Origin of the sequence: uncultured Aquimarina sp., assembly GCF_947496855.1 — a bacterium.
Lineage (GTDB): Bacteria > Bacteroidota > Bacteroidia > Flavobacteriales > Flavobacteriaceae > Aquimarina.
The window spans coordinates 1-230,686 of the sequence record NZ_CANMED010000007.1 but is presented as its reverse complement, the minus strand read 5'-3'; the positions used below and the strand labels follow the sequence as shown (position 1 = coordinate 230,686).

General features: G+C 32.8%; 196 protein-coding genes and 15 tRNA genes (1 of these 211 cut by a window edge). 99 read left to right on the top strand and 112 right to left on the bottom strand.

Annotation, left to right across the window (positions count from 1 at the left end; translation table 11 throughout):
- The 4 genes from Q0921_RS20575 to Q0921_RS20560 form a co-directional block, all read right to left on the bottom strand.
- On the bottom strand, positions 1-1,002 hold the 5' portion of the coding sequence (locus Q0921_RS20575) for an FIST N-terminal domain-containing protein (RefSeq protein WP_299260250.1). 132 nt of this gene lie to the left of the window's left edge; the window shows 1,002 of its 1,134 coding nt (coding positions 1-1,002); its start codon is at positions 1,000-1,002; its stop codon lies off the left edge, out of view.
- A gap of 30 nt (positions 1,003-1,032) precedes the next feature.
- Positions 1,033-2,631, bottom strand: a complete 1,599-nt coding sequence (locus Q0921_RS20570) for a PAS domain-containing sensor histidine kinase (protein WP_299260248.1) — start codon at positions 2,629-2,631, stop codon at positions 1,033-1,035.
- Positions 2,631-3,170, bottom strand: a complete 540-nt coding sequence (locus Q0921_RS20565; protein ID WP_299260245.1) for a heme NO-binding domain-containing protein — start codon at positions 3,168-3,170, stop codon at positions 2,631-2,633. The genes Q0921_RS20570 and Q0921_RS20565 overlap by 1 nt, the downstream gene beginning before the upstream one ends.
- A 119-nt stretch (positions 3,171-3,289) precedes the next feature.
- The gene (locus Q0921_RS20560) at positions 3,290-3,700 is read right to left on the bottom strand and encodes a response regulator (RefSeq protein WP_299260244.1); all 411 of its coding nucleotides are present in this window, start codon (positions 3,698-3,700) and stop codon (positions 3,290-3,292) included.
- 352 nt (positions 3,701-4,052) lie between these two features.
- Between Q0921_RS20560 and Q0921_RS20555 the strand changes: the two genes are divergently transcribed.
- The 9 genes from Q0921_RS20555 to Q0921_RS20515 all read left to right on the top strand — a co-directional run bounded on the left by Q0921_RS20555 (position 4,053) and on the right by Q0921_RS20515 (position 13,120).
- A complete protein-coding gene (locus Q0921_RS20555; RefSeq protein ID WP_299260242.1) occupies positions 4,053-4,988 on the top strand; it encodes a hypothetical protein in 936 nt (311 codons plus the stop codon).
- Positions 4,989-5,087: 99 nt separating this feature from the next.
- Positions 5,088-6,422 (top strand): hypothetical protein, encoded by a 1,335-nt coding sequence (locus tag Q0921_RS20550; protein ID WP_299260240.1) that lies wholly within the window; start codon positions 5,088-5,090, stop codon positions 6,420-6,422.
- Positions 6,419-6,784 (top strand): hypothetical protein, encoded by a 366-nt coding sequence (locus Q0921_RS20545; protein ID WP_299260238.1) that lies wholly within the window; start codon positions 6,419-6,421, stop codon positions 6,782-6,784. The genes Q0921_RS20550 and Q0921_RS20545 overlap by 4 nt, the downstream gene beginning before the upstream one ends.
- A gap of 370 nt (positions 6,785-7,154) precedes the next feature.
- Positions 7,155-7,562 carry a hypothetical protein gene (locus Q0921_RS20540; protein WP_299260236.1) on the top strand — a complete coding sequence of 136 codons (408 nt, stop codon included), beginning with the start codon at positions 7,155-7,157 and terminating at the stop codon, positions 7,560-7,562.
- Complete coding sequence (locus tag Q0921_RS20535) at positions 7,559-9,520, top strand: hypothetical protein (protein WP_299260234.1); 1,962 nt, start codon at positions 7,559-7,561, stop codon at positions 9,518-9,520. Before Q0921_RS20540 ends, Q0921_RS20535 begins: the two co-directional genes overlap by 4 nt.
- Entirely contained in the window at positions 9,513-10,247 is a 735-nt protein-coding gene (locus Q0921_RS20530; RefSeq protein ID WP_299260232.1) for a hypothetical protein, read from the top strand. Before Q0921_RS20535 ends, Q0921_RS20530 begins: the two co-directional genes overlap by 8 nt.
- A gap of 41 nt (positions 10,248-10,288) precedes the next feature.
- Complete coding sequence (locus tag Q0921_RS20525) at positions 10,289-10,849, top strand: hypothetical protein (protein ID WP_299260230.1); 561 nt, start codon at positions 10,289-10,291, stop codon at positions 10,847-10,849.
- A gap of 6 nt (positions 10,850-10,855) precedes the next feature.
- Positions 10,856-12,067 (top strand): DUF6304 family protein, encoded by a 1,212-nt coding sequence (locus Q0921_RS20520; RefSeq protein WP_299260228.1) that lies wholly within the window; start codon positions 10,856-10,858, stop codon positions 12,065-12,067.
- A 327-nt stretch (positions 12,068-12,394) separates the two neighbouring features.
- The gene (locus Q0921_RS20515) at positions 12,395-13,120 is read left to right on the top strand and encodes a hypothetical protein (protein ID WP_299260226.1); all 726 of its coding nucleotides are present in this window, start codon (positions 12,395-12,397) and stop codon (positions 13,118-13,120) included.
- A 306-nt stretch (positions 13,121-13,426) separates the two neighbouring features.
- Here the strand turns inward: Q0921_RS20515 and Q0921_RS20510 are convergent, their stop codons facing one another.
- The 7 genes from Q0921_RS20510 to Q0921_RS20480 form a co-directional block, all read right to left on the bottom strand.
- A complete protein-coding gene (locus Q0921_RS20510) occupies positions 13,427-14,296 on the bottom strand; it encodes a hypothetical protein (RefSeq protein WP_299260224.1) in 870 nt (289 codons plus the stop codon).
- Between the two features lie 155 nt (positions 14,297-14,451).
- Positions 14,452-15,255 (bottom strand): DUF4249 family protein, encoded by an 804-nt coding sequence (locus Q0921_RS20505; protein WP_299260222.1) that lies wholly within the window; start codon positions 15,253-15,255, stop codon positions 14,452-14,454.
- Positions 15,256-15,259: 4 nt separating this feature from the next.
- Positions 15,260-17,965, bottom strand: coding sequence for a TonB-dependent receptor (locus tag Q0921_RS20500; RefSeq protein ID WP_299260220.1), 2,706 nt, complete (start codon positions 17,963-17,965; stop codon positions 15,260-15,262).
- 87 nt (positions 17,966-18,052) lie between these two features.
- Complete coding sequence (locus Q0921_RS20495) at positions 18,053-19,009, bottom strand: FecR family protein (protein ID WP_299260218.1); 957 nt, start codon at positions 19,007-19,009, stop codon at positions 18,053-18,055.
- Positions 19,010-19,080: 71 nt separating this feature from the next.
- Positions 19,081-19,599 (bottom strand): sigma-70 family RNA polymerase sigma factor, encoded by a 519-nt coding sequence (locus Q0921_RS20490; RefSeq protein ID WP_299260216.1) that lies wholly within the window; start codon positions 19,597-19,599, stop codon positions 19,081-19,083.
- 388 nt (positions 19,600-19,987) lie between these two features.
- Positions 19,988-21,106, bottom strand: a complete 1,119-nt coding sequence (locus Q0921_RS20485) for a T9SS type A sorting domain-containing protein (RefSeq protein WP_299260214.1) — start codon at positions 21,104-21,106, stop codon at positions 19,988-19,990.
- A 371-nt stretch (positions 21,107-21,477) separates the two neighbouring features.
- Positions 21,478-23,088, bottom strand: coding sequence for an isocitrate lyase (locus Q0921_RS20480; protein WP_299260212.1), 1,611 nt, complete (start codon positions 23,086-23,088; stop codon positions 21,478-21,480).
- A 794-nt stretch (positions 23,089-23,882) separates the two neighbouring features.
- Between Q0921_RS20480 and Q0921_RS20475 the strand changes: the two genes are divergently transcribed.
- Positions 23,883-24,500, top strand: coding sequence for an RNA polymerase sigma factor (locus Q0921_RS20475; RefSeq protein ID WP_299260210.1), 618 nt, complete (start codon positions 23,883-23,885; stop codon positions 24,498-24,500).
- An 8-nt stretch (positions 24,501-24,508) separates the two neighbouring features.
- Here the strand turns inward: Q0921_RS20475 and Q0921_RS20470 are convergent, their stop codons facing one another.
- Together Q0921_RS20470 and Q0921_RS20465 are read right to left on the bottom strand one after the other, a co-directional pair.
- Positions 24,509-25,036, bottom strand: a complete 528-nt coding sequence (locus tag Q0921_RS20470; RefSeq protein WP_299260208.1) for a mechanosensitive ion channel domain-containing protein — start codon at positions 25,034-25,036, stop codon at positions 24,509-24,511.
- Positions 25,037-25,131: 95 nt separating this feature from the next.
- The gene (locus Q0921_RS20465) at positions 25,132-25,971 is read right to left on the bottom strand and encodes a universal stress protein (RefSeq protein WP_299260206.1); all 840 of its coding nucleotides are present in this window, start codon (positions 25,969-25,971) and stop codon (positions 25,132-25,134) included.
- Between the two features lie 126 nt (positions 25,972-26,097).
- On the opposite strand from Q0921_RS20465, the gene Q0921_RS20460 reads away from it, so the two are divergent.
- The 11 genes from Q0921_RS20460 (at position 26,098) to Q0921_RS20410 (ending at position 36,625) form a co-directional block, all read left to right on the top strand.
- Positions 26,098-27,276, top strand: a complete 1,179-nt coding sequence (locus Q0921_RS20460) for a cation:proton antiporter (protein ID WP_299260204.1) — start codon at positions 26,098-26,100, stop codon at positions 27,274-27,276.
- A 211-nt stretch (positions 27,277-27,487) separates the two neighbouring features.
- On the top strand, positions 27,488-28,363 hold the full coding sequence (gene rimK / locus Q0921_RS20455; RefSeq protein ID WP_299260202.1) for a 30S ribosomal protein S6--L-glutamate ligase: 876 nt from the start codon (positions 27,488-27,490) through the stop codon (positions 28,361-28,363).
- A complete protein-coding gene (locus tag Q0921_RS20450; protein ID WP_299260200.1) occupies positions 28,341-29,315 on the top strand; it encodes a succinylglutamate desuccinylase/aspartoacylase family protein in 975 nt (324 codons plus the stop codon). Before rimK ends, Q0921_RS20450 begins: the two co-directional genes overlap by 23 nt.
- 483 nt (positions 29,316-29,798) lie before the next feature.
- Positions 29,799-31,250 carry an arginine decarboxylase gene (locus tag Q0921_RS20445; RefSeq protein ID WP_299260198.1) on the top strand — a complete coding sequence of 484 codons (1,452 nt, stop codon included), beginning with the start codon at positions 29,799-29,801 and terminating at the stop codon, positions 31,248-31,250.
- A gap of 19 nt (positions 31,251-31,269) precedes the next feature.
- The gene (gene speB, locus Q0921_RS20440; RefSeq protein ID WP_299260196.1) at positions 31,270-32,211 is read left to right on the top strand and encodes an agmatinase; all 942 of its coding nucleotides are present in this window, start codon (positions 31,270-31,272) and stop codon (positions 32,209-32,211) included.
- Positions 32,201-33,175, top strand: a complete 975-nt coding sequence (locus tag Q0921_RS20435) for a deoxyhypusine synthase family protein (RefSeq protein WP_299260194.1) — start codon at positions 32,201-32,203, stop codon at positions 33,173-33,175. The genes speB and Q0921_RS20435 overlap by 11 nt, the downstream gene beginning before the upstream one ends.
- Before the next feature lie 28 nt (positions 33,176-33,203).
- Complete coding sequence (locus Q0921_RS20430) at positions 33,204-33,473, top strand: hypothetical protein (RefSeq protein ID WP_299260192.1); 270 nt, start codon at positions 33,204-33,206, stop codon at positions 33,471-33,473.
- Between the two features lie 296 nt (positions 33,474-33,769).
- A complete protein-coding gene (locus Q0921_RS20425) occupies positions 33,770-33,940 on the top strand; it encodes a hypothetical protein (RefSeq protein ID WP_299260190.1) in 171 nt (56 codons plus the stop codon).
- A gap of 33 nt (positions 33,941-33,973) precedes the next feature.
- Positions 33,974-35,500 carry a carbon-nitrogen hydrolase family protein gene (locus Q0921_RS20420; protein ID WP_299260188.1) on the top strand — a complete coding sequence of 509 codons (1,527 nt, stop codon included), beginning with the start codon at positions 33,974-33,976 and terminating at the stop codon, positions 35,498-35,500.
- Between the two features lie 69 nt (positions 35,501-35,569).
- Positions 35,570-35,824 carry a hypothetical protein gene (locus Q0921_RS20415; protein WP_299260186.1) on the top strand — a complete coding sequence of 85 codons (255 nt, stop codon included), beginning with the start codon at positions 35,570-35,572 and terminating at the stop codon, positions 35,822-35,824.
- A gap of 402 nt (positions 35,825-36,226) precedes the next feature.
- Complete coding sequence (locus tag Q0921_RS20410; protein WP_299260184.1) at positions 36,227-36,625, top strand: hypothetical protein; 399 nt, start codon at positions 36,227-36,229, stop codon at positions 36,623-36,625.
- 115 nt (positions 36,626-36,740) lie between these two features.
- Here the strand turns inward: Q0921_RS20410 and corA are convergent, their stop codons facing one another.
- The 4 genes from corA to Q0921_RS20390 all read right to left on the bottom strand — a co-directional run bounded on the left by corA (position 36,741) and on the right by Q0921_RS20390 (position 42,680).
- Positions 36,741-37,808 (bottom strand): magnesium/cobalt transporter CorA, encoded by a 1,068-nt coding sequence (corA, locus tag Q0921_RS20405; RefSeq protein ID WP_299260182.1) that lies wholly within the window; start codon positions 37,806-37,808, stop codon positions 36,741-36,743.
- A 224-nt stretch (positions 37,809-38,032) separates the two neighbouring features.
- Positions 38,033-38,782: a LytTR family DNA-binding domain-containing protein gene (locus Q0921_RS20400; RefSeq protein ID WP_299260180.1), complete on the bottom strand. Its 750-nt coding sequence runs from the start codon at positions 38,780-38,782 to the stop codon at positions 38,033-38,035.
- Positions 38,783-38,790: 8 nt separating this feature from the next.
- Positions 38,791-41,832, bottom strand: a complete 3,042-nt coding sequence (locus Q0921_RS20395) for a histidine kinase (RefSeq protein ID WP_299260178.1) — start codon at positions 41,830-41,832, stop codon at positions 38,791-38,793.
- A 281-nt stretch (positions 41,833-42,113) separates the two neighbouring features.
- Positions 42,114-42,680, bottom strand: a complete 567-nt coding sequence (locus Q0921_RS20390; RefSeq protein ID WP_299260176.1) for a hypothetical protein — start codon at positions 42,678-42,680, stop codon at positions 42,114-42,116.
- A gap of 236 nt (positions 42,681-42,916) precedes the next feature.
- Between Q0921_RS20390 and Q0921_RS20385 the strand changes: the two genes are divergently transcribed.
- The 3 genes from Q0921_RS20385 (at position 42,917) to Q0921_RS20375 (ending at position 45,539) form a co-directional block, all read left to right on the top strand.
- Complete coding sequence (locus Q0921_RS20385; protein WP_299260174.1) at positions 42,917-43,390, top strand: RNA methyltransferase; 474 nt, start codon at positions 42,917-42,919, stop codon at positions 43,388-43,390.
- Between the two features lie 147 nt (positions 43,391-43,537).
- The gene (locus Q0921_RS20380; RefSeq protein WP_299260172.1) at positions 43,538-44,890 is read left to right on the top strand and encodes a sodium:alanine symporter family protein; all 1,353 of its coding nucleotides are present in this window, start codon (positions 43,538-43,540) and stop codon (positions 44,888-44,890) included.
- 112 nt (positions 44,891-45,002) lie between these two features.
- Complete coding sequence (locus tag Q0921_RS20375; RefSeq protein ID WP_299260170.1) at positions 45,003-45,539, top strand: hypothetical protein; 537 nt, start codon at positions 45,003-45,005, stop codon at positions 45,537-45,539.
- A 64-nt stretch (positions 45,540-45,603) separates the two neighbouring features.
- Here Q0921_RS20375 and Q0921_RS20370 read toward each other — a convergent pair whose 3' ends face one another.
- Positions 45,604-47,616, bottom strand: a complete 2,013-nt coding sequence (locus tag Q0921_RS20370; protein ID WP_299260168.1) for an OmpA family protein — start codon at positions 47,614-47,616, stop codon at positions 45,604-45,606.
- Positions 47,617-47,855: 239 nt separating this feature from the next.
- Here Q0921_RS20370 and era point away from each other — a divergent pair, with 239 nt between their 5' ends.
- The 5 genes from era (at position 47,856) to Q0921_RS20345 (ending at position 57,597) form a co-directional block, all read left to right on the top strand.
- Positions 47,856-48,737, top strand: coding sequence for a GTPase Era (era, locus tag Q0921_RS20365; protein ID WP_299260166.1), 882 nt, complete (start codon positions 47,856-47,858; stop codon positions 48,735-48,737).
- Positions 48,738-49,133: 396 nt separating this feature from the next.
- Positions 49,134-53,735: a collagen-binding domain-containing protein gene (locus Q0921_RS20360; protein ID WP_299260164.1), complete on the top strand. Its 4,602-nt coding sequence runs from the start codon at positions 49,134-49,136 to the stop codon at positions 53,733-53,735.
- Between the two features lie 155 nt (positions 53,736-53,890).
- Positions 53,891-55,414: a choice-of-anchor I family protein gene (locus Q0921_RS20355; RefSeq protein ID WP_299260162.1), complete on the top strand. Its 1,524-nt coding sequence runs from the start codon at positions 53,891-53,893 to the stop codon at positions 55,412-55,414.
- A 249-nt stretch (positions 55,415-55,663) separates the two neighbouring features.
- Positions 55,664-56,971 (top strand): ribosome biogenesis GTPase Der, encoded by a 1,308-nt coding sequence (gene der, locus Q0921_RS20350; protein ID WP_299260160.1) that lies wholly within the window; start codon positions 55,664-55,666, stop codon positions 56,969-56,971.
- Positions 56,972-56,982: 11 nt separating this feature from the next.
- The gene (locus Q0921_RS20345; RefSeq protein ID WP_299260158.1) at positions 56,983-57,597 is read left to right on the top strand and encodes a hypothetical protein; all 615 of its coding nucleotides are present in this window, start codon (positions 56,983-56,985) and stop codon (positions 57,595-57,597) included.
- Positions 57,598-57,612: 15 nt separating this feature from the next.
- Here Q0921_RS20345 and Q0921_RS20340 read toward each other — a convergent pair whose 3' ends face one another.
- The 3 genes from Q0921_RS20340 to Q0921_RS20330 are packed head-to-tail and all read right to left on the bottom strand — an operon-like array spanning position 57,613 to position 60,046.
- On the bottom strand, positions 57,613-57,942 hold the full coding sequence (locus tag Q0921_RS20340; RefSeq protein ID WP_027395257.1) for a MerR family transcriptional regulator: 330 nt from the start codon (positions 57,940-57,942) through the stop codon (positions 57,613-57,615).
- A 2-nt stretch (positions 57,943-57,944) separates the two neighbouring features.
- Entirely contained in the window at positions 57,945-59,063 is a 1,119-nt protein-coding gene (locus tag Q0921_RS20335; RefSeq protein ID WP_299260156.1) for a CapA family protein, read from the bottom strand.
- A 5-nt stretch (positions 59,064-59,068) separates the two neighbouring features.
- On the bottom strand, positions 59,069-60,046 hold the full coding sequence (locus Q0921_RS20330) for a M23 family metallopeptidase (RefSeq protein WP_299260154.1): 978 nt from the start codon (positions 60,044-60,046) through the stop codon (positions 59,069-59,071).
- Positions 60,047-60,221: 175 nt separating this feature from the next.
- Between Q0921_RS20330 and alaS the strand changes: the two genes are divergently transcribed.
- Complete coding sequence (gene alaS / locus Q0921_RS20325; RefSeq protein WP_299260152.1) at positions 60,222-62,852, top strand: alanine--tRNA ligase; 2,631 nt, start codon at positions 60,222-60,224, stop codon at positions 62,850-62,852.
- 56 nt (positions 62,853-62,908) lie between these two features.
- On the top strand, positions 62,909-63,856 hold the full coding sequence (locus Q0921_RS20320) for a GSCFA domain-containing protein (protein ID WP_299260150.1): 948 nt from the start codon (positions 62,909-62,911) through the stop codon (positions 63,854-63,856).
- Positions 63,857-63,908: 52 nt separating this feature from the next.
- On the opposite strand, the gene Q0921_RS20315 is transcribed toward Q0921_RS20320, so the two are convergent.
- Positions 63,909-64,292, bottom strand: coding sequence for a hypothetical protein (locus tag Q0921_RS20315; RefSeq protein ID WP_299260148.1), 384 nt, complete (start codon positions 64,290-64,292; stop codon positions 63,909-63,911).
- Between the two features lie 472 nt (positions 64,293-64,764).
- Here Q0921_RS20315 and Q0921_RS20310 point away from each other — a divergent pair, with 472 nt between their 5' ends.
- Positions 64,765-67,998 carry a M14 family zinc carboxypeptidase gene (locus Q0921_RS20310; protein ID WP_299260147.1) on the top strand — a complete coding sequence of 1,078 codons (3,234 nt, stop codon included), beginning with the start codon at positions 64,765-64,767 and terminating at the stop codon, positions 67,996-67,998.
- 336 nt (positions 67,999-68,334) lie between these two features.
- On the opposite strand, the gene Q0921_RS20305 is transcribed toward Q0921_RS20310, so the two are convergent.
- Positions 68,335-70,095 (bottom strand): aromatic amino acid hydroxylase, encoded by a 1,761-nt coding sequence (locus Q0921_RS20305; protein WP_299260145.1) that lies wholly within the window; start codon positions 70,093-70,095, stop codon positions 68,335-68,337.
- Between the two features lie 211 nt (positions 70,096-70,306).
- Here Q0921_RS20305 and Q0921_RS20300 point away from each other — a divergent pair, with 211 nt between their 5' ends.
- The 4 genes from Q0921_RS20300 to Q0921_RS20285 all read left to right on the top strand — a co-directional run bounded on the left by Q0921_RS20300 (position 70,307) and on the right by Q0921_RS20285 (position 73,393).
- A complete protein-coding gene (locus Q0921_RS20300) occupies positions 70,307-71,983 on the top strand; it encodes a T9SS type A sorting domain-containing protein (RefSeq protein WP_299260143.1) in 1,677 nt (558 codons plus the stop codon).
- Between the two features lie 108 nt (positions 71,984-72,091).
- The gene (locus Q0921_RS20295; protein ID WP_299260141.1) at positions 72,092-72,526 is read left to right on the top strand and encodes a hypothetical protein; all 435 of its coding nucleotides are present in this window, start codon (positions 72,092-72,094) and stop codon (positions 72,524-72,526) included.
- A 122-nt stretch (positions 72,527-72,648) separates the two neighbouring features.
- Positions 72,649-72,960, top strand: coding sequence for a hypothetical protein (locus Q0921_RS20290; protein ID WP_299260139.1), 312 nt, complete (start codon positions 72,649-72,651; stop codon positions 72,958-72,960).
- Entirely contained in the window at positions 72,950-73,393 is a 444-nt protein-coding gene (locus Q0921_RS20285) for an integrase core domain-containing protein (RefSeq protein WP_299260137.1), read from the top strand. The genes Q0921_RS20290 and Q0921_RS20285 overlap by 11 nt, the downstream gene beginning before the upstream one ends.
- A 55-nt stretch (positions 73,394-73,448) precedes the next feature.
- Here the strand turns inward: Q0921_RS20285 and Q0921_RS20280 are convergent, their stop codons facing one another.
- Positions 73,449-73,877 carry an META domain-containing protein gene (locus Q0921_RS20280; RefSeq protein WP_299260135.1) on the bottom strand — a complete coding sequence of 143 codons (429 nt, stop codon included), beginning with the start codon at positions 73,875-73,877 and terminating at the stop codon, positions 73,449-73,451.
- Positions 73,878-74,018: 141 nt separating this feature from the next.
- Between Q0921_RS20280 and Q0921_RS20275 the strand changes: the two genes are divergently transcribed.
- The 19 genes from Q0921_RS20275 to Q0921_RS20185 all read left to right on the top strand — a co-directional run bounded on the left by Q0921_RS20275 (position 74,019) and on the right by Q0921_RS20185 (position 93,543).
- Positions 74,019-74,588: a TetR/AcrR family transcriptional regulator gene (locus tag Q0921_RS20275; RefSeq protein WP_299260133.1), complete on the top strand. Its 570-nt coding sequence runs from the start codon at positions 74,019-74,021 to the stop codon at positions 74,586-74,588.
- Positions 74,589-74,666: 78 nt separating this feature from the next.
- Positions 74,667-75,740: a 2Fe-2S iron-sulfur cluster-binding protein gene (locus Q0921_RS20270; protein WP_299260131.1), complete on the top strand. Its 1,074-nt coding sequence runs from the start codon at positions 74,667-74,669 to the stop codon at positions 75,738-75,740.
- 70 nt (positions 75,741-75,810) lie between these two features.
- Entirely contained in the window at positions 75,811-76,767 is a 957-nt protein-coding gene (gene paaA / locus Q0921_RS20265) for a 1,2-phenylacetyl-CoA epoxidase subunit PaaA (protein ID WP_299260129.1), read from the top strand.
- Between the two features lie 57 nt (positions 76,768-76,824).
- Positions 76,825-77,109: a 1,2-phenylacetyl-CoA epoxidase subunit PaaB gene (gene paaB / locus Q0921_RS20260; protein ID WP_118460450.1), complete on the top strand. Its 285-nt coding sequence runs from the start codon at positions 76,825-76,827 to the stop codon at positions 77,107-77,109.
- 70 nt (positions 77,110-77,179) lie between these two features.
- Complete coding sequence (paaC, locus tag Q0921_RS20255; protein WP_299260126.1) at positions 77,180-77,935, top strand: 1,2-phenylacetyl-CoA epoxidase subunit PaaC; 756 nt, start codon at positions 77,180-77,182, stop codon at positions 77,933-77,935.
- 68 nt (positions 77,936-78,003) lie between these two features.
- On the top strand, positions 78,004-78,507 hold the full coding sequence (paaD, locus tag Q0921_RS20250; RefSeq protein ID WP_299260124.1) for a 1,2-phenylacetyl-CoA epoxidase subunit PaaD: 504 nt from the start codon (positions 78,004-78,006) through the stop codon (positions 78,505-78,507).
- A 25-nt stretch (positions 78,508-78,532) separates the two neighbouring features.
- Positions 78,533-79,318, top strand: a complete 786-nt coding sequence (locus Q0921_RS20245; RefSeq protein WP_299260595.1) for an enoyl-CoA hydratase-related protein — start codon at positions 78,533-78,535, stop codon at positions 79,316-79,318.
- A gap of 205 nt (positions 79,319-79,523) precedes the next feature.
- Positions 79,524-80,741 (top strand): 3-hydroxyacyl-CoA dehydrogenase NAD-binding domain-containing protein, encoded by a 1,218-nt coding sequence (locus tag Q0921_RS20240; RefSeq protein WP_299260122.1) that lies wholly within the window; start codon positions 79,524-79,526, stop codon positions 80,739-80,741.
- Between the two features lie 9 nt (positions 80,742-80,750).
- On the top strand, positions 80,751-81,158 hold the full coding sequence (locus tag Q0921_RS20235; protein WP_299260120.1) for a hotdog fold thioesterase: 408 nt from the start codon (positions 80,751-80,753) through the stop codon (positions 81,156-81,158).
- A gap of 33 nt (positions 81,159-81,191) precedes the next feature.
- The gene (locus tag Q0921_RS20230; protein WP_299260118.1) at positions 81,192-81,752 is read left to right on the top strand and encodes a hypothetical protein; all 561 of its coding nucleotides are present in this window, start codon (positions 81,192-81,194) and stop codon (positions 81,750-81,752) included.
- A gap of 42 nt (positions 81,753-81,794) precedes the next feature.
- Positions 81,795-83,006: a 3-oxoadipyl-CoA thiolase gene (locus Q0921_RS20225; RefSeq protein ID WP_299260116.1), complete on the top strand. Its 1,212-nt coding sequence runs from the start codon at positions 81,795-81,797 to the stop codon at positions 83,004-83,006.
- A gap of 3 nt (positions 83,007-83,009) precedes the next feature.
- Positions 83,010-85,508, top strand: coding sequence for a phenylacetic acid degradation bifunctional protein PaaZ (paaZ, locus tag Q0921_RS20220; RefSeq protein ID WP_299260114.1), 2,499 nt, complete (start codon positions 83,010-83,012; stop codon positions 85,506-85,508).
- A gap of 22 nt (positions 85,509-85,530) precedes the next feature.
- A complete protein-coding gene (locus tag Q0921_RS20215) occupies positions 85,531-86,283 on the top strand; it encodes an enoyl-CoA hydratase/isomerase family protein (protein WP_299260112.1) in 753 nt (250 codons plus the stop codon).
- A 52-nt stretch (positions 86,284-86,335) separates the two neighbouring features.
- On the top strand, positions 86,336-86,932 hold the full coding sequence (locus tag Q0921_RS20210; protein ID WP_299260110.1) for a transferase hexapeptide repeat family protein: 597 nt from the start codon (positions 86,336-86,338) through the stop codon (positions 86,930-86,932).
- Positions 86,933-86,935: 3 nt separating this feature from the next.
- Entirely contained in the window at positions 86,936-87,727 is a 792-nt protein-coding gene (locus Q0921_RS20205) for a DUF3050 domain-containing protein (protein ID WP_299260108.1), read from the top strand.
- A gap of 103 nt (positions 87,728-87,830) precedes the next feature.
- The gene (locus Q0921_RS20200; RefSeq protein ID WP_299260106.1) at positions 87,831-89,147 is read left to right on the top strand and encodes a dihydrolipoamide acetyltransferase family protein; all 1,317 of its coding nucleotides are present in this window, start codon (positions 87,831-87,833) and stop codon (positions 89,145-89,147) included.
- Between the two features lie 147 nt (positions 89,148-89,294).
- A complete protein-coding gene (locus Q0921_RS20195; RefSeq protein WP_299260105.1) occupies positions 89,295-90,368 on the top strand; it encodes a branched-chain amino acid aminotransferase in 1,074 nt (357 codons plus the stop codon).
- 70 nt (positions 90,369-90,438) lie between these two features.
- Positions 90,439-92,499 (top strand): thiamine pyrophosphate-dependent enzyme, encoded by a 2,061-nt coding sequence (locus Q0921_RS20190; protein ID WP_299260104.1) that lies wholly within the window; start codon positions 90,439-90,441, stop codon positions 92,497-92,499.
- A gap of 615 nt (positions 92,500-93,114) precedes the next feature.
- The gene (locus Q0921_RS20185) at positions 93,115-93,543 is read left to right on the top strand and encodes a lipocalin family protein (RefSeq protein WP_299260103.1); all 429 of its coding nucleotides are present in this window, start codon (positions 93,115-93,117) and stop codon (positions 93,541-93,543) included.
- A 57-nt stretch (positions 93,544-93,600) separates the two neighbouring features.
- Here Q0921_RS20185 and Q0921_RS20180 read toward each other — a convergent pair whose 3' ends face one another.
- The 11 genes from Q0921_RS20180 to Q0921_RS20130 form a co-directional block, all read right to left on the bottom strand.
- Positions 93,601-96,255: a TonB-dependent receptor plug domain-containing protein gene (locus Q0921_RS20180; RefSeq protein ID WP_299260102.1), complete on the bottom strand. Its 2,655-nt coding sequence runs from the start codon at positions 96,253-96,255 to the stop codon at positions 93,601-93,603.
- Positions 96,252-97,163, bottom strand: a complete 912-nt coding sequence (locus Q0921_RS20175) for a FecR family protein (RefSeq protein ID WP_299260100.1) — start codon at positions 97,161-97,163, stop codon at positions 96,252-96,254. Before Q0921_RS20175 ends, Q0921_RS20180 begins: the two co-directional genes overlap by 4 nt.
- A 45-nt stretch (positions 97,164-97,208) precedes the next feature.
- On the bottom strand, positions 97,209-97,721 hold the full coding sequence (locus tag Q0921_RS20170) for a sigma-70 family RNA polymerase sigma factor (protein WP_299260099.1): 513 nt from the start codon (positions 97,719-97,721) through the stop codon (positions 97,209-97,211).
- A 67-nt stretch (positions 97,722-97,788) separates the two neighbouring features.
- A complete protein-coding gene (locus Q0921_RS20165; RefSeq protein WP_299260098.1) occupies positions 97,789-98,382 on the bottom strand; it encodes a DUF3575 domain-containing protein in 594 nt (197 codons plus the stop codon).
- 1,301 nt (positions 98,383-99,683) lie between these two features.
- The gene (locus tag Q0921_RS20160) at positions 99,684-100,784 is read right to left on the bottom strand and encodes a slipin family protein (protein WP_299260097.1); all 1,101 of its coding nucleotides are present in this window, start codon (positions 100,782-100,784) and stop codon (positions 99,684-99,686) included.
- A gap of 623 nt (positions 100,785-101,407) precedes the next feature.
- Positions 101,408-101,506: transfer RNA gene (locus Q0921_RS20155), tRNA-Arg, on the bottom strand.
- Between the two features lie 92 nt (positions 101,507-101,598).
- Positions 101,599-101,689: transfer RNA gene (locus Q0921_RS20150), tRNA-Asn, on the bottom strand.
- A 22-nt stretch (positions 101,690-101,711) separates the two neighbouring features.
- On the bottom strand, positions 101,712-102,050 hold the full coding sequence (locus Q0921_RS20145) for a DUF6331 family protein (RefSeq protein ID WP_299260096.1): 339 nt from the start codon (positions 102,048-102,050) through the stop codon (positions 101,712-101,714).
- A 157-nt stretch (positions 102,051-102,207) separates the two neighbouring features.
- Positions 102,208-102,372: a hypothetical protein gene (locus Q0921_RS20140; RefSeq protein ID WP_299260095.1), complete on the bottom strand. Its 165-nt coding sequence runs from the start codon at positions 102,370-102,372 to the stop codon at positions 102,208-102,210.
- A gap of 204 nt (positions 102,373-102,576) precedes the next feature.
- Positions 102,577-102,891, bottom strand: a complete 315-nt coding sequence (locus tag Q0921_RS20135; protein WP_299260093.1) for a hypothetical protein — start codon at positions 102,889-102,891, stop codon at positions 102,577-102,579.
- A gap of 22 nt (positions 102,892-102,913) precedes the next feature.
- Positions 102,914-102,986: transfer RNA gene (locus Q0921_RS20130), tRNA-Phe, on the bottom strand.
- Positions 102,987-103,202: 216 nt separating this feature from the next.
- Between Q0921_RS20130 and Q0921_RS20125 the strand changes: the two genes are divergently transcribed.
- A complete protein-coding gene (locus Q0921_RS20125; protein WP_299260091.1) occupies positions 103,203-104,066 on the top strand; it encodes a bile acid:sodium symporter family protein in 864 nt (287 codons plus the stop codon).
- 60 nt (positions 104,067-104,126) lie between these two features.
- On the opposite strand, the gene Q0921_RS20120 is transcribed toward Q0921_RS20125, so the two are convergent.
- The 12 genes from Q0921_RS20120 to Q0921_RS20065 all read right to left on the bottom strand — a co-directional run bounded on the left by Q0921_RS20120 (position 104,127) and on the right by Q0921_RS20065 (position 105,510).
- Positions 104,127-104,198 (bottom strand) — tRNA-Thr (locus tag Q0921_RS20120).
- A 5-nt stretch (positions 104,199-104,203) separates the two neighbouring features.
- Positions 104,204-104,274 (bottom strand) — tRNA-Gln (locus tag Q0921_RS20115).
- A gap of 5 nt (positions 104,275-104,279) precedes the next feature.
- Positions 104,280-104,351: transfer RNA gene (locus Q0921_RS20110), tRNA-Arg, on the bottom strand.
- Between the two features lie 120 nt (positions 104,352-104,471).
- A tRNA-Leu gene (locus Q0921_RS20105) sits at positions 104,472-104,544 on the bottom strand.
- Between the two features lie 10 nt (positions 104,545-104,554).
- Positions 104,555-104,626 (bottom strand) — tRNA-Glu (locus Q0921_RS20100).
- A 6-nt stretch (positions 104,627-104,632) separates the two neighbouring features.
- Positions 104,633-104,706: transfer RNA gene (locus tag Q0921_RS20095), tRNA-Pro, on the bottom strand.
- 8 nt (positions 104,707-104,714) lie between these two features.
- Positions 104,715-104,851 (bottom strand) — tRNA-OTHER (locus tag Q0921_RS20090).
- An 8-nt stretch (positions 104,852-104,859) separates the two neighbouring features.
- Positions 104,860-104,932: transfer RNA gene (locus Q0921_RS20085), tRNA-Asp, on the bottom strand.
- A gap of 41 nt (positions 104,933-104,973) precedes the next feature.
- Complete coding sequence (locus Q0921_RS20080; RefSeq protein WP_299260089.1) at positions 104,974-105,099, bottom strand: hypothetical protein; 126 nt, start codon at positions 105,097-105,099, stop codon at positions 104,974-104,976.
- 84 nt (positions 105,100-105,183) lie between these two features.
- A tRNA-Cys gene (locus tag Q0921_RS20075) sits at positions 105,184-105,256 on the bottom strand.
- A gap of 88 nt (positions 105,257-105,344) precedes the next feature.
- Positions 105,345-105,431: transfer RNA gene (locus Q0921_RS20070), tRNA-Ser, on the bottom strand.
- A gap of 6 nt (positions 105,432-105,437) precedes the next feature.
- Positions 105,438-105,510: transfer RNA gene (locus Q0921_RS20065), tRNA-Lys, on the bottom strand.
- Positions 105,511-106,337: 827 nt separating this feature from the next.
- Here Q0921_RS20065 and Q0921_RS20060 point away from each other — a divergent pair.
- The 9 genes from Q0921_RS20060 to Q0921_RS20020 all read left to right on the top strand — a co-directional run bounded on the left by Q0921_RS20060 (position 106,338) and on the right by Q0921_RS20020 (position 117,674).
- Positions 106,338-106,841 (top strand): hypothetical protein, encoded by a 504-nt coding sequence (locus tag Q0921_RS20060; RefSeq protein ID WP_299260088.1) that lies wholly within the window; start codon positions 106,338-106,340, stop codon positions 106,839-106,841.
- A gap of 128 nt (positions 106,842-106,969) precedes the next feature.
- Positions 106,970-107,650: a hypothetical protein gene (locus Q0921_RS20055; protein WP_299260086.1), complete on the top strand. Its 681-nt coding sequence runs from the start codon at positions 106,970-106,972 to the stop codon at positions 107,648-107,650.
- Complete coding sequence (locus Q0921_RS20050; protein WP_299260084.1) at positions 107,651-108,664, top strand: hypothetical protein; 1,014 nt, start codon at positions 107,651-107,653, stop codon at positions 108,662-108,664. It abuts the gene before it with no gap.
- A gap of 22 nt (positions 108,665-108,686) precedes the next feature.
- Positions 108,687-110,240 (top strand): phosphate ABC transporter substrate-binding/OmpA family protein, encoded by a 1,554-nt coding sequence (locus Q0921_RS20045; protein ID WP_299260082.1) that lies wholly within the window; start codon positions 108,687-108,689, stop codon positions 110,238-110,240.
- Positions 110,240-111,208 carry an ABC transporter permease gene (locus tag Q0921_RS20040; RefSeq protein WP_299260080.1) on the top strand — a complete coding sequence of 323 codons (969 nt, stop codon included), beginning with the start codon at positions 110,240-110,242 and terminating at the stop codon, positions 111,206-111,208. Before Q0921_RS20045 ends, Q0921_RS20040 begins: the two co-directional genes overlap by 1 nt.
- A gap of 1 nt (position 111,209) precedes the next feature.
- Complete coding sequence (locus Q0921_RS20035) at positions 111,210-112,019, top strand: ABC transporter ATP-binding protein (protein WP_299260078.1); 810 nt, start codon at positions 111,210-111,212, stop codon at positions 112,017-112,019.
- Positions 112,020-112,135: 116 nt separating this feature from the next.
- Positions 112,136-114,040, top strand: coding sequence for an AAA family ATPase (locus Q0921_RS20030; RefSeq protein WP_299260075.1), 1,905 nt, complete (start codon positions 112,136-112,138; stop codon positions 114,038-114,040).
- 11 nt (positions 114,041-114,051) lie between these two features.
- Positions 114,052-116,769 (top strand): AAA domain-containing protein, encoded by a 2,718-nt coding sequence (locus Q0921_RS20025; RefSeq protein ID WP_299260073.1) that lies wholly within the window; start codon positions 114,052-114,054, stop codon positions 116,767-116,769.
- On the top strand, positions 116,766-117,674 hold the full coding sequence (locus Q0921_RS20020; RefSeq protein ID WP_299260071.1) for a 2OG-Fe dioxygenase family protein: 909 nt from the start codon (positions 116,766-116,768) through the stop codon (positions 117,672-117,674). The genes Q0921_RS20025 and Q0921_RS20020 overlap by 4 nt, the downstream gene beginning before the upstream one ends.
- Here the strand turns inward: Q0921_RS20020 and Q0921_RS20015 are convergent.
- From Q0921_RS20015 to Q0921_RS19880, 28 genes are all read right to left on the bottom strand, one after another.
- Positions 117,666-118,961, bottom strand: a complete 1,296-nt coding sequence (locus tag Q0921_RS20015; RefSeq protein WP_299260069.1) for a hypothetical protein — start codon at positions 118,959-118,961, stop codon at positions 117,666-117,668. The two genes, Q0921_RS20020 and Q0921_RS20015, sit on opposite strands and share 9 nt — an antisense overlap.
- Before the next feature lie 33 nt (positions 118,962-118,994).
- Positions 118,995-119,879 carry an rRNA adenine N-6-methyltransferase family protein gene (locus Q0921_RS20010; protein WP_299260067.1) on the bottom strand — a complete coding sequence of 295 codons (885 nt, stop codon included), beginning with the start codon at positions 119,877-119,879 and terminating at the stop codon, positions 118,995-118,997.
- A 465-nt stretch (positions 119,880-120,344) separates the two neighbouring features.
- A complete protein-coding gene (locus Q0921_RS20005; protein ID WP_299260065.1) occupies positions 120,345-121,724 on the bottom strand; it encodes a cytochrome c peroxidase in 1,380 nt (459 codons plus the stop codon).
- Between the two features lie 52 nt (positions 121,725-121,776).
- Positions 121,777-122,682, bottom strand: a complete 906-nt coding sequence (locus Q0921_RS20000) for a hypothetical protein (protein WP_299260064.1) — start codon at positions 122,680-122,682, stop codon at positions 121,777-121,779.
- A gap of 186 nt (positions 122,683-122,868) precedes the next feature.
- A complete protein-coding gene (locus Q0921_RS19995; protein ID WP_299260063.1) occupies positions 122,869-123,615 on the bottom strand; it encodes a DUF547 domain-containing protein in 747 nt (248 codons plus the stop codon).
- Positions 123,616-123,786: 171 nt separating this feature from the next.
- The gene (locus tag Q0921_RS19990) at positions 123,787-124,380 is read right to left on the bottom strand and encodes a 3'-5' exonuclease (RefSeq protein WP_299260060.1); all 594 of its coding nucleotides are present in this window, start codon (positions 124,378-124,380) and stop codon (positions 123,787-123,789) included.
- A 58-nt stretch (positions 124,381-124,438) separates the two neighbouring features.
- Positions 124,439-124,987, bottom strand: coding sequence for a hypothetical protein (locus tag Q0921_RS19985; RefSeq protein WP_299260058.1), 549 nt, complete (start codon positions 124,985-124,987; stop codon positions 124,439-124,441).
- Between the two features lie 54 nt (positions 124,988-125,041).
- Entirely contained in the window at positions 125,042-125,596 is a 555-nt protein-coding gene (locus Q0921_RS19980; RefSeq protein ID WP_299260056.1) for a hypothetical protein, read from the bottom strand.
- 4 nt (positions 125,597-125,600) lie between these two features.
- Positions 125,601-126,296, bottom strand: coding sequence for a peptide chain release factor H (prfH, locus tag Q0921_RS19975; RefSeq protein WP_299260054.1), 696 nt, complete (start codon positions 126,294-126,296; stop codon positions 125,601-125,603).
- A gap of 238 nt (positions 126,297-126,534) precedes the next feature.
- Positions 126,535-127,926: an RtcB family protein gene (locus tag Q0921_RS19970; protein WP_299260052.1), complete on the bottom strand. Its 1,392-nt coding sequence runs from the start codon at positions 127,924-127,926 to the stop codon at positions 126,535-126,537.
- Positions 127,911-128,600, bottom strand: coding sequence for a hypothetical protein (locus Q0921_RS19965; RefSeq protein WP_299260050.1), 690 nt, complete (start codon positions 128,598-128,600; stop codon positions 127,911-127,913). The genes Q0921_RS19970 and Q0921_RS19965 overlap by 16 nt, the downstream gene beginning before the upstream one ends.
- Positions 128,601-129,515: 915 nt before the next feature.
- Positions 129,516-132,650, bottom strand: coding sequence for a TonB-dependent receptor (locus Q0921_RS19960; protein WP_299260048.1), 3,135 nt, complete (start codon positions 132,648-132,650; stop codon positions 129,516-129,518).
- 160 nt (positions 132,651-132,810) lie between these two features.
- Complete coding sequence (locus Q0921_RS19955) at positions 132,811-133,500, bottom strand: DUF2064 domain-containing protein (RefSeq protein WP_299260046.1); 690 nt, start codon at positions 133,498-133,500, stop codon at positions 132,811-132,813.
- A 93-nt stretch (positions 133,501-133,593) separates the two neighbouring features.
- Positions 133,594-134,466 (bottom strand): aldose 1-epimerase family protein, encoded by an 873-nt coding sequence (locus Q0921_RS19950; RefSeq protein ID WP_299260044.1) that lies wholly within the window; start codon positions 134,464-134,466, stop codon positions 133,594-133,596.
- A 62-nt stretch (positions 134,467-134,528) separates the two neighbouring features.
- Complete coding sequence (locus tag Q0921_RS19945) at positions 134,529-135,191, bottom strand: hypothetical protein (RefSeq protein WP_299260042.1); 663 nt, start codon at positions 135,189-135,191, stop codon at positions 134,529-134,531.
- A 211-nt stretch (positions 135,192-135,402) separates the two neighbouring features.
- Positions 135,403-135,633 carry a hypothetical protein gene (locus tag Q0921_RS19940; RefSeq protein WP_299260040.1) on the bottom strand — a complete coding sequence of 77 codons (231 nt, stop codon included), beginning with the start codon at positions 135,631-135,633 and terminating at the stop codon, positions 135,403-135,405.
- Between the two features lie 121 nt (positions 135,634-135,754).
- Entirely contained in the window at positions 135,755-137,149 is a 1,395-nt protein-coding gene (locus Q0921_RS19935) for an RtcB family protein (RefSeq protein WP_299260038.1), read from the bottom strand.
- 86 nt (positions 137,150-137,235) lie between these two features.
- Positions 137,236-137,652, bottom strand: a complete 417-nt coding sequence (locus tag Q0921_RS19930) for a hypothetical protein (RefSeq protein ID WP_299260036.1) — start codon at positions 137,650-137,652, stop codon at positions 137,236-137,238.
- Positions 137,649-138,713 carry a nucleotidyltransferase domain-containing protein gene (locus Q0921_RS19925; protein ID WP_299260034.1) on the bottom strand — a complete coding sequence of 355 codons (1,065 nt, stop codon included), beginning with the start codon at positions 138,711-138,713 and terminating at the stop codon, positions 137,649-137,651. Before Q0921_RS19925 ends, Q0921_RS19930 begins: the two co-directional genes overlap by 4 nt.
- 72 nt (positions 138,714-138,785) lie before the next feature.
- Positions 138,786-139,523, bottom strand: a complete 738-nt coding sequence (locus Q0921_RS19920; RefSeq protein WP_299260033.1) for a nucleotidyltransferase domain-containing protein — start codon at positions 139,521-139,523, stop codon at positions 138,786-138,788.
- A 128-nt stretch (positions 139,524-139,651) separates the two neighbouring features.
- A complete protein-coding gene (locus Q0921_RS19915; RefSeq protein ID WP_299260031.1) occupies positions 139,652-140,290 on the bottom strand; it encodes a hypothetical protein in 639 nt (212 codons plus the stop codon).
- Positions 140,291-140,554: 264 nt separating this feature from the next.
- Positions 140,555-142,798 (bottom strand): hypothetical protein, encoded by a 2,244-nt coding sequence (locus Q0921_RS19910; protein WP_299260029.1) that lies wholly within the window; start codon positions 142,796-142,798, stop codon positions 140,555-140,557.
- Between the two features lie 180 nt (positions 142,799-142,978).
- Positions 142,979-143,103: transfer RNA gene (locus Q0921_RS19905), tRNA-OTHER, on the bottom strand.
- A gap of 313 nt (positions 143,104-143,416) precedes the next feature.
- Positions 143,417-143,992, bottom strand: a complete 576-nt coding sequence (locus Q0921_RS19900; RefSeq protein WP_299260027.1) for an RNA polymerase sigma factor — start codon at positions 143,990-143,992, stop codon at positions 143,417-143,419.
- Between the two features lie 562 nt (positions 143,993-144,554).
- Positions 144,555-145,220: a response regulator gene (locus Q0921_RS19895; RefSeq protein WP_299260025.1), complete on the bottom strand. Its 666-nt coding sequence runs from the start codon at positions 145,218-145,220 to the stop codon at positions 144,555-144,557.
- 12 nt (positions 145,221-145,232) lie between these two features.
- Positions 145,233-147,212 (bottom strand): tetratricopeptide repeat-containing sensor histidine kinase, encoded by a 1,980-nt coding sequence (locus tag Q0921_RS19890; RefSeq protein ID WP_299260023.1) that lies wholly within the window; start codon positions 147,210-147,212, stop codon positions 145,233-145,235.
- A 113-nt stretch (positions 147,213-147,325) separates the two neighbouring features.
- Positions 147,326-147,478, bottom strand: a complete 153-nt coding sequence (locus Q0921_RS19885) for a hypothetical protein (protein WP_299260021.1) — start codon at positions 147,476-147,478, stop codon at positions 147,326-147,328.
- A 509-nt stretch (positions 147,479-147,987) separates the two neighbouring features.
- Positions 147,988-148,218 (bottom strand): hypothetical protein, encoded by a 231-nt coding sequence (locus Q0921_RS19880; protein ID WP_299260019.1) that lies wholly within the window; start codon positions 148,216-148,218, stop codon positions 147,988-147,990.
- A 164-nt stretch (positions 148,219-148,382) separates the two neighbouring features.
- Between Q0921_RS19880 and Q0921_RS19875 the strand changes: the two genes are divergently transcribed.
- Entirely contained in the window at positions 148,383-149,393 is a 1,011-nt protein-coding gene (locus Q0921_RS19875; RefSeq protein ID WP_299260017.1) for a WYL domain-containing protein, read from the top strand.
- Positions 149,394-149,397: 4 nt separating this feature from the next.
- Here the strand turns inward: Q0921_RS19875 and Q0921_RS19870 are convergent, their stop codons facing one another.
- The 18 genes from Q0921_RS19870 to Q0921_RS19785 all read right to left on the bottom strand — a co-directional run bounded on the left by Q0921_RS19870 (position 149,398) and on the right by Q0921_RS19785 (position 167,271).
- Entirely contained in the window at positions 149,398-150,060 is a 663-nt protein-coding gene (locus Q0921_RS19870; protein ID WP_299260015.1) for a Pycsar system effector family protein, read from the bottom strand.
- 13 nt (positions 150,061-150,073) lie between these two features.
- The gene (locus tag Q0921_RS19865) at positions 150,074-151,315 is read right to left on the bottom strand and encodes a sodium:proton antiporter (protein ID WP_299260013.1); all 1,242 of its coding nucleotides are present in this window, start codon (positions 151,313-151,315) and stop codon (positions 150,074-150,076) included.
- 2 nt (positions 151,316-151,317) lie between these two features.
- On the bottom strand, positions 151,318-151,971 hold the full coding sequence (locus tag Q0921_RS19860) for a potassium channel family protein (protein ID WP_299260011.1): 654 nt from the start codon (positions 151,969-151,971) through the stop codon (positions 151,318-151,320).
- A gap of 15 nt (positions 151,972-151,986) precedes the next feature.
- Positions 151,987-152,163 carry a hypothetical protein gene (locus Q0921_RS19855; protein ID WP_299260009.1) on the bottom strand — a complete coding sequence of 59 codons (177 nt, stop codon included), beginning with the start codon at positions 152,161-152,163 and terminating at the stop codon, positions 151,987-151,989.
- 39 nt (positions 152,164-152,202) lie between these two features.
- A complete protein-coding gene (locus tag Q0921_RS19850) occupies positions 152,203-152,370 on the bottom strand; it encodes a hypothetical protein (RefSeq protein ID WP_299260007.1) in 168 nt (55 codons plus the stop codon).
- Positions 152,371-152,384: 14 nt separating this feature from the next.
- Entirely contained in the window at positions 152,385-154,340 is a 1,956-nt protein-coding gene (locus Q0921_RS19845; protein WP_299260005.1) for a thiamine pyrophosphate-dependent enzyme, read from the bottom strand.
- Between the two features lie 18 nt (positions 154,341-154,358).
- Entirely contained in the window at positions 154,359-154,742 is a 384-nt protein-coding gene (locus tag Q0921_RS19840) for a DUF2721 domain-containing protein (RefSeq protein WP_299260003.1), read from the bottom strand.
- 5 nt (positions 154,743-154,747) lie between these two features.
- Complete coding sequence (locus Q0921_RS19835; RefSeq protein WP_299260001.1) at positions 154,748-155,494, bottom strand: hypothetical protein; 747 nt, start codon at positions 155,492-155,494, stop codon at positions 154,748-154,750.
- Positions 155,495-155,533: 39 nt separating this feature from the next.
- Positions 155,534-156,070, bottom strand: coding sequence for an outer membrane beta-barrel protein (locus tag Q0921_RS19830; RefSeq protein WP_299259999.1), 537 nt, complete (start codon positions 156,068-156,070; stop codon positions 155,534-155,536).
- Positions 156,054-157,664 carry a glutamate synthase-related protein gene (locus tag Q0921_RS19825; protein WP_299259996.1) on the bottom strand — a complete coding sequence of 537 codons (1,611 nt, stop codon included), beginning with the start codon at positions 157,662-157,664 and terminating at the stop codon, positions 156,054-156,056. Before Q0921_RS19825 ends, Q0921_RS19830 begins: the two co-directional genes overlap by 17 nt.
- A gap of 123 nt (positions 157,665-157,787) precedes the next feature.
- Entirely contained in the window at positions 157,788-161,315 is a 3,528-nt protein-coding gene (locus Q0921_RS19820; protein WP_299259994.1) for a metallophosphatase, read from the bottom strand.
- A gap of 19 nt (positions 161,316-161,334) precedes the next feature.
- The gene (locus Q0921_RS19815; protein ID WP_299259992.1) at positions 161,335-161,715 is read right to left on the bottom strand and encodes a hypothetical protein; all 381 of its coding nucleotides are present in this window, start codon (positions 161,713-161,715) and stop codon (positions 161,335-161,337) included.
- Positions 161,712-163,367 carry a CRTAC1 family protein gene (locus Q0921_RS19810; RefSeq protein WP_299259990.1) on the bottom strand — a complete coding sequence of 552 codons (1,656 nt, stop codon included), beginning with the start codon at positions 163,365-163,367 and terminating at the stop codon, positions 161,712-161,714. Before Q0921_RS19810 ends, Q0921_RS19815 begins: the two co-directional genes overlap by 4 nt.
- Positions 163,364-164,032, bottom strand: coding sequence for a DUF6796 family protein (locus tag Q0921_RS19805; RefSeq protein ID WP_299259988.1), 669 nt, complete (start codon positions 164,030-164,032; stop codon positions 163,364-163,366). Before Q0921_RS19805 ends, Q0921_RS19810 begins: the two co-directional genes overlap by 4 nt.
- A 163-nt stretch (positions 164,033-164,195) precedes the next feature.
- On the bottom strand, positions 164,196-164,798 hold the full coding sequence (locus Q0921_RS19800) for a Crp/Fnr family transcriptional regulator (protein ID WP_299259986.1): 603 nt from the start codon (positions 164,796-164,798) through the stop codon (positions 164,196-164,198).
- Between the two features lie 498 nt (positions 164,799-165,296).
- A complete protein-coding gene (locus tag Q0921_RS19795) occupies positions 165,297-165,980 on the bottom strand; it encodes a Crp/Fnr family transcriptional regulator (protein ID WP_299259984.1) in 684 nt (227 codons plus the stop codon).
- Between the two features lie 2 nt (positions 165,981-165,982).
- The gene (locus Q0921_RS19790) at positions 165,983-166,660 is read right to left on the bottom strand and encodes a Crp/Fnr family transcriptional regulator (protein ID WP_299259982.1); all 678 of its coding nucleotides are present in this window, start codon (positions 166,658-166,660) and stop codon (positions 165,983-165,985) included.
- Between the two features lie 278 nt (positions 166,661-166,938).
- Positions 166,939-167,271: a single-stranded DNA-binding protein gene (locus Q0921_RS19785; protein WP_299259980.1), complete on the bottom strand. Its 333-nt coding sequence runs from the start codon at positions 167,269-167,271 to the stop codon at positions 166,939-166,941.
- Positions 167,272-167,511: 240 nt separating this feature from the next.
- Here Q0921_RS19785 and Q0921_RS19780 point away from each other — a divergent pair, with 240 nt between their 5' ends.
- The 8 genes from Q0921_RS19780 (at position 167,512) to Q0921_RS19745 (ending at position 172,809) form a co-directional block, all read left to right on the top strand.
- Positions 167,512-167,967 (top strand): DUF1572 family protein, encoded by a 456-nt coding sequence (locus Q0921_RS19780; protein WP_299259978.1) that lies wholly within the window; start codon positions 167,512-167,514, stop codon positions 167,965-167,967.
- A gap of 54 nt (positions 167,968-168,021) precedes the next feature.
- Positions 168,022-168,627 carry a hypothetical protein gene (locus Q0921_RS19775; protein WP_299259976.1) on the top strand — a complete coding sequence of 202 codons (606 nt, stop codon included), beginning with the start codon at positions 168,022-168,024 and terminating at the stop codon, positions 168,625-168,627.
- 36 nt (positions 168,628-168,663) lie between these two features.
- The gene (locus Q0921_RS19770) at positions 168,664-169,509 is read left to right on the top strand and encodes a hypothetical protein (RefSeq protein WP_299259974.1); all 846 of its coding nucleotides are present in this window, start codon (positions 168,664-168,666) and stop codon (positions 169,507-169,509) included.
- Positions 169,510-169,595: 86 nt separating this feature from the next.
- Positions 169,596-170,336 (top strand): molybdate ABC transporter substrate-binding protein, encoded by a 741-nt coding sequence (modA, locus tag Q0921_RS19765; RefSeq protein ID WP_299259972.1) that lies wholly within the window; start codon positions 169,596-169,598, stop codon positions 170,334-170,336.
- A complete protein-coding gene (locus Q0921_RS19760; RefSeq protein WP_299259970.1) occupies positions 170,336-170,737 on the top strand; it encodes a TOBE domain-containing protein in 402 nt (133 codons plus the stop codon). Before modA ends, Q0921_RS19760 begins: the two co-directional genes overlap by 1 nt.
- On the top strand, positions 170,737-171,408 hold the full coding sequence (gene modB, locus Q0921_RS19755) for a molybdate ABC transporter permease subunit (RefSeq protein WP_299260593.1): 672 nt from the start codon (positions 170,737-170,739) through the stop codon (positions 171,406-171,408). Before Q0921_RS19760 ends, modB begins: the two co-directional genes overlap by 1 nt.
- Entirely contained in the window at positions 171,405-172,283 is an 879-nt protein-coding gene (locus tag Q0921_RS19750; protein WP_299259969.1) for a sulfate/molybdate ABC transporter ATP-binding protein, read from the top strand. Before modB ends, Q0921_RS19750 begins: the two co-directional genes overlap by 4 nt.
- A 1-nt stretch (position 172,284) precedes the next feature.
- A complete protein-coding gene (locus tag Q0921_RS19745) occupies positions 172,285-172,809 on the top strand; it encodes a DUF2867 domain-containing protein (RefSeq protein WP_299259967.1) in 525 nt (174 codons plus the stop codon).
- Here the strand turns inward: Q0921_RS19745 and Q0921_RS19740 are convergent.
- The 3 genes from Q0921_RS19740 to Q0921_RS19730 form a co-directional block, all read right to left on the bottom strand.
- Entirely contained in the window at positions 172,790-173,395 is a 606-nt protein-coding gene (locus Q0921_RS19740; RefSeq protein WP_299259965.1) for a DUF4230 domain-containing protein, read from the bottom strand. The two genes, Q0921_RS19745 and Q0921_RS19740, sit on opposite strands and share 20 nt — an antisense overlap.
- A gap of 91 nt (positions 173,396-173,486) precedes the next feature.
- Positions 173,487-174,017: a DUF4136 domain-containing protein gene (locus Q0921_RS19735; protein ID WP_299259963.1), complete on the bottom strand. Its 531-nt coding sequence runs from the start codon at positions 174,015-174,017 to the stop codon at positions 173,487-173,489.
- Positions 174,018-174,100: 83 nt separating this feature from the next.
- Positions 174,101-174,271, bottom strand: coding sequence for a DUF5522 domain-containing protein (locus Q0921_RS19730; protein WP_158597013.1), 171 nt, complete (start codon positions 174,269-174,271; stop codon positions 174,101-174,103).
- Between the two features lie 28 nt (positions 174,272-174,299).
- Here Q0921_RS19730 and Q0921_RS19725 point away from each other — a divergent pair, with 28 nt between their 5' ends.
- The 4 genes from Q0921_RS19725 to hemL are packed head-to-tail and all read left to right on the top strand — an operon-like array spanning position 174,300 to position 177,751.
- Entirely contained in the window at positions 174,300-174,626 is a 327-nt protein-coding gene (locus Q0921_RS19725; protein ID WP_299259961.1) for a hypothetical protein, read from the top strand.
- Between the two features lie 10 nt (positions 174,627-174,636).
- Positions 174,637-175,581 carry a 1-aminocyclopropane-1-carboxylate deaminase/D-cysteine desulfhydrase gene (locus Q0921_RS19720; RefSeq protein ID WP_299259959.1) on the top strand — a complete coding sequence of 315 codons (945 nt, stop codon included), beginning with the start codon at positions 174,637-174,639 and terminating at the stop codon, positions 175,579-175,581.
- A 1-nt stretch (position 175,582) separates the two neighbouring features.
- A complete protein-coding gene (locus Q0921_RS19715; protein ID WP_299259957.1) occupies positions 175,583-176,458 on the top strand; it encodes a glucosaminidase domain-containing protein in 876 nt (291 codons plus the stop codon).
- Positions 176,459-176,464: 6 nt separating this feature from the next.
- Positions 176,465-177,751: a glutamate-1-semialdehyde 2,1-aminomutase gene (gene hemL, locus Q0921_RS19710; protein ID WP_299259955.1), complete on the top strand. Its 1,287-nt coding sequence runs from the start codon at positions 176,465-176,467 to the stop codon at positions 177,749-177,751.
- A 95-nt stretch (positions 177,752-177,846) separates the two neighbouring features.
- Here the strand turns inward: hemL and Q0921_RS19705 are convergent, their stop codons facing one another.
- The 3 genes from Q0921_RS19705 to Q0921_RS19695 all read right to left on the bottom strand — a co-directional run bounded on the left by Q0921_RS19705 (position 177,847) and on the right by Q0921_RS19695 (position 183,222).
- Positions 177,847-179,823: a tetratricopeptide repeat-containing sensor histidine kinase gene (locus Q0921_RS19705; RefSeq protein ID WP_299259953.1), complete on the bottom strand. Its 1,977-nt coding sequence runs from the start codon at positions 179,821-179,823 to the stop codon at positions 177,847-177,849.
- Between the two features lie 252 nt (positions 179,824-180,075).
- Positions 180,076-180,603 carry a GrpB family protein gene (locus tag Q0921_RS19700; RefSeq protein WP_299259951.1) on the bottom strand — a complete coding sequence of 176 codons (528 nt, stop codon included), beginning with the start codon at positions 180,601-180,603 and terminating at the stop codon, positions 180,076-180,078.
- 123 nt (positions 180,604-180,726) lie between these two features.
- Positions 180,727-183,222, bottom strand: a complete 2,496-nt coding sequence (locus Q0921_RS19695; protein WP_299259949.1) for a zinc-dependent metalloprotease — start codon at positions 183,220-183,222, stop codon at positions 180,727-180,729.
- 166 nt (positions 183,223-183,388) lie between these two features.
- Between Q0921_RS19695 and Q0921_RS19690 the strand changes: the two genes are divergently transcribed.
- Positions 183,389-184,687, top strand: coding sequence for a hypothetical protein (locus tag Q0921_RS19690; protein ID WP_299259947.1), 1,299 nt, complete (start codon positions 183,389-183,391; stop codon positions 184,685-184,687).
- On the opposite strand, the gene Q0921_RS19685 is transcribed toward Q0921_RS19690, so the two are convergent.
- Positions 184,684-186,180, bottom strand: a complete 1,497-nt coding sequence (locus Q0921_RS19685) for a hypothetical protein (RefSeq protein ID WP_299259946.1) — start codon at positions 186,178-186,180, stop codon at positions 184,684-184,686. The two genes, Q0921_RS19690 and Q0921_RS19685, sit on opposite strands and share 4 nt — an antisense overlap.
- A 180-nt stretch (positions 186,181-186,360) precedes the next feature.
- Here Q0921_RS19685 and yiaA point away from each other — a divergent pair, with 180 nt between their 5' ends.
- The 5 genes from yiaA (at position 186,361) to Q0921_RS19660 (ending at position 189,505) form a co-directional block, all read left to right on the top strand.
- On the top strand, positions 186,361-186,837 hold the full coding sequence (yiaA, locus tag Q0921_RS19680) for an inner membrane protein YiaA (protein WP_299259945.1): 477 nt from the start codon (positions 186,361-186,363) through the stop codon (positions 186,835-186,837).
- Positions 186,838-186,943: 106 nt separating this feature from the next.
- On the top strand, positions 186,944-187,216 hold the full coding sequence (locus Q0921_RS19675) for a hypothetical protein (protein WP_299259944.1): 273 nt from the start codon (positions 186,944-186,946) through the stop codon (positions 187,214-187,216).
- Between the two features lie 28 nt (positions 187,217-187,244).
- The gene (locus Q0921_RS19670) at positions 187,245-188,540 is read left to right on the top strand and encodes a DUF2157 domain-containing protein (RefSeq protein WP_299259943.1); all 1,296 of its coding nucleotides are present in this window, start codon (positions 187,245-187,247) and stop codon (positions 188,538-188,540) included.
- Positions 188,537-189,088 (top strand): GDYXXLXY domain-containing protein, encoded by a 552-nt coding sequence (locus Q0921_RS19665; protein ID WP_299259942.1) that lies wholly within the window; start codon positions 188,537-188,539, stop codon positions 189,086-189,088. The genes Q0921_RS19670 and Q0921_RS19665 overlap by 4 nt, the downstream gene beginning before the upstream one ends.
- Positions 189,089-189,160: 72 nt before the next feature.
- Entirely contained in the window at positions 189,161-189,505 is a 345-nt protein-coding gene (locus tag Q0921_RS19660) for a DUF6515 family protein (protein ID WP_299259940.1), read from the top strand.
- 95 nt (positions 189,506-189,600) lie between these two features.
- On the opposite strand, the gene Q0921_RS19655 is transcribed toward Q0921_RS19660, so the two are convergent.
- Positions 189,601-190,218, bottom strand: a complete 618-nt coding sequence (locus Q0921_RS19655) for an SPOR domain-containing protein (protein ID WP_299259938.1) — start codon at positions 190,216-190,218, stop codon at positions 189,601-189,603.
- A 418-nt stretch (positions 190,219-190,636) separates the two neighbouring features.
- Here Q0921_RS19655 and Q0921_RS19650 point away from each other — a divergent pair, with 418 nt between their 5' ends.
- From Q0921_RS19650 to Q0921_RS19640, 3 genes are all read left to right on the top strand, one after another.
- Positions 190,637-195,013: a T9SS type B sorting domain-containing protein gene (locus tag Q0921_RS19650; RefSeq protein ID WP_299259936.1), complete on the top strand. Its 4,377-nt coding sequence runs from the start codon at positions 190,637-190,639 to the stop codon at positions 195,011-195,013.
- A gap of 35 nt (positions 195,014-195,048) precedes the next feature.
- A complete protein-coding gene (locus Q0921_RS19645; RefSeq protein WP_299259935.1) occupies positions 195,049-196,047 on the top strand; it encodes a type IX secretion system membrane protein PorP/SprF in 999 nt (332 codons plus the stop codon).
- A gap of 148 nt (positions 196,048-196,195) precedes the next feature.
- Positions 196,196-197,926 carry an alkaline phosphatase D family protein gene (locus Q0921_RS19640; RefSeq protein ID WP_299259934.1) on the top strand — a complete coding sequence of 577 codons (1,731 nt, stop codon included), beginning with the start codon at positions 196,196-196,198 and terminating at the stop codon, positions 197,924-197,926.
- An 83-nt stretch (positions 197,927-198,009) separates the two neighbouring features.
- Here Q0921_RS19640 and lysS read toward each other — a convergent pair whose 3' ends face one another.
- Positions 198,010-199,701: a lysine--tRNA ligase gene (lysS, locus tag Q0921_RS19635; RefSeq protein WP_299259933.1), complete on the bottom strand. Its 1,692-nt coding sequence runs from the start codon at positions 199,699-199,701 to the stop codon at positions 198,010-198,012.
- A gap of 720 nt (positions 199,702-200,421) precedes the next feature.
- Here lysS and Q0921_RS19630 point away from each other — a divergent pair.
- From Q0921_RS19630 to Q0921_RS19605, 6 genes are all read left to right on the top strand, one after another.
- Positions 200,422-201,447, top strand: a complete 1,026-nt coding sequence (locus Q0921_RS19630; protein ID WP_299259932.1) for a pyocin knob domain-containing protein — start codon at positions 200,422-200,424, stop codon at positions 201,445-201,447.
- Between the two features lie 2 nt (positions 201,448-201,449).
- On the top strand, positions 201,450-202,472 hold the full coding sequence (locus tag Q0921_RS19625; RefSeq protein ID WP_299259931.1) for a hypothetical protein: 1,023 nt from the start codon (positions 201,450-201,452) through the stop codon (positions 202,470-202,472).
- Positions 202,473-202,477: 5 nt separating this feature from the next.
- Positions 202,478-203,686 carry a hypothetical protein gene (locus Q0921_RS19620; RefSeq protein ID WP_299259929.1) on the top strand — a complete coding sequence of 403 codons (1,209 nt, stop codon included), beginning with the start codon at positions 202,478-202,480 and terminating at the stop codon, positions 203,684-203,686.
- 73 nt (positions 203,687-203,759) lie between these two features.
- Complete coding sequence (locus Q0921_RS19615) at positions 203,760-207,044, top strand: hypothetical protein (RefSeq protein ID WP_299259927.1); 3,285 nt, start codon at positions 203,760-203,762, stop codon at positions 207,042-207,044.
- A gap of 7 nt (positions 207,045-207,051) precedes the next feature.
- On the top strand, positions 207,052-210,918 hold the full coding sequence (locus tag Q0921_RS19610) for a DUF6443 domain-containing protein (RefSeq protein WP_299259925.1): 3,867 nt from the start codon (positions 207,052-207,054) through the stop codon (positions 210,916-210,918).
- A 3-nt stretch (positions 210,919-210,921) separates the two neighbouring features.
- Complete coding sequence (locus tag Q0921_RS19605) at positions 210,922-211,356, top strand: hypothetical protein (RefSeq protein ID WP_299259923.1); 435 nt, start codon at positions 210,922-210,924, stop codon at positions 211,354-211,356.
- 96 nt (positions 211,357-211,452) lie between these two features.
- On the opposite strand, the gene Q0921_RS19600 is transcribed toward Q0921_RS19605, so the two are convergent.
- A complete protein-coding gene (locus tag Q0921_RS19600) occupies positions 211,453-211,779 on the bottom strand; it encodes a helix-turn-helix transcriptional regulator (protein WP_299259921.1) in 327 nt (108 codons plus the stop codon).
- Between the two features lie 341 nt (positions 211,780-212,120).
- Between Q0921_RS19600 and Q0921_RS19595 the strand changes: the two genes are divergently transcribed.
- A complete protein-coding gene (locus Q0921_RS19595; protein WP_299259919.1) occupies positions 212,121-213,299 on the top strand; it encodes a hypothetical protein in 1,179 nt (392 codons plus the stop codon).
- Positions 213,300-213,700: 401 nt separating this feature from the next.
- Here the strand turns inward: Q0921_RS19595 and Q0921_RS19590 are convergent, their stop codons facing one another.
- From Q0921_RS19590 to Q0921_RS19580, 3 genes are all read right to left on the bottom strand, one after another.
- The gene (locus tag Q0921_RS19590) at positions 213,701-214,585 is read right to left on the bottom strand and encodes a thioredoxin family protein (RefSeq protein ID WP_299259917.1); all 885 of its coding nucleotides are present in this window, start codon (positions 214,583-214,585) and stop codon (positions 213,701-213,703) included.
- 129 nt (positions 214,586-214,714) lie between these two features.
- Positions 214,715-215,206, bottom strand: a complete 492-nt coding sequence (locus tag Q0921_RS19585) for a DUF1573 domain-containing protein (RefSeq protein WP_299259915.1) — start codon at positions 215,204-215,206, stop codon at positions 214,715-214,717.
- Positions 215,207-215,358: 152 nt separating this feature from the next.
- Complete coding sequence (locus tag Q0921_RS19580) at positions 215,359-216,423, bottom strand: response regulator transcription factor (protein ID WP_299259913.1); 1,065 nt, start codon at positions 216,421-216,423, stop codon at positions 215,359-215,361.
- Between the two features lie 119 nt (positions 216,424-216,542).
- Here Q0921_RS19580 and Q0921_RS19575 point away from each other — a divergent pair, with 119 nt between their 5' ends.
- Together Q0921_RS19575 and Q0921_RS19570 are read left to right on the top strand one after the other, a co-directional pair.
- Entirely contained in the window at positions 216,543-216,701 is a 159-nt protein-coding gene (locus Q0921_RS19575) for a YqaE/Pmp3 family membrane protein (RefSeq protein ID WP_081415682.1), read from the top strand.
- 40 nt (positions 216,702-216,741) lie between these two features.
- Positions 216,742-217,494, top strand: coding sequence for a hypothetical protein (locus tag Q0921_RS19570; RefSeq protein ID WP_299259911.1), 753 nt, complete (start codon positions 216,742-216,744; stop codon positions 217,492-217,494).
- A gap of 58 nt (positions 217,495-217,552) precedes the next feature.
- Here Q0921_RS19570 and Q0921_RS19565 read toward each other — a convergent pair whose 3' ends face one another.
- Complete coding sequence (locus Q0921_RS19565) at positions 217,553-218,395, bottom strand: hypothetical protein (protein ID WP_299259909.1); 843 nt, start codon at positions 218,393-218,395, stop codon at positions 217,553-217,555.
- Positions 218,396-218,726: 331 nt separating this feature from the next.
- Here Q0921_RS19565 and lipB point away from each other — a divergent pair, with 331 nt between their 5' ends.
- Positions 218,727-219,443 (top strand): lipoyl(octanoyl) transferase LipB, encoded by a 717-nt coding sequence (lipB, locus tag Q0921_RS19560; protein WP_299259907.1) that lies wholly within the window; start codon positions 218,727-218,729, stop codon positions 219,441-219,443.
- A gap of 50 nt (positions 219,444-219,493) precedes the next feature.
- Here the strand turns inward: lipB and Q0921_RS19555 are convergent, their stop codons facing one another.
- The 5 genes from Q0921_RS19555 to Q0921_RS19535 form a co-directional block, all read right to left on the bottom strand.
- Complete coding sequence (locus tag Q0921_RS19555) at positions 219,494-220,525, bottom strand: hypothetical protein (RefSeq protein ID WP_299259905.1); 1,032 nt, start codon at positions 220,523-220,525, stop codon at positions 219,494-219,496.
- 24 nt (positions 220,526-220,549) lie between these two features.
- The gene (locus Q0921_RS19550; protein WP_299259903.1) at positions 220,550-221,035 is read right to left on the bottom strand and encodes a T9SS type A sorting domain-containing protein; all 486 of its coding nucleotides are present in this window, start codon (positions 221,033-221,035) and stop codon (positions 220,550-220,552) included.
- Between the two features lie 57 nt (positions 221,036-221,092).
- Positions 221,093-222,058: a hypothetical protein gene (locus Q0921_RS19545; RefSeq protein WP_299259901.1), complete on the bottom strand. Its 966-nt coding sequence runs from the start codon at positions 222,056-222,058 to the stop codon at positions 221,093-221,095.
- Between the two features lie 83 nt (positions 222,059-222,141).
- Positions 222,142-224,610, bottom strand: a complete 2,469-nt coding sequence (locus tag Q0921_RS19540; protein ID WP_299259899.1) for a hypothetical protein — start codon at positions 224,608-224,610, stop codon at positions 222,142-222,144.
- Between the two features lie 144 nt (positions 224,611-224,754).
- Entirely contained in the window at positions 224,755-225,357 is a 603-nt protein-coding gene (locus tag Q0921_RS19535) for a ribonuclease HII (RefSeq protein ID WP_299259897.1), read from the bottom strand.
- A gap of 172 nt (positions 225,358-225,529) precedes the next feature.
- Between Q0921_RS19535 and Q0921_RS19530 the strand changes: the two genes are divergently transcribed.
- Together Q0921_RS19530 and Q0921_RS19525 are read left to right on the top strand one after the other, a co-directional pair.
- The gene (locus Q0921_RS19530; RefSeq protein WP_299259895.1) at positions 225,530-227,626 is read left to right on the top strand and encodes a putative porin; all 2,097 of its coding nucleotides are present in this window, start codon (positions 225,530-225,532) and stop codon (positions 227,624-227,626) included.
- 191 nt (positions 227,627-227,817) lie between these two features.
- Entirely contained in the window at positions 227,818-230,121 is a 2,304-nt protein-coding gene (locus Q0921_RS19525) for an FdhF/YdeP family oxidoreductase (protein WP_299259893.1), read from the top strand.
- The last annotated feature ends 565 nt before the right edge of the window (positions 230,122-230,686 follow it).

The following is a 230,686-nucleotide window of genomic DNA, read 5'->3' as shown; positions in this document are numbered from 1 at the left end:
TTCTTCTACTTCTTCTTCTACTCTTTGGTCCATCACTAGTTTTCTGCCAATACAACTAACCAAAACTGCAAATTCTGGTTTAGAGGTTCTGTCCTTCATTCCTATTTCTGCAGCTTTTGATGCACCATCCGCAATATTATCTATGTTGGCCATCATTAATTGTACAACCGAACCTTCTGGCACATCTCCAGCTAATGTCATTGTATTGGATTTTTCATCTATAGCAAGAACCGTTCTAACTATAGGTTCTGTTCTGTTTTTAGATTTTACACTTAGTGGATATAAAAGAGCAGATTGCGGTAATTCTGATGCTTTATCACCTAAATATTTTTTATATAAATCCAATGCAGGTTGATCATCTAATTCATATAGTATATTATGATCAGATTTAGTTATAATCCTTTCTGGCCCAAATGCTGTCCAACCGCCATATTGCGCATATGATATATCTAATGTGTCACCATAAAAACCGATAATAATTATTTCTCCTTCTTTTGGAAGTTCGTTATAACTCACCAGTGTTTTTTCGAATCTAGCATCATCACCACATAGCCCTCCTGTAAAAGTTAAGCCTTTATAAGCTGTTTCTAGTCCTTCGATTAGAGCAGATCCATTTACGTGGCTCCCTTCCGATAATACGAGGACATGTTTTAATCCTTTTTCAGGAAGCTGTTTGATCAAATCTTTTCCTAAAGCTAATGCATCCTTATCATAGTTAAGAATATTTTCTCTTCTAATTTTAAAACTACTTTTTTCAAACTCAATAGCGGTTATAGTAACAGCGCCATCATAGACACGTTCACCAATGATCTCTCCTGCGGTAGATCCAAAAACAATTTCTCCTTCGGGAAAAATGGATCTCACTTCTTCTAATATTTTTGGGTTTTCTAATTCAAATCGATTACCAAAAACTAGGACTAAAGGAGATTCTAAAGTAGTTTCGTTTTCGTGCAGATTCTGCCAGTCTTTACCTTTCAGTTTTTTATATTGTTGGATTTTCATGATATAGGATATAAAAGTACATGTTTTGTTTTATTTTTTTAAGCTGAAATAAAAAGTAGTTCCTACTCCAGGTTCACTTTCTAGCCAGACATCACCTTCATAAAGATCTATTATTTTTTTAACGATAGATAAACCAATACCAGTAGAGTTTTCGCTTTTACCTAAGGACTGAAAAATTTTGAAGATTTTTTCATGATATTCTTTTTTAATACCAATGCCATTATCTTTAATACTGAATATATAAAAAGAATCTTTTTCTACGTGAGCTACCTCTACAATCCCTTCTTCTTTGTCAATGTAATTAACGGCATTACTTATTATATTTTGGAATAATTGCTGGATTCTTGTGCGATCACCTTGTATATTAGGAAGTTTATTTTTTATAAAAATATTGACATGTTTAGGAACAAATATGGTGTTTTTAATATCCTGAATAATTGTATTCAGGTCTATCGATTGATTGTTTAAATTATCTTTATTTCCAGCTCCAGAATAATTTAGGATGCCACTAATAAGGCCTTCCATTTTTTCGAGTGTTTTCTCTATCAATGCAATGTTGTCTAATCCAGAACCTTTTAATTCTTCTTTATAGTCTTCTTTTATCCAATGCACGAGTGCATTGATGCTTCTAAGTGGAGATTTTAAATCATGAGATACTATATGTGCATAATCGTTTAGTTCTTGATTACTCTTTTCTAGTGTATCTAATAATTCTTCTCTTTGTTTTTCTAGGTTTAATTGTTCAGTGATATCTTCTACAAGAGCAACTTGATATTTCATTTCTCCTTGGCTATTATGAACTCCTGCAACGCTCGTTTTAGCCCAAAAGATACTACCATCTTTTTTGAGATACCTTTTGTTTACAGTGAAATGCTCAATCTCTCCTTTATTTAGTTTATCCATAGATTCAGCAGCATCAGAATATTCTTCTATTAGAGAAATATCCTTTACTTCCATTTGATCAAGCTCTTCTTTGCTATATTTTAATAAATTCTGGAAAGCTCTGTTGGTTTGAATTATTTTTCCAAATTGTGATAATACAATACCCAAAGTAGAATTGTCTACAATAGCTGTAAGTTGTTTTTTTTGTTCATCAAATATGGCTTGCTGTTCTAATTCGGTTGTTATATCTCTTACAATTCCTTGTGCAGCAAGAGGCTTATTGTTATGGTCTTTTATAATACTCGCATTAATATGTACATTTCGTATACCTTTATTTTTAGTATACACACGAGCTTGATAATCAGCAAAACTTCCTTCAGAAATTAATTTGTTAAAAGAATTAATTGCATATTGGTAGTCCTCTTTATAAATTAGAGAAGTTACATTAAGTGTTTCGGTATCTAAATCATAACCAAATAATTCAATGGCAGCATCATTCATACTAATAACATTACCAAATATATCCATCAAAACGTAGGCATCTACTAAATTTTGAAAGACTCCATTTAGTTCAGAGTCCTTTTGATAAACTTGATTTTTAAGTTTCTGATTGGCAGATTTTAATTCTTCCGTTAGTCGATATAATTCAAGTGATTTTTCCTCAAGAATTTTTTCCGCTTGTTTTCTAGCAGATTTTTCTCGAAGTAGTGCTTTTTGAAGTGTTTCTGGACTAGTCGTTTTATTCATTAATTTTTGATAATACTAAATTTCACTTCCGTACCATCTTCTTTTAATTTTTCAAGTTGTATAGTGGCAGAGGCATTATAGTGCTCAAATGTTTTATTCATTAATCCTAAACCGAAATTATACATTGCTCTGCTAGACTTGTAAATTAAGACGAGTGAGGTTTTTGTTTTTTCCAGAACTTCAAAAGTAGGAAGTTCTGCGTCCGGATAGATTTTTCTCACTTCTATATGTATATGATTTTCTATAGATGAAAGTAACTCTATTGGATCATCGTATTTTTCTATTAAACCAGGGTAGCTACCTGCCAACACCGAGAAGAAATGTTCTGCATAGGTTAATAAAAGATCATCTATACTAACACTAGTTTTTTCGCTTAAGTTCTTAAGGAGACTTAACATTTCAGCAAAATCGTAAGTTCCCACTGCAGTGTATGCACCTCCAGATGGAAGTTCGGATTTCTCGATGATCTCTTCAACCACATCTAATCCAAATTTGTCTTCAACAAGTTCTAAAAATTCAGTAAATACAATTCCTTTCACAAACAATGTTTTTAGGTGGTTATAACTAATTAGCTTTATCAGTTTATGCAAGAGTAAAAAAACTCCAGCACATGGTTTTAGGGGAAAAAATCAGTTAAATTTAATGATATTTTTTTTATTTACCCTTTTATTAATTCACTACTATTCCAATATGCTACTAGATTTTTAATTTTTTGTGTGTATTCTTCGTATTTCAGAGGTTTGGTTATGTAGCCAGCAACTCCTGTTTTGTAACATTCTTTAATATCATGATGATTGTTAGAAGTACTTAAGATAATTGCAGGAATATATTTTAGTACTTCATCTTCTTTTAATATTTTCAAAAATTCTATCCCGTTCATTTTCGGCATATTAAGATCTAATAAAATAATATCAAATGAATGTGGTTCTTTTTTCAAGATTTCTATAGCTTCTTCGCCATTAATGGCTTCAGTTATTTGGTAATCGCCTTCTAAGGAATCTACGACTCTTTTAAATTTCAGAGTTTCTATCATGTCGTCTTCTATTAAAAGAAAAGAAAGAGAGTTCATAATGATGGGTGTTAAATGAATTAATAATTTTTATTCAAATTTCTTCTTAATTTGGGTAAAAACTGCTTTAAATTCGATTAAATGATAGTTAACTGTCGACGAATGGTAGTTTAGTGTAGATGAATAGAATTAGAGTTATTTTTAAGAATTAAATAAAAGAGTATTTTCTGTTAGTTTTTCTTTTGTTTATGAATGCTTATTTTGGTGAGAGTTTTAAATTAGAAGGAAACATCATAGAAATAATTGTCAAGAAAACAAAGAAAATTTTACTCACTTCTAATTAAAAAAATCTCTTGGGAGTTGGAAATAGTAGTGAGTAAATAACATGTACGACAAAAAAATCATAGGGGAAATGAGATATTATATATTATTTATCTTTTATTCAATCGGTATTCAAGCTCAAACTTATGAAGGAACCATTGGAGAGCATCAAATATTTTTAGAATTAGATATAGATTATAATGATGATCGTGCAACAGCATTTTATTTTTACAAATCGCATCTAAAAAACATTCAATTAGAAGGAAGTTTTAATACCAATGAGTTAACTCTTTCAGAGAAATTTTCGGATATAAAGGAGGAAAAAGAACTGTTTACTTTATCTATAGACAAGGGTGTAATAGTTGGTACGTGGAAAAATAATGGGAGCACATTAAATGTCGACTTGCGCAAAACAACAAAGAACCTTGATGAATATAAATTGACGAATTTGGAGTATGTTAGGGACAGCATAACTATTCATAATAGAAAAGAATTGGTCTGGCTTACAGAAAAACACTCAAAAAAATCATTATTCAGACTAGGAAATGGATTTACTAAGTCTGAGCGTGAATTTATGAATCCTAAGCTAGATACGATACATACTAATAATGCTACTGTAGGATTAGAATGTAGTTGGGCCGATATCAGGATTGATATGGAGCTCGTTTCAGATCAGCACATTAGTTTTACAGAGTATTCATCTATTTATTGTGGAGGAGCACATCCCAATCATAATACCGTAGGATATAATTTTGATTTCAAAAATAAAAAGCAATTGGATAGAATAACAGATATGTATCCTAATTTGAATCACTTTCAATTATTAAAAATGAAGTATGAAAACGATTCTGATTTAGATAGTGAATGTGACTATTTTTCAGATGGCGAATGGCTTTGGGAGTATTATTCTTGGGTGCTTACAAAAAACGGGGTAACAATTACCCCTTCATTTCCGCATGCCATGACTCCCTGTGAAATTGGATTTCCCTTGAATTACAAGGAATTAAAAGAACATAATAAAAATTAAATACAGTGGAATGTAGTGTAGTTTTTTTCAGAATTTATAACAGTAAAAAGATGCTATTGTAAAAGTAATCTATACAAACAAAAAAGTTAAACGTAATTTATGAATAAGCTATATATAACAATGGTAGCGTTGATATTTACCACATGTAGTTCAAATAAAAAACAATATGATGAGGCAGACCCATCAAAGCTATATGATATTTCTTTTTACAGTAACAACGATTCTTATTTTATCAAAGACATTGATATAAATAATGATACTATACTTGATAAGGTTGTAAGTAGTAAAAGGTATCGGGGAGATGAATTGTTGCTGTTTATTAATAACAATGACACCTACAAATTAGCATTAAAAACTAATAATTTTTCAGAAGATGGAGGGAATCAAATTGTAGATATTAAAACAGAAAAAAATGGTTTTGTTGTTAGCACAACTTTTCCAGACAAAGGATTTTATGAAGCATACTACTATGTTTCTTTTAGGAACGATAAATGGGTGTTAATGAATACTATTTACAAAACTATTTCAGGTAATCAAGAAGATTCATTGTTATACGTTTGCGATGTTCAACAAGGAATAGACATGAGTAATGCTACTCTTCTAAAAAACCTAAAACAAATGCCTGATGAGTCTAATAGAGCTAAAACCTGTTTGCAACAAAAGAAATTATATAGTGATAACCTAAAAACAGAAAACAAACAAGTAGCTAAGCAAGCTACCATTGATTCTTTAAGTATCAATGAAATAAAGCAATACAGTAAAGAATTCTCTACTATTTTTGATTACTACAAATACGAAGAAATTGATGAAGTAGATATATGGTCAGATAAAATGTTTGGAAGATGTTGCACGGAAGCGGATTTATTATATTCTGAATTGTTAGAATTTGATATAACTGCTAATGTTAACAATACTAGTTATCCATATAGTAATTTATCAGACAGAAGTTACAGAAAAGCTTTTGTATTTAGAGAGAATGAAAATGTCGGAGTTTTTATAAAATTAAAGCGTAATGAAGAGACTCATAAATATCATACAGAATTATTAGTTGATGCTGTTTTAAAACCAAACGATACGCTTTTAAAACCTTTTAAATTAAGCCTGGTTAATGGTTATGTAAAATCAGAGAAAACCTTTATAGAAAATGGAAAAGTAAAGGAAATGGAAATCTATTTGAATAATATGTATAAAGGAACTATAAAATTAATTAATACGCCTTTAGTGCAAGAATTTACATTAGATTTTGTTTTTTCTAAAAATGATATGGTTCAACTAAAACCGATAAGCTTTTATAAAGGAACTAAATACGATGACATATGTATTTCTGAAATACAAAGTAGTCTTGCACACATTACTCATCATAGTATTAACAAAAAGTATAAAGTACGTAAATTATGGGAGCTTGGAAATAAATTACAAGAAAGTGAAAAATGAAAAAACTGGTTTACATATTATTAATTATACTGCTAATTGGAATTATAGCAGGAGTAAAGCTAAATAATAAAATTACGCATATAGCAACCTACCAAAGTCCTGATGGTAATTATGAATTAATTATAAAAAATGATCGAAGTATTTTTTTCTCTACTACTCCTGGAGATGGAGGTATGGGAAGCATGCCCGTAGAAGTAATATTAAAAAATGCTGATGGTAAAACAATTGGGAAAAGCAGTGATAATAGTGATTGTAGTATTTTTAATGATAGTGTAGAAATAGTATGGGATTTGGAAAATGACCAAGTATGGTATGGGAAATCTAAGACTATTCACCTAAAAACAGGTAAGGTCGAATGCTAAAAGTATATATTACAACTACAGTATCGCAGGCAAATGATTTTTGTTTGTTTTAAATTAAAGGGATTTGATTAGCAAGGCAATTATAGTGAGAACTATTCACTTTTTGATGTTGATAAAATAGAAGGGCTAGTAATGAAGTTAAAACCTTATAAAAAATAATAACTGATACATTGAAAGAGGAATACAGAAAAATACACGAATGGGAATACTAACGATTATTTCCTTATTAGTATTTACAAGCATAGGCTTATTTAGTATGTTTAAAATTCTTAAATGGGTTTTTAAAAAAAAGATAAGAGTTATTTGGATGCTTCTTGTGTTAACAAGTATTATTCTTGGTATAACCACTTATAAATTGTTTTTTCTAAAAATGGAATTTATAAAATCTGAAGTATATCCTGATTTGTACCTCATAAAAAACCCTGTTAAAGATAAAGATTACATCAACAAAGCCATAAAAGAAAAGGTAATTGAGTTGAGTGTTAACCAATTTAAGGATAACAAAGTATCTGAAGAGATTCTATCTTATACCTTACGTTTTTATGAATATAGTAAAGGTGACTGGGGAGAAAATGGGACTGCTTATTTTATAGAACATCAAGAGAAATCTGGCGGTATGTTTCCAGAACTATTAGAATACTACCCTAAATATTTAAGGGCAAAATTCAACGTATACGCTTGTAAAGAAGATGTCACAAACTATTTTGGGAGATTGTACTATTATAATGAAATTGGAGTAATAAAAATTGATACGTTATTAAACTCGTGTAAAAAATGAAAAAGGCACATATTCTAGTGTTATTTATACTCATCTCTTGTGCTAAAAACACAAAAGAAAAGAAAGATATTGTAGAAAATATTGCAACTGACACAATTGAACAAACAGCAGAATCATCAACCGTTAAAGTAGAAAATGCGATAGGTAATGCCATTGAGCACACTGTAGAAGATATTTCGGGAGTATATGAATTGATACACGGGAAAACCCATATAATCGGTTCCGAAAATTTTGAAATTTATAAAGCAGCTATTGTTATAGATAAACTTTCTCAAACTGATTTCGGCTTCTATTCGGCCTATAAAAGAAAAGAGATTTCACCAATCGGGGATTTTGGAGTTCTTAGAAGTTTTAAAAATAACTTTTATAAACTAGAGATCTGTGATGAGAAAAAAGTTGATGGATACACTAAAGACAATTTTACAAACGGGCTCTATTTACACAATAAGGTATTCGTATATAAAAAAGGAGATTCATTGGGAGTTGTTCAGTACGGAGGTAATTTTAGAAATTATATGTTTTATAAGAAAAAGAAAAATGAATCTAATTTTTATGTGTCCTTAGTTAAAACAATCGAAAATACTAAACTAGATTATCAGGAATATCTAAAAAAGTACAAAAAAGCAAAAAAACATGATACTGCTAAACTGCAAATAAAACATAATTTTAACGGTGATGTTTGGAAAACGAAACATCTTCATAAGGAAGATTATGCAAGTTTTGAAAAAATACATTCATATCAAAACCCATATCAAGAGGGTAAGTTTATCAAAGAAGATGAGGTTTTTAAGAATCAATTTCAAGATTCTAATTTTAATTATGTTATCGATAAAATTAAAACTAGATCACTTCCTTTAATAGAGAATACAAATTTTGATAGTTTTATTGAAGAAGAGGACTATAAAAAAGTAAACGAAAAGGCTTTAAAATTAGAAGAAATATATCCAAATTTCAATAAAGAAGGCTATAATTATAGAACGATAGCTTCTTATAGAATACAAATGTCTAAAACGTTTCACTCGATCGTAGTGACCATTCTTAAAGGTGATCACGAAATGGAATCGGTATTGATTAATTATAACTTGGCTGGAGGTATTATTGATTCTAAAGTTATTTCTTATGATGAAATAGCAGAAGGTCAATCTAGAATTGAATCAAAAATTAAGGGTAATAAGCTAACGGTTAACAACATCCTTTGGATAGACGAAAAACAAGAAAAAAGAGAAGTATTTGAATTAAAGGATGATGGGAAAATAAAGCCTGTAATTGTAAATAATTTTGAAGATCTAAGTTTAGTCGATGAGGTAATACAACAATTGAATTTAAATAAACAAACAATTAAAACAGATTTAATTGTTTCAAAAGTTCAACCAAATAATAGCAATGAAACCATTATAGTGATACCAGAAATTTATGGAGAATATGACGAGCACTTTTTCGAGCTCAATAGTCATGTAGTAATAGTAAATAATACCACTGGCAAGATAGCACATAGATACTTCGAAGGTTCTAAAACAAACGGATGGGCTTCAGATGCCGTAGAATTAAAAGAGATAACTATTGATACAGCTCCTTACATAGTTGCTAAGGATACGAGAGCATTTGGGATACAAGTTTATCATGTAGGGATGTCTCAGCCCAATCCTTATAGTAATAAAAACATTTCTTTGTTTGTGAAATCTGGAAACACTCTAAAAAAAGTAGTACATAATTATGATGTAATGGATTACGGTGGAGAATGGGATACAAATTGTTACGGAGAGTTTATAAGAGTTAAAAATATACTCATTATTTCTAAAGAAAAAACGAATGATTATTTTGATATTATAGTAAAGAGTAAAGTTACCGAAACCAAAAATGAAGAAGATGAAAATGGGGATTGTGATTCTAAAGAAACAGTCACTAATGAAACTTCGGTCTTAAAATTTAATGGAGAAACTTATGCTAAAAATGACTAAAAAAACTATGTTTCTCTCTATTTGTTGTATGTTTTTAGTCTTACTAACATATGCTCAAGACAACAATTTAAAAACACAATTACAACTATTAAAAAAGAAACCAGAGCATGAATTTTATTTTAATAGTAAAGGTTTTTTAAAAATTGAAAATGCTAAGTTTTATACTAAAAGTGGAGATACAAATGTATTTGTTCTTACTCCTGAGAATATTCATTTAATCGATTTTAATAATGATGGAGAAAAAGATGTTATTTATCAAGAAAACAAGCCTTATAAATCAACTATCTTATTAGTGAAACGAGGCAATGACTTTGTCGAAATATGGAATGGAACTGGAACATTGGTTCAGGTAAAACAAGGAGAAATAACCAATTTATATATAAGAAGGAATGCTATAGGATGTTTGTATACTTCGACGCTATTCGAACTTAGTATAAAAAACGACAGCAGTTTTACCGAGAATATCATCTCTATCCATTCAGAAACGGAACTAAATGAAGTGAATACAATATTTGAACAGAAAATAATTTCAGGAATACTAAGAACACAGGCAATAGAGGATGATACTAAGAAAACCGATCCCTGCACAGGAGATTTAAAAATAGGAAATCAACTAAGAATTATGGAAAAAGAACAGGTGACCGTTATTAAAAAACAAAACGAGTGGTTACTAATAGTTGCAGAAGAAAAAAATCAAAGTATGATTGGTTGGGTGAAAAATTGGTGATAACCATAAAACATATCAAAATAAAGTATAGGAATAAAAAGATGATAAAATTCACTGAATGTTTAAATGATACTTGGGACTATTTCTTTTTAACAGATCCTGCTAATTTATTACAGTTTAAGAAAGATAATGACTTGTCAGACGATTTGATGAGTGAGTTTACTTCTAATGCCAGTGCAGAATTGGCGATACAAAAAGGAATTATGATCCCAATGAGTTCGATTAAAAATCAACCATATACTGTGTTTTTCAATACTAATAATAAAGCTTCTGTATTAAAAGAAGATACGAGTTTGTTGGTGTTGGAAAAAACAGGATACATATTAGAAATTATTAATAATGAAGTTTGTTTAGTAACCGTACCTTATTTAAAAAATTGGACTAAAAAAGGAGGTATAGACCTTTTAAAGAAAGCAGTTAATACCGGTGTCAGACAAAAAGTGCAATTAGAAAATGGCTGCTATGCTGTTACTATTTTAGGAGGATTTACTTTGAAAAATGAAATTGAAGAAGCTACGTTCGAATTTCAGATTAATCCAATATCAAATGCAATACAAAGCGACGTAGTTGATATTGGTTTTCCTTTTTTGATAGAGAAATAAATACTTATGAGAAAGTATTCAGCAACATATCAAGATAGAAGAGGAACAGAAACTACTGTTATAAAATCTGATGGAAGTGATATGTTTCTTACCTTAAGAGATATAGATTTTGAAGGTCATGATTTTGAAATGTTCACTGGAGAAGTTGACAATACAAAATTCGACTATGCAATGTCTGCAGATGGTTCAGGTGATTTAACCAACTTTAAAATCACCATAACTATTCCTACATTATTTTACAATTCGCTATCCAACCAAACCTTTACAGAAAACTTAACTGTTCATATAGAAGTAGGTGAAACTAAGACATTAATAGGGTTAGATAGTGAAATCAACAGCTTAAGATTAGTGACATCTTTTGGGGAGTTTAAAGTTGAGAAAAAGCTAGAATGGATGGAAGATGCCTTAATCGCTTTACAAAATCAATTACCCGAAAATATCTATTTAAAAACCTGTTTAAGTTGTAAATATGGTAACTATAGTCCATTTGGTAATGGGATGTTCGGTAATGTTTATTGTTTTAAAAATATAAAAGAACAATTAGTCGCAGTCAATGACAAAACAGATTTATTAGATATTTGGACAAAAGAAGCCATGGAAAGTGGAGATATATTTTCTGTCCAAGAAACTTTTGATTGTGATGAACATCAATTACTCTCAGAAGATGATTGGGTCTATAAAAGCTGGACAAAATTCATTACAGTAGATGAGGTCAAAGAGCAAGTAATCAATAGTCACTTTTATAAGGAATTAAATACCTTGTTAAGGAGTGAGTTATCAAAAATGAAACAAAGCATTAACTCTCAATATGAAAAAGTATTAAAAGAAAGAGAGTTTCAGTATCTTTTACCTATCATTTGTCGATTTGAATACGCCAGTTGGGGAGGTAATAGACAGTGGCGATTAGAATTAGATTTTGATGATTATCAATGGTCAAATAAAACCGTAAAACCGCATTTTTTAAATGCCTTTGTTAGTTTCGATATAAGTAAAGATTTTATTCATTTTAAATATCAATTGTGTAGTTCGTTTGATGAAATACTCCTTCCGATGGAAGTAGAACAGATAGAAATCAAAATGCTTACTAGCGTAGAATTTGTTTCAAATAAAATACAAGAAGTAGAGCTGTTCTTAAAAAATTTACCTTTACGCTTTATTCAACAAATAAAAAAAATAGATTTTGACGATTTAGAATTTGTACCAGATGATGAAGATTAACGAAACACAAGAAAAATGAGTACTATCCAATAATTCAGATGGAAGGTTTCTATAAGGGATTTTGTTTATTTTTTCTATTGTTTTTTTTGTAAAATCGGAACAATAAAAATACTGAAGTCTTATTTTTTTAACCTCATAATCCTTAGTTTACTGGTCAGAATCTAGTTCTCGCTTTTTTGGAAATATCCAAAAGAACCTTCTTTAAATTATTTTCTACCGAAGAGATGTGAGAGAAGTATTCGATAATACGTTACTTTTGAAAAATTATACCTTAATGAGAATGAGGTTTTTCAAATAATCCCAAATTAATTGGTAAGATTAAAAGTTATGAGTGAAGAAAATATAGTAAAGATTAATGAAGTAATAGCTCATTATTTTAATACAAACCCCTCTGTAGACTGGATTCCTGTAAAAGAAATTATGCCAGCATTAATTGAAGCAGCTGTTTTTAATAAAGATAATAAAAAGGGGTTGCCAATTCGTAAAGTATTACGAAAATTAGATATGGAATCAGAGCTTGCTAAAATACCATCTGTACATGCAGAAAGAAGGTCCGATAACATCTATTGGTATTTGGTAAGAGATGGCAAGAAATATGTGCCAAAAGAATTAATAAATCCTATTTCTAGAAAAGAACAAAACCTACAAGCTATTCAAAATAGCGACGAGTATTATTTAGTAAATCTATGTGATGAGTTATTAAAACAAAAGGCATCAAGAAAACATACTTTTAATACGTTAGTAGGAAACCTCCACAAAAAAGGAAAAGGAAGAACAAAACTCCCTTTAGACGCCTATTATGAAGACTTAAAATTAGTTCTTGAGTTTTTTAGGAAAAATGAGATAACTGATGAATTGGATGAGGAAGAAAAAGCACGTAAGGCTCAAATAAAATATTATAACCAACTAAAAAAGAAAGCTATTCTTACTAAAAAATTACGTTTAATAGAGATTAACTACGCTTCATTTGAGTGTGATGCGGAAAACAAATTAGTAAAAAATTCGGAAAGCGATAGATCTGTCCTAAAAGGTATTTTAAAAGATTTCATATAGAATCAAACACATTTAAGAAATGCTATTCTGTTCTTATAGATAGGAGGTAAAGCTGTAACATATTTGTGAATGTTATTTTTATCACTTTATATTTTAACTTCATTGGTAATATTATTAAGCTCTCTTTTTTTAATACTTCAACTTGGAGTTTTGATATTTGTTAAGAAATATATGCAAGTGATTAAATTATTATAGAAAAAAGCTTCAGAAATATTTCTGAAGCTTTTTTTGTTATTATCAATGGTTATAATACTTTGTTAGGAAGTAAGGGTATAAAATGTTTCTTTTTTAAATGACTTAATCCTATTAATTTTTCAATTGTATTCCAAATGCCTCGTCAAAACCTTGTACAATAAAATCATTAATAGTTTCATCATGATTTCCAGGTCCAGCAATTATGTTAACATTTTTAGACTGCAAAAATTCAATTTCTGTAGTTGTAAGTTTGCCAACGGCTTGATCAATTTCTCCATAAACATAAGTTATTTTTGATAAGTCTTCATAAGAGTTAAGACGCTCGGTATATCTGTTGTTTGATACCCCTGCCGCTAACCTATCTAAATTTCTATCGATTACATCAGAACCAATTTCTTGGTCTATTATAGGAGTAATTCCATTTTCGAAATACCCAAACCTTCCTTCGGAAAATGCTTGCCACATTATATCATTCATATCTAATCTTCCTGCCATAATCAAATAACTATCCGCTACGTCTATTCCTTTTTTTGCAATAAGGTCTTGTGCAATAAAAGCACCAAATGAAATTCCTAAAACGTGTACAGTTCTTCCTTGATCTTTAAAATATTTGACGACTTTGTAAAACGTTTCCACACTTTGCGCGCTAAAATTAATTGCCTGATCAAATGTTATGTCATCACCTTCTACTAGGCCTGGATTTAGTGTTTGTGCTTGGTGCACGTTTACTGCTAAAAGGTTTGTAGTGTCAAAAATTTGAAAAATTTCCTCAACTTCGCCTGTACTAAGCTCTGTGTCTGGTCCGCTTTGCGCATTTATGATTACTATAGGCGCATCTTCATCTCCTTTAAAATAGATTAAATCTTTTATTTCTTGTGATATTTCAATGGTGTCATCAATAACGATAATATCATCTGAGCTACAGCTTATAAAAAGTATGGATAGGATAAGAGCTGTTGTGTACTTGCGATAATGTTTCATAATAATTTAATTTTTATTTTATTTATAATAGTTTGATAGGGTACACCTCCATTAAGGTAACCTCCTAAAATTTAGTAATTGATTAAAATCAGGGTATCAGATAAGGATAGGTTTATTATCCTTATTAGCATATAAAAAGAATACTTGGTGGTAGCTTAGAAATCCATAGTAATTGTTGTTAATCCTGCTACACCAAAATTACCAAGTACTAGTTCATTTGTTGTTGTATTGGTAATATTGCCAACAAGGTTAATAGGTAAAAATAAAGAAGATAATTCTGGTTCATCTCCTTGATTACTAATGATATTGCTGTAAAATTGAAACGTAGTAAAGTTAATGTTATTGATGTCTACGCGTAGCGTTTCACCTTCGTTTATACCATTAATGAAAAGAACTTTTTCTTCTTCTTCATTTATAATTCTGTCATTGGATACGATTAACTCATCAGAAATTAATGAACCATCTTTAAGGAATTCTAAATGAATTAAATAGAAGTTTTGTATGTCGGTTGGACCGCTAAAAGTAATCCGAATGCTATCATCAGTTTTTTCCATATCCGTGATAGGAATAGGAGATCTTAAAGTTTCCTCTTCTGATATAAGAACAGTTTGGTTTTTTAATATAGCTTCTATCCAATAAGTGTTACCTATAATAGGAGTAATCATCTCAGAAGTAGTGTACGTTCCATTATTTATAGTAAAAGAATCCGAAACCAATGATACATTATCAGATGCATCTTTTGTGAATAAGGATATTTGCGCATCATTTACAGCATTAAAGGTCGTGTCGGTTACTGGAACGGTTTTTTGAACCTGAACTGAAACAAATCCAACTTCATTAGTTAATAACCCAGAGATAAACACTTGTTCTTCGAATTCAAATTCCTGATTAATATCCTCAACACAACTTATAAATGTGAATAATGAAATGAATGTTATATATATATGTAGTTTCTTCATGGTTCTAAAATTTAAAATTGTAGGATATGAATGGAATTGGTGCGGCGATAAAAGAAATTTGAGATGTTTCTAATTGGTTATTATCAAAAACAGAATTAACCGAAAATGCATTTTTACGACCATACACGTTATATATACCAAAATTCCAGCTTCCTTTCCAGTTAGTTTTAGGATTGTCTGTGGGCGTATATGTAAATGAGATGTCCGCTCTATGGGTGTTCGAAATTCTAAAAGCGTTTCTGTCAGAATACGTAATGAATGCATCTCCGTCAATAGTCAACCTACCATTAGGCTCGGTGATGGGTCTCCCTGTTTGATATGTGAAAAAAGCTCCAACTTCCCACTTTTTAGATAATTTATAATTTGCCGTAATATTGAATATATGAGGTCTATCAAAATTCGAAGGAAAATAAGTATTCCTATTAATCTGTTCTGAAGAGAAATTACTTTTTGTTTTTCGTTTTGATACAGAATAGGTATAGTTTACATTTCCGGTTAGCTTTCCTTTGTTTTTATGAGCGGCAAGCTCTAATCCATAAGAAAAACCTTCGGCAGCCACTAATTCAGTTTCTAAATTATCAAAAACTCCTAATCGAGCACCATTTTTATAGACTATAATATCATCAAATGTTTTATAGTATCCTTCTATCGAAAAATTATAATTCTGATCCTTCGTGTCATAGGCGTATCCGGCAGAAAATTGATTTACTTCTAAGGGAGCAATATGCTCACCAGAAGGTTTCCAAGTGTCGTTTGGTAATGTTATCGTTTGCCGATTAATGGAATGGATGTATTGAAAAATTCTATTATATCCTATTTTAAAAGCTTTTCGATCGTTAATATCATATTTTACGGATATACGTGGTTCAAGCCCAAAATAAGTTTTCGATATCTCGTTATTCTTTACACTTCTGTTTTCTATAATTGAGTTTTGTGTTTGCGGAAGATTAGGGTCGTAGATAGCAATGTTTTCTTCCCCAAAATTTGCAAACCAGGAATATCGTAAACCAGTCTGTAATGACAGTTTATTCCATTGCTTTTGAATACTATAATAAGCAGCTAGCTCCAATGCTTTTTCTTTGTCCAGAATTTGCTTACCTGCTGTACCTGTAATTTTGGGAATGAATTGATATAAATTACCAGAAAGACCAAATCGCATTTGGGCACTAGGGCTTAAATAGTAAGTAAAATCAGGTTTAAAAATCCAATTCTCAATAGATCTTTCTGCAGTCTCTTCAATGTTTTCCTCAATGTCTTCTTCTCGAAGGTCTTCTCTTTGCCCCAATGAGAAATCATATTTACTGTAGATACCTGTAATATTGGAAAATAATTTATTTGAAAAAGTATGATTCCATCGTATGGTAGCAGTAGTGTTTGTCCATCCCAGATCTAAATCGGTATCAAATCCACCTTCTCCATTTTCTTCTTCTTGATTAAATTGTAAGACATCTGCAGCAAAAATACCGGAGGCATATATTCTATTATTTTTATTGATATTCCAGGTAAGTTTAGTGTTTAAATCATAAAAATGAAACTTATCAACAGCCTCATTACCTCTAAATAATGGGAAAAATATATCAAAATATGATCTTCTACCAGAAGCTAGAAAGCTGATTTTGTCTTTTTTAATAGGACCTTCTATTGTAAATTTAGAAAACAATAATCCTAATCCACCTTCTCCTTTAATTCGTTTTAAGCTTCCATTTTTTTGTCGAATTTCTAATACTGATGATGCTCTCCCCCCAAAACGAGCAGGAATTTCGCCTTTATATAATTTTAATATTTTAACAGCATCTGCATTAAAAATAGAAAATAATCCAAATAAATGAGAGGTGTTATACAAGGGCGCTTCGTCTAGTAGAATTAAATTTTGATCTACATTTCCACCTCTTACATTAAAACCACTGGTTCCTTCACCGATGCTGCTAATCCCAGGTTGAGTAAGGATAACTCTCGTAATATCAGGTTCTCCTAAAAGAGATGGTAATTTTTTAATTTCTGAAGCTGTTAAATTTGTAGTTCCTCCTAAAATTGATGCTACCTGACTTTTGTTATTTTGATTAGAGGTTATTATAACTTCATCAAGCTCGCTAGAAGCAGGTTGCAATTCTATCTTTAGGTTCATATTACTTTGTAACTGAACCTCAACTTCTTTGGTGGTATAGCCTAAAAAGGAAATTTCAAAAATATATGTTCCTTTGGACAGTGTTATCGAGTAAAAACCATATTCATTGGTAAATACCCCATTGTTACTGTTTTTTATAATAATGCTGGCGCCTAAAAGTGTTTCGCCGGTAGTTGTATCTGTAACTATTCCACTAATAGTAAAATCATTACGTTGTCTTTTCGCTTTAGAAAGAATAATATGATTCTTTTTGATTTTATAGGAAATTGTAACATCCTTAAAAAGCAGTTCAAGAGTTTCTGTTACATCTTTTTCTATAACTTCTATACTAAAATTTTGATTAACATCGATCACATCATTACTAAAGATGAATGTATAAGATGTTTGTCCTTCGATTTTATCAATAATTGATTTTAATGAACTGTTTTCTTCTTCCAGGGTAACATTTTTTTGGGAAAACCCATTGAATGCGAGGAGTTGAAAACAACAAATTAGATAAAAAAAGAAGGATAATTTCATTAAAAGAATAGGTTTTCCATAACTATTTTTTGGCCAAGATATGACCCCAAAAAGGTTTATTTTCATACATTTGAATATTGTTGATTGATACTGATTTCGCGATTAGAATTTTTTAACTTTTATAGTGGGAAAATGCCAGTTTTCCCACTTTTTTTATTGTATTATCCACTCATTTGTTTTTGTATTTAATTTATATGTAAAGTCTTTTGAGATTTTAAGTATTTCAAAAATTTCATCTACAGGAGTTGTGTTTTCAAAAGTTCCAGTGAATTTAGTAGCCGCAATGTCTTCATTTTTAAAGCGAATTTGTTTACCGAATTCAGCTTTTAAGTCAATTGCTATTTCTATAAAGGTTTTATTTTCGAATTGTATTTTTCCTTCCTTCCAAGCAATGCTAGACTCATTAAGATCCATTTTAGATTTTAGTACTTTTTGTGTATGCTTGTAAAAGGTTACTTTTTCGTCAGGAATCATGAATAAACTTTCTTTAAACTGTGTATCAGAAGTAACTTTAACCTTACCTGTAAGTAATTTTGTTTCCGTAATTTTACTATCTATATACGACTTAACGTTAAAACTAGTTCCTAATGCCGTAACCGTGATATGATCTGGTGTAGTAACTGTAAAGGGGTGTAAGGTATCTTTTGCAACCTCAAAAAAAACTTCTCCTTCTAAGAATAAAGTCCTTGGAGTTTCTAAGTTATAGGATAGCTTACTAGAACTATTTAACCAGACGGTGGAGCCATCAGCGAGTATAATGCTCTTTTGTTCGCCAAAAGTTGTCTGTACTATTACTTGATTGTTATCATTAGATATAGTATTGTATACGTATGTTCCAGAAATTATTACAATTAATATAGCCGCGTACTTTAGTATTTCTTTCCAAACTACTTTTTTTGGCCTGACAGCAGTAAAGAAACGTTTTTTAGCTTGCTGGGCAGAAGGGTTTTGTTTAGAACAACTCTTATAAATAGTAATTATTTTACTAAATAGATCTTCATCAAAATCTGCAGAATCCATCCATTTTTCTACTTTTTGCGTAGTGATATCATCAGCAGTTTTGGAGATATACTCCCAAAGTTCGGTTTCCGTAATTTTAAAATGTTCCATACCAAAAAGGTGTTAACTATTTAAAAGACGTATGCCAGGCAGTATTACCCTATTGAAAAAACTTATTTTTTTTAAAAATAATCCTTTAAACCATTCTTAAATGCTGTTAGGGCCTTTGAAATATGGAGTTCTACGGTTTTTATTGAAATTCCTTTTTTTTTGGAAATTTCTTTATAAGTCAAGCCTTTATCTCTCGACAACTTGAAAATATCCGTTGTTTTTTGCTCAAGAGAAGTATAAATGTCTTCAATACGCTGTATTAATTCCCACTGTTTATCAATCTGGGTTTCAATATTGGTATTAAGCGAATATAAATTAGCGTGTTTTTCTCTAGTTTGTTTTTTTCTATAATCATCTATAATTTTATTTTTGAGTGTAGTAATTAAAAATGATTCTATAGAACGTTCTGATTCTTTAATGTTCTCAAAGTTTTCCCAAAGTTTAATAAATGTTTCCTGAACCATCTCATCAGAAAGGTCAGTTTCCTTTAAAACTTTAAATGCATAGTTGTAAAGCCTATTATAGTGCTTATCAAACAAATTAGAGAATTTTGCCTCTTTGACAGAATAAGATGTAATTTTTTTATTCAAATAATTTAGATAACGATGGATTGCTAAATTATATAAAAAACGGTCAAAATTCCTTTCTGTTACATTTTACTTTTTTTTTCTAGTTATTCATTTTGAAATGAATAATCCTTTTACCCTACTATATTTTAGTAATTACAGAAAAATCAACGTGGGCAAGTAGGAGTGTATCCGAATGATATTTTTTATCAATTTTACATATTGAAGTTTACATCAACATCCAAGAATTTAATTCTAATTCAGTAGGAGTTGCAAAAATATTTGATGATAAGGATTATCTAAAACATCATCTTTATCATAAGCAGTTAAAAACTAATAAGATTATTATCGTTAAACTACTTCTCATATATCAAGTATTAGAATAAATATGGGCAGATTGATTTAGTTAATGCTACAGTGTGATCTTTTTACTTGATAGTACATTGTCTTGAGTGAACAAAACAATATAAGTTCCAGAATTGAAAGTGTTTTTATTAATGGTTTCAAAAAACGCTAAATTTGAAACCGAATAATCCTTACTAAATACTTGTTTTCCGGTAATTTCATAAATTTTGATGTTTATTTTTTCACTGGAATTTAGATTCGCTTTTATCCCAATCATATCTGATTTTCTATCAGCAAATATGCTTAAATTAATAGTATTGGTTTCAAATTCTGAAGTTGATAGAGTCACGTTTTCAATAATACGTAGATTACTAGTTCCTGCATCAGAAACATAGATTCTATTATTGGCCGTATCTGCTAAAATACCATTTGGGAAATTGAATGTAGCAGCAGAGATGTCGCCATTAGCACTTCCTTGCGTAGAACCAGCATACAGTGTTGCATTTCCAGAAATAGGATTGATAGTATAAATTTGATGGGCACCCGGTAGTGTTGCATATAATTGGTCGTTTGAAGCTGTTAAAAAACCAAGAACATTATTGTTTGGTGCAGTAGCCGGTAATTGATTGAGCAGCGTCATATTTCTATCTTTAAAACGCATAATTTTTCTGTCATCGTAATTTGATATAAAAGTTTCACCATTTATAAATGCGATTCCTGAAGGACCATTTAATGGAAATCCTGAAAACAAAGTCGATATGGTTCCATCTAAAGTTAATCTTTTTAAGGTGTCGTTATTGTATTCTACAATTAGCATATCCGTTGTTCCTGGAATATTTTTAATACCAGTTGGGTTATTTATACCTATTGTATAAGTTGTTATAAGGGTTCCGTTTAGACTGTACTTGAAAATAGTATTTGCGCTAGCGTCACAAATAAAAATTTCATCTTGCTCATTTACGCCAATACCATTTGGACTACTAAAACCACTAGCAAAAGTGGTTACTATTCCCTCAGTACTATATTTAAAAACAGAATCTCCAGAAAAATCAGAACAATAAATATTGCCTAGAGAGTCTTGCCCTATACCATCATAAAAATTCCCGTCAGAAACGGTTGTTACTGTCTGTGAGAATAAAAAGTTAACTGTTAAGAAGATCGATAGAAGTGTAATTTTTTTGAACATAATAATAGATTTCAGTTTCTACAAAACTATATTCAAAAAATGTGGGTAGCGACTTTTTGTACCCACTGAGACTTATTTACACTTATTTTTTATAGATAGTTCTGTTGCTTTCCGCAGGAACTAAATCAATTATTAAGATTCAAGTGTAAACTTAGGCTTGTTATTAAGAAAAAGAAAGTTTTTGAAAATCACTTGAGAATTTGATTATTGGTGCTTTTCTTAATTAAAGATGGTGTACTTGTTTTTAGATGTTTTAACATAGGTCATCATATGTGTCTAAAATATAGCTGAGTTGTGTATTTCTATTTTAAAACTACCAGAAAAGGTGACCTAAACCTAGGTCACCTTTCTAAATAACTTGAATACAAATTTTATTTATCCAAAACCAGTTCTGGTTCTTTAATATTTGTTTTGATTTCAAATTGATTACTAGTGTTTTTTTCACCGCCAGCTTTTAATGCTTTTTCACCTGCAAAGAAGGTTTTATGATCATCTCCTAAATCTGAACCTGCCATACGTTGGTGTTTTACGCAAGAAACACCTTTTCGTATTTCTTGACGCTGAACAGAATCTACATACGCTAACATTCCCTCGTTACCAAAATAACCTTGTACAAGATCATTCATATGTAATGCGGTTGTGTGATATGTAGGTAATGTAATTAGGTGATGGAACACACCAGCATCACGAGATGCCTCTGCCTGAAACATACGAATCATTTCATCCGCTCGGTTGGATAATTCGGTGCCATCGTATTTGGCATCCATTAGTTTAGAACGGTTATAGGCTGATGTATCTTCGCCTGATGCTACCATAAGATCGAATGCTTGTTGGCGGAAGTTAATTGTCCAATTAAAAGATGGAGAATTATTGTATACTAATTTAGCGTTTGGCACCTTTTCTTTTACGCGATTTACCATATGTGCAATTTGCTTTACATTTGGAGTTGGAGTTTCAATCCATAACAAATCAGCACCATTCTCTAGACTTGTAATACAATCCAATACAACACGATCGATATTAGAACCTTCTTTGAATTTATATAAGCCATTTGGCATTCTTACAGGACGAACTAATTTACCATCACGCTTGAATAGCACATCATTTTCGTTAACCTCATCTATAAGAACTTCTTCTGCTTCTACAAAATCCATATACTGGGATGCTAAGTCTCCTTCCTCCATAGATACTGGTAGTTTTTGTGTTAAACCAGCACCTTCAGAATCTGTTCGAGCAACGATTACACCTTCGTCTATACCTAATTCTAAGAAAGCATATCGAAGTGCATTTAACTTGGCGATAAAATCTTCGTGTGGTACGGTTACTTTGCCATCTTGATGACCACATTGCTTAGCGTCGGATACTTGATTTTCGATTTGAAGAGCACAAGCACCAGCTTCAATCATTTTTTTAGCTAAAAGATAGGTTGCTTCTTCGTTACCAAAACCTGCATCAATATCGGCAATGATTGGGACAACATGAGTTTCAAAATTATCGATCTCAGCTTGAACATCTTCCCCAGTATCCAGACGACGAAAAAGATCATTTAGTTCTACAGCATCAGCTTGACGTAAAAAGGTATAGATCTCGTCAATTAATTTAGGAACTGAAGTTTTTTCGTGCATTGATTGATCTGGTAAAGGCCCTAACTCCGAACGAAGCGCTGCAACCATCCAACCAGAAAGATACAAATATGTTTTATCAGTTGTACCTTTATGTTTTTTTACAGCAATCATTTTTTGTTGGGCTACAAAACCATGCCAACAGCCTAAGGATTGTGTGTAGTTTGAACTATTAGCATCATACTCAGCCATATCTTTGCGCATGATAGATGCTGTGTATTTAGCAATATCTAAACCTGTTTTAAATCTATTTTGAACAGCAATGCGTGCTGCATTTTCTGGGTTTATAGTTGCCCAGGCATTTCCGTGTTTAGCCTTTAATGAGCGTACTGTATCAAGTGCCGAATTATAAGTAGTCATAATGTGATTTTTTAGATTTTATTTTAAGGTTAATGTCTCTATTTTGAGCTATTTGGTTTTTGAGTACTGCAGACATACGTATTGTAGTCAATCGTATTATTAATAGCCCAATTGGTAACCAGTGTTTTAGTTTTTGTTTGAGATTTCATCTTTTTAGATTTTTACTTTTATTAATAATTCGAATGCCAATTTCTACTTAGTAGTGTCTACCAGATTCTTTTTTGTACAATGCTTTACTCGGTGTTGTAGTAAATTAATTATAGGACAATATTATAAAAAAGTTTTTGATAAAAAAAGCGAACGTTCGCTAAATATTTAAAAAATGTAAAAAATTATATGTTCGCAACAAGGTGTTTTTTGTTATTTATGAGGCACAAAAAAGAATGTCTTTTTGAGTATTATTAACTAAAAATCAATTATATATGAACTATTTAAGTGTCTTTATTATTTTGAGAATGTATATGTGTTTTTAAAAATTTCAGTTCAGAAATCACAAATAAAATCCTATAAAAACGATATTCAAAGGATTAATTTATCCTGAAAAAAGTCAGCTTATTAAAAATTTCATCGGTTTCTCGATTTAATAATTTTTTTATTTCTGTCTGAATTGATATTAATTGAACATCATTTTTTTTAATTAAATAACTACTATCCATAGGATATAGATCTTTATAGAAGGTTTCAAATTAGATGTTTTATAAAGATGTTATCTTACATAGAATAGTCACAAAGAGTAGAGTTGTCCTATAAAACTTCAGGTTTTTGTTATATTTAATAAAATTAAGACAGACTCTATGAAAGATTCATTTTTAATACCTAAAGAAAAGAAATCAAGTAATCTTCTTAAAGAGGCTAAATGTTTAACTGATGAGGAATTGGTGGAGAAAATTAATGAGTCCCAGAATCAGCTTTTCTTTGGTGTTTTATATGAGAGATACATCAAAAAAGTGTATTATAAATGTTACAGTTTTGTAAAAAATGATGATGAAGCAGAGGATCTTTCCCAAGAAATTTTTATAAAACTGTATAATAAAATTAGTGCTTTTCAGGGTAGGGCAAAGTTTTCTACTTGGTTGTATGTTTTTACTTATAATTTTTGTGTGAATTACGTTAGCCGAGATAAAGAAAAAAAAGTATCAAGTTTTGCAGAAAGGATTAAAAATAAGGAATATAAAATATCATCCGAAGAATCTGAATTAGATGAAGATTTTTTCGAAATTAAAATGTCTAAGCTTGAAAAGGCGCTAGAAATGATAAGCCCAGAAGATAAAGCAATGTTAATGCTAAAGTATCACGATAATGTATCTGTAAAGGAATTACAACTGCTTTTCGGTATAAATGAAAGTGCTTTAAAAATGCGGTTAAAAAGAGCTAGAATTAAGGCTGTTGAAGCACACGCTAAAATCCGCTAAATATATTGTTAATCATAATGTTCTTCTTCATCTCCTATCATTTCTTCGCCTAATATTTCAATTCCTTTTTGGATCACTAGTGCATTCGGTAACGTAATATCACGACCATCATCCGTTTTCATAAAAAGGTAAAAGCCGGTAATATCTTTTACACGTCCAGTCCAATCAAAATCTTTATCTAATACTCTAATTCGATCACCAATCCTTAATGGATGGCTAAAAAATAAAATCACACTTGCCGTTAGATTAGAAAGAATGGACCATTGGGCAAAAAACCCTACACCAAGCACTGCTAGGATTGAAGAAATGAAAAGAGCAAACTGCCGATGATCAACTCCCCATATAAGTATAAGTAATGAACCTCCGGTTAAATAGATACCAAGATAACTTAAATTAAAGATGATTTTTCTGCGATTGACATCTATAGCTTTAACAAAACTAAATCTTCTAATGGCTCTTTTGGTTATAAAAATTGTTAAGATAATAGTGGTAACCAAAATTAAAGTTAAGAGTAATTGTTGTTTATAAATTGACATATGAGACAGTGAGAATTTTAAAAATTTAAAGCGTAAAAATAATATACATCTACTAATGTGTCGTGACTTTTTTGATAATTGTTTTTAAGAAGGTTTTATTTCATCTCAGGTAAAATCAATAGTGGCAGAGGACTGTTAAAACTTATCTTGTCTACAACATCTTCTTGTACCAGTTTTTCGAAAAAATTTTGTTTATGATGCACTAAAGAAATCAAATCACATTCTGTTTGCATTGCAAAGTCTTTTAGCGCTTTAGTTTCTGATGTTTCTACGTCTATTTTACAAAAGATATAGTCTAAGTCATTGAATAGTTTTTTTAGTGTTTCCTTATTTTCTTTTTGATGAGTGGTTAAATACTCCTCTTGCATAATTCTTGCAATGTTTATTTTGGAATTATTTGTTATCGCTATATCTATTAGGGGAGCTAATTCCTCTTTAACAAAAGTGCGCTTAAAATTTGTAGAAAATGCAATCATCGAAGGTGATTTTGGAACAAAATTTTGTGGAACAACAAGTAAGGGACAGTTTTCAATACCATTAATGACTTTGACAGTATTACTACCTAGAAATACTTCTTTACTTCCTTCTGCACCTTTAGTACCCATAACGATGTAATCGATTTTGTTAGAAATGACAGCAGTATTTATAACCTTAACTAGAGCGCCTGTTTTAGAAATAATTTCATAGGAGTGGAGGTTATTGTTATTTTCTTTCTTAGCTATATTCAAAAAATCTTTTAAATCTTGTCCTTCGTTACCAGACATTTCATCAAGTGTAGAGGTGTTTTGTTCCGAACTTAAAAGATGGGAAGGATTACTGATGTAAACGTTTAATAAATAAAAGGTAGCGGAATGATCAGAAAATAATGTCTTAGCATAAATTAGTGCATTGTACGCGTTATCCGAAAAATCTATGGGTATTAAAATATGTTTCATTTTCAACAGAGTTTAGCTTCTAATAAATATACTAAATATTATAAAGTAAAATGTTTGCAGTGATATTAGATTTTATAGTAAAAAATCCATTAATTGTGAGATGACATTTAAATAAATAATTTTACTATGTTTTTAGTTTCTAATATTGAACCGATAATACATATAATTTCTATTCTCGCAATATTGGTTATAATCCTTAGTATGATCTTAAGAAAACTAGGTCAAACATATATAATAGGTTATATTCTAGTTGGTGTTTTGCTTGGAGAACAGGGGTTAAAAGTTGTTGAGGATAAAGAATCTGTTGAACTTTTAGGAGAACTGGGGGTAATTCTTCTACTGTTTTTTATAGGAATGGAAATTAATTTTATTGATTTTCTAAAGCGATGGAAACTTGCAGTACTTGGAACCTTGTTACAGATTGTTTTGAGCGTGACCATGGTATTTTTTATTGGGTATTTTTTTGATTGGAATTTTGCCAGATCCGTTGTGCTGGGATTTGTTATTGCTTTAAGTAGTTCTGCTGTTGTGATTAAACTCTTACAGGATAAGAATCTAATCGATACTAAAATTGGGAAGAATGTACTAAGTATTCTATTGGCTCAAGATGTAATGTTTGTGCCCTTATTAATAATTATTGCTCAACTCGGAGGGCAAACACAATCCATAGGGAATATTATATTAATGAGTATTGGTGCAATTATTATTGTTTCTGTGTTGGTATATATTTATGTAAAAGGAGTCATTGTGCTACCATTTTCAAAAAAAATATACAGAGATCATGAACTACAGGTTTTTATGGCCATTTTTCTATGTTTTGGATGTGCATTGGCAACTTCTTTTTTTGGATTATCAGCTGCCTTAGGAGCTTTTATTGGCGGAATGATCATTAATGCAGCAAAAGCAACACATTGGATTCACGATACATTGCATTCTTTTAGGGTTTTGTTTGTATCCTTGTTCTTTATTAGTATTGGGTTACAAATAGATCTTAATTTTGTTTACAATAATATTTGGACGATACTCCTAGCTATTTTAGTTGTTTATATTACGAATCATTTATTAAATACCTTAATTCTAAAAGTTTTTTCGAATAGTTGGAAAGAAGCATTTTTAGGAGGTGCATTATTAGCTCAAATCGGAGAGTTGAGTTTTTTGATTAGTTCTACTGCCCTTGCTTTAGGTATTATAGAAGACTTTTCTTATAAGTTTACAATTAGTTTAATTTCACTAACATTAATTGTTAGTCCTTTCTGGATAGCATTAACCGAAAAACTAAGTAGTTTCGGTTCTAAAAAAAGTTAATTCATAGACTTCCCTAAGATCAAAAAAAACATTTAATTCTTAATTTTTGATTATAGGCGTAATACATCTTTTTATTATCTACCTTATGTGACTTTTCGGTATTTCAAGTGTCTAAAAAATGAAATGAATAATCTTTTTGTCCAATTCGTACAACTAAGAACTCATAGTGTCATAAAGAGACAATTTTATAAATAAAAATAAAATTCACATAATGAAAATAGTAATTCTATCACAAAATCCAAATCTGTATTCAACCAAGAGGTTAGTAGAGGCAGGTGAAAAAAAAGGTCATGAAATATTAGTTGTTGACCATACGAAATGTAACCTGGTTATTGAAAAAAAAAAACCTTCTATAATTTACAAGGGAAATGAAATAACAGATGTGGATGGTGTAATCCCAAGAATTGGAGCTTCTGTTACTTTCTTTGGTACAGCAGTGGTGAGACAATTCGAAATGATGAAAGTTTTTACAGCAACAGAATCTCAGGCTTTAGTAAGATCCAGAGATAAATTAAGAAGTTTGCAAATACTATCTAGAGCTGGTTTAGGATTGCCTAAAACAGTTTTTAGTAACTATTCTAAAGAGGTAAGTCCAATTGTAGACCGTGTAGGTGGTGCTCCGCTAGTGATTAAACTCTTGGAAGGTACACAAGGAATTGGAGTTGTATTAGCAGATAATCGAAATTCTGCAGAATCTATCTTAGAAGCGTTTAATGGTTTACAAGCACGAGTGATCGTCCAGGAATTCATAAAAGAAGCAAAAGGAGCAGATTTGCGAGTTTTTATAGTCGATGGAGTAGTAGTAGGAGCTATGAAAAGACAAGGAAAAGAAGGAGAGTTTAGATCCAATCTTCACCGAGGAGGTAGCGCTAATATTATTGAGCTTTCTGAAGAAGAAGAGAATGCAGCATTAAAAGCGGCAAGAGCATTGGGATTAGGTATTGCAGGTGTGGATATGTTACAATCTGAGCGAGGGCCTCTTATTCTAGAAGTAAATTCTTCTCCCGGTTTAGAAGGTATTGAAGGAGCTACAGGTAAAGATATTGCCAACCAAATTATAAGATATGTCGAGAGAAATGCAGAATAATGATATTGAAATTTTAGGCAGAGCCGTATCTAAAGGAAAAGGAATACAGCTAAACCTTGATATTGCTAAACTTCATACAAGAACTAAAATTGAAGTACCGATTATTGTAGAGAGAGCAAAAGAAGATGGGCCTTGTATTCTGATAACTGGTGGTATTCACGGGGATGAATTAAATGGAGTGGAAATCGTACGGCAAATTATCTCTAAAAAATTTAATAAACCTACAAGAGGTACCATAATTTGTATTCCTGTGGTAAATATTTTTGGGTTTCTAAATCAAGCAAGAGAGTTTCCGGATGGTAGAGACCTTAATCGAGTCTTTCCTGGTAGTAAAAGAGGGTCTTTGGCTAGTAGGTTTGCTTCTCATCTAATGACGGAGATTGTTCCTCATATTGATTATTGTATCGATTATCATACCGGAGGAGGAGAACGCTTTAATGTTCCTCAGGTAAGAGTGAATGATGATGAAGAAACCTTAGAACTGGCAAAGATTTTTGGTTCTCCTTTTATTTTAATGTCAAAAAACAGAGAAAAATCTTTCAGAGAATCTTGTGTAAAACAAGGTAAAAAGGTATTGCTTTTTGAAGGAGGAAAAACATTATCCCTTAACAATGAAGTTACAGCGGCAGGAATATCAGGAGCTTTAAGAGTAATGCACCATCTGGGAATAAGAGATTTTGGGAAAGAACTCAAGGACTATGAAATAAAATCAGAAGTAAAACCCTTGATTATAGATAATTCTCTCTGGATTCGTGCTAAATATTCTGGAATGTATCATCCATATGTCCAAACAGGAGCTTATATAAAAAAGGGTGAAATCATCGGAAATGTTTCTGATCCATTTGGAGATTTCGAAAAACTAATTAAAGCACCTCACTCAGGTTATGTCATTTGTTCAAATCAATCTCCAATTGTTAATCAGGGAGATGCACTAATTCATATGTCAAAATAATTTGCGGGAGTAATAAAAATTTGATTTTTAGTATTATAAAATAGATTAAATATTTTTTTGAAAAAAAGTTTTTGGTATTACTTTTTTACTACTTTTGATATAATTAATGATGAGTCGATTATAAAAGACGCATTGCCTAAATAAAATGAAACTTTTTTTCAGATTCGGGCTTAGGAGAATAAAGAAGTCTACTCCGAAAGCTGCCCTAGGGATAGGGAACCGAATTCTCAGGCTGACTTCTGAAAAGTATAGTACTACACTAAGAGTCTTAGGACGAATATCATTCGTTCCTCACACCATTTGTATCATTCGTATATGAGAAATTTATAGAAAAGATTGACTAGTTCATCTTTTCTATAAATTTCTCATTTCTAAAATCATATAATGAAATGAATTATAAAGCTTAAGGTCTTATTGGCCTTTAAGTTTAATGTAGAATTCTTTTGATGATATGTATCAACAGATACACGATAAAAATAATTAATGAAAACTAAATATATAGACTTAATCGAGCAAACGTTTGATTTTCCACAAGAAGAATTTGCGCTAAACGCAAACAAACTATATTTTCATGATATCGACCTTATGGCTTTAATTGAGAAGTACGGTGCTCCTCTTAAATTTACATACCTACCTAAGATTTCTGAAAATATCAACAGAGCAAAAAGATGGTTCGATAGAGCTATAAAAGTAAACGATTATGCAGGTAGTTATAACTATTGTTATTGTACCAAAAGCTCACACTTTAAGCACGTATTAAATGAAACATTAAAAAACGATATTCATATCGAAACTTCATCAGCTTTTGATATGGATATTGTTGAAAATCTAAAAGCACAGGGAAAGATCACTAATGATACCTTTGTTATTAGTAACGGATTTAAACGTGATCAATATGTTCAGAATATTGCTCGATTAATTAATAGTGGACATCATAATTGTATTCCTATTATTGATAATTATGAAGAGCTGAATTTATTGAGTGATGCCATAGACGATGATTTTCAGGTGGGTATTAGAATTGCCTCAGAAGAAGAGCCAAAATTTGAGTTTTATACTTCACGTCTAGGTATTGGATATAAAAATATTGTTCCTTTTTATAATAATCAAATTAAAGAGAATCCTAAAGTAAAGCTAAAAATGCTTCACTTTTTTATTAATACAGGTATTCGTGATAATGCATACTACTGGAACGAACTCGTAAAGTGTATGAAAGTATATGTAAATCTAAAAAAACTATGCCCTTCATTAGATAGTCTTAACATTGGTGGTGGTTTTCCAATTAAAAACTCTTTAGCATTTGAGTATGATTACGAATATATGGTTAGCGAAATTGTAAATCAAATCAAGATAACTTGTGATGAAGCAGGTGTGGATGTGCCTCATATATTTACAGAATTTGGAAGTTTTACTGTTGGTGAAAGTGGTGGGGCTGTTTATGAGGTGTTATATCAAAAATTACAAAACGATCGTGAAAAATGGAATATGATCAACTCCTCATTTATTACGACAATGCCAGATACCTGGGCGATAAATAAACGTTTTGTGATGTTGGCGGTAAATAGATGGGATCAAGAATACGAACGTGTATTGCTTGGAGGCTTAACCTGCGATAGTGATGATTATTATAATTCGGAGCAGCATATGAATGCTATTTATCTTCCAAAATATAAAAAGGACAAACCATTATATATTGGTTTTTTTAATACTGGAGCGTATCAAGAGACTATAGGTGGTTTTGGAGGGTTGCAACATTGCCTGATTCCGCAACCCAAACATATATTAATTGATCGCGATGAAAAAGGCAATTTGATTACTTCTGTATTTGCAGAACAGCAAACCTCAGAGCAATTGTTATCAATTTTAGGATATCAGAAAAAGCTTGATAAAACAAATGAACAAGTTGAAGTCAAAGCATTAGAGAATACATTGTAAACTTTTATAATTTTTTAAAATGAAAATCGCTAAAACATATGCGGGTATACCAGAACAATATGCTAGCTATGATAAATCAAAAGTAGTATTGATTCCTATTCCTTATGATGGAACAAGTACCTGGGGTAAAGGATCTGACAAAGGTCCTGAAGCGTTTTTACACGCTTCAGAAAACATGGAGTTATATGATATAGAAACGGATAGCGAAGTCTACAAACAAGGTATTTTCCTTGATCAACCAATTGATGAAAAAAGCTCACCAGATACAATGGTTACTGCAGTACACAATACTGTGAAAACCAATATTAAGCGTAACAAGTTTGTTACCTTGTTCGGTGGAGAACACTCTGTTTCTATTGGCGCTATTCGGGCTTTTAATGAATGTTTTGATGATTTAACAGTGTTACAGATTGATGCGCATGCAGATTTGAGAAAAGAATATGAAGGATCAAAATATAATCACGCCTGTGCGTTATATGAGGCAAATCAAAATACAAATTTAATTCAGGTCGGAATACGAAGTATGGATGTTTCAGAAAAGTCAGTGATGAATGAAGAAAACGTATTCTATGCTCACGATATGGCGGCAGATAATTATTGGATAGATAATGTAGTTGATCTATTAGGGAATAATGTGTATGTCACTTTTGACCTTGACGCATTGGATCCATCAATTATGCCAAGTACTGGAACACCAGAACCTGGAGGACTGTTTTGGTATGAAACTTTAGAGTTTCTTAAAAAAGTATTCGAAGAAAAAAATGTAGTGGGATTTGATATTGTAGAACTATGTCCCAATGAAATAGATAAATCATCTGATTTTCTTGCGGCTAAACTCTACTACAAAATGTTAAGTTATAAGTTTTTAAAGAAGAATAAAGATGAAGAGAATGATAATCTTTACTCCAATCAAAAAGAGAATAATATGAATAAATTAAAATACAATCAGAATGAAGATTAAAGGAGCCGTCTCCCAATTTATAGAAAAATTCTATCTACACTTTAATGCTGCTACTTTGGTAGATGCTGCAAAAGCATATGAATCTCAACAAGATAATGGAGGAAAAATGCTTGTTTCACTTGCTGGAGCAATGAGTACAGCAGAGCTCGGAAAAATCTTTGCTGAGATGATACGTAAAGATAAAGTACATATCATCTCCTGTACAGGCGCTAACCTAGAAGAAGATATTATGAACCTTGTAGCACATAGCCATTATAAGCGTATTCCAGAGTATAGAGATCTTACAGCACAACAAGAATGGGATTTGTTAGAAAAAGGATTAAATAGAGTCACGGATACTTGTATTCCTGAGGAAGAAGCTTTTAGAAGATTACAGCAACATATTTTTAAAATATGGAAAGACGCAGAAGATGCAGGAGAACGATATTTTCCGCACGAGTTTATGTATAAAATGTTGTTATCAGGAGTACTAGAACAATATTATGAGATAGATATTAAAGATAGCTGGATGTATGCCGCTGCAAAAGCCAATTTACCAATGGTTGTTCCTGGTTGGGAAGACAGTACAATGGGTAATATTTTTGCTAGTTATGTGTTGAAAGGAGAGCTTAAGGCCAGTACAATGAAATCTGGGATCGAATATATGACGTTTCTTGCAGATTGGTATACTGATAATTCTAGAAAGGGGATAGGATTCTTTCAAATAGGAGGAGGTATCGCAGGGGATTTCCCAATATGTGTAGTGCCAATGTTATATCAGGATATGGAACGTCCTGACACTCCTTTTTGGAATTATTTCTGTCAAATAAGTGACTCAACCACAAGTTATGGATCTTATTCTGGAGCGGTTCCTAATGAAAAGATTACGTGGGGTAAGTTGGATATTGATACTCCTAAGTTTGTTATAGAGAGTGATGCCACAATTGTAGCACCATTAATATTTGCTTATTTATTAGATATGTAATGATATGAAAGGATCTAAAAATACCCACTTGAAGAGAGTTATTGTTGATTTCAAAAAATTAAACAATATCATACTAGATTTATTGGTAACGAAATATCCTGATGGATATAATGATGAAGATATCATCACCTTTAGAAATGCACAAAATGAAATTGTAGAGTGTGTAGAGGTAATAACCGCCGATACATTATATCTGGTAAAAGTAAGCAAACGCCTTGTTGCGGCGATGGAAGATCATGATGATGTAGATGATAATGATGATCATAAGGAAACCGAAATTCCTGAAGATACAGAATAGATGCAATACTATAGATAACAATGAAAAAAGCACCATTTCATCTAGCGCTTCCGTGTGAAGATATTGAAAAAACAAAGAATTTTTAGACCCATAAGCTTGGAGCCGAGTTAGGTAGAAGTACTAATAGTTGGATAGATATCAATCTGCACGGAAATCAGATCACTTTTACAAAGGCTGGAAATTTTCAATTTATTTTTAAAAGCTATCGTCTTGGTAATCAAATATTACCCGCGTTTCATTTTGGGATAATCATAGATTCAAAGCGTTGGGATATTCTGTGTTTAAGACTTTTATCAATGAATCTTGATGTAACTTCTGAAGTTACTTTTTTTGAAAATGAAGTTGGAGAGCAAAACTCTTTATTTGTAAAAGATCCCAATGGATATATGGTGGAGTTCAAGAGTTTTAAAAATGCTAATGAAGTTTTTGAGAATGATGAAGATGAAAATTATTCTTTTATCTCTTAAACAAAACGATTTTTAAACATTTAAAATTAAATTATGAACATCCAGGATATAGAGAATGTTGAATTAAAATTTCTCGACTTAAATGATTATCAGGAACTCAAGGAAGCCATGATTCAAGCTTATTCCACAATGCCTAATGCATATTGGAAAGAAGATCAGATTGAAAACCTGATAAATAAATTTCCTGAAGGTCAGATTGTGATCAAAGTGAATGATCAAATCGCTGGCTGCGCCTTATCTTTAATACTAGATTATAATCAATTTGACAATAGTCATAATTATAAGGATATAACAGGAAATTATACTTTTAATACCCATACTAATGATGGAGATGTATTGTATGGAATAGATGTTTTTATCAAACCACAATTTCGTGGACTGCGTTTAGGTAGAAGACTTTATGATTACCGAAAAGAACTTTGCGAGAAATTAAATCTTAGAAGTATTGCTTTTGGAGGAAGAATACCTGGATATCATAAATTTTCAGGTACTTTGACTCCCAAAGAATATATAGAGAAAGTGAAGCGAAAGGAAATTAATGACCCTGTTCTTAATTTCCAGATATCTAACGATTTTCATCCGGCAAAAATTTTAAAAGGATATTTAGAAGGTGATGAAGCTTCTAATGAGTTTGCTGTGCTTATGGAATGGGATAATATATATTATGAAAAACCCTCAAAAAAGGCAGCTACAAAGAAGAAAATCATCCGTCTTGGTTTAATTCAGTGGCAAATGCGCCCTTATAACGACCTCGATGAGTTATTACAACAAGCAGAATATTTTATAGATGCTGTTGCTGGATATAGATCAGATTTTGCACTATTTCCAGAGTTCTTTAATGCACCTTTAATGGCAGAAAATAATCACTTATCTGAATCTGAAGCTATACGAGAACTGGCAAAACATACGCAAGATATTGTAAACAAATTCTCAGAATTCTCTATTTCATATAATATTAATATTATTACAGGTAGTATGCCAGAAATAAGAGATGACCGACTCTATAATGTGGGATACTTATGTAAACGTGATGGGACGATAGAAAGGTATGAAAAATTACATGTAACTCCAGATGAAGCTAAAGTTTGGGGAATGCAAGGAGGTAATGAACTGAAAGCATTTGATACTGATTGCGGAAAAATTGGAATATTGATATGTTATGATTCAGAATTTCCAGAACTAAGTAGATTACTAGCTGACGAAGGAATGGATATTTTATTCATTCCATTTTTAACAGATACACAAAACGGATATTCTAGAGTGCGAAACTGTGCGCAGGCAAGAGCCATAGAAAATGAATGTTACGTTGCTATTGCTGGTAGTGTAGGTAACTTACCTAATGTACATAATATGGATATCCAATTTGCACAATCAATGGTGTTTACCCCATGTGATTTTTCTTTTCCAAGTAATGGTATAAAAGCAGAAGCTACACCAAATACAGAAATGATTTTAATTGCTGATGTTGATATTGATTTATTAAGGGAGTTAAATCAATTTGGAGCTGTTAGAAATCTAAAAGATCGCAGAAAAGATATATTTCAACTATCTAAAAAATAAAATCTTTGAACAAATAATTATGTGTCAGAAATGTAAACCTTCTAAATTTAATAACTAAAAAAAGTATAAATGAAAGGTATTATTGTTAATCAAAATGTAGAGTATGGAACATATAAGAAATGTTATAATGGCTTCTACCAGTTTATTATGGATAATGGAGATACAATAGTCTTCGAGGAAGCTTCATCATTAGCAATAAAAAAGTATGATCTTAAAAATGATAGATTTAAAAACAAGAGCTTTGAGATAACCTATTCAGAATATATCGAAGGTAATGATGAAGATTTTGTGTCCTTCAAAATTGAAAAATTAGAACTAGCATAGAAAAATTATAATATTAAACTTTAAAATTTGCGTAACCTGAAATAAATTAATGTGTCAGAATACTGAAACAGAGTATAGTCATTAGACCAATTGATCACGTATAAATAACTAATAGATTATTTAGTAAAAGGGCCGGACTTAGTGCACTAATTCATATGTCAAAATAATTTGGAATAAATTCGAAACACGAACAAATAAGGTTAATTTCTCTTTATAGTTAGATCTTGAGGATTAATTTTTTTTCAGTTTCGGCTAAGTGAAATAATGAAGGTGAAAAATATCTTATTTATTTTAAAATTATTTTGAAAATTTAAGAGTGACTTTTTAAACAGGTTCGTGTCTAAATTAATATAACAAATAGAATTAATAAGAAAATAAGTATCCACTTAAATAGTAAACAAGATGAAAGATTTAAAAATTCTAGTATTAATGATGATGGCATTATTTTTATGTAACGTTGCAGCTATTGCACAAGAAGAAGAGGAGGAAGAAGAGGAAGTTGAAGAAGTGGTAGAAGAAATTGTGGCAGCAGGTATTAAAACCTTTAATGGAACTTTTGATGGATTTGAAGATGATGTTTATAGCTTCAACTATAAAAATGAAGATAACGAAGATGACTCAATGTTTTTTAATGTCATAGCTCCAGAAATTCTGACAATGTATGATTTGAAGGGTAAGAAGTTTGTAGGTAAAAAGTTTGAAATAACTTTTGCTTTTGAATATGAAAATGAAGTAGATGAAGATGGTGATAAACAGGAGTTCGTTAAAAGAACAATCACAAAGCTGAAACTTATAAACTAAAATTTAAGAAGTAAAAAATTAACTATCCAATTTTTTATTACACAAGCTCAACTAATAAAAATGCCTACAAGAGTGTAGGCATTTTTATTTTTTATTGTAAAAAATAAAATGATTCTTATAACCACTTTTTCTTTTTAAAGTAATAAAGTAATCCAAAGAAAATAAGAATCATAGCGCCCCAAAGCACATAGTATCCATATTTATATTTTAACTCAGGGATATTTTCAAAATTCATTCCATAAATTCCTGCCAGAAAGGTTAATGGAATAAATATAGAAGCTATGATGGTAAGCACTTTCATTACTTCGTTCATTTTGTTGCTGATAGTAGTCATATACATATCCATTAATCCCCAAATCATTTCCCGATAGATATCGATACTTTCTGAAACTTGAATGATATGATCGTATAGATCCCTAAGATAAAACTGTGTTTTATCAGTTATCAATAGGTGATCACTTTTTTCTATTCTGTTAACTACTTCTCTAAGAGGGAATACGGCTCTTCTTATTTTTAAAATTTCTCTTTTTTGACTTTGTATATCATAGGTGATATTATCATTAGGTTTTTCTTCAAATAAATCATCTTCTAGCTCTTCTATTTTTTCTCCCATTACTTCAATCAGATTGAAATAATTATCTACCACAGCATCCATGAGTGCATATAACAAGTAATCAGGTCCCATAGTTCGCAATCTGCCTTTGCCTGTTCTTATACGATTCCTTATGGAGTCAAAAACATCACCATCGGATTCCTGAAAAGATATAACATAATTACTACCTAGGACAAAACTAATATGCTCGATCGCTAATTTTCCTTCCTTATCAAAATAAAGCATTTTAAGAACCACAAAAAGATATTCGTCATATTCATCAATCTTAGGGCGTTGTTGTGTATTGGCAATATCCTCGAGAATTAGCGGATGTAAATTATAATGATTACCTATTTTCTCAATGGCCTCTATATGATTAATACCATTAACATTTATCCAAGTTACAGGTTCAGTTTCAACATAAGAAAATGCTTCTTCTATTTTATTTAGTTCTTTTTCTTCGAAAGAATTTTTATCGTAATCAAAAACTTCGATAAACAAATCACCAGTCGATTTATCGCCTGTGTAAACTACTGTTCCAGGAACTAGGCCTGACTGTTTATCTGCAGGTGATAATGTGTTATTTCCCATATTAGTGTTTTGTGTTCTTACAATGTAGTATAATTTAAAAATCTTTACAAGATAATTATTACGATAAAATAATCTTTTGGATCTGATTTTTTGACTTTGGTAAGAAGATAATTTTAAAAATATTTATTCAGTTTTTATAACAATGTTTGTATCTAAAATAGACTAAAAAACCACTCAATAAGAAAAATTAAGTGGTTTTTATATGAATATTTTAGTGTTTAGTTTTATCTATGCATACTATCCAGAATTTCCATAACTTCAACTTTTTTACGAACAGAAACAGGTACATTTTCACCATTTTTCAGCATAAGATAACCACCATCAGCTTTTATAAAAGCACTGATGCACTGTAGGTTGATTAAATGACTTTGATGAACTCGCAAAAACTGATAATTTTTAAGCATATCAGCAAAGTACTTTAAAGTCTTAGTCACAAAAACTTTTTGACCATCTTGTAGATAAAAGATAGTGTTATTACTATCAGATTCACAACGAACAATATCATCAAGGCTTACAATAATAATCTTATCTAAAGTGTGTAAGGATATTTTATCAGGCTTTTGTTCCGGAGCAGACAATGTTTCTTTAAGTATATCCAGACGCTCTTTATTAGGTTGGATTTGTTGCTTCGCTTTACTCACAGCTTGTGCTAATTCTTCATTAGAGTATGGTTTTAGGACATAATCTATGGCTGCAAATTTAAAAGCTCTGATTGCATATTCATCACTCGCAGTAACAAAAATAATTTTGGATTTTAATTCCGGAAATATTTCCAATACATCAAATCCAGTTCCATCACCAAGCATAATATCTAGGAATAGTATATCCGGTTCATTAGTTCGTAAAGCTTTTGCTGCTTCAACAACGCTTCGAGCGGTATCAATAATTTTTATTTCAGGATGGTTTGTTTCCAGATCACTTTTTAGGAGTTGAAGGGCATCTGGCATATCTTCTACAATAATAGCTGTTAGCATAGTGGTTATTAATAGTCCGTTAATAATGGTATTCTGAACGATATTTCGGTGCCTGCTACAGTAGCATCTTCTTCCAGAATTTCTTTTATCTGTAGCACATCTTTTCCTGAGATTGATTCTAATCTTTCTCTAGTTACCGTAAGGGCCATGGATTGATGATCAGTTTTGGTTTTCGCTTTTTGAGATTGAAAAATACCCAATCCATTATCTAATATTTTACAATGTAAGAATTCTTCATCAGTATCAAAAAATACTTTTAGTTTTCCATCTCTATTTCCTTTCAAGATACCATGTCGTATTGCGTTTTCGACAAAAGGTTGAATAAGCATCGGTGGGATCAAAACTTCTTCTGGATCAAATTCTGAATCTATAGAAATTGTGTACTCAAAAGGTTTATTGGCCATTAGTTTTTCTACTTCTATATAGTTTTTTAGCGTCTTCATTTCCTGATCAAGTGTAATGTGATCTTTTCTAGAATTATATAGCGTTTCTCTAAGAAGTGTAGCAAAGGTATTGATAGTACTGTTCATTTTAGTCGGGTTGCTGGTTCCCATAGCTTTAATACCATTTAGAACATTAAAAATAAAATGAGGGTTCATTTGTAGCTGCAATGCTTTATGTTCTAAAGAGAGTAAATGATTTTGCATTTGTAGCTTCTCTCGTTCTTCGGTATTTTTTCTTTTTTCTTTTCTAATATATAACAAAGTAATAATTGTCAATGCCAAAAGTAAAACTCCAAGCATAGTGAGTTGAAACCAAAACTTTTCATAAATAGGGCTATCAATAAATATTTTGAAAGTAATAGGCTGGCTTTCTTCCCATCGATAATTTCTGGATTGAGCAGAGAACGAATGGGGGCCATAGGCTAATCCTGCCAGGTTTTGTTTTTTTTCTGAAGACCACGGACTCCAGGCAGTATTATTCAATTTATAACGATATTCTATATCATTAGGATGATCAAGATCTATGGTTTTATAACTAAAAGATAATTCAGTTTGTTCTGGAGTTAATTGTAAAACATTGTCATTTTTAGCCCATATATCCGGATTGATAGAATCCAGCGTCTGGTAGGCTATTTCTACATTTTCGAAGTGTACCTCTGGTTTAATGGTGGCTTTACCAATTTCTCCCGGTTCATATTTAGTTAATCCATAAATGGCACCAAACCATAAGTTGCCTTCTGTATCTTTTGTAATTGCATTAAGACAGGTTTCGATTCCTAAAAAACCATCATTTCTTCCAAAATGAAGAACATCTTTGATTTGGTTGAGAAGATTAATCTCTATACGATCTACACCACGTTCGGTTCCAACCCATAAATTCTCCTCGTTATCAAAAATCATTTGATAAATGTTGTTGGAATATAAATTCTTTTCTCCATTTAATTTTTTAAAAGAAAGGTCTCCTTCCAAGCTGCTCCACCATATTCCTTGTCCCGCAGTTCCGAGGTAGAGCTTATTATCATTAAAAACGAAAGAATTAATTGCGATTTTTTGACCTAGGACATTACTATGATGTGTGACTTTATTTTTTTTAATAAATCCAATGCTTCCATTTTCTGTAGAATACCATATTTTATCTTTCCCGTCAGAAGTCATATGTTTGATTTCTAGGTCTTTTATCCCTCTTTTTTTGGAGAACCTTCGTATGGATCTTACTTTATGTTTTTTATAATCATATTTAAATCTTGTTATTCCAGAAGAATACGTAGCTGCCCAAATAGTATCATTAGAGATATGTATCGATCTCACCCAATTATCTGATAGTCCACGTTTTTTGTTGATGATATAGTTCTTAATTACTTTTTTAGAAATTGTGTCTTTTGTAGGGTTTTTAGAACTTCTATTAGTAACTATGATACTATCTTTAAGCTTAATTTCTTTTAATAAAATACCTCTCCCTTCTGTACCTGCCCAGATATTCCCTCTGTTATCGCCAGTAATACTTTTGATTTTTACTTCAGATAATCTCTTATCTTGTTTAATTTGGTGTATTCCTGTACTATTTATTTTTATAAGTCCTGACTCCGAGTTAGACGCCCAAATTTCATCATTTAATGAGTGAACTGCGTACACTCTATTTCCCTTTAATCCGGTATCTTGATTGTAGTGCGTAAAATTGTTTTGAGAATATTTATAAAACCCTCCTCCTGATGTAGCAATCCATATGTTGGATTGACGGTCTAAAATGCTTTTTCTAATATTAGAAACTGCCAGACCATTTTTACGATTTATTTTTTTCTTCAATCTGTAATTAGTGGCATCTAAAACGGTGATTCCTGCATTGTTTGTAGAAAACCATAATTCTGTATCTAGAATAGAAATATCATTAACGCTCAATGGTTCTTGTATCCATTTATTTCCATAGCTTTTTGCGTTAGTGTTTAAAACTAATACTCCTTGATTTATGGCAGCCGCAAATACTTTTGTTTTGTAATATAGTGCTGCAGTAAAATTATAAGCACTATGTCTTACCATAATACTAGCATCTTTATCAATTTTGTTTAGTTTCCAGAGTCCTTTGTTGGTAGCAACCCAGAATAATTTGCCATCAAATACGATATCATTTACAATACTAGTATTGATTTTGGGATCTAATTGTATTTTTTTTAAGCCTGAAGTTTTGGTATATATATGAATCCCAACGTTGGTAGCAAGATAGATTTTATTGTGGATTCTAAATATTTTATTAATCTGTAATCCTTCAAAATTGAGGAATTTTTTTTTTGTTTTAATAGAAAGCCCTCTTCTGGTTCCAATAAATAAACTATCATTGGCAAAATTCAAAGAATGAATATAGTTAGACAATAGTCCATCATCTTCATTCCATGTTTTAAATTCTTCACCATTAAACCTGCTTATACCTCCACCTCGAGTTCCTAGCCATAAATAACCGATATCGTCCTGTATGATATCATATACTTGTGATTGAGGAAGCCCATCTTCTAATGTATATGCTCTTAGGCCATTATTCTGCGCAGATAATAGATAGATAGAATTTATCCAGATAACAAAAATAAGGAGTAAATAAGAAAAGTGATTGGGGCTCATAAAAACTAATGTTTGATAACAAATATAATCAAACTGATTTTTTTGTTTTGTAAACCCATTAAATACTTAGATAAAAAAGATGTGTTTTGTAAAACCGTATACAAGCAGGCAGTTTTTTTGGGAAAAACAATTGGAAATAATTGGACGCGCCTGCCGTATACATTGGTTTATATTTTCAATAGAAAATCTTAAAACTTAGTAGAATTGTGAAAAAAAATAGAACAATGCAGTATAATAATATGATGGAGTAATAAATATTATATTTCTCTCTACTTAAAATATTAGTAGCTGGTAATTGCTGTATTCTTTGGAGTATTAACTTTGTTGTCATTCCAGGTTAAACTTAATTTTAGATTTACGTATTTTATTTCTGATGTTTCTTTATATAAAGTTTCCGTTTCTAGTATGTTACCTTTTATACCATACTTTTGATTAGGAAATGTATATTGAGAATCAGTGTCCGAGTTTTCGCAGTATACATTTGTTAACTGCGGAAGCGAAACAAGTTTATTATCATTAGTAATCATAAAATAGTAGGATTCTACCTGAGCACAACACGCCAGATATTCTACTTCCATCTTAATCACCTCAGAGATCCCTTCCAGACCAGGGTTCTCTAAGGTGGTGATAAAGATGTCCTCAAAAAGCTCAATATCATTGATAGAGAAAGTAGTTAAATTTTCTGAAATTCCCCCCAAACGAGTCAGATTAACAATGCAAGTTGGTTGTTCTGACCCATTCTCTTTAATTTCAGTAACTGCTGCGTACTTCTCCGTTTTCTGAAAACTTTGTGCTTCCATAAACTGAAATCCTATAATTAGGATGAAAAAAACAATTATCTTTTTCATAACAGTATATTTTGAGGTTGATTATTTTGTACGAATTTATGTACTTAATCTAGTTGAAAAGTTTGGGTTTTAGAATTCGTTAGGATCAATTTAGAATTCGTAGATCCATAATGTTTTAAAAAAATGACAATATTTTGCGTGATATTCTGAAAAGTCTTTTTGTTATTTATACTTCGATAGAGTTTGTGTTCAAAATTTTAATTGTTAATGGATGATACACTTTATATTTTTGTAAAATGATTGATAATTTTGAAAATGAGTTTTTTGGTATTGGGATTCAAAACGGAAAAACGCCTGAGAATTTAGGAGTTCTATGGAGAACCGCTCAGAATATGAGAGCAAGTTATATATTTACGATCGGTAATCGTTATGCTAAACAAGCTTGTGATACACATAATGCTGTAAAATCAATGCCTTACTTTCATTATGATACTTTTCAGGATTTTTATGATCACCTTCCCAAAGGAGCAATGTTGGTAGGTGTAGAACTAACAGAAAAAGCGGTTGCACTGGAAACATTTAATCACCCAAAACGATGCGTATATCTATTAGGAGCAGAAGATCATGGTCTGTCTAAAGCTGCTATAGAAAAATCACATTTCTTAATTAAGTTTACATCCGAGTTAAGTGTTAATGTTGCTGTAGCCGGTAGTATTGTGATGTATGATAGGGGAGTTGACAAACCTAGATTTATAAGGGCGCCAGGGTAGTAGTTGTGAGCTTGCCTTTTTCGTTTCGATTAAGATCGAGCTATCCGCTTTACATGATGGTTTTATTGTGTCCCTGATGCAAACAGAATCATTTTTCCAATTATAGACTTCTTTTTTAACTACATTTATACAATCCAATGTAGTGATATGACTAAAACCTTTGAAACGGCAATTGCAGCATTTAGTTCCTGGATATGGGATTGGCCTTTACTAATCCTTTTGATCGGTGGCGGACTATTTTTTCTAATATATTCTCGCTTCACTCCTTTTTTATATTTCAGACACGCAATCGATATCCTTAGAGGAAAATATGATAATGAAAATGCTCCAGGGCAATTAAGTCATTTTCAGGCATTATCATCCGCAATTGCTGCAACCGTGGGGATGGGTAATATAAGTGGAGTAGCAATTGCATTGGTTATGGGGGGTCCAGGAGCTATTTTCTGGATGTGGATCAGTGCATTGATCGGCATGGCTACTAAATTTTATACCTGTACGTTGTCTGTAATGTATCGATCAGAAAGTGAAGAAGGAACCACACTTAGTGGCCCTATGTATGTAATAACAGAAGGATTAGGTAAACGATGGAAACCATTAGCAGTTTTCTTTGCATTAGCAGGATTGGTAGGAACATTACCTGCGTTTACGGCAAATCAACTTACACAAACATTAGTGGATGTTTTAGATTGGAACGATAGTGATAAACTCTATATTGGTCTTGTTCTAGCGGTTATTGCATCTTTTGTAATTCTTGGAGGAATTAAAAGAATCGGTTTAGTTGCAAGTAGGTTAGTGCCTATTATGGTGGTTTTATATTTCATCACAGTGTTTACGATTCTGATATTACAAATTGATAAATTGCCCGAGATGTTTGTTTTGATTTTTTCTGATGCTTTCTCAGGTGAAGCTGCTGCAGGTGGTGCTTTAGGGCATCTAATTAAAACTGGTGTAAAACGAGCTGCTTTTTCTAATGAGGCGGGAATCGGTACTGCTCCGATGATGCATGGAACAGCCAAAACTAATGAACCCATTAGAGAAGGTTTAGTGGCTATGCTAGGACCGGCAATTGATACGTTGCTGGTTTGTACATTAACTGCATTAGCGATTTTATCCACAGGAGTGTGGCAATATTCTGATGATAATGGGATTTCGTTAACTCTACAAGCATTTAATTCGGTTTTGCCATATGGAATAGGAGATGGTGTTGTAATAATCATGGTACTTGTCTTTGCTTTTTCTACTCTGTTTTCTTACTCCTATTACGGAGTGACTTGTTTAGGTTTTTTGACTAAACCTAAATATGGAAAGTATTATAATTACATTTATATAGTATCTATAGTAGTCGCAGCGGTTGTCAAGATAGATTTTGCAATTAATTTGATTGATAGTGCATTTGCCTTGATGGCAATTCCTACAGTTATTTCTGGATTATTATTAGCTCCTAAAGTAAATAAAAAAGCCAAGAATTACTTTCGTAAAATCAATTCTGAAAAGTTATAAAATCTTCGTCTTATCTAATTAGTTTATAGCTAAACTAATTGAAATTTCTGTCAAGAAAACCGTGAATGGTTTTTTTTCGTATATATTTGAAACAACCTCAAAACAAAATATTATGAATAAATTTTTCTACACTTTTGCGCTGGTGCTATTAACAGTCTCTACTTCTTGTGAAGAGCTAAACCGTTTAACAGTTTTCGAACTGGATTATGAATCAGATTTTACTGTCGCTTCTACTACATTAATTGACATACCCATTAGTATAGAAACCCCACCGGTTCCAACAAACTCCGAATCAGAGTTTGAAAATAATAATACAAATAGTTCTTTAATAGAAAGTATTCAATTAAAAAGACTTAGGTTAATCGTAGATACTCCTACCGATGGAGACTTCAATTTTTTGCAAGAAGTACGCTTGTTTATTGATGCTGAGGGTTTAGAAGAAATGGAAATAGCTTTTGCAGAAAATTTGGAAAACCAAAATCTAAATGTTATTGAATTAGAAACTACAGGTGTGGAATTAAAAGATTTTCTAAAACAAGATTCTTTTACACTAAGAGCATCTACAACTACAGACGAGACTATAAATGAAGATTATAGTATTAAGGTGGATTGCGTATTTAGAGTAGATGCTAATATTTTAGGATTATAGAATGTAAAAGTAAAGGGCAATAATGTATAAGTGCTTTATTGCCCTTTTTTACTAGAAAAATTAATCACTTTCTAACGATAAATTCACTTCTTCTATTTTCTTGATGTTCTTCTTCTGTACAAGTAACATCATTAGTACATTGATTAATAAGCCGTCGCTCTCCATAGGCTTTTCCTCTTATTCGCTTCCAATTAATCCCACCATTGCGAATAATATAACGAACAGTGGCACGCATGCGTTTTACACTAAGCTTTTTGTTATACCAATAACTAGACCTACTATCTGTATGAGAACGAACTTCAATTTTTAAGTTAGGGTTCTGTTTCATAACGGATATTACCTTTTGTAAATCAGCTTCTGCGTCAGGTCTGATCTCATCAGTATCCAGGTCAAAAAAGATCGTTCTTAATTGTAATGGAGTCACAATATCATCACCAATATTAACAGGCTCTGAAGTTGTAGATAATAATTCTTCTCTCCTAAAATCAATGGAAATCTTATTGGTTGTTTCGTAAGTAGCTTTTGATCTAAAAATGATATCATTAGGATTAAACCCTTCCATGGATGCTCTTATAATATATGTTTTGTCACAATCAACTTCAAAGCTATAAGAGCCATTATAATCCGATTTTACTTCACTAAACACATTTCCATCAGTGTCTAATAAAGACACTTCGATATTAGCTAAAGGTTCTTGAGTTTTATTATCTGTGATGATGCCTTTAAGGTATTCTTTACATGAGGTAATTAATTCTTCCGTTTGTATAAAGCTATAGATATCATCATTTCCTTTTCCTCCTTTTCTATTACTGGCAAAATATCCTGTTTTGTTTTCTTCATTTAGTACAAAAGAGAAATCATCCTTGGAGCTGTTTATCGGTTTGCCCACATTGAATACTTCATAAGTATCATCTTCTTTGGAGATAGCCACAAAAATATCTAATCCACCTAGTCCAACATGTCCATCACTAGCAAAATATAATCGGCCGTTATCGCTTATGTAAGGAAAAGTCTCTCTACCTTCAGTATTAATGTCATCACCTAAGTTTTGTGGTTTTCCGTATTTCCCCCCAGGTAGGATATCAACAACAAATAAATCAGATTTGCCTCTAGTTCCCTTCATATCACTCGCAAAATATAATTGTTTACCATCTGGACTTAAGGCAGGATGCGAAATAGAATAGTTATTGCTATTAAAAGACAACTCTGTAATATTGGACCATCGTTGATTGGCTAAAGTAGCTTTGTATAATTTTAATAAAACCACACCTTTTCTACTCTTTCCAAGTTTATTGTTGGTAAAGTTATTTCTGGTGAAATATACTGTGTTTCCATCTTTAGTAAAACTGGTAGAAGATTCGTGAAACTTAGTATTTATTTTACCTTTTAGTTTTTTTGGTTCTTCTGTAGATATATTATCTTCTTTAATGGTAGAAGAGAAGAGATCTAAAAAAGGCATTTGATTCCATTCATGAACTTTAGAGTTCTTGCTTCGAGAAGAAGCAAATACGATTTGGCCTCTATGATCAAAACTCGGTGCATAATCAGAATACTCAGAATTTATAGTTAATTTGTATACATCGTATTTACCTGATTGCATTTCTATAAAATCCAAATAATCTCGTTTATTAATAAAAGATTTTGCTCGTTTATCGTTTCCGGTAACAGTGTTAAATCTTTCCATAATAGCATCCGCATCGATATATCGCTCTGCACTCTTCAAACTTTGCGCATATCTAAATAAGTACTCGGGTTTTGTTTCTTCAGAAAAATTCGAAATTAATTTTTCATACCATTGGATAGATTCTTCTAGTTCTCCTGTAAAATAATAGGAGTCAGCGAGTTTTCTATATAAATCATAAGAGGAATATCCTTGGTTAGCGACATCGAGGTATATATCACGTGCATTAATATATGCTAAAGCCTCAAAATTTTGATCAGCTTTAGCAAGTTGTTTGTTTCTTTCTTGTCCAAAACTAGGATATGAGAACAATAGTAATGTTATCGCGAATACACATAAATGTATATTGAGATATGTTTTCTGTTTAAGTAAAGAAAAGATTGAATAGTCTCCCAAAATGATCCCAGTATTTTTAAAATAAATTATTTGTTTTCGTGGGGTTTTGAAAACGTACTGGAATTAAATTTACGAAAAATTAACAAAAGGTTTATTCTCGATATTATTTTTTTACTTTCTATATGCACTATTATGGCATTATTCTATCTTTAAAATAAAAGATATCAGGATAAATAATCCTTCGGAAGATTCGATAAACTTGTAGAATAATCAATTAACTTTGCACCAAAATATTATGTATGAGTCATAAAGCTGGTTTTGTAAATATTATAGGAAATCCTAATGTCGGAAAATCCACTTTAATGAATGCTTTTGTTGGAGAGAGGTTATCTATTATTACTTCTAAAGCGCAAACTACAAGGCATCGAATTCTGGGAATTGTAAATGGTGAAGACTTTCAGGTAATACTATCGGACACTCCGGGGATTATTAAACCAGCATATGAGCTACAAGAATCTATGATGGGATTTGTAAAATCTGCTTTCGAAGATGCGGATGTTCTCATTTATATGGTGGAAATAGGAGAAAAAGAACTTAAAGACGAAGCATTTTTTAATAAGATTACGAATGCAAAGATTCCGGTGTTTTTATTGTTAAATAAGATAGATCAATCTAATCAGGAACAATTAGAAGAGCAAGTGCAATTTTGGGCAGAAAAAGTGCCTAATGCGGAATTATACCCGATTTCAGCCTTAGAAAAATTCAACGTTAAAGAAGTATTTGGAAGAATCATTGAATTGTTACCGGATTCGCCAGCTTTTTATCCCAAAGATCAGTTAACCGATAAACCAGAACGTTTTTTTGTAAACGAAGCTATTCGCGAAAAAATATTGATGCATTACAAAAAAGAAATTCCATATTCTGTAGAGGTTGAGACCGAAGAATTTTTTGAGGATGAGAAAATTATCAGAATAAGATCGGTTATTATGGTAGAACGTGATTCTCAGAAAGGAATTATTATTGGTCACAAAGGAACTGCACTTAAGAGAGTTGGAGTAGAGGCTAGAAAAGAATTAGAGAAGTTTTTCGGAAAACAAATCCATATAGAACTATATGTGAAAGTTAATAAAAACTGGCGTAATAATGAGCGCCAATTAAAACGTTTTGGCTACAATCGCTAATTTTAGGATTAGACTATTTTAAATTAAAGCCTTGTAAGATTTTTGTAAGTATTTATAGGCTTGTTGTTTCTAATAAAACTGTATTTCGAAGATAAAATGCTGCATTTGAACGTTTTTGCACCTTTTTTTAATGTTTTTTTGAAGTGAATCCTCTAATTTAGCATCATTAACATATTTAAAACGCCCTAAAATATGATATAAACATTACGCTATCTTCACACGCTTTTTAAGTAACGGCTTAACTTTAAAATTCAAATAAATTTCAAAAGATTACCTCATTCGTACGGTCTAGGACTGCTGCGCTTTTTGGCATCTTCTGTATTCAATTTAGTAAAACCCAGAATAAATTAACCAGACTGAATTTTTAAAATTCAAACAAAAAACAACAACTACACAATGTCAAAAACTACTAACAAGCTTAACTCATTTAGCAATAAAATCGGAGCAACCTCAATTGTTTCGTCTTTATTTGGCTTAACTATGATTGTCATTTTTATAATGACATCTGGATTTAAAAACATTGATGATGAGGATGGATTACCATCTTACTCTACATCATCAATATGTAATAACCCGTTATCAGAAGCATTAGGATATAATGCATTTGTTAGATATAATACTACAGTGCACGGTGGAGATACTGAAGGACCTATTGCGTTAGGTGGAGATCTAACTATTGATGGAATTATTACATTAGCTGCTCAAACGGCGGGTTCTAACTTTTTTAATGGAGATAATGAAGCATCATCATTAGTTGTAAACGGAAAAGTGATTTATAACTCTGGAGAAGGAATACATCTTAATCAAGGGTATACGAAAGTTGGTGATTTGAATGGTTCATCAGTTTTTGATGTTGATTATAATAATGCCTCCGTAAACACCAGAGTTACTTCTGGAAGTTATGATGCAAAGCCTAGAGTGCAAGTGCAGAGAAAACAATCTCAAAATTCAGTTAGCCAAGCTAATTTAATTGATTTTGAATCGGCTTTCACTTTATTTGAAGCAAAGTCAATTTCTTATAGTAATATGCAACCTAATGTATTGGTAAGTAATGATAATAAAATCTTGCTTACTCAGGGTATTATTAATGTTTTAAATATTTCAGGAACCGAGTTGCAAAACCTTCCTTATGTAACTTTTGAGAATACTCCTAATCAAGATACGCCATTAATTATTAATGTTGATGCATCTGGTGATTTCGAATGGAATATCTTAAATATTGCAGGAATAGGTGATCAAGAAGGAGCATTTGTTATTTGGAATTTTTATAATAATTCAAGTTTAACATTAAAAGGAGGATCAACAATCATAGGAAGTTTATTCGCTCCTAAATCGGATGTTATTAAAGATTCTTCTGGAAATATTAATGGACAAGTTATAGCAGCAAATTATCATCATATTCAAGGAGAATTACATCAACACGTATTTGACTCTTGCACCAATGATGAAGTAAGTTGTTCTTTAACAGTTGAGGCAGGCGATGATGCAGAATTTTGTGGACAAGGAGAAGTGACTCTTACAGTTACAATATCTGGAGAATCAGAGTGTGTTGATTGCATAGGTGAGTATGGTATAGAAAATACTAATAATTGCAGGAAAGATCAAGATTATGTGATGTGGTTAACTGATGGAAATAATCCAAGATGGTTTTCTAACGTAGATTTAGAGTGGATTGAGTTATCAGATGGAACGGCTACACTAACAGGGACGATTTTTGATCATACATTAACCCAAACAACATACGAAGTAAATGCCATATATTCGGGAAGAACAAGTACTACACCAGCAAATAGTCCTAAAGGACATGAATGTAATACTGAAGATGAATCTGCATGGATTTATTATACTGATTTAACAGGAACAGTAACTAGTACCGATGGATCTTGGTCTATTGATTTATCAAGAAGAGGCCCCGCTTTTCAGTTAGGAAACGGAGCAAATGTAACAGAAACGGAACAGGGAAAATATGGAGCTTGTGGATGGTTTGATACCACAGATAGTCGATATAATAGAGGAGATTTTAACTTTAATCTAGGGGATTGTGTTACTACCTCAACTAGTCAGGTTAGTTATTTATGGTCTACAGGAGAAACTACTCCATCAATTACAGTAAATGAGGGTGGAACGTACACAGTTACCGTAAAAGATTGTGAAAATTGTGAAGTTTCAGATTCAGTAGAAGTTGTAATAAATGATATTCCAGAGGTAGATGCTGGTGAAGATCAAGAAATCTGTTTAGGAGATGAGGTTACTTTAACAGCTACAACAGAGGGTGATGAAAGTTGTGAGAGCTGTATTGAATACGGTATACAGAATACTGATTATTGTAAAGGTAATCAGGACTATGTATTGTGGTTAAAAGGTGGAAGATTCTTTTCTAATGTAGATTTAGAGTGGAATGAACTTGCTGATGGCACTGCTACCCTAAAAGGGACTGTTTTTGATTATACAAATACACAATCAAACTACGAAGTAGATGCAGTTTTTACTGGAAGAACAATCAATACTCCTATAGATAGCCCTAAAGAACATGAGTGTAATGATGAGGATGAATCAGGATGGGAGTATTATACAGAGTTTACAGGTACGATTACCAGTGCAGATGGATCTTGGTCTACAAGTTTAACAAGAAGAGGTCCTGCATTCCAGATGGGTAATGGTGCTAATGTGACAGAAACAGCATCAGGTAAGTTTGGAGCTTGTGGATGGTTTGATACTGATGATAGCGAATATTCTATAGGGGATTTTAATTTTAATTTAGGAGATTGTATAACTTCAGAGACGAGTAATACTTCTTTCTTATGGTCTACAGGAGAAACTACAGAAAGCATTATTGTATCACCAGATGAAGATACTTTGTATTCTGTAACTGTAACAAATTGTAATGGATGTTCAGGTACAGATGAAGTAATGGTATTAGTTAAATCTGCTGTCGTTGATACTGGTGATGATCAAAATGTTTGTTTAGGAGAAAGTATTACCTTATCAGCTACAGGAGAAGGAACGTTTTTATGGTCAACGGGTGAAACTACAGAAACTATTACTGTTACTCCAACGGTAACTACTACGTACACTGTTACAGCAACTAGCGGAAGTTGTGAGGCTTCTGATTCTGTAATTGTTATTGTAAATGATCCTGTAATAGTGGATGCCGGAGAAGATCAGGAAATCTGTTTAGGCGAAGAAGTAACGCTTACTGCACAAGCTAGTGGTATAGAAAATTGTACAGATTGTGTAGAATATGATATTACTGGTACCGATTATTGTGCTGGAGATCATGATTTTGTGATTTGGATGACAAATGCGGATAGAAGTGATAAAAGATGGTACTCTAATGTTGATTTAGTTTGGAAAGAAAATGAAGATGGAACTGCAACTTTAACCGGTACTGTTTTAGATTATACAGTAACTCAAGAAACATATGAGTTGGATGTGACATATTCAGGTAGAACTACTACAATACCAACAAATAGTCCTAAAGAGCACGAATGTAATAATGAGGATGCAACCGGTTGGACGTATTATCCTGAAATGAACGGTACGATTACTAAAACAGATGGTTCAGAAGTGATTACTATTACAAGAAGAGGAGAGGCATTCCAAGTTGGAAACGGAGCTAATGTTTTCGAAACTGAAGAAGGTAAAAATGGTGCTTCAGGCTGGCTTGATGTAGTTGATGGTTATTTCGCTTATGGAGATATTAATATTAATTTCGGTGATTGTATTACAACTGGAGCGGGAGAAGCAAATTATTTATGGTCCACAGGAGAAACTACTCAAAGTATTACTGTGTCGCCAGAAGAAGAGACAACATATACTGTTACCGTAACTGGCTGTACTGATTGTACGGGTGAAGATGAAGTGACAGTAACTGTAGATTCCGCAACTGCGGATGCTGGTGATGATCAGGATATTTGTGCTGGGGATATGGCTACACTTACAGTTGCTGGAGAAGGAGATGTAGTGTGGTCAACTGGAGCAACAACTACTAGTATCGAAGTTTCTCCGCAAGAAACTACTGCATATAGTGTTACGGTTTCTAATGGTAATTGCAATGCCATAGATACAGTAACAGTTGTAGTGAACTCTGTAACTGCAGATGCAGGAGAAGATCAGACTATAGCTGCTGGAGACACAGCTACCCTTACAGCAACAAGTGGAGATACATACCTGTGGTCTACAGGTGAGACTACAGCAACTATTGTGGTTTCTCCGGAAGAAACTACAACATATAGTGTTACAGTATTTATAAATGGATGTTCAGCTATTGATGATGTTACTGTTTTTGTAGAAGGTTGCACTCTTACTGCTGATGCAGGAGAAGATCAGGAAATATGCTATGGTGAAGAAGCGGTACTTACCGTTTTGGGTGAAGGAGATATTTTGTGGTCTACAGGAGAAACCACTGCGAGTATTACGGTTTCGCCAGGAAACACTACTGCATATACAGTTATTATAACGAGTGGAGACTGTGAAGTAATGGATGAGGTTATAGTAGATGTAACTATAGTAGAAGTAAGTGCAGGAAGAGATAAGTTTTTGTGTGAAGGATTTGGCGAAGAAGCAACATTAACGGCTACTTTGGGAGATACATACCTGTGGTCTACTGGTGAGACTACAAGAACAATTGTTGTTTCTCCAGCAGCTACAACAGATTACACATTAATGGTAACTAAAGGAAACTGTAGTGATATGGATCAAGTAACTGTTTTTGTAGATAATTGTGATGAGAGTATAATAGGGACAAGTGTATATCCTACGGTGTTAAAATCAGGAGAAACACTGACTGTAGATTTAATGTCTAAGAAAGATCAAAATGTGTATGTGTCCTTTTATAATATGTCTGGATCTACCATAATTCCAGTAGCTAAAAAAGTAATTCAAAAAGGTAAAACATCTCTAACGTTTGACATGGTTGGATCGATACCTTCTGGAATGTATTTGGTAAAAATAAATCAAGAAGAAGGTACTGAATACAAAAAGATTATTATAAAATAGTAAACACTAAAAAATGATATTTTTAAAACTGCCTGAAATTTTTTTTCAGGCAGTTTTTTTATGAAAAGAATAAATTATTTATAATTTATTCTTTTCATAACATTAAGGATATACTCATGATTGATTTTTGATAGCTAATTCAAATCAAATTAATAATGAATATCTTTAATAAAATTGTTGTAGTTCTTGCCGTAGTAAGCCTGTTTTTTTCTTGTAATTCTGATGATGATAATGTCATAGACCCTATTGACACAGCTGATTTGACTTTTAAAAAAATAGGAAGCTTCAGTAATGGTATGGGTGAAGAGGGATTTGCAGAGATTTCGGCATTCGATCCTATCACCAATAAGCTATTTGTTGTGAATCCTAATGATACCGAAATATCAGTTTGGGATTTATCTAATCCGGCAACTCCAATACCGGGTACAGACATAACGGTAAATGGAGTGCCAAATAGTGTAGCTGTTTCTAATGGAGTAGTTGCTGTTGCTTTGGAAAACTCAGCCAATAAACAGGCGAACGGAACTATAGCAACTTATAATTCCGACAATCAATCTTTATTAAATACATACGATGCTGGGGCGCTGCCCGATATGGTGACTTTTAGTCCAGATGGTAAATACATCGTAGTTGCGAATGAAGGTGAACCGGATGATTTATACACAAATGACCCTGAAGGATCTGTTACTATTATAGAAGTAGCTTCCGGACAAATAACTAATGCTGCGTTTACTGCTTTTAATGGTCAAACTATTGGTAATGATTTTAGAGTTTTTGGTAAGGAAGCTACTTTAGCACAAGACGTAGAACCAGAATATGTAGCTATTTCGGATGACTCTAAAACGGCATATATTTCATTACAAGAAAATAACGGATTAGCTGTAGTGGATCTAAATACTAAAACAGTTACAAATATTCTCGGATTTGGATTAAAAGACCATTCATTGCCTCAGAACCAATTAGATGCCAGTAATAGAGACGATATTTCTGGAAATTTTAAGAATTGGCCTGTGTTTGGAATGTATCAACCAGATGCAATAGAATTTGTTTCTATTAGCGGTGTAGATTATATCATCTCTGCAAATGAAGGAGATGCTCGAGATTATGATGGGTTTTCCGAAGAAGAAAGAGTAAAGGATTTAGTTTTGGATCCAATTGCATTTCCTGATGCTGCAATATTGCAATTAGATGAAAACTTAGGAAGATTAAAAACTACCACTGCTAATGGAGATACAGATGGAGATGGAGATTATGATGAAATCTATGTATATGGAGGAAGGTCTTTTACAATTTGGAGTACATCAGGAAACATTATATATGATAGTGGAGATGTAATTGGTAAAAAAACTTTTGAATTAGAATCTATCTTATTTAATAACGATGAAGGTGAAGTTGATGGTAGGTCTGATGATAAAGGAGCAGAACCAGAAGCTGTAGAAACTTTAAAAATAGGAGATAAAACATTGCTATTTGTTGGATTAGAAAGAACAGGAGGAGCTATGGTGTTCGATATTTCAAATCCTGCAAGTCCAACATTTTTAGATTGGATGGTAGATGCTACAGATATTGGGCCAGAAGGATTGATAGCAATAAAAGCTATCGATAGTCCAACAGGAAATGACTTGGTGATTATAACGTATGAAGTTTCAAATACAGTAGCGATTTATGAGGTTAACTAACTGTCCATAAAAAGTTTGATGTTTTACAGTAGCCAATATATCTGTATTTATTTTTATCTTTGAAGTAAGTAATTATTTCACTGACTGACTATCAATTATGAAAAAGTTCAATAGGTCGATGCGCTGACCGTTGAGCTTTTTTGTTTTTTAAAAACCTCCCTCTTTTATTTTATTCACCTCATATTCAAACTTCAATAGTTTAGGTAGAATAAAAAGACTAATTTTGCACAAATTTTAGAATTTAGGATAATGAGTAATATAGTGGCAATTGTAGGGCGACCTAATGTAGGAAAATCTACATTCTTTAATAGATTGATTCAGAGAAGAGAAGCAATCGTAGATGCGGTAAGTGGAGTTACCCGTGATCGTCACTATGGGAAGAGTGATTGGAATGGTAAGGAGTTCTCTCTGATAGATACTGGTGGTTATGTAGTAGGTAGTGATGATATTTTTGAAGCGGAGATCGATAAACAGGTAGAGCTTGCAATCGATGAAGCGGATGCTATCATTTTCATGGTAGATGTAGAATCTGGTGTTACAGGTATGGACGAAGAAGTTGCTAGCTTACTCCGTAAAGTTAATAAGCCAGTTTTTTTAGCTATCAATAAAGTTGATAATGGTAAAAGAGCAGAAAATGCTGTAGAGTTTTATAGTCTAGGACTTGGAGAATATTATACCATAGCCAGTATTAACGGAAGTGGTACAGGAGAACTTTTAGATGCTTTGGTAGAAGCATTGCCAGAAGTAGAAGAAGTAGAGGAAACAGAACTACCTCGTTTTGCTGTGGTAGGAAGACCTAATGCAGGGAAATCCTCATTTATAAATGCACTGATTGGAGAGGATCGATATATTGTTACTGATATTGCAGGAACGACTAGGGATTCTATTGATACTAAATATGATCGTTTTGGTTTTGAGTTTAATTTGGTTGATACTGCAGGAATAAGGCGTAAAGCCAAAGTTAAAGAAGATCTGGAGTTTTATTCTGTAATGAGGTCTGTTCGTGCAATAGAACATAGTGATGTATGTTTGGTAGTGGTTGATGCTACCAGAGGCTTTGATGCTCAGGTGCAGAATATATTCTGGTTAGCAGAACGAAATCGCAAAGGGATTGTAATTCTTGTAAATAAGTGGGATTTAATCGAAAATAAAGAAAGTAATACCCTAAAAGATTTTGAAAAACATATCCGTAAACAAATTGAACCATTTACAGATGTCCCAATTGTATTTATTTCGGTATTAACAAAGCAACGACTTTTTAAAGCGATAGAGACAGCTGTAGAAGTGTTTAAAAACCGCTCTAAAAAGATCAAAACTAGTGTAATGAACGATACTATGCTGCCTATCATAGAAAGAAATCCTCCGCCAGCATATAAAGGTAAATATGTAAAAATTAAATATTGTATGCAATTGCCTACACCTCAACCGCAATTCGCTTTTTTCTGTAATCTACCACAATACATACGAGAGCCTTATAAAAGGTATTTAGAAAATCAATTACGTAAAGAATTTGACTTTCATGGAGTGCCAGTAGCTGTGTATTTTAGAAAGAAATAGAAATCTTTATAATGAAAAAACCTCTTCTGATAATACTCTTTTTACTGATATTCATAATTTCTGGGATTAGTATTATTGTAATTAAAAGTAGTAGAGAGGTTTTAACTGCTTTTGGAGAAATGGATAACTCTTTAAAGAAAAGCAGAAGGTTTGTTGAAAAGGAAAATGATTCATTGTTTTATGCAATACAGAATGAAAAACTAATCCATAAAGCTAATAAGGTAGATTCTTTAACAACAACTTTTAAAGAATATATAGAGTCTATAAAGCAGGAGATGTTAGGTGTAAAAGACCCTAACAATTATGAGCTAATGGATCAGCCTAATAATATGTTTTTTACTGAAAGTGGTTTGTCCGAAAAAGGAAAAGAGTTTATTGCAAAAACAGATCAACTTAGAGAAGAACTTTTGATAATGGTAGAAACACCTGAATTAAAAAGCGATATAGCTAACAAATTGGTTACAGGGCAACTTCGAGATAGAGATGGTAGAAGGATAGATTGGTTAGTGTTTAATTTTAAAGATTTCCCACTAGTAGCCAGTGTTACTAAGCTTACTCAGATACAATCGGATGTTTCTACTATCGAATCAGAGATATATAAAGATTATTTGGCAAAACAGAAATGACTTGCGAAGAATTAGCTAAAGCTGCTCTTTAATTTTTAGTAATTGTCCGCGGATAGATTCTAACTTTCTAATGATATCAAAGCTATCTAAAGCTTCTTGTTTTTGCTCTTTGAGATGAATTTTGGCACCTTCTAGCGTGAACCCACGTTCTTTTACCAAATGATATATTAATTCTAAATTTTTGATATCTTCTGGAGTGAACTTTCTGTTTCCTTTGGCATTCTTTTTTGGTTTAAGGATGTCAAATTCTTTTTCCCAAAAACGGATAAGAGAAGCATTTACGTCAAATGCATCAGCTACTTCGCCAATACCATAGTACATTTTTTTCGGTAAGTCAACATACATAGTTAATTCTCGTTTTTTTGAGTAAAAGTTCCATCTTGTTCAAAAACCAAATTACTTTCAGGGAAATCTTTCTCAGTCAGTTTTTTAATTTCTTTTAATGCTCTTTTTTTATCATCCATAAAAGGATATATTTCATCGATTTGTTTAGCAGAATGAAGTTTTCCTTTGATAAAATCACCTTCTAGATCTACCTCTATTTCTGCTATAGGAGCATATCCTTTAATTCCAGTTAGATTAAATCTGGAATAAGTACAAAAATTACCTAAACTGTAGGCGATAAACTTATTATTATATACCTCAAAAGCTCTTGATACATGAGGACCATGTCCTAAAATAATATCAGCTCCAGCATCTATCAGTGTATGTGCAAATAGATAAACATTTCCACGATCTTCTCCATAAAAACGTTCTGTTTTTCTGGTTACATGTGTGTGATCTGCTCCTTCTGCACCTCCATGAAAAGAAACAATAACAATGTCTACTTTTTCTTTTAGTTCTTTAACAATGCTTTTTGCCTTTGTTAAGTTATGAATTTTTACGCAATCTTTGTTTGGGGCAAAGGCACAAAATCCATATGTAATTCCGTTTTTTTCAAATATAGTGGATTCTTGTGCGAAAATACCAGCGTATGCAATATTATGCTTTTTAAGAGTTTTTGCAGTGTTTTTGATGCCGATCGCTCCAAAATCCCCTATATGATTATTGGCAATACTCATGACATCGAATCCAGTTTCTTCAAGATATTCGCCAAAAGATTCTGGAGATCTAAATGAATAACATTTAGAAGGGTCAGAACATCGCTTTGCATTTTCACCTTCATCAGTGAGTGTGCCTTCTAAATTACCAAAAAGGATGTCAGCTTGTTTTAAAACAATATTTACATCATCAAAAGGACCTTTGTCACTAGGCGGCATATAATGCTCTTTAGGAAAATTCGTTCCCATCATAATATCTCCTACTGCCATCAATTTTATGCTTTTAGGGGCGGAAATTTTTTCCATTTCCAACTTAAAATCATCAACAATCACTGTCATGGAGTCAATCACTTCTTTTGAAAATTTCTGTGCTTGTATTGTATAACTAAAACCAATTAGAATTACAAAAAGAAGTGCTTTGCGCATAAGGGTTAGTCTAGAGTTTCATTAATTAAAGAAGAGGCTTTTAGCATTTCATTAAATTCTTCAGAACTTAAACTTCCATAGTAAAAGTTACGAGGGTTGATGCGATCACCGTCCTTAAATATTTCGTAATGTAGGTGTGGAGCAACAGATCTTCCCGTACTTCCAACATAACCAATTACGTCACCACGTTTTATCTTTTGCCCTTTCTTTACATTGTATTTGCTTAAATGTGCATAGAGACTAACGTAGTTAAATCCGTGGTCAATCCGAACATGCTTTCCGTAGCCACTAGAATTTGCATCGGCACGAGTTACAGTCCCATTACCCGAAGCATAAATAGGAGTTCCTGTCGCTGCAGAAAAATCCATCCCATAATGAAATTTTCTTGCTTTGGTAAAAGGGTCACTCCTCCAACCATATCCTGATGCCATGCGTTTTAGATCAGAATTTTGTATAGGTTGGATAGCCGGTATTGTGGATAGTAATTCTTCTTTTTGTTCCGCCAATTCTTTTATTTCGTCCAATGATTGAGATTGAACAACTATTTGTTTAGTAAGTTTATCTATCTGCTTTTGGCTTTCTATGATCATTTCAGAATTATCATATCCTTCGTACCCTTTATACCTGTTTATTCCTCCAAAACCAGCTTTTCTTATTTCTCCAGGAATTGGTGGCGCACCAAAATAGAGTCGATAAATATTGTCATCTCTTTCTGCAAGTTCAGAAAGAACAGTATGATCCTTTTTCAATTGTTTGTTCATGAGTGCATACTGAAGCTTCATATTATCTAGTTCTCTCTTATATGCTTTTTCCTTCGGAGTTTCTAATTGAGGAATATTCAGATAGATTAACAATAATACAAAACCAGCTAGAAAAGCACCAAGAAGACCTAAAATGGCGAAGCCAAATTTGCGCCCTTTCTTTTGCTCAATTCTACGATAAGATAGCGTCTCGCTATCGTAGTAATATTTAACCTTTGACATAATCTAAAATATACTATTTTTGCAGGATATTAGCCAAAAATAGGCTTGTTCATACTTTGGGGCTGGAACAAATATAATAAAATGTCGCCAAGTCCAGAAAAAACTGACAGATATCGATAGCATATCTTTAGATGGCTAATGATAATTAACTGATTATAAAGAAAATATAAAGAAAATGAAATCCCAAGACATCAGAAACCAATTTTTAGCGTTTTTTGAATCCAAAAAGCATAGTATAGTGCCTTCTGCACCTATGGTGATTAAAGATGACCCTACCTTGATGTTTACCAATGCAGGGATGAATCAATTTAAAGAATTCTTTTTAGGAAACGGAATTCCAAAAAATAATCGAATTACTGATACCCAAAAATGTCTCAGAGTTAGTGGTAAGCATAATGATCTAGAAGAAGTAGGAATGGATACCTATCATCATACAATGTTCGAGATGTTAGGAAATTGGAGTTTTGGTGATTATTTCAAAACAGAAGCTATCGAATGGGCTTGGGAATTGCTAACAGAGGTTTTTGGGATTGATAAAGATATTTTATATGTTTCCGTTTTTGAGGGAGCAAAAGATGAAAACCTGGAGATAGATCAAGAAGCTTATGATTTATGGAAAAAAATAGTTCCAGAAGATCGTATTATCATGGGTAATAAAAAAGATAATTTCTGGGAAATGGGAGATCAGGGACCTTGTGGACCTTGTTCTGAAATTCACGTAGATTTAAGATCCGAAGAAGAAAAAGCAAAAATACTTGGTCGCGACTTGGTCAATCAAGATCATCCATTAGTTGTAGAAATATGGAATCTTGTTTTTATGCAGTATAACCGTAAGGCAAATGGTTCTCTGGAAAAACTACCGGCACAGCACGTGGATACAGGAATGGGGTTTGAGCGATTATGTATGGCATTACAAGGTGTAAAATCTAATTATGATACCGATGTGTTTACTCCACTAATCAGAGAAATAGAGACTATTACCAATACGACATATGATAAAGATAGTTTGCCAACCGATGAAAATGGCAAGGTAAGTGTAGCAATCAGAGTGATTGCCGATCACCTTAGAGCGGTGTCATTTTCTATAGCAGATGGTCAATTACCAAGTAATACAGGCGCAGGATATGTAATCCGAAGAATTTTAAGAAGAGCTATCAGATATGGGTTTACATTTTTGGACACCAAAGAACCTTTTATCTATAAACTTGTGGATACGCTTAGTAATCAAATGAGTCATGCTTTTCCAGAATTAAAATCTCAGAAAAATTTAATCACCAATGTTATAAAGGAGGAAGAGCACTCATTCTTAAGAACCTTAGATCAGGGATTGGTATTGTTAGATAATGTCATTAAGAATACGAATGAGAAAGTGGTTTCAGGAGAAAAAGTATTTCAATTATATGACACATTTGGTTTTCCTGAGGATCTTACGGCTTTGATATTATCCGAGCAAGGATATGAATATGAAGAAGAAATCTTTAAAACAGAATTACAGAAACAAAAAGACCGTTCTAGAGCTGCTTCCGAAGTAAAAGCCGGAGATTGGGAAATATTGATCCCCGATTCAGCAGAAGAATTTATTGGATATGATCATACTTCAGGAGAAGCGAGAATTTCTCGCTATCGTAAGGTGAATAGTAAGAAAGATGGAGAATTGTATCAGTTAGTTCTGGATAAAACTCCTTTTTACCCAGAAGGTGGAGGGCAAGTTGGTGATAAAGGATATTTAGAAGTAGCAAATGGAGATGTAGTTTATATTGTGGATACTAAAAAAGAAAACAATTTAATCATTCATTTTGCAAAAACATTGCCTAAACATATAAATGAAGCTCATAAAGCTGTTGTAGATGTTAAACAGCGATCTAGAACAGCATCTAATCATACGGCTACTCATTTGTTACACCAGGCGTTGCGTACTATTCTTGGTACACATGTCGAACAAAAAGGTTCGATGGTTCATAGTGGGAATTTGAGATTTGATTTTTCGCATTTTTCAAAAGTATCCTCAGATGAATTACAACAAGTAGAAGATTTTGTAAATGCAAGAATAAGAGAGGCATTGCCGTTAGAAGAAAAGCGCAGTATATCTTATGATCAGGCTATTGCAGAAGGAGCTATTGCTCTGTTTGGAGAAAAATATGGAGATGATGTTAGGGCAATACGCTTTGGAGAGTCTATGGAATTGTGTGGAGGAATTCACGTGCAAAACACAAGTGATATATGGCACTTTAAAATTACATCAGAGAGTGCTGTTGCAGCTGGAATAAGAAGAGTTGAAGCAATTACTAGTGATGCCGCAAAGGACTATTTTACAAATCAATCCGAAGCATTTTCTGAAGTAAAAGCAATTCTAAAAAATGCAAAAGACCCTATAAAAGCTATTACAACTTTACAAGAAGAAAATACAAGTCTTAAAAAACAGATTGAGGGACTGCTTAAAGATAAAGCAAAGAATCTAAAAGGAGATCTTAAATCAGAATTTGAAGAAATAAATGGTATTCATTTCTTAGCTAAGAAAGTAGATCTTGATCCATCAGGAATAAAAGATTTGTCTTTTGAGATAGGTGGAGAAATAGAAAATGCATTTATGCTTTTTGGAGCAAATAATAATGGCAAAGCGTTATTATCTTGTTATATTTCTAAAAACCTAGTCGAAGAAAAAGGACTAAATGCCGGACAGGTAGTTCGTGAACTCGGAAAATACATTCAAGGGGGTGGCGGTGGTCAACCATTTTTTGCTACAGCAGGAGGTAAGAACCCAGCAGGAATAGAGGAAGCTTTGGAAAAAGCTAAACAATATTTATAACTAAAAACCAAAACCCCTTAGCGCTCTTTTTTGGAGAAGTTAAGGGTCACAAGTAAATGATTCTACAAACGAAAATACCTTTAAAACCTCAACAACCTAAAATTGATTATGATGACGAGTTGTTATTGTTAGGATCTTGCTTTGCTGAAAATATAGGAGAAAAGTTTGAGTATTTTAAATTTAAGAGTTTAGTCAATCCTTTTGGAATACTTTTTCATCCAAAAGCTATTGAAACTTTTCTATGGATGGCAACACAGCAAGAACGGTATACTGAAACTGATTTGTTTTATCATAACGAACAATGGCATTGTTTTGATGCGCATTCTAAGTTAAGTCATCCTGATCAGAAACAGTTGTTACAATCGCTTAATAAAGCATTAGATCTATCATATAAGAGAATTCAATCGGCAACACATATCTGTATTACTTTAGGAACATCTTGGGTATATCGTTTACAGGCGTTAGATATGATAGTAGCGAATTGTCATAAAGTACCACAAAAGGAGTTTGCCAAAGAATTGTTATCTGTAGAAGAAGTAGGCCAATGTTTGCAAAATAGTATTGGCTTGGCTAGAAGTTTAAATCCAAATGTAAAAATTATATGTACCGTATCTCCAGTAAGGCATATTAAGGATGGTTTTGTAGAAAATAATTTAAGTAAATCGCATCTAATTGCCGCCGTGCATAAAATTATAGCTTCCGATAATAACTGTGTTTATTTTCCTTCTTACGAAATTATGATGGATGAACTAAGAGATTATAGATTTTATGATACTGATATGATTCATCCGAGCGCAGTTGCTGTCGATTATATATGGGAATATTTTAAACAAACCTGGGTTTCAGAAGAAGCATTAAAGACGATGCGTAGAGTTAAGGAAATCCAAAATGCAATGGCTCATAGGCCATTTAACCCAAAAAGCAAGCAACATCTTTCTTTTCTGCAAAATTTGGAACATAAAAAACACCAACTTCAACAAGAATATTCTTTTATTAAATTTTAAGACTTGCTACATATCTAGGAAGGTTTAAATTTTCAAGAGTAAAATTTATTTGTTAATTAAAGATACCGCATATTAATTGTAAGCTGCCCGCTAAGACCCCCGCGCCAAATGAATTGGTTCCAAAAGGATTGTCCCAAGATTGTTGTGCTAATGAATTATGTACAACCGGATCAAAAAGTGATTTGTGAGTAAATGCATTTGGTCTTACAACTAAAAATGGACGAATTCTAGAGATACTGAAAGATGGATATTCTGAAACTAAGGAAGCTCCAATGAATACCCTATAATCATTGTTGTCTTTGCTAATTGCTTTTAAACGATAATTTGTAGAAGCATTAACTGGAATAGAATCTATAATCAATGTCCTAAAGTTGCTTTTAGTACTTAGCGAAGGCTTCTTAATATGTTGCGCATAGGTTAAAGTATTTGCGCTCATAAAAAATAGTACGGAGAAAATTAAGATTTTAGAATATGTCATAGTTCAAAAATTTGGTTATTCAATTAGTTCTTTATGATGCGTCAAAAATTATTCCATAAAAAGATGTTCAATGAATGTTAACCTATTGATTTTTAATAGTACTAATAGTTAGGGTAGATGTATAAGTACAAAAGCTTTATTGTGAGGTTTTTTTACGTGAGATCGGGTAATAGCTATAGTAGTTGTTCCCGATCTTTATCTAATTAATTTTTCTTGTTTTTTTTCATAATGATAGCTTCTTAGTGTGTATAGGATAAAATAGTTTTACTAGTTAATCTATTGATAAACTGGGGTGTATGTTGATGAAAAGATCTGTTGCTCTAAGCCGATTTTATTCTTTTTTAACTTATCTTTAGGATTAATAAAACCAATTTAACTGTATTGACCACTGCTTAACTGGGCAGGTCACACACAAACACTCTTAAAAACCATGAAGAAAAAACTAACACTTGCCTTATGGGTATGCATGATCCTATGTACTTTACTATCTGCGCAACAAACTCAAAAAGAACGAGCTATTGAATATCTAAACTTAAAAGGAGAAGTTATATTTGATATCGTGATAAACAACCCTTCTCAACTACAGCCTCTTACTCAAGGGTTGTCTATTGTTCATTATGATGAAGTGACAGGAATTGTAAAATTAATGGCTAATCAAATACAATTTGATCAATTTCTGCAAAAAAATATTCCTTTTACTACAACAGAAGATGATAATATCATAGGATACAGAACGATGACATCTGATTTGTCTGTAAAAGCAGCTACATTTCCATTAACCGCATACCCTACATATGCCGACTATGTGAGTATGATGAATGATTTTGCTACTAATAACCCTACGCTATGTCAAGTAGAAAATATAGGGGCTACTATAGAAGGAGATAAAGCCTTACTTTTTGTAAAGCTGTCTGATAATGTTGTTTCAAACGAGCAGGAACCACGTATAATGTACACTTCTTCTATGCACGGAGATGAGATCGCTGGGTATCCTATGATGCTCAATCTTATTGATTTTTTACTTACTACCTATAATGATACGTCGCATCCAAGACATGCGGAGATCAAACAACTGTTGGATAATAATGAGGTGTGGATTAATCCATTAGCGAATCCAGATGGAACCTATAGGAATAGTGCCGGTAATACATCAGTAGCCAATGCTACCAGAGGAAATGCTAATAATGTAGATCTTAATCGAAACTATCCAGATCCAGATGATGGGGCTAATCCAGATGGAAATAGCTACCAGACAGAAACGCAGCATTTTATGAATTTCGCGGCTTCAAAGCATTTTGTGTTATCTGCTAATTTTCACGGCGGAATAGAGTTGATTAATTATCCTTGGGATACTTATGCTGGAGCACATCCTGATGAAGATTATTTTGTTCATATATCAGAAGAATATAGAGATTTTTGTCAGCAAAATAGTCCCAATGGATATTTTGATGCATTGAATAACGGAATTACCAATGGGTATGATTGGTATGAAGTACAAGGAGGGCGACAAGATTATCAGATATATTATCATAAGGGAAGAGAAGTAACCGTAGAACTTTCTAATGCCAAAACACCAGCAGCAAATCAGTTGGTGAACTTCTGGAACTACAATCAGGAAGCATTGATCGGTTTTCTAAAACAAATAAATTATGGAATACGCGGTGTTGTTACGGATGCAGTGACTAATCAAGCGATTGATGCTAAGGTCACTGTTGTCGGAAAAGAAAATTATGAAACCTGGACACCGACGGAATTACCAGAAGGAGATTATTATCGCCCCATCAAATCAGGAACTTATACTTTAGTTTATGAAGCAGAATGTTATGAATCAAAAACGATAACAGGAGTTGTTATTACAGATGGTCAATCAATTACGCAGGATGTACAATTAACTCCAATAGGAGCGGTTGCACCTGCAGGATTGATTGCATCTTTGGTAGAGTCAACTAGCGCTAATCTAAGTTGGTCTGATAGTGCTGGAGCTACTTTTGATGTTCGATATAGAGAGACGGGAACTATAAATTGGACAGTAGTTTCTGTTAGTACTAATACTACGAATCTAACGAATCTAGCAATAGAAACGACTTATGAAGCTCAAGTACGTAGCATATGTGCGGGAGCGACCCCATCGCCTTACAGTAGTTCAATATCCTTTACTACAACAGGAATATCTGCTTGTACAGGAATTGCTACATTTCCATATATAGAAGGTTTTGAATCTAGTGTAGGTTTATGGACGAATGCTACTGGTGATGATATTAATTGGACACGAGATAGCAATGGAACGCCATCTAACGGAACAGGACCAGGGTTAGCTCAAGAAGGTTCATTTTATATGTTTACCGAAGCTTCTGGTAATGGAAATGGATATCCGGGAAAAATAGCTCTGCTAGATAGTCCTTGTATTGATCTCGAAGCATTAACTGGTGTAACTTTAGAATTTGGATATCATATGAATGGAACTAATATGGGCTCTTTAGAAGTATTAGCAAGTGTTGATGATGGATCCAGTTATATTTCACTTTGGAGTAGAAACGGAAGTCAAGGAGATCAATGGAATCAAGCTTCCATAGACCTTTCTGCGTACGCAGGATCTGTAATTAAGCTTCAATTTAAGGGTGTTACAGGAAATGGATTTCGAAGTGATATGGCTATTGATGATCTTAAGATTATTTCTGCAACTTCAGATACTCAAGCTCCATCTGCACCAACTAATTTAATAGCGTCTAATATAACAGGAAATACTGTTGATTTATCTTGGACTGCATCTACGGATAATATTGGGGTGTCTGAATATGAAATCTATCAGGGAGGTACTTTGGTAGCTACTTCTATTATTTCGAATGCTACGGTTAGTGGATTGAATCCTGATTCAGAATACATATTAGTTGTAGTAGCTAAAGATGCCGCAGGAAATAGTTCTTCAGCAAGTGATTCTGTGACTTTTACCACAACAGGAGTTGTAATAACCTATTGTAGCAGTCAAGGAAATAATGTGAATGATGAATATATTGATTATGTGGGTATTGGAGGAATCGATAATACTTCTGCGGCTACTAACGGATATGAAGATTATACAAACTTAACTGGTGCTGTGTCTTTTGGGCAAAATACAATTGTATTAAGCCTTAATTATACAGGAACGATATATACAGAATATTGGAATGTATGGATTGATTATAATCAAGATGGAACTTTTGATAGTTCAGAGTTAGTAGTTTCTGAGTCTACGCGCAGCGATGCAAATCAATCTTATGATTTTACAGTATCATCTAGCGCACTAACCGGAACCACAAGAATGCGAGTAAGTTTAAAGTATAATGCTGCGGCAACTTCCTGTGAGATATTTACGTATGGAGAAGTAGAAGATTATACCGTAAATATTGGAGGAACAACTGCTTCCAGAAGGAATACTATAGGTAGTTTAAATACCAAAGAAGCGTTTCAAATATATCCTAACCCCGTAACAGAAGGGATCTTATTTGTTAGTGGTCTTCCAGATGAAGAAACTAATATTATCATCTATAATTATGCAGGTAAAAAGATAATAAGTAAAAAAATGACAGATGGAAATATTGATGTGAGCAATTTGTCTAATGGGTTGTATCTTTTACAAATAGGAAATGACGCTAACAAAAAGATCAAAAGATTTATCATACAATAAAATTTTCAGCATATAATTGTATACAGCAAAATTGGAAATAATTTTTTTAAAAGGCTGAGTTCTATAGTTATTTACTATAAGGTTCAGCCTTGTTTTTTTTACTCCCCAGTTAGAGTAAGCATAATTGCAATAATCTTTATAAGTCCTTGGTGTATTTGTATGCGCCTTTACACCTACTGTAAATGATTGGTTTTAATATCGAATCAATCTCGCGAGTGTGCAACAATTTACTGTAATTATACTTAAAAAAAGAAAGATTTTTTGGTTTCTAAAGAGTTATAGTTAAACTCGAAAACCTCAGTTTGGCAAAAAATAATAACTAGCCTTATTTCATCTTTAGCCTATCAAAGTTTCTTGTGTGATAATTTCAATGCCACTATTAATTAGATGCTTTATCTTAGGTTTTTTAGTTTTAACGTCTTCTAGATGTTTAAGAATATGGTGAGCAAAATTAGAGTCTCTATCATATACCAGTTCATAAATTTCAATCGATAATAGCCAATCTTCGGGATGATCTTTTTTTATGATAGCAAAAACAGCTTCCAGAGAAAATTTTGTATTATCTCCATTTCTTACGTTTTTAACTGCTTGATATAAAGCGTGCAATTCTTCTTCTTGCTTAGTGTAACTTCTCTTGATAGTGTTCATGTCTGGGTTATGTGTAACCATATCGAAGGAGTAATCATCTGCTGGCCCTGAGAAAGCTGATACAATTTCTTTTCCTACTGCAAAATCGAATGTACCCCATTCAGGTTTAAATAAGTATTCATCTTTATACTTAATAGTGCATTCCTTAAATTGGATAAGAATAAGCTCTCCTTTGATGTTTCTAATTCCTGTGATATTTATTCCCGCAACTGTGATTCCGCTTTCGAACTCGAATTCTATATATTCGCCATCATAAAAATTATATGCTTTCAGATCTCTTGGAGACATATTTTCTATTGCCAGATTGATTCCTTTTAATTTACCAAGAGGAGATCTGAATCCGTTAGGGTGTGCATCAATTCCCTGACCAATCAATTCTTTTTCTCGATGAGAAAGCGCGGTAGGACCTTCTGTCTCAAAATAGATAACCTCATTATCTTCATTCTTGATCATTCTAGTGAAAACTCCAGAGATTTGTAAACCAGTACTAAGCTCTATGGTTCCCAGACTTTGAGATTCAATAAGTTTAGCAAGTCCGCGATGTCCTCCTTTTCGTAATGCCATAGTATCAGCAAATTCTTCCAGAACCTGACATAAGTATGCAAAATCAGGAGTTACAAATAATTGTGGTTGAGGTTTTGTGATATCAAAATCCTGAAAAGCAGCATCTGGAGTATAAGGAAGTTTTTTTACATTATCTGTCATGCACCATTCACTTTCTCCAATAGACGAAAGTAGTCCTGCACCGTAAATTTTCGGATCATCTAAACTTCCGATAAGACCATACTCTACAGTCCACCAATGTAGATTACGAATCAAAGCCATTTCTGAAGGTTCTGACTTTTTATTTTGCAACTCGGTGACTCGATTTTCTGCACCTTGAATTTCAGCAAGGTTAGCATTCGGTGATTCTTTTAATATGGAAAGCGTACGAACAGCATCATATATATCATAATCTCTCTTAGATGAAATTGCTTTGCATCCAATTTTTCCAAAACGGCGTAAATATTCCGCATAATCTGGATTAGCAATTATCGGAGCGTGCCCAGCAGCTTCATGAATAATATCGGGAGCGGGTGTATATTCTATATTTTCTAACTGCCTAATATCGGATGCAATTACTAGAATGTTATAGGCTTGAAACTCCATGAAAGCATTTGGAGGAATAAATCCATCTACAGCAACTGCCGCCCAGCCAATTTCTTTCAGAATTCGATTCATTCCATACATACTAGGGATTTCATCTATAGAAATACCCGTCTTTTCCAACCCCTTTAAATAAGAATTATGCGCAACTTTGCTTAAAGAAGCAATGTTTTTACGCATCACATATCTCCATACAGCTTGATCAGTAGGAGTATACTCATCGTAGTTTTGAGGTTTGATAAATTGTTTAAGATGAGGGGGTAATCTGTCAAGTAATGGGTTGAATTCTATTTGTGATGACATCTATAAATCAGATTTTAAGCAGAGTTTTTGTTGTGGAAAAGTACTGGTTTTACCGCTAATATTAGAATTAATTAACTAATTTTGTTTAGACGGAGTAGGGTTTTAACAACCTATGCTGTTATTATTATAAGAGGATTATGTGATTTTTTACCGTTTCTGAAAATATATAATTAGAAAAAGATAGACTAACTTAATACATCACACAAATATTATGAAAAAAATTATTTTATGTAGCGTAGCATTACTTTTTTGTATAATTGCTAGTGCACAAGTTACAAATGAAGGAAAGCCTAAAAGTTGGGATACTGAGTTCTTAAGTATTGAAAAAAAATCTCTAGTGGCTATCGAAATGCCTGATTTTGACTTAATGAAAATTCAAAAAGAAGATGTTATAAATGATCAGGATAAGTCAAAAGTATATCGTTTTGGTTATGAATTTGATGTGAATTATGATATAAATAATTCAGGTAAGTGGAGTCAATTATCAAACGGCGATTGGATCTGGAGAATTCGATTTAAGTCTAAGAAAGCTCGTACGATGAACTTTGTCTTTGAGAAATTTAGATTGCCTGAAGGTGCATCTTTATATTTATATAATATTGATAAATCTGATCTTTTAGGAGCATATACAAGCACTTTTAATAGAGATGATGAAATGTTAGGAACTTGGATGGTAGAGGGTGAAGATATAACTGTTGAATATTTTGTGCCTGCATCCTCAAAGGGAAAAGAAAAATTGCAAATATCTAAAATTGTCCATGGATATCGTTCAGTTACTGATTTTAATGTTCAACAAAAAGCTTTGAACGATTCTGGCGATTGTAATCAGGATGTAGATTGTTCAGTAGGAGCTGATTTTGATGATATGAAAGATAACTTGAAAAGAGCTGTAGGATTAATGGTTGTTGGTAGTTCAGGCTTTTGTACAGGTACTTTGATAAATAACACAAGCAATGACGGAGCTCCTTATTTTTTAACGGCGAATCACTGTTATCAAGATGAAAATGGTAATACCTCAAACACTGGGATTTGGGCTTTTCGATTTAATTGGGTAAGTCCTAATCCATCTTGTGCGACTACAACGGCTAGTACAAACGGGACTTTTGATCAAACAACCAGTGGTTCTACGGTTTTGGCAAATAATACTGAGTCGGATGTATTATTAGTTAATATAGATTCAAGTCTTCCTAATAGTTGGGACTTGTATTGGGCTGGATGGGATAGAACAGGAACAGCGCCAAGTTTTGCAGTAGGAATTCATCATCCTTCAGGAGATATTATGAAGGTTTGTAGGGAAAATCAGTCCCCAACTGAAAGAATTATTAGTTTTAATGGTAATGCTACTACTGAAATGTGGAATGTTGCTGATTGGGATCTTGGTGTAACGGAACGAGGATCATCAGGATCAGCACTGTTTGACCCTAATGGTAGAATTATAGGACAGTTGGCTGGTGGAGCTGCTGCTTGTACATTTACTAATGATAATAATCAATTTGATGTATATGGTAGATTTGATGTCTCTTGGGATTTTGGAACTACTAATGCAACAAGACTTTCTAATTGGTTAGACCCGATTAACACTGGAGCAACGACTTTAAACTCTTTGGCAGAAGAAATTACATTGAGTGTAGATGAGAATGAGTTAAATAAAAATATAATACTTTACCCTAACCCTTCTAATGGGGTATTCAGTGTTTCGAATAATTCAGAAAGTAGATTAACCTATAGTCTGTTCAATATAACGGGTCAACAGATAGATAATGGTGAGATGATTGATAGAAATGTTTTATTGGATATGTCTGGAAATGTAAGTGGGGTCTATTTTATTTCTATTACAGATACATCAACTAATGTGAAAATTACAAAGAAGCTAGTGATCAATAAATAAAGATCACTTCGCTAATAATAAAAAAGGTTTTGTGAATACTTTCGCAAAACCTTTTTTATTATGTGTCTGTCCCGTCCTGAAATATCGATACACTAAAATCTTAGTGAAATGCAAAAATCAGTAACGACAGGTTCTGTCAAGCGGACACAAAGAGACTACTCGCTCTCTTTTAAACTTCAATTAGTCGAAGAAGTTGAGTTAGGTTTGTTATCAAAATCTCAAGCAAAGTTAAGATATGGTATTCAAGGCGATTCTACAGTCACAAAATGGTTACAAAAATATGGTACCTTTGATTGGGAAAACCAAGCTCCTAAAACAATGTCAAAAACTCCTGAAAAAAAAATTTTAGAACTTGAGGCAAAAGTTAAACTTTTAGAAAAGCAGAAAGCTAGAGCAGAACACCTAGCGGAGCGTGCAGATAAGAAAGTAATTATCTTTGATATGCTTGTTGATATGGCAGAGAAGGAATATGACATTCAGATAAGAAAAAATTACAAACCCGAGTTATCGATTACTTCAAAGAACAACACAAAGAAACCTTAGTTTCTACCTGTGATTTACTCGGGGTAAATAGACAGGTTTATTACAGATCTATTAAATCAAATTAGCATAAACAATTAATCGCTCAGCAAGTTATTGACCTAGTACGCTCTATTAGAAACCTGATGCCTAAATTAGGCACTAGAAAACTATATCATCTACTTGAGCAAAAACTAATAGTTTTAAAAGTTGGTAGAGATAAACTTTTTAGAATACTCAAAGCTAATCATATGCTCATAAAACCCAAAAGAAGCTATCATATTACCACAGACTCACATCATAGGTTTAGAAAACATAAAAATATAGTCAGTGATCTAGAGATTGTTAGACCCGAACAAGTATGGGTAAGTGATATTACTTACATAGGAAATAGAGCAAATCCATCCTATTTAGCTTTAATTACTGATGCTTATTCCAAAAAAAATAATGGGATATAATGTATCTAATAGTTTAAATATGGAAGGTTCTTTGCAAGCTCTAAGTATGGCATTAAAAAACAGAAAACACCAAGCAAAGTCTTTAATACATCACTCCGATAGGGGCTTGCAATATTGTTCTAACGAGTATCAAGTTTTACTGAAACTAAATAATATAAAAGCCAGTATGACTGAAAAGTATGACCCATATGAAAACGCCATCGCAGAACGCATCAATGGAATATTAAAACAGGAATTTGATATTGCAAAACATAATAGTAATCTTGAAATGAAACAAAAAATGGTGAAAAATGCAGTCGAAATTTATAACCAAATTAGACCTCATTTATCAAATGCTATGCTAACTCCTATCAAAATGCATAATCAATCTGTACTAAAAAGAAAACAGTACAATACAAAAAAGCTTAAGAATGCTAGCATCCTTAAGCTTTAAATTATAAATTTAATCCTTTAATAATCTGTATCGATTATTTAGGACTAGACAGTCCTTATTCTGATTTTTTTGCTACAATAATTTCATTTTCATTTTCATTTTTGAAAGCCAAAGTAGATTCTTTTAAGTTTTTGATTTTTAATTCAGATAAGGCTTTAAAAAAATCCTTTTCTATTTCTGCAGTTTTTTCGCAATATCTTTTTGAAGCCATAGGGAAACCAGCAGAAAAAGTTTTTCCTTCTGAACTGTAGCTGCAAGAATAAGTATTACATCCAGAAAACCCTGATATTGTTTTACTTTCGGAACTAATAACTAAAGTCAGCTTATGTTCAGAAACATCTTTCCCGTAAAGCGAAGTAACTAAATATGTACCTTCCGGTTCTGATTGATTTTTGGCTTCAGTGTTTTTAGAAGTAGCTGTATTTGTGCTATTGCAATTACTAAATAAAGTAAGGGAAATTAAAAGTAAACCTAAGTATTTCATAATGATTTGGATTTTGTGTGAAACATCAAAGCGATGTATATTATACATAATATAACAAATTTATTATATTTTAGTCTTTAATCTTAGTTGTAATAGATTAATTAGAAATTTTTTTTATCAAAAGCATAACCCCATTTACCTATGAAACAAGAGAGTAGAAAGCAAGAAATAGTAAATGCTGCGGCGATTCTTTTTAAGGAAAAAGGGTATAGCGCAGTTACGATGAGAGATTTGGCCACGGCAATGGGAATAAAAGCGGCAAGCTTATATAATCATATTCAATCTAAACAAGAGATTTTATCAACGATAATTATAGAGCTCGCGGAAGAATTTACGCAGGGAATGAACCTAATAGTAAATTCGCATAGAAGTTCAATTCAAAAATTAGAGAATATAATAGGTTTGCATATAGATGTTACTTTGCGAAATGCAGATGGTTTAGCTTCACTTAATAATGATTGGATGCATTTAGAAGAAGATAATCTTTTGTATTTTGAGAAAATGCGTCAGGATTATGAAGATAATTTTAGACAGATCGTTAAAAAGGGAGTAGAAATGAATGAGATCAAATCCAATAATGTAGAGATTATAGTGTTTTCTACTTTATCTACCCTCAGAACACTTTATTTATGGTATCCGAAACAAAAAAACATTGATGCGAACATCCTTAAAAAGGATATGATCTCTGTGCTGCTACAAGGAGTGGTTTAAAATTAACAATTAATTAATTGCGTATCAAACTAACAATCGTTAGTTTTGTTGAACTATAACGATATAGTATAACATTCCATGAGTGATTTTCATACCATAAAAATAGCTGAAATACTTAAAGAAACTAAGGATTGTACTTCAATAACCTTTGATGTGCCCCAAAGTTTAAAAGAAAAGTTTTCATATAAACAAGGTCAGTATTTAACATTAAAAACAATATTAGAGGGAGAAGAAGTAAGACGAAACTACTCCCTGTGTTCTAGCCCGATCGATGACCAATGGAAAGTGGCTGTAAAAAGAATAGATGGAGGATTGTTCTCTAATTATGCTTGTAATGTATTAAAAGCGGGAGATGAACTAGAAGTTTTGTCACCTAAAGGTAGTTTTTTTACTGAAGTAGATGCGACTAAGCCTAAGAATTATATTGTCTTTGCAGCGGGAAGCGGGATTACTCCAATTCTTTCAATAATCAAAACACATCTGGCATTAGAGCCTAATAGCACATTCAAGCTGTTTTACTTGAATCGCACCGTTAAATCTATTATCTTTAAAGAAGAGATTGAGGCCTTAAGAAATACATATTTTGGAAGATTCGAAATATTTTATTTTTTAACTAAAGAGCATCGTGATATTCCGTTACTTAATGGAAGGTTTACTTCGGAAAAGTTAAAAGAGCTTACCGATAAAATTATTGATGCTTCTGATATTGACGAATGTTTTATCTGTGGCCCAGAAGAAATGATATTTTTAATAAGAGATGAGTTAGTTGAAGCTGGATTGTCAAAGGATAAAATTCATTATGAGCTGTTCTTCTCTGGAGTTACTGAAGAAGATAAGAAAAGAGCCGCCACAGCTGTAGAGCATAAGTTTGATGGAACTGAAGTTACTATCATTGATGGTGGTAAAGAATTTCATTTCGGGATGGATGATGAATATGACAATATCTTAGATGGCGCATTGGCTGCGGGAGCCGATCTTCCTTTTGCCTGTAAAGGCGGTGTTTGTAGTACCTGTAAATGTAGATTGGTAGAAGGAGAAGTAGAGATGAAAATAAATTATGCGCTGGAAGAAGATGAAGTGGCGAAAGGATTAATATTGTCTTGTCAGGCAGTACCAACTACAGAAAAAGTAGTTGTTGATTTCGATGTCTAGTTTAACGTAATAAAACCCTTGATGACTGAATGCTTTTTAAGATAGTTAGGAAATGTAAGGTATAGTTGTTATGAGTGAAAAAGAAATAAAAAACCTTGAAGAAATCTTTGAGCAGAGAATCGCCAGAGACGAAAAAATCGAACCAAAAGATTGGATGCCTGAGAAGTATCGAAAGACCCACATCAGGCAGATATCGCAGCATGCACATTCTGAAATAGTAGGTATGCTACCAGAAGGGAACTGGATATCCAGAGCGCCTTCATTAAGACGTAAAGTGGCTTTATTAGCTAAGGTTCAGGATGAAGCTGGACACGGATTGTATCTATACAGCGCATGTGAGACTTTAGGTATTTCTAGAGAAGAACTTTATGAACAATTACATACAGGGAAAGCGAAATATTCTAGTATTTTTAATTATCCAACATTAACGTGGGCTGATATAGGAGCAATTGGTTGGTTAGTAGATGGTGCAGCGATCATTAACCAGGTTCCTCTTTGTAGTACCTCATATGGACCATACGCAAGGGCAATGATTCGCGTATGCAAAGAAGAAAGCTTTCATCAACGTCAGGGATATGAAATTATGATGACATTGGCAAAGGGTACACCTGAACAAAAAGAAATGGCGCAAGATGCATTAAACCGTTGGTGGTGGCCATCTTTAATGATGTTAGGTCCTACAGATGCAGAGTCAGTGCATACCGAACAATCAATGAAATGGAAACTCAAGCGTAAGACTAATGATGAACTTCGCCAACAGTTTATAGACCAAACGGTTCCACAAGCCGATCTTATTGGGTTAACTGTTCCAGATTCTAAGTTAAAATGGAATGAGGAAACAAAACATTATGATTTTGGCGAAATTGATTGGGATGAATTCTGGCAGGTGGTTAAAGGTCACGGTCCTTGTAATGAAGAAAGATTATCTGCAAGAGTAGATGCCTGGAACGAAGGTGAATGGGTTCGTGATGCTGCAATGGCATACGCAGATAAACAACAGAAGAATAAAATAAAGAAAGCAATTTAAAAAAAAGTTCCTCAGTTCCTCTTTCTGGAAAGAGTTAATTATGGGGGTATATTAGATATGAAAAAAAACTGGCCACTTTGGGAAGTCTTCGTTAGAAGTAAAAATGGACTAGAACATCGCCACTTCGGAAGCATACGTGCTGCTGATGCGGAAATGGCTTTAGAGAATGCAAGAGACGTTTATACTCGCAGAAGCGAAGGAGTTAGTATATGGGTGGTAGAGTCAAAAAATGTCACTGCTTCTAATCCAGAAAACAATGGAGAATTATTTGAACCTGCTCAAGATAAAGTATATAGACATCCTACTTTTTATACCTTACCTGATGAGGTAAAACACATGTGATTAGTGATAGCATATTCATCCTGAACGGAGTAGAAGGTAGCTAAATGCTTAAAAAAGTAAACTTTCAAAAATGAAAAAAGAAAATTTAATACAATATATATACGGGATTGCTGATAATGCTTTGATATTAGGACAGCGTCTCTCTGAGTTATGTGGTCATGGTCCAAGTTTAGAAACTGATATTGCTTGTACTAATATGGCGTTAGATCTACTAGGACAAACACGTAGTTATTATCAGTATGCTGCTCAATTAACTGGAGAAAATATTACTGAAGATGATATAGCTTTTCTACGAACTGAAAGACAGTATAAAAATGTTCTTTTAGTGGAACAACCAAACAATCATTTTGGATATGTGATTACACGCCAGTTTTTTTACGATGTATTCCATTTGTTATTATTACAGGAACTACAAAATAGTAAAGACATAACGCTTTCAGCAATAGCAAAGAAAGCAATCAAAGAGGTAAGCTATCATCAGCGCTTTTCTTCTGATTGGATAAAAAGATTAGGTGGAGGTACAGAAGTGAGTCGCCAGAAAGTTCAGGAAGCAGTAAATGATCTTTGGAAATTTACAGACGAGTTATTTCAGCTAACAGAAGAGGATAAAAGTATTATTGAGTCAGGAGCTGGAGCGGACGTTAGTCTCTTAAAGGAAAAGTATTACCAAATAGTTATAGAAGTTTTAGAAGAAGCTACTTTAATAGTTCCCGAACTTAAGTGGTTTAGAAAAGGAGGAAAAGAAGGAGTGCATAGTGAACATATGGGATACCTGCTCTCGGATTTACAATACATGCAACGTACCTACCCTAATATGAAGTGGTAATAAAAACTTAAATAATTCTACCCGAAGCATTTTGAAGGGTTATTTCGAAATCAATTTTTTAAAACAAAATGACAATAGAAATTGAACAACATATTGACCCAAAATTAGTCTCGATTCTTGAGAAAGTTAGTGATCCGGAAATCCCAGTGTTATCCATTATGGATATGGGAGTTGTACGATCTGCTCAAATGGTTAATGATATTGTCAAGATTACAATAACACCAACATATAGTGGATGTCCTGCAATGGATGTGATTGGTGATGATATTGTCAATGCTTTTAAACAAGAAAATATTAATGCCAAAGTATTCTTAGTACTAGCACCAGCTTGGACTACAGATTGGATTACCCCTAGAGGTAGAAAAGCTCTTGAAGAATATGGAATAGCGGCACCTTTAGAAGAAGATGCGGATAAAGAAGCGTTACTAGGAAATAAAAAAATAGTAAAATGTCCGCAATGTGGGTCTACGAATACCAAAATGATAAGTCAATTTGGTTCTACAGCATGTAAAGCCTTATTCCAATGTGATGATTGTCTAGAACCGTTTGATTATTTTAAATGTTTAAAATAAAAATTTCAATTTTTTAATTAAAGATATACTTGTGAACTCAATAGAATTAGAAATACAAAACGGAATTGCCAAAGTCACATTAAACAGGCCTGAATCTTTTAATAGTTTCAATCGAGAGATGGCATTAAGGTTGCAAGATACATTAGACTTATGTGAAACTAATGATGAAGTTAGGGCAATAGTTCTTACAGGTAGCGGTAAAGCATTTTGTGCAGGCCAGGATCTAAAAGAAGTTACTTCCCCTGAATTGAATCCTGGTTTCAGAAAAATATTGGAAGAACATTACAATCCAATTGTAAAAAAAATACGAAGTATTGAAAAACCGATTATAGCAGCAGTTAATGGAGTTGCTGCTGGTGCAGGAGCCAATTTGGCCTTAGCTTGCGATATAGTGGCAGCATCAGAAGCAGCATCATTTATTCAGGCATTTAGTAAAATTGGATTGATTCCTGATAGTGCAGGGACTTTTTTTCTACCAAGATTGATTGGTTTTCAAAAAGCATCCGCATTGATGATGTTAGGAGACAAGATAAATGCAAAACAAGCAGAAGAATTAGGAATGTTATATAAAGTATTTCCCATCGATACGTTCGAAGAAGAAGTGCTGAAACTTGCTTCTAGAGTTGCTCAAATGCCAACTAAAGCATTAGGGTTGACTAAAAGATTGCTAAACCAATCCATGGTGAATAACCTAGATCAACAATTGGTAATAGAATCTGATTTGCAAATAGAAGCAGCAGAAAGCGAAGATTATGCAGAAGGTGTTAAAGCTTTTATAGAAAAAAGAAAACCAGTTTTTAAAGGAAAATAGAAAAAGTCTAGGATATTGAATAGAAGAATATCCAATGATGAAGTAGAGCTTGATTGTGAATGAAAAATAATAATGAACTTATTGAGATTTTTGTTTCTAGCATTCGAACTTCGCAAAGTAAAAATAAATAAATAAATGTTTTTTAGCTAGTCGAAATCAACAACTTCGATATTCTGTATTAGACATTCAATACTCAAAATTAGTTATGATCGTAGGCGTAATAGGGTCCGGGACAATGGGAAGCGGTATTGCACAAGTAGCAGCTACTGCTGGTTGTAAAGTAAAAGTTTTTGATACAAAGGAAGAAGCTCTTGACAAGAGTAAAAAATCTCTGGAAAAAATTCTTTCTCGTTTGATTGAAAAAGGAAGAATAGATGAGATAGAAAAAAATCGAATTCAAACCAATATCTCTTATGTAAGTACACTGCAAGAACTAGGAGATACCAATCTTACTATTGAGGCGATCATTGAAAATTTAGAAATTAAGAAGAAAGTATTTTCAGAATTAGAAAACTATGTTTCTGAAGATACTATTATAGCTTCCAATACATCCTCATTATCTATTGCTTCAATCGCATCTTCTTTAAAAAAACCGGAACGTTGTATCGGAATTCACTTCTTTAATCCAGCTCCATTAATGAAGTTGGTAGAAGTTATACCAGCCATACAAACATCTGATTTAGTAAAAAATAAAACTGTTGATATCATAAAAGATTGGGGAAAAATAGTGGCAATTGCTAAAGATACGCCTGGGTTTATCGTAAATCGTGTAGCCAGACCTTTTTATGGAGAGTCACTTCGTATATATGAAGAAGGACTAGCTGACTTAGCAACAATCGATGCTAGTCTAAAGGAATTGGGAGGGTTTAAAATGGGGCCTTTTGAGCTGATGGATTTCATAGGTAATGATGTGAATTATACAGTAACCGAAACAGTTTTTGAAGCCTTCTATTACGATCCTAGATACAAACCATCATTTACACAAAAAAGGTTGTCAGAAGCAGGGTATCTGGGAAGAAAATCAGGGAAAGGATATTACAAGTACAATGAACAAGGTAAAATAATTTCTCAGAATATAGATAGCTCCGTCATTGCAAATGGAGCTGAGAAGTTATCTAAAGAAGAACTCTCTCAATATATCTATAATCGTGTATTAGTTATGTTAATTAATGAAGCGGCCGATGCTTTATTCTGGAATATAGCTTCTGCAGAGGATATTGATAATGCAATGACCAAAGGTGTTAACTACCCTGAGGGTTTACTGTCTTGGGCAGATAAAAAAGGAATCGATTGGTGCGTTAATAAATTAGATAAGCTTTACAATGAATATAGAGAAGACCGGTATCGCTGTAGTCCGTTATTAAGAACAATGGAAAGAGAAAATCGTAATTTCTTTAATTCGATATCAGTTATTGATAATTAATTTAAGTATATGATTGAATCGAAAAACATACCTGTAAAAATGCTTAGTCAAGACGCTTTTAGTCAGTGGTTAGGTATTGAGGTTTTAGAGGTAGAAAAAGGAAGATGTAAAGTAGGGATGACAATCCGAAAAGAAATGCTGAATAGTATGGGTAAAGCTCACGGCGGAATATCATACAGTCTGGCAGATACAGCATTTGGTTTTTCAGCAAATACTCATGGTAAGTATGCCGTTTCTATAGAAACTTCGATTAATCATATCGAAGCATTAGAAGAAGGAGATTATTTAACAGCAGAAGCAGTGACTGATATAGTAAAAACTAAAATTGGTTTTAATATTGTAGAAGTAAAACGTGGAGGACAAATGGTGGCGCTTTTTAAAGGAGTCGTATATAGAACCAATAAAGATTGGGAATAGAAATTTAGTAATAAAACTAACAAGCATAAACTGATGAGAGTATTTTTAATAGCAATACTATTTTTATCAATTATTTCCTGCGGAAAAGATACCAAATCAAAAACAGAAACTCTTCCAGGCACCGAACCGATAAAATTAGAGACAGCTAAGGAAAAAATTGGTTTTACCCCAGAAGAATTAGAAACAGGACTTAATGAAGTGTTTAATGATAATATCGAGATGGAAGTCGACGAAACTGTTTTCGTAGTGGATAATGCAATTAATAAGGAAAATGAGGAAAGGACTGCTGGGATTATGAAAATGTTGGCCTCAGATTCATATGAATCATTTAAAAAACAAGCAGAAGAAAAACCAAAAGTTCAGGACGGAATAACAACCTTAAAATTAGAAGAAATAGAACTTCAAGGTAAAAAAGTTTTGATGGAAAAATTACTTAAAATAAGTGAAACTGGAGATAGAATAATAATGATGATGCATGCCTTTCCTGCTGGAGATAAAACAATTATGATATCTTCTTATTTTTTAGAAAAAGAAGCGTCCAAATATCTGCCGATAATTGAAAAATCAGTAGTAACGGCAAAACTGAAAGAATAAAATAGGAATTAAAGTACTAAAATCAGATACGCGTATACCAAGATGAAAGAAGCATATATAATAGACGGAATAAGAACTCCAATAGGAAGCTATAAAGGAACTTTATCCACTGTAAGAACAGATGATTTAGGAGCCTTAGTGATCAGGGAATTAGTAGAGAAAAACCCAAATATTCCCAAAGAAGATTATGATGATGTGATAATGGGATGCGCAAATCAAGCAGGAGAAGATAATCGTAATATAGCAAGAATGTCCTTGTTATTAGCAGGTTTGCCATTTACTGTTCCTGGCGAAACAATTAATCGTTTGTGTAGCTCTGGTTTGTCGGCAATTGTGCAAGCTAATCGTGCGATTAAAGCAGGAGATGGAGATCTTTTTATATCCGGTGGAGTAGAGAATATGACGAGGGGCCCATATGTAGTTGCAAAACCATCTTCAGCTTTCGGAAATGATTCCAAGATGTATGATTCTAGTTTTGGATGGCGTTTTGTAAATAAAAAAATGCACGAGTTATATGGAACTGATGGAATGGGAACTACTGCAGAGAATTTGGTAGAGAAATATAAAATATCTAGAGAGGATCAAGATGCTTTTGCATATTGGAGCCAGATGAAAGCTACTAAAGCTCAGGAATCAGGAAGACTTGCGAAAGAAATTACTACTGTCGAGATTCCACAAAGAAAAAAAGATCCGATTAAATTTTCTCATGATGAATTTATCAAACCAACTACTACTAAAGAAATATTAGGCAAATTACGTCCAGCTTTCAAAAAAGAAGGAAGCGTAACTGCAGGTAATGCATCTGGACTAAATGATGGGGCTGCGGCAACAATAATAGCTTCTGAGGATGCTGTTAAGAAATATAAACTTAATACAATAGCTAGAATTGTAAGTTCGGCAGTTGTGGGAGTAGAACCTAGAATAATGGGAATAGGGCCTGTTCAGGCTTCTAATAAAGCGTTAGAAAAAGCAGGCATCACCATGGATGATATTGATGTAATTGAATTAAATGAAGCATTTGCTTCTCAAGCCTTAGCATGTATAAGAGAATGGGGGTTAAAGGATAACGATCCTAGAATTAATCCAAATGGTGGATCCATTGCAATTGGACATCCATTAGGAGTAACTGGAACCAGAATTGCATACTCAGCTGCACTAGAATTACAACAACAAAATAAACGATATGCTTTGATCACAATGTGTGTAGGTGTGGGGCAAGGATATGCTTGTGTAATAGAAAACACGAATCTGTAATTTATGAAAACACTAGAAAGCTATATAAATGGAAAATGGGCAACCGGTTCAGGAGATGGATTAGTAATGCACGATGCCGTTACAGGAGATTCTATTGGATTAGCAACAACCGAAGGATTGGATATTCCTGAAGTTTTGCACTATGGTAGGACGAAAGGTGGAGAGGTATTAAGAAAAATGACTTTTCAAGAAAGAGGGAATATGCTGAAGACATTAGCACTATATCTAACTAAAAGAAAAGAACAGTTCTATGAATTGAGTTACCGATCTGGAGCAACACGTGTAGATAGCTGGATTGATATAGAAGGAGGTTTTGGAAATCTTTTTGCCAATGCATCCTTACGTAAATTATTTCCGAATCAATCCTATCATGTAGAAGGAGATCCTATTGATTTGTCGAGAGGAGGAAGATTTATGGCACACCATATATTAGTTCCAAAACGAGGAGTAGCAGTTCATATAAATGCCTTTAATTTCCCAATTTGGGGAATGTTAGAAAAATGTGCTGTTAATTGGATGGCAGGAATGCCAGCAGTAGTATTGCCAGCTCCGCAAACAGCATACTTAACAGAGGCAGTAGTAAGGGTCATTATAGATTCAGGTATTATTCCTGAAGGATCATTACAGTTATTAAGCGGTATGACAAAGAATATCCTAGATACAGTAGAGTCTCAGGATGTAGTAACTTTTACAGGTTCGGCACATACAGGAAGAATATTAAAAGCACATCCAAGATTGATAGAAGAATCTGTGCCGTTTACCATGGAAGCAGATTCATTAAATGCTTCAATTTTAGGTAAGGATGCAGTACCGGGGACACCAGAATTTGATTTGTTTATCAAAGAAGTTCGAAAAGAAATGACTGTAAAGTCTGGTCAGAAATGTACAGCCATTCGTAGAATTATAGTGCCAGCAGCTGTAGTCGAAGATGTGCAAATAGCGTTGGGTAAACAACTTGATAAAGTAAGTATTGGAGATCCAAGGCTAAAAGAAGTTAGAATGGGATCGTTGGCTAGTAGACAGCAAGTAGAAAGTTTTAGAAACAACGTTTCAGAAATTGCCAAAACAGCACAAATTGTATATGGTAATTTAGATAAAATAGAGACCGTTGGAGCAGATGCTCAAAAAGGAGCTTTTGTATCTCCAATGTTATTGAGAGAAGACAATCCTTTTACAAATACAAATGTTCATAATATTGAAGCTTTTGGACCGGTAGCAACCATTATGCCTTATGAGAGTTTGGATGATGCAATTACTTTATCTCAGATGGGTAAAGGATCTTTAGTATCCTCAATATTTACATATGACGATCAGATTGCTAAAGAATATGTAGTAGAGGCAGCTTCTCATCATGGACGGATTTTGATTGGTAATAGAGAAAATGCTAAACAAAGTACAGGACATGGTTCGCCATTACCAATGCTTACACATGGAGGGCCAGGAAGAGCTGGAGGAGGAGAAGAAATGGGAGGCATGCGAGGAATTAAGCACTATATGCAGCGTTGTGCAATACAAGGAACACCAACAACCTTAACTGAAGTTACTGGAATTTATCAAGCAAATTCAAAATATAAAGAGTCAGATAAACATCCATTCGCATATTATTGGGAAGACATTGAGCCAGGAATTTCTCTTAGAACTCATAAGAGAACAGTAACAGATACAGATATTATAAACTTTGGAAATCTGACATGGGATCATTTTTATGCTCATACAGATATTACTTCTTTAGAAGGAAGTATTTTCGAAAAACGTACTGCTCATGGATATTTCATTCTTGCGGCGGCTGCAGGATTGTTCGTATATCCTAATAAAGGCCCAGTAACAGCTAATTATGGATTAGAAGAATGTCGATTCTTACGTCCAATTTATCATAATGACACTGTTTACGTACGATTGACCTGTAAACAAAAAATAGATCGTGACCATCGTGGTAAAGAATTACCTAGTGGTATTGTAAAATGGTTTGTAGAGGTGTTTGATCAAGAAGATGAATTAACAGCTATCGCTACAATTTTAACAATGGTACAAAAGAAATCACCATTTATACAAGTAAATCGATCAAATATTGAAGGATATTTAGCAAAGTTAACTGCAGAGGATAAGCCCAAGTGGGGAATGATGACTCCGCAGCATATGATAGAACACGTAGAGAAAACGATTAGGATTGGTGCTGGAGAAATTCAGGATTTTGAGATTGCTACACCAGAAAAGTATTTAGAAAAAGTACAAGAGATGGTGTATAATCATAAACCAATGCCTAAGGGGCATAAACACCCTTTAATGAAAGAAGGAGTATTAGAAGAGTTGGTTCATGAAGATTTGACAACAGCCCAAATAAAGTTGCTAGAAGCGATGGATGAATTTGAAGCTTATTTCAAAGAAAACCCAGATGCAATTACAAAAAATGCAGTTTTTGGAGAGATGAATAAGTTTGAATGGGAATTATTGAATGTAAAGCATTTGAATCACCACCTTTCACAGTTTGGATTATTAGATTAATTGAATAAAATTAGAGTTTAAATTGACACAACCGTACGTAAACATAACAACAGAAAACGGAGTAGGAACTATAGAGTTCTTCCATCCAGCACATAACTCATTACCAGGAGATATTCTAGCCAAGTTGGCCCAAACAATTACTGATGCAGGAAGCAATGATGAAATTAAGGTAATAGTACTTAAAAGTGGAGGAGCTAGAACTTTTTGTGCAGGTGCAAGTTTTAAGGAATTGATAAATATTAATGATGCAGAAAAAGGGAAAGTGTTTTTTTCTGGTTTTGCAAATGTGATTAATGCTATGCGTACATGTCCAAAATTTATTATCGGACGAGTACAAGGTAAAACTGTTGGAGGAGGAGTTGGAGTTGCGTCTGCTACAGATTATTGCATGGCTACAAAATACGCTTCTATCAAGTTAAGTGAACTAAATGTTGGAATAGGACCTTTTGTAGTTGGGCCAGCGGTAGAACGTAAAATAGGATTGTCGGCAATGACGCAAATTGCTATTGATGCCAATTCATTTTATGATGCAGAATGGGCAAGGGATAAAGGATTATTCACGAAGGTTTTTGAAGATACAGAAACATTAGATGCAGAAGTAAAATCATTTGCAGAACATTTATGTACTTACAATCCTGAAGCAATGCGTGATATGAAGAAAGCTTTTTGGGAAGGAACAGAACATTGGGATACAATGTTAGCAGATAGAGCGGTAATAAGCGGACGATTGGTATTATCTGATTTTACCAAAGAAACATTGAAACGATTTAAGTAAAAGAACTTTTGTCATTCCAGTGCGAACTGGAATCCATAAAATAGATTATAAAATGATTTACAGCTTTAAGGGATATATACCAGTAGTGCATGAAAGTAGTTTCGTACATCCGTTAGCAGCTGTAACTGGTAATGTAATTATTGGTAAGAATTGTTACATCGGTCCAGGAGCCGCTATACGTGGAGATTGGGGTGAGATTATTATTGAAGATGGGGTGAATGTTCAAGAGAATTGTACAGTACATATGTTTCCGGGGAAATCAATACGATTAAAAGAAAGCGCTCATGTAGGCCACGGAGCTGTGATTCACGGAGCTAACTTAGGTAGTAATTGCTTAATTGGAATGAATACGGTAATTATGGATGATGCAGAAATTGGTGATGAATGTATTGTAGGAGCAATGTCTTTTATAAAGGCGAAATCTATTTTTGATAAAAGAAGCTTAATTGTAGGGAATCCTGCTAAAGTCATTAAAGAAGTGAGTGATGAAATGATTGCTTGGAAAACAAAGGGAACTTCTTTATATCAGCAGTTACCATCAGATTGTTTTGAATCATTAATAGAGGTAGAACCATTAAGAGCCATTCCTAAAGATAGACCAACACAAGAAACGTTTTATAAAACTTTAGAAGAATTTAGAAATAAGTAATAAATGATGAATATAGAAGATATCATAAACGAATTAAAACCAATTAGGCAAAGTGTTTTAAAGAGTACTTTATATGATGAAATTCATACGATTGATGATATTCGAATATTCACAGAATATCATGTATTCGCAGTATGGGACTTTATGTCATTATTAAAAAGCTTACAATTACAACTTACTACAGTAGCTATTCCATGGATTCCTTCTAAGAACCTAACCGTAAGAAGATTTGTGAATGAGATTGTATTTGGTGAAGAAAGCGATATAGATAAAGATGGAAATCCTATGAGCCATTATGAAATGTATCTAGAAGCAATGCAACAGATACAGGCAGATATAACTCCTATAACCAAGTTTGTCAACTTAATAAAGTCTGGAGAAACAGTTGAAAATGCTATGAATACATTACAAGTAGCTAAATCGATTAAAGATTTTGTTAATTTTACTTTTGAAGTTATAGAAACTCAAAAACCTCATATTATTGCTGGGGTCTTTACTTTTGGGAGAGAAGATTTGATTCCAGATCTCTTTATGAATATCGTTAAAAAGGTAGGGAATAACAGCAATTTATCTCTGGATAAATTTGTTTACTATTTAGAAAGACATATAGAATTGGATGGAGATGATCACGGCCCATTGAGTCTTAAGATGGTATCACAATTGTGCGGGGATGATATAATAAAATGGAAAGAGGTAATGGTGTATAGTAAGATAGCATTACAAAAAAGGATGTTCCTTTGGGAGTCTGTTAGTAATGAGTTGACTAAGCGTAAATTAGATAAAAAAATAAACTAAAGTTTATTTTTAATTTAAAAACTAACAAACATTAGTTCGTTGAAAACAGTAGAATTATAATTATAAAAGTTAAACGTAATTCTGAATTCATAATTATTAAAAAATGTCAAGAGTAGAATTAAAAATGCCCAAAATGGGTGAAAGTATATCCGAAGCAACCATTCTTAATTGGTTAAAGAATGTAGGTGATACTGTAGAAGAGGATGAAACTATTCTTGAGGTAGCTACAGATAAGGTAGATTCTGAAGTACCTTCTCCTTGTAACGGGACAATTACGGAGCTACTTTATAACCCTAATGATGTTGTTAAGGTTGGGCGAATTATAGCAATCATTAGTGCAAGTCAGGATCAGAACTTAGAAGATAAAAACTCAGAATTAGAGAATAACAAATCTTCTGATGCTAATTCGCTCAGAAAGTCCAAGCCATCTGTTTTGACAGTTCCGAAGACAGTGAGTAAATCTGAGTTTAAGATTCAAAATACCGGTGACAATGACGGTTTTCTTTCTCCGCTAGTTATCAGTATAGCTCAAAAAGAAAACTTGACAATAGAAGAAGTTCAGCGTATTGCTGGTACCGGAGATGGTGGTCGTATTCGTAAGAGTGATGTAATGCTATATCTTAAAAACAGAGAATATCCATTACCTAGTAAACCTCAACCTATTACCCCGAAACCGTCATATAATCCACCGCCAATTTCGTACGTAGAAGGAAAAGATCGTATCGTAGAAATGGATCGTATGAGGACTATGATTGCAGATCATATGGTGTATTCTAAACATACATCACCTCATGTAACAAGTTATATAGAGGTAGATGTAACTAATATGGTGAATTGGAGAAATGAAGTCAAGTTGGAGTTTTTAGAAAAACATGGAGAGAAATTAACGTTTACTCCAATTTTTGTGGAAGCAGTGGCCAAGGCAATTCAAGAGTACCCAATGATTAATGTTTCTGTAGATGGCAAGAAAATTATAGCTCATAAAGATATCAATGTAGGTATGGCAACAGCATTACCTAGCGGAAACTTGATTGTTCCTGTAGTTAGAAATGCTGATGAAAAAAACTTATTAGGTTTAGCTAAAAATGTAAATCATTTAGCAAATAACGCAAGAAACAATGCTTTAAAACCTGATGAAATAGGAGGGAGCACATTTACTATCTCTAATGTAGGAACTTTTGGTAGTTTAATGGGGACTCCAATAATTAATCAACCAGAAGTGGCGATACTAGCATTGGGAATTATTAAGAAAAGGCCAGAAGTAATCACTACAGAGAAAGGAGACGAAATTGCGATTAGAAGTATGATGTATTTATCGTTGTCATTTGATCATAGAGTGGTAGATGGATTTTTAGGAGGTTCGTTCTTACGTAAAGTAGGAGATGAACTTGAAGCTTTTGACATAAATAGAGAAATATAATAAATGCGCAAGGGATAGTAGTGGCATCCTTTTTTACGTCAGTTCGAGTGTCCCGAACTTGTTTCGGGATGTATCGAGAACAAGTAAAAAAGATATAGCGAATAGCCCGATCTACCTCAAGGTATGATGCGCCCAAAATAAATAAAAATGGAACAACAAATCAAAATTACGAGAACCTCAAACTCAAAACTAAAGGATATAGATTTTGATAATATTCCTTTGGGAACAACTTTTACAGATCATATGTTTATCTGTGAATATAAAAATGGAACCTGGAACAATCCTAGAATTGAACCAATGGAACTAATCCCAACACATCCTGCGGCAATGGCACTTCATTATGGCCAAGCGATTTTTGAAGGAATGAAAGCAACTGTAGGAAAAGAGAATACACCATTACTATTTAGACCTGAAGAAAATGCAAAACGTTTTAACCATAGCGCAGCTAGATTAGGGATGCCTTCTGTTCCAGTAGATCTATTCGTAGAAGCAGTAAAACAAATAGTAGGAGTAGAACATAGTTGGATTCCTCCTCAAGATGGAAGCGCATTGTATCTCAGACCGTTTATGTATGCAGATGAACCTTTTATAGGTATGCGTGCAGCTACGAGTTATAAATTTATTGTGATCTGTTCTCCTGCCGGACCATTTTTTACTAAAAAAATTCGATTGTATGCGGAAACTGAGTACATAAGAGCAGCAGATGGAGGTACAGGAGAAGCAAAAGCAGCTGGAAATTATGCAGCGGCAATTCTCCCAACTGAAAAAGCAAAAGCAAAAGGATATGATCAGGTATTATGGTTAGATGCAAATGAGCATAAGTATATTCAGGAAGTGGGTACGATGAATATATTTTTCAAAATAAACGGTAAATTCATAACACCGTCAACAAATGGTTCTATTCTTAAAGGTATTACTCGAGATAGTGTGATTTCTTTATTAAAGGATAAGGGGTTTGAGGTAGAAGAACGTCCGATTACAATTGATGAGTTAATTGCATATGACAAAGAAGGGAAATTAGAAGAGGCATTTGGTACAGGAACTGCAGTTGCTATTGCTATGATAGAAGCGATAGGGTATAAAGATAAAGTGATTACTTTGTCTGATAATAATCCTGTAAGTCAAGATGTGAAAAGCACACTTGATGGTATCAAGACTCAAAAAATAGAAGATAAATTCGATTGGATAATACCTGTTTCGGTGGAGGAGAAAGTAGGGTAGGTATTACTATTAGAATTCAGAATTACGAATAATCGTAATTCATAAATCGTACATCAAAAATTAAAGAGAGATGTTAGCTGAAAAAACAATAGCAAAACAAGTTCTGAAAAAGGCATTTAGTACGCTATGTACTGCTAAAAGCATGACAGAACTATATGAAGAAAATTTTAAGACAGTTTCAAAATACGTTCATGCAACATCCAGAGGGCACGAGGCTATTCAGATTGCAGTAGCTATGCAATTACTACCTCAGGATTATGCTTTTCCTTATTATAGAGATGATTCGATGTTGTTAGGAATTGGAATGAGACCCTATGATTTGATGTTGCAATTGTTGGCTAAAAAAGAAGATCCTTTTTCTGGAGGGAGAACCTATTATTCCCACCCTAGCCTTAAAGATGATGACAAACCTAAAATTCCACACCAATCCTCTGCAACAGGTATGCAGGCAATTCCTTCCACTGGTGTAGCGTTAGGAATGCAGTATAAAGAATTGGTTGGTTTAGATGGGAATCTTAGCAAGAAACCTCTTGTCGTATGTTCATTGGGAGATGCCTCGGTAACAGAAGGGGAAATAGCAGAAGCTTTTCAGATGGCAGCTTTAAAGCAGTTGCCAATATTGTATTTAGTACAAGATAACGGTTGGGATATTTCTGCGAATGAAGCTGAAACAAGAGCGCAAAATGCCTATGAGTATGCAGCAGGATTTCACGGATTAGAGGCAATTACAATTGACGGAGCTAATTTTACAGAAAGTTATTTAGCAGTAGAAGAAGCGATTCGAGTTATAAGAGAAGAAAGAAGACCGATATTGGTTCACGCTAAAGTTCCGTTACTAAATCATCACACATCAGGAGTGAGAATGGAATGGTATCGTGATGATTTAGAAGAAGCAAGATCAAGAGATCCATATCCTGTATTAAGAAATCAACTGCTAGAAGCTGGTTTTAATGAGGATGAGGTAAATTCCATAGAAGCAGAAGCAAAAGAAACTGTAGCAAAAGATCTTCAGGAAGCGATGAAAGCTGAAGATCCTAAACCGGAAGATTTGTTTACTCATGATTTTGCTCCAACACCAGTTACCGAGGAAAAAGGAGAACGAGCTCCTTCTGATAAGGATGAGGTAGTAATGGTAGATTGCGCGTTATTTGCAGTTGAAGAATTAATGCGAAAACATAAAGAGTGCTTACTATATGGTCAGGACGTTGGAGGACGATTAGGAGGAGTGTTTAGAGAAGCAGCTACATTGGCACAAAAATTTGGTGATGAGCGTGTTTTTAACACACCAATACAAGAAGCATTTATTGTTGGATCGACTGTTGGAATGTCTGCTGTTGGTTTAAAACCTATTGTAGAAGTACAGTTTGCAGATTATATATGGCCAGGATTAAATCAACTGTTTACAGAAGTAAGTAGATCTTGTTATTTATCTAATGGGAAATGGCCGGTTTCAATGATATTAAGAGTACCAATTGGAGCGTACGGTAGTGGAGGTCCTTATCATTCATCTTCTGTTGAATCTATTGTTACAAATATAAGAGGAATTAAAATTGCTTATCCTAGTAATGGAGCTGATCTAAAAGGATTGATGAAAGCTGCGTATTATGATCCTAACCCAGTAGTAATTCTAGAGCATAAAGGATTGTATTGGTCTAAAGTAAAAGGAACTGACGCAGCTAGAACTATTGAACCATCAGAAGATTATATATTACCTTTTGGGAAAGCCAATATTGTACAACAAATATGGCCAAAGGATGAGGAAGAGACAATGACTGTAGTAACATATGGAATGGGAGTGCATTGGGCTTTAAATGCAACAAAAGACCTGAATGATGTTATAGAGATTATAGATTTAAGAACACTATATCCATTAGATGAGAAAGCTATTATGGAATCTGTGAAAAAGACTAAGAAGTGTTTAGTAGTAACCGAAGAACCCACGAATAATTCTTTTGCCAGAGCGTTATCAGGAAAAATTCAGGAAGAATGTTTCCGTTATTTAGATGCTCCGGTAATGACAATTGGTTCAGAGAATATGCCGGCTATTCCTCTAAATAGTACATTAGAACAAACGATGATTCCTTCTACAGAAAAAGTAAAAGAAAAGATAGACGAGTTATTGAAATATTAAAAAATGTAAATAAATTCGTATTAGCCTCATTTGTTACGAAACAAGTGAGGCTATATTTTTTGATTAAAATACTATAAGTAAGTTTTTACTTACATATAGTATTAATTAAGTAGTTTTTATGTGTTTAAATACGTTTTATTAAGATAAAAAGCATAAAAATTTTGGTAAATTGAAAAATAGTGCTATCTTTACACCAGAGTTAATGAGTTAGCGCTTTCATTTCCCCAAAGATGAAAGTATTTATAAAAAGTGAGTTTTAATTTTAGAATAAGCCCCTAAATTAAGATGATTTGTGTGAAGAAAAAGAGCGTGGAGACGCTCTTTTTTGTTTTCAATAAATTCCAATATGGATAGCTAATTAATAGCTTTCCTATTCCAATTTCTTATGTTATTTTTTAATAAGTATAGTCACTTTCGGATAGCATTCCTTAGGTTTTAGTTATTTAGAAATCTAGAATCAATATTTTTTAATATCTAGAAGTGTAACTCATTGTTAAACAGTAGTTTGATTTATTTTTCATTTATTAAGGATAGTTTTTTTGAAAAAATAGTAGGGTGTTTTTATGCTAGTATGTTTTAGTATCGTAAAAATTTAAAAACATAAAAAAAGCAATCATGAAAAAAATCATTTTATTATTAGCCATTTCAATTTCAGCTTGTATAACTTCTTGTAAGTCCGATGATGATGGAGCAGGACCTATGGAAACACAAGATAAATTTATTGGAGTTTGGAAAATAACTCAGGAATTTGAAGATGGAGTAGAAGAAACAGTAGATGCCTGCGAGTTGTTAGATGTATTAACAGTAACAGCTGATCAAAATTTTACTACAACAGCCCACGTTATGGAAAACGGATCTTGTGTAATGATAGATGACCCTTTCCAAGGAACTTGGGAAAATTTAGGCGATAATGTATACAAAATTACACCAGATAGAGATCAAGCTGAAGCTATAGAAGCTACAATTACTTTTTCGGGTAATACGATGACAACAGTAATTAATGACGAAGATGGTGAGTTTAAACAGGTATTAACCAGAATTTAATGTATGATTACATAGGAACAAAACTTTATTTCAGCTTTGTTCCTATGTTTTTATATGTTAGAAATTAAAGCGTAATACCAGATCCGGTGTAAAACGCAATGATTGATTATCAAAACTCTCTAGGAAAAAATTAAAGTCATCATCTACGTTGTCTCTATAACTTTGACTAATTACATTTTTTCTATTGTATAAATTCCTTATAGACACTCCTATCATCCCATTCCAATCTTTTTCTTTATCAAGTTTAAAACGATACATGGCAGAAACATCTAGTCGGTGATAATCTTTATATCTACTGGAGTTAATTCCTTTTGGATCCGTAATAACTCCATCAAGGTCATCATTATCTTTAAAAATTTTTGTAAAAGGCCTTCCAGTAGCATAATTCCAACCCATAGCAAATTCGAAATGATTAACCTTTAGTGTTTGGGATAGGTTAAATACGTGACGTTGATCATAATTGCCATTATAGAACGAATCTTGTATTAGTGGAAAAGAGCTGATAGTTTTACTTAATGAGTAACCAGCCCAGACTCTATAATTATGAATCCTTTTTTTAAGTAGGAAGTCTATTCCAATTCGCTCTTCTTCTCCATAGAATATAAGGGTGTCATCATCATCAGGTAATGCTAGGTCTAGTATTAAATCACTTAATGAGGACACATCTGTTATTTTTTTATAATAACCTTCTACATCAAAATTCCATCCATTGTATGTGTATAGAGCACCTAAAGTAAATTGCATACTTTTTATAACACGTATAGGGGTGCCCTCAAGGCCCTCACCTTCAAAAGAATTGTTAGATAGTATCCAAACATTATCAGAAACGGGTAGTGCAGGAACATCTCCAAATGGGCTATTATTTGTAAGGAAATTATTGAGCTGTTGATTTTTTAGTTCTGCAGAGGTGTTTAAAGTAAAATTATTCCATAATTGATAAGAGGAAAACATTCTGGGCTCCACAAAAAAAGAATCAGTATTACTTACTTGCGATCCTCGAACCCCTAGATTTATATAGGTTTTAGGAGTTTTATATTTGTATTCTGAATAGATAGTATGATTGGTGCCATTTCCATTAATCGTGAATCGATTATCGAAATTATTAAAATCATTCATAGTGGTACTGATGACTTCATATCCTGTTTGGTTATATGTAAATTGATATCCAACATCGATAGAATGTTTTTTGGTAATAGGAATATGTAATGCGTATTCACCACCAATATCTTTTATTGTATTATTAATGATTTCACTTTCTTGAATAACAGTATTAAAATTTTCTTGTTCATTTGTTAGACTATATCGCTGATCATAGGAAGAGAAATAGAAATTTACATTTTGGCGTATATTATTATGATATTTTTTATCCCAATTTAGACTGAAACCTAGGTTTCTTATCTTAAGAATATCTTTAACAGAAGCTAAATTCTCAGAAATAGGTATGGATATTATGTTATTATTGTCAAGTCTGTTTTCAGTAAAAATAGAACTGAATTTTATTGCATTATCATCATTTGGTTTCCATAATATATTGAAATTAGTATCAGAAAAAGAAAAATCATCTTCTCTGGAACTTTCTGTTGTAGATCCTTCATTGGCATCCGGAATATTTGCTCTTGTATTTTGAAATACTTTTCTTACTAGATTATTATAGGCAATGTTTTGATAGATGTCTGTCGTTGATCTACGTCCGGCAAGCATAATCCCAATTTTTTTTGACAAAGGAAGTTTTAAATAGGCGTCTACGTGTGTAAAATTAAGACCTCCCCCAGCTTGTATTTTTTCTGTAAGATCATCGTCAGATTCTATAATAACTACCCCAGAAATTCTATCTCCATAACGTACACTCGTTCCTCCACGATATACGGTTACATTTTTGGTAATATAAGGGTTAAAAGACGAGATTTGATTGAAGAAATGACCACTTTGATACATTTTGATTCCATCCCATAATACTAGATTTTGACCTGGTGTGCCTCCACGGATAAAAAGCCCAGCCGGATCTTCCGTCGGGCTACTAATACCAGGTAATAATTGCAAACTTTGCAGAACATCGGGCTCTACAAGGCCTGGAAGAATTCTAAGTTTTTTTGTGGATATGGTAACAGCAGCATCTTGGTTCTTTTGTATACCACTAGTTAAATACTCTCTTACAAGGACTTCACTGAGATTCTGAATATCTGGTTGTAATCTAATTGTATCACAATTCGCACCAGATAACTCCGAAATTTTTATTGTTTTGTTTTTATACCCTAAATAAGATATAGATATAGAATCCCAAGGATGAAGTTGTAATTTAAAAATACCTTTATTATTGGTGAGACCAACAGTTCTCTTGTTTAAGAATATATCTGCTTGAGGCATTTCGAATTTCGAAACAGCGTCGATTACTACACCACAAATATTGATTACTTTGGTGTTTTTTACCAAAATATAATCGGTATCACTTACCTTTTGTAAGGTAAAAGAAGTCTGAAGCTCTAAAATTTCTTGTAACGAACCAATAGATAGCTGTGCTTTTTGTAGGCTCAATAAAATATTTTTGATAGCTCCAACATCATATGAAAAATTGAATTGATGTTGATTCTCAAAAGCTTTTATAATATTTGTTAGAGGTTGGCTTTCCGTCGTTATTGGCAAATCCACTTTTTGTGAGTGACCAATAATATGGCATAAGAATATTAAAACCGTAGTTAGTTTAAATAATGTCACTTATTTTTTAATTCTAAATTTTTAGGATTTTTAAATATATAACTAATATCCATGGGGTCAAAACATGTTTGTAATGCTTTATCAAGATCGTTATGTACAAAGAAACCAGAGAATAGACGATTTAAATCAACATTAGGGTTCGTTGTAATTTTAATATCATATTGTCTTTCTAATTCTCCAATAAGGTGCTTAAGTGTTACTTGATTAAAAGTACTTTTACCTTGCATCCAACTAGGTTTAGATTCTTTAATTTCTTTAGGATCTAATGTGCCTTCAGCATTAGATTTAATAGCTTTTCCAGGAGTAAGAATAACTGTTTCTTTGGTGTTGGTTACTTGTACCTTTCCTTCAAAACAATGTACTTCGATGTTTTCATTTCTAGCATAAACATTAAATTCTGTTCCTAGTACGGTAATATCTCCATTTTTAGTTTTCACAGTAAAACTAGACCCTTTTTCTACGTCAAAGAAAGCTTCTCCTTTGAGGTAGATGATTCTGTTTTCAGCAAAAGATTTTTTGTCATACTCTATAGAAGAATCCGCATTTAAAGTAACTATAGAGTTTTCCGGGAGTGTCCAGGTTTTGGTTTCTGCCATTTCAGTGCTCACCTCGGTTGTGGTAAAAAGCACTGTCCTCAGTCCAAATAATATAACAACAGCCGCTGCAGCCGTATATAACCAGAATTTTAGTTTAATTACTTTACTTTTGGTGGCTTTCTTAAAGGTTTTGTTATATTCTTTTTGACTTTTTAGACCTTTTTCAACATCAAAAACGGGGCGGTCGAATTTTTCAACATTTCTCAAAATGTCTTTGTAAGCCAGATAATCGTCCGAATTTTCGAACTCTTTTTTTTCTTCATCAGAAATATCATCTGCCAACCATCTTCCTAGAAAATTATCTTTGTCCATATTATTTTTATTAATACTGTATGTTAAACAAAAAGTTTAACCACTTTATACATTGCCTATTTTTTTTCTTAAAATAATCAATGCCAGATGCATTCTTTTTTCTACTGCTTTTACCGAAATATCAAGCATCTCTGCAATCTCTTTATACGTTTTCTTTTCAATCCGATTTAAAAGAAAAACTTCTCTTTGCCCTTCCTTAAGATTACTTATGGCAAGATTTAATTTGTGCATAAATTCTTTTTCTTCCATCTGAAACTCTGGAGACTCATTGGTATAGGTCTTTTGTTCAGTCGATTTAAATTTTAGCACTGTTTTCTGATGTTTATAATCATTAATGGATGCATTATTAGCTATCTTATATAGAAAACTCTTGGCCGCTCCAAAAATAATCTTAGCACAGTTTGTCCAGAGCTTTGCAAAACTATCCTGCACAATATCCTGTGCTTTCTCCATATCTCCATATTTATAATAGAGATAATAGCATATTTTTTCTGCGTGCTCTCGATATAGTTGTTCATATACTTTCTCATCGCAGACACTAATTATGTTTTCGGACATTTCTAAAAATTTTGTTCAATTAGTATGATAACATAGTGTCATATATAAGTTTGTTAAATTAATAATATTACCACGAATAACCTATAGAAATTTCTGGTAAGACGTCTAAATATAAAGCCCTTGGCCCAGAAAGTTCTTGTGTGAATTGTATACGATTAGCTGCTCCGATTGTAAATCCAGATTTGAAAACCCATTGATAACCTCCTTTTAGAGAAGCTCCGATTATAAAGGTGTTATATTCTCTCCGTCTAAAAATAGACGTGTTTTCATAATCTACATCTTTATATCTTCCTATAATCCCAGTTCCGATAAACCAACCTTTTGGAGCTTTTTTACGTTTTGAGAAATAGTACCTAACTCCAATTTCTAGCCCTATTTGATATTCAAAGACATCTCCTTCAGCAACCAAAGATCCATTTGCAATAACATCTGTTGTGGAAAAATCTCCATAACCTTGAAGTATTAAGGAAAAGTTATTTTCCAAGATACGTTCATATTCAAAGTTTATGCCTCCATATAATGCTGATAAAGGCAATAAACGAATACTGTTTTTATAATCAGTTATTGTTGTTTTATCATCATTGTTAGTATTTGTTTCTTGTGCGTATCCTGTAGTCCGGAATGACAATATAAGGACTAGAATTAAAACTGTTTTTTTCATTAGTCTTTCGTTTCTATTTTAAAAATTACAACCCTAAAACAAAAAAGGAGGAATATACCCTACCTAAAGAGAGAAATATTTTTTGAAATAATTAATTGAAAGAAAAAGACTACAATTTTGTATATATTTATTTTTTATATGTGTTAAAGTACGTTTTATTAAGATAAAATACACAAAAAGTTTGGTTGATTCAAAAAAGATTGTATCTTTACACCTGAGTTAATGAGTTAGCGTTTTCATCCTCCCCAAGGTGAAAACATTTAAAAAAAAAGTGAGTTTTAATTTTAGAATAAGCCCCTAAATTAAGATGATTTGTGTGAAGAAAAAGAGCGTGGAGACGCTCTTTTTTGTTTTCTGCTATTTTATGTTAATAATTCTTTCAGAGTTGTTTTTTGATCAAAATTTATTTTCTATTTTTTGGAGTCAAAGGATCTAATAAAGTTTTTCTCTTTAGTTAGTGTGTACTATTTTACTTTTTTAAAAAAACTATAAGCTCTGATTGATTAAAATGAAAACAGAAAAGTAGGATTAATACTACTTTTTGGTTATAAAATGAATTTTATAACGTTAAAATGCATTTTATTTGGATTAAAAACACAAAAAGTTTGGTTGATTCAAAAAAGATTGTATCTTTACACCAGAGTTAATGAGTTAGCGTTTTCATCCTCCCCAAGATGAAAACATTTAAAAAAAGTGAGTTTTAATTTTAGAATAAGCCCCTAAATTAAGATGATTTGTGTGAAGAAAAAGAGCGTGGAGACGCTCTTTTTTGTTTTCCGCTATTTTATGTTAATAATTCTTTCGGAGTTGTTTTCTGATTAAAATTTATTTTCTATTTTTTGGAGTTAGAGGATCTAATAAAGTTTTTCTTTTTAGTTAGTGTGTACTATTTTACTTTTTTAAAAAAACTATAAGCTTTGATTGATTAAAACGAAAACAGAAAAGTAGGATTAATACTACTTTTTGGTTATAAAATGAATTTTATAACGTTAAAACGCATTTTATTTGGATAAAAAGCACAAAAAGTTTGGTTGATTCAAAAAAGATTGTATCTTTACACCAGAGTTAATGAGTTAGCGTTTTCATCCTCCCCAAGATGAAAACATTTAAAAAAAAGTGAGTTTTAATTTTAGAATAAGCCCCTAAATTAAGATGATTTGTGTGAAGAAAAAGAGCGTGGAGACGCTCTTTTTTGTTTTGTAATAGTTTCATTATATTTTAGTAAAAAAAAGTTATTATTTTCTTTAATGCACCTTATTAAAAATGCGCTGATTATTATAATCAGCACATTTTTTTCACACCTATCTATTCACAGAGAATATATCCTTTAATTGTTTAATCATATTACCATTGCCAGAGAGAGAGATTTCACCTATTTTATCAGCAATCTTCTCTACATACTCCATTTCTTTCAATTTGTAAAGCATTTCATTATCTTCCATTAATTTTGCTGTATTTAGTAAACTTCTGGTCGATGCTGTTTCCTCACGTCTGGTAATGATATTAGCTTGAGCTTTCTTTTGTGCTACCAGTACCTGGTTCATGATCTCTTTCATTTCACCAGTAAGGATGATATCCCTGATACCGCAATTCAATACTTTTACACCTAGCTTGATTGCTTGTCCTTTAGTAGTCTCTAATATGATATTCGCCATACTATCTTTACGTTCTAAAAGTTCATCCAAGCTGTAATTTCCTACGAAAGCTCTAAGAGCTAATTGCATCACGATGTATAATTGTTTTTCATACTCTTTATTGTCAAGCAAAGCTTTTTCGATATCTACAACTTTGTATTGTGTGTAAAAATTAATACGAATAGCAGCTTTGTCCTTAGTCAACAATTCCTGACCGGCAATTTCTAGCTGTAATTGACGTAGATCTGCTTTAGTAATTTCGATAGTTGTATCATTTCTCCAGAAACGATAAGTACCGCTTTCAAGTGTTTTAGCATAAATGTCATCTACGATTAATACAGCTTTTTCATATGCCGCAACTTCAAAAACTCTTACATATTTATTGAGCGCGTAATTACTGAATAGAGATTTATTTATTTTTTCGGTGATATAGATCTTACTAAGATCTATTCTGGTAAATTCATATTCATACAATCCTTTCCAGAGAGTATACCTTCCAGCAGTAAATACGCTTTTAAAGTTACCGTTCTCGTAGACTAATACAATTTCACTATCTTTTACCTCAATTACATGAAGCATATCTTCCAACTCTTTGTCTTTTAGTAAGAGTTCTAATGCAATTGGTGTTGCAAAAGGTTTAGAAAGATCATATTGCATAGCACTTTCATTAAATCCTAACCAATAGATTCCTTGTGTTATTACGCGATTGTAATCACCTTTTCTGAAAACCAAGCCTACTTTACCAGCATTGATTCTTACTCGTTTCATTTTTTTCATTTTTTTTGTCTGCTTTTTGACAGACAGATTTAACATTAATTGGATGATAATCCCGTAACGGAGGTATTATCTACTTCTTCTGAATACGTATAGATTTATAGTATTAAAGAAGTATATTTTTGGGCGTATCCTCTTTTTTGCTTTTGCTACAAAGAGGTCGGGCTATCCATTTCTACTCCTCGTATTGCCTTATCTTCAATATCACTTCGACAAGCTCAGTGTAATATCTTAGGATGACAATACTGCGGGGTAACCATTTCTATCCCTTACGCAATTATAATTTCAGTATAAAAAGGGTGAAAGCAAATCATCTTTTGAGCACGGAAATAATAGTGTGTTATATCTTCTACAACTAGTTTTTAGTATCGAAATAGTAAAATGAATATCTAAAAAAAGACATAGTTATTCTAAAATCTGAATTCAAAAAAAGTAACTGTTTCCGATAATAACATTACTATTATTTCAAAGAACTTTTAAGACTGTTCTTATAGCAAGAGTACTATAAGAACTGATTTGCTAATCACTGTTTTTGTTTATCAGTTTTAAAAGATGATTAGCTTTTAACCTACATTATGAGTGTAGTGCTCTAGCCTACTGAGCTACGAAACCTGTTTTGGTGGTCTCGACGGGAATCGAACCCGTGCAATTTAGAAAAGGCATTTTCAGTACCTTGTTCGCTAGATCCGAAATCTAGTGCGTTTACCAATTCCGCCATATCCCAAAAGGATAGTGGGATTCGAACCCACATGAACTAAAGTCTATTGCTCTACCAACTGAGCTACGGGACCATTTTTTACTTTTATAGTGGTCCCGATGGGATTCGAACCCATGACACATAGAGTTGTGACTATTATTTGGTTAATAGTCAAACCTTCAAACCAAGTTGAATATGAAGTGATCATACAAAATTGCAATACTTCATACAATAGTGCTATACAGAAACACCCAACAAGACTTGCTTGATATTTTTAAGAAGTTCAATAAATTTGTTTTTGAAACACAATGGTTCAATATTGAACTACTAATTAATTTTGAATAATTATCCTCAATAAAAGCAATAGCCTCATTTATATCTGAGAGTATATTTTTAGAATTATAAGAGGAAATAGTTTTTTCTATATTTTCTTTTGAAAAGTCGAATGCATGAATCCCACAACATTCGGCAACACAGTATATTTCCAGATCCTGCCAAAATTCTTTATTGTTTTCTAAGAACTGGTCTATGTAAATAACTTTGGATGTTTTTTTAGTCTTCATAATCGTATTTTTTATCGAAAGCCCTGTTACATTCTTCAATTATAACAGGGCGCTACTACAAACCCTCATTTGTTTTACCTCTTATAAAAGAGGGTTTGTTTTAATTACTATGCAAATGTTTAATGTATTAGCGCAATATTTTTGCGTAGTAATTATTTTATTTATAAAAAATGCGATTTTGATCGTTTTTATCTTCTGGTGTATCCGTATCAGGATACAAGGCTTTAGTCATACCATTAATATAACTAGTTGCCCACTTTAAAAGTAAAAGTTGTAAACTGTTTTTAGTTTTTTCTTTGGTAATTGTTAGTTGTGTTTTCATGATGTTAATTTTTAACTCATAGTTATAATTATGTATTATTTAACCTGGATTATGTGTTAGAACTTCGTTATGAGGCTTTCAAGTGAAATAAAGACTATCAGTTTCTTGCTTTCTGCATAGCATCGCTATGGTGAAAGTAAAAAATAGAGAGAAGCGTTAGTGTTTGAAGTAATTGGGAGCCGTAATAGATTTTTTAATACATAATCAAGATTTCATTTCATACTCGTGATCACGTCTGTCAATTTCGCCCAGAGGACTTCCTTTGAAGGTGGAAATTTTTTTGAACCCGTTTTCTTCTAGAATTAGTGACTGTTCTTTTTTAACAGATCCTCTTCTAGAGTTTCCATAATCACCAGTTAATTTTTTTGTGGCTGGATCCAGATCACCCCAAAGCTTATCTGGTTTGCCATTATCGATCGGTTCTACGAAATAGGTAATACCAGTAATTTTGGATTGAACTATGAATCTGCCAGTGTCTTCAGTTTTAGATAAAAACCTTTGTAATAGATTGTTTTTCATAGTTTTAAAATTTAATTATTAGTGGAATAGACAAGGATTGAACCTGTATCTTCGGAGCTTCAATCCGATGCGTTGAGCAACTCCGTTACTATTCCTTTTTAGGGTGTGCTCCGGGATTAACTCATAAGGTTTTTATTTGATAAATAGGTATTCGTGAATGCTATGCATTTGGAACCCTGTTCCTCCCATTCACAGTGAGATACTTTACCAGATACCCTAGAGACACCATTTTATCGTTTTTGTATTGTTTGGTATTCAGAGTATTGATAAATAAATCTTTATATTAGTCTATAGATTGGAAAACAAAGTTTATGGATAATATTTCAACAATTATTTTAGCTGCATCTTTATTCATTATTATGTTAGGGATGGGGTTGTCTCTTGTAATAGCTGATTTTAAGAGAATACTTATTTACCCAAAGGCTATTTTAGTTGGTTTAACTAATCAGCTCATAATTTTACCACTTATAGGATTTGCCATTGCTTCTTTGTTTCCATTAAGACCAGAGATCGCTATAGGAATTATGATATTAGCAGCTTGTCCTGGTGGAGCAACTTCTAATTTAATCTCTCATTTAGCCAAAGGAGATATTGCTTTGTCGGTAACGCTTACTGCATTTAGTAGTTTGATCACAATCATAACGATACCATTTATAGTTAATTTTTCATTGCTTTATTTTTTGTCTGAGGACCAGGCTATTCAGTTGAATGTAATTGAAACTATTATACAGATTTTAGTAATCATTATTGTTCCAATAGGCATAGGTATGATTATTAGAAAATACAATGAATCTTTTGCTTTAAGAATGGCTAAACCAGTAAAAATAGCTTCTGCATTAGTACTTGCATTGGTTATTGTTGGCATTTTGGTTAAGGAAAAGGATAATTTTATTTCTTATTTACAAGAAGCTGGATTAGTTGCTTTATTGCTAAATATATTGACAATGGGAATAGGTTATTACTCTGCCAAGTTGTTTCGAGTTCATCATAAAGGAGCGATGTCAATAGCTATAGAATCTGGGATTCAGAATGGTACTTTAGCTATATCAATAGCTATCGCAATACTTCATAATACCTCTTTTGCAATTGCTCCAGCTGTATATAGTTTGTTAATGTTCTTCACTGGTGGCATTGCAATATTTTTTGGAATACGAAATGGTAAAATAAATAAATAGTAGATACTATAAAACGATCTATTATTTAGTCATGCTTTACAGTTTTCATATGTATAATTTCTAAGGCATTGGGAATCGAACCCAAGACTCCCGCGATACAAGCGCGGTACTCTACCACTGAGTTATACCTTAATTTGATGACCCGAAAGGATTCGAACCTTTACACCAAGAGTCAAAGTCTTGGATGCTGCCGTTATATCACAGGTCAGTTTGTAAGCTCAATAGGAGTCGAACCTATACTTCAAGGGTCGTAACCTTGGGTGCTTCCGTTTACACCATGAGCCTGTCTTGTGCTCCCTCTTGGACTTCTATTGTTTTAAGAAATCGTGAATGCTATGCATTTCGAACCAAGACTGAACCGGGCTTAAACCAGATGCGGCTGACTTTGGGCTAGCGGAGCATTCGTACAGGAAGAGAGATTCGAACTCTCAGTATCTTGATTCTAAGTCAAGCGCGTATGCCGTTCCGCCATTCCTGCATTAAAATTGTACTCTATAAGGGAATCGAACCCTTGTCTTCCGGGAGAAAGCCGGATGCACTAACCACTATGCTAATAGAGCAATTTGTCTGAGAAGCAGGATTCGAACCTGCGACCTCTCGCGTCCAAGGCGAGTAAACAAAACCACCGTTATCTTCCCAGATGTATAGCGGAAGAAGTGGGAATCGAACCCACACGAGTCATTAGCTCCTAACAGTTTTAACTCTTGTTTGCTATTCCCTTTTGGATTCGTTGAATCGCAAGCTTATTTCAAGACTGCGGCCACCACCTATTGGCTTGCTCTTCCGTTTTTAGCAGTACCGACGGGATTCGAACCCGCGACCTTCCGAGAGACAGTCGGGTGCACTAGCCATTGTGCTACGATACTTTTTAATTATGAATGTTCAGTGGGAGTTATAGGATTCGAACCTATTCAGCTTTCGCAACAGTTTTTAACTCAAAGGCTGTCATTTCATTTTGGATTCGTTGAATTCGATTCCTCATTTCAGACTGTCCTGGCTCTCCAGCTCCAGCGAATTCCCTTTTATGAGACAAGAATGAGATTGCTACGCTTTCTCATTAAGTTGCAAAGTGGATTTCATAGCATTCAAAATAAATTTGATACTATTTCCATCATTGAGACAAGAATGAGATTCGAACTCATAAAAAACAGATTTGCAGTCTGTTGCCTTTGCCATTCAGCCACCTTGTCTTTTGCGATACCAGTAAGACTTGAACTTACATCTTGAGATTTAACAGCTTATTAGTAAGTGACCATTACCCTAACAGTATCAATAGTGCGGAGAACAAAGGAATTGAACCTTCACTGCAATTATGCAGACTTGTTTAGCAGACAAGCGCAACAAACCAATATTTGCCTATTCTCCTTAAAGTTGACACAGAGGGATTTGAACCCACATCACCTCGATTAAAAGTCGAGTGCTTTTCCAGTTAAGCTACGTGTCAATTTTGGTTTTCAGTATGTCAATGAACTATGTAAATAAAAAAAGGCGCCTTATTCGGGCGCCTTTATATATCTTGTTGTTGTATGTCGGTTTATAATCGCATACGCTTCCTTTCTATATAATAGACACCATGTATATTCCAATCGGAACAATATTCCCCTTGTTTGTTAAAGAGGCGGGTTAAACTATGTTGTAAACTATTCGGCATCATTCTTAATTTTTTTATTGTTGTAATAATTTAATCACTATTGATTTTGTTTCGTTGTGATTGCGATGCAAAGATCAAAACTTTTTTTTAATCTCCAAATGTTTTTACATTTTATTTTATTGATAATCAGATAGTTATGTTTGATTTTAGGCATAGGGATTTCCGTCCGTTTTTCAACGGATATTGGATTTTTTTGCAATCGTCTGTCTCTCTGATGCTTACTTTCCAAATACTATTCTTTATGTGCTAATTAACTTTTAAACATTTTTTCAAAAATTTTTAATAAAAAAAAGCGTCCAATTTCTTGGACGCTTGTACTATATCTATTTTTTATCTTTAAATCATATCAAAATAATAGTCAAAAATAGGTACATAACGTCCGTTTACCGGTTCCAGATACTTCTATCCATCGGTAATCACACTGACTAAACAGTGGTTTCGGCATAATATGTAGTCTATTTTTTGTCATTTATTATACAAATATTGGATAATCTAATGGCATAATCCAAATTTTGAATATGTTTTTTAGGATTATAAAGCTAGTTTAGAATCATTTTAGGTGATTTTTCTGTCAATAATATATAGTATTATATAAAACTATATTTGTACTTTTATCTACAATGACAGTACAAGATTTTATCAATTGGTTTGGAAAGAACCCTAATCTAATACTAGGGTATTTCGCAGTAATTATAGCATGTTCCTTAATAGGTTTGCTTTATGTAAAACAGTCAAATTTTAAACCTCCTATTAATTATTTCTACGGAATTTTAATTTATGCGGTTACCATACCAGGATTACTAGCCTTGGTTTTATTATTGTACAGTTTTTTCTTTCTAAAAACAAATCTACTTCAGTTAGATTTGGTAACATATTTTGTACCATTAATATCCATGATTATTACTTTGGTTATTATCAATAAGACAGTGCCTATGTCCCGAATACCAGGTTTTGGAAAGTTATCAGGTCTTTTTATCATGATCATGATTACTTTTATCATTACCTATATTTTACAAAGAATGTTTTTTGGAGTCTTCTTCGTAGGAAGATTTCAATACTTAATAGTGTTCTTCTTAGCATTATTGCTAGGGTTAAAAATTGCTTGGGATCGTATGGTGAAATGATTGTGGTTATAATAATTGTAACATTTTGATGCTAGATGATACCTATAATATAAAGGTATAAGAGGAAATACTTATCTTAGATCCTTCTAAAACACTTATTTTTTTAAATTTGTTTAAAATCACTAACCATGCTAAAAAATTTAAAGTCCTTATTTATAGTTGATGATTCTGAGGAAGAAAACAAAGAGCCTTCAGAGTCGGTAGAAAAATCTGAGGAAAAATCAGATAAAAAACCGACTGCATCGACACCACCGCCACTTCCTAATATTCCAGTGATTTCTTCAATAGAAGGAACGTTGGATACTAAAATAGTTGAAAAATTATTACAAGCAATAGAGAAGAATAATCTGGAAGGATTTGATTATTTGGAATATAAGAAGTCTCTTAAAGCCTTGGAGAAAATGCCAATGGATGAGGCGACAAAATATCGCTCGGCTTTTGCTACAGCTTCTACAATGGGTGTGACTCTGGACAAACTTTTACAGACTACTAATTTTTATATTGGTGTCTTAAATAAAGAAAATGAACAATTTATAGGAGCTTTTAAGAATCAATTTGATAGTAAAGTATCAGGAAGGGAAAGAGAAATTGCTCAATTTGAATCTATTATAAAAGAGAAGTCTGAGCAAATTAAAAAACTGACTGAGGAAATTGCAAAACATCAACAACAAATAGGTGATTTGAAAACTAAAGTTGAAGAGAGTAATAGTAAGATTAATAAAACACAGAATGATTTTAAAGTATCTTATAATCACCTGAAAGCACAGTTTGAAGAAGATATTGTAAAAATGCAGAAATACTTAAAATAAATGGACAACAACTCATTAAAACCAAAAACATTTTGGAAAAGACCTGAAGGTAAAACAGGGATGTTATTTATGGGGCTTTTAGGGGCTGGAGGATTGTATGGATTATACAAAGTACTTCCTTTTCTAATTACCATAGTAGAGAATACCTTGTACTTAGGAGTTTTATTGGCTGTTTTAGGAGCGCTAATTTATATTGTATTAGATCCTAAGATGAGAAACCTTATTTTCTATATGTATAAGTCTTTTATGCGATGGTTAACCGGGATTTTTATTCAGATAGATCCAATAGGTATTTTAAAAAGTTATATAGATGATCTTCATAATAATCTAAAGAAGATGAATAAGCAAATTGCTTCTCTGAAAGGGCAGATGAAACGTTTGCAAACTATTATATATGATAATAAGAAAAATATCAACAATAATTTAAAACTAGCTAGTGCCGCAAAGGAAAGGGATAAGAAAGGAATCATGATCCTTAAATCTAGGAAAGCAGGAAGATTGAAAGAATCTAATTTGAAATTGGATGAGCTTTATAAAAAGATGGAAATCTTATATAGAGTTTTAGTCAAAATGTATGAGAATTCTGAGATCCTTTTAGAAGATATCGAAGATCAGGTAATGGTTAAAGAGCAAGAAAGAAAGGCCGTAAGAGCAGGTCATTCTGCAATGAAATCAGCAATGAATATTATAGCTGGTAATAACGATAAGAAAGAAATGTTTGACCGGGCGTTAGAAGCAATTGCGGATGACGTAAGTATGAAGATAGGAGAAATGGAGCGTTTTATGGAAATGTCAAATAACTTTATGGATTCTATTGACTTGCAAAATGGAATATTCGAAGAAGAAGGATTAGAACTTTTGGAGAAGTGGGAGAATGAAGGCGTTTCTCTGATTCTAGGTAACGATAAAGATTTATTGGTACACGATCGACATAGTGTGGATCTGGATGCACCAATTGTAAAAACTAAAACTCAAAATAATCAATACTCAGACTTATTTAATTTTGAGGATTAAAACATAACACTAATCAAAAATTATGGCAAAAGGAAGATTAACACCGTTTTCAAAAATTTTAATTGTAGTACTTATTATAGGTGGATTATATTTTTTACTAAATAAATTTGTAAGGAATAATCCAGACGTAAAAGATAAGATAGAACAAGTAACTTCTTCTTCTGATAAAGGAGAAACAAAAGAAGGATATAAAGATGTAATCAATGTTGGAGTTGTGACCTGGGGAGGGTATGCCGGCGGACAGTATTTTAACGAAGGGTTTAAAGCTAATACAGCATCTAGGTTTTATAAAGACTATGGGTTTAAAGTAAATTTTGAAGTAATTGATGATTTCGATGCTTCGAGAGATGCCTTTAAGAATGGTTCCATCGATTTAATGTGGGCAACTATTGATGCATTCCCAACAGAGGTAGAAGGGTTATCTCAATATCAACCACAAGTAGTGTTTCAAGCAGACTGGAGTCGTGGAGGAGATGCTATAGTAGCGGCTAGAGGAATCAATAAAGTAAGTGACCTTAGAGGAAAGAAAATCGCTGTTGCGCCTATGACACCTTCACATTCTTTCTTGATTTGGTTATTAGAAGCTAGTGATATGACTACTAAGGATGTACAATTGGTAGAAGTACCTAGTGCTATTGATGCTGCGGATTCTTTTAAAAGTAATACCGTAGATGCAGCTGTAGTTTGGAGTCCAGATGATGCAGATTGTGTAGCTAAGGTAGCAGGTTCTAAAGTATTAGAAAGTACTAAAAACGCAACACATATTATTGCAGATGTTTTCGTTTCTAAAAAAGAATTTATAGAAACTCATAAAGAGCAATTACAAGATTTATATGAAGGTTGGATGATCGGAGCTTCAGAATTAAATGGTTCGGATAGTAATAAAAGAAAAGCAGCTAAGATCCTTGCTGAAGGATTATCACAACCAGAAGATTTTTGCTATGATGCGATAAACAATGTAAGATTAGCAACACATGGAGATAATAAAGATTTCTTTGGATTGAATTCTAATTATACTGGTGTTACAGGAGAGGATCTTTATAATAAAATGAAAGTTAAATATAACGACCTTGGTTATAGTACTGCTGGCGCAAAAAGCTGGAGGTTATTATCTACTAAAGATCTGGTGACAAAAACATCACTTTCTGGTAATACACACAATGCAGAGCAGCAAAAACAATTTACAGCCGTTGATAAAACTTTAGAGAAGAAAGAATCATTATCTTCTAAGAAAGTTAGTATCAGTTTTAGAACAGGAGAATTTCAGATAGATGATAATTCTAAGCAATTAATAGATCTTCAATTTACACCAATTGCAAAAGCTTTTGCTAATGCTCGTATCAGAATAGAAGGGAATACAGATAATGTAGGAGGTAGAAATTCTAATATTACATTATCAAAAAAGAGAGCACAATCTGTAGCAGATTATTTAATTAAACAACATAGTATGCCAGCAAATAGATTTATCATTTTGGGTAATGGTCCTGATAAACCACTTCCAGGATGCGAAAGAAATCAAAATGCTGACTGTAAGTCTAAGAATAGAAGAACAGATTTTGAACTTGTAGTAGACTAATGGTAAAGATCAAAAAACTATTTGAACTTAGAGGTAACTTAGAATCAAAAGACAAAGCGATACTTACTGTTGTAGGTGCCTTGATTTTAATTGGCTTATGGTTTTTGATGGCTGAGTTTCTATCAACATCTGTAATTACTCAGGATGAATCAATAGATATTTCTAAAATTACTCAAAGTGATCGCAAGTATTATGAAAATGATTCTCTATTGGTCGCTAGTTACGATGTATTAGAAGAAATGAATGTTGAAGAGTTAACATCATTTGGTCTAAAGAAAAATAAGGTATATCCTTTGTTGCCATCACCAATTAAAGTAATTAAAGCATTTCCAGATCTTAATCAAAATGATGATGTGATAGGGAACACCTTTTATTCTATTAAATTAAATTTTTTAGGCTATCTGGTTGCCATTTTGGTATCAATTCCGATTGGCTTTTTATTAGGATTAATACCATTGTTTAGAGGATTGTTTAGTCAGATTATTAATTCATATCGTTTTATTCCGCTAACTGCTGTAACAGGTATTTTTATTATGTGGTTAGGGTTAGGTAGTGATATGAAAGTATCCTTTTTGGCATTTGGTATTATTGTGTATTTGATACCTGTCGTCATCCAGCGGATCGATGAGGTCCAAAATGTATATCTCAATACTGTTTTTACTTTAGGAGCAACGTCCTGGCAAACAATAAAAACCGTATATATGCCATACGTTTTTTCTAAAATTATTGATGATATAAGAGTATTGACAGCCATTTCCTGGACATATATCACTATTGTAGAAATGCTGAATAAAGGAGGCGGAATAGGAGAGTTAATCTGGACCGCAAAACGACAAAGTAGAATCGATAAAGCTTTTGCTATACTAATTATCATAGTGGTTATAGGGATATTACAAGATCGACTTTTTGTAATGATCGATAGAATATTATTTCCATATAAACACATTAATAAAGGAAACAAACATTAATATGGCATTACAGTTTACAGATAGTCCTCAGGCTCCTAATGTTATAGAACTTAGAGGAATCTCTCAATCATATGATGGAGGGAAAACCAAAATCATAGAAAATTTAGATTTATTGGTAGAGGATAAACCCATGCAAGGGCAATTTTCTGTCATATTAGGAATGTCAGGATGTGGTAAATCTACTTTGTTACGATATATAGCAGGATTACAAGAACCAACCGGAGGTACTGTTTTGGTAAAAGGAAAACCTGTTAGCAAGGAGAATAGGGTGAGTATGGTATTTCAGCAGTATTCGTCATTGCCTTGGATGACGGTGTTAGATAATGTTGGTTTAGGATTGCGTTTTAAAGGAATTTCTAAGAAAGAGCGGGATGAAAAAGCGATGGAGATGATTCAGTTGGTTGGACTCGATGGCCATCAGAAAAAATATGCGCAATACCCAACACTTTCTGGAGGGCAATTGCAGCGTGTAGCTATTGCCAGAAGTTTAATGTCTAATCCAGAAATTTTATTGATGGATGAACCTTTTGGCGCATTAGATATTAAAACCAGATTACAAATGCAGGATTTACTAATTGGTATTTGGGAAAAATTTAGCCCTACGATTTTATTTGTAACTCACGATATACAAGAAGCAGTTTATCTAGCGGATGATATTTATATTATGAAACATGCGCCTTCTCATTTTGTGAAGCATATAGATGTCGATTTACCTTTTAATAGAACAAGAGAAACAAAACGATTAGCACATTTTGATGAATTAGTACATCAGGTAGAAGATGCAATGATGCAGATTGATGCTGGGAGCTAAAAGAGAGTTTTTTTAGATATATTGAATGACTATCTGAGCTTGTCAAATACTATTGCAATCGTAACACTTCGACAAGCTCAGTGTACCATCAAAACTTATAGAGAATTTACTATCGTATGACCAACAGAAAATACCATAAAACCACAGATCAGTTTTTTTCAAAATTAACTCAAGAAGATAAAGCTTCTTTTTTTAAAGGAAAATCTGTAAATCCATTAAAGATATTGTCTATTTCATCCGCGTTGCCAACGTTGAGAATTAAGGATGAAGATTTGTTGGTGTTGTATTCTTTAAAGGAATCTATTGATGAATTAGATTTTATTATTACCACACAATATATTCATATTGCAGAAAGTAAAATTCCACTAGCTACAGATGTTTTTCAGGATGTAAAGTTTAGTGCTTTTCCAAAAGAGCATGTCTCTTTATTAAATGATTTGATAGATGAATTCTTATTGACTAAAAAAGATGAGAAAAAGAGCTTATCTGATTTCACGAATAAATTCAAAGATTTTGTAAATCAAAAAGAAGATACAACTCAGGAGTTTGATATAGATTATGAGTTTCTACAGATATTAAAAAATGAAGGTGAAAAGATTCAGAATCTGGCGGAAGACCTTAATAATAACAAACGATTTTCTAATACCATCAATGCTATTGTTCATAAAACAGATGATGCATTAGAGTTTAAAGCAGAGCATGTCATTTTACAGGATATCATTAAGGTATTCAATATGATTTATCCACTTAGTGATAAAAAGAATGAGATAGCTGATACTAAAATAAAATTTTTATTAGCATTTTTATTTGAAAAACTTCAAGGGAATGATATTATCGCTTCTTTATCTATAGAACGAATTAATAAGTTTGTGCAATCAGAGAAATTTGATGAAAATATAGAAGTGATTAAAACTGCGAGCTTATTTAATTTAGGAGAAGAATATAAAAATGAATTTCTGCTTCCTTCTTTATTAAAAAGATTAGACAGTCAACATTTTGCGAATTCAGGATCCTTTCTGTATCGCATTGCTTCTTTAATTACCAAAGCAGATGGTACCATATCCGAAGAAGAGAAAACATTGTTGAAGAAGATCAATGATAAGCTGTCAAATCCTAAAGAGAAATTAGAAGGAGTCAAACAAACAGAGATCGATGAGAATGAAACGTTGGATGACGTAACAGATGAGCTTAATGAACTGATAGGTTTAGATAATATCAAAACAGCTGTACAAGAACTCTCTAATTTTCTTAAAGTACAAAAGTTAAGAGAGGAAAAAGGTCTTAAGAATGTAAATAACTCACTACATTCTGTTTTTATGGGACCTCCGGGAACGGGAAAAACAACAGTGGCACGTTTAGTTTCTAAAATATATAAACACTTAGGGTATCTAGAAAAAGGGCACCTGGTAGAAACTGATAGAACCGGAATGGTTGCAGGCTATGTTGGTCAAACTGCGCTAAAGGTAGAAGAAGTTATAAAAACTTCACTGGATGGAGTACTTTTTATTGACGAGGCATATTCATTAGCTAAGGACAACAAAAAAGATTTTGGTAATGAAGCGGTAGAGGTATTGTTGAAGAAAATGGAAGATCATCGAGATCAATTGGTAGTAATAGTGGCTGGATATCCTGATGAAATGGAAGAGTTTATAGAATCTAATCCAGGATTGCAATCGCGATTTAATAGATATTTTACTTTTGATCATTATAAACCAAAAGAGCTAATCGGAATTTTCGAGTTGTTTTGCCTTAAGAATGATTTTGTATTAGCAGAAGAAGCAAAAGAAAAGCTAGAATTCATATTTGAAAAACTTTATGAAAAGCGACATAAGAGTTTTGGTAATGCGAGAGTTGCCAGAAACCTTTTTGAAAAAATAATAGAATACCAAGCAAATCGTATTGTATCTATTACTCCACTTACAGAAGAATTGTTAAAGACGATTGTAGAGGATGATATTCCACCAATTAATCAAACTGTAGATGATTATTTGAGATTTCAGAAAGACGAGGAAGAATCCTAAATTAGTACTCTATGCATATAGAAAAAGTTTTATCCTACTATCAGGATTGTTATAAACAAGAATTCAGAGATAACGATGTACTCAATTTTTTAGGAACCAAAGTTCATAAACGTTTTTTCTTAAATGATTTTTCTAGCTTGTATAGGGAAGAGGATACAACTTTTATGAAAACTGATTTTGGCGAAGAGTTGTACAAGTATCTGGAGATACATAGAAAAGAAAAAACATTTATTGCTTGTAGTTTTTTTGTTACAGGAAAACTTACTTTTCTAGGAAAAAAGAGAACGATCTGCGCTCCTCTAATAGTTACACCTGCTACACTAGAGATTAATAGTGAGACCTTGTATCATATAAATTATAATTTTGAAGAGAACAGAGCGAATGATGCATTGCTAAATTTGCTAAAATCGAATTACAATCTTGATGATTCATTTGTTCTGGAGATAAAATCATTAATTAATGATCAGGAACCTGGTAAACAAGATATCCATGCAATTGCCAGAAAGCTCAAAGAAAATATAAAAATAGACATAAGTGCTTTAGAAGAGTTACCAGAACTTATTTCTGGAGAAAAATTAAGAAGTCATCTAAAATCTACCTCTCAAAAATTACTCCCTGGAATAGCCTTAGGAATTGTCGAGAAATCAAAATCAAGTCGTAACGTATTACACGAAATCGATGAAATAAAAGAAAGACACTTATTTAATAATACGCTTCAGGGATTTTTTTCAAGGAGAAAAATAAAAATCAATTCTAATAAAAAATCAAAAGAGACTATCTATGTTCCTTCCAACCTTAGTGAATCACAGTTAGATATTATTCAGGCAGTAAAATCGAATGATATCACCGTGGTAATAGGCCCTCCAGGAACAGGTAAATCATATACAATTGCTTCTTTAGCTTTAGATCAAGTATATCACAATAAAAGTGTACTGATATGTTCTAAATCAGATCAAGCAGTAGATGTGTTACAAGATAAAATAATAAATGATCTAGGCGTAAAAGGCCTTTCGATTAGAGCTGGTTCTGGAAGAAATCATCGCACAACTTTAAGAAAGAAATTAGAATCAATTAATGTTTTCAATAAAACCGGTGGCGATTATTACGTTCCTACGAAGCAAAGTGAAATTGATTATGCGAAGGAAAAAATAAAGGAAATAAGTGAAGAGATTCAGGAAAGAGAGCATCGTGAAATCAAAAATGCAGAGCTATTCTTGGATCATAAGCCTTCTTTTTTTAAAAGATTAAAACGGAAGTATGTATCCAGACAGGTACTAAAAGAGTACCCTTTTTGGCAGTTGATAGAATTACTAGATCATTATATTCATCAGAAAAACAAATTAATTAAAGAGATCATTTCTCTAAAATATCAGGATAAGATTTCTAATTTATTACAAAAAGATGGAACGTTTTCACAATTATTAAAACTAACAAAGACCAAAGACATTGTAGAAAGAGATCGTCTATTTCAGGAAATAAATTTCATATCTGTGTTGCAATGCTTACCTATTTGGATCACAAAGTCTACCGATGTAAGTGATGTGTTCCCTTTAGAGAATAATATTTTTGATGTAGTAATTATTGATGAAGCTTCTCAGTGCGATATTACAACGATGATTCCGGTATTGGCAAGAGCCAAAAAAGTGGTGGTAGTTGGAGATCCAAAACAGCTTAGGCATGTTTCCTTTTTGTCCAGACAGGTAATGGAAAATACGGCAAATAGCTATGGCTTGCTAAAAGGCGAGGATGTGATGAATTATAGAGAGACCAGTTTCTTAGATTATGCAATGGAACGATTACCTTCGCAAAGTAATGTTCACTTTCTGGATGAACATTATAGAAGCGTACCGAGTATTATACGATATAGCAATCAGAAATTTTATTTTGATAAGCTAAAAATAATGTCAGACTTACAGATCCATAACAAATCATCGGCTGTGCACTGGATATTCTGTGATGGAGAGAAACTAAAAGATGGTACAAACCTTAAAGAAGCTGATAAAATATTAGAAGATGTACAAAAAGTAATTGAAGAAGAGCTTCACATAGCTTCTGGTGTAGCGACTACAATTGGGATTCTTTCTCCTTTTAGAGATCAGGTAAATTATTTGAAGAATAAGATAGAGGAATACGATCTTTCTGCTATAAAAAAACATAGAATCGCTGCAGGGACTCCTTTTGAATTTCAGGGAGAAGAACGAGATCATATGTATATTACGTTTACCATTGATAATAACATTAGCACTTCAGTTTTTCAATATCTAGACAGAGAAGATGTATTCAATGTCAGCATTACACGAGCGAAACACAAACAATTTTTATATTATTCTTTTGATCCGAAAAACTTCAAGAATAAACATTTGTTGATCGATTATCAGTCAGAAACTAGAATATATCATCAACATAATAGTATTGAAGAACATGTTGATAATTTTGCAACCGAGGTACACGAAGAATTGATTCAATTGGGGATTGAAGAAGAAGATATTATCGTTAATTACCTGCTAGCAGGATATGTAATGGATATTTTATTAACTTACAATCAAAGAACTATTTGTATCGATTTAGTAGGATATCCTGGTGCATTAGAAAAAACGTTTTCTATAGAACAATATAAAACACTATTTAGGACGCAGATACCTATTATTACAGTACCTTATGCGTACTGGTTGCATAATAAAAAAGAATGTTTAGATCATATAGCTAAGAAAGTTAGGATTAAAAAATGATTACCGAAAAAGAAATATCTAGACAAATAGGAAGAACTATTAAATCACCAATTCGGGTTAGCAGTGTTGAGGATTTAGGAATTGATGTAAGTTCTTTTTTACATTTTTTTAAGCCTTTTTTCGAGGAACTACAAGATGATGTTTATCTAGTAAAAGGAAAACAAATTACTTTTTTAAAAGAAATCTTTCCTTTAGATTCAACCTCCATTGAAAAACTACATAAACCTTATTTTGAAGGCACAAGAACGATAGAAGCTTTGGCGTATTGGATACAGCAACTAGATGAGAATCAAAAACAAGAATTTAATCAATTATCGATAATTACCAGACAACGTAATATTTCCTCTTTTTTAATTGAAATTTGGGATGATCAATATTTTGTAGAAAGAATAGCCCAGCAAGGCTTTGAGCAAGATGTGGATGATTTTAGAGTATGGAAACGCATTTTTAAACAAGCGACTAGAGAAGCTGTAGAGAATGAATTATTTGTTGAACTGCTAAAGAAAATAGCTGGTCTTGTTAAAAAAATACATCCTGAAGTTCGAAAGATTCAGATTACGAGTCATTTTATGAGAACAATTTCGAAGGAAAAGATTAAAGGGGAAAATTCCCCAGAAGGAATGCATGAGGATGGCGCTCAGTATATCATGTCTGCATTGGTTGTAAATCGACAAAATATAATTGGTGCCGAAAGTCAGATTTATGAAAAAACTACTTCAGATAGTAATGAGCTTATCTTCAAAAAAGTATTAGAACCTGGAGAATTTATTTTTCAAGCAGATACCGGAGAGGAGTTTACTTTTGGTAATGATCTTTGGCATTATGTAACCCCTATTGAGCCAGAAGATATTTCAAACTCTGGAATACGAGATATTATTGGGTTTGATATGGATATTTTAGAGTAATGGTTTTCCAAAACTTTCCTCTTGCATCTTAGAATGCATTAATATTTCTTTTTTTATACCTTTATAGCCTGTTTCTTGATACAGTTTTTTGAGTTCTTCTTTTCCTTTATCACTATATTGATAAGCCAACGTATAGATACATAGCTTACCCAAAGACTGAGAAGTTTCTCCTAATCTTAATGCATTAGCATTAGAAAAAGAACGTTTTGTGATTCTTAGCAGATACGGAATTGCACTTTTCTTATTATTAAAAGTTGCAATAGATAAAATCATACTTTTTAGAACTGCGATATTTTCTTTTTTAATATACTGACAATTACATTTTATTTCAAAACCAGTATTATAAGTCACTTTTTCAACCCGTAGATTACTCATTTTAGGTTTAAATTCTGAAGCTTTTTTGATGAAATCTAATACTTGTTTTTTATAGGTATTCTCTTCGATATCATCTATATGTTTTCGAGTAACATCTAATAGTTTGAAGGGGTTATGGAAATTTTTATTAGCCTCAAAGATTTTTAATAATTCACAATAGGCATCTTGCTCTTTTTTGTTTGCTCCCTTAAGAAATTTGTTAATATAATCTGCAAAAGGATCTGAAACCAATAAAAAGGAAGGTTGATTTTCATTTTTGTCAGGAGTATAAAGATGAAGTATTCTTTGGATTGTATTTCGAGAAGTTTTGTAATAGGTGTACCAATCGTTGTTAAATCTTGGGCTTTTCAAAAAGTTTTTTAAATAGTAATAAAATTCTTCGCTAATACCATCGCTCTTTGATTTTTGCCGAAGCCTTGATGTTATAGAGCCAATAGATATATAAGTTGGATACGTTACCCATAAATCCATAAAATAGATAAAATCCTTTTCCTTAAAATGCAAGTTGGGCCGCAATAACAGATTTAATATTTCTTGAAAGTACTGTGTTTGTAACTTGTTAGGCGATGTGTCTTGTGTAGTTTCAAGTTTAATGACCTCTTTAGTAACCCAATATAAAAAATCTCTCTTAAAAGCTACTTGTTGTTCTGACAGAAATTTATAAGAATTTAGACTGGTGAATTTTGGAGCCCAGTAATTATATCTGTTAATTTTAAATTTTTCGGTAGCTTCTTTAAAAATGTGATCTGATAAAGCTAAAAAACTATCTTTAAATAAAGGAGTCGTATCTACATTGATTCTATCTTCTTCTTTATGACTTTTATTAGAAATTTTTTCTAATTCTCGTTCTGTTATTTCAAAGCCAGATTTCTTAACACCCAAAAGAAACGAAAGAATTTTATCAAATATCATTGACTAAATTATTAAATGAAGCTTTGATAAAAATTAAGAGAGCACACAGCTAATATCATCAAGAGAAGAGCCGTAGTCAAAACTAAAATCGATATGTACCAGATCTCCTGCTTTTACTGCTTGAGTATTGGTCGTTTTTAGAACAGTTGGTGGCATCAGACTATCCGTTCCTGTAAAGTTCGATCCCTCTGTGATTTCTACATAAGATTCTAGATATAGCGCATTCACCGTTCCGGAGAACAATACCGGAACTGAAAAGCTGAGTTTTACACCTTGTTTTTTTTCTTTTAATAATTCAATTTCGTTTGCTAAAAATTGTTGTGTTAAAAACATCGGCTGATGTCTAGTAAAATTAACTGGATAATGATGAACATTTGCATCAATTTCCGCTTCACAAAGCCTTGCAAAATTTACGATCCGGTTAGGAAATAGTTTTCCACCAGGTTTCAGGAAATTCCTCATATGCTGAAAAATCTGAACCTGAAATTCATTGGCACAATAAATACTCATTAATTCACCAACTACAAAATCTACTTTTTCTGGTAAATCTACTGTTAATGCATCTGCATAGATAACCTCTACTTTATCTGCCCAAGGATACTTAGCAATTTCTTTATTAATAAAAGGAATCAGATCAGGATTATTCTCGATCAAATATGCTTTTTTCACAAAAGGCATGTATAGTTTAGTAAGGGGAAGTGTTCCGACACCAATTTCGCAAACTGTAGCATCTTTAAAATTATTATTAAGTTGAAATGCTTTATGAAAAGCGTCTACACGTTGCTTATCGGTTTCCATAATCTTATAATAGATTTCAGGAAAACCAAAATGCGATTCATCAAATGTTTGTGCTTTTAGCAAGCTGTATTTTAGTGCATCGTAATTGTCAATTACTTCCTCAAATAATCTGTCTTTCATTCCTTTAATGATTGTTTTTAGTAAATATAATAATTATGAGTGTTATAGATATGAATAGAGATAAAACTTAAAAACAAAAAAACTTATAAAAATGGAAATGTAAGGGTAGGGTATTTTTAAAATAGCGCGTTTTATTTATACGATCGAATTACTTAACGTATAATTCATAATACCGGATGTAGATATAATACAATAGTGAAGAATTGATATTTGTTTATAAGCTGATCATCAATCAGCCGAATTTAATTTAGATAAAAAAGGGACGTTTTTTCTGGAAAAAATTGTTGGTGATCAGTAATTCGGGTATTGTCAAAATGATTGTGAAATAAGTGTCATGCAGAGCTCATTGATGAATTTGTGTTAGACTATTTTATTTGGGAAATAGTTTTCAATGAGCCGTAGCATGACTTAAAAATGGCATTGTATTGTGGTATTTAGTTCTTTGGTATGATTACACTAAAAAATTTAATCACATCCAAGATCCATCTTTGATACAGGATCGCTATTGGGGAAACAGTTACCCGAATTAACGGCTTGTGGAACATATCGAGATAGGTTCGGGTCGTTTAAACTATTTTCAATAAATAAAGCAAGTTCTTCAATTTCATTTTTATTTAATTTTATATTTCCAAATTGAGGTGCTAAATTACTAGCAGGGACTTCTGTATTTTGTGCGACTCCGTTTATTTTATATTCGATAACCTCTTCGATAGAAGTAAACGTTCCTCCATGACCATAAATACTATTATCCGTAAGATTATAAAGCGTTGGTGTTTTAAATTTATAATTATCTGCAGGATCTTTTGTGAATCCTCCTCTTCCTTTTTTTACATTATCAAAACTACTAGGGTCCAAAACAAAAGCAGTACTAGAGTTATCAAAATCACCCATTCCAAATGCATAAAAGCTTTTGTCATTTAGTGCTGGGCCGGTGTGACATTCATAACATTTTCCTTTACCAAAAAATGCTTTTGCCCCTCTTTTTTCTGAATTGTTAAGCATATTATACTCCCCTTTTAACCATCGTTGCCAAGGGGATTGATTGGGTAACACAGTTCTTTCATATGCCGCCATTGCTAATGCTGCGTTTTCTGTAGAATATCGTTCCGCTATAGGACTGTTAGGAAAAGCATCATCAAACATTTGTTGATAACCAAAAGAAGTTACAAATGTATCATTTACCAATAATCGATGTACTCCTTGTCCTTTTATTGCTTGAACTTCAACTCCTTGGAATCCAATAAAATTTTCTGGAATATTTGTCCAGTTAGCCTCTGTTCCTGCATTGGTTCCTGTACCTCCAAATTGACCATTCCATAACATGACGTCCTGATAAGCAACATTTAATATGGTTGGGGAGCGTATTGGTTGGATGTCTGCATCGGCAACGGCTATATTTGTGTTAAAAATTCTGCTTTCGCCACCAGTACCAAAACCAACTCCGGCTTCTCCAATTCCCTGTCTGATACCAGCACTAAATCCAGCCTGCGCATGATGGCATGAAGCACAAGAGTAGGTAAATAAGTTAGTCGGAGTTGTTGGGTTTCCTCCAGTAGCGGTTTCATGAAAAAGTAGTTTTCCTAAAGCTACTTTTTCTGGAGTGATAGGATTCAATGGGTCTTGGGGAATACTCGTATATTGATTACTATTGGGGAGTATAAAAAATGGAGCTCCCATACCACCAGAAATAGCTTCTAACTCATCTAGGATTTGTTTGTCTAAGCCTGTTGCTAAAAAAGTAGCATTTTTAGAAGTAGTTGTCTGATTTTCATCTAATAGAATATAATCATCATTTTCACAAGAAAAGAAGATGAAAATAAAAATAAAGAAAGATATCTTTTTCATGAAAAACGTTTTTGGTTAGTGTTATTGATTAGTTTATTGATACGAAGGTTATTTATTGTGCTTTATAGACTAAACCGACGGAAAAACCTGAGGCTCTATCATAGTTTCTCCCGCTCATGTTAGCAGTATATCCAGAAGAAATACCAATACTTTGCTTATATATAGGGACATATAAGTCAAAATAGAAATTGGTAAAATCTACTTCTGTTTCTGGTAATGCTGCAGCTCCACCAGCAGCTCCAAACTCAGGCGTGCCAATATCCAATCCATTTAAAGAGTTCTGACTACCAACTTTTGCGTGTGCATAAAACCATTTGTTATAATAACCAAGTTTTGCACTAAATAATGTAGCATTGGGTATTTCAAAATCCGAATTATTACGCAAGCTATAAGCGGCTTGTAATTCAATAAATAAGTTAGAGGAAGCATTGACCTGTATAAAACCGCAGCCATCAATAGCAGTTGCTCCATTACCTAAAGATAGAATTCCAGCTTCTTCGTAACCTCCGACTGGTACCGAAACTCCTGCTGCACCACCGATAGATATTTTTGCTGAGTTTCTCAAGTTTTTCTCTAAAACTTTTGCTTTTAGAAAAACACTTAAATCTTGTACACCACTTACCTCATTAGTTTGTGATACGGGATCTAAAGCTCCAGTTTCATTTTTCATGGATATATAAGGTAAAGTAATCGATGTTGAGAGCCAATCAAGCATACCGTATTCTCCGTAGACACTAACTACAGATGACGAAATTTCACCCATTCCGGCAGGATTAGCATCTGTAGTAGTAGTGCCTCTGAAAAAATTATCATAACTTTTGTAAGAGTAGGATGAGGCTAAAGTAAAATCCTTTTTTTTAGGAAAAAATCCATTTATAATAGTTTGAGCAGATACCGATGAGAAAAATGTTAAACAGTATATTACCGTTGTTATTTTAAGGTTGGTAATGTTAGACATATTTAGGTGTATTTAGATTTTAAAAGTGATTACAGGTTTTGGTATACAGAGATCTTATCTAATTTTTTTTCGTTCTATAGATGTATAAATTGGGTAATAATTTGTTACACTTGCTAATCAAAGTATAATATAAAAGTTGTGATCTTTTTTTAGATAAAAAGAAGAAAAATTAATAAAATCGAGTATTTAATTATTACTTGTTATTGGAGTTTTTTTGTCATTCTTGTTTAAACTCCAATCATAGGTAACATACTTTTTGGTTATTTGTTTGTCTATAGTAATTGTTGAATATTCATTGATAAAGTCGATTACATCCATATGGTTACTAGCAAAGTCATTTTCGTACCATTGGAATAATTGAGATATTCTAACCGTTTTAGAATTGATCTGATTTCTTTGAGGATCGTTGATAAATTCTTTAGTTCTTTCTTCTAGAGCATATCCGATATTACTGCTAGTATACGCTCTATTCCATAATCTTGGGGAAGACATAGATCCACAATTAAGTAAAAAATGAATTCGAGGATCTCCAAATTTTCTTAAGATACTATGTTCGATGTCATCTAAACTATATCGTACATTTTTTGATTTGAATGCTTTACGTTTCCATGGGTTTTCTATTTGATTGATGGATGCTATAGGATATTCATCTATTATCATTTTCATGACAGTAGCGTTATATACATTAAGCCAGTAGGCTAATTTTTCTTCTTTACTCCAATTATCTTCTGGAGCAATATTTTGTAAATATCTAAAGTATTTGTAAAATACCAGTACATCATTTGTGACACCATCATAGTCAACTAGGCCTTCATCGGTTACATTAAGAACCAGAATCTGATCCCACGCATTATGATCTACAATTTCTTGTGAATTGATGTTGAAAAATGACAATGAAATTAGAAAAAAGAATAGGGTTTTAAGAGATTTCATCTTGAAGTTTTTTAGGGGTTTTTTTGTTAGTAGTTAGATAAGTTACCTAAAAAATAGATTAAAAACATCTTTTTGAATTAAATAATCGATGAAATACACGTAATTTCTTACAAATTATTGTAAGATTGTAACTACTTTACTGTAAAGCCATTAACATAATATTATTAAAATTTAACAATTTATATTTGTTTGAATTTTCCCTCTATGTGATTTCTGTCTAATTTGGGTAATACACCAATTCAAAATTTTAGTAATATTTTTTGCGTCATCGATACCTCTGTGATGTGTTCCTTCTAATGAAATATTTAGCATTTCTAATGCTCCTTTCATTCCTGCTTTTTTTCTTAGTCCTTTAGTTTCTGTAAATAGCTCTTTTACATTAATGTGGTTTTTTGACAGAGGGTATTCTATTTCTTGGAAATTGCATTGTTTTTTCATCATATTTAGATCGTATTGACCATAACTTGCCCAAGTATGTTGATGTCCTTGATATTCTGTTCTTAGCATTTCACAAGCTTCTGTAAATGAGATTCCTTCTTGATCTAGCAATTCTGTAGTAATAGTTGTTAATTCTGTACAGAAAGAACTTACTTCGGATCGTTTAGGTTTAATTAAAATTCCGCGGTTTTTAGAAATCTCTCTGGTTTCAATATTTAGCAAACAGATTCCTATTTCTATGATTTCATTTACTTGTCCTTTTGGTATGGGGCCGTTCCAGCAAGTAGCTTCTAGGTCAATAACTAGTATTGTATTTGTTATTTTCATTTTAATCTCTTTTAAACCTATCAGTCCTTAAATATAGACTGATAGGCTTGGTTTATTTTTATGTTTTTGGAATAGTCACTAATTCCTCTCTATCTAAAGGATCTGTGTTTTGATCCAATAGTTTGATTGTAGCTTGTACCGCCCAGCATTTGTCACTAGAAAGTATATTAGAATATAAACCTAATAAGTAAGAAGGTTCTACGATGCTCCATCCTTTTGCGGTGCGATGTGGAATATCAGATTTTACGAAAAAATCTATAGTGATTCTTACATGTTTTTCATCTTCTGTGATCACAGTTTTTTCATAGCGTCTAAAGTTCTCATCACTTGGTAGGTTGTCATAGCGCGTCCATACTTTTAGAAAATCATTTTCTAGTAGTATACACATAACCTGAGCTACGTGTTTAGGATTAACAAAAAGATCAATGTCTTTATGATCGTGTGCATGTTTATATTCTATATGACCTATTGGTGATAGAAAATGCCAAGCCCAACCTCCAGATAGAATAACTAAATCTTTAAGAGGGATTAGTATTTGTAATGCATATTGGATTCTATAGCTTGGCCATAGTTCTCCATATCTTTTTTTATTATGTGGAGCTCCCATGATTATTGTTTTTTAGACCTGTCAGGTTTTAAAAACCTGGCAGGTCTGGTTAGATTATTTCTTTTTCTTCTTCGCTTTTTTAGAAGATTTCTTGGCATTCTTACCTTTTTTCTTTTTACTCTTCTTCTTTTTGGGCATTTTATCTTTTATTCTTTTTTCTTCGCCTTCGATATTGCTTATGTAATAATTGTTATAAGCGAATTCTTTAGCTGTTTTTAGAACTTTAAGTGCCTTTTTGTATTTCTTTTGTTGTTCGAATAGAATACCTTTTAAAAAATATAAAACCGCTTTGTCTGTGCCTTTTATGGTGAGGGCAAAGTCAATTAGTTTCTTTGCTTCTTCATAATCTTCATTCCAAAGTAGTACACTGATATAATTTGGATACACTTCTAAGGCATACATATCTTCTGCCAAAGCTTCCTGGTAATATTCTTTTGCGGTTTCATAATTGCATAATTTTTCAGCATAAATCTGTCCCATTAAACAAAGGGCTATTGAATTTTTATCATCGTATGACAATGCATAATTCAATGACTCTACGGCTTCTTCTAAATTATATGGATATGCATCCAATGCCTGAAATAGGTATTTGTCTAGTAAATTTCCCATGATGTTAGTTTTTTAATTCGTTACGTAAATCTTTTTTTAATTGTTGTCGATTTGACGCATACGATTGTTTCTTATGTTTTTTCTTAAAATCAGTACCCTTAAATATTCTAATTGGGTTACCCCGCTGTATATTCAAGTGATTTTCCCATTGGTCATCTAGTGACCTTTGTATTTTGGTAAGTTGATTTTGATGTATTTTTTCTTTTAATCGTTCTATAGCGATTTTTTTATTTTGATGCTGTGATCTGCTATCCATGACTACTACTTGATCCCCCGTTGGATTATAAGTAGCACGTACGGCAGAATTTACTTTGTTTACATTTTGGCCGCCAGGACCTGAACTTCGCATTGTCTGAAAAGAAATATCTTTTTCATTTAGCACTGTTAGTACAGTCTGTTTGACTTCATACATTCCGATGAACCAGTTTTTTCTTTTATGGTGTTTTCGAAATTTAGAAGTTCCAATCCATTGAATAGTTCCTAACCACAATGCTAAAAAAGGTTTTATTTCTTTTCCTTGTAGCTGTATGGTTGCAGATTGTACGGTTCCATTTTCAGAACCTTTGTCTCTCTGCAGTATGCTGTATGTATATCCGCTATTTTTAATTTCTTCAAGAAATAGTTTTAATACCTGCGCTACTACCCAGCAACATTCTGCGGGTCCTCTTCCGGCCGTTATTTGAATTATTTTAGTTTTCATTTGTTTTTCTGTTATAGACTTGTCAGTCTGCCTAGACAGACTAACAGGTCTGATTTTTTGTTTACGTTAAGGATTACTCATTGATTCTTATTGTTTTAAGAAATCGTGAATACTCTGTATTTAAGGCGGCATCATTTTTTACTCTTTCTCGATACACCTTGCTTTAAGCAAGGCACTCGAACTGACGTAAAAAAGATACAGCCGAAAGCCCGACCCAAAGGGTAACGCCCAAATCATCTTACTTATCCATTCGCACGATTTTTGGTGTGAATGTTCCGACTACCTCAACTAATTCTTGTTGATTGGCCATTACTTTAGTAATATCCTTATAGGCCATAGGTGCTTCATCGATTCCTCCACCTATCAGTGTGACATCATTTGCTTTTAATTGTTTTTTGATGTCACTTTTGGTGAATTTCTCTTTACACTTTCTTCTGGAATGTAATCTTCCAGCTCCGTGTGATGCGGATTGCAAACTTTCTGGGTTTCCTAATCCTCTTACTATAAATCCTGGTGCCGTCATAGATCCCGGAATAATTCCTAACTCGCCCTTGGCGGCTGGAGTAGCTCCTTTTCTATGAACAATACATTCCTCGCCGTTGACTTCTTGTTTCCAAGCAAAATTGTGATGATTCTCAATTTTGGCAACAGGTCTTGATCCTAATAATTTTCCGATTCTGGCGTGAATATCATCGTGGCATGCTTGCGCATAATCTCCGGCAAGATTCATTGCCAACCAATATTCCTGACCATCGTGTGTATTTAGATCCAACCAAGCTAATTGTTGCACATGTTTTGGTAATGGACATTGTTTGGTTGCTAAATAGGTATAGTGTTTTGCAATATTGGCTCCCAATCCTCGAGATCCACTATGCGATAATACACCTATATAAGTTCCTATATCTAATCCCCATTCATTCGCTGTATCTGTAATAGCTACAGTTCCAAATTCTACAAAATGATTACCACCACCAGAGGTTCCTAATTGCTTATAAGCTTTGTCTTTTAGTCTTTTTACTAATGGAATATTTTTAAACTCCTCTCGTTCAAAGACCTCGTGATCATGCTTTATTTTATGGGTTTCATACATTCCGAATTTGGTGTGTTCAGACAATATGTTTTCCAATTGATGCTTTTTTCCTTTTAAATAAGAGATAGCAATGGGATAAATAGTTAAACACATTCTGCATCCGATATCTACTCCTACGCCATAAGGAATCACTGCTTTTTTTGTGGCAAGTACTCCGCCAATTGGTAACCCATAGCCACTATGTGCATCTGGCATTAACGCCCCAGCAACTGCTACTGGTAATTTTAGTGCATCATACAATTGGTATTTTGCCTGGTCATCGATTTCATTTTCTCCATAGATTTGAAACGGTGATCTGATAGTTTTTAAAGCATGTTTTTTTACGTCCACTGGCTTTATCAAACTCTCGGCAATCTTACCCCAGACTCCATCACCTTGATAAGCTTCTGGATTTAATAATACTTTTTTAGCTTCTATTAATATTTGTTCTTTTTTTACTCTTTTTTGATATCGATTAATCTGACCCAATGTCACATTAATACTGTTGTTTTTTGGAAAGCCTAATTTGATTAAGTCTTTTCCGCTTAATTTCTTTCCCATGATATTTCTTCTTTTAGAATTTCTGGAATCTTATATTTTTTCAGATCCCTTAGTTTGCTATTAATTTTTAGCTTTTCTTTTTTAGCTTTTGAAATTTGCCAATAATCTCTCCAGTTATATTGCTTTTGTACCTCTTCGAAGTATCCATTTTTCAACAACTGTTGCTCTATCAATGCATCTTCACTTTCTAGTTTTGGATCAATTCGTTTACTATGCGTGACATACGCTTTAGTAAATTTGATCTTATATGTACCTTTGGGAAGGTTGACATAAAACCGAAGCTTTAGTTTCTTCTCCTTGGTATAATATCTAAAAGGAACACACATTCTTTGTGCACCATCGCTAAGCTTATTAAAAGATCTAGGGCTTATAGTTGGTAATTCTTTGTTAATTAAATATTTTGAAGTTTCATGAAGCCAATTTTTCTCGGCTTCTTGTTTAGTTCTTCCCCAAAATGATTTTTCTAACTTTTTGTGTAATTCTTCAATGTATTCTTGATTTTTATATTTTTCTACATTTTTAGTGATTACAGATTCCTTAAACCAACCGTGACGAATAGGCTTTTCTAATTTTATATATCCTAGATTTCGTTGTTCTTCCCAAATGTTACGCTGTCTTTTTTGAATACGACGAATTTCTTTTTGTCTTTGGCTTTTAATATGTGCCGGTTTCATTAGACATTCTATTTAATTCATAATTGTCTTACTAATGATTCCAGCAGATCTCTTGATCACCGAAACCCTAACTGTTATGGTTATAAAATTTCATTTGACTGTTGTTTGAAAATTAATGTTTGTTGATTTTGTTTTTTTCGGAAAGAATTATACGTAACGACATTTCAATAGTACTCCATTGGACTCGCTGAAAGAGTTCAATGCTACGATTGAATGTGTTTTAAGTTACTGGAAATAAAAAATCCGAAACTTTATTTTGGCTTCGGACTTTATATCAAACTGTTATAATCAGTTTATGAGTTATAGAAGTCCCGAAGCGTATACATAAAAGAACCTCGTTCTCTTAAAGTATCTGTGTATATGTTTGTAAAGGTCATAGTACTTCGGTTATTAATGTTTTTATATTTTGTTGCTGCACTTCGACAAGCTCAGTGTCGATATTGCGGTGCAAATATGAAATCTATTTTTTAAGTATGCAAATTATTTTTGAATTTATTTTATTGATTATCAGTTAGTTATATTTGTTTGTAGGCAAAGAAACCCCTGTTCGTTTGGTAACGAATATTAATCTTTTAGCTAACTAACTGTAGTTCTTATGAGTATCGTTCAAATAACATTTTATTGAATATTCATAGTTTCTGAAAAATAATACATAAAAAAAGCGTCCAATTTTTTTGGACGCTTTTTAGAATATATTTTTTTCTAGTTTTTTATCTATGCTTTCGATTCGAAAACAGCTTTACAGCGTCCTTTTTTATGTGTACAAAATAGATTCATAGATATTTAAAACTTGTTTTTTGTTCTTATTTATAGTGCAAATATGAGTTTAATATTAAATAAGTTCCAAATTTTAGGAATAATTCATTTTGATTCTGAATAAGATTACAATGTTGGAATTCACTTAGGACACGATTTTTAAAACCCATATTTAATACCGATTTGTGCTCTCCATCTAGAATTTTGTAAATCTATGTTCCACGGTTGTTCATCTGGATCGATATTAAATTGGTATTGTGGTTGTTCATTTTCTATTCCTACAAAATTGAGTAAACTGAAACTAGAATTAACTACATTAGGCACGAATACCAGGCGTCCCCAATCACGATTAATAAAATTAAATACATTTAGCATATCTAAAGATACTGTGATATGATGTCCATTTTTTAGTTGTTTTCCATATTGCAGTTTCATATCTAATTCGTGATTCCAAGGAGTTTTGGCCCCATTTCTTTCTACATAATTACCTCTTCGACTTCTTAAATAAGAATTGTTTTCGATATAATTATTTAATTGTTGCCATTGTTGATTTGTTGTACTAGTAACAATGCCATCACTATCTACAATATCTACTAACTGTATTTCTGATTGATCTCTAGGTACATAGATTAGGTCATTTCTAGAAGAACCATCTCGATTAGGATCTCCCTGATAAACAAAGGAGTATGGACTTCCGGAGCGACCATTATATAAAAATGAAACCCCTACTGAATGCGTTTTTCCGAAATTAACATCATAAGAATGTGTTGATACTATTTTATGTCTTAGATCAAAATTAGAAAAGGAAATGGCAGGTTCATTCCCAAAAATAGCCTGATTCCATTCGAAGTTAGCGGCTGGAGAACTTCTAACGGTACTCGAGATATCTTTACTTTTACCATACGTATATCCTACAGTTCCTCTATAATTCCCTATTCTTTTAGAAACATTTGCTGTTATATTGTAACGGTACCCTTTATCTGTATTGGTTAATAGAAATACATTAGTAAAATTTGGATTGATTTTTATATCCTCACCTGTTTGTAAAAAGTAAGGACGGTTGTCCGCACCATCAAAATTTCCAAGTTCATTTCTACGATTAATCGATTGAAAAAATAACCCGTTCAATATTTCAGTGTATGTTCCTTCTACGGTTACTGTCCATTTATGAGGAAGCTTTGCTTCAAAAGCTATATTCGTTTTCCATTCTCTAGGTAATGCAAAATCAGTATCAATTAGATTAATTTCGGTAAGATTTGGTTGTACACTCCGCAAATCGGCTAGATTTTCAGTAAGTGGAGTTGTATCAGTTGGTCGCAAATCAATATTGAAATATTCAGTTCCTGATATATATTCTACATAGGCGAACCACAAGTAAGGAATTCTACCAGAAAATAATCCGGTGCCTCCACGTAATTTGTACTTATTATCCGTATCCAAGGAGTAATTGAATCCTATTCGAGGATTGAATTGTGGTGCATTGGAGATCTTATTATCAAATTGACTAAACTCTGGAGTATTTAATACTTCCTGACTGATTGGTAAATCACTTGGCAGAAACTGTGCATCAAGTCGAATACCTGCGGTAACAGAAAATTGGTTAGAAACTCTAAATTGATCTTGTATGTATAACGCAGTCTCTATAACAGAAACGGTAGCAGATGGACGGCTAGTCACAAAATTAAAATCATTATTATTAATATTGTATACACCGCGTACACGACTTGGACTATCGTCTAGAAAGTCCTGAACAGATCGATATTCCCAACGTCCGTTCCAAGCAGATAAGAATCCGTAATCTACATCGTGAAATTGCGCTAGTCCACCTGCGGTAATTGTATGTTTTTGCGAAGTATATGATATTTTATCTGCTAATTGTAAGGTAGAAAAGTCAGTGCTGTATACCGAAGCTTCTCGATAGGTTCCTGCAAATATGCGATTACTAGAATTAGAAGCTATTTGGATATGTGGAAATACTCGACCATCAAAATCTCTATCTTCTTTTACGGTATTATATCCTAATGTAAGTTGATTCGTAATTCCATTAGTAAGATTAGATTTTAACTCTAGTGCTAAACTATTAGCAATACTGTTATGACGGTATCCTTGATTTCCAAAATTAAATATAGAAGAGCTCCATTCTAAATTATCGGCAAAACTGTTTACATAGTTATTTCGTAATGTAATTTTATGTTGATCTGATAGGTTATAATCTAGTCGAGCAAATATTTTGGTACTAGCAGTTTTAATTGAAGCGTCTGTAAAGGAACCTGGATCATAATTATATGCTGAGCGTAAACGATCCGAAATTAACTGTACATCTTCTGAGGAAATATTAGAGGTTGCGCTACCGGGAGCGTTCAATACCGGATTATCAGACAGAGCCTGCTCTACATTTACATAATAAAATAACTTGTCTTTTATAATTGGGCCACCGATTCCACCACCAAACTGAATATCATAAAAATTAGCACTTTCTTGTTTGATTCCATCAGCATAGTTTCCTAATAAGAGCTGATTGTTTCCATAACCATATACTTCTGCTTTTGAGGTGTTGGTGCCATTTTTAGTTACTAAATTAATACTTGCACCACTAAAATTACCGATACTTACATCGAATGGAGCTAGTTTTACGGAGAGTTCTTTTACGGCGCCCAGCCCAATTGGTTGGGTTCTGGAGAGACTTCCTGGTGTTCCGTTGGCAGAAGATCCAGCGGCACCACTTGCGGGTTCCTGAAAACCTATGACATCATTATTAGCAATACCATCGATATTAAGATTATTAAACCGATTGCTAGCGCCGCCAAAAGAATTAAGGTTGTTTTCTGTTAGGTTTTTAGTAAGATCCTGAATACTTCTACTAATCGTTGGAGTAGTTCTGAGTTCTCGTTTTCCTAATAAAGTTTCATTGCCGTTTTTTTGATTTTTAGAAGAACCGGTGATTACTACTGCTTCTAGAGACACACTATCCTCGGACATCACAAAGTTTTTTATGGTTGTATTTCCCAATTGGATGGTGACATTCTCTTCTATTACGGTCTGAAAACCAACATATGAAATATGTAATTTATAGGTATTAGAGGGAGATAGATTTGTGATAATATAAAAACCATTTTCTTCGGAAATAGTTCCGTATTTATAATTGGTAGAAACATCAATACATTGAATGGTCGCAAAGGGTATTGGGTTATTCTGTGTATCTGTAAGGGTTCCCTGAAGCGTTCCGGTAGTTTCTTGGGAAATAGACATATAGGGTATGATACATACAAAAATGACTTTAAGAAGAAGTTTCATAAATTAAATTTGATACTATAATTAACCTTATGAAAAGATGTGTGTCAGAATGCTGAAAAAAAGAATCAAACGCACCGATTCACTACTTTTTCGCAGGAAAACTGTTCTTGTTTTTTAAATTAAATAGGTAATGTGATATTTGATAAATATCCTTTATGAACTAATAAGTATGACTAGGAGATCCTTTATTATAATATGTTTCCTTGAAAACATAAAATTGAAGTATATGTAGTGTAGCAACTGTCTTTTTTTCTTTTTGAAGTATTCTTTGTAGTACACTTCGCAATTTTTTTAATAGAAATGGAAGTGTTTTATAGATACTGATGATATCAGAAAAATGATCTAAATCGTATAAAAAACTTAATTGAAAGATTGATTTTTTATATGACTCTAGATAGGTGTAAATTTCCTGTCTTACTTCAGAAGTATTCCAAGAAAACCCTCTAAATTTTTGATGGTCAAACATTTCTTTCTGCAGCCCCATGAGATAGAAACCACCGTCAAAAGAAGGACCAATAACAGATTGTCCTTGTTGTAGTGTATCTATTGCTTTAGAAAGGTGTGTTGTATTTAGATTGGGAGTATCATTACCTATAGTAATTATAGCATCATAACCCTTATCATAAATATCTTTAATAGCGTTTGTAAAACGTTCACCAAAACTAGTTCCAATTTGTTCTTGTTCACTATATATATAATAATCAAGTCCTGTCTTCTTAACAATGTTATGTATACGTGATGTAAGATTTTGTTGCAATAAAGTATTACGAAGGAAAGGTTTCCTTCTAATTTCTTCTTCTTGTGAAAGAGCAAAAATTAAAACAGCAATATGTTTTCTAGTATGAGTCAAAAATCAGTCGTAATATCGAGAATGTTATACTAAGTCTATATAAAAATGTGAAGCTTACAAAAACCTTAGGTTTTATTTATAAAGCATCATATTTTATCCTATAGTTATGGTATAACTACTTTCATGAACTTCTTCTTTATTCAGTTTTTGAATTCCTTCTTTCTCTTCAATATTTTGAGTTGTTTCCTCTATGTCCGCATATCCCAGCCAAGGTTCTATACAGACATATGGCGCTTTGTGTTTTGCCCAAATACCAAGATCAGGAAAGTCATTAAAATCAATTGATAATACAGAACCATTTGTTTTATGAGTGAGGGTTGCTTTTTTCGCGTTGATATTTTTGAAGATTAAAGCGTCTTTATCAAAAAGGGTATCAGTAAGCCAAATTTTATGATTATCAATTATAGAAACTGTATTCTTAGAAATAAGTCCTTGATCATTTAGAACATAACTTTTAGGATTTTTTGTTTTCTCTAGGGAAATATAATAATCATCATACCTTTCTGAATCATCTAAAGGACAATTAAAAGCTGGATGTCCTCCAACCGAAAAAAACATGGTTTCTGAACCATTATTCTCTATGATATGAGAAACAACGATCTGATTGTTGATAAGTTCAAAACTAATCGTGAAATTGAATTTGAATGGATAGCTACTCAAGGTTTCTTCGGACGAAGATAGAGAGAATGAAGCCTTAGTTTTCGAATTCTGAGTCCCTATAACATTTTTATTATATCGTATAAATCCATGTTTTGGCAATGCATAGCTTTTTTCTTTATACGTGTATGTCCCATTTTTTAACCCACCAATAATAGGAAAAAGCACTGGAGCCTGACTTGCCCATATAGCGGGATCTCCTTGCCATAGAAATTCTCTGTTATCTTTTTTGGTTTTGACGCTTGTGAGTTCTGCTCCTGTAGTATCAATACGAACTATTAATTCATTGTTTTCTATGGTGTGGATCATGTAAGTATTATGATTGGTTAATGGTTCGTACAAAGGTAAAGAAAGAAGTTACATATATGAACCTATAGGAAAGGTTCTAAAAACCCAATTAATTTTGTTCCCTCGGCATTCCATCGGATTCCGTGTCCGCTAGGTACTCTAATTTCGTATACAAGTTTGTGTTTATAATGATAGAAGATATTCCACCAGGTTTTATTTGCTATGATTTCTAGAATGCGTTTTTTTACTTTTTGTTCTTTTTCAACGGGATTGCCTCTCATTTCTCCCCAAAAACTATCGGTAGATCTTCCGATATGTTTTTCCCAAGCTCTGGTTGCAATACAGATTTGATCATTAAATGGAGCAAAACAGCTATCCAATAATGTTTCTTTTAATGGAGGAATTGCTTCTTCATTTTTTAAGGTTGCTGAGGTCCATCGTTGTCCAATTAATATCAACAGATATTCGAATGGAGTGATTTCTATGGTTTTTGCCCAATCTTTTGTAGTTGCATGTTTATTTTGTGAAATCTTTTCAAAATTTGAGAACGCTACTGATAACATTGGAGTAATTTCTTCATTAAAATAGGGTAAGGGATAAGCTTCTGGAACTCCAAACTGATTATATTGCTCTAAGTTTTTTACAAAAAGCTGTAGATGTTCTTCCTGTAAGAAACCAGCATGCTGTTCCTTCCAGGAATCTGAAAGGAACAGCATGCTGGTTTGTATGGTTTTATATAGATTCATTTGTTTCTAAATTCTTTTCTTTTTTGCATCGCCCAAAAAAGAAACAAAAAAGTCTAGGCTTACAAAAGTTTGTTTAAATTTATTGTTCAATACCTAAATTTTAGAAACTCGCTACGCTCAAACAGTCTAAAATTTCACGGTATTTTCACTTCAAATTTTACAACAAACTTTTGATAGGCCATTGAAATAAATTTGATTAATTAATCACCCTTTAAAGAATACGATTATTATGCTTCCCACCAAAGTGTCTTTTTATACAATGGAAACTCAATGTCTTCACCTTCGATTTTCCTGCGAAGAATTGTTTTACATTGGTTACGATATTTCCCTCGTAAATATCGACGATACTCCCAAGAATTACTTTTCCACCAAATTTTAGCACTTTTGGTTCTCTTTTTTCTTTTATGACTTGTTTTGTAATTGTAAAGTTTCTTGTTGTCATAAGATTTCATCTGTATTAAATTTTAAGTTAAAAACTTAATACAGGGTTCCTTTTTTAGTTTGCATTTTATAATTTTTAGTTGTCACGCTGAGTCCTTCGAGAGGTTCAGATTGACATATGATTACTTGTTTTTATTTCTTCTCTTCACTCTCCAAGGGGCATTGATCTGAAAATCTCCAGCCATAATACATCCATAAGGCATCACTTCATCAATCACATTACCTAATCCAAACTCTGACATTTGCTCTCTCACGGTTGCAGCATTTTTATATGCACTCGGTAATTCCGAAATATCGATTTCTTTAGAGTAAAATCTAACATCTAGACCTTTGGTTTCGATCTTAAAAATTTCTTCTCTGGTTTGTCCTTCTTTATTTCTTTTATGTTGTGTTCTACTCATATTTCTACCAGCGCCGTGTGGTGCAAATCCAAGATTGTTTGTAGTAGTTGCTCCTTCAACGATCAATACAGGTTCTGCCATGTTTAATGGAATCAATCTTGGCCCCGTAATATCTGGCATAAACTTCGTGTCCAATGGCGTTGCACCTTTGGCATGATAAAATAAATCTCCTTCTTTAAAGACAAAATTATGCTCATTCCAGTATCTATCTTCTGCCTCAATCTCCAACGCTTTTAAGGTTGCATCGTGAATAACTTCGTGATTTAATTTTGTCCATTTTCTGATGGTTTGCAATGCCGACCAGTACGTTTGACCTTCTTCTGTATCAAAAGGAATCCATGCATTTTGCTTTAAAGTATCCGGAGATAAATCTCTTCTGAATTTGTCGGCAATATGCATTCCTTTTTTATACAACCTAGCACCCACACCTCTGGATCCATGATGTGTGATCATCATAGTATTTCCTGTTTTTGCAGAAGTACCGACAAATAAGAAGTGATTACCATCTCCCTGCGTTCCCAGATATTCTTTTGCCATACTAATATCTTTGGCTTCTCTAAGAAAGAAGTTGGATTTAAACGCTGATAACAATTCATCTGGGACATTATATTGTTGTCCTCTTGGTCTTCCTCCAGGCCCAAAATGTGTACTGGCGTGTGCTGCATCTAATACTTTTTTAGGGTCTGCTTTTCCAAAATCGGTTAACATCACAGAACAGCAGATATCTGCACTATGCAATCCTGGGTGAATGGCATTTTTAGCCACGACCACACCACCTACAGGAATCGTTCCCTTAGGACCAGACGGACAGGCATCTGGCATCACAGCTCCATCGACAACTGTTGGTGTTTTCATTAGCTGCTCCATAGAAGTAATTACTGAAGTAACATTGTCTTCTTCTAGTTCATTTTCTGCTTTGATATTGATTTTAAAATCTATTGGTGCTTTATGTAATTCCTGGATAGGAGGCATTTTATATTGTTCTAAATATGCGTGCATTGCTTCATCAGCCAATTGATGTGTATTGATATGTTCAATCGCTTCTGGAAACCACTTCCCAGACCTGAACCCTAAATCAATCAATGTTTTCCCTGTGATGTTTATTTTATTTTTCATGTTGTTTCTAATTGATAAAGCAAAGATGAATTGATATTGCGCAATAGTTTTGCGTGGTTTAGATTAATTTATGAAATTTAAAAAGTTTATAAAAATTTTGTTTTTACCTCTTCCCAAACTTTCCTTATATACGGTGTTATTGAAAAGACATTATTAATATCTTCCTCATCCAATAAACTCCAATATCTAATTATAGAATAGTGAAGAAAACATTCTTTTTCTAGTATGATTTTACATATGTTCCAGTTCTTTTCAGTTTCCGAATTAAAATTGGAAATACCATCATCGAACGAAGAAATAATTAATCCCATTAAGGTGAACTTATCATCATCATCGTCTAATTCTCTTTGGTAAAATTTCAAAAAATAATCTACTCTATCAAAATCTGAAAACACAAATTCCCAATCTTGCATAGTATTATCCCAGTGAATACCTAATCTTTTCCCCAGTTTTTCTTCTGAAACTCCACTGGGATATCGTATATATCGCTCTTGCGAATTCATCTATTCTTTTTTGAATAAAATTTATTTCTAGTATTCACCAATACATCATTTACTTTTGCTAAATCAGGCCTTTCCATCAAATTAGATTCATTATATAAAATATCTAAACTTTTCTTAAGCTGCTCAACTTTGTTTACCAAATAATCATATTCAAAATCTCCATTTTTGATTCGTAATAAATACTCTCGATCTGATCTTCGAACATGTACTGTACCTTCTTTTGCTATTTCCTCCGCCATGTGTAATAATCGAAAGGTATGCATCATATTTTTGGTATCATAGTTCTTCCCGTGAGCTACATTATTATTATAACGTGCTTCATTTCGTTTTTCCACCCAAGTCCAATATTCTTTATATTTTTTGCAGTAAGATGAATATCCGTCGACATTAAAATATAGCATGGCAATTGGTTGTTCTTCTTTGGGAACTGAACTTAGGCAAACTTCATTTGCGTTTTCTCTTGCAATTCCCTGGTATTCTTTTTCCTCACCATAAAATAAATTATAACAATCCTTCATATGTGGGATTTTAACCAATCCACAGTTAGCAATTTCCAAATCACTTTTAGTCAAAAACTCTTTACATGTTAAAGATTGTTTGTTGGTTCTAATATAGCAGAAATCGATTACAGATTTTCGTTCTTTATCTACCGGATTTGCAATCTTTTTGTTAAGTCCTCTGGCTTTTTTGATTTGAGTGTATGCATAATTTGCAAACGTATTTTTGCAAAGCTTAGAGAGAAAGTATTCCATTTTAATTTGATCAAAAATGGGATGTTTCTTTAAAACACACGCTTCTGGAATATTTAATAATTCTAATATATTAGGATTGTTTTTGTATAACAATTCAATAAACTTCCGTAGTTCATAATATACGATATCATTTGTTTCATTATTAATTTGTCCTGTATACTCAAGTGAATAGAATTTTTCTTTAGGTAGGATAAATACACCTCTGATATCTGTGTCAGAGGTAGCTGTATCCAAACCATATGCTCGACTGCCGCTAATACATTCGAATATGATATTTCCTGAAGCTTTCAGTTCTGCTATGGTTTTCATTTTATTAGTATTGGTTTGTCACACTGAGCCTGTCGAAGTATAATTGGTCTTCGACAAGCTCAGGCTGACAAATTAATTTTCGGTGATGCTTTTAAATAAAAATGCATCGATTCTTTCATGATCAGGTTTCCCTGATGTCAATGATTTAGCAAAGCTATTATTGGTTGCGATGGTTTTAGATATATACGCTATTACTTTTTCATTTCTAGTATGGATATAGCTTTCATCATTTCTAGATTTAATTTCCATTAAATTTTCGATCTCATTTGCTATATCATCTGATACTAAAGATAACATTTCACTAAATACTACTGGAGGCATTGTTTTATGCTCTAATATCCATTTGCCAGCTAGGCAAGTTCGTAATGCATAAAATAAACTCTTTAATTTTATTGTTTTTCCGATTAATTTCTCTTCATATTTTTTACTCATACTTAAATAATGAAACATACAAGAAATAGGAGAGAAGCATTCAGAAGCGATACTTCTTAATTCCGAAACAACGGTATCTTCTCCAAGATATAATATTGGCGAGAATAGATGTTCAATAGCTGGAACATTGGATTTTTTAAGTAGTTGTAGACTTTTGCGTAATTCCCATCCTACAGCATCAAAATCTCCATCCATAATATCTATATTGTCTCGTTTTTCAGATACCGAAAGATACCATTCCAATGGTTTTGTATACAGGAAGCGGACATCATAGTCGCTATCAGGCGATGCAAAACCCCAAGCTCTACTTCCTGATTCACAAGCGTAGTTTATTTTTACATCTCGTTCTTCTTCTAATTTTCTTAATCTTGTTTTCATCTTTATTTTAATTACAATACAAAGAAAAATTATTATTACGCAAAGATTTTACGTAGTAATAAAATAATATAAAAAAATCCTCAAATGAAAATGATCACTTGAGGATTACGTTTTTTTTGAATTACGTTTTACTGTCTGATAAAAATCTTTAAGTCATCGCTTTTTTTCATTGCATAAGAAAGTGATTTGTTACTAAATGATTTCTCTGGTTTATAATTGGTAAGTGATAATACATTGGGTAATTTCATATCCCAAGAACCTGATTTTTTGCTTTCACCAGGAACAATCATCACTACATGACCATAGGTCTCGGCTGTATCGATAATCAATGCTAATCCACCTCTATTAGTATGTGCTAAAGCTTGATTTATAGTTTCTTGATTTACGGTTCCTAATTGCAACCAATTCTTAGATCGTTCTGCAATAGGGTGAATACTATCATATATTACATATCCTAATTTGGAATCATTAAACTCTGTAAGATCAAAAGCTTTTGTAATTGTTTTGGTAATGCTATTCCTGCAGTCATTTCGTTCTGTAGCAGTTTTTTTACAGGTGATAAAGTTTTCTACTTCTAAAGCTAAATCTAGACTTGTAAGTTTAATACTTGAATTGATTGAGCCTGTACTATTCGTTTTAGAATCTTTGTCTTTGGTGTTTTGTACAGATTCTGTTTCGTTTTTTGAATCAGTAGTTTTTTCTTTTTGATCATCTTTACAAGACATCAAGCAGAGGGTCGATAGAATTAGGAGTAATACTTTTTTCATAGTTGATTAATTTTAGTAATATAATGATAGGGAAATTTTTCTTGGGTTCAAAGTGATCTTTAATTCTAGTATCCAATTATTTAGTGTTCTTTGGAATAATTTTAACTTTATACTAGTAGGGTTTTTTTAGAGAAAACGGTTTACTATATAAAAGTGTTATAAAAATAGAAGATGGTTATGTCTCAATTCATAATCGACTAGTCAGTCGTCGGTGAATATGTTTTAACGCAGAAAACCAGGTTTAGGCCTGGTTTTCTTTTTTAATTAATCTATGAACAGTTGAGTTACCGCCGCAACGTTTATCGCCCATTTTCGAGTATAAATTTCTTCAGCTTCTTTTTCATCCGAAACAATTTCTAGGTTTTGGGCTTCTGCTTTAAGTTCTAATAGATACCCTATATTTAGTTTACTATCTAACTTAGTTAACAAAGCTTCGACACCTTTGGTATCCAAATTTTGAACAATTTGACCACCATAATTCATCTCTAACCAAACAATTTCTCTAGCTTTTACATCTAGAATTCCAAACACTAAACCTTTTGTAAGGCTTTGTGTGATTCTTACCTGATGAATTACACAAGATGGATCATAGGCCACACCACTTTTTTGAGAAATTCTCATAGAATACTTACTATCCATCCAGCCTACAACTAGATCAGGTGAAATACTTCCATTGCTATATGCGTTACATGTAAAAGTTACATATTTTGCATTTCTCTTAGAAAGCTTATTTACATCTATTTCTATATACTCTGCAGTACCAACTTTTTCCGGAATGTGAATAATATCACCACTATGTTTACAACCAGGAATTGTTAACTGAGAATACGAACAAAAATCCGAAGTATCTTCGTAAGACACAGTACAACTTAGATCCATATCTAAGTGTTGTGCTTTTAATCCAGTGCCCCATTGCATAAACAAGCGTACTTTGTTTCCTTCTAATGGGAAACGAGTTCCCATCAATGCAGATGGAAGGTCTTGTACCGTTTCACTTCTATCACCTATTGCTATTGGTATTTTATACAAAGCTTCATCAATAAAAATAGTTTGATTCTTATTTTCACTATTAGCAAATTTCATTTTAATTATTTCGATACAGATATCTTCAATTTTTGATTGCATATCTTTTAATTGTGCATCTGTATAAAATTCCAAGAACTTGTTTGCTGGAATCATTTTATTTGTTCCTCCAAGAGGTTTTACAGCTCTTGTTATCGTTTTGTCAAAATAATTTTTAGCATACATGTTTAATGTAAAAATCAAACGAGCTGGTACTTTATCTACGATATCATGAAAATGTTTTAATGTAATATCAGCTCCAAACCAAAGCATATTAGAAAAAAGCGATCTAGCAAATAAACCAGGACGTTGTTTTAATAACTCGAAGGTTTTTTCAGCATCATATTTTAATCTATAATGATTTACATATCCCTGCCAAACCTCATAATTTTCATTATAGAAAACATCAAGAATTTGGTGTAGATTTTCGAACCCTTTCTTTTTACTATATTCTGCTAATCGCAAAGCTCGGATCATTCGCACCCAAATACCTCTTTTAGGGTGCATCATTTCGCAAAATTTATCGGATGGTATATCCAAAGCATTGATCCAACTAGCAACTCTTTTACATTCTTCTCTTGTATATTTCAGTTTTAATAAAGCTTTCGCTTCCAGTTTAGCTTTACTACTTTTATCAGAAGGAAGATAGATATGACTATTATTATCCTTAGCCCTTTTGATGATAGTTTTAGGTTCTATGATTTGTAAAAAACCCGTATGTTTATACCATAAATATCTAAGAATATCATTAGGGTTTTTAAATAATGATTGAACTTCCTTTTCTTTCCCGTTTTGTATTAAAGCATCGATAACAAGCATTGCAGTTTCCTTAATTCCTATAGTTCCATTTTTAGGAATTGAGAAAGAATTTAGTAAACATTGTAAACTTTCTACCTGAGTAGCATCCAATGCTGTTTTTGATGATAAAAGATCTGTAAATAGTTTATGCAGATCCTTTTCAGTCCAGAGCTCTAATACTTTAAGTTTACTACCTTGTCCAAAGTTTTCTAGTTTTGAAAACTCGAAAGGAGTTCCACAAAAAGGACAACCGTTGTAGCGTTCTAACGGAAATGTATTATTAGGTATTAAGTGACCACAACAAAGGGTTGCACCTTTTTTATCTTTATAAACATTTCCAAAAAAAGTAGCGATATGATCCCAAACATCTTCATTAGTAGGAGTATCCCAACCTTTTACTAACGGAGTCCAGTTTTTATGAACACCTGTAACTTCTTTTAGCATATCCAAAAATTCTAATTTATATGCTGTTGAAAGTGTGTTTAGTACTTTTAGTAAATCTTCAGAAAAGCTAAATCCTAGCTTAGCCACATTAGCGACCAATCCAGCAGTAATCTGGTTAAGTTCTTGTGATTCTTCTGAAATAAGGTTTTCAGGAATGAATACAGCTTGTTGTCGTAAACTGATTTTTAATAAATCTCTTTTCATGTCATTTTTATTTAAAATTAAATAATCAGGTAATTTTACTTCTAATCTTTATCCTAAGTTTGAAGTAAGAAGTAATTGACCTCAATTATATATGGTAATTCAAATACTTTATAACCAATACCTTTCTTTCGAAAGGGCTGGAATCGAACCTGTAGGAGTAAGTATTTGTTGACCATTTTGTGATGCAGGTGGGATTCGAACCCACGACCCTATGGGTGGAAATGGAGTAAGCTTGTTTTGACCAATCTTTTATGATAATTAAAAAACTTTAAGCCATATGCTCTGAACCGCTGAGCTACTGCATCAATAAACAGGTAATTGTAAAAGTTGTTTCAGTTAAAGGTGAATTAGAAGTAACTATTACTTGACCTGTCTTGTTATATGTATGAACGTTTTATTGTTAATTACTCTGCAAATATTTTACAATGCTACGCAGTCTTTTTGCGTAGTAAAAAATAATAATATTTTTTTTGTTTTTTTAATTGTAAAACGGCAAAGCATCTAAATCGATGAACGATCAGTTAGTTGTGCTAGCGGATACTTTTTGAATACTAAAAAACCAGGCGGAACCTGGTTTTTTAGTATTAGAATAAACGATTTTAAATTAAATAAGTCTTTCTATGCGGTGATTCTCAATTCATCATATAACGGATCTTTTTCGATCATTGTTAATAGTTGTTTTTTGACATCAAATTTCTTTTTTCGTGTATAGCCCTCAGTATAGCCAGTTATTTTCGAAATTTCTTTAGCAGATTTTCCTTCAAAATATAGAAGCATTAAATTTTTATTGTCATTACTTAATTTCTGGAAATGTTTTCGATATAGATGCTCACGTTCTTTGTTTTCGATTTCGGTGGTAATATAATCTACTACTATTTCTTTATTTATTATGAGATCATCATCACTAGTAGTTTTTTGTTTTTTCCGCAATCGGCTTCTCCAAGTATTTTTACAAATTCCATAAAAATATGTTTTTACGGGTACGTGTATTTCTAAAGCACCTGATTTTAGCTTTTGATATAGTACGACTAACGCATCCTGAAAAATATCTTCTACATCCTGCATAGTTCCATCATTTCTAAGAATATATCCCTGAATATATCTTATGTTATCCCGATAAAAAACTTTTAATATCCGTTCATCCCCTTTTATGATACCGGATATTATTGCTTGATCTGTATTCGTTTTTCCCATTACTTTTTTTGTTTATACCGTTTGTTTTTTGACTAGAATACTTAAATAGAATCTTGCTTTTTTTTGATGGTACAAACATAAATTTACTAGAGCAGATGTCCTTACAGATTTCCGTAATCGGAGTAGATTTTTATTTAAAAGTTAGGTTTATTGAATTATTGTAGGGTACAAATCTCGATGATGTTAGTTCTTAAATTCGAGGTGGATTAATATTTTAATAAAATCAGTTATTGATTATTAAACTGTCAGGTCGAGCGGAGTCGAGACCTATCGAGCTAACTAATAAACAACCTCTCGATTCCGCTCGAGGTGACAGGAGAAAAATTGTACTTCGACCCGCTCAGCAGAACTATCGAAATTAGGCTTTAGCTAGGAAATTCACTTGTCTTCGATACAATTTTTTATCAAAAATCACTCTGACTGACGTAAATTTTCTTACATCGGACTCAGGTTTCAAAGGGGAGAATTTCTAGCTTTGAAGGTTAGGATGAGGGTTTTTCATTGCAATCACCCTCACCTGGAGAGGAAACGATACTTTCTATTGAATTAGGGAAGGCATACTTTATAACAACCCCAAATCCTTTACGATCGCCACTAAATGGGTAGTGTTTTTGGCTTTAAAATCATCAAAAAGTTTGCTTACTCTTTTGTCAATTGTACTTTCGCTATTAGGAGAGATTTTTTGTTTTTTTAATTTCTGTACAATTTCTTTTTTTGTAAAACCGTCTGCAAGTTCTTCTAGTAACATAATGTCGAAATCATCTAGGTTGATGATGTTATCCGTATTTTCATTCGTTACTTCTGTGGGCAGTACTGTATCTCCTTTATACACTCCCTGTATACAGTTTACTAAATCTTTTATCGCATGTTGGCCTTTGCATACAAAACCGTTTATATTGAGTTTTTGGAATAACATATTAATCTTATCAGGTCGACTTTCTTGAGAATATACGATTATGTTGATATCAGGTTGTATGTTTCGGATATCCTGAATGAGTTCTATACCAGAAGTTCTGGTTTGCACTTTGTGATCTTCTTTAAAAGAAAGATCGGTAATTAGCAATTCAAATGGTTCTTTATCCTGATGCGCTTTTCTAAATTTTAAATAGGCATCATCACAATATTGAGCTTCGTGAATGTTATAAATTCCAACTTCATCATTCAGTACTTTTACAATACCTTGATTGGCGATTTCATAGTCTTCTGCTACCAATACTTTTGTAAACATATTTGATCCTTTTTAACACGGGATTTTAATCTCCGCTTTAAAGCCTTTGTCTTTTTCTGAGTCAAAGATAATAGTTCCGTTAATAGCTTGAATACGCTTTTCCGTATTGCGGAGTCCATTTTTTGATTTTATAGCTTCTTTTTGGATGCCCACACCGTTGTCAGAATACTTTATGATTAATTTCTTTTTTTCGTTTTTGAACACAATCGCCACTATATCTGCCTGGCTATGCTTTTGCATATTGGTCATTAGTTCTTGTAAGACTCTATAGATGGTAATTTTTAGATTTTTATCTACAGTATCCCAACTAATTTTCTCAATACCTCTTAGTACGAGTCTAATATTGTTTTGGGTGTAATTGGTTAACATATCAGTTAACTCTTCTAAGTAGGTTTCATCCACTTCGAACTCACTATTTTCTCTAGAGATATCTCTAGCTTTGGTATAGGCAGTATTGAGTTTTTTGGTAATCTGTGGATCGTGTGGATCGTTTTGATATTGCATCATTACCTGAAAAATATCGTTACCAATTTCATCATGTAATCGTTTAGAAATCCGAGTCTCTGTTTCATAGGCTGTCTGGAATTCTACAATTTTATTTTGTTGCGCCAGATATTTAGTTCGCTGTCTTGAAAAGAAAATGATAAACCCAATAAATGTAACTAATAGCAGCATCCCAAGAAGGTAAATAGTGTTTTGGTTTTGGACTTCTATTATTTTTTCATTTTTCTGCTCATTTTCTTTTTCTAGATTTTCACTTTCGAAACGTATTCTTGCGAATTTATCTCTGAAAAGATTATCTCTTTTGTTTAAACTATCACTTAGCTTGATATATTTCATGGCATATTGCCGACCTTCTTCTGGAGGAGATACTTGGGCTAATAAATCGTAGGCTTGAAGGAGTTCTACATTTTCATTATTAGTAGTGGCAGCTTCTTTAGCCTTTTCAGCAAATTCTTTTGATAAATTATTGTCATCTTTTGATTGGTAATATTCCGCTAGATGTAGGTTACTGGTAGAAAGACCAACCACGTCTTTTATGCTATCTCTTATTTTATAAGCTTTGTTGAATAAATATAAAGCACTATCACTAGTTTTATCATTCAAAAATTTTACATACCCTAAATTATCTAATAATCGAGCATACCTTTTGGGCCGACTACTTAAGAAGTCTTTGTATGATAAGGCTTTATTATAATATTCTATTGCCTTGTTATATTTTTTTTGAGATTTATAGGTTGTACCAATATTGTTATATGTAATCGTTTTATAAAGAGTATCGTTAGCGGTGTTTTTTGCATATTCTTTTGCCTTAAGATGATAAACAATAGCATCATCATATTGTTTTGATTGTTTAGCTATTACACCTAAATTGCTGTAGCATAAGGGTATATATTTCAAATTTCTAGATAATTCGAATTTTTTTATTGCTTTTATGGATAAATCTTCACTTTCGCTATAATTCTTTACTTTTCGGGATAATTTAGCTAAATCAATTAAAATTTTGCCTTGGAAATAAGCATATTGGACAGGTTTATATTTGCTTCCTTTATTAAAAGAAATGTACATTTTATTGGCTTTATAAAAATAGTAATATGTGCTATCTAATATTTGCTTCTTCCTAAAATAGATCCCTAAATTAGAATAAGCCTCAGCAATACCTAAAGAATCGTTTATGGAAATTGATAAATCCAATACTTTTTTATTCATTTCCTTATAAATCTCATAATCTTTTAAATCGTAATACTCCAAATAAATATTACTAAATTTGTTGATTTTAAATGAATTTTCGGGTAATTTATTTGCTAAATCATATGCCTTTTTTAGGTGTTTTTTTCTTTCTTTAATGGTTTTATCTTTAGAACTTTGAATATATAAATCGATTAGATCAGTTGTAGATATGTCATCCTTAAAAACTTCTTTCTCTTTACTACAATTGATGAAAATGCATAAAATATATACCAATAAAGTTTTCAACCTTAAAATCTTCATATAAATATTAATTTGATAACTAATGTAAATAATATATTGATTATTAAAAGAAAATATAAGAAGGGTTTATTTAAAACAAACCCTTCCTGAGATACCAGGTAATTACAAAATAACTATTTACCGGGATCTACTTCCTCATCTTCATCTTCGGTTAGTTGAAGGCTAGTTGTCTCAACTCCAACTTCTTCGTTAACAGAAGGAGGATCGCAAGAGACTAGGTTAAGACCTAATAAGACGGCTACTAGTAAAAATTTTAAAGTTTTCATGTTGTTAGTTGTTTGATATTCCAATTGTTGGGGTACGCCCATAGGTTGCAACCCCAGCTGGTATGTGCCCACATACCTAATACCTATGGGAAATGATCGGTTAGTTCGGGAAAGTGAATCCTCGTACAGTCGCTATACCTTACTTTCCCTTTTTTGGGTAGTAGCGAGCTGCACTTCGGCAGGCTCAGCGTAAAAACACTTCGACAGGCTCAGTGTAAAAACACTTGAGATTGGTTTTGTCTACGGCTACGATTAGACTGATTGTTTAGCTCAGACTGATATAGATCGGTGGACAAAACGAGTTTTGTAACCTTTTTTTAATAAGCTTCATAGAAATGTATACCTGGATACGTTCGATATATGGATTTTGAATTCTGACAATAGGCGATTGAAAAAGAAGCATCCCTCTATATCTCCCTTCAAAGGGAGACCCCTTTAAAGCCCCTTCCTTTGAAGGAAGGGTTGGGGATAGATGTTTTCCAAACCGACGTATTGAAAGTTTACAAAACCTAAACTATATGCGAAGTATAGCTGTCAATTACTAGCACTTCACGAATGTTCATACTAATTAAATTCAGCGCTTTTTCCAGCTCTGTAGTACCAATTGTATTTGGCATTTTTCTTGGAGTAGTATTAACAACCGAAGTATGTAATCCTATTCCGTCGAAGCCTGCAAATGCATCGGCTAACAGATAATTTCTGATCTCCTGCTTCTTTTTAGAAAATTGATTAAACTTCATTGTAGTATTTTTTAGTTGTTAATTAAATGATACACAATGCAAAAATTTGCAAGGCGTATTCGAAATCTTTATTTGTTTATTATTTATAGTACAAATGTCTGGAGTCGGTACGCATTCTTTTTGCGTAGTTAAAATTATTTATTACTTTTTACAAAATTTTTAAAATGGCTTCTAATAAAAATGCATTAATCCGATATAAAACCATTGATCAATGCTTGCGTAATAAATTTAAAGAGTGGGTTTTAGACGATCTTATTGAAGCATGTTCTGATGCATTATATGAATACGAAGGAAAAGATGTGTATGTTAGTAAAAGAACAGTGCAGCTGGATATCCAGATGATGCGTAGTGATAAATTAGGATATAATGCACCAATCGAAGTATATCAGCGTAAATATTATCGGTATGCAGAAGAGGATTATAGTATTATGAATATCCCAGTGACGGATCATGATATAAAGATCATGAATGAATCCATACAGATATTAAGACAGTTTAAAGATTTTTCGCTGTTTAAAGAAATGAATGGTGTTATAGAGCGATTAGAGGATTCTGTTTACGCAACTCAGAAAGATAATATCCCTATTATTCATCTAGAAAAAAATGAACAATTAAAGGGGTTAGTGCATATTGATACTTTGTATCATGCGATACAAAATAAACAGGTGTTAAGGATTGCGTATAAATCATTTAAGGCAAGAGATGAAACAGAGATTACTATTCATCCTCAGTTATTAAAAGAATTTAATAACCGTTGGTTTTTACTAGCTATAGGGCATAAACGGAAGCTACTGACTACTTTTGCATTGGATAGAATCGTTAGTATTCATAATTCTGAGGAAAGCATTACGTATATAGATCGGCATATTGATGGTGATGTGTATTATAAAGATGTAGTAGGGGTAACGGTTTCAGAAAATGTAGAGCCAGAGTTGATATTATTTAGAGTAGATAGTCAGAATGCACCATATGTTGTTACCAAACCATTTCATAAGTCGCAAGAGACTGTATCACAAGATGAGCGAAGTGCTACTTTTAGTATTACAGTTCAAATGAATTTTGAGCTGGAACGATTGATTCTTGGTTTTGGCGATAGTATAGAAGTATTACAACCGGAACGATTACGTTCCAGAATTCATAGAAAATTAAAAAGAGCTCTGAAAAGGTATGAATAATTTTTTATCTAAAATACCCTCCAAAAAGTAGATGGCACAACATAAATGCAATTACTGATAGTATAATCCCTATAAGGAAAACATTAAAAGATTTACGTAGCAATTTAAATTTTCGGTCAATTGTTTTCCCGAGATGAAAGGTATCTTTGGCAATAGTTTTATATAATTCATCTCCTTGATTCATCAAGTCTGTTAATCCTTTAACATAGGTTTCTTCTTTCATATCGTGGAAATTACCATAAAACATTAGGTTGTTAGATTCGCGTGCACCATGTTTTAATTCTGGTCTAGTTGCTATTACTGCATATGTAATAGAAGCCAGATTAGTAAACAGGATTAGCATAGCTGGATAAATAAGATGAGGGTCTCTATCTAATTGATCCAAAACGGTCCCCAATACAATAGAAAGAATCAATGCATTAATAGAAATCAAGATATTTGATTTCCTATCGATCATAGAGTTTAGTGTATATTGATTTTTAGAAAGTAACCTAAACAATGTTTCGACACCTCGTTCAGAACGCGGTTCTAACTTGGACAGTTTCTTCTTTAAAGCTTTTAGCTCATCTTTATCTACCTGTAACTCTTCCATGAGATGCTTATCCTGCAGTTTCTCTAGCTGTTTAATTTGCTTCCTATCTGTTATTGCTTGATTGATGTCTTTCATTTGTTGAATATGATTATGAGTATAGTTTTTTTACTAATTTTCCAATACTTAATCCTTGCACAATGATTGAAAAGAATACAACTACATAGGTGATGTACAATATAACTTCAGAAGAAGGATTGTCTGCTAGACTTAATGCTAAAGCCAGTGAAATCCCACCTCGTAAACCTCCCCAAGTTAATATAGTTACCGTTTTTAGAGGACTCATTTCCGAATGTTTGAGAAGAGAATACGGTATGAGTACTGAAATAAATCTAGAAAAAAGAACAATAAAGATTGCAATAATTCCTAAGGTTAAATGTCCTGTATCAAATTTTAATAAGTGAATTGCTAAGCCAATTAGGACAAATAGAATACCATTAAAAACATCATCTAGTACTTCCCATATATCATTGATCAGTTTTCTTGTAGCTCCTTGATTGGATGCCACATTTAATTTGTTACCGATGATCATACCAGCAACTACCATAGCTAACGGTCCCGATACATGTATCAGAGATGCTAATGAATATCCGCCCATTACTATTGCCAGACTGATCATCACTGATAATTGTGGGTTTTCTTTAACGGATTTTATACTTTGATACCCAATAAACCCTAAAAGTACTCCATAGACGATTCCGCCAATTGCTTCTTCCAGAAATAATTTACCGATTTCGGCACCTACAGAACCCTCTCCGTGATGTTCTCCCATTCCTGTGAGAATTAGTATTCCAGAAAACACAACAACTCCAATACCATCATTGAACAAGGATTCTCCTTCAATTTTGATCCCTAGGCTTTTAGCAATATTTGCCTTTTTTAGAATGGCCATCACTGCAATCGGATCTGTAGGTGATATTAATGCTCCAAAAAGTAACGCATCCAAAAAAGGTAGCTCTATATTAATTAATTGTGCAGCTCCATACGTAAGTCCACCTACAATCCCTGTAGAAATCAAAACTCCTAATGTGGCAAATAAGATAATGGGCCATTTTTCTTTATTCAGTTCATCAATATTTACATGAAGTGCTCCTGCAAATAAAAGGAAGCTTAAAATACCATCTAATAACAAGCTTCTAAAATCAGAATTAGCAACAATATCACAAAAGAACTGATAGAAATCAGGCGCTATACTTTTGCTTAAAGTAATGATTACGACGGTGACTAAGCTCATTAGCATGAGTGCAATCGTAGCAGGCATTTTTAACCATTTATAGTTTACGAAACTAAAAAAGGCAGCAATGGAAAAAATAATACTGAAGGACTGTAGCATGGTTATTTAGATTTTACATTAATGTATTTTCCAACAAAGACTGCAATAACAATGGCCAAATAAAACTGACCAATAATATTCATTACTAAGGTGATGGATTGTGCTTGTGGAGTAAGAGGAGTAATATCACCATATCCAACTGTAGTAATACTTATAAAACTAAAGTAATAAAAGATATATCCCGAATAATCTCCTCTTAGATGAAATGACCCAGGATCGATAAAATGAATGGTTTCAAAAAGGATTCCACCAATGATACCTAAATAGATGAATCCTAAAATAGGACCAAGAATAAACTGAAGGTTTATTTTATCTATTTTTTTTAATTGTTGTAATAATAAAAAGCAGAAGTATGAAAATAAAAGAAATGAGGATACTAAACGAAATACTTTTATCAGCTGCATATCGGGTTTAGAAAATTCTAACCAAATAAATACCAATGCTATGAAACCTAATATATGAGTTCTGATTCTTGTTTTAGTATCAGAGGCAATTAACGAACTTGCAAGAATTACAAGTGTATAATTAAGGACCACTGCATGAGCGGGATACATTTTAGATAGTGTAGCGTGAATCGGAGTCAAGAGAAAATTAAACACACTGATAAGTGCTATTAAGTACTTATAGGTGTTTAATATTTCTAGTGTTTTTTTCATGAATACTGAGAATAGTTATAAATTCATTTTTTCATATGCTTTATCAGCAAGGTACATTTTCGTGGCAGGATCTTTTACCCATTGCCTTTTGGCGTCAATAATTCCAAAAAATAATCGAGTAAAAAAGTATAGCTTACCATCTCTTATTTCCCAACTTTTAGGGCTTGGGTTTACCTGTTTATCTTCAGACATGGCAATGGCACAGAAGCCACCGTATTGCGGTGCAAAAGACTATGGGGATTCTTCAAACCTTTTCTTGTTATCTTCCGTTGAAAAATAATAGGTTGCTTCATTATAATAAGAACTAATAGTGTTTTTTCCTTTTTTAGGCCTTTTATCGAAAAATGACACTATATCATATTCTTGAGCAGCTATTTCGTCGTTTAAATTTTGAATCATTTGTTAAATTTTAATTATATAAGGTTTACGTCTGTAATTATTTCGAGTAATGCTGGGCCATCATGGTCTCTTAGTTTTTCTAATGCAGGAATTAGGTCTTCTTTTTTAGTCACTTTAATCCCTAAGGCGCCACAGTTTTCTGCATATTTCGCAAAACTTACGTTGTGCAGTGATGTTTGCCATACATCTACTTCTGCAGCTTTTTGTTCTTTAGAAATTTTTCCTAATTCCGAGTTGTTTAACAATACGTGTTTGATATTCATATTGTATTTAACCAACGTCATCATTTCACCTAAATATTGACCAAAACCGCCATCACCGGATACAGACCAGATTGGTCTTTCTTTTCCTTGTGCAGCCCAAGCTCCCATAGCAGCTGGTAACGAAAATCCTATAGACCCTAGATATCCTGACATTAAAATAGATTGGTTTTTAGGCTCGAAATAACGTCCGAATGAGTAGGTGTTGTTTCCAACATCTACTGCGATTACAGCATTTTCTGGAGTGACTTTATTCATCGCCTCGAATACTGCGATAGAGCTGATCCCTTTATCACTTTGATCCTTTAACCTATTTGCTTTTTCTTGTTTCCAGATATCCCATCGTTCTGCAATCTCAGGTCTTCTATCTATGGTATTGATGTTGTTTTCTGTTTGTTCTTCTATCAGCGATAATGTTTCTGAGATTTCTCCCCATAACGCTGCATCTACTTTATGAAACTTACTCAATGCTGTTGGGTCATAATCCACCTGTATTATAGGCTTCTTAGGAGTAATCCCAGTATGGTTAGAAAAAGAAGCTCCAAATACAATCAATAAATCACTTTCATTCATAAACCAAGATGCAATAGGAGTCCCACTACGACCTAATACACCACATCCTAATTCGTGATTATCTGCAATAAGACCTTTTCCTTTGAAGGTAGTAATGACTGGGCATTTTAATTTATCTGCAAAAGCAGTAATGGCTTTCATATGAAATCTTGCTCCATGACCTACGATAATAGCTGGTTTCTTTGATTCCGAAATCATCGAAACTGCTTTAGCAACCATTTGTTTTGGAGGAGAAATATTCATTGGAGTTATCCTTCCTTCAGGGGTTTGTGCTTGTTCACCTACTGTTTTTGGCATAAATGCTACTTCATCAGGAAACGTAATATGTGATACATTTCTATTTAGTAAAGCACTTTTGACAGCTAAACTCATTAATTCACTATGTTTTGAGTTTTGCTGTACTGCATGATTAAAATCTGCCACGGTCTGGAATGCTTTCACTAAATCTACTTCCTGAAACGCTCCAGTTCCCATCACTTGCGTATTTACTTGTCCAGAAAAAGCTAGTAATGGAGCTCTATCTACTTTAGCATCCCACATACCTGTGAACATATTGGTAGAACCAGGTCCTGCAATACCAAAGCATACTGCTGGTTTACCCATTAATTTTCCATAAGCTGATGCAGCAAATGCTGCGGCTCCTTCATGACGAATCCCGAAATACTGTAGTTTCCCTTGTTCTTCTAATCGCATCATAGCATCCGCAACACCAAGATTAGAGTGGCCTACCATTCCAAAAACGGTATCAACACCCCAATTAACCATAGTTTGTATCATGACATCAGAAATAGTGTCCTCATGTTTAGGCTCTTCAGGAATACCAACTAAGATAGCATCTCCATCTTCTTTTACTTCAAAAGTAGTAACACCGTCATCATAACCTCCTGGCGGTAATCCGGTACAAGGATCAAAATCCCATCCGTGCCATGGACAGCGCAATAAACCATTTTCTATAGAACCTTCCCCTAGAGGACCTCCTTGATGTGGACATCTATTATCCAAAGCAGAGAATTTACCTTTATAATGAGTGAGACAAACACCTTGGTGACCAGCGGTCACGGTCTGTACTCTTCCTTCGGGAAGTCTGTCTTTGTTATCGAGCACTTTATACCAAACAGTTTCTTTTTTTGAAGTCATGATTATTTTTTTAAGATGTTAGCATTTATTGAGATATTGATCTTGTCGGATTTTTACTGCCCTAAATGAATATAAAATGAGGGCTATTAAACCTAATAAGGCGCTGATAATACCAGCGATAGTAATATATATTGTAGCATTAAAATGGGTTTCGATACTCTTATAAATTCCGGAAACTAAAGCAGAAATTACAAAACTAGCAACCGCAACATATAAAAAAACCATCGCACTGTTTAGTAGCTTAAGTTGTCTTAGTTTTCGTTCAATTAGTTTTTCTTTTATTGGATCTTCAGTAATTAATGTTTTAATTTCTGTACTTAGATTAACTAAAAGATTAGAGGTTGATAATATCAACAGTCCAATACCTGGTATGATAGTCGCTGGAAGATACCAATGCTCCATGATTTTTAGTTTTTATATGTAGAAAGAGCTTCTTCGAAAAAAGTAACTCCATTGTTTTTATGCACACCAGAAACAGATAGAATAGCACCTTTAAAGCCTTCATTTTTCCATTCTCCAAGAGATAGCAATTTAAAGTTTGCGGTATCTACACTATCGTGACCTTGGTAGGCACTTATATAAAAGTAATATTCATTGTGAGCTTCATCAGGAATTGCTAAACCTAATCCGATAGAAAGACCAGCTTCGTCTTCTAAAGGGGCAAAAGCTCCAGTGTCAAAATGATGAGGCCATATTCTGATCTCAGAATCTAGTTTATTACGGTCTAAAAACTCCCTTATGATTTCGTATGCCAGTACTCTATGTTTTTTTAATTGATGAAGTGCTGAAGCATCTTGTAACTTGAATACATAGTCATCGCTAATTTGATAAGGTAGTTCATAGTGAATGTCATAAGAATATGGAACAGTGATATCACTATTCTTAGCCATTCGATTAATCCATTGTACAACTTCTGCATGAGTGGTTCCGTCTAATCGTAATGTACTTTTAGAACTGGAGTCATTCCATTCTAATGTAAAAAGATCATAACTAAGAGAAAGAATAATTGGTTTATTATCTAATTCCCTTGTATAAAGTGTCCCTTTTTCTACTGAGAATCCAAGATTTGTATGACTATCATCGTCTTTTTTATCTACAAAACTTATCCCAGCAGCAGCAAGATATTGAGCTGCTAAGTGCATTTGAGCTGTCATAATATTGGTTTTATTAGTTTATGTTGTTTTATTAAAAAATTAATCACCTGTGTTTTCTTTATGTTTGGATAAAGTAAATATGACTCCAACTGTTATGAATTCATCATTTAGTTTTCCTGTAACACCTTTATACTCCGCAAAAGCAAATAAATCACCTACTTTATAATGAGCTCCAAATCCATAGTTCCATCCAAAAGATTCGTCTTTCTCACTTTCATCAGTTCGCTCAATTAATCGTTCTTTCTCAATTGTATAATTGACTCCTGAAAGAGGGTATATCCCAATTTTATGAGACAATTCTACGATATAGTGCGCGTTAAAATTTAGATCCGTAATCGTTAGTTCATAATCACTATTAATTTCCTGATAAGGAAAAAACGTAGCTTCTGGGCCAAAACAGATTTTTTCATTTACACCATAAAATAATCTTGCGTTAACTCCAATGATTCCTTCTTCTAATTCTACCGAAGGACCGAATCCAGCCATTAGTTCTTGTTGCGCATTACTAGTATTATGGATTAATAATAATCCAAGATATAGTAACAATTGTTTTGTATGACTAGAGTACGCCTGCATAGTTAATACCAGTTAATTTATGCATATCTCGATCAAAAGTTGATAAATCATCATGATTGAATTTTGAAACATCATCGTATCCACAGGCTCTTGCAACTACTTTAATAAGATCATTAGTTGCATCAAAATAGTTATGTAATTGCTTTGCCGAAGATTCTATAATCAATCTGCTTCTTAAAGATTCTTTTTGCGTTGCGATACCTACTGGACAATTGTTGCTTCCACAGGCACGCATCCCTAAACAACCGATGGCTTGTAATGCTGAATTAGATACTGCGATAGCATCTGCACCAAGCATCATTGCTTTTGCAAAATCTTCTGCTATTCTTAATCCTCCGGTGATAATTAAGGTAACATCTGTAGCGCCTACTTTATCAAGGTATTTCCTAGCTCTAGCTAAAGCAGGTATGGTTGGCACATTAATGTTGTCTCGCAAAATGGTAGGAGCAGAACCAGTTCCTCCTCCACGACCATCTAGAATGATATAATCTACACCAACATCCAGCGCAAACTGAATATCTTTTTCGATATGACTGGCTGCAATTTTAAAACCAATTGGTATTCCACCAGTTCGTTCACGTACTTGTTTTGCAAAGTCTTTGAAATCTTTTACACCGTGAAAATCAGGAAAAGTTGCGGGAGAAATAGCAGTTTCTCCTTGCTTTAAACCTCTAACTTCTGCAATTTCTTTACTTACCTTACTTCCTGGTAAGTGACCACCTGTACCGGTTTTTGCTCCTTGTCCTCCTTTAAAATGAAAGGCTTGTACTTTATCCAATTTATCCCAAGAAAAACCAAACTGGGCTGATGCCAATTCATAAAAATACTTGGTGTTGTTTTCTTGTTCCTGTGGTAACATACCACCTTCTCCGGAACAAATTCCGGTTCCAGCCATTTCGGCACCTCTGGATAAGGCAATTTTAGCTTCTCTAGATAAAGCTCCAAAACTCATATCACTAACAAATAAAGGAATATCTAGATGTAAAGGTTTCTTTGCTTTAGAACCAATCACGACTTTGGTAGCTACTACTTCATGATCTAATAAAGGTCTACTAGCTAATTGAGCAGGCAAAAACTGAATATCATTCCATTTAGGTAATGTATTTCTATCTACACCCATAGAGGCAGAAAAGCCATGATGCCCCAGGTTTTTTAATCCATTTTTCGCCAATTCTTTTATGTATCCAGTATATGGTTCTGTTTCTTCTGGATGTGTATCTGCATAGGCTCCTAAATATTCATCTCTATTAAATGGTTGAGGTTGATCAATAAGATAATTGTCAATTTCAGATTGATCTACATATAAAGTATCTTCATCGATTTTAGTACTAAATTTGTGTAGCACCTCTTCATTGTTATATTCAGAAACACCCGTGTCAACTCTATAATCCCAACCGTGAACACCACAGATTAGATTATGTCCATCTATATGCCCATCGGCCATTAATGCACCTCTATGTAGGCATCTTCCATATAGTACGGATATTTCTTCATCAAACTTTACGATAACTAAGTCCAATCCATTTACTAAAGCATGAGCGGGTTCTTTGTTTTCTAAATTACTGATCTTTGCAATTGCTACTGGTTTTTTCATATGTTGTCTTAATTTTTTTATGTTAGTTACTTAAAGTTTATTTAGTAATTGATCCAAACAATTAATTATGTTATTTGGTCATATAAAGTTTTAACAGAACTTTCATTAAATGCTAATAATCGCCTAAAAAGCAAATCCAAGAACAAATGCTATTCTTCCACCATCAGAACTTGCGTAATACCCTAAATTAGCGGTAAAAGAATCTAGTCCACTAATCCAAAAAGATCCTCCTACACTATTGTGCCATTTATCAGAATTATCGTTTTCTAACCAGACTCTACCATAATCAAATCCTCCTGTTAGTCCATATTTAAGAGGAATAAAACTTGTCTTAAATTTACCAAGTTTTAATCGTAAATCAGTATTTTGATATAAAGAATATTTACCAACAAAACGTTCATTTCTAAAACCTCGTAACCCTTTTACGCCTCCAATCTGTGCGCCATGATAAAATTCGAAATCATCACCTAAAAGCACTTCTCCTCCGATTTCTGTAGCAAATACTAGGTTTCCTTTTTTATTTAATTTATGGTTAATATCAATTTTAGGTTCTATATAGCCAAAACTATTATCACTTCCATCGATAGCTGTTTTATAACCCGCGGTAAGCCCTACCTCCATCCCCAATGTTGGAAAAGCGATGTCATTTTTGTTCTTGAAACTGTAGGTTACTTCTGCACCTGCATAGGTTTGCTGATCAAAAATATCATTAGTTATAGATATATTATTAACAAAACGGCCATTTGTGTTTTCCAATTCGAAGGATTCTATTAAAGGCTTAAATTGAAAATATCCTCCATCTCTTCCTCTCCAAATTAGAGAAATTGCGGCGTTCCATTTTCTAAGTCTAACTCGATTAAAATCTAAATCAACAGCATCTCTGTCATAATCTGTTTCATTACCAAAACCAAAGAAGTTTTGAGCAAAACTTGGACTCGTATATAAACCTTCTATACCAAAATTCCAATTATGAAAAATATGAGAAAATTCACCTTTATAAGATACATCAAATCCTCCTGAACCTGTATAGAAAGATGCACTAATAGAATGTTTTTGGGTAAATGGATTTCTTTGTAATCCATAATAAGTGAAATTGTCTAATACACCAACTCGTAGTCCATCATCGGGATTAAACGCTATTAATGGAAGTATTTGATTAAAGGAGTATTTTCTTTTTTTGTAATCATAATTATTAGTATCATAATCATCTACCAACCATTTTTTAGAACGTTTATTTACAATGGTGTTATTTTTATTTTTATAATCATATAATTTTATTTTCTTAGTGTTTTTAAAGTTGTATGTATCGTTTTTCTTACCACCAATTGCTTTTATATTAATTAGGTTATCACCTTTTCCTTCCACATTAAAAGTATCGTTACCATCTAATCCATATAACCAAATTTCTTTAGTTTCTTCTTTATTGAATGTTCTGTTCAAAATACCAATATCTTTTCTTTGTATTTCTATATTGGTCTGGCCATTGGGGAGTCTTTTTATAGTGAAAATATCATCTTTTAAAGTACCAGCAATTACTTCAAAATTGTTTAAATGTTTATAGTATTCCTGAGCAATATCAACAATATTGGATCTTCGTCCTTTCAGTTTATTTTTGATATCATTGATGGTTTCGCCTTTCATTTCTTCAGGAACATTTTCGAAAGCGTTTTCGATTACTTCATCGGTAAGGCTTTTCTGAATATAAGTGGCTTGTTTTTTCCATTTTGACCAATCAGAACCATTGATAAAAGTCATATCTAATGGGTAAGGGGTTTGACTAAACCATTTAGGGCTGCGTAATTGATCATCATATGATTGCATTTTTCGTAATCCAGGTATAGCATGAGTTAGGAAGGTAACAATGGTCCCATCAAAGACGGAGAATGCTTGATCCCTATCTCGGGGAATAGGCTTACAGATTTCTGTACCATCTTCTTTCTCAAATAAAGCCCATCTCCATTGATCGGGATGTCTATCCCAGTCACCAATTAGCATGTCAAATAATCGTGCTCGAATGTATGAGGGTTCGTCAACAAAAGATTTACCAGTTTTATGTACTTCTTGTAATACATCATTAGAACTTAGAATTTTTTTAGGTTTTCCAAAAGATGCAAGATCACTATGACTAGATTCTGCACGTTCTTCTACCAGATATAATTCATCTCCGAAACCATTATTGAACTCTCTTAGGGCTGCTTGTTTTGGAATATAATATAGGCTTGGATTAGTGTGAAATACATCAACAGCATCTGATAGTGTACCGATTGCAAAAGGAGTATAAGGATGTGCGGTTGTATAGAAATCTAATAAAAATCGATCTGCATAACTGTCTTGTAGATCTTCTTCTACATATTTATCAAGAAATGCTGTAGATTGAATGAATTTTGTAGCACTTTTCCTTAATGCGCGCATTACATATTGTTTACCATTTTTATCTACTAATCTAAGTGAATTAGATTGATGTCCTCCTCCTTTTCTAATAGGCGTCAAACCTCCTTTAAGAGTATCTAAAAATGCAACTTTGGCTTCTACCGGTTTACTATAATACTTTCTGTAATGTTGTCCCCATAATCCTTTATATAATTTACTTCTTTTAGTTTCATCAGTGCTATAGACGGATGCACTCTGAGTGGCAGAAAAGCTATTTTCAGGTTTTAGCTTATATGAAGTTTCTACTTTTTCGTTACTTAATACTGTTGCATTAAATAAGGAGGATATATTCCCATTTTCTAAAGAATAATAATGAACTTTAGCTGTTCCATCTGCATAGATGTCCAGTTTAGCGTATCCTTTTTTAGTACTCGCAAAATCTCCTTCGAGCGCATTTTTAACACGTTCTGTTTTTCCAATAGCACCACTTATGATTTGTGGGACTCCATATTTATTTATGTATTGTAGATTTTCACCCTTTCCGGATACGAAAATTATGTTTTCATTCTGTCGCGCCATCGTAGTAATTCTGTTTCTAAAATTACGATACTGCTTGTTCTGAAAATCTTGGGTAGATGTTCCAGCTGTATTTGCTAATAAACCTTGCTTAGAATAAGTGTGTATTGGATGATGAATGGCTACGATCTTAATTTTATCCTGAGATTTTTTTAATATGCTTTCTAATTCTAGAAAGAATAGTGTTCTATTTTTTATATCACATTCTTCATTAAGATAGATATGATCATTCCAGTTTTCTAAATACCATTGGGAATCAATAGTAATTAAAACTACATTTTCGCTAATTTCTTTTTTCTTTATTGGACATCCATCATCTGGATAGAATTTGGCGTTACTATTTTTTTGGATATATTTTTCTAATTTCCTGATGCTTTTATTACCTCTTTTAATCCAATCATTAGCACCAGGAATATAAATAGTGTGCTTATCAAAAGTAGCTAAAGTTTCTAATTGGGTTTTTAATTGTCGTTCTGAACTTTCATTTGTAAAACCATCTTCTGATGCTGCATTTCCTAGAATAAGTAACTTAGCGTTAGAAGTTCTTTGAGCTTCTGTAATAATTGTAGACAAATTGTTTAAACTCTTCGTATTACCAGTGTTCGAGGTTAAAAAAATAGAGGTTTCTATTTCTTGGCTAGATGTTATTAGTGTGCATAATACAGTACACAATAACCAAATGTTTTTTGTTAGTTTAATTTGCATGATATAAGTTTTAATACAATCAATTTTCTGAAGAAATAATCTTCAGTTGATATGTTTTTAATACTATAAGCCCCGTAAAAAGTAATAATGAATAATAGCACATCGGTGTTCCTCCTCCGGTTTTAGGACATTCACCATTGCCTGTGAATTGCATAATTGACGCAATTGCTGCAATCACGGTAGCTAATCCGGTAAAGAAGAAATACGATCTGTTATATTTTCCTAAGATGTGTGAAATCAATGGGATTATAAAACAGATTAAAATAATAACACAAGCTGGAATTAGCCATATTTTTGGACATCCATTACCTGTTTGTATTTCTTCTATGACTAAACTTCCTGCGCCCAGAATACCGATCGCAAAAAGCATTGCTAGCACTATTTTGAAAACTTTTTTCATTCTTCTATGTTTGAAATAGAATCATTTGTTACTTTCTGTAATTCTCGTTCTTTGTTAATATCTACAATACTATTGATTTTGGGGTTTTCTAATTCGAATGTAGAACCATTAGTATAATTTACTGTAATTTTATGAATAGAGGAATCTGTCCCTAATCCAAAATTTAATAAAGCAGTTTGATCACTTGCTAACCCTTCTCCAGAAACCAGCCAATCTGTTAGTTTTTTAGTGTCTGTTTCTATAGTAACTTTTGCTCCTTGGGATTCTGCATTATCTTTTAAATCTATTTGTATATAATTATTGGTTCCTCCTTGATTAATATAGGCTAATGATGGTGTGTCTATATTTGTCCATACCATATCTAAATATCCATCTTGATTAAAATCACTCACTAAAGATGTAATACCGAAGTGAGGATTGACGACACCACTTTCTTCTTCAGTAGGAACAAAAGTGTGATCTTCTTTCTGAATAAGAAACCTGCCTGGTAATCTAAATAATTTATTGGGAGCAAGGTCTACATAGTTCTCGGCTACCATTAGATCTTGTAACCCATCATTGTTCATATCAGCAAATGTGCAACCCCAGGAAAATTCATAATCAGCAATTTTGGCTTCTGCAGCAGCATCAGTAAACTTAAAGTTTCCTTCGTTTTTAAATAATATCCACTTTTCATTAAATAGAGAAGCATCTTTGATATCTCCTTTAGCCAAAAAACGAGGTAGCGTACTTCCAGTATTAGAAAACATAAAATCTACTAACCCATCATTGTTGTAATCACCAACTGCTAATCCCATTGGATATGCGAATTTTTTGGTTAATGGATTCTCTTTCATTGTGAAGGTAAGATCACCATTATTTTTGTAAGTTCTGGCTTCTCCTGTGTCGTGAACAACTACCAAATCTAACCAGGAATCATTATCAATATCAACTAAGACTCCTTGGAATGTATTATGAACATAGTCTAACCCAGCTTGTTTGGTGATACTTTTAAAAGTATTATCTCCATTGTTTAGCAACAATTCGCTAGTAGATCCATAGTCATAATCTTCAAAAATAGTTTGACCTTCCATTAATTCTTTTTTTAAATATGTCGCTAAGAATATATCTAAATCTCCATCTTTATCTATATCTCCCACAGTTATACCTGCTGGATTTGACTTTTCGTTTATAGGAGTATTGATCGTTTTAGCAGTAAATTTACCTTCAGTATTGTAATACAGATGTAGCCCATCTTCACGTCCGATTAATAAATCAGTATAACCGTTGTTGTCAAAATCAGCAGAAACTACACCTACAGTTGTAGTAGTGGTAACTTTATCAGGTAAATTAGTTTCTGAAGAGATATTTATAAACTTGTTATCTCTATAGGCAAAAATTGCATCTTCTTGATTCATTCCTCCACCAAAAAATAGTTCGTCCACATTATCGTTATTAATGTCTATTAATGCAGATGGAGCAATTGGCAATGATTTTTCTCCATTATATTGATGTGTAAAATCAAGTGCTATCTGTTTAAACGTAGGGATCTGATCAGCATCAATAGATACATCGTATTTATCAGAAACAGCATCTCTCCAGAAGAATCCAAGCACTAGGATAATAAGAAGGAGAACTAAAATTCCTAAAATTTTTAAAATCTTTTTAATCATGAGTTAGTTTTTTGTTTGTTAAGCTGATATAGTGAGAGTGCGAAAAGAATAAAATGAGTCACATTCATAGCAATTGGAGCTAAGTGTTTACTTAATGGTTTCGCCCAAAAAAGTGTAGAGAAAACGAATAAGAGGATTATGATTGGATTAAAAATTGCCATCCATTTTTTATAATAAGTTCCTCCTTTTAGAATGGTCATCACGAATACGATAGAAAGTAATGCGATAACAATTCTTAATACCTGCACCAATATTTCCATATGATTGGTATAGTGATCAAGAAGTATTTGATATGTATTTGGATCAATAGATTCTTTAAGATGAATGATGTTTCCGATAGAAGCTCTGGATCCAATCCATATTCCTCCTACAGCAAAAGCTATAAACCCTATTCCAAGTGTAATACGAGCTAAGGTTTCACTACCAGGTTTTAGCATTTGATATATGTGAAGATACCCTGCAAAATAAAAAGGTAATCCAATTACTGCTAAGAAATGACCAGTAGTCATGTTTTCTAAAGGAACAAATTTGAAAAACTCATAGTTCTCTGCGTGGCCTAAAATATTTTCCGAATAATGTAAAAGATGTTCTCCTAAGCCTACAAGAATAGAAGCTAACAAGCCTAGGTACCCTAGGATTTTGGTGGTTTTCATTGTTGTGTTCATTAGTTAGTTTTTATTTTGACGAAAAATTGTAACAGAACTTTCAATAGTAAATATGATAGGATGAATGTGGTTATTCTTTCAGTTATTGTTATTGTCCATTCTTTAGGAGTTAACCCTTGTTTTGATATTGCTTTTAATTTATACCATATGTTAGCGATAAAAATCATGATAGTTTTTGTTCCTTATGTATTGATATATATTGAGAATTATAATCTATGATTTTGTTTTTTCTGAGAGTACTCATTGCATTACTAACTGTTTGCCTACTTGTATTAGTTAGATGAGCAATGTCTTTATGAGATAATAAGTTTTTAGCAATGATTCTGTCGTTATTGGACTTTCCAAAATCAAGTATATAATCTAAAATGAATTCTTTAATTCTAGTGCCGCTATCTTTATATAATAAATCCTGTAGTCTTCGTTCTAATTTTTTGATTCTAAGACCATATACTTTGAAGATTTCATTTTTTAATGATTCATGTTGATTCATGAGATCGGTCATTTGGTTGGCTTCAATAGAGCATATTACGCAATCGTCTAAAGCTACTGCCTGTTGTTCGGTAGCAGCTTCTTGATCATAAAGAACAAGTTCTCCAAAAATATTTCCTTTGTTTACAATGTATTTTGCAATATCGCTATCTTTATTAACGATTTTTACGGTACCGTTTTTTAAGAAATATACCTTTTCTTTGTTTTCACTGATAAGTTCAATGACCTCACCTTTATTAACATATTTCATTTCTAATATTTCGCAGATATGCATCATATTGTTTCGGCCTATTTTGTTAAAAAGATTGAATCCTTCCAGAACCCAGAATTTAGTTAGAGGTAGCAAATAGTTTTGTGTTTACGTTAGTGTCCCAAAAATAAAGAGTCTCGTAGGATTCTACCGGTAAATAATTTACCATACTTACTTCACGCGACAAGTCACTTGTTTTTTATTATGAATTGCAGTATGATTTTTAACTTTTTGTAGTATTAATAGTAAGCTTATTGTATATCTGTGTATAGAAAAATACAGTTATAACAGCACTGGTTAATACTTAATAATCGAATATGGAGTAGTGGTGATACGTTTAATATTGCAGCAAGAATTGAGTCACTGACGGTAGTGGGACAGACTTTGGTTTCTGAAATAACATATGATAAAGTAAAAGGTTACGTAAAAGAAGAAGGATATTTAAAAGTAAAGGTAAAAGGGACCACAAGTCACATAAATATTTATGATCTTTCGTGTTGTTTGATAAATCAAAAAAAAAGTAAATTAATTAATAATCTGTTTATTTAATGTGTGTTTATGAAGAGAGATTGTACTATTGTCATAATCAATAAAGCCTTCTTTTCTTAGGCAACTCATTACATTACTAACCGTTTGACGAGATGTATTGGTAAGGTTGGCAATATCTTTATGAGATAAAAGGTTTTTTGAAATGATGGAACTTCCTTCTTGTTTTCCAAACTCTGATATGTGTTCTATTAGAAAATTGCGAATCCTTGTTGTACTGCTTTCTGAAGATAAATCTTGTATTTTTTTTTCTAGCTTTTTAATTCTATTTCCGTATGCTTTTAGAATATTGTTTTTTAAGAAAGGATAATTTTTCATTGTAGTTAACATTTTATCAACTTCCATAGAACATAATATACAATCATCTAATGCAATTGCTTGTTCTTCTGAGGAAGATTCGGTATCAAACAATGCTAATTCTCCAAATATACTGCCCTTGTTTACTATATATTTTACCTTGTTTGTTTGCGTATCAATTATCTTAACGGTTCCACTTTTTAGAAAGAAAACGTGTTTCTTTTCTTCTTTGGATAAGTTGATAGTTTGGCCTTTATTAATCGTAAACATATCTAGGACTTTGGCCATTCTGATCATCATCATTTTTCCAAGATTATTAAATAGAATAAAATCTTCTAGGAACCAAAGTTTTGTATATGTATTCAAATTTATGGGATTTTGTTTTGTTCTTTACTAGGAATAGAAATAAACTGAGTGTTGTATTCTATTTCACCTTTTTTCCTCATCACACTCAAAATGTTACTTACAGTTTGTCTACAAGTATTTGTTAGATTAGCAATATCTTTATGAGAGATAAGATTTCTAGCAATAATTCTATTTTCGTGCAATTCTCCAAATTCAATTATATAATCATTAATAAAATCATGAATTCTTGTAGCACTATCTTTATATAATAGATCGTTTAATCTTCGTTCCAGTTTTTTGATTCTGGTTCCGTATACTTTAAAAACATTATTTTTTAAAGAATGATGTTTATCCATAATAGAAATCATTCTTTCTGCTTCGATATAACAAATAATACAATCTTCTAGAGCAATTGCCTGTTCTTGAGTTTCATTTGATTCATTATAAAGAGTAAGCTCTCCAAAAATATTGCCTTTTTTGACAATGTATTTTACATTTTCGCTTACGAGATCTACTATTTTTACAGTTCCTTTTTTAAGGAAAAAAACGTTTTTTTTGTCTTCTTTGAGCAATTCAATAGTAGTTCCTTTATCGATATTATCCATCTCAAAAATCTCGCACATACGCATCATCGTAATTCTTCCGAGTTTATTAAAAAGATTAAAACCTTCTAAGAACCAGTATTTTGTATATGTATTCAATAGCTGAAAGTATAAATGGTTTATTTGTTGAATTTTTCTAAAAATAATAAATTTTAGATCTACAAACTGTAAGAATCTCTTTTAAGTTACTTTAGGCGACAACGAAATTAGGTTCTTGTTTTTAAATTCAGGGGATACTGAAATGAAAAATAAAACATTATATAGGTGATATGAATGGAAGTAATAAAAAATAGACATCTAAAGAAAATAGTAGTAATCAATAGATGTCTATTTTTAAAATATTTTTTTTTGATATTGCAGTTTTATCTATTGCTTCTTTACTTTCCCAACATCAGAAATTCACTGCATACAACTTCGGTGATATATCTTTTAATACCTTCATTATCATCATAACTACGAGAAGTTAGTTTACCTTCTATAGCTACTTCCTGTCCTTTATTTACATATTTCTCGATGATTTCTGCAGTTTTTCCCCAAGCGACAATATTGTGCCACTGGGTATCGGTTACTTTATCGCCTGCTTTGTTATAATAATAATCATTAGTAGCGATAGAGAATTTTGCAAGCTTTTTGCCAGAGTCTAAATTTAGAATTTCTGGTTCTTGTCCTAAGTTTCCAATTAACTGTACTTTGTTTTTAAGCGTGTTCATAATTTTAATTTTTAAGAGCCTGTCTGTAACAGGTAGATTAAACAGTAAATAGTATCAAGTTCTTATGTTTCGACACTGCAAACCTAGATCAGCACACTAATCATATTCGGTTAGGAAGTGTTTATTTTCGGTTGTAAACATTTGTAAACATTTGTAGTCGTTTGTTAGTGATTAAAAAATTTAGTTTTGATTAAAAAATTTATACCTTAGAAATATTAATAAAACTGTATATACAAACGTATGGGTGATTCAATTATAGCCGTCTTGAAAACAATCTTTGATAGAGATTTGAAAAAATTGAAAGCAGAAGTAAATGCTTATTCTAAAGAAGAAATTTTATGGGTCGAAACAAAAGAGATCAGTAATTCTGCAGGAAACCTTTGTTTACATCTTGTGGGTAACCTAAATACATATATAGGAGCAGAATTTGGTAATACTAGATATGTTAGAGAGAGAGACAAAGAATTTTCGTTAAAAAACGTGCATAGATCTCAACTGATATTTATGATAAATGAAGTGATGCCGATTGTACAAAATTCCTTGGATAAATTAACACAAGAAGATCTACAAAAAGAATATCCCAGAATACTGATGGATAAGAACCCAAGTACATTGAGGTTCCTGATACACCTAACTACACATTTAACCTATCATTTAGGACAAATAAACTATCATAGAAGAATGCTAGACGTTTAGTTTAGAAAAGTGAATAAGGCCTAAGAATGAAAAGAACTCTAATATACTATTGTTATGCTAAAAAAAATTCTAAAAGCACTACTCATTTTAATAGTAATAATCGCGATAGGAGCGGGGTATCTTTACTTTAGATTACATAACGACATAGGAAATGTTCTGGAAGCAAAAAGCAGTTGGCGCAGCGAAGTATTAGAATTTCCGTTAATATTTGCAGGAGATTTAGATTATAAAGGAGAAGAACATATTCGATTTGCACCAGGTTGGGGAGAAACAAATAATGAGGATTATTTTTCTTATGTTTTTCTATGGGTCTTAGAAGAAGATCCAACATTAAATGAGGAGGTATTAGAAAGCATAATGAATATTTATTTTGACGGACTTATGAATACTGGAGCTATTATGAATTTTAGTTTCTTTAAAGACATTCCTGAGACACAATCTTCGATGAGAAAAATTGAAGATAAACATTACAAAGGCTCAATAAAACTTTATGATGAATTTTTTGCTAAGGATATGATTACATTAAATGCAAATATCAAATATGAATATTGTAATGCTAGAAAAAAACATTTGGTTTGGTTTTACTTATCTCCTAAAGAAATAAATCACCCCATTTGGAATCAGCTGAAAGAGGTGTATTTAAATATCGATTGTGATTAATAATACAATAATTTGACAGCAAAACTTTAATTTTATATGCGATTAACATATGTTGTAATTATCTCTGTATTTTGTTTCGGTTGTTCCAGTAACGACGATACTTTGATAGAAACTACTCCATCCTTTTTGTTTGAAGACGGATTCGAAACTCAAAGTAATAGTGTTGATGCTCTTATTCTTTCAGATAATAGCAGGTGGTCTAACTTTCAGCAATCAAACCCTTCAGATCAAATAAATGAGATTACAATCTCTAATACTATGCTCTCAGAAGGAAATAGTTCATTGAGAATAGTTGCTTTTAAATCAGATAATCTACTGTCAAAAATGGATATTGAGAAGGGCGGGTTTAATGCTTTTTTAGGCGATAAAGTTACCATTCAGGCGGATTTCTATCTTAACTCAACTGCTAACATCGAAAATCTTTTTTTGATTGATCTAGAATGTTGCTCTTGCTGGGATCCTTTAGTAGATGCTGATCCATCTTCTGATGGCGATAACCAATGTCCGGGAGTTCGGTTAAAAATGTCTGGAGGAAATGATTATTTGTCTATAGAGCGAGGAAAAATTTCTGCAAGTACACTAACGCAAACAACATTTCAATTCCCTAGAAACGAATGGGTTTCTGTGCAATGGGAACTAACTTTATCTGACAATGAAGATGGAATGAACAAGCTTATAGTAAATGACAATGAAGTTATCGCAAGTAATGGTATGAATATGCCAAATGCAGCAATTTTTAGAGAAGTTTTTGCTCAAAACGGAATCGATTTTAATTTACAGGAACCTACTTTTTACGAAAGAGTACAGATCGGAGCTACTGCTAATGCAACGGCTGAAGATTTAGAACTTTTTGTGGATAATTTTTCGATTAGAATAGAGTAATTTTTTACCTTACAAAATATTAATGTTATAAATGTAACTTGGTATTTTATAAAAGATACATAAAAAGAATAAGTAAGAAAACTGCAATGCTTATTGCGGTTTTTTTAACACTCTCTGGATGCAAAGATTCTGAAAGAGATGTAATCACGATTGCCGCAGCTGCTAATATGCAGTTTTCGATAGCCAAAATTTCTAAAGCATTTACAAAACAAACTGGAATACAATGCAAACTTGTCATAAGTTCTTCTGGTAAATTAACAGCACAGATAAAAGAAGGCGCTCCATATGATATTTTTGTTTCTGCTAATATGAAATATCCAGAAGAAATTCATGCAAGCGATTTGGCCGTTTATCCTCCTAAAGTCTATGGATATGGTCAATTGGTATTGTGGTCTATGCATGACAGTATACAACCTTCTATAACAATATTAACTAATAAGAGTTTACAGCACATTGCTTTGGCAAATCCTAAAACCGCACCCTATGGTCAGGCAGCAGTAGAAGTATTAGAGAGTTATAATATTTATAATAAGGTTAAAGAGAAATTAGTATATGGAGAAAGTATTGCGCAAACCAATCAGTTTATTACCTCAAAATCTTTGGAGATTGGTTTTACCGCAAAATCTGTGGTATTATCTTCTAAAATGAAAGGTAAAGGACATTGGGTAGCATTGGATGAAAAGAAATATCTGCCAATTAAACAAGGAGTTGTTATGATTAAAACAGAAAATAAGGATTTCGAGGGCACTCAACAATTTTACAATTTTCTTTTTTCGAAGGAAGCTAAAGAAATACTGGAAGATTTCGGATATTTAGTAACTGAATAATGAATATTCTCTCAGGACATATATCAGATATACTGGTAAACGAAAGTTTATCGATGGTTTCTATTCGAATAAACGAGCATATCGAACTCAAAACTATTTTGGTAGAAACTCCTGAAACAGCTTCTTACTTAAAGATAGAAAATGTTGTAGAAGTTTTGTTTAAAGAAACAGAGGTGATCATAAGTAAAGAAGATACCAATTCGATAAGTATTCAAAATAAAATCAAAGCTATTATTAAGAAGATCAAAAAAGGAGTGTTGTTAAGTAGATTAACATTGAATTCAGAGATAGGAGATATCATTGCTATTATTACTACTGAAGCATTGGACGAGCTTGCGTTAACGGAAAATCAAGAAATAATTGCTATGATTAAAGTAAACGAAATTATGATTTCCAGATGATGGATTGGAGCCCGATCATATTAACAGTTAAGCTTGCTTTGGTAACTACAATGATTCTATTAGTAGTTTCTATTCCCTTAGCTTATTGGTTAGCGTATTCTAAATCCCGAATCAAACCGATTGTAGAAACTTTAGTGAGTATGCCTTTGGTATTACCGCCCACTGTTTTGGGTTTTTATTTATTAATTGCTCTTAGTCCAGGAAATACTTTTGGTAGTTGGCTGCAAGATTGGTTTGGAATCCGATTGATTTTTTCGTTCTCGGGATTGGTTATAGGATCTGTTATTTATAGTTTGCCTTTTATGGTGAATCCTATTCAATCTGGTTTGACAAGTTTGCCAGCTTCACTAACAGAGGCTTCATATATATTGGGTAAATCAAAAATAAAAACACTGGGTAAAGTGTTATTGCCTAATATAAAACCTTCTTTACTAACAGGAATTGTGTTAGCTTTTGCACATACTGTTGGAGAATTCGGTGTAGTTCTAATGATCGGCGGAAACATTCCAGAAAAGACAAAAGTGGTTTCTATTGCTATTTATGACGAGGTAGAAGCATTAAATTATAGTAATGCACATACATATTCCCTGATTTTAATCATTATAACTTTCATTGTATTGTTATCAGTGTATTTGATTAATGGAGGATATCTAAAAAGGTTTTGGAAATGATAGAGGCTCATATTCGTAAAACACTTAGTACTGCTAACGGAAAGATGCTTCTTGATATTCAGCTGAATATCAAGAAGGGACAATTCGTTACTTTATATGGTTCTTCTGGTGCTGGAAAAACATCTACTCTTAGGATATTAGCAGGATTATTATCCGCAGATAAAGGACAAATTATAATTGATAAAAAAGTTTGGTTAGATACCGAAAAAAAAATCAATTGTACTCCACAACAACGTAAAATAGGATATGTATTTCAGGATTATGCGTTGTTTCCTAATATGACAGTACGTAAAAATCTAGCGTTTGCATTAGAAAAAGGGCAAGATAAACTAATTATCGAAGAATTGATCACTATAGTGGAGTTAGAGGAATTACAACATAGAAAACCTGAAACATTATCTGGAGGTCAACAACAAAGAGTGGCATTGGCGAGAGCGCTGGTTCGTAAACCCGAAATTTTACTGCTTGATGAACCACTTTCTGCACTGGATATTAAAATGCGATCTAAGTTACAGGATTACATTCTAAAAGTACATAGAAAGTATGGACTCACCACAATTTTGGTAAGTCATGATGTTGGAGAAATCATAAAAATGTCTGATGAAATATACTGTCTTGAGGAGGGTGAAATCAGTAAAAAAGGTGATCCGTCAGCTATTTTTACTAATGACAAACTCAGTGGTAAGTTTCAGTTTACAGGAGAAGTTATTGCTATAAAGCAAGAAGAAGTAGTCTATATTGTTACTGTTCTCATAGGTAATAATGTTGTAAAAATAATTGCTCAAGAATCAGAAATCACTGATTTAGGAATTGGAGATAAGGTTATTGTTGCTTCTAAAGCTTTTAATCCTGTTCTTTTAAAAATTGAGAAGTAGTATGAAAGTTCAGAAAGTAGGAATTCCATACAAGTCATTACTATCGAGAGAGACTTATGATTATTCAGATAGTTTTAAAGGTGAGTTTGTGGACAAAGACAATACAATAGATATTCTCATTATTTCCAAAGCCTTTTTTTCTACCTCTCCGGGATGGATTGGTAAATTATTTACACTGAGAAATAAGATTGTTTCGGTTTTTGGACTAAAAACAGGAGATAAGACCAAGAGTAAAAAGGAATTATTACAGAATTTTAAAGGACAGATAGGGGAACAAGTAGGGATTTTTAAAGTGTTTGATAGATCGGATAACGAAATAGTTTTAGGAGAAGATGATCGTCATCTTAACTTTAGAGTTTCTCTTTTGTTAGACCAAGCGATATCTGATAAAAAACACCTAATCATTTCTACCACCGTTGTATTTAATAATTGGTTTGGAAACTTATATTTTTTACCAGTAAAACCATTTCATAGAATAATAGTTCCTGTGATGCTAAAAAGTACAATTAAGGCAATAACTGTTTAGAATCAGTAATTGAACTACCCTTGTATACCAATTTCCAACCTAAAGAATTGGTAAGAATATATATTTTCTGTAGTTCGCTTATTAAACGATTCTCGGCATTTGCTTTTAAGGTAGAAGCTTCAATCTTTTTGTTAAGTTGGCGAATAACTTCTTTTCGAATAAGATTATGATCTTCCGGATTAAATTGATTAAAAAAATCTTCTTCCAGATCATGATATTTAATATCGGGATTTATATTGATTTCAGCCTCTGGAATGTTAGTAATCGTAACAGTTTTATTAGATGTATCTATTGTATGCTCTATCATATTTAAATCATAAGAAACCATTACACTAGCATTAACGACGACAATAGCTTTTTTCTCCGCTTTAAGAATATCAAGATAATATTTTTTAGCATCCTTATAAGTGATGACTTCAGAGAAATGCCCTTCGGTAACCACTAGCTTGCCGACATTTTTTATTTGATCTAAAATAAGGTCAGAAGATTGTATTTCAGTTTTTTGAGTTTTAGATTGAGTTATAAAATAGCTAATACCTAAAGCGATAAATGCAGCAATTAATGCACCTAGAAGAAAATTACGCATATTTTTATTGGTCAAGTTTACTATAAATGTACGTAAAAAATAGCCTTTCCGTTTAAGGAAAGGCTTATGGTGTTATAAAACATTAGAGTAACTATTTTGTTTCTGGAGGATATTTTTCCATTATAGCGGTTACAATCTGATTCATTTTTTCTTGTTTTCTATCTACTTTTTTGGTGAGAGCTGCCGTTCCCATGCCTTGCCATATCAATTCTTTTTTTGAGGCATCGATCAAGTCGATATATAAAGTGCCTTCTGTAGTTCTGGAAACAGTATTTTGTCCTGCTCCCCAGAACCAAGGATTCCATCCCCATCCATAACCAAATCCAAAATTGTTTTGATATACATTTATATTTTCTTTGGTCTTCGTAAAAATACTAACTAATACATCCGGGTTTTGAGATTTAGTAAACCCTTTTGCAGACATATCTGCCTCTATAGCTCGTAAGATGCGTTTTTTGTCTAGATCGCTAATTTCGGCTTTATCAATTCCTGGTTTATAAAATGCATAGCTTTTATATGTAGTAAAATTAGTTTGCTTATCATAATCAGAAGCTACCCGAACACTGGAGCAGGAACTAAGTGTTATAATAAGGATTAGCGATAAAAGAGAGTAAAATTTCATAGTCCTGTGTTTTGTATGTTTAACAATATTTTTTTTCAATAAAATATGCACAACAATCATACCATGAGTACTATAAGACTACTCTAGGTGTACTTGTTTGTCTTTTTATCGTAGCCATAAGGGCAATGCCTACAGCCACTCTCACAACAATATCCTCTTTTTAGATGGTATTGTTCCGTAAAACATCGATACCCTTCAGGAGTAAGATAGTAATCTCCTTCCTCAGGTTTTAGTATTTTTTTTGGGTTGTTCATCATTACAAAAATACTATCTTGCGGTAAGATGCCAATTGTAGTTAACAAATATTTGATAGGTCGTCATTTTGTGGGAATCGCACTTTGGCCTTTTATTGTGGTAAAAGATCACTATCTAAAGGATGATGAGGTTTTTATAAATCACGAAAGAATTCATCTAAGGCAGCAAGCAGAATTATTGGTGATCCCGTTTTATTTCGTCTACTTTACGGAATATATTATTCGATTGCTTCAATATAGAAATTCTCAGGTAGCTTATCGAAATATTTCTTTTGAACGAGAAGCATACGAAATGGAAACAGAACTTTCCTATCTAAAGAATCGAAAACTTTGGAGTTTTATTAAATATTTATAATTTATAATTTATGATGGGTTTTTTTTCTTCTGAAGTAAGAGAATCAAAAAATGAAGAAATACTTCACCCTATTCTAAAAGAGGCTAAAGTATCTTTATATATAAAACGTGAAGATCTTATTCACGAACACATTTCTGGTAATAAGTTTAGAAAATTGAAATACAATCTATTGGAAGCTAAAAGAAAAGGTTGTGATACCATTCTTACTTTTGGTGGTGCTTATAGTAACCATATAGCAGCAACAGCGGCAGCAGGAAAACTAGTTGGGTTACATTCTATTGGTGTGATCAGAGGAGATGAGTTAGCAAAAGATTTAGATCGTACGTTATCAGAAAATGATACACTTAGGTTTGCTTCGGATAATGGTATGAAATTAAAGTTTGTTAGTAGAAACGATTACAAACAAAAAACATCGGAGTACTTTTTGGAATCATTAAAAAGAGAATTTGGCTTGTTTTATTGTGTTCCCGAAGGAGGAACTAATGATTTAGCAGTACGAGGATGTGAAGAAATTCTAACAACTGATGATGGGATGTTTGACTATATATGCTGCGCCATTGGAACCGGTGGAACAATTTCTGGAATTATTAATGCAAGTTTAACGCATCAGAATATAATTGGGTTTCCTGCTTTAAAAGGGGATTTTCTTTCTGATGAAATTAAGAAATACACTCATAAAACAAATTGGAGTTTGACAAAAGAGTATCATTTTGGGGGGTATGGTAAAATAAATTCAACCTTAATTGAGTTTATTAATACATTCAAACAAGAGCAGAATATAGCATTGGATCCTATTTACACAGGAAAGATGTTGTATGGTCTTTTTGATAGTATTCAGAACGGGACTTTTACAAAAAATACTCGTATTTTAGCCATTCATACTGGAGGTTTACAAGGTATTTTGGGTATGAATAAAAAGTTAAGTAAAAAGAAGCTCCCGCTTATTACAATTTGATATGGACGTGAGGAAAATTATAATATTGTTTTGTGTCACTGCACTTTTGATTTCTTGTGGTGGTAGTAAAAAGGTAAGGACTACTAAAAGAGCTCACACTCCTTCTTCAAGAAAAACGGAGATAAGTAGAGAAGTAAAAGAAGTAAAAGAACCAAAAAAAGAAATCAAAAAACCACTTAATGCAGTTTCTTATAAAGAAAAGGTTCAGAATTATATATTTGAATATGAGGGTATTGCTAAGCATGAGATGACTGAGTATGGTATCCCGGCAAGTATTACATTAGCTCAGGGAATCTTAGAGTCTGGTGCTGGTTATGGTGAACTCACAGGAAAAGCAAATAATCATTTTGGAATAAAATGCCACGACTGGACTGGAGATAGAGTATACCACGATGACGATCGCTCTCAGGAATGTTTTAGGAAATACGAAAAAGCAAGTCAATCGTTTAGAGATCATTCTTTGTTTCTAAAAAATAGAAAGCGCTATGCAAAGCTTTTCACTTATAAACAAGACGATTATAAGTCTTGGGCTTATGGATTGCGTGCAGCTGGATATGCTACAGATAAAAAGTATCCGGCTAAACTTATAAGTATTGTAGAAAGATATAAGTTAGATAAATATGACGCTGAGGTTTTAGGAAAAAAATACGTAGTTAAAAAACCTAAAAAGCCCAAAAAACAAAAACAACCAATAGTTTCCAAAGGAGAAAAAGGAGAACACGTTGTTCAGAAAGGGGATACCTTATATTCGATATCTAGAAGGTACAATCTAAAAGTAACAGAATTAAAAGCGTATAATAATTTAAAAGATAATGCAATTGCCATCGGGCAAGTTCTAAAAGTGGAAGAACCTGATGATAATTCTGAAGAATTTTAATCCAATATGATTTATAAAAGAAGTAGTGCTCTTTTTGCGGAGGCTCAAAAAGTAATTCCCGGAGGAGTTAACTCACCAGTTCGTGCGTTTAAAGCAGTAGGAGGAGATCCAGTTTTCGTAAAAGAGGCAAAAGGTGCCTATTTATATGATGAAGATGGAAATCGATTAATAGATTATATCAACTCTTGGGGTCCAATGATTCTTGGTCATGCGCATCCACCTGTTGTAAATGCTGTGGTTGAAAAAGCAAAAAAAGGAACGAGTTTTGGAATGCCAACTGAGATTGAAACTAAAATAGCTGAGCTAGCGGTAGCTATGGTGCCTAATATTGATAAGATTCGATTTGTTAATTCTGGAACAGAAGCTTGTATGAGTGCCGTTAGATTAGCAAGAGGGGTTACCAAAAAAGATAAAATAATAAAATTTGCAGGTTGTTATCACGGACACAGTGATTCATTTTTGATTCAAGCGGGTAGTGGAGCAGTGACCTTTGGAAGTCCTAATAGTCCCGGAGTTACAGATGGCACTGCAAAAGACACATTGCTTGCCAGATATAATGACTTGGAAAATGTAGAAAGTATTATTAACTCTAATAAGGGAGAGATTGCTTGCATCATCATAGAACCTGTAGCAGGTAATATGGGATGTATTCCACCAGTTAAAGGTTTTTTGGAAGGGCTGCGATCTCTTTGTGATACTCACAATATTTTATTGATTTTTGATGAGGTAATGACAGGATTTAGATTAGCAAAAGGTGGGGTACAGGAATTGCTAGGAGTGAACGCTGATATTGTGACTTTTGGTAAAGTAATCGGAGGCGGCCTTCCAGTAGGTGCTTTTGCTGCTAGAGAAGAAATCATGAATCATTTAGCACCTTTAGGACCAGTATATCAAGCAGGAACCTTAAGCGGTAATCCATTAGCTATGGCTGCAGGATTGGCTATGTTAACCGAGTTACATGAGAATGCAAATATCTTCGATAGCATCGCGAAAAAGACTGAGTATTTACATAAAGGAATAGAAAAGGTTTTAGAAGATAAAAATGTAGTACATACTATCAATAGAATTGGATCCATGATTTCAGTTCATTTTTCTGAAAATCCTGTTGTTGATTTTGAAAGTGCTGCAGAAGGTAATAATGATACGTTTAAGAAATTCTTTCACGGATTACTAAATCAAGGTGTTTATATTGCTCCAAGTGCATTTGAGACTTGGTTTATCACCGAGGCATTAACTTATGACGATCTAGATGCGACTATAAAGGCTGTTGCCATCACAGCAGAAAGTTTGTGAAAATAAAAAGCCGATCATATCTAGATCGGCTTTTGTATATGTTCTATTAAGACCAGAATTAAGCTTTTAATCATAAAACTTTTGAACTTTTCTACCTAGGATGCTTTTGGTAATGTAATACAAAAAGTACTACCTTTTCCAAGAATACTTTTTACCTTTATCTCACCTTTATTAAGCTCTATAAGTTCCTTGCAAATTTTTAGCCCAAGTCCAGTACCTGTTTCTTGTTGCGTACCTTCTGTGGTAAAAGTATCTTCTGCAAAAAGTTTACCCAGATTTTCTTTAGGTATACCAACCCCGGTATCTTCAAAACTAATCTCATAATGTTTTTCCTTTTCTTCAGAATGCAGGGTAATTGAATCCCCAGGTTTACAAAATTTAATTGCGTTAGCTATTAAATTTTGTGATACAATAGAAAACATGTCCTTGTCGGCAAACACTATAGTGGAATCTAATAGATTCTCTAGTTTGATCTCTTTAAGCTCTGCTTTAGGTTCGAAAAATGTGAATTTGCTATGGATTACATCTTTAATATTAAATTCGGTTGGTTTAGCATTCAATTCTTTCATTTGTGATTTAGACCAGTTCAACAAATTATTTAGCATTATCGAAGTTTGATGTGTCTTGTTAGCGAGTAAGGGAATAATTTCCTGAAACTCTTCCGTAGAAATAGCATCTTCTTTTAGTAAATTTAATGTGCCATCAAGACCATGAATTTCATTTTTAAGATCATGTGAAATGATAGAGAATAATTTGTTTTTGACCTGATTAGACTCGTTTAGTTCTTTTATATATCTTTTTCGTTCTCTACGTGTTTTTACAATAAAAATTAAAAATATGAATATAAGAACCGAAACTCCTAAACTGATAAAAGTAAATATTCGATACCTATATAATTCCTCTCTGGTTTGTAATTCTGTTTTTTCTTTTGCTTCAAGAAGTTTCAGTTGCTCCAATTCTGATTTAAAACGTGCTTCTGCTTGTGCTACTTTTTCTAAAGTCTCATCAGTTGAGTTTTGATCAGCGATTTTCTGGTATTTTTTTTGCCAAACAAAGGCTTTTGTGAAATTATTTCTTGCAGAATCTAGTGTTGCAGAATATTTATAATTAGTAAGTAAAAGAGGTTTGGTTTTTAACTTTATTAATTCTTCGCGAGCTTCTGTTAAAAGACGTTCAGCTTCTTCATACTTTTTAGTTTTGATTGCGATGAATGCCAATTGTTGCTTCGTGTTGGCCGCAACTTTGGTGTTTTGTGCTTTTACTGCAACCTGATGTGAAGAATCGTAGTATTTTTTTGATTTCTGATATTCTTTCTTATTTAGAGCTAAAGATGCTAATCGATTATATGCTAAAGATTCACTTAGGGTACTGTTATTTTTCTTACTAATTTTTAAAGATTCTTTAGTCAATATTTCTGCACTATCCATTCTTTTTTGAGCGATATAGACTAAGGCTAAATTATTGAGAGATGCACCTAGTTTTTTTGAGTTATGTTTTTTCTTAAGTGCTATTGCTTTTTTATAATATTTTTCTGCTAATTCTAAATTGTTAATATCCGAGTAAATATTGGCCAGGTTATTATAAGTGCTAGATAAAACCAAGCCATCTTTTATTTTTTCAAAATATAAGTTAGCCTTCATGATATAGTGTATAGCTTGTTCTGAGTTTCCTCTTCCTTGTTCTATTGTGGATTTGTTATTATTTATAATAGCTAGACCTCTATCATAATTAGCTATTTTGTAGTATATAATCCCTTTATCATAATTATGAAATGCTTTTATGTGTTTTTGTGTATAATTATAGATGTTTCCAATTTGGGTGTATATATCTCCAATTCCTCTGTTATGATGTATTTTTTTAGAAATACATAGTAACTTATCTTCATAGGATAATGCGGTTTCAAACTTTCCTTGTACCCACAGTTTTTTGAAGTGTTTCATTGCTTCATCAAAAACGACAGAATCTTTCTGAGTTTTGACATTAATAAGTATACTATCTAAAGATTTCTGTTGGGAAAAAGAATAAGAACTGAGTAGTATACATAGGCTAATAATAAGAGTAGTTTTTTTCATATATTCTATTTTGGGGAAACAGATTAAATGCGTTTTAAGTCTGCAAAATACAAATATTTTGAATAAAAATCATTTAATTGTAGTACTATTCTTTCAAAAATGCATTGTTTTTTTATGGTTTTACCATAATTAACGTATTTTTTGGACTTTAATCGTCAAGTTTACTTGTAGAAAATAAGTATGTGTAAGACAAATAAAATATTGATTATGAAATATTTAGTATGATTAGTGTTTACATACTCTTTTGATACTTTATGTTTTTTTCTCTTGATCAATGATAGAATTGATAAATTCTGTTGCAAATATTTCTTTAAGAGTTGTATATGTTTTTTTGTTTTGATTGGCCTTTTTAGCTAGTTCGTATTTAAGATTTTGGGATCTTAATTTAGCCGCCTCATTGTTTCTTAAATGATTTCTAAATTGCAGATGTCTTTGTAATTCTTTACTGTCTTTTGGGCATACATAAAGGTGGTGTGCTAAATTATCTAATATTTTATTTTGAACAGCTTGATTTCTTTTGAAAACTTCTCGTTCCGGAATTCCTTGATTTCCGTTATGAAAATATCCAATGCTGGATAATCTTGTTTTTATCTTTTCGAATTCAGAGTCTTCCTTATAGATAATGTCGATATCAATAATAGGTTTGGATGCTAGTCCTAAAACTGATGTACTTCCAACATGTTCAATATTTAGGTCTAATCCAAATAATGTGTTTTCAAGCTCTTTTTTTATACTCAAAAAATGAGTTCTCCATTCTATGACGTGTTCTTGAATCAACATATGGTTTTTCGTTTTTTGAATATCTCTAGATTATAAAATTAAAAGTAATGAAAAATCTTAGACATAAAAAAACCATAACAGGGGTGCTATGGTTTTAAGTATAATTACATTTAGTATTGTTTACTAGTTTTTTGGATCGAGTATTAATGAAATTCTCTCTACAGCATCTTGTAAGTGATAACGCGTCATTCTATCAGAGGTCCTACCTATGGCATTTCTGAGGTCTCTCTGTAAGTTTTTTAACTCTGCTCTAACAATTGGTCTGATATCACTTTGTGAAACATCTACATTGGTTCTTCTTACAAAGCGTCTGAAATTTGGAGGAATTGGAGCTTGTTCTTTGGTCATTAAAAAATCTAACCGCTCCATATATGCTCGTTGAAGATTACGACGATATACATCGATTGCTGCTCCTGTTCTTAGTTCTTTCCAGACACCTAATCGTAGTTCCGTCATCATATCAATTAGCGTATATGCGTTTTTGGTATTCAAAGCTTCGTTTTCTATCAATCTAGCCATTCTTCCTTGATCTAGTAGGTTATTTAGTGTTCTTGTCTGAAAACTACGCACACGTTCTACGCTACCTGCAGATTCTATTTTATTAAAAATAGTAGCATCTAATAACCAATCTGGAGTAACAAATAATTGTTCTTGTATAAATACCATTGCACGTTTTTGGTTTTTCTTAGTTACATGCGTGTATACTGCTCCTTCTTGATCATAAGTTTTATAATACTCATAAACACCACCGATATTAGAAGCAACGTGTCCCATATATCGGTTATATTGACTTAGTACTTGTCGATACATTGTTTCTAAGTCACTATAGTTTTTACCGTCTTCTGCAGTCCATTTAATTAGATTGGGTACAATTCTTTTTAAATTGGCAATACCATAAGTACTCGCTTTTACAGCATCATCGCCAAGATCTTCTGTTTGTGAACTAGGGTCGATTACACCAAATTGCTGTCTCCCAAAGCGATATTTAGGATCATCCGCATGTTTTAAAATCCAGCTATCTAAGGTTTTCTTTTCTTCTTCTGCTGTAGTTCCAAGAATTGGTCGGTACCCCCATCTGATGGCGTGTTTATCGTAAATTCCTATTTCTGGCATGAGCGCCACATCACCATCGCCCGGTTGCGCAACGTAGTTGAAACGAGCGTAATCCATAATTGATGGTGCTGTTCCATATTTTTTAGTAAACTCGGGATCACGAAGAGATTCTACAGGATATGCGACACTACTTCCCATATTATGTGGTAACCCTAAGGTGTGACCTACCTCATGAGAAGATACAAATCTAATTAACCTCCCCATAACTTCGTCTTTAAAAGCTACTCCTTGTGCATCTGGATTGATCGCTGCTGTTTGCACAAAAAACCAGTTACGTAGTAACGACATTACATTATGATACCAGTTAATATCGCTTTCTAGAATTTCTCCTGATCTTGGATCACTTACGTGCGGGCCATTAGCATTTGGTATTGGGGAAGCTAAATAACGAACAACTGAGTAGCGTGCATCTTCAGGACTCCAATCCGGATCTTCTTCTTTGGTAGGAGGATCTTTGGCAATGATTGCTTCTTTAAAACCAGCTTCTTCAAAAGCTACTTGCCAGTCTTCTATACCTTGTTTAATATATTTCCTCCATTTTTCTGGTGTAGCTCGATCGATATAGTACACAATCTGTTTTTTAGGAACTACTAATTCTCCACTGTTAAATTTCTCAACATCTTCATCTCGTACTTCGAGTCTCCACCGGTCTAAATAACGTATCGTTTTACTTTCTTGTGCCTCTAGTCCATAATCCGTTTGACCTCTAGCAAACCATCCAACACGTTGATCAAATATTCTACGTTTCATAGGTGTTTCTGGAAGTAAAATCATAGAATTACTCATTTCCAAAGAAATTGTTCCTGTACTGGCATTAGAAGGAGGCTCCCCAGCGTTATAAGTTTTTACGTGTCTCGTTTCTATATTAAGTGGGTAACTTCTAATAGAATCTATGTAAGATAAGCTAGCATCTAATCGTGTAATCTTATATTGTTTTCTTCTGGAAGCAGGAAATCCAAGCGCTTTCACATCTTTTTTAAATAAGTCTGTAACATCAATAACTATAGCATTGTTTACAGAATCCTTATGAAATGCTTTGATCGGAAAAGAAAATAATACAGGCTCGAAATTAGAATTCTCTACGGCTTCATGAATCGGTAAAGAATCTGCTGCGTAGATCTGATGCGATACCACACGAAGTAACACTTGTTTGTTTTTTCTTTGCCATCTAAGTACTTGGGTGTTTTGTTTACCACCACCAAAGCCAATACCTGTGGCGGTCTTAGCAATTCTGGTAACCATCAACATTTCTCTGTTGAACAAAGAATCAGGTATTTCATAAAAATACTTATCTTCTATATTATGAACTGTAAACAGGCCCTGATCACTTTTAGCTTTTTTAGTAATGACCTCGCTATATGGTTTAATAGCATTTTTTTCTTTGCCAGGTTTTTTTGCAGTTGCAGTTGCAGTCGAAGAAGTTTTTCCTTTTTTATTTTGAAAAGCTGAACAATTAGAAAATGTAACTACCACTATTAGTAATAGATATAGAGTACTTTTACGCATGAGTTATTTTTTTATCGGTCGAAGATAAAGAAATAACGCTGGCGCAGAAGTGAAAGGAAAGTTAAAGCCTATTTATGAAATATTTAGAATTAAGATTCAAGATTCAGAATGTTATAAGAATTAGAATAATTGAATTACTTTTAGTCTCCAAATAGTACAGTAACATATGCAATATATTTTATCGAATCAACTACACAGAATAGTTTTATACGTGCTAGTTAGTGTGTATGTCATTTGGGTTGGAGTAGTGATAGAACCTGATACGATTAGTTATGTAGGATTTTCATTAATTGCACCACCAGGATATGGTACTTTTTTGTTCGTTTTTCGAAAGTTATTTGGAGAGGATCATTATTATCCTGTTATCGTATGTATTCAATTAGTTTTAGGATTTGCCTCCTGTATATATTTAGTTAAAATTATAGACAAGGTGTTTAAGGTGGATAAGAGATTATTGATTTTAGTTGATGTCATTCTGTTAGCTCCCATTTTTATCCCTGAATATTTGACCGTAAACCGAATTGTAACTCAAGGTTTAGCGTATCCATGTTTTTTGATAATAACAGCATTTTTGATTCAATATCTTTTTTCAAACGATAAAAGAGTAATCATTTACCTATTATCTAGTGTTTTGATAGGAATGCTAGTACGAACACAGTTTTTCTTTATCGTTCCAGTATTATTATTGGTTTTTGGTTATCAATGGTATACTACTAAAAATTTTAGAAAATTTGCAATTCCAATCATTATAATAGTACTGTTTCCAATGATGATATCCTTGTTTCAGAAAACTTTCAATTATGTGGTTCATGATAAGTACGTAAATGTTTCGGGCACTGGACTTTTATTGACAATTATGCCTTTTTTTGTAGCTGATGCAGAGGATTATAAGATTTATGATGATCCCGAAATTCAGGAATATTATAAACATATGTACAAAATTGCTGTGGATCGCAAATTACTCGATGATTTTTATGTTCCGTTTAATGATAATGTGTTTCACCATTTTGATATCAATTTTGTGAATATATCTTATGGAGTAATTTCTGAAGAAGGGCGAAAGTTTTTAATGCCGTACAATCCTAATTCTCACGAAGCATTGATTGCAAATGATAAAATATTGATGAATATATGGTTACCTTTATTAGTTAATAATTTCTGGAAATGTTTAGACCTTTTTTATAAGAATGTGGAACACGCTTTTGGAGGGTTTTATATGATATGGTTGTCTCTCTTGCTTCTAATAGGTTCTTTATGTTTTTGGGTGAAGTATAAGGATAAATTGGCTTTACTAGTATTTATATGGATGTTGTTGACTTTTAGTAATATCATTTTGGTATGTATTGTATTGCATAGTATTGGTCGGTATATGATATATCATCAATGGATGATTCCTGTTTTGGTTATATTACTGCTAAATGAGATAGGTAAAAGGTTAGGGAGCGTTCCCGAAATCGGTAATTAGGTTTTGTTGGATGGAACTACAACTTCTAGCGTAGTTTGATATAAATTGGATCTTAATACCCTTGCTTTTAACCAGGCATAAAAACTCATCGTAAAAATATCTTCCTGTTCAGGACTGTTTTGGATTAGCGAACTTTTGATTTTAGTTAAAAATTCCTCTGTATTTATAGTGTCGCTGTGTAAGTAAAAGCTCATAGTTAATGATAAAAACTCCAGAACTCTTGTTTCATTATTGTTTTTAAGATAACTACGATGCTTTTTTCTAAATCCTTTTACTCTCGATTCTACTATGTCCATATGATCAAGTTCAATATGTAATAATATTTCGGTAAGGTTTTTTTTAATCACCCAGATGATTCCTGCTTTTTCTGTATACCAGGTGTCACTATGATGTAATTCATTGAGTAGCTTTAGTGCTTCCTTGCATCGAGATTGCTGGAAATAGAATACAATTAGGGTTAACTTTAGATCCAAAATATAAGAAGTTTGATCTTTTGTCTTACTAAAGTCAAAGTTTTCTAAACATAATATTGCGTTTTCTGCTTCGCCAGTATAGTTATCATTCAGAGTTTTTAGGAGTTGAAGTTGAGGGAGAAATCTTCTGAAATACTTCCCTCTTTGTTTTGCCATCTGTAACTCCATTTTTTCTAGGTATTCTTGCGATGTGACAAAGTTTTTATTTCTAAAATAAGAATTAGCAACATAGTATAATATCTGAATATGGTAGAATAGGTGTTTATCAGTAAATTGCTCTTTTGACTCAATTTGTTGGTATGTCTTTTCTACAAAAGAAAGAATCGAATGAAAATTACGAGCTGCATTTGCTGCTTGATTTATAATTTCGAGTATTTTGAATAATGATCTAAAAGTTAAATCGCTTGTAATCGAAAGATCAAAATCGTCTAGAGAATCCCGAATGGCTTGAGCGATATTACTTCGATTTTGAGAGAGTTTGTTCTGAATATTAGCGTAAAAAAGGTTTAAGTTTTCCTCCTGTTGTAATAACTTTTGATTGTTCTTAAAATCCTTAATTAAATTTTCTAAAGATATGTTTAGATCTACATGAGCATATTGAATTTTGGTATAATAAATCTCGTGTAGTATGCTAAACAGATCATATGTTTTAGCTTTTAATTCTGCCTTCTTTATGGTTTTTAAAGCAATCTTATATTGTTTTTGTTCAAAGAAAATTCTACTTGCTAGTAGTAGTTTCAGTATTTCCATCTCTTCAGATGTTTCACTTTCAAAACTTTTAGTAGCAATAAAATCAATTAGGCTATCATGCAATCTTTTGCAAAGCGCATGAAAAGCACCCTTTGCCCTTTTGCCATATAACTGTAGGTCTATGTCTTTACTGTCTGGTGCAGTGTCTAAAAGTTTAAATAATTGAATGTTTTTAGTATCACTTCTTTTATTCCTTTGTTTGAGATTACTAATAAATTTTCTCTTTTCTTCAATGGATAAGGTAGCGATTATAGAAGAAATTGTATTCATTATATCATAAGTATATATGGCTTAAAAATACTATAAATATTGAATAATATAGTTAGGAATTACAAATATATCATAAGTTTTTTGTAAATAATGAATTTTTTAACTGATCAAGTCGTTGCAAATTTGTCCTGTTCAAAACAAACAATTGAAATAAAAATTTAATCATCAAAATAAATTATTATGGATTATAAGTTTAGTAACGATGTAGTAGAAGAAATTAGTAAAGACAACATCGATAAAAAAGAAATCAAAGTATACGATCAAAAACCAACATCAGCATTTATAAGTGCTTCTTGGGTAGCATTGTTTGCAGGTATGGTTTCATTCTGTACTGGTTTGTGGAATGCAGAAATGCTACTGAATGAGAAAGGGTATTATTTCACTATTTTATTATTTGGTTTATTCTCGGCAGTATCAGTACAGAAAAATGTACGGGATAAACTAGAGGGATTACAGGTTACAGAAATCTATTACGGAATCAGTTGGTTTGCCGCTTTAGCATCTATTGTGCTATTGATTATAGGATTGTGGAATGCGAATTTAGACCTTAGTGAAAAAGGATTCTACGGGATGTCATTTACGCTTAGTTTATTCGCTGCCATCGCGGTGCAAAAAAATACCAGAGATAAAAAATTCATTGAAGCAAAAGAAGTGTAATTGGAGAGCAAATCAAAAGGAGGAACTGCAACTGTGTAGTTCCTTGTTTTGATGATTAGAGAAGGCAGCTGCATAGCTGTAGCTGTCTTTTTTTAACAAATTTATAATGAAAGAAATTAAAAATACAATTACGCCTCTTGTTATAACAGGTCTATTTGTTTTGTTTACAGGAGTATATGTTTTTTTGCAAGACTCGGGAGAAGAAGGTTGGGGTTATTTAGTAGGTATAATAATTACTTTATTTTCAATACCAGTATTTATGATGAATTTCATAATGCAGATATTAATAAAAAACAGAAGAATTAATTTAGTTTTTCAATTACCAATAGCAATCGTAATACTGATAATATATTGGAAATGGGAATTGATATTTTTTTAAAAAAATTAGTGCCAATAAATATCAAAATATGAGTTCAAAATTTAATAAAGAATTAAAAGAATTGGTCAGAGATCAAGTGATCTCATCTGAGATTTCAGATAAGATATCGCTATATTATGATGAGAAGCAGGCTGCTAAACCTAATAGGTTATTTACCATATTTGGAGTTTTTGGAGCATTGCTTGTAGGATCAGGTATTATACTGATGCTAGCTCATAATTGGGATGATTTCTCGAGAATGACAAAAACAATGTTAGCATTTATTCCATTGTTAATAGGGCAATGTGTAGTAGGTTTTTCTATTCTAAAAAATAAAAGCGGTACCTGGAAAGAAGCCTCGGGAACCTTCTTGTTTTTTGCCATTGGCGCCAGTATATCTTTAGTGAGTCAGATTTATAATATATCTGGCGATTTAGGTTCTTTTTTGCGCACCTGGATTATACTTTGTTTGCCATTAATATATTTGCTTAGATCCCACGCGGTTGCCTTACTTATTGTCTTATCCAGTGCTTATTATGCGACAGAAGTTGGTTGGAGTTATAGAAATAGGAGTACACCATGGTTATATGCTGGCTTTATTTTAGCAATCATACCTCATTATTGGTTACTAATAAAGCATAAACTACTCAGTAATACAACAACAATTTTTAGTTGGGTCATACCAGCAAGTATTACCGTTGGCTTGGCAGCATTTGTAAAAGGTAATGAGGAATTAGGTTTTGTTATGTATATGACCCTTTTTGGAATATTCTATAATATAGGAAGATTACCCGTGTTTAAAGAATTAAGAACACTAAGAAATGGATATCTAATTTTAGGTTCATTAGGAACTATTATTTTGCTAATGATATTTACATTCAGATGGCCTTGGGGAGAAATGTATGATACCACTATGTATGCCTCTCAAGAATTCTATACTTCATTGTTTTTAGGAGTTATAGCTATTGCTATTTTGGTATTTACTGTTGTTAAAAAAGGAATCCGATCGATCAATCTTTTTCAAGTTTCATTTATAGTATTTTGGGGATTGTTCTTCCTACTTTCTGGTATGATTACATTGCCAATGATCTTAACAAATGTACTGGTGTTTATTTTAGGAATTCTAGCTATTAAGATAGGTGCTGCTAGATTTAATTTTGGGATTCTTAATTATGGATTCTTAATTGTTTCTATACTAATAACATGTAGATTTTTTGATACGGATATGAGTTTTGTAATTCGAGGACTGTTATTTGTTATTGTAGGTATTGGATTTTTTATGGCCAATTATATAATGCTAAAAAGACAACAAAAAATCAAACACACTAAAAATATACTGAAATGAAAATCATCTATTTATTTATACTATTTATTATAGTAGCGTTGGCTCAAATTTTTGTGCCTATCCAAATGGTTATGGATAGTGAGAGTACAATAATTTCTGGAGTAGCCTATAGGTTTAAAACAAGGCCTATTGATCCAACGGATCCTTTTAGAGGTAAGTACATTAAACTGCACTATGATATGGATCATTTTAATACAGAAGATTCTACATATGTGGTAGGAGAAGAGATTTATATTTATCTTAAAAATGATAGTGAAGGTTTCGCAGAAGTCTCTCAAATCAGCAAAACACTTTTACAATCCGAAACCGATTATGTGACCGCTCGAGTAACCTATTATTACAAAGGTAAAGTGAACTTTCAATTGCCTTTTAATACTTTTTATATGGAAGAGACTAAAGCATATGATGCGGAGCTGGCATATGCTAAAGCTAATAGGAGAAACTTATCTAATAATGTATATGCGTTAGTATATATTAAGGATGATGATGTAGTTCTTAAAGATGTATTCATAAATGATATTCCTATACAAGAGTATGTAGAGAAATAAAATTATGGATTAAGATTAAACCTTTTTTGATAACAATAGTCATATTAACGAATAACAAAAAGGATAATTATTATGAAGGCATTATTGAGAACATTTGTATTTGGTATTTTATTGTCTACACTAACGGCGTCTTGTGCAACTGCAGTAAGAGTGCACCCAGTGAATCAGGTAGTAGTAGCTAAAGTGCATAAACCGAGGATTGTAGTTCATAATAATGTGAAGTATTACAGAAGTGGAGGAGTTTGGTATATAAAAAAGAATAGAAGATATGTGACCGTTATGGCACCTGTTGGTGCACGTATAAATGTATTACCTACAGGATATAAATCGGTTAAGGTAAAAGGAGTAAGATATTACAAGCACAAAGGAGTATACTACAAAAAATCCGGCAGGAGCTATGTAGTGGTAAACACATAATAAATTTTAGATTGAGTTGGTTAGTTTAGTTAAGAAAAATTCCTTTAGGTTTTTATAAAATAAAATCTCGAGGAATTTTTATTTAAGAACTGGTATTACCAAGCTTCTTCAATTTTTATACGTTTTCCACTTTGATAAGAAGCAATAAAAGCACCTCTAAAACCTAAACGAACTAATTCTCTGCGAAATTTTTTAGCCTCAGACAATGAAGCGAAATTACCAAGCGCATATTTATTAAAACTACCTGCTTTTATTTCTTTGAAATTCACAAACTTATCCGAGTATAACGATAAATCTTTTTCCTCAAAAGCTCCAATTTGTACTGCGTATATTAACTCGTCTTGCAACGATGCTTTCTCTTGTTCATTGTCCATTTCATTTTCCGAAGCATTGATCTCTTGATCCATCGATAAGTTCTTGATCGTTTCTTCTAGTTCTGTGATTTTATTCTTAAGCATTACAGACTGTTTATTAGACTCACTTTTAGAAATCATCCCGTCAGAGGTGTTAAATTTCATAAAATATACCGTTCCTGCAACTCCCAAAAGAGCAATAATTCCTAAAATAATGGTGGCAATTTTAAACTTTCTGGAATTTTCTTCCTCGTCTCTAAGTGCTTTAGTGTGAGTGTAATTGGAAACACGTTTTTCTTCTTTAGCTTCATCTATTTGAACTTGGAAATCCAATAGTTCGTCATCACTAATATAAGGCATGATTTGTGGTTTTAATATGTTCAAAGATAGGAGATTATTGCTTTATCCAAAAATTAAATTACTGATTAACCGTAATTGGATCGATGTGTTGATAATTTTTTATTGATTGTGATGTAGAAATAATCAATAAATTATGAAGTGAAAAAGGTGGAAACAAAATGAGTAATTTACCCTTTAAAACCAAACTATCCTGGTCATAATTAAATCTTTTGTAGGATTTTTTGTCAAAAAAATAAGTTAAAAGTCTATTAGTGGAATCATAACGATTTTTAGATACACTATGTCGAATATTTTTAAGACTCGAAAATATTATATTCAATAGTGCGTTATCTTCTTTTCGGTATTCTATTTTAACGATCCTCCCACCCTAATCGAAATAGAATACGGATTTTATTACCATACTCAAAACTTAACCATCGTGAGCACAAAGACATACTTAAGGGCGCAATTATTATTGATTTTTCTTCTATCTAATTTAATATATTCACAATCTAACCTTGTTTTAGAGGTTGATGGTGGCGGACCTACTTCAATATGTAGAGGTTCAAGGATCCAAATTAATGCTATTGCAAGTCCGCCAAATGATGCCTATCTATATGTATGGAGGAATGTAAATACGGGACAAGAATTAAAAAGAGAAACAGGAGATGATGGAACTTTCCTTGTTTTCGATGCATTACAGCAACCTGTTACGCTTGAAGTTCAGGTATCTGGTGGTGGTGGATTTGCACAAGAAAGAATCACAATACAAACAGAAGATCCAGGAAACCCAGGTCTCAACACAACAATATTTTTATGTGGTAGAACAGGTATTATTAATTTGTTCGATGAATTAGATGGGGGGCCAGACCCAGGAGGAACATGGGAAAATGGGATTGATACATACGATACTTCTGATCCAAATGGAGGGGCGTTTACGTATACAGTTGGAGGAAGTGGCTCTTGCCCGACTGTAAATGCAGTTATTACGGTTAGACCTTGTGAAGATAATGATACAGATAATGATGGTGTTTCAAACGTTGATGATGACGATGATGATAATGATGGGATTCCGGATATAATAGAAGATGGCTTTTGCACTGCCGCGACAATAACTCCTATTTTTGTTTTAGAGGAAGATTTCGGTTTTGGAGGCCCTACTAGGAGTCGATATGCCGAAGGTTTAGGTCTGACATATCAACCAGGTTTGCCACAAGATATAAGTAACGATGGAGAATATAATGTAGCGACTTCCACATATTTCAGAACAGCTGGTGGTTTTGATGCGACATTTTTGTCAACAGATCTTATTGGCGAAGAAGACGCCAATGGAGATATAGATGGTAGATATTTAGCTATAAATATGAAATCCAGTGTATTCGCTGATGCCCCTATTTTTGTAGCGGATAATTTACCAGTTACTCCAGGTATAGAATATACTTTTAGTATGTCTATTGCTAGTTTAAATAATAATATGGGAGAACGCCCCGCTAATTTAACAATAGAAGTAGTGGATCAAAACACAGGGGTCGCGATTTTTAGTGAAGATTCAGGAGAAATAGCAAATGGTACAGATGTTTGGAACTTAGTGGAAGATGTATTTACACCAGATCCTGGAGTTACGGTAGTAACCATAAGAGTAATTAATAGACAAAACATAGATGGTAATGGTAATGATATTGGGATTGATAATATTTTCCTTTCTACCACAGGTTGTGATTTCGATCGAGATGGAATACCTAACTCTCAGGATTTAGATGCTGACAATGATGGTATTTATGATATTGTAGAATCAGGAAATGCTGCTGCTGATGTAAATAGAGATGGACGTTTTGATGGAGCGATTAACACGGATGGAACGTCTACTACGATAGCACATAATGTAATCAATTCTGATAGTGACTCAAATCAAAATTTCCTTGATATTGATGCCGATGGTGACGGTATTATTGATAATATAGAGGGGCAGTCTACTGCTGGTTATGTTAGACCAAGCGGTATAGATGGAGATTTTAATGGAGTTGATGATAGTTATGATACAAATGGCTCTGCGATAACACCTGAAAATTCTAATACTACAGCAGCACCCGATTATATAGATACAAACTCGGATCCGGTAAGTGGTGATTGTTTGGATGATACTGTTGAGGGGTATGATGCTGATCAAGATGGAATCTCTGATATAATTGCTAGTGGAGCAGATGATGATGGTGATGGGTTGGATGATGCGTTTGATATCGTTGTACTGGATAGGGTGACCGTACAAACAAATGCAAATAACGCCGGAACAGTTCCTACCGATTTTCCAAATAATCATAACCCTTTGACAGAAGAAAGAGATTGGAGGGAAGAAATAGGAGATGTGGATATAGATCCACTTACTATTACAGTCTGTGATCCCTTGAATTTATTTGATGAATTACCAATGGGAACATTAACGACGGGAACTTGGAGTGTTCCTGCAACTGGTACTATTCTTACGGGAGGTCATTTAGGAACATTAGATCCTAGTGTAGCAGGTATCTTGGATGGAATATATATTTATACACTTCCGGTATTATCCGTAGGATGTCCACCTGTTAGATACCTAATAGACGTCACAATCGATGATACGTGTCAATGTCCAGATATAGAGGAGCCAGTAGCTCCTGCAACATCAGTAACAACTTGTATAGATGCAATGCCTTTGCCTTCTGTAACCGTTACACTTGCGTCGGGTCTAGAAGGACGTTGGTATTTAGCCGATGGAGTAACTCCTATAGCAAGAGCCCAAGATACCGACACTTTTACACCTTTAATAACTGAGTTGGTATTAGGAGATAACATATTTAGAGTAGAAGCTTATGAACCTGTAGGAATGTGTGCGAGTGATCTGGTAGATGTTATAATTACAGTAACGGCTTCGCCAGAAGCAGGAGAGCCTAACGATATGCCTCCAGTACCGGTTGCTTTATGTGAAGGAGATAACATGATTATAGACTTATTCGATGAATTAACAGGAGAAGATGCTGGAGGTGTTTGGACAGATCAAACGAATACAGTTATTCCAGGGGGTGCTATTTCTGCCAATGCAAATATTGAGGGAGACTACACATATACAGTCACAAGCAATGGATGTACAGATACAGCTGTAATAAATGTTACTATTAGCACAGTGCCCACTTTAACGTTTGGAGCTACAAACTGCGCTGCCGATAGAGCTACCTATGATGTATCCTTTACTACTAATGGGACTTGGGATATTTCAGTGGATCCCGTTAATGAAGGAACTGTTGATCTGGTGAATTCAATGATCACAGGAATTACAGATGGAGTAGATATTACAATAACAGCTACTAATCCAGCCAATACTTCTTGTGAAGAGACTCTGGTAGTTACGGCACCGGATTGTAATTGTCCAGATATTGTAGAACCTACAAATCCAAGTAACGAAAGTATATGTGTAGGTTCTGCAACACCAGTGTTATCGGTGGATGTATTGCCAGGTCAGACAGCAAACTGGTATGATGAAAATGGAAATCCATTAAGTGCGAATAGTACAACATTTACTCCTACAGATACAGCAGTGGGAGATTATATATATAATGTAGAAGCTTTTGATACTACAGAAAACTGTGCTAGTGACCGTATAGAGGTTTTATACCAAATTCTCGATATCCCAGATATAGATCCTTTAGATCCTATTTCCGCTTGTGAATCTTATGAATTACCAACATTGACAATCGGGAATTATTTTACAGAAATAAATGGAGCAGGAACTCAATTAAATTCTGGTGATATTATTGATGTAAGTCAGGTGATTTATGTCTATGCAGAAACAGGAACAACGCCAAATTGTTTTGATGAAGAAGTACTGGATATTACAATCAATTCATTACCTAATCCTGTGGCACCAGTAAATCCTGGAGATCGTTTTTGCGAAAGTTATACATTGCCAGCATTACAAAATGGGCAGAGCTATCATACCGCTTCTGGCGGTGGAGGAACGCAACTAAATGCAGGAGATAGTATACAAGAAAGTCAAACTGTTTTTCTAAGGGAAATCGACAGCAATAGTTGCGAAAATGAAGTGCAGTTTTTCGTAGAAATAACAAGTATTGAAGAATTAGAAATAGAAACAGGAACGATATGTTTAGGACCAACTACTGTAACTTCTTTTACAATCGATACAGAATTAAGTAACACAGATTTTTCATTTCAGTGGAGTTATGAAGGAACTGTGATTCCAGGAGCTACACAATCTCTTTATGATGCAACACAAGCAGGAGCATATACCGTTGTCTATACAGATGTAGTATCTACCTGTTCAGGAAGCTCAGAAGTTGCAATCACTGGCGTTAACGATCCAGAAAGTTTAGACCTTCGATTGTCTGCAGGATCATTTTCAGATAGTAGTGATATTATAGCTTCGGTTGTTGGAGATGGTGTTTATGAATATATACTCGACAATGGAAATCCTCAAGATAGTAATGTATTCACGAATGTGTCTCTTGGACTACATGAAGTTACGGCGTTAGATGTCAATGGATGTGGATCTATAACAGCGTCTATTTTTGTAGTTGGATTTCCTACGTTCTTTACCCCAAATAATGATGGATCCAATGATCAATGGGGAGTTGTTGGAAATGCAGATACTCCAGAGATGGATATCTATATTTTTGATAGATATGGAAGACTTCTTCAGCAATTAAATAAGGATACTAAATGGGATGGTATCTATGGAGGAAAACCGCTTCCAGCTACTGATTATTGGTTCTTAGCAGAATTCAAAGATGGATCAGCAACATATAGAAGACACTTTACACTAAAACGATAATGGAAGCAATCTTTTTCTATTTCAAAACAAGTAAGATGAAATTTACAAAAATAAGTCTAACAGCAATAATGATGTTGTTGTTTATAACATCAGGAAATGCTCAAGAAGGATTGTCTATATATTCAGATTATCTCACTGATAATTATTACCTATTACATCCATCCATGGCAGGAGCAGCTAACTGTTCTCAAGTTAGATTAACCGGTCGTAGAAACTGGGTTGGAGAAGAAGATAGTCCAGGGTTGTATACCGCGGCATATAATGGAAGAATTGGTGATTCTCAATCAGGAATTGGTGCGATTGTCTATAATGATAAAAATGGATTTTCTTCTCAAACAGGAGGGTATGTAACCTATGCGCATCATTTGATGTTTTCTAGAAGCGAAGTAGACTTAAATCAGCTATCATTTGGTTTAAGTGCAGGAGTTATTCAATACAGATTGGATCAAACCAGATTTGATCCGAATGATCCTCTAGTAGGACCTGGATCTATAAGTGAAAGTGAATTTAATATAGATGTCGGGTTTTCATACAATCTATATAACTTTTATACCCATGTTACGGTAAAGAATCTTTTAGAAAACTCTGGGGTTAATAATGATCTACAAGTAGTTAATAATTTAAGAAATTATTTAGTATCTGTTGGATATGTTTTTGACCGTCCAGGAAAAACTTTTTCATATGAACCATCTATATTGTATTCTCATAGAGATGGTGTACAGCAATCAAGTATTGACTTTAATATGAAGGTGTATAGTGATATGGAATTTGGAAAGCTATGGGGAGGATTATCCTACAGAAGAAGTTTTGACTCTATAGATTTTGTAGAAAATTCTGAAATACAAAGTCAGAGTCTAAATTATGTAACTCCTTTTGTTGGAGTTAATTTCGGGAAATACATGTTCGCATATACCTATTCATATCAATCTAATCCCATAACGTTTAATAATGGTGGTTTTCATCAAATAACATTAGGAATTGACTTTTCTTGTAGATCGAAAAAGTATGCGTGTTATTGTCCTTGGGTGGAATGATTTTCTTTTTGAGTTAATTTTTTAAAAGAGTATTATGTTATGATTAACTTTTTTAGATAATAGTAAAATAGTTTGATCTTTATTTAAAGAAGGGATAACATCGGGTTTATTGTGGTAAAATATTTTTGATGAAAAATAAATACACACAATGAACAGAAGAAATTTTTTTGAAAAATCCTTGTTAGTTGCAGGAGGCTTTATGATTGCTCCGATGTATATCAGTTGTAATAACGATGACGATATGGATGTAAGCATTCCAGATCTTAATACTGATAATTTCTTTGAAGGGCTAGCAAGTTTTGATCCTACGGATTCTAAAGTTATTATATGGACACGATTTACTCCTGATTCTGGTAACTCGAATATTACAATTAATTGGCAAATTGCTTCAGATCAAAATTTTGACCATGTAGTACGAAGCGGTGAGTTTGTAACAGGAGTTGATAGAGATTATACGGTTGCAATTGATGTTCAAGAATTACCTTCTAATAGTAAGTTTTATTATCGATTTTTTGAATTAGAAACTCAAACTACTTCTGTAATTGGCGAGACGATTACACTTCCTGCAATGGGTGACACGGTAGCTGATGTAAAGTTGGCCGTTTGTTCTTGTGCAAATTTTGCAGCTGGTTTATTTAATGTGTATGGAGCAATGGCTAATTCTGAGGCGGATGTAATAGTTCATTTAGGAGATTATATCTATGAGTATGGAGAAGGAGAGTATGGAACTAATGAGAATACTGTAGCCTTGGATAGAGTTCATACACCTGCAAATGAAATTATATCGCTTACAGATTATCGAGAGAGGTATAAGCAATATAGAAGTGATGCTCAACTACAATTAGCACATCAGAAAAAACCATTTATCTGTGTGTGGGATGACCACGAAGTTACCAATGATGCGTATAAAGATGGCGCAGAGAACCATCAAGATTCTGAAGGTTCTTATGAAACCAGAAAACAAACGGCAATACAAGTATATAGCGAATTTTTACCATTGCGATCGACAGATCCATCAAAGATCTACCGATCATTTAATTTTGGGAGTGTACTAAGTTTACATATGCTGGATACACGAATTATTGGTAGAGATAAACAGCTTTCTTATGATGATTTCTTTAGTCCAACTACAGGATTGGATGCTGTTGCTTTTCAGACAGCACTTCAGGATCCTAGTAGAGCTTTACTAGGATCAGAACAGCTAAGTTGGTTGTCTGGAGCAGTTTCGGCAAGTAGTGCTAATTGGCAAGTATTAGGCCAGCAAGTATTAATGGGTAAGATGTTTATGCCTGCAGAGCTTTTAATTTTAATAGGAAGGCTTGTGGCAGAAATAGGAGCGTTAGGAAGCGCAACTCCAGATACAGCTGCTGCTTTTCAAACAGTGTTAACAGAACTGACAACGATCAAGTCCAGACTTTTATCTGGGGATTCAACACTTACACCAGAGGAGATTGCAAGGGTACAAACAGTTATTCCTTATAACTTAGATGCTTGGGATGGTTATCTTATGGAGAGAGAACAGCTTTTTGCAATGTTGGGAGGAAAGAAAACAGTTTGTTTGGCTGGTGATACACATAATGCTTGGTATAGCGAGTTAAAAGATGCGAATGGTAAAGAAATAGGAGTGGAGTTCGCTACATCTTCGGTCTCGTCTCCTGGTTTTGAAGGATTTTTAGGAGTTGATGCAAATCAAGCAACTGGTTTTCAGGAAGCCTTGAAACTATTAATAGATGACTTACAATATATGGATGCTACACAAAGAGGGTTTTTACAAGTTACCTTTACACCAAATAGCAGTGAAGCACAATGGAATTTTATTAATACCATTGCTGCAGAAAATTATATCGTGACTACTGGGAAAACAGTTACGTATAGCTAAAAATGTTTTTGTTTATAAGTAAGCAGTAAAAACGCAACCTGAAAAAGGTTGCGTTTTTTAATTTCTGACTTCACTAAAAAAGTTTACTCAGTCACCTCTACAATCAGACTATCATCTGTTTTGGTAACTTTAGTAAGTCCAAGTTTAGAAAGACCTTTCATTCCTTTATCCCAAGCTTTATTACTTAAACCAGAAGCTGTTTTAAGGTCTGCTAAAGCCATGCTTTGTTCTTTTTTGATAACCTCAAAAATTGCTTTCTCATTATCATTCAATTCTACTGCCTTTTTTTCGGGTCTCATTTGTGGGAAGAATAATACTTCTTGTATCGATTGATTATTGGTTAGATACATAATCAATCGATCCATGCCAATTCCCATTCCAGAAGTTGGTGGCATACCATACTCTAAGGCTCTGATAAAGTCATCATCGATAAACATAGCCTCATCATCTCCTTTTTCACTTAATTTTAACTGCACTTCAAAACGTTCTCGCTGATCAATTGGATCATTAAGCTCAGAATATGCATTGGCAATCTCTTTACCACAAACCATTAGCTCAAAACGTTCTGTAAGTTCTGGGTTATCCCTATGTTCTTTACATAAAGGGCTCATCTCTTTTGGATAATCCGTAATAAAGGTGGGTTGTATATAGTTTCCTTCACATTTTTCTCCAAAAATCTCATCGATCAATTTTCCTTTACCCATGGTTTCATCCACATCGATACCCATTCCTTTTGCAGCTTCTCGAATTTCGTCTTCAGATTTACCAGTAATATCAAATCCTGTAAAATGTTTGATAGAATCAGTCATGGTTACACGAGCATATGGGGTTTTGAAGTTTATTTTATGTTCTCCAAAAGTAGCATCTGTAGTTTTATTTACCGCAATCGCACAATGTTCTACCAGATTTTCTGTAAACTCCATCATCCAGTTGTAGTCTTTATAAGCTACATAGATTTCCATAGCGGTAAACTCAGGATTGTGAGTTCTATCCATCCCTTCATTTCTGAAGTTTTTAGAAAACTCATACACTCCTTCAAAACCACCTACAATTAATCGCTTTAGATATAGCTCGTTAGCGATACGCATATATAACGGAATATCTAAGGAATTATGATGTGTTATAAAAGGACGCGCAGAGGCACCACCAGGAATTGGTTGTAGAATTGGTGTTTCTACTTCAAAATACCCTTTGGTATTAAAAAACTCACGCATCGCGTTAAAAAGCTTTGTTCTTTTTATAAATACATCTTTAACCTGTGGATTTACTATTAGATCTACATAACGCTGACGGTATCTCAATTCTGGATCCGTAAAAGCATCATGTACATTACCATCAACATCAGTTCTGGGTTGAGGTAAAGGTTTTAGTGTTTTACTTAATAAAGTAAAATCTTTTACCATTACTGTTTTTTCACCAACTTGAGTGGTAAAAAGTTCTCCTTCGACACCAATAAAGTCTCCTATGTCTAATAGTTTTTTATAAATCTCATTGTACTTGGTCTTTTCATCACCAGTACAGATTTCATCTCTATTAAAATATACCTGTATACGGCCATTAGAATCTTGCAACTCTGCAAAAGAAGCTTTCCCTTGTATACGTCTGGACATCAATCTCCCGGCTATGATTACCTTTTTTCCTTCTTCGTATTGCTGTTTGACATCCTCAGAAGTATGATCTACCGGAAATAAAGCCGCTGGATATGGATTAATACCTAAGTCACGTAAAGATTTTAGTTTCTCTCTTCTTACAAGTTCTTGTTCTGATAATTGCATAATGCTGCCGTTTTAAGCGTGCAAAGATACGAAGTATGCTATAATCTTTCAATTGATTTTTAGTATAGTTAGTGCAATCGCATGTAAGAATATCCTAACACACGACAAAAATTAATTTTCTATGAATTAGGGCGTCCTGGCGGGCTATCCAATACAATTCCTCGCACCTCTCCGCCACAGCGGATCGGGCTGCGGGATTTCCTTTACTATCCCTGACGCATATCTAACGTATAATCTGCGAAGGGTGAGGTTCTCGAACCCTGATATGAACCGGGCTTCGAGTGCCTCAGCCCTCAATTCTCGAACCCTGAACCTATCCGAACCCTGAGCGTAGTCGAAGGGTGAGCTGTCATACTGAGACATCCAATAAAAATTTTATCCAGTGATTAAACTAACATTTGTTGTATCTGTAGCTTCTACTTCCTCCTAAGAAGGAGGATCGAGGAGGATGTTTTTAAGCAAACACCTATCCCAACATTCCTTCAAGGGAAGGAGTTTTAAATATTGAAAATACAGCTATTTATAAAATATGTCAATGGTAACGTAGCCGAAGGGTGATAATACACAGCTAAAACGTAAACTTTCAAATTTTTTAAAAAAAATTGAATTTTGATAGTAACATAAGTAGACCTCATGACACTATCTATTATAAAACAGCATCTAATTGGAAATTTAGAAGCGTTTTACTACAATTTTTAATTATATCAATTTTTTATAAGTATGAGAAAGTCATTGTTATTTCTGTGTGTGTTAGTGTTAAGTATTAGTGTTTTTGGGCAAACAGCAGATTTAGGATATATAAATCCAAAACTAGGAAGTGGAAACCCTTATAGTTTTTTAAGATTTGGAACTCCATCAGATTATAAGGCAGGTTTTATGTGGAATAATACAAGTGTCGATTATGGTGATGGGAATGATTTTTCAATATTTACATATAATAATAGGGATCTTACTTTAAGAACAGGAACCGGTAATATAATAATGTTCCCGACATCAGGAGGTAATGTTGGTATTGGAACTACTTCTCCAGGTGCAAAATTAGATGTTAAAGGAACCATTAAAAGCGATAAGTTACTATTGGCAGATCCTAATGATACATCAGATTGGAATACGCTATGGCGAAGCGGTTTCTACCAAAGTTATAATGCCACTAATGTTCCTGAACCAAATCAATGGTTTTGGGGAATTAACATGAATCATAGTTCGAATAATCCTGATTATAAATATAACGGTCAAATTGTGGTAAAGAATAATTCTGTGCACCCAAAAATGTATTTCAGAAGTACCAATAAAGAAGGTAGCGGAACTTGGGCAAGAGTAGTTCATAGTATTGGAAATCAGTATATCGAAGGTGATTTGGGCATCGGCACCACCAACCCAGACGCCAAACTAGCCGTAAACGGAAACATCCACACCAAAGAAGTAAAAGTAGACTTAATCGGTTGGGCAGATTATGTGTTTAAAGAAGATTATAAGCTACCTACCCTAGAACAAGTAGAAGATCATATTATTAAAAATGGACACTTGATCAACATCCCATCTGCAACAGAAGTAGCAGAAAATGGCATCCAATTAGGTAAAATGAATGCCAAACTTTTGGAGAAAATCGAAGAACTGACTTTGTATACGATTGCGCAGGAGAAGAAGCTAAACACTCAACAAAAAGAAATAGAAGTCCTCAAAAAACAAAATACCAAGATCAATGACTTGGAACAAAAATTAAATACCCTTTTAAAAACGAAGTAATTATGATTGAAAAGATAATTAGAATTTCTATAGTAAGCTTTTTGTTTACATCGAGTATTATTGCGCAAAGTTTAGATACTGATGCACAGAATAATGGAGTAATGACCATTGGAAATGGTACTGGCACATTGATGCAATTTGCAGGAGCTCAGGAAGGAACGGATGATACCAATCAGGCGCAAGGTGGATTTGGTATTGTCACGGGCTCTAGTCAAATTTCTCCAGTTGTATGGATGTATGGAAATACGGAAAAAAATGCTTTTCAGGTTAAAAGAAAAGGATATGGGGCTACAGTACAAAGTGGAGCCACCTTATTTCAAGTAGGTGCAAATGGTAATGTAGGTATTGGAACAATAAATCCAAATTCAAAACTTCATATTGTAAATGGTAGCTCAGGTGGAACGGTGCATGGATATTCTGAATTAACTTTAGAAGATGATGATCACACAATGATGAACTTATTGTCACCTAATACTAAGATAGGCTATTATGGTTTCTCTGATACTGATGATGATTTTGTTGGAGGAATGCAATATTATCATAATACCGATAAGATGGAGTTCCGAGTAAATAATCATCAAGAAAGTGACATGGTTATAAATAAACTTGGAAATATTGGAATCGGCACAACTACCCCAGACGCCAAACTAGCCGTAAACGGAAACATCCACACCAAAGAAGTAAAAGTAGACTTAATCGGTTGGGCAGATTATGTGTTTAAAGAAGATTATAAGCTACCTACCCTGCAACAGGTAGAAGATCATATTATTAAAAATGGACACTTGATCAACATCCCATCTGCAACAGAAGTAGCAGAAAATGGCATCCAATTAGGTAAAATGAATGCCAAACTTTTGGAGAAAATCGAAGAACTGACTTTGTATACGATTGCGCAGGAGAAGAAGCTGAAGGAGCAGGAGAAAAAACTGATTAAACAAGAAGATCAGATAACAGCTCTAAAATCACAAAGTTTAAGAATTAATAAACTAGAAGAAAAATTAAATCAACTAATAAACAATAAATAAACAATATGAAAAATTTATTAATCATACTCTTAGTCGGTTTTGTGACAGGTATAGGCTTTGCACAGCAAACCCAATATAATGTAACTGCCGGTAACGGCAACGGATTGCGTTTCTGGAATAGTGATACTTACAAAATCCATATGGGTAACGCGGCCGAGAACAAATATGGTCCCGTAACTGATTATAGTATTAAAATGAATATGAGTAATAATGCTGGTAGAGGTTGGACTTGGGGAGTTGCTGGTGTTACTCCCGTGGCAGCATTGAATACTTTAGGAGATTTTCAAATAGCTAAAAGCCTACGTTTTGGCTTTGGTGGTGGATTTTATATGTCGGATAGTTCATGGATTAGGACCTATGGAGATAAAAATTTCTATCATAATACAGGAGTTATGAGAACAGATGGTATTTTTCAAGTCGGATCTAATGGAAGTCGATTTATAGTAAATACTGCAGGTAATGTTGGGATTGGTGTATCGACGCCAACTGCTGGAGCTAAATTACACGTTTCTGGGGGAGTTCAATTTAGAAAAACTACAATTGGATTGACTGTTTCTACTGCAGATAATGGGTGGTTAAGAGATGATTGGCTTACAGGACATCGTGGTCCTGCAAAGTGGAATCAAACCCTGAAAAAATGGGTGCGTCCAGAGGGGACCTATAATGATATAGGTGGGATTATTTACCAAGATGAAGGTACCTATTTTCTTAGAGAAAAACCTGGAACCAAATTAGAATATACTAATAGTGAACTTTTAGAAACCTCTTTTATGTTTGCAAATATGTTTAACGGTAATATTGGTATCGGCACCACAACTCCAGATGCCAAATTAGCCGTAAACGGTAATATCCATACCAAAGAAGTAAAAGTAGACCTAATCGGCTGGGCAGATTATGTGTTTAAAGAAGATTATAAGCTACCTACCCTGCAACAGGTAGAAGATCATATTGCTACCAAAGGTCATTTAATCAACATCCCATCAGCCACAGAAGTAGCTGAGAATGGTATCCAATTAGGAGCAATGAATGCGAAACTTTTAGAGAAAATTGAGGAACTGACGCTTTACGCAATTGCTCAGGAGAAAGAATTAAAACATTTTAAAAGTGAAACCAAATCATCTAAAGAAGTCATTGAAAATTTAAAAATAAAAAATATCAATTTAGAAGATAGATTATCAAAATTAGAAGCTCTGTTGACAACTTTAGAAAGGTAACTTATTTCTTATCTTTTAAAAAAGTGCTAAGTATTTCCATTCAATATTATTTCTTAACTAAACTGTTATATCAATGAAAAAATCATCTAGCCTATTAATTACATTAGCACTACTACTAATTAGTAGTCTATTATTTTCCCAAGATCCAAACGATATTCCCAAAATTTTTCCTGCTTCTCCCGAAGCGTCTAATTTAGGTCGATTCGGTGAAATACCAGTTAATTTATCAGTAGGAATGGCTAGCTTTTCTGTTCCCATATATACTATTGAAGAAGTTGGCTTTCAACTACCCGTTTCTGTGAATTATCAGCATAATGGTTTAGTTGTAGATCAAATACCTGGGCATTTAGGAATAGGATGGAATTTAAGTGCTGGGGGAATGATCACTAGACAAATGAAAGGACGTCCAGATGAAGATCCTGCTGGATATATAGGGAGTCAAATGACAGGAGAAAACATAGTAATCCCTTACATTAATAATCAATTAACTCCGCAAAGAAAAAGTTATGTTAATCAGCTAGCATCAGAAAACCTTATTGATTTACAACCTGATAGATTTATTGCAAATGTTGGAAACATGAGTGTTACCTTCTATTTTGATGAAAATAGAAAACCTGTAATAAAGCCCTATAAACCATATAAAATTGAACTTATAAATAATGATTTTTCATTTAATCAAGGTATAAAAATTACCGATGACAATGGTATTCAATATTTTTTCCAGGAAAAAGAAACCACCACTCGTACGCAACCTATTTCTTTAAATGAAATTGCGGGCTCAATGCATAATGGCTATACATCTGGTTGGAAATTATCCAAAGTAATATTGATTAATAATGAAGAGCTAACATTTAATTACGATGTTACTGTACATTATCAAAGTACAAAATCACAAAGTTTTAGACAATGGGTTTCTGGAGACTCAAATTGTTCGAGTAGCCCATTAACAACTTCAACACGTAATTATCAAATAACTTCTAAAATCATAAAGAACATTGTGTTTCCGAAAGGAAAAATAGAATTTGATAATACAATTATAACCCTTTCAGATAATAATAGTAATAAAAATAAGTATTTATCACATCTTGATAGAATACGTGTCCTTAACCAAAACAACAAAGTTATAAATACATATGATTTATATTTTGATAACCTTGATAAAACCAGAAAACTTTTAACTGAGGTTAGAATTAATAACGACAATAAGAATTTTTACAGTTTTGATTATTATACATCTCCTCCCGATGTCATACCTTTTTATGAGCAGGACTTTTGGGGCTATTATAACTCAAACCCTAATAATTTTTTAATTAACTCTTATAATACCTATGATGTATTTGGAGGCAGAAAACCAGACTTTGAGAAAACAAGAATGGGAGCTCTTAAAAAAATCACCTACCCTACAAAAGGCTCTTCAGAAATTGAATATCAGCTTAATTCGGTAGATGCTATTTCTAACCCTATTCCGTATACCTGTCAAAATGCTGAATTACAATTTGTTGGATCAAAAAATGTTAGTTTAAATTGGCAAGAACAAAATCAAGGTACCAATTATAAGACGGACAAATTGACTTTTACCGTAGAGGAAGGCCTTCAGCATATTTCAGTTAACTTGAATGTAAGAAAGATTGCCGATGATGGTGGCATATTGGGGAATTCTATACCAGGAATAGCGAGGGCTTCGTTAAGTAAGATTAATGGTTCTAATGTAGGTTGTGCTGATATTGAATGTTATAGCGGTCCTCCTGGTGACGGTAGCGGATGCGATACAGTATATCGTTCTATTGGTGGTCCAACACACTTTTCGCCAGGACAAAAAACATTAAACAGACGATATAAATTAAGACCAGGAACATATGAACTTAAAGTAGAAGTAGAAAATTTTGGCGTTGCCTATACAACTGGAGATATTATAATTGCATCTGCTTCCGTATCTAAGGAAGTAACATCTGCCGTAATAACAGAAACTGCCGGAATTAGAATTTCTAAAATTAAGAACTGTCCAAATAATAACAGTTCAGAATGTACAGAAAAGGAATTCATTTATGAAGATACAAATGGCAAGAGTTATGGTAAGTTATTTAGAAAACGTAACATTACGGAATATAGAATGTCTTCAGTAAATGGTGCGATAGGAAATGGCATTTGCAGTGCTGTTTATGATGTGTATTCTAGCAGTAGTAATGTGCCACTAGGATATTTTATGGGCTCACATATTTTTTATGATACGGTCGTTGAAAGAATTAAAGGGAATAGCAACAACTATTTAGGATATACTAAAAAAACATTCGTATGCAGTCCTGTAGAGCAAAGCTTAACGTTTCCTTTTTTGGATGTGGATAACAAAGAATTTAAAAATGGAAAACCATTAACAGAAGAAGTTTATAATAATTCGTCTTCAAATCCTATTTCTTCAAAAGAATACACCTATGACTTTGATGGTAATGGAACCTCTCTTACTGGAATAAATCAACGTGTCTATGCTCTTAGTATTGGTATTATTGCTGCCAATAATACTTCTGGTTCTAATGGATATACCAGTAACAGTACCGTCTTTGGAAATAATATAGATCGTGAATGGTTAACTACCGAAAAGAACACAGAATTTTTAAACAATTCTAACCTTATCAGTATTAAAAACTATGACTATATGAACCCTCAAGGGCATATAAAAGAAAAAGAAGTAATCGATAGTAGGAATGAATCCTATATAACTAGTTATGAATATCCTTATACATTAAATAGCGCTATAAATAATGATTTGATAATTAAAAACAGATTGGCTGCACCATTGGAGATAACGGTTACTAAAAGTGATTTTCAGTTATCTAAACAACAAACCACTTATCGTAACTGGAGCAATGATATTATAAGTACAGAATATATAAAATCTTCTAAAAATGAAGATGGATTAGAAGATCGAATCCAATACTATAGCTATGATGATTATGGTAATCCCTTAGAAGTTTCAAAAGCTGATAACACACATATAATATATATCTGGGGATATAATGACCAATATCCAATAGCAAAGATCGAGAATGCTTCTTATGCTAATATGTTAACAGTTACCAGAAACCTGATCAATCAAATAAAGTCTGCATCTGATAATGAAGATACGGATACAGAAGAAGATGATTTACGCGATATGTTTAATACATTAAGAGAAGATGGGTATTTTGTTCAAACTCCTATGATTACATCATACACCTATGACCCACTAATTGGTGTTACCAGTATGACCGATCCTCGAGGGTATACAATGATCTATCACTATGACGAGTTCAACCGTTTAAAATTCGTAAAAGATCAGGATGGTAATATTCTATCAGAAAACCAGTATAACTACAAAAACTAAGTAAAGGATGAAAAATAGTATAAAACATAGTATAAGAATCCTACTAGTTCTAGTAGGAATGACTACAACTGCCCAGGTAGCAGATACAGTTACCATAGAAGATGAAACTATCAATGCATCCAGTGATCCGGCATTACTGAATGTAAAGGCGGGTCAAGCGATCACTATTAAACCCACTACCTGGATACAACCCGGAACGGTTTTTACTGCTACAATTTCTGCTGATGCATATATTCCCAGTATCTTAGATACAGATGAAAATTATGTGTTTACAAGAACCTTTCAGGTGCCGATCACAGAATCACAATTGTTAAATCCATCAACTGGAATCAAAAACAATAGCGACGTCATCGAGGGTATTACCTATTTTGATGGGTTAGGTCGTGCTAAACAACAAATAGGGATCAAAGCCTCTCCTGACAAGAAAGACATCGTCACCCATATCGGCTATGATGAGTATGGGAGACAAGCGAAACAATACCTGCCTTTTGAGAGACAAAGCGGTGCGTTGGGAAGTTATAATGCTGTAAATATTACGGATGACATAAATAACTATTATCAAACTAAGTACGAGGATGACTTCATAGTAATGGCAGAAGCCGATGTCAATGCCTATTCCGAAAGTATTTTTGAACCATCACCTTTAAACCGTGTTTTGGAACAAGGAGCACCAGGAAAAGCCTGGAAAGCTAATGATGCTGTAGACACCGATCATACCATTAAATTTGATTGGACTACTAATGAAGCGGATGAGGTGGTGTATTTTAAGGTGAACTTTCATGAAAATAATACAGAACTCCCTATCTTGGTAAAAGACGGATTCTATGATCCCAACGAGCTTTATGTAACGATTACCAAAGATGAAAATTGGCAACCAAATCAAACACATACAGATGATCATACAACTAAAGAGTATAAAGACAAGTTAGGACGAGTGATCCTAAAAAGAACCTATGCTTCGGCAGACTCAGCAAACTCTGTGGTACACGATACCTATTATGTATATGATGATTTTGGGAACCTAACCTATGTAATCCCACCAAAAGTAGATGTTACGGACGATGTGTCTCCGGAAGAACTAGCAGAACTATGTTATCAATATATATATGATTACCGTAATCGATTAGTCGAAAAGAAAATCCCTGGTAAAGGATGGGAATATATTATATATAACAAATTAGACCAACCTATTCTTACTCAAGATGCTGTACAGCGACCACAGCGAGATTGGCTCTACACTAAGTACGATGCTTTTGGAAGAGCAGTGTTTACAGGAATTGAGAAATTTCCTTGGGATACTACTAGAGCAGGTTTACAAAACAATCTTGATAATGATAATTTACCTGAGTATGAATACAAAACAAATACAACTTCTATACTGGTAAATGGAATTAGATTATATTATAGTAATAACACATTTCCTGGTGGAGGAGATCTACTGACTATAAACTACTACGACAATTACACCTTTGATCATAATGCGACCAATCCAGGTACTTCTTTGGAACAAACTATCGATACCAATGTAAAAGGAGTAGCTACTGGATCCAAAGTACGCGTATTAGGTACCAGTTATTGGATTACCACTGTAACCTATTATGATCAAAAAGCAAGGCCAATCTATGTACATAGTACCAATGAATATCTTAATACAATAGATATTATAGAAAGTAAATTCGATTTTGCAGGCAAGGTGTTAGAAACCAAAACTACCCATATCAAAGATGTGAATACACCGATTGTAACCATAGATACGTTTACATACGATCATATGGGTAGATTGTTAGATCAAAAACAAACGATCAACAATCAAGCAGAAGAACAAATCGTAGCGAATAGCTATGATGAGTTAGGACAATTAGCTTCTAAAGAAGTAGGTGGCGGATTACAAGATGTTGATTATACCTACAATGTAAGAGGATGGTTAAAAGAAATTAATGATGTCGATAATATAGGTAATGATTTATTTTCTTTTAAGATTAATTATAATCAATTAGAAGGACGTTATGATGTATCTACATTATATAATGGAAATATCTCGCAAACCATATGGAAAACTGCTAATGATAATACTAAAAGATCCTATGCGTATGAATATGACGCTTTAAATAGGATAAAGGATAGTTATTTAAGGTTTAACGAATCTCTTACTGAGGCTTTTCGTAGATCTTATGATGTAAGAGATATAGAATATGATAAAAATGGTAATATAGCTACCCTTATAAGGTATGATCAGACAGGTACTGATAATGTGATGGACAACCTTACCTATGTATACGATGATGGTAATAAACTAAACAAAGTAACTGATAGTGGTAATAAGAACGAAGGTTTTATTGACGGAAATAATACAGATAATGATTATCTTTATGATGATAATGGAAATATGATAAAAGATAACAATAAAGAAATTTCTAGTATTACCTATAATCACTTAAACTTACCCGAAAGGATTGAGTTTGTATCTCGTATACCGACCCAACAGAAACGTATTGAGTATGTATATGATGCCACGGGAACTAAATTGAGAAAAGTAGTCACAAACTATCCATCTAGTAATACTACCGAATATGCAGGAAATTATATCTATGAAAGTAATTATTCCATAGGATTACCTCCGGGACCTAATAATTCTGATGAAAAAGTACTAAAGTTCTTTAACCATCCCGAAGGATATATAGAACCTATAAACCAGAATAATCTTAGCCAAGGATATCAGTATGTATATCAATATAAAGATCACTTAGGAAACATTAGACTGTCTTACTCCGATAAGGATAATGATGGTCATATAGATGTGCTTAGAAATGATGCAGATGTTGACGGAGATGGAGATCTGGCAATGGAAATACTACAAGAGAAGAATTATTATCCCTTTGGACTACAACATAAAGGATACAACAACACCATAGTTTCTGAGCATCCATACGGATATAACGGTAAGGAAGAACAGAATGAATTAGGTCTTGATTGGGTAGATTATGGTGCTAGAAATTATGATCCCACATTAGGTAGATGGATGAATCCTGATCCTGTTAGTGAGTTTTATTATGACCTTTCACCTTTCAACTACGGTGGTAATAACCCTCTTATTTATACAGACCCTAATGGTTTGTGGATTGTTAATATTGTTACGAATACAGATAAGCAAGGAAATACTAGTTATGCATTAAGTTTTACTGCTGAAGAAGGAGACAATTTAGAATCGTTAAGCACGCAGCTTGGAATAAGTGAAAAGGATATTTTAAGTGCACATTCTGAATTAGGAAATACGGCGATTAATGAAGGTGATTCTTTTGGATTAGGAAATTTAGAAGAAGTTAAAGCAATTAACGGAGCAATTAATGAAGTTGCTGGTAAACAAGATAGATGGAATTGTGCAAATTTTGCTTGTGGAAGTGATAAGACGATTAAAAGTCAATGGGATAATCCTAATAATAATAATATTGAAAATTTAGCATCAATTTTAAAGAATAATTATACTTCTGTATCAGAATCATCTTCTAAAATTGGGACGATTATTCATTATAGGTTAAATAGTGAGCCTAAAACTAAAAAGTACCTTATTTCTCAAATAAGAAAAAACTTGAAAGCACAAGGTAAATCAAAAGTTCAAATTGATGGAATAATAAATGATCCTAAATTACAAAAACATGTTGATAATATGTCAAAAGCGGTAGTTGCAGATGAGAGACACTTTTCTGTGGTTGTTCTTAAAAACAAATCAGGGACAGGTGTTCAAAACATTATTCAAAAGGCAGGTCAAAATCATTTTACTTTCAAGGTAGATGATGCTAAAAAAGCTGGAGATGCACTTCCGTATGCACCTACTCCTGTAGGTGGTACAAATAATCCTTATTATAATAAAAATTAATAAATGAAAAATATTATTTATATCTTAATAGTAGGTTCTTTTCTTTCTTTCTGTTGTGTAAAATCAAAAAACATTACTCAAAATTCTGATATGAAAGAGTTTAAGTGTTATTTTAAAGGTGATAAAAAGGATATTAATAATTTCCTTGGAAAAGATTCTATTAACGCTAATAACATAAGTTTACAGCTTTCCGCAAATCAATACTTGTTTTCAAATAAAGAAGAGCCTTTAATGATGTATATGTATGATAGCGAAAATAATGTATTAGAGACTTTTAAATTAAAAGAAATTTCTACTCAATTGAAAAATGATAGAAAGTATAAATTAAAAATAAAAGATTCTACTCAAAATGGCTTTACTTTGAATATAAAATCTGATAATAAAAGTTTTACAAAAATGACTAATGATGTCATCATAAAATGTATATTCAAGAAGTAGCCCAGCTCCGCAAAGTCTCCTGACTTAGGGTGATGATCAAAGAAGAATTATAAAAGTAAAGAACCAGTTACATTGACTTGTGGCTGGTTTTTTTGTTTAAGAATATGCTTTTTTAGCTTTAAAGTCACGTATATAAGCATCAATAATTTTAAAGAGTGCATTTTTATCCTCACTACCCATATCAATAATATCTTCAATACGTTTAGTGATATCTTTATCAAACACCGTAGTATCACTATCACCTACTAAATAATCAAGAGTAACATTAAGAGCATTAGCCAATCTTCTTGCAGTCTCAATAGATGGCTTCATCTCATTACGTTCATACTTCCCGACAATGTCCCGGATGGCGCTAGTATGAATGATCGCTAGCGCCCGAATCCTTTCGGGTGCCGTGTCTCGTCCTAAAAAAAGTTTATACATTTTCACACTTTTGTGTAAACCTATTTCAGGATAAGACAATAACGCTACATACAATAAACCTCTTACAGCTAAAGAGGGAAATATGAATGTTCGATTTGTATTGTTGATAACAAAAATAAGATTGTAAACTATTTTCTATATTTTTAACACTTTATTTTATTAAGGATCAGTACATTGTGTGATATAACACAAATTGAGTACAATTAGCGCTATGGGGATAGCATTATCGTAACTTTTATAAAGTATAATAACATTTGTTTATGATAATACCATAAACAAGAGGGCTTTATAGTATACATTAGTTTCGTTTACGTTGTATAAGATAAACAAAAAAGTAACCAATGACATTGCAAAAAAACCTTTTGGGGCTGGTTTTTTTCTTTTTTCTGAATTCAACATTTTCTCAACAAAAGCCATTAGCAATTGCTAATGAAACTCGATATGACTATGCTTTTGTAGAAACAGCCAGTGTATATCTAAATATAGCTACAGATGTAGCTAATGTGTCAACCATTTCTGAAGATCCAAAAAAACTGAAAGTCTATGATTTTCTGTCTGGTCGATCTATAACTACTTATGATGATACGTCAAATTTTATAGTAGAATCCTTACGGATAAACTCTAAAAATTCTGATTATGCGCCCAGTTTTTATAAAGGAGAACTCGTATTTGCTTCTTCTCGAAATAGAAAATCTCTGTCTGTCATACTTCAGGAAAATACTAATGAACCTTTTCTAGATTTATATACCACTAGCAAGAATATACCTAATAAAGGAATTTCGAGATTAAAAGGTGATGTGAATACGAAATTTCATGAATCTTCGGCAGCTTTTAGTCTGGATGGAAAAACGGTATACTTTACCAGAAATAATTATTCTAAAAGAAAATACAAAAGAAACGCAAAAGGCTGCGTGCTTTTAAAAATATACAAAGCGGATTATGATAATGGTAAATGGAAAAACGTAGAAGAATTACCATTTAATAGTGATGAGTACTCTACAGCACATCCTGCATTGTCACCTGATGGGAAATTCTTGTATTTTGCCAGTGATATGCCAGGCAGTTATGGTAAATCTGATATTTACGCAGTAGCAATAAACGAAGACGGTAGTTATGGAACTCCAGAAAACCTGGGAGGTTTAATAAACTCTGCAGGTAGAGAAACGTTTCCGTATGTAAGTGATAAAGGGACATTGTTTTTTGCGAGTGATGGGCACGTAGGTTTTGGAGGTTTGGATATTTTTATGGTTTTACCTGATGAACAAACAAACTGGGCAGTTTATAATATGGGAGCACCTATTAATAGCTCTCAAGATGATTTTACTTTTATCATCAGTGAAGAAAATAACATGGGATATTTTGCTAGTAATCGCGATGGTGGCAAAGGTGGTGATGATATATACGGATTTAAGCAACTTATTCCATTACAAAAATATCGTAATCCAATGCCAGAAATTAAACGAAAAATCAAAAGACATCTAGAGATGAAACCTGTAACGGAAGAAATCACTTCTTTTTAGAAAACGATCACAAACTTCCAAGTCTTTATGATTGGACTTTACTCAACAAAAAAATATAATGAGACCTGTCAGGTTTTTAAAACCTGACAGGTCTCATTTTTGTTAAAGGTATTTTGTTTCTATGTTACGTGGAAATTTGAAAATGTTATATTCAGTGGAGTCGAAGTTTTTATTATGTTGATTCTATATGTCTTCGACAGGCTCGGAGCTATATGTCTCATAATATATTGTAAAACATCTCTCTAAATCTTCTCGCCGAGGTGAGGGGATTTTACTCCCTTCCTTTTAAGGAAGGGTTGGGGACGGATGTAATACGTCAATTTGAATACGAAATAAAATTTTATTGGATATCTCAGATTGACATTAAGTTTTCATACTCTCTTATTAGAAATTAATATTTACTAAAGAGATTTTTTTAGCTGTTGTATTTTAATATTTATTTTCTCATTTTTTTGAAATTTTAAAGAATGCTCATAACTACTTATAGCATCAGATATGTTTTCTGTAGTTACCAATTTATTAGCTAAACTCACATAAGCGTCAGCTTCTTTAGGGAATAGTACTATATTAAATTTCAATATTTCTATAGCTTCTTTTTCTTTGCCAGCAAAAAACAAAACATTAGCATACGTGTTTAATTCATATAAACTTTTAGAAATAGTAGTGAATTCATTGACCAGGTTTTCAGAATTTTGGGATATGTAATCAGTTCCTAGTGTTTCAATGATCGTATTCATTTTAGTTACAGAAGCATAGTTTGGGGTGTAATTTCTGGATAGAATATCTTTAATATCTTCTTCGATGGTTGTTTTTGGAGATTCCACAATACGATTTACCTCTTTGCCATTTTTATAAAAAATAAAAGTAGGTACTCTATGAATGTTTAAACCTTCTTGTTCGCCTCCTACACTTTGCTTATAATGCTCTCGATCACCTTCTACTGCGATAGTAGTCAGTCTATTTAGTGGGAAATTAGTTTCACTTAATATTTTATAAAATTTTGGCACCTCTCTTTTACTATCTCCACACCAAGTACCCATAAAAATCTTGATTGTATACGCTTGCATGTTGGTTTTGATATCACTGATAATATTTTCTTTGGGCACGTAGGATTCATAATTTTTAGAAAACCATTCGTTATAAGGAACTGTGTTTAGTTTTTCGAAATTGATTTTTCCGGTAAGACTTGCGGTTCCTTTGGTATTAAAGATTTCTTGATTGAATGTCTGTGAAAATGTAGGAACAGTAATAATTAGAAAAATGAATGTTAGTAGTGTTTTTTTCATTGTTGTAGAATAATAGGATTAAGAATTTTTAGAAAGAAAACCTGTTTTAACCTAAGTGCTGTAAATGTTGAAACTGTATCATATTTATAACACTCAGGTTGGGTAAGTAGCAAAGTTTTTTTTAGAATTTTATTTGCTTATTGGAACTCCACTTGCGGCATTTTTAACCTTAGGAGTCACCATAGCTTTAATTTTTAGAATATGTTTTCCAGGAGCTGTATTGGTGGTGATGGTTACTTGCTTGTTTTGTACATTGGGCTTACCATTGGTGTTAAAAGCAACTTGCATTTCTTTAGTTTCACCAGGAGCGATAGGTTCTTTAGGCCAATCAGAAACTGTACAACCACAACTTCCTTTGGCATTCACAATTACCAGAGGCGCATTACCTGTATTGGTAAAAGAGAATGTGTGTTTTAGAATATCTCCTTCGGTAACGGTGCCAAAATCAAATTCAGTTTCTGTAAAAGTCATTATAGGAACTGCGATTTCGGTCGCCGAATTCTGATTAGCTTTCATTGCGATTGTTGTTGCAGCACTATTCTCTTTAGGTTGATGAGTACAAGAAATCATAAAACCTAAGGCTATCATAGATACTATTAAAAATGTGTTTGCTTTTTTCATGTCTTTAAAATGTTTTAGTTATTAATGATTTTGAATTTTGATTATGAACCAAAACTCGAGACATGTGAATAAAAAAACAATGAAAGTGAGGTGGAAAAAGGGACTAGACCCCCGATGGAAATTTATATTTGATTAGAAAAAAATAATAGAAATCATTTATTCTTATATAGTGTTTTCAACTCGTCACGGCTTTCTGCATCTATTTTTTTATATAAGTTGTTAATATGTGTTTTTATAGTGCTTACACTCAAAAAGAGTAAGGAAGCAATTTCTTTATTGGTCTTATCCTGTAGAATTAAATCCAATATTTTTCTCTCTTGTTGAGTGAGTTTTTTTTCGGTTAGTAGATACGAATTCTTATGTTTTCTTAATTTCTGAAATTGAAAGACATTCAACAATCCAGATAGAATTAATAACGAAATTATGATCCATAACCAGTATGACGAGGTTTCTTTGGAGGTGATTTCTACAGAAAATTTATCTGCAGCTAGTTCCGTATTGTATTGTTGAACATATGGACTGTTAGGATACCTGTTCTTTAATCGGTCTAGTAAGGCATCATAATAGGTATTCTGTTTTAAATCCTGTAAGTAATACGTATATAGATTATTGGATTTGTTAGATAGAAATGAATAAATATATAATTCTGTTAAGGGTTCGTTTTGGTTTTTGCCATATTCTTGCAAGGTGTTGAACCATTTTTTAGAATTTACTTTTCTGTTCGCTTCACTTCTATAAGAACTAAAAGCATACCTCATGTTCTCTATAATAGAATCCACCTTAAGAAAGGAGTTACTTCGCTCGTTTGTAGAAACTACTTCGCAAAATACTTCTTCTTCGATAGTAAAAGGTAGTGAGATTGTATCTTCATTTTTCGCAATAAAAAGAATTTCTTTACTGTTTAGGCAAATCCCGTTAAAGTGAATAGCCTCTTTGTCTTCTTCGAAACAGTTTTCAGTATGGATCCGATATATTCGATTCTGAGAAGGAAGATTATTCTCTATAAATACAAAATACCCTGTAGAATCCGGATATACTTTTTGGATGATTTGTTCGGGATAGATGCCAGACATTTTCCTATAATCTTCTATGAGTGATAAATAAATAGTATTGTCTTTAGTATCGTTTTCTACATAACCAGAAAATTTATACTGACTCCACAGTGCAGGAGAACAAATCAAGAAAGAGATACATAGAATAGTTTTTATCCATTTCATATAATAATGTCTAACTTTTTTTTAGAAACTATCCCAAGATAAAAATAATTTTAAGATAGGGTGTAACATAATGAGATATAACACTACCTATAATTATATTATTTAATTTATTTTTGTTTATGAGTATTTGGAGAGTTTTGTTGTCGATTTTTTTTCCGCCGCTAGCAGTTTTAGACAAAGGATGCGGATCAATTATAATCGTACTTTTATTAACCTTGTGTGGATGGGTGCCAGGCGTAATAGCAGCATTAGTAATCATTAACAATCCCAATAAATAATTTTTAAATCAATTTTTTGAAATTGAAAAAAACCAAATGTATGAAAAAAGTTTCCTTGTTAGTACAAACATTTTTAGTAACAATTCTATTAGTAGGATGCCAATTTTCTGAAGATTTACATATCAACGAAGACGGAAGTGGAAAAATATCTTTTAATTTTGATGGTTCCGAAATCATGCAAATCGGAGGAGATAAAATAACGGAAGGGAAGGAGGAAATAATTGATTCTACATTAGTTTTTAAAGACTTCCTGGAGGAGAAAAAAGATAGTATCTCTAAGTTGTCCGCAGAAGAGCAGCAAAAACTAAAAAAATTGGAGAGCTTCAAGATGCATATGCTGATGAATACTCAGTCCAAAGAAATGAAATTCGATTTATATTCAGAATTCAAAAAAGTAGAAGAGTTAGGAGATGTGTTTAATAGTTTTAAAACTGCCTCTACTATCGGTAATCAGAAAAAAGCGAGTCCTGCAGGAAGTCCATTAACAAGTTCTAATGGAGAAGATCCTACAAAAGTTATCTATTCTTATACGGAGAATAAGTTTAAAAGAGTTACAGAAATTTTAGATGAAGAGAAACTAAAAATGAGCTTAGATAGTTTGGAGCAAATGAAGATGTTTTTGGCTAGTTCTAAATATAAAATCAATTATCATTTTCCGAAAAAGATAAAAAAAATATCATCTGAAAAAGCGATGTTTAGTCAAGACGGAAAAAGCTTTACATTAGAAGTCGGTTTTTTAGAGTATATGGAAGACCCTACTGTATTGGATGTAGAGGTAGAGTTAGAGAAATAAAAAGAAAGCGGTTTATTAAAGTAAACCGCTTTTCTTTTAAGGTTCATTTTTATTAATGTTATAATACTCCTTTTCTAATTAATTTTATGACCATATCGCGAACGGTATTTTTTCGTTTGTCTGCGCTTAATGAACCAAGATCGTGAGCTAACAATCCTTGTTCTTCGTTAAGGTCATAAATCTTAAAAGTAGCTTTGTTATAAGAGCCTACAGGCACTTTTTTAGTATTAAAAACAAATAAGTATTCTCCTTTTACTGTTCCGTTTTCGTAAATAGCACTACCAATTAAAATGTGATCCCCATCCTTACTACCTTGATAAATATCAAATTTCATTTGATTAACCATACTTTTATTAAGTTGACTGATTGCATTTTTAGCAGCATATGACTTTACAAAAACATCAGTATCGTTAAAGTCTCTTTGTACTTTATGCCCTTTCCCCGTTAATAGTTCTTTTTCTTCGTCTAATCTTTCCAAGATCCAAGTAGGTCTTTTAGGTGTTTGAGAAGCTATTTCTTTAATTTTTGATGGGTTAAAACCATTCGCAGAGAATATTCCAATTTCTAAAGCATATTGTATAGCGCGCTTTTCGGACAACCAATAATTTTTTTTATTGATAACAATAGTATCCGCTATCTGATCCCCATAATAAGCACGAAATGGAAATGTTTTATCAGAACCAAAAAGTAAAGATGATTGTAGCATCTCTTGTGCTTTAAAAAGAGGTTTTTTTTCAAGATCACTTATCTGATAATATTTAGAACCATCTCCTTTTACTTTTTCTATGTGGGCTACTTTTATTTTGTCAATAAAAATTTCTCCTTTTTTGATTTTTAATTTTTGCGCAGAAGCAAGTGTTGTAATGAATAAACAAACTAAAATTAACGGTATTCTTTTCATTCTGAAGACTTTTAAATTTTTGAAGTCACAAATATAGAATTAAAAATCAATATGTTAATTGATAATATTTTACAGAATAAGGTATATTAATCTAAGTTCGACTAATCCAAAGTGCGTCAGTTTGAGTGAAATTCTGATAAGAATTTTGTATCGAAAACAAGCGCTTTGGATTTTAAAACCTATTCTCGATACATCCGCCCGAGGCGGACACTCGAATTGACAGTTTTTAAATCTAATACGTTAATAATCGAACTCAGGTTATTTTGAAAAAAGTATTAGGACTTCAATAGTCAGAAGTAGAGGCAATTTTTAATCTTGTATCTTTGTAGCGATGAATAAGAAGATAGAAATACAAGAACTGGGACTAAAGGATTTTAAAGAAACCTGGGAGTATCAAGAGATGCTATTTAAAGGAATTTTAGACACAAAAATCAAGAACCGAAGAGAAGATGCAGGCTTAGAGACACAGAACTATTTCATTTTTGTAGAACATCCTCATGTATATACGTTAGGAAAAAGTGGTGATATTAGTAATCTATTGTTGAATGAAGAGCAACTGAAACAAAAAGGAGCTACTTTTTATAAAATTAATCGTGGAGGTGATATTACCTATCACGGTCCTGGACAAATAGTAGGATATCCCATTTTAGATTTGGATAATTTTTTTACGGATATTCATAAATATCTTCGTTTTCTGGAAGAAATGGTAGTGCTTACCTTAGCAGAATATGGAATTAAAGGAGTGAGAAGCGATGGCGAAACTGGAGTTTGGCTAGATGTAGGCACTCCATTTGCACGTAAAATTTGTGCTATGGGAGTAAGAGCAAGTAGATGGGTTACCATGCATGGTTTTGCATTTAATGTAAACGCAGATCTAGGGTATTTTGATAATATTATCCCTTGTGGAATCAATGACAAAGCGGTCACTTCATTAAATGTAGAATTAGGAGTAGAAAAAGTAGATGTCTCAGAAGTAAAAGAAAAATTACTGAAACATTTTACAAAACTATTTGAAGCAGAAATGATACAACAAAAAGCCGAAGCATAAATACTTCGGCTTTTTTGACTAAAAACTAAACAAATCAAATAGGTTGGGGGTTAATTTATTTTATATCCTTCGAACCAACTACCTGTTCCGTCTATTCGTACATCTGTTCCAGAACTAAAGTTCCTTATATTCACAAATACTTCTTGACCTGCATTAAGGAAATAGATACCACTGACATTAATTTTTACATCATCACCATCCACGATTTGATTATAATTAATACCCGTATCAACATTAAAATGAATTCTAAAAAAGGCATTAGTCACCGTATTAGATTGTCTAACTACTGCCTGTAAATAATAATACCCACTTTCTGGTATTACATATCTCTTAGTAGTTGTATTAAAAGCATTTCTGGTATCATAGGTTCGGATATCCCAAATATCTGTTTCTATAGTTGTACCACCGTCTAGATCTTTTACCGCAAAACCGTTACCTCTAACTTTAAAAACAACTGGTGTAGATACTGCTGTAGCGTTATCTACATAGGTTTTTATAGCTCTTTCTGTAGGAACGGCATTATCACTATTGCTGCCAAGGGTTCCGTCCATAGAGATTTCGTTAACAGAGGTTCCGTTTTCTAATTTTAAATCTCCATTAACATCTAACTTAGCAGTAGGAGTTCTATCGATTCCTACATTACCACTATTTATGGTTTCGATATCATCACCATTAGCAGACCATCTGTTATCTCCAGATGTAATAGCGTACGGTACTGCCATTAATTCATTAGTTCCAATTTCTGCTCCATTAAGTGATACGGTTACATAAGAAGCAATACCACCCCATTGAAGTGTGTTGAAGTCACCAGTAACAGGAACTCCATTTCCTATTAATAATCCAAATACACCATTAGCATTGGTAATAACTGTATGGTTTTCTACATAACTTGCAGCGATATCTGCTGCTCCAAATTTTAGGGCAATTTGTATATTAATTGATTCGTCAGCAAGAATATCACCACTAGCACTTCTGGCTACTCCTTGGTAATTAATAAAGTTTTTTTGAACAGTTTGTGCAGATAATAATGTGCAAAGTAATAGTGCACTGAATACTAAAAAATTTGTTATTATTTTTTTCATGATTTCAAAATTTATTAAGCGAGGTTATTTTTTAATGATTTTAAATATTTTGTTTTCGTTGTTTTCTGGAATCGAAAGCCTTAGGATATAGGTTCCATAGGGTAATGTGCTGATGTCAATCCTATTTCCTAACAGTGAAGTATTGAGTTTTTTAGTCATTATTTCTTGACCGTTAAGATTGAATAGAGAAATAGTGTAGCTGTTAACATCAGGAATCCTAATTGTAAAAAAATCCGATACAGGATTGGGATATATCGTAACTGTACTATTGTTAAACAGGAACTCTTCTGTAGAGAGTACATTTAGAGACGCAATTCCAGACCAAAATCCTTGATCAATAGATTCCGAATTGGTAATAGTTTCAATAAAGGTTTCGCCGATAGTAAAAGTTATTATATGAGATGTATTGCTATTAGTGCTCCCAGAATTGGAGATAACACTCGTATCAATCGATTGTGCCTGAGTAGCCATAACGATCCATACCATTAGAAATGTACTGATAGTTTTCATGGTTAAAATGTTTAGATTGTTCTTTTTTGAGATTAATTAAAAAGTAGAATGGTTATATTAGTCTTCTTTGATACTCCATATTTTTCCTGTTACTCCGCCGTCGATTCTACCACCAAATACCCAAAGAGCATCGTTATAGAATAAAGTGCTATGAGCAACTAAAGGATCTAAAGGATTGGCTCCATCATATTTGATCCAATTTTCTAAATCTGATGAGTAGTAGATATTATTAGTAAATAAATCGGTAGTGGTTCGTCCTCCGATAATCCATACCTTATTATTATACACAGTGGCGGTATGCCCATTAATACCAGGAAAAATTGAAGTATTATTTGTAAGTAATGTCCAGTCTCGACCATTAGTGCTTCTCCAGATTTCATTAAGTTTAGAACCACTAACATTCTCACCACCCAATACATACAAAGCATTATTTAAAACAATAGCTCGATGCCAGACACGACCAGAAAATGCGCTAGCAGTTTCTTCTACCCAAGACGTACCATCTTCTGTAGACCATACTTTAGTGTTTTCTGTAATAGGATCACCAGCAATTACATACATTCTGTTATTAAAAACGATTGTTTGATGGTAGGCTACCGCTCCAAAGGGAGCTGTACTAGAGATTTCATCAGAATTCCCAATATAATTTTGCCAGTCACCAGAATTGTTTTCCCCACCGATAAGCCAAAGTTTGTTGTCAAAAACGGTAAGGGTATGTCCACAAAGTTGTTGTTCTAAATTATCTACTTCAGATACCCAAGCAATACCATCAGCACTTGTCCATACATCATCGCTGTATTCCATGCCATTCGTATAACTATTATCACCACCAGTAGACCAAACTTTTCCATTATAAACTGCCATAGAATTACAAAAGAAATCCCCCATTTGATCTTGGTTGGTTTCTAAATTGAAGGTTAATTCTGATGCGGGAGGGCCAGTAAGAATACTATCGTCATCAGTATCACAAGAAAATTGTAATAATGAGAGTAGAAATAAGAATAAAATTTTTAAAGTTTTCATGACATTTTAATTACGTTGTTTCACATTAGTGAGACACATAATCAAAAAGTCAACATGGAATCTTTATAAAATTTAAATAGGTATTAGTTTATTTGATAAATTAGAACGCTATTCTCTTCTCCCTGAACAGCAAACTCTAGATTAGGGTCTTTATCCATATTGCCAAGACTGATCACAGAATTTCCATATACTGGAAAATTCGGGAATAATTCGGCATTACTATCATACAGATATACTTTTTTAGATTGTACATCTGTAATGGCAACATAGATTTTATTATTGATGTAAAAGATCTGAGGCTTCGTGTAGACTCCAAAATCAAGTTCTAAATTTTTCTCTTTAATAGATAATTTGTTTTCAGAGAAAGTAACTAATGTTTTATTAGTAGCAACTAAAGAACTATTTTTATTCAGCTCCTTATCTACTAAAGATACGGTACCATCAGATTGTACTTGGATTAGCTTTCCGTCTTTAGTAAGAGATGTAAATTTATTTTGATATTGTTCCCATTGATTTGTGGAAAAATCTATATGCTGTTTTACATCTACCCTTGTTCTTCCTAAACGATCTAAGATGTTTAGTTTTCCACTTTCTTCGGCTATAAGAATGTAATCCTTACTTCCGATACGAATGTGTTTAGGTGACATAATAAGATTGGTTTCTGTTCCTTTAAAACCAAAACCAGTAACAATTTTTCCCTCGGCATCTAACATGGTAACTTCATTACCTTGTGTAATAAGAACACGATAACGTTTGTTTTTATCATAATCAAATAACGACAACGGCTGTGTAATTGATTTTTCGAATTTTTTTGGATAAGAAGTCACGTCTTTCCCATCTCTATCTACTAGATATAATGTAGTTTCTGTATTAAATAAGAGTTGGTGTCTTCCATTTTTGTAAATGTCAATTTGCTGGATATCACCCATAATGTCACCATTAATTTGTTTTTTCCAAAAAATAGTTCCTTTGTCAGAAATTAGATAGAGATTATTGTCCACATCCTGTACAGCAACATCCATACCTTTTGTTCTGTGATTTTGTAAGAGGATAGGTCTGTTTAATATCTTATTTTCTAAAGAAGTAGATGCCGTTTGGGTTACTGAGGTAGCAGAACCTTTATTAATATTCTTCTGGAAAACTCCGTGAATATGAGCAAAGTTATTTTCTTTTATAACTTGTAAAGCTGCTATTGGATATCCTTTTGTTTTAGCTTCGATCCATTGTTTTTGTTTAGACTCTTCAACATTACCGGCAATATAACCCTTAAGATGTTTTATAGAGCCGACCATTAGTATTGACGATTCATCCGATAGTTTTTCTATGGTGTTGGAGTAGTAGGCCTGTTCCGGTAATACAGTTTTGTTAAGGATATTTGCTATAATGGTTTGTAAACCATTTTTAGAAGGAGATAATACAATATGATCTTCATAAACAAAATAAAATTTAGCTTCGAATTCAGGGATCAAAGGTTTCAGTAATCCCGAAAAAGTAGTAGCCTCTTCGTAACTAAAAATGTCAATATTTCTATAGGACCCAGAAGCTGATCCCGCCAAATGTTCTAAAGTGTTTTCGGGAACTAAAGACGTTAAGGTTAGCATCTTTTCATTTTCCATAAAAATCATTCCGATTTCAGAAACTCCAGATAACAGTTCGTCAAGATCGTCAGGGATGTTTTCTATTTCTCTATCCTGAGCTAAAGCTAAATTCTTTTTCAGGGTATAAAAATCATCATAAGTAAAGGAAATAAATCCATCAGCCGTTATGGGAGTTATTTTGGCAATCTTATTTTCTTGAGCAATGGTATTGTCAAAAATACCAATGGTTGTAGATAATGAATCCTTTTCTATAGCAATACCATCAATATACATTGCATTTTGATCCAGCTTAGCATCAACAGAAATCCATCCGCTGAAATTCGATAATTCAGATAAATTTTTATTTGGTAATATGGAATTATGAATCGCTTTGAGTTGTTTTCCATTTAGTAAAACAGATATAGGGTTTTTAGTAGCAGAAACATCATACGCTTTCATGAGATCTTCGCTTACTGCAATCTTATTTTCTTGTTGTCTAATTGCGTTTTCGATCAATATCTGAGATGAAGAGGCTATCAGTAAACTATCTTGTTTTGTAGCATAAAAAGTATCATCGCCAGAAACTACTTTATGAATAGTTTTGTTCGAATAGCTTATGTTTTCAATAGTTTTTTGGTTCAAAGAATCTTTATTGATAATAGAAGAGTCAAATTTTGAAATATAAGTATACTCAAAATCATTTTTACCAATGGGAGAAAAACAAAGCAATCCTTTAGATTGGTTAATCTGGTCTAATATTGGAAGCTTTTTGAAATACGTAAAAAAATCAATTTCACTATTTGTTTTCAAGAAATCATTATCTCTCAGCATATTCCTTGTTTGCTCTAGATCATTGATTTTTAATATTATCTGAGCATCCTTTGGAATATAATCAATAAGTGTATTTGGTTTTTCGGTAGTTGTGTTACAAGCTAAAACAATTGTGGAAATTAGAATTACAACTATTTTTTTCATGTGTTTGTTTTCCTTTTTATTCTTGTTTTTATAAAAGCAAGCATTGATTATTTAATAACTCACTTTTGAACAATATTATTTTTCAAAAGCCTCTTCATTTCGCATATCATTTTCAAAAGTGCCTTGGAGGGGCATCAAAGATAATTATTTGAACTCTAGCGTAAGCTGTTCCGGCAATAATCTAAAAGTTTTGCGATGATATTTAGTAATTCCATATGTTCTAATAGCCTCTCGGTGCTCTGCTGTAGGGTATCCTTTGTTTTTTTTCCAGTTATACATCGGAAATTCTTCGTGAATCTTTTCCATGTATTCATCACGATAAGTTTTTGCTAAAACAGATGCAGCTGCAATATTCATATATTTACCATCTCCCCTAATAACGCAGGTGTAAGGTATATTATGATATGGTTTAAACCTGTTTCCGTCTACAGATATGTGCTCAGGCTGAGGTTTTAATTGTGCTATAGATTGTTGCATCCCTAGTATAGATGCGTTCAAAATATTGATTTTATCAATCTCTTCCATGGAAATATGTGTAACACCATAGGTAATACAACAGTCTTCTAATAGTGGTCGCAATGTTTTTCTTTTCGCTTCGCTAAGTTGTTTAGAGTCGTTTAAGATGTCATTGCTAAAGTCATCGGGAAGTATGATTGCTGCAGCGGTTACAGGACCTGCCAGACAACCGCGACCAGCCTCATCAGTGCCACATTCGATGAGATCAGGTTTTAATTTTAATTCGAGCATGCTACGAAGATAATGTATGAACAGAACATCAGAAAACTATTTTTGAGAATCAAGAAAAAAACTTATGTCAATTGTAAATTTAAGGTGTAATTGGAGTTAGTGCTAAAACGGGCAATTCATACCATTAACTTTCGTTAAAAAAGTATATTTTTGCCAACAGTTTATTATATAGATGAAAAAGAATTTAGTATTTATAATTATACTTCTTATTGGATCACTAGCATTTGCTCAGGAAGGAAATGAAGAAGAGATTGGTGGCGGTATAACAACAAATAAAGAAAGACCGGATTTTTCTAAGAATAGAAGTGCGCGTTCTAAAAAGGCTAAGAGTAAACCGCCTATCACTGATTATAGGATCATAGATCTAAAAAATGACACCACATTTGTAGATACTACATTAACTATCCAAAGAGATTATAATTTTAATTATCTAAGACGAGATGATTTTGGATTGCAGCCCATAAATAATGTGGGACAAACTTATAATAGTCTTATTAAAGTTGAAGAGGAAGATCATTTATTACCACTTTTCGGTGCCAGAGCAAGACATTTTAACTTCTTGGAAGTAGAAGACATCAAGTATTATAATGTTCCTACACCACTTACTGAGATATATTTCAAGACAACTTTTGAACAGGGACAGCAGCTGGATGCATTTTTTACGGCAAACACTTCTCCGAGACTGAATCTCTCTATAGCATATAAAGGGAATCGATCTTTAGGTAAATATCAACACGCATTAACAAGTACAGGTAATTTTAGAGCTACGGCTAACTATAAAACTAAAAATGATCGATATAGAATAAAAACACATTTTGTTTCGCAAGATTTATTAAATGAAGAAAACGGAGGTTTGTCTGCAGTAGGATTGAACCAATATCTCAATAATACAGAAGAGTTTAATGAACCAGCGGATTTTGCTGATAGAGGAGCGATTGAAGTTAATTTTGAAAACGCAGAAAATATATTACTTGGTAAAAGATTTTATCTCAATCATGGATATTCAATTATTAAGAAAACAGATAGTAGTGTTACAGATATCTCTATTGGCCATATCTTAGACATAACAGATAAGTCATTCCAGTTTGATCAAGACTTAGCTAGTGACCTTTTTGGCGAATCTTATGAAGTCTCAGGAGCTTTATTTGATAAAGTGGCGCTTGAAGATTTTAGTAATCAGTTGTTTCTAGATGTCAATAATGACTGGTTAGGTAAACTAAGAATGAATGTAGGAACTTCTGATTACAATTATGGATATAATACAATAGTTAGTCTAGATGATGATGCTAATACTACTATCACTAATAGGATTAAAGGAAATGTTTATTCTGTCGGAGCTGCATATCAAAAGAACTACAAAGGGTTTCAATTAGCAGCTAACGGTATGTCTATCGTATCAGGTGATTTTGATGGTAATTACATAAATGCTTCCGCTGGATATCAACTTAAAGATTATGGATTGCAATTAGGTATTAGTACAAAATCTACAGCGCCAAACTATAATTTTTTATTGTATCAAAGTGATTATGTAGGGTATAATTGGCAGAATTATAATAATACCGATCCGGAAAAAAACTTCAAAAACATAGAAACACAAAAGATTCAGGCAAATATTAAGGTAAAGAATTTCGCCAATTTAGAAGCTAGTTACACTACTACTGATAATTATACATTTTTTACAAAAAATGCGGATTCCTTAACTGTTCCGGAACAATTTGGTGGAAGTATAAATCTTTTAAAGTTTAAACTAACACAAACATTGAATTTTGGTTGGTTGGGCTTGGATAATACCATAGTGTATCAAAATGTTAATGGAGCAACTAGTACTTTTGATAACGAAGGTGTTGCTAGAGAATATGAGGTGTATAACGTCCCAGATATTGTAACTAGAAATAGTGTGTATTACCAAGATCATTGGTTTAAGAAAGCATTGTTTTTGCAGGCAGGTGTTACCTTTAAGTATTATTCTGAGTATGATGCAGACGGGTATGATCCCGTATTGTCAGAATTTTATGTGCAAAATCCAGAAGAAATAGATTATTTTGATGACGTCGATAAGACAGATGAGGCTGGGGATACAACACAGACTTTTGGAGGGTTTCCTCAGTTTGATATCTTTTTTAATGCCAAAATTAGACAAACCCGTATCTATTTTAAAGTTGAAAACTTTGGAGAAGCATTTAGTCAGAACAATGAGTTTTCTGCTCCAGGATATGCGCCTCGTGATGCGGTGATCCGATTTGGCTTGGTTTGGAATTTCTTTTTATAATTAGGGCACCTGAGCGAGCTATACGTTACAATTCCTCTCCGCTTTTAGCGGATGCGGGATTTTCACTACTATCCCTGGTGCGATTCATTTTAGTGTATTGCGGTAATTAATATCCTTAATGAGTCTTGTAGTAAATAAATAGTAAGACGTATCTTTGATATTGATCACTTTCTTTTTATAGCAAGCATATTATGAGTACTACAAAGAAGCGAAATATATCCGTTTTAGGCCCTAAAAATTTTACAGGAATCAAGCTAAAGGAACCGGCAGAATACGCCGCTGGACTTCCTGCAGTAAAAGTAGCACTTAAGCATACGTTCAAAGAAATGGGTGTTGTGAAATCTGTAAATGGTCTTTTTCAAATGAATCAAAAAGATGGGTTTGATTGCCCTGGTTGTGCTTGGCCGGATCCCGAGAAACCATCAAAACTTGGAGAATATTGCGAAAATGGAGCAAAAGCACTTGCAGAAGAAGCAACAAATAAAAAAGTGGATAGAGACTTTTTTGCTAAATACTCCGTAGAAGAGCTCTCTAATTGGTCTGATTATCAAATTGGGAAAAGTGGAAGGTTAATAGAACCAATGATTTTAAAGCAGGATAGCATTCATTACGAGCCAATATCATGGGAGCAAGCATATGAATTAGTGGCAGAGAAATTAAAAGAATTAAATACTCCAGATGAAGGGATCTTTTATACTTCTGGAAGATCTAGTAATGAAGCGGCTTTTTTATACGGCTTGTTCGTAAGGGCTTTTGGGACTAATAATATGCCAGATTGTTCTAATATGTGTCACGAATCTAGTGGAGTTGCATTAAACGAAACTTTAGGAATAGGAAAAGGTTCTGTGAAACTAGAAGATTTTGATCAGGCAGAAATAGTAATGGTAATCGGTCAAAATCCAGGAACGAATCACCCTAGAATGTTGTCTGCCTTGCAAAAGTGCAAAGAGAATGGAGGGAAGATTATAAGCATCAATCCTTTAGAAGAAGCAGGGTTGATAAGATTTAAAAATCCTCAAGAGGTTAAAGGAGTATTCGCTTCAGGAACCTCATTAACAGATATACATCTTCAGGTGAAAATAAATCAGGATGTTTCCTTGTTAAAGGTGATTCAAAAAAAAATGGCAACTTTAGATCAAGATAATAAAGATGTGTTTGATCACCAATTTATCACAACCTATACGAAAGGATATGATGAGTTACTAAAAGATCTGGAAAAATATTCTGAAAAAGAATTAATAGAATTGTGTGGGGTAGAAGAGTCTTTAATTGATGAGGTCGTTCAATTATTAGCAACAAGAAGTAAGATTATTATTTGTTGGGCGATGGGGCTGACTCAACATAAAAATGGTGTAAATAATATAAAGGAATGTGTTAACCTATTATTGCTTAAAGGAAGCTTAGGTAAACCAGGCTCAGGAACCTGCCCAGTTAGAGGGCATAGTAATGTGCAAGGAGATCGAACTGTCGGGATTATGCATCATGTTTCGCCAGCACTTAATGAATCGATTAAAAAAACTTTTGGTTTTACGCCTCCGGATAAAGAAGGCTTAGATACAGTGCATGCGATAGAAGCTATGAATAAAGGTAAAGCAAAAGTCTTTATAGCTCTTGGAGGTAATTTTCTGTCTGCAGCATCTGATACAGAATTTACGGCAGAAGCACTACAGAATTGTGAGCTAACAGTCAATATTAGTACGAAGTTAAATAGAACTCACTTAGTTGCAGGTAAGACAAGTTTAATACTGCCAACTTTAGGGCGCTCAGAATTGGATAAAAAAGATGGGCAACCAAGACATTTTACTGTAGAAAATAGTATGGGGAAAGTGCACCAATCTAAAGGGATGCTAGAACCTGCTTCGGACAATCTAGTTAGTGAGCCAGAAATAATAGGCGGAATTGCGAATGCATATTTTAACGAAGGACATCCTGTGGAATGGAAACAACTTAGCGAAAATTATGAATCGATTCGAAAAAAAATAGCAAAAGTAATCAAAGGGTTCGATGATGTAAATGTTAGATCAAAAGGTTCAGGTTTTTATTTACCTAATAATGTAAGAGATTTAGATTTTAGTAAACTTCCAGAAGGCAAAGCACAATTTAGTTGTTGCGATTTACCGGAGCATACTTTAAAAAAAGATCAGTTATTGTTAATGACAATTCGTTCGCACGATCAATTTAATACAACGATTTATGGTTTAGATGATCGTTATCGTGGGATTTATAATGAGCGACGCATTGTTTTAATGAATGTTCAGGATATGAATAAACGTGAGCTAAAAAAGTTTGATGTCATTAATATGATAAGCTTATATGATGATAAAGAAAGAAAAGCCTGTAATTTCTTAGTAGTTCCTTATAATATACCACAAGGAAACATAGCTTCATACTTTCCGGAAACCAATGTTTTGGTTCCTTATAACCATTATGCAGATAAGAGCAATACTCCAATTAGTAAATCTATTGTTGTTTTCATAGAGAAAATGTTAGGGTAATAGTTTTTCTAAGGGTTTAAATTGAGTTGTAATAATATTTTTTCATTTGTAACAATAGGGTTAATAGAGTGTTATATAAATATTAAAAAATACTTAACATTTTTTGTTGTTGTAATGATAAAGGTTTGTATGTTTGCACCCGCAAAACGGGGTATTGTTTTGTTACGTTCATTGAGAGAAGATTTAGCTAAGAAAGATTCTAAAAAAAAAATTATTTTTTTGTTGTTAGAATAAAAAAGGTTTGTATGTTTGCAGCCGCAAAAAACGGGTTAGTTTTTTTGTAAGTTCATAGTTAGATTGAGTTATTTATTTCGCTAGAGATTTTTTTTAAAAAAGTTCAAAAAGATTCTTGTTGTGATGAAAATAGGTTGTATGTTTGCGGCCGCAAAAACAGGGATGTTTTTAGAGTTCATTGTAATGATTAGAGTTTGAATTTTGTTCATAGATTTGTTTCTTTTTTGTTTCAGGAAAGTTTCGAAAAAAAAGTAAAAAAAAGTTTTGTTATTTTAAAAGCTGGTTGTATATTTGCACCCGCTTTGAGAAACAAGCGAAGTTCATAAGAAAA

Bases quoted from the DNA above. Each gene is read 5' to 3' on its own strand.
- Q0921_RS20570 (WP_299260248.1), bottom strand. From the start codon at position 2,631: ATGAATAAAACGACTAGTCCAGAAACACTTCAAAAAGCACTACTTCGA.
- Q0921_RS20560 (WP_299260244.1), bottom strand. From the start codon at position 3,700: ATGAACTCTCTTTCTTTTCTTTTAATAGAAGACGACATGATAGAAACT.
- Q0921_RS20555 (WP_299260242.1), top strand. From the start codon at position 4,053: ATGAGATATTATATATTATTTATCTTTTATTCAATCGGTATTCAAGCT.
- Q0921_RS20550 (WP_299260240.1), top strand. From the start codon at position 5,088: ATGAATAAGCTATATATAACAATGGTAGCGTTGATATTTACCACATGT.
- Q0921_RS20545 (WP_299260238.1), top strand. From the start codon at position 6,419: ATGAAAAAACTGGTTTACATATTATTAATTATACTGCTAATTGGAATT.
- Q0921_RS20540 (WP_299260236.1), top strand. From the start codon at position 7,155: ATGGAATTTATAAAATCTGAAGTATATCCTGATTTGTACCTCATAAAA.
- Q0921_RS20535 (WP_299260234.1), top strand. From the start codon at position 7,559: ATGAAAAAGGCACATATTCTAGTGTTATTTATACTCATCTCTTGTGCT.
- Q0921_RS20530 (WP_299260232.1), top strand. From the start codon at position 9,513: ATGACTAAAAAAACTATGTTTCTCTCTATTTGTTGTATGTTTTTAGTC.
- Q0921_RS20525 (WP_299260230.1), top strand. From the start codon at position 10,289: ATGATAAAATTCACTGAATGTTTAAATGATACTTGGGACTATTTCTTT.
- Q0921_RS20520 (WP_299260228.1), top strand. From the start codon at position 10,856: ATGAGAAAGTATTCAGCAACATATCAAGATAGAAGAGGAACAGAAACT.
- Q0921_RS20515 (WP_299260226.1), top strand. From the start codon at position 12,395: ATGAGTGAAGAAAATATAGTAAAGATTAATGAAGTAATAGCTCATTAT.
- Q0921_RS20510 (WP_299260224.1), bottom strand. From the start codon at position 14,296: ATGAAACATTATCGCAAGTACACAACAGCTCTTATCCTATCCATACTT.
- Q0921_RS20505 (WP_299260222.1), bottom strand. From the start codon at position 15,255: ATGAAGAAACTACATATATATATAACATTCATTTCATTATTCACATTT.
- Q0921_RS20500 (WP_299260220.1), bottom strand. From the start codon at position 17,965: ATGAAAATAAACCTTTTTGGGGTCATATCTTGGCCAAAAAATAGTTAT.
- Q0921_RS20495 (WP_299260218.1), bottom strand. From the start codon at position 19,009: ATGGAACATTTTAAAATTACGGAAACCGAACTTTGGGAGTATATCTCC.
- Q0921_RS20485 (WP_299260214.1), bottom strand. From the start codon at position 21,106: ATGTTCAAAAAAATTACACTTCTATCGATCTTCTTAACAGTTAACTTT.
- Q0921_RS20480 (WP_299260212.1), bottom strand. From the start codon at position 23,088: ATGACTACTTATAATTCGGCACTTGATACAGTACGCTCATTAAAGGCT.
- Q0921_RS20475 (WP_299260210.1), top strand. From the start codon at position 23,883: ATGAAAGATTCATTTTTAATACCTAAAGAAAAGAAATCAAGTAATCTT.
- Q0921_RS20470 (WP_299260208.1), bottom strand. From the start codon at position 25,036: ATGTCAATTTATAAACAACAATTACTCTTAACTTTAATTTTGGTTACC.
- Q0921_RS20465 (WP_299260206.1), bottom strand. From the start codon at position 25,971: ATGAAACATATTTTAATACCCATAGATTTTTCGGATAACGCGTACAAT.
- Q0921_RS20460 (WP_299260204.1), top strand. From the start codon at position 26,098: ATGTTTTTAGTTTCTAATATTGAACCGATAATACATATAATTTCTATT.
- rimK (WP_299260202.1), top strand. From the start codon at position 27,488: ATGAAAATAGTAATTCTATCACAAAATCCAAATCTGTATTCAACCAAG.
- Q0921_RS20450 (WP_299260200.1), top strand. From the start codon at position 28,341: ATGTCGAGAGAAATGCAGAATAATGATATTGAAATTTTAGGCAGAGCC.
- Q0921_RS20445 (WP_299260198.1), top strand. From the start codon at position 29,799: ATGAAAACTAAATATATAGACTTAATCGAGCAAACGTTTGATTTTCCA.
- speB (WP_299260196.1), top strand. From the start codon at position 31,270: ATGAAAATCGCTAAAACATATGCGGGTATACCAGAACAATATGCTAGC.
- Q0921_RS20435 (WP_299260194.1), top strand. From the start codon at position 32,201: ATGAAGATTAAAGGAGCCGTCTCCCAATTTATAGAAAAATTCTATCTA.
- Q0921_RS20425 (WP_299260190.1), top strand. From the start codon at position 33,770: ATGAATCTTGATGTAACTTCTGAAGTTACTTTTTTTGAAAATGAAGTT.
- Q0921_RS20420 (WP_299260188.1), top strand. From the start codon at position 33,974: ATGAACATCCAGGATATAGAGAATGTTGAATTAAAATTTCTCGACTTA.
- Q0921_RS20415 (WP_299260186.1), top strand. From the start codon at position 35,570: ATGAAAGGTATTATTGTTAATCAAAATGTAGAGTATGGAACATATAAG.
- Q0921_RS20410 (WP_299260184.1), top strand. From the start codon at position 36,227: ATGAAAGATTTAAAAATTCTAGTATTAATGATGATGGCATTATTTTTA.
- corA (WP_299260182.1), bottom strand. From the start codon at position 37,808: ATGGGAAATAACACATTATCACCTGCAGATAAACAGTCAGGCCTAGTT.
- Q0921_RS20400 (WP_299260180.1), bottom strand. From the start codon at position 38,782: ATGCTAACAGCTATTATTGTAGAAGATATGCCAGATGCCCTTCAACTC.
- Q0921_RS20395 (WP_299260178.1), bottom strand. From the start codon at position 41,832: ATGAGCCCCAATCACTTTTCTTATTTACTCCTTATTTTTGTTATCTGG.
- Q0921_RS20390 (WP_299260176.1), bottom strand. From the start codon at position 42,680: ATGAAAAAGATAATTGTTTTTTTCATCCTAATTATAGGATTTCAGTTT.
- Q0921_RS20385 (WP_299260174.1), top strand. From the start codon at position 42,917: ATGATTGATAATTTTGAAAATGAGTTTTTTGGTATTGGGATTCAAAAC.
- Q0921_RS20380 (WP_299260172.1), top strand. From the start codon at position 43,538: ATGACTAAAACCTTTGAAACGGCAATTGCAGCATTTAGTTCCTGGATA.
- Q0921_RS20375 (WP_299260170.1), top strand. From the start codon at position 45,003: ATGAATAAATTTTTCTACACTTTTGCGCTGGTGCTATTAACAGTCTCT.
- era (WP_299260166.1), top strand. From the start codon at position 47,856: ATGAGTCATAAAGCTGGTTTTGTAAATATTATAGGAAATCCTAATGTC.
- Q0921_RS20360 (WP_299260164.1), top strand. From the start codon at position 49,134: ATGTCAAAAACTACTAACAAGCTTAACTCATTTAGCAATAAAATCGGA.
- Q0921_RS20355 (WP_299260162.1), top strand. From the start codon at position 53,891: ATGAATATCTTTAATAAAATTGTTGTAGTTCTTGCCGTAGTAAGCCTG.
- der (WP_299260160.1), top strand. From the start codon at position 55,664: ATGAGTAATATAGTGGCAATTGTAGGGCGACCTAATGTAGGAAAATCT.
- Q0921_RS20345 (WP_299260158.1), top strand. From the start codon at position 56,983: ATGAAAAAACCTCTTCTGATAATACTCTTTTTACTGATATTCATAATT.
- Q0921_RS20340 (WP_027395257.1), bottom strand. From the start codon at position 57,942: ATGTATGTTGACTTACCGAAAAAAATGTACTATGGTATTGGCGAAGTA.
- Q0921_RS20335 (WP_299260156.1), bottom strand. From the start codon at position 59,063: ATGCGCAAAGCACTTCTTTTTGTAATTCTAATTGGTTTTAGTTATACA.
- Q0921_RS20330 (WP_299260154.1), bottom strand. From the start codon at position 60,046: ATGTCAAAGGTTAAATATTACTACGATAGCGAGACGCTATCTTATCGT.
- alaS (WP_299260152.1), top strand. From the start codon at position 60,222: ATGAAATCCCAAGACATCAGAAACCAATTTTTAGCGTTTTTTGAATCC.
- Q0921_RS20320 (WP_299260150.1), top strand. From the start codon at position 62,909: ATGATTCTACAAACGAAAATACCTTTAAAACCTCAACAACCTAAAATT.
- Q0921_RS20315 (WP_299260148.1), bottom strand. From the start codon at position 64,292: ATGAGCGCAAATACTTTAACCTATGCGCAACATATTAAGAAGCCTTCG.
- Q0921_RS20310 (WP_299260147.1), top strand. From the start codon at position 64,765: ATGAAGAAAAAACTAACACTTGCCTTATGGGTATGCATGATCCTATGT.
- Q0921_RS20305 (WP_299260145.1), bottom strand. From the start codon at position 70,095: ATGTCATCACAAATAGAATTCAACCCATTACTTGACAGATTACCCCCT.
- Q0921_RS20300 (WP_299260143.1), top strand. From the start codon at position 70,307: ATGAAAAAAATTATTTTATGTAGCGTAGCATTACTTTTTTGTATAATT.
- Q0921_RS20295 (WP_299260141.1), top strand. From the start codon at position 72,092: ATGCAAAAATCAGTAACGACAGGTTCTGTCAAGCGGACACAAAGAGAC.
- Q0921_RS20290 (WP_299260139.1), top strand. From the start codon at position 72,649: ATGCCTAAATTAGGCACTAGAAAACTATATCATCTACTTGAGCAAAAA.
- Q0921_RS20285 (WP_299260137.1), top strand. From the start codon at position 72,950: ATGGGATATAATGTATCTAATAGTTTAAATATGGAAGGTTCTTTGCAA.
- Q0921_RS20280 (WP_299260135.1), bottom strand. From the start codon at position 73,877: ATGAAATACTTAGGTTTACTTTTAATTTCCCTTACTTTATTTAGTAAT.
- Q0921_RS20275 (WP_299260133.1), top strand. From the start codon at position 74,019: ATGAAACAAGAGAGTAGAAAGCAAGAAATAGTAAATGCTGCGGCGATT.
- Q0921_RS20270 (WP_299260131.1), top strand. From the start codon at position 74,667: ATGAGTGATTTTCATACCATAAAAATAGCTGAAATACTTAAAGAAACT.
- paaA (WP_299260129.1), top strand. From the start codon at position 75,811: ATGAGTGAAAAAGAAATAAAAAACCTTGAAGAAATCTTTGAGCAGAGA.
- paaB (WP_118460450.1), top strand. From the start codon at position 76,825: ATGAAAAAAAACTGGCCACTTTGGGAAGTCTTCGTTAGAAGTAAAAAT.
- paaC (WP_299260126.1), top strand. From the start codon at position 77,180: ATGAAAAAAGAAAATTTAATACAATATATATACGGGATTGCTGATAAT.
- paaD (WP_299260124.1), top strand. From the start codon at position 78,004: ATGACAATAGAAATTGAACAACATATTGACCCAAAATTAGTCTCGATT.
- Q0921_RS20240 (WP_299260122.1), top strand. From the start codon at position 79,524: ATGATCGTAGGCGTAATAGGGTCCGGGACAATGGGAAGCGGTATTGCA.
- Q0921_RS20235 (WP_299260120.1), top strand. From the start codon at position 80,751: ATGATTGAATCGAAAAACATACCTGTAAAAATGCTTAGTCAAGACGCT.
- Q0921_RS20230 (WP_299260118.1), top strand. From the start codon at position 81,192: ATGAGAGTATTTTTAATAGCAATACTATTTTTATCAATTATTTCCTGC.
- Q0921_RS20225 (WP_299260116.1), top strand. From the start codon at position 81,795: ATGAAAGAAGCATATATAATAGACGGAATAAGAACTCCAATAGGAAGC.
- paaZ (WP_299260114.1), top strand. From the start codon at position 83,010: ATGAAAACACTAGAAAGCTATATAAATGGAAAATGGGCAACCGGTTCA.
- Q0921_RS20210 (WP_299260110.1), top strand. From the start codon at position 86,336: ATGATTTACAGCTTTAAGGGATATATACCAGTAGTGCATGAAAGTAGT.
- Q0921_RS20205 (WP_299260108.1), top strand. From the start codon at position 86,936: ATGATGAATATAGAAGATATCATAAACGAATTAAAACCAATTAGGCAA.
- Q0921_RS20200 (WP_299260106.1), top strand. From the start codon at position 87,831: ATGTCAAGAGTAGAATTAAAAATGCCCAAAATGGGTGAAAGTATATCC.
- Q0921_RS20195 (WP_299260105.1), top strand. From the start codon at position 89,295: ATGGAACAACAAATCAAAATTACGAGAACCTCAAACTCAAAACTAAAG.
- Q0921_RS20190 (WP_299260104.1), top strand. From the start codon at position 90,439: ATGTTAGCTGAAAAAACAATAGCAAAACAAGTTCTGAAAAAGGCATTT.
- Q0921_RS20185 (WP_299260103.1), top strand. From the start codon at position 93,115: ATGAAAAAAATCATTTTATTATTAGCCATTTCAATTTCAGCTTGTATA.
- Q0921_RS20175 (WP_299260100.1), bottom strand. From the start codon at position 97,163: ATGGACAAAGATAATTTTCTAGGAAGATGGTTGGCAGATGATATTTCT.
- Q0921_RS20170 (WP_299260099.1), bottom strand. From the start codon at position 97,721: ATGTCCGAAAACATAATTAGTGTCTGCGATGAGAAAGTATATGAACAA.
- Q0921_RS20165 (WP_299260098.1), bottom strand. From the start codon at position 98,382: ATGAAAAAAACAGTTTTAATTCTAGTCCTTATATTGTCATTCCGGACT.
- Q0921_RS20160 (WP_299260097.1), bottom strand. From the start codon at position 100,784: ATGAAACGAGTAAGAATCAATGCTGGTAAAGTAGGCTTGGTTTTCAGA.
- Q0921_RS20145 (WP_299260096.1), bottom strand. From the start codon at position 102,050: ATGAAGACTAAAAAAACATCCAAAGTTATTTACATAGACCAGTTCTTA.
- Q0921_RS20140 (WP_299260095.1), bottom strand. From the start codon at position 102,372: ATGAAAACACAACTAACAATTACCAAAGAAAAAACTAAAAACAGTTTA.
- Q0921_RS20135 (WP_299260093.1), bottom strand. From the start codon at position 102,891: ATGAAAAACAATCTATTACAAAGGTTTTTATCTAAAACTGAAGACACT.
- Q0921_RS20125 (WP_299260091.1), top strand. From the start codon at position 103,203: ATGGATAATATTTCAACAATTATTTTAGCTGCATCTTTATTCATTATT.
- Q0921_RS20060 (WP_299260088.1), top strand. From the start codon at position 106,338: ATGACAGTACAAGATTTTATCAATTGGTTTGGAAAGAACCCTAATCTA.
- Q0921_RS20055 (WP_299260086.1), top strand. From the start codon at position 106,970: ATGCTAAAAAATTTAAAGTCCTTATTTATAGTTGATGATTCTGAGGAA.
- Q0921_RS20050 (WP_299260084.1), top strand. From the start codon at position 107,651: ATGGACAACAACTCATTAAAACCAAAAACATTTTGGAAAAGACCTGAA.
- Q0921_RS20045 (WP_299260082.1), top strand. From the start codon at position 108,687: ATGGCAAAAGGAAGATTAACACCGTTTTCAAAAATTTTAATTGTAGTA.
- Q0921_RS20040 (WP_299260080.1), top strand. From the start codon at position 110,240: ATGGTAAAGATCAAAAAACTATTTGAACTTAGAGGTAACTTAGAATCA.
- Q0921_RS20035 (WP_299260078.1), top strand. From the start codon at position 111,210: ATGGCATTACAGTTTACAGATAGTCCTCAGGCTCCTAATGTTATAGAA.
- Q0921_RS20030 (WP_299260075.1), top strand. From the start codon at position 112,136: ATGACCAACAGAAAATACCATAAAACCACAGATCAGTTTTTTTCAAAA.
- Q0921_RS20025 (WP_299260073.1), top strand. From the start codon at position 114,052: ATGCATATAGAAAAAGTTTTATCCTACTATCAGGATTGTTATAAACAA.
- Q0921_RS20020 (WP_299260071.1), top strand. From the start codon at position 116,766: ATGATTACCGAAAAAGAAATATCTAGACAAATAGGAAGAACTATTAAA.
- Q0921_RS20015 (WP_299260069.1), bottom strand. From the start codon at position 118,961: ATGATATTTGATAAAATTCTTTCGTTTCTTTTGGGTGTTAAGAAATCT.
- Q0921_RS20010 (WP_299260067.1), bottom strand. From the start codon at position 119,879: ATGAAAGACAGATTATTTGAGGAAGTAATTGACAATTACGATGCACTA.
- Q0921_RS20005 (WP_299260065.1), bottom strand. From the start codon at position 121,724: ATGAAAAAGATATCTTTCTTTATTTTTATTTTCATCTTCTTTTCTTGT.
- Q0921_RS20000 (WP_299260064.1), bottom strand. From the start codon at position 122,682: ATGTCTAACATTACCAACCTTAAAATAACAACGGTAATATACTGTTTA.
- Q0921_RS19995 (WP_299260063.1), bottom strand. From the start codon at position 123,615: ATGAAATCTCTTAAAACCCTATTCTTTTTTCTAATTTCATTGTCATTT.
- Q0921_RS19990 (WP_299260060.1), bottom strand. From the start codon at position 124,380: ATGAAAATAACAAATACAATACTAGTTATTGACCTAGAAGCTACTTGC.
- Q0921_RS19985 (WP_299260058.1), bottom strand. From the start codon at position 124,987: ATGGGAGCTCCACATAATAAAAAAAGATATGGAGAACTATGGCCAAGC.
- Q0921_RS19980 (WP_299260056.1), bottom strand. From the start codon at position 125,596: ATGGGAAATTTACTAGACAAATACCTATTTCAGGCATTGGATGCATAT.
- prfH (WP_299260054.1), bottom strand. From the start codon at position 126,296: ATGAAAACTAAAATAATTCAAATAACGGCCGGAAGAGGACCCGCAGAA.
- Q0921_RS19970 (WP_299260052.1), bottom strand. From the start codon at position 127,926: ATGGGAAAGAAATTAAGCGGAAAAGACTTAATCAAATTAGGCTTTCCA.
- Q0921_RS19965 (WP_299260050.1), bottom strand. From the start codon at position 128,600: ATGAAACCGGCACATATTAAAAGCCAAAGACAAAAAGAAATTCGTCGT.
- Q0921_RS19960 (WP_299260048.1), bottom strand. From the start codon at position 132,650: ATGAAACTTCTTCTTAAAGTCATTTTTGTATGTATCATACCCTATATG.
- Q0921_RS19950 (WP_299260044.1), bottom strand. From the start codon at position 134,466: ATGATCCACACCATAGAAAACAATGAATTAATAGTTCGTATTGATACT.
- Q0921_RS19945 (WP_299260042.1), bottom strand. From the start codon at position 135,191: ATGAATCTATATAAAACCATACAAACCAGCATGCTGTTCCTTTCAGAT.
- Q0921_RS19940 (WP_299260040.1), bottom strand. From the start codon at position 135,633: ATGACAACAAGAAACTTTACAATTACAAAACAAGTCATAAAAGAAAAA.
- Q0921_RS19935 (WP_299260038.1), bottom strand. From the start codon at position 137,149: ATGAAAAATAAAATAAACATCACAGGGAAAACATTGATTGATTTAGGG.
- Q0921_RS19930 (WP_299260036.1), bottom strand. From the start codon at position 137,652: ATGAATTCGCAAGAGCGATATATACGATATCCCAGTGGAGTTTCAGAA.
- Q0921_RS19925 (WP_299260034.1), bottom strand. From the start codon at position 138,713: ATGAAAACCATAGCAGAACTGAAAGCTTCAGGAAATATCATATTCGAA.
- Q0921_RS19920 (WP_299260033.1), bottom strand. From the start codon at position 139,523: ATGAAAACAAGATTAAGAAAATTAGAAGAAGAACGAGATGTAAAAATA.
- Q0921_RS19915 (WP_299260031.1), bottom strand. From the start codon at position 140,290: ATGAAAAAAGTATTACTCCTAATTCTATCGACCCTCTGCTTGATGTCT.
- Q0921_RS19910 (WP_299260029.1), bottom strand. From the start codon at position 142,798: ATGAAAAGAGATTTATTAAAAATCAGTTTACGACAACAAGCTGTATTC.
- Q0921_RS19900 (WP_299260027.1), bottom strand. From the start codon at position 143,992: ATGGGAAAAACGAATACAGATCAAGCAATAATATCCGGTATCATAAAA.
- Q0921_RS19895 (WP_299260025.1), bottom strand. From the start codon at position 145,220: ATGTTTACAAAAGTATTGGTAGCAGAAGACTATGAAATCGCCAATCAA.
- Q0921_RS19890 (WP_299260023.1), bottom strand. From the start codon at position 147,212: ATGAAGATTTTAAGGTTGAAAACTTTATTGGTATATATTTTATGCATT.
- Q0921_RS19885 (WP_299260021.1), bottom strand. From the start codon at position 147,478: ATGAAAACTTTAAAATTTTTACTAGTAGCCGTCTTATTAGGTCTTAAC.
- Q0921_RS19880 (WP_299260019.1), bottom strand. From the start codon at position 148,218: ATGAAGTTTAATCAATTTTCTAAAAAGAAGCAGGAGATCAGAAATTAT.
- Q0921_RS19875 (WP_299260017.1), top strand. From the start codon at position 148,383: ATGGCTTCTAATAAAAATGCATTAATCCGATATAAAACCATTGATCAA.
- Q0921_RS19870 (WP_299260015.1), bottom strand. From the start codon at position 150,060: ATGAAAGACATCAATCAAGCAATAACAGATAGGAAGCAAATTAAACAG.
- Q0921_RS19865 (WP_299260013.1), bottom strand. From the start codon at position 151,315: ATGCTACAGTCCTTCAGTATTATTTTTTCCATTGCTGCCTTTTTTAGT.
- Q0921_RS19860 (WP_299260011.1), bottom strand. From the start codon at position 151,971: ATGAAAAAAACACTAGAAATATTAAACACCTATAAGTACTTAATAGCA.
- Q0921_RS19855 (WP_299260009.1), bottom strand. From the start codon at position 152,163: ATGTCTGAAGATAAACAGGTAAACCCAAGCCCTAAAAGTTGGGAAATA.
- Q0921_RS19850 (WP_299260007.1), bottom strand. From the start codon at position 152,370: ATGATTCAAAATTTAAACGACGAAATAGCTGCTCAAGAATATGATATA.
- Q0921_RS19845 (WP_299260005.1), bottom strand. From the start codon at position 154,340: ATGACTTCAAAAAAAGAAACTGTTTGGTATAAAGTGCTCGATAACAAA.
- Q0921_RS19840 (WP_299260003.1), bottom strand. From the start codon at position 154,742: ATGGAGCATTGGTATCTTCCAGCGACTATCATACCAGGTATTGGACTG.
- Q0921_RS19835 (WP_299260001.1), bottom strand. From the start codon at position 155,494: ATGACAGCTCAAATGCACTTAGCAGCTCAATATCTTGCTGCTGCTGGG.
- Q0921_RS19830 (WP_299259999.1), bottom strand. From the start codon at position 156,070: ATGCAGGCGTACTCTAGTCATACAAAACAATTGTTACTATATCTTGGA.
- Q0921_RS19825 (WP_299259996.1), bottom strand. From the start codon at position 157,664: ATGAAAAAACCAGTAGCAATTGCAAAGATCAGTAATTTAGAAAACAAA.
- Q0921_RS19820 (WP_299259994.1), bottom strand. From the start codon at position 161,315: ATGCAAATTAAACTAACAAAAAACATTTGGTTATTGTGTACTGTATTA.
- Q0921_RS19815 (WP_299259992.1), bottom strand. From the start codon at position 161,715: ATGAAAAAAGTTTTCAAAATAGTGCTAGCAATGCTTTTTGCGATCGGT.
- Q0921_RS19810 (WP_299259990.1), bottom strand. From the start codon at position 163,367: ATGATTAAAAAGATTTTAAAAATTTTAGGAATTTTAGTTCTCCTTCTT.
- Q0921_RS19805 (WP_299259988.1), bottom strand. From the start codon at position 164,032: ATGAACACAACAATGAAAACCACCAAAATCCTAGGGTACCTAGGCTTG.
- Q0921_RS19800 (WP_299259986.1), bottom strand. From the start codon at position 164,798: ATGATGCATATCTGCGAAATATTAGAAATGAAATATGTTAATAAAGGT.
- Q0921_RS19785 (WP_299259980.1), bottom strand. From the start codon at position 167,271: ATGAACACGCTTAAAAACAAAGTACAGTTAATTGGAAACTTAGGACAA.
- Q0921_RS19780 (WP_299259978.1), top strand. From the start codon at position 167,512: ATGGGTGATTCAATTATAGCCGTCTTGAAAACAATCTTTGATAGAGAT.
- Q0921_RS19775 (WP_299259976.1), top strand. From the start codon at position 168,022: ATGCTAAAAAAAATTCTAAAAGCACTACTCATTTTAATAGTAATAATC.
- Q0921_RS19770 (WP_299259974.1), top strand. From the start codon at position 168,664: ATGCGATTAACATATGTTGTAATTATCTCTGTATTTTGTTTCGGTTGT.
- modA (WP_299259972.1), top strand. From the start codon at position 169,596: ATGCTTATTGCGGTTTTTTTAACACTCTCTGGATGCAAAGATTCTGAA.
- Q0921_RS19760 (WP_299259970.1), top strand. From the start codon at position 170,336: ATGAATATTCTCTCAGGACATATATCAGATATACTGGTAAACGAAAGT.
- modB (WP_299260593.1), top strand. From the start codon at position 170,737: ATGGATTGGAGCCCGATCATATTAACAGTTAAGCTTGCTTTGGTAACT.
- Q0921_RS19750 (WP_299259969.1), top strand. From the start codon at position 171,405: ATGATAGAGGCTCATATTCGTAAAACACTTAGTACTGCTAACGGAAAG.
- Q0921_RS19745 (WP_299259967.1), top strand. From the start codon at position 172,285: ATGAAAGTTCAGAAAGTAGGAATTCCATACAAGTCATTACTATCGAGA.
- Q0921_RS19740 (WP_299259965.1), bottom strand. From the start codon at position 173,395: ATGCGTAATTTTCTTCTAGGTGCATTAATTGCTGCATTTATCGCTTTA.
- Q0921_RS19735 (WP_299259963.1), bottom strand. From the start codon at position 174,017: ATGAAATTTTACTCTCTTTTATCGCTAATCCTTATTATAACACTTAGT.
- Q0921_RS19730 (WP_158597013.1), bottom strand. From the start codon at position 174,271: ATGAACAACCCAAAAAAAATACTAAAACCTGAGGAAGGAGATTACTAT.
- Q0921_RS19725 (WP_299259961.1), top strand. From the start codon at position 174,300: ATGCCAATTGTAGTTAACAAATATTTGATAGGTCGTCATTTTGTGGGA.
- Q0921_RS19720 (WP_299259959.1), top strand. From the start codon at position 174,637: ATGATGGGTTTTTTTTCTTCTGAAGTAAGAGAATCAAAAAATGAAGAA.
- Q0921_RS19715 (WP_299259957.1), top strand. From the start codon at position 175,583: ATGGACGTGAGGAAAATTATAATATTGTTTTGTGTCACTGCACTTTTG.
- hemL (WP_299259955.1), top strand. From the start codon at position 176,465: ATGATTTATAAAAGAAGTAGTGCTCTTTTTGCGGAGGCTCAAAAAGTA.
- Q0921_RS19705 (WP_299259953.1), bottom strand. From the start codon at position 179,823: ATGAAAAAAACTACTCTTATTATTAGCCTATGTATACTACTCAGTTCT.
- Q0921_RS19700 (WP_299259951.1), bottom strand. From the start codon at position 180,603: ATGTTGATTCAAGAACACGTCATAGAATGGAGAACTCATTTTTTGAGT.
- Q0921_RS19695 (WP_299259949.1), bottom strand. From the start codon at position 183,222: ATGCGTAAAAGTACTCTATATCTATTACTAATAGTGGTAGTTACATTT.
- Q0921_RS19690 (WP_299259947.1), top strand. From the start codon at position 183,389: ATGCAATATATTTTATCGAATCAACTACACAGAATAGTTTTATACGTG.
- Q0921_RS19685 (WP_299259946.1), bottom strand. From the start codon at position 186,180: ATGAATACAATTTCTTCTATAATCGCTACCTTATCCATTGAAGAAAAG.
- yiaA (WP_299259945.1), top strand. From the start codon at position 186,361: ATGGATTATAAGTTTAGTAACGATGTAGTAGAAGAAATTAGTAAAGAC.
- Q0921_RS19675 (WP_299259944.1), top strand. From the start codon at position 186,944: ATGAAAGAAATTAAAAATACAATTACGCCTCTTGTTATAACAGGTCTA.
- Q0921_RS19670 (WP_299259943.1), top strand. From the start codon at position 187,245: ATGAGTTCAAAATTTAATAAAGAATTAAAAGAATTGGTCAGAGATCAA.
- Q0921_RS19665 (WP_299259942.1), top strand. From the start codon at position 188,537: ATGAAAATCATCTATTTATTTATACTATTTATTATAGTAGCGTTGGCT.
- Q0921_RS19660 (WP_299259940.1), top strand. From the start codon at position 189,161: ATGAAGGCATTATTGAGAACATTTGTATTTGGTATTTTATTGTCTACA.
- Q0921_RS19655 (WP_299259938.1), bottom strand. From the start codon at position 190,218: ATGCCTTATATTAGTGATGACGAACTATTGGATTTCCAAGTTCAAATA.
- Q0921_RS19645 (WP_299259935.1), top strand. From the start codon at position 195,049: ATGAAATTTACAAAAATAAGTCTAACAGCAATAATGATGTTGTTGTTT.
- Q0921_RS19640 (WP_299259934.1), top strand. From the start codon at position 196,196: ATGAACAGAAGAAATTTTTTTGAAAAATCCTTGTTAGTTGCAGGAGGC.
- lysS (WP_299259933.1), bottom strand. From the start codon at position 199,701: ATGCAATTATCAGAACAAGAACTTGTAAGAAGAGAGAAACTAAAATCT.
- Q0921_RS19630 (WP_299259932.1), top strand. From the start codon at position 200,422: ATGAGAAAGTCATTGTTATTTCTGTGTGTGTTAGTGTTAAGTATTAGT.
- Q0921_RS19625 (WP_299259931.1), top strand. From the start codon at position 201,450: ATGATTGAAAAGATAATTAGAATTTCTATAGTAAGCTTTTTGTTTACA.
- Q0921_RS19620 (WP_299259929.1), top strand. From the start codon at position 202,478: ATGAAAAATTTATTAATCATACTCTTAGTCGGTTTTGTGACAGGTATA.
- Q0921_RS19615 (WP_299259927.1), top strand. From the start codon at position 203,760: ATGAAAAAATCATCTAGCCTATTAATTACATTAGCACTACTACTAATT.
- Q0921_RS19610 (WP_299259925.1), top strand. From the start codon at position 207,052: ATGAAAAATAGTATAAAACATAGTATAAGAATCCTACTAGTTCTAGTA.
- Q0921_RS19605 (WP_299259923.1), top strand. From the start codon at position 210,922: ATGAAAAATATTATTTATATCTTAATAGTAGGTTCTTTTCTTTCTTTC.
- Q0921_RS19600 (WP_299259921.1), bottom strand. From the start codon at position 211,779: ATGTATAAACTTTTTTTAGGACGAGACACGGCACCCGAAAGGATTCGG.
- Q0921_RS19595 (WP_299259919.1), top strand. From the start codon at position 212,121: ATGACATTGCAAAAAAACCTTTTGGGGCTGGTTTTTTTCTTTTTTCTG.
- Q0921_RS19590 (WP_299259917.1), bottom strand. From the start codon at position 214,585: ATGAAAAAAACACTACTAACATTCATTTTTCTAATTATTACTGTTCCT.
- Q0921_RS19585 (WP_299259915.1), bottom strand. From the start codon at position 215,206: ATGAAAAAAGCAAACACATTTTTAATAGTATCTATGATAGCCTTAGGT.
- Q0921_RS19580 (WP_299259913.1), bottom strand. From the start codon at position 216,423: ATGAAATGGATAAAAACTATTCTATGTATCTCTTTCTTGATTTGTTCT.
- Q0921_RS19575 (WP_081415682.1), top strand. From the start codon at position 216,543: ATGAGTATTTGGAGAGTTTTGTTGTCGATTTTTTTTCCGCCGCTAGCA.
- Q0921_RS19570 (WP_299259911.1), top strand. From the start codon at position 216,742: ATGAAAAAAGTTTCCTTGTTAGTACAAACATTTTTAGTAACAATTCTA.
- Q0921_RS19565 (WP_299259909.1), bottom strand. From the start codon at position 218,395: ATGAAAAGAATACCGTTAATTTTAGTTTGTTTATTCATTACAACACTT.
- lipB (WP_299259907.1), top strand. From the start codon at position 218,727: ATGAATAAGAAGATAGAAATACAAGAACTGGGACTAAAGGATTTTAAA.
- Q0921_RS19555 (WP_299259905.1), bottom strand. From the start codon at position 220,525: ATGAAAAAAATAATAACAAATTTTTTAGTATTCAGTGCACTATTACTT.
- Q0921_RS19550 (WP_299259903.1), bottom strand. From the start codon at position 221,035: ATGAAAACTATCAGTACATTTCTAATGGTATGGATCGTTATGGCTACT.
- Q0921_RS19545 (WP_299259901.1), bottom strand. From the start codon at position 222,058: ATGAAAACTTTAAAAATTTTATTCTTATTTCTACTCTCATTATTACAA.
- Q0921_RS19540 (WP_299259899.1), bottom strand. From the start codon at position 224,610: ATGAAAAAAATAGTTGTAATTCTAATTTCCACAATTGTTTTAGCTTGT.
- Q0921_RS19535 (WP_299259897.1), bottom strand. From the start codon at position 225,357: ATGCTCGAATTAAAATTAAAACCTGATCTCATCGAATGTGGCACTGAT.
- Q0921_RS19530 (WP_299259895.1), top strand. From the start codon at position 225,530: ATGAAAAAGAATTTAGTATTTATAATTATACTTCTTATTGGATCACTA.
- Q0921_RS19525 (WP_299259893.1), top strand. From the start codon at position 227,818: ATGAGTACTACAAAGAAGCGAAATATATCCGTTTTAGGCCCTAAAAAT.